Here is a 228,394-nt window from a genome sequence, read left to right on the forward strand (position 1 = left end):
GCACCAGCAATGCCGGAGCAGGCCGCCGTCGGACGCCCGCGGCGAAACCAGATGCTGGCGCGGCTCTTCCGCAGCAAAGCGGCTGTCGTCAGCGTCGCCATCCTTCTGCTCGTCCTGATTGCCGCCGTCGCGGCACCGTGGCTGGCGCCGAACGATCCCTTCGCTATCAAGCTGATCCAGCGCCTGAAGCCCCCCGGCTACACCAGCAGCACCGGCATCACCTTCTGGCTGGGCACGGATTCGCTGGGCCGCGACGTCTTCAGCCGCCTGGTCTACGGCGCGCGCGTCTCCCTCGTGGTCGGGCTTGCCGCCGTGCTCATCTCCGGCACCATCGGGCTGCTGGTCGGGTTGCTGTCCGGCTATTTCGGTGGCTGGGTCGACGACCTGTTCATGCGTCTGTGCGACATCCAGCTGTCCTTTCCGACGATCCTGCTCGCCCTCACCATCATGGCCGTGCTGGGCTCCGGCCTCGACAAGCTGATCCTGGTGCTGGGCCTGACCGGATGGGTGCAGTACGGGCGCATCGTCCGCAGCCAGGTGCTGACCATCAAGACCGACGAGTTCGTGCTCGCGGCGCATGCCACGGGCGAGCGACAGTGGCGCATCCTGTTCCAGCACATCCTGCCGAATGTCTGGAGCCCGGTGATCGTGATCGCGAGCTTCACCGTCGCCAGCAACATCGTGGCCGAAGCGTCCCTCAGCTTTCTCGGCGTCGGCGTGCCGCCGAGCGTCCCGAGCTGGGGCACCATGCTGGCCGATGGCCGGCAGTATGTCGGCGTCGCCGACTGGCTGACGCTTCCCGCCGGCGCCGCGATCTCGCTGACCGTCCTGTCGATCAACATCCTCGGCGACTGGCTGCGGGACTATCTCGATCCCCGGCTGAAGAACATCGCCTGAGGAGCGCGCATAGACCAACGCCGGTACCGGGCAAACGTCCAAGGAGCTGAGCCGTGATGGGTCCGAATCTGTTGAGGCACGCCCTGTTTGCTTTCGGCCTGCTGGCGGGTGCGGCCGCCGCGACGTCCGCCATGGCGGATCAACGGCCGGTCGTGGTCCTGCTGCCGGCGGAGCCGGTCGGTCTCGACCCGATGTTCTCGACATCGAGCGCCGACATCACGCTGTCGATCAACGAGACGCTGTTCAAGCTCGACAATGACGGCAAGATCATCCCCGCCGTCGCGGAGTCGATCCGGATGATCGATCCGCTCACCTGGGAGATCAGGCTTCGCCCGGGGCTGGTGTTCCAGGACGACGAGCCGGCCAATGCCGACGCGGTCGTCTTCACCTTCGATCGGGCGAAGAGGCTGTTCGCGGCGGGCCAGGGCGACCTGAACTTCGCCATGGGCGCCCTGAAATACGACCATGTGGACAAGGTCGACGATCTGACGGTCCGGCTTGTCATGAGAGAACCGGATCCGATCGTGACCTCGCACCTGGTCAACCCGGAATTCTCGATCCTGCCGCCGAAATACTATTCGGAGAACCCGCCCGAGAAGGTGGCGTTCGCGCCCGTCGGGCTGGGCGGCTATCGCTTCGTCTCCTACGAACCCGGCGTCGGGCTGGTGCTGAAGGCTTTCGACAAGTACTGGCAGGGCAAGCCGCCGGTCGACGACGTCATCGTCAAGGCCGTCCCCGAGGTGGCGGCACGCGTCAGCGAGATGAAGGCCGGGTCGGCCGACCTCATGACGGGGGTGCCGGCCGACCTGAAGGCGGATCTGGAGGGAGACGGCGTCACGGTCGTGACGGCGGCGAGCTATCTTCGCCAGTTCATCAACATCAAGCAGGGCCGCCATCCCGCGCTGGCCGATGTGCGGGTTCGGCAAGCGATGAACTATGCCGTCAATTGCGACGAGATCGCCGCCGAGCTGCTGGGCGGGCTGGTGAAATGCCGGATCGACCTGGTCAATCCGCCCAATGACGATCCCGCCCTGAAGCCCTATCCCTATGACCCGGAGAAGGCCAAGGCGCTGCTGGACGAGGCGGGCTGGGTGACGGGACCCGACGGTGTCCGGGCCAAGGACGGCGTCCGCCTCTCGCTCAATTTCGACACGACGGGCGGCTTCTACCTGATGGACAAGGAGACCGCCCAGGTTCTGGCCGATGACTGGAAGGCCGTGGGCATCGAGATCAAGGATTTCAAAGTGATCGACAGCTCGGTCAGCGCGCAGATGCGGGCCAACCAGGGCGCCGGCTTCCGGGATCTCATGAACTCCGGCTCAGGCCCCGACTATACCTGCCAGGGCGACCTGCTGCTCGTGCACAAGGAGTCCGGCTCGAACCGCATGAGCTGGGTGGACGACACGTTCGAGCAGATGTTCAAGACGTTCCGTCAGGAGTTCGACGCATCGAAATGGCCGGAGATGTGCCGCACCGCACAAGCCTATGTCGCCGAGCAGGCGCCCGTGGTGTGGCTGTTCAACGCGCCCTCGCTCTATGGCGTGTCCAAGCGCCTGACCTTTCACCCCCGCGCCGACGGCCGGCTCTATCTGGGCTCAGTCCTGCAAGGGGAGCAGGATTAGAGCGTCCAGCCGATACAAAAAAACTGAACAGGAGGCAGAGACCATGATGCCGACACGTGCAATCCGAATTCCGATATTGATCCTCGGGCTGGCGTTCAGCGCTGTCGCGAGCGCCCCGGCCTTCGCGGAGAGCAAGCCGGTCATATTCCTCAGCGACGCCGAGCCGGTCAGCCTGGACCCGATGTTCTCGCAGTCCGACGCCAACGTCATACTGTCGATCCACGAGACCCTGTTCCGCCTCGACAATGACGGCAAGATCGTCCCCGCCGTGGCGGAGTCGATCAAAATGCTCAACCCGCTGAACTGGGAGATCAAGATCCGGCCGAACCTGGTCTTCCACAACGGCGAACCGATCGACGCCGATGCGGTCGTGTTCACGTTCGACCGGGCCAAGAAGCTGTTCGCGGCAGGACAGGGAGACCTGACCTTCGCGCTCGGAGCCCTCAAATACGACCATATGGAGAAGGTCGACGACCTGACCGTCCGCCTGGTGATGACGGAGCCGGATCCGATCATCACCTCGCATATGGTCAATCCGGAGCTGTCGATCCTGCCACCGAAATACTACTCCGAGAATTCGCCGGAAAAGGTGGCCTTCGCACCGGTCGGGGCGGGCGGATACCAGTTCGTGTCGTACAAGCCCGGCGAGGGCCTCATCCTGAAGGCGTTCGACAGGTACCGGCTCGGCAAGCCGCCGGTCGACGAGGTCATCGTCAAGGCGGTGCCGGAGATCGCGACACGCATCAGCGAGCTGAAGGCCGGAACCGCGGACCTCATGGTGGGCGTCCCCGCCGACCTGAAGGCCGACCTGGAGAGTTCGGGCGCCAATGTGGTCGTGGCGCCGAGCTACCGCCGCCTGTTCATCGCCATCAAGCAGGGCCGCCATCCCGCCCTGGCAGACGTGCGGGTCCGCCAGGCCATGAACTACGCTGTCAACTGCGAGGAGATCGCCACCGCTCTCCTCGGCGGAATGGCCAAGTGCTCGATCGATCTCATCAACACGCCCTACCAGGACCCGAACCTGAAGCCCTATAATTTCGATCCCGACCGGGCCAAGCAACTGCTCGACCAAGCCGGCTGGGCCCCCGGCCCGGATGGCATCAGGACCAAGGACGGCGAGCGTCTGTCGCTCAACTTCGACACCACCGGCGGCTCCTACCTCATGGACAAGGAGATCGCGCAGGTGCTGGTCGATTACTGGAAGGCGGTCGGCATCGAGATCAAGGATCTGCGGGTCATCGACAGCTCGGTCAACGCCCAGATGCGCGCCAAGCAAGGCGCGGGCTACCGGGACCTGATGAACAGCTCGTCAGGGCCCGACTATACGTGCCAGGGCGATCTGCTGCTGGTGCAGAAGGATTCCGGATCCAACCGCATGAGCTGGGTCGACGACAAGTTCGAAGCCATGTTCAAGGCGTTCAACCAGGAATTCGACCAATCGAAATGGGAGAAGATGTGCAACGAGGCTCAGGCCTATGTCGCCGAGCAAGCCCCTGTGATCTGGCTGTTCACCGAGCCGACCCTCTACGGCGTATCGAAGCGCCTCACCTACCAGGCGCGGCCCGATGGCCGAGTCTATCTTAATCTCGTCCTGAAAGGCGCCACGGACTAGCCCGCCACATGGTGCCGCCCGCTCCGGTCGCCACGGTGACGTCCTTCGCAAGCCCTTTGGCAGAGCCATGAGAAAAACGGCGCCCGAAGGCGAGATTTTGTAGGATTGTCCCGGCTTGTCGGGCGGCGTCATGCTGGCTTCATGAGACAGTGTTTCGTCGCCGGGAGCGCCAACGCGAAGCTGCAGGCCGGGCCGCCGTGCGAGGGGCTGTCCGGCCGTGCGTCCCTGAAGGCGAGGCCTCAGGACCGATCCCACGCTCGACGGGTTCCGTCTCGCACGACGCGGGGCACGTGGCTCCACGACGTCGACCCCACGCGTCCGAAGACGGCCCTCGGGGACAGGGGACGCGGCGAATAGGCATTTGGGCATCAAGGCTCCGGCGAAGACCGGGGCTGGGACCGGATCGGCCAACGATCCGCATACGGGCAGGCAAAGACGGGGAGATGGAGCCGATGACGACCGAATTCTCACGCCGGACGGCCCTCAAGGGCGCATTGATCGGCACAGCGGCCCTGGCCACGCTACGGGCTGCGCCGGGTTGGGCCCAGGGCCGCGGCGGCACTCTGACCGCCGGCCTGACCTACGACATCGACACGCTGAACGTCTATTCGACCGGCTATCTCGGCGACGTCCAGGCCGCCGTGGTCGAGGGGCTGCTGGCGCCGAACGGCCAGGCGGAGTACGTGCCGGTGTTGGCGACGGAGGTGCCGACGCTGCAGAACGGCGGCATCGTCCTGACCGACGGCGGCAAGAAGATGACCGTCACCTACAAGCTGCGCCCCGGGGTCAAATGGCATGACGGGCAGCCCTTCACCTCCGCCGACGTGAAGTTCACCTGGGAGGCGGTGAAGGACGAGAAGTTCATCGCCGAGTCCAAGGACGGCACCGAGGACATCGAGTCGATCGAGACGCCGGACGAGCTGACCGCGATCTGCCACTACAACACGGTGGCGTCGGATTTCGCGTCGACCCTGTTCACCTTCGGCATCCTGCCCAAGCACGCGCTGGAGGGGAAGGATCTCAACACCGACGTCTACAACGAAAAACCGCTGGGCACCGGCCCGTTCATGGTGAAGGAGTTCAAGCGCGGCCAGTATGTGCTGACCGAGCGCAACCCGAACTACTGGCGCAAGGACGACAAGGGCGAGGCCCTGCCCTATTTGGACCAGCTGGTGTTCAAGATCATCCCGGATTCCAACACCCTGATGACCCAGCTGAAGTCAGGCGAGCTCGGCCTCGTGGTCCAGGTGCCGTACAACCAGGCCAAGCAGATCGAGGGCGTGGCCGGGCTGGAGACGATCAAGGGACCGCTGCTGTCCTGGCAGCATCTCGACTTCAACTTCAAGGGCCCGAAGTCGCTGCAGGACCTTGCGGTGCGCAAGGCGATCGCCCATGCCATGAACCGGCAGACGCTGGTGCGGGCCCAGGGCGGCTTCCCCGAGCCGGTCAAGTCGCCGGTCGTGCCGGTGTTCAAGGACCTATATGACCCGAACACACCGGACTATGCGTTCGACGTCGCGCAGGCCAACAAGCTGCTGGACGACGCCGGCTACGCCAAGGGCTCCGACGGCATCCGCGCCAAGGACGGGGAGACCCTGTCCTACCGCATCGTGGTGCAGGCGGGCCGCGCCGACGACGAGCTGGCCGAGCAGGTGATCATCGCCCAGCTCAAAGCCATCGGCATCGCCGCCAACCCGGACAACAAGACGGGCGTGGCCTATCGCGAGGCACGCTACAAGGGCGACTACGACCTGATCTACGGCCGGTGGATCACCTCGGCCGACCCGGTCTACAGCGTCTTCTACGGCACCAAAGGCGCCAACAACGGCCAGGGCTACTCGAACCCGAAGCTCGACGAGGTCTTCGCCAAGCTGGAGAACACACTCGATCCGGCCGAGCGCAAGGCGCATGCGGCGGAGATGCAGAAGATCCTGGCCGAGGACCTGCCCTCGATCCCGCTGACCACCAACGTGGCCGTCATCGCCAAGACGACGAAGCTGAAGGACTTCGTGCCCAACCCGACCAACATGACCAACTTCGTCGACACCAGCCACTGGCATCTCGAAGGGTGACCGGGGTCCCGTCGACCGCGCCGCGGCCTGCATGAACGCCGGACACGTTCTCCGCCGCCTGCTCGGCGCCATCCCGCTGCTGTTCGGGATCTCGCTGCTGCTGTTCGCCGTCATCCATCTGGCGCCGGGCGGGCCGCTCGACGTCTATGCCGACAACCCGTCGGTCAGCCCGGCCGCGCTCGAGCAGATCCGCAAGGCCTACGGGCTCGACCAGCCGATCCCGGTGCAATACGTGCTGTGGCTGAAGTCGATGGTCCTCGGCGACTGGGGCTATTCCATCCGCACCGGCCGGCCGGTGCTGCAGGAGGTGACGGAGCGGCTGGGACCGACCCTGGAGCTGGGCGGGCTGGCCATGCTGGTCTCGCTCGCCATCGCCCTGCCCCTCGGCACCATCAGCGCGGCAAGGCGCCATTCACTGCTGGACCACGTCCTGACCTTCCTGTCCTTTGCCGGTATCTCGCTGCCGGTGTTCTGGCTGGCGCTGCTGCTGCAGCTGCTGTTCAGCATCGCGCTGGGATGGCTGCCCTCGGCCGGGTACCAGACCATCGGCGGCGGCTCGTTCGGCGACCGGCTGGCCCATATCGCCATGCCGGCCGCCGTGCTCTCCCTCGCCACCATCGCGAGCTGGAGCCGCTACATCCGCTCCGGCATGGTCGACGTGCTGGACCAGGACTACATCCGCACCGCCTATGCCAAGGGGCTGCGCGAGCCGGGCGTGATCCTGCACCACGCCCTGCGCAATGCGCTGATTCCCGCGGTGACGATCATCGCGCTCGACCTCGCCTCGATCATCTCGGGCGCGGTGATCACCGAGACCGTCTTCGCCTGGCCCGGCATCGGCCGGCTGTTCATCGAGAGCATGGACGGCCGCGACTATCCGGTGCTGATGGGGCTGATGATGCTGGGCTCGCTCGCGATCGTGCTCGCCAACATCGCCGCCGACCTGGCCTACGCCACGCTCGACCCGAGGATCCGCTATGACTGACGCGGCGGGGCCGGTCGCGACCATGGCCGAGCCCGGCCATCGCGGTTATTGGAGCCAGATGGCGCGTCGCTTCCTGCGCCACAGGCCGGCCGTTGCCGGACTGGTGTTCCTGCTGTTGCTGGCCACCGCCGTGGTGGTCGGGCCGATGGTGCTGCCCTACGCCTACGACGACCAGGACTTCGACCTGATCGGCGCGCCGGGCGAGATGACCGCCGCGCACTGGCTGGGCACCGACGAACTCGGCCGCGACGCGCTGACCCGGCTGGCCTATGGCGGCCGGGTCTCCCTCGCCGTCGGCCTCGCTTCCGCGATCATCGCCACCGGCCTCGGCACCCTGGTCGGCGCGCTGGCCGGCTTCTACCGCGGCATCGTCGACAGCCTGCTGATGCGCTTCACCGACGTTATGCTGTCGATCCCGCCCCTCCCCTTGGTCCTGCTGCTGTCCGGCCTGTTGCGCCCGTCCGTGCCGCTGTTGGTCGCCATCATCGGCGCGCTGATCTGGATGGGCACGGCCCGGCTGGTCCGCAGCCTGTTCATGGCGCTGCGCGAGCGGGAGTTCGTCGAGGCCGCGCGTGCCCTGGGCGCGCGGGGACCGCGGCTGATGCTGCGCCACATCCTGCCGAACGCGATCGGCCCGATCACGGTGTCCGCCACACTGGCGGTCGGCAGCTCGATCATGCTGGAGAGCGCGCTGTCCTTCCTGGGCTTCGGCGTGCAGCCGCCGGTGCCGACCTGGGGCAACCTGCTGAACACGGCCAGCCCCTGGCTGGCCGCAGCGCCCTGGCTGGCGATCCCGCCGGGCCTGTGCATCTTCTGCACCGTGCTGGCGGTCAACTTCGTCGGCGACGGGCTGCGCGACGCGATGGAGCCGAGAGGCTAGGCCGTGACGACGGCGGGCGGGCGGGTCAGGTCGAGGTCGCTGCGGATGCAGGCCACGGCATGGCCGGGCCCGGCGTCGCGCAGTGGAGGCGCCGCCTCGCCGCAGGCCGGCAGCGCATAGGGGCAGCGAGTCCGGAACACGCAGCCCGATGGGGGATTGAGCGGGCTGGGCAGATCGCCCTTCAGCACCATCCGGGTACGGCGGGCGCCGGGCCTGGGGATCGGGGCGGCGTCCAGCAGCGCGCGGGTGTAGGGGTGGCGCGGGTTGCGGTACAGCTCGGCCGCCGTCGCCGTCTCCATCACCCGGCCGAGATACAGCACCACGACCCGGTCGCACAGGTACTCGATCACCGACAGGTCGTGGCCGATGAACAGCAGCGCCAGGCCCATCTCCTGCTGCAGGTCCTGCAGCAGGTTGATGATCTGCGCCTGGATCGAGACGTCGAGCGCCGAGACCGGCTCGTCCGCCACGATGAAGGCCGGGTTCACCGCCAGGGCACGGGCGATGCCGACGCGCTGGCGCTGGCCGCCCGAGAATTCGTGCGGATAGCGCCCGGCCGCGAAGGTCGGCAGGCCGACCTTGTCCAGCAGGGCGCGGATCCGGGCCGGCCGGTCCCCGCGGCCGCCGATGCCGTGCAGGTAAAGCGCCTCGCCGAGCGTGTCGCCCACCGTCATCCGCGGGTTCAGACTGGCATAGGGGTCCTGGAAGATGATCTGCATGCGGCTGCGCAGCGCCGCCATCGCCGCCGCGGGCAGGCCCAGGATCTCCTGTCCCTCGAAGCGTACGGAACCGCCGGTCGGCTCGATCAGCCGCAGCACGGCGCGGCCCAGGGTGGTCTTGCCGGAGCCGGATTCCCCGACCAGCCCGACCACCTCGTGCGGCCGGATGTCGAGCGACACGCCGTCCACCGCCCGGACTGTCCCGCCCGGTCGGAACAGGCCCTTGCCGATCGGGAAATGGACCTTCAGATCCGTGATCGAGACCAGAGGCGGCGGCATGGCGGTCACAGCTCCCTCCACCGCAAACAGCGCGAGGCGTGGCTGTCCGCCACCCGCTCGACCGGCGGCATGGCCGAGCCGCAGGCCGCCACCGCGAGGTCGCAGCGCGGCGCGAAGGCGCAGCCCGGCGGGGGATGGCGCGGATCCGCGACCTGGCCGGGGATCGCCTTCAACCGGCTGCGCCCGGCGCTGGCGCGGACAGCATGGTCGATGACGGGCAGGCTGGCCAGCAGCCCCCGTGTGTAGGGATGGCTGGGCGCGTCGAACAGCCCGTCGACGTCCGCGCTTTCGACCACCCGGCCGGCATACATCACCTCGACCCGGTCGGCGATCTCGGCGACAACCCCGAGATTGTGCGTGATGAACAGAATGCCCATGCCGAGCTCGCGCTGCAGCCGCCGCATCAGGTCCAGGATCTGCGCCTGGATCGTGACGTCGAGCGCGGTGGTCGGCTCGTCGGCGATCAGCAGTGCCGGGTCGCAGGCCAGCGCCATGGCGATCATCACCCGCTGCCGCATCCCGCCCGACAGCTGGTGCGGGTAGGACTCGGCCCGGCGCCGCGCGTCCGGGATCTCGACCAGCGACAGCATCTCGACCGCCCGGCTCCAGGCGGCCCTGGCGCCAACCCCGCGATGCAGCCGGACGACTTCTGCGATCTGGCGGCCGACGCTGTGCACCGGGTTCAGGCTGGTCATCGGCTCCTGGAAGATCATCGAGATCTCGTTGCCGCGGACATCGCTCATCGCCGTCTGGTCGAGCCGTGCCAGGTCGCGCACCCGGCCGTCGCGGCCGCGGAACAGGATCTCGCCGGCGGCGATGCGGCCGCCGGGCGAGCGGACCAGGCGCATGACCGACAGGCTCGTCACCGACTTGCCCGATCCGCTCTCGCCCACCAGCGCCACGGTCTGCCCGGCCTCGACCCGCAGGTCGACGCCGTTGACCGCGCGCACCGGCCCCGCTTCGGTGCGGAATTCCGTCACCAGGCCGCGGACATCGAGCAGCGGCGTGCCGGTGCAGTCCGCTTCCGTCATCCGGCGATCTGCCCTGCCCGCCTCATCTCATCCTCCGCCCAGGCCACGGGCACGTGCCCGTGGCCGATCAGCGTATCGTGGAAGGCCTGGACGCCGCCACGCCAGCGCGACCGCAGGTCCTTGATCGCCTCGACGCCCAGCCAGTACATCAGCCGGGTCGCCGGGAAGATCGAGTTGCGCGTCACCTCGCCGTCGACCCGGGCGGCGGCGAAGCCGGCCTCGTCCCGGTAGAAGCGCTTGGCCTCCTCCAGCGTCCATTCGCCGGTGTGCAGACGGATGTCGACCAGCACGCTGGCGGCGTTGCGCCGCTCGAACTGCTTCAGCAACAGCACCTCGCCTGGGGTGTAGAAGCCTGGCGCCTCCAGCAGCAGGTCCTCGGCGTAGCAGGCCCAGCCCTCGACCATGGTGCCCGCCGACAGGAAGGCGATGCCGGCGGCGCAATCGGTGCCGCCGAGGCGGGCCAGGCGGGATGCCGCCTGCCGGGCCCGGGCGTTCTGGGTGTGGTGGCCGATGGACCCGTGATGGACGGCGTGGACCGCCTTCACCAGGGCGTCATTCTGGCCGCGAAGATAGGAGGCCGGGTCGCCGCCACCCGGCGGCGTCACCCAATAGACGCTGCCGTCGCCGGCGCGCGCCATCGGGGGCGACCGGTAGAACAGGAAGTAGAGATCCCGCGCCACAGTGCGGAATGTGGGGGCCAGCGGCTGGTACGACAGCCCGTACTCCGGGGCGGGAGTGACGAGGCCGGCGGCCGCCCGCACCGCCGCGTCGTGCAAACGGCGATAGCTGGCCGGGACATCTTCCGGCGCGGCGGGATGGATCTCGGCCAGGGCCTCGACCTGCTGCTGCCAGGATCGCGCGGGATCGATCCGCGTCGCCATCTCCTCCAACTCGCCGCCCATGCGGTCGAACGCGTCCTGCGCCCGGCGCGCTGCCTCGGCGGGGGACAGGGCCAGGCCATGCGCCTCGCGCATCAGGAACGCCAGATATGGCTCGCCGCAAGCCGGGTCCCGGTCCGGCAGGCCTGCCACAACGGCGGAGAAGTCTTCCAGCGCCCGGGCGGCGGCCTCGGCCGGCACGGCCCAGCTTTCGGACCAATCGGTATGCAGGCGGATGTCACCGCGCAGGAACCCCGCCACGGCCGTAGCCTCCCGCCGCGCCCGGTCGGCCCAGCCGCGCGGCGTTGCGGTGCCGGACAGCCGGGCCCGCCCGTCGGCCAGGAAGTCGGGCAGCGCGGCCAGCCGGGCCGCCACGGCCGAACTGCGGGTCGGCTGCGACTGCGGCAGCAGCAGGGCGATGATCGCGAAGGCTGCCTCGCCCGTGTACCAGGCGGGGTTCAGGAAGCGCGGCCTGTGGTCGAGGCCGGCGCGGGCGATGGCGATCTCCGACCGCATCAGCCGCAGGTCCAGCCGATCGCCCGGGGATGACGGCTCGGGCTGCACCGCCAGCCGGTCCTGCAGCGCGTCCAGCCCCGCCCGTTCGGCAGCCTCGGTGCCGGTGGCGGCCGGCGGCAGCCGGTCGTCGTGCCCGTCGATCCCCATGAAGGTCGCGTCCACCGGCCGGAAGGCCAGGTGGTGGGCCAGGAAGGCGTCGACCAGACCCGGATCCAGGCCGGCGCCGCCGGTCACCTTCCTTGCCCCGGCAGGTCGACCCAGCGCCGCTCGGCATGCGCCCGGATCACCGCGTCGACGATCTCCTGGCTCTTGGCGCCGTCGAAGAACGTGCATTCCTGCGGCCGGTCCTCGAGGATCTCGTCGACGAAGTGCCGGACCAGGTTGCGGTAGTAGAGCTCGGGCCATGGCGTGCCGAGCGTGGTGCCTGGCGGCAGATGGTCCGCCGGCAGGTCGATCTTGCGAAACTCGACCGCATCGGCTGTGGCGAAGTGCAGCGTCTCGGCGATGCCGTATTCCGAGATCAGCCGCGCCACCGCCGCGCCCTTCGATCCGTAGACCCGGATCTCGACGCCCGGATAGTTGCCGACCGCGATGTAGCTCGACTGCAGCAGCCCCTGGGCGCCGCTGGCGTATTCGACCACCGCCGCCGCGCCGTCCTCGATCGGAATACGCTGCCGCCCCGGCTCGCCGCGCACCACCCGCTCGGGCACGAAGTTGCGCATGGTCGAGGCGACCGACGCGAATTCTCCTCCCAGCCAACGCATGAGGTCGACCAGGTGCGACCCGTAGCCGATGATCGACGCCGGGATCAGTTGGTCGCGCGGCGCGCCGGGCACAACCTGGCGCAGCGGGAAATCCGGGTCGAGGAACTGACTGTTCTGCTCGAAGCCGTGGATGTGGAAGATCTCGCCCAGCGTCCCGTCGGCAATCCACTGCCTCACCTGCCGGATGGCCGGCGAGTAGCGGAAAGTGAAGCCCAGCTTGGTGCGCACGCCCTTGGCATCCGCCGCCCGGGCCGCGGCGAAGGCCGGCTCCGCCTCGGTCGCCAACGGCTTCTCGGACAGCACGTGCCTGCCGGCGGCGATCGCGTCCAGGCTGAGCGGCAGATGCGTGTGGGTCGGTGTGCAGACATCGACCATCTGCACGTCCGGGTCGGCCAGCAGCGCTCGGTGGTCGGTGTAGATCCGACGTGCGCCGAACCGCTCGGCCATCGCCTGGGCACGCTCGGGCTCGATATCGCAGATGGCGACCAGGTCCACCCGTTCATGCGCGGCGTAGCCGGGCAGGTGCGCCTTCTCGGCCCAGCTGTGCGCCCCGATTACCCCGACCCCGAGTCTCGTCCCTGTCATGGCAGCGCCTTTCCGATCTGGTTCACATAGGCCTCCAGCTCGTCGTAGTTGTGGAAGCCGAGCGGGCGGCGCCCTTCCTCGATCTCGTAGATCATGGCGCAGAGCTTCTCGTTCAGTCGGACATCCACGCCGGCCCGGCGGCCGTAATCGATCAGCTTGCCGTTGGAGGAGCGCACTTCGGACGGCCGGTTCCGGTAGACGATGTCCCACCAGATGCCGGAGCCCTTCTTCTTGAACTGGTGGGCCTGCTCGTTCTGGTCCTTCTTCAGCAGCCAGATCGCGTGGTTGATGTTGTCGAGCAGGCGCCGCGTGTCGGCCGGCGTCTTCGGCCGGTAGTTGGCGGGGTCGAAGAAGTCGAAGGCCTCGACCGCGATCCCGTTCGCCTCCGCAATCTCCAGCGCCTCGCGCACGATCGCGCCGGCGATCCGGGCATAGCGCTCGACCCCCAGCGTCTCGCGGATGCGGGCATCGACCAGGGCGGAGAACACGACCTGGGCGGAATAGACCTCCTTGGCCCAGATCTGGCCCCAGATGTTGTCGGAGACCTGCACCTCGGTCAGCGCCGACAGCTGCCGGCCCAGTTCCTCCAGCCGCGGGGTGCGGCGGCCATCCATCTCGCCGAGCTGGATCGGCCCCTCATGGACGAACTCGATGTAGCCGGGATCGACCAGCGCGCCGCCGTAGTTCGGAATCGATCCGATCACCATGGCCTTGCCGTCGAAGCCGTTGGCATCAAGCAGGGCCACGATGTCGGGTTCGTTGAACCCGTTCTGATAGGAGACGATGGCGCTGTCGGGCCGCAGCAGCGGCAGCACCTGCCGCACCGCGTCGACGGCATGCTGTGACTTGGTGGCGACCAGCACCATGCCCAGCGGCTGGGTCAGCTGGTCCGGCGTCGCGGCCCGGACCGGAACCGTCATCTCGCCGCGGACGCCGTCGATGAAGAGTCCCCGGGCGTTGAGCGCGTCGACATGCTCCTGCCAGCGATCGACCAGGAGGACATCATGCCCCGCCTTGGCCATATACGCCCCGGCCAACCCGCCGATCGCGCCGGCACCGATGATGGTGATGGTCATGCTGTCGCTTTCGGCTGTCACGGGGTGGCGGGCGAAAACATCTCCAGGCTCTCGGGGCTGTGCACCTGCCCGTAGAGGTAGGTCAGGAAGGCCGGGCGCTGACTGGCGGGGACGCGCTCCCGCACGCGGCGCACGCTCTCATTGCCGGCCCAGTAGGAGGCGATGAACGGACCGCGGAAGGGATGGGCCGCCATGCGCAGCCGCCCCTGGATCCAGGCCTCCTGGCCGAAGGCGGTCCGGCGCAGATACTCGGCGACGCGATCGGCCGGCCAGCCATCCACCATCAGGTGCCATGCAGCACTGGTCTGGGCCGCGCTGCGCAGCCGGCGCAATTCGAGATGGATCTCGTCGTCCTCGTCCTCGATCCAGTCGATCAGTTGCACCGCCTGGTCGCCGATGCCCTCCTGGACGCAGCCGGTGACGGTGTTGGCGGTGCAGAGCAGGGCGTCGGCGTCCGACCGACCGGCCTCGACCTCGGCCCGGGTATAGAGCAGCTGGGTCACATGGCCCGGATGAACCTCGTGGCACACCAGATGCTTCAACGCCGATCGGGTGAAGCGCTGGTCGACATTCAGGTCCATCTGGCCCTGGTTGAAGTTGCAGCGGGCGGTGAAGGGCATGTCGCGCACCGGGTTGAGCGCCATCTCGTAGTCGCCGGTGTCGATGATGCGGGCATCCGTCCGCGCCTTGGCCTGTGCCAGCAGTTCGCTGAAGGTCGCCTCGAGCCGCTCGGGGTCGACGAAGCGCCCTTCTTCCCAAGCCTTGATGCGCTCGCCAAGATCCCCGCGGACGGCGCCCTGGCGTCGCAGCAGGGAGTCCAGCCGGCCGCGGATGTCCTCGATCACCGCCGGGTCGACCGGGCCGATCGGGGCGCCCACGAGGTCGCGGACCTTCTCCTCGAAGGACGGGCTGGCGCCGGCGAACAATCGGACCGCCACCTTGAGGGAGGTCAGCATGCCGCGCAGGAACACGGCGCGCGTGCCGTCGGGGACCTGGCCGACCGAGGATTCCAGAGCGGCGAGATCCTCCTGCACCTCGTCCCAGCTGGCATAGCGGCGGGCCGGGACGAGATCGGTGCCCATGTAGATCGGCACCAGTCCTTCCCCGTCCAGCAGGCTGGTGCCCCGCGGACGCGAGCGCTCGAACGCGTCGATGCCCATGGTCACGGCCGTCAGGGTGGCGCCGATCGCGGCGGGGTCGATGGTCATGCCGATGGCCTCGTCGTTGGCGGCGACCGGCGCCGACCGGCCTCGCCCCAGGATGAATTCCAGCGTGTTTCCGGCGGGATCGCGCAGCATAAGGCGGTCCGGGCTGACGGATGGCGGCTCCCCGAGCGCGACGCCGGCGCGCGAGACCACAGCGGTCAGGGCGTCCCATCGCTCGCTGTCGAGGCAGACGCCGAAGCTCCACAAGGAACCGGACTCGCCGCCGGACCGGGCCGACGAGACCGAGCCGCCATCTGCCAGACGGGCCGAGACCACATGGCCGAAGAAGTCGAAATCGATCGAATGCTCGTCTTCGTGTCGAACCCGGCATTGCAGGACTTCGCCATAGAACCGCTTGGCGCGCTCCAGGTCATCGACTGCGAAAGAGAGGTGGAATGGGTGTATGGCCATCGGATGCAACCGGTTCCGCGAGGCGTGCCGCTATGGCGGGGTGTTTTCCCGTCCGAGGGTAGACCGTTGGCCTCGGTCCACAAGGCGCATTAAGATTGCGAAACCATGATTTCAGGGAATGGATGTGCCGACCCGCCGCCGTCTGCTGCCCTCGCTGAACGCCATCCGCACCTTCGAGGCCGTGGCCCGCCACCAGAGCTTCACCCATGCGGCCGCCGAGCTATACGTGACCCAGAGCGCGGCCAGCCGTCTGGTCCGCAGCCTCGAGACATATCTCGACCTGCCGCTCTTCGTCCGCGTCAGCCGCCGGATCGAGTTGACCGACCAGGGCCGCTTCTACGCCGACCTGGTGCGGGATGCTCTCGACCGCATCGAGGCCGGGACGATGGAGTTGATTTCCACCCGGGACGGCGGCGGCACCCTGTCGATCGGCATGCTGCCGACCTTCGGCACACGGTGGCTGATCCCACGGCTGTCGGCGTTCCAGGCGCTGTACCCCGACATCGTCCTCAACCTCGTCAGCAACGACGGACCGCTCGACTTCGCGGCCCAGAAGATCGATGTGGCCGTGCGGTTCGGCCATGGCGGCTGGCCGGACGCCATCGCCGAGCCGCTGATGTCGGAGGAGGTGGTCGTGGTCTGCAGCCCCGCGATCATGGCTGGGCGTCATCCGCTCTCGGACTTCGACGCGCTCGAACACCACCGGCTGATCCGCCATGCGACCCGCCCGGATGCCTGGAACCACTGGTTCCGCTCGATCGACGTCACCCCTGCAGCGTTGCATTGGGGTCCGACGCTGGAACATTTCTACATGGTGATCCAGGCCGCGATCGCGGGGCTGGGGATAGCGCTGCTGCCGCGCCTTCTAGTCGAGGACGAGATCCAGCGCAGGGCCCTCATCGTCCCCTATGATGTCCGCGTTACCGGGCCGGGCGCCTACTATGTCGTCAGCCCGAAGGCAAAGGCCGAGCTGATGCGGGTCCGCGCTTTTCGCCGTTGGATCATAGAAACCTCCAAGGCGGCGTGAACACACCATGGCCTGTTCCGGCCGGCGAGCCGCCGCCGCGGCGGTTGCCCTGGGGAAGCCGAATAAGATCATCGCCTACGAGCCGAGCCTGCCCACTTCTCCAGAATCACTTTAGGAGCGTGGCGCTGATCGTCGCCCGAGCGATGGTCGCCCCGCAGAGGTGGGGTTGCCGGCATCGGCAACGAAACCATTCTCACCGTGCCGGACACCATCCCGCGGTGAGGCTTCGGTCTACTGGCAGCGCCACTCCAGCCCGACCAGACCAGGCAGATCGCGCAGCGCCCTGATCTTCGGCGGCGGCCCCTTGTCGGCGATGCGGTCGGTCCAGCACAGGTCGAAGCGCAGGGTGCTGCACGGCGGCTCCACGGCATGCTGGACGGTCAGCGCGGCGATGCGGAAGCCCGCGGCCTTCAGCCGGTCCTGCAGCGCCGGAATGTCGACATCGGGATCGGCCAGGGTCAACGCCAGTTGGGCCTGCCGTTCCTGCCGCATCCAGGCCTCGACCCATTTCAGCAGCCAGAGCGTGGCGATGCCAAGCCCCAGCGCGGCCAACCCGAGGCCGATCGACCCGGCACCAAAGCACAGCCCCATCATGGTCACGAACCACAGCGTCGCCGCCGTGGTCACGCCGACGACCATGTCGCCCCGGCGGAGAATGGCGCCGCCGCCGATGAAGCCCATGCCCGACAGGACACCCAGCGGCAGGCGCATCACGTCCATCCTGCTGAAAGACTCCGGCGTCTTGCCGGTCACTTGCAGCAGTTGGTTGGTCAGGATCATGGAAATGGCGGCGGCCAAGCAGGCCAGCAGCGTCGTCCGCAGCCCCGCGGGCCGGCCTTCGATCCCGCGATTGAGGCCGATGATGGCGCCGCCGGCGACGCTGAGGGCGAGACGGAGAGCGATGTCCCCTGCGCTCAGTTCCAGGTTCGTGCCGCTGGAACAGAATTCGTCGGGATATCGTTCCGGCCTGCTTCGACAAAGGACCGCCGCTTGGACCGAGGTGCTCCCATCCCCTCGCCAACGGCCGGCGGAACCGTTGCAGCGTCAGGTCTATTTGAATCCATGGGCATCGAGCCCTTGGAGAATCGATATGTCGAACGAAAACCCGAACAAGCAGAACCAGCCGGGCCAAACCAATCCCGGGCAGGTCAAGCGGCCGGATCAGAGCCCCCAGCAACAGCAGCAAGGCCGCCCCGGTCAGCCGAAGCAGCAGCAGCAGCAGGGTGAACGGCCGAGCCCGTCGCAACCCGGCCAGGCGCGCCCGGACGACAAGGCACGCCACAGCCAGGGTGGCCAGCAAGGACCGATGGATCGGTCCGGCAAGGGCGACCAGCGAAGCTGATCGCCGTTGGCCTGGAGCGAGGGTAGCGCGGGTGCGCAAGCGCTCGCGCTACCCTTTGTCAGCGTGGCACCGATAAGTCCGCATTGATTCGACGAGTGCTTCGAAGTGTTGGCGGGCCGGCTGGCAAGAAAGCTTGGCGATGCAGTCGTCTCATACGCGGAGACCGCGTTGGCGGATCCAGTCCTCACTATCCTCCTCTATTTTATTCTGCCGCTTTGGTTCGCCGCCGGCTTCGCTGACTGGCTTTGTCATCGTGCCGCCAATATCGAGTCGACCGCCGAAGCGAAGGAATCCCTGATCCATCTGCTGATGTTCGGCGAGATGGCGCTCCCGCTGCTGGCCGCGCTGTTTTTGGAAATCAACTCCTTGATCATCGCGTTGATGATCGTCGCCTTCCTGGCACACGAAGCGACGGCCCTGTGGGACGTCAGCCACGCGGTGACACGCCGCGCCGTGAGCCCCATCGAGCAGCACGTCCACAGCTTCCTGGAGATGCTGCCATTAATGACCGCCGCCTTCGTCACCGTGCTGCATTGGCCTTGCCTCATGGCTTTCCCACGCGTGTCTCCGTGTCGGGGAGGGCTGAGCCGGTCAAGGCCAAGCCTCGAGGATCTGATCCACCGGCGCGACCTCGATCTGCTGCGAGAAGCGCTCATGGAAGAGGCGGAGAAGATCTTCATGGGTGGTGTCGGACGTGCTGCAGACCGCGTCCTCCGCCAGCACCAGGCGGTAGCCCCGGTCGACGGCGCCGAGGGCAGTCGCCAGCACGCAGATATCCGTCTCGCCGCCGGAGAGGATGAGCGTGTCGATCGCGCCGGCGCGAAGCCGCTCACCGAGCCCCGGGGCCGTGAAGGCGGAATAGCCGTGCTTGTCGAAGACGAGGGCCGGCGGCACGAACTCCGCCAGCATCGGCACCAGCGCCAGCAGCCTGGGATCCAGCATTCCCCGCGTCATCTCCGCCCAGCGGGTGTAGTAGCGCCGCCAGCTGCCGGGCAGTTCGTCCGAATGCCGGGGCGGCAGGAAGCGGGTGAAGATGGTGTCCGCGGGCCGGTGTCGGACGAGGCGCCGCACCGAGGGCGAGGTCCGCTGCGCCCACGGCACATGCCAGGGGGTCTGCTGCGCGAACAGCTCCTGCATGTCGATGCAGAGATGGACGGTCCCGTCCCCCAACCGACCGAACGGCAGCGCCTCGTCGGGTGTCACGACGGTATCGCCGGCGATGACCGCGGCGAGGGCATCACAGCATCGGCCGGCCGCCGGTCACCGGCAGCAGGGCGGAATCATCCCCGCCGGTAATCAGCGCGACCTTCCCGTCCAGGCGGCCGCTGCCGCGATAGCTGTCCTCGCCGTGGTCCGGGCGTGGGTCCATGGCGGATGTCCTCCCCGGCGGCCGCTGCTGCTGCACTGGTTGCGGTGGGCACGGGCCGGCAGTCTTCGGATCGGTCATGGCGGTCTCCGTCGGATGTCCGGACGTCGATTGAATCAATGGGCCGAGGAGATCGCCGTTCCGTGGTCGGACGGGCCGCCGGTCAGTCAGCGAGAAAATCCAGCGGTTCCCGGTCAAGATCGCCCACGACGAGCGAGACGTGGCCCAGCATCGGGTCAATCGCTGGACGGATCATCGCTCGCCGTGGCGCCGTCGGATCAGGCTGCTTTCCGGTTGAGGCTGCTCTCGGCGAGCCTCGTCAACAGCTGGTCGGTCTTCTTCTCTTCCTGGAGCGTCTGGTCGAGCAGCCGCACGGCCTCGGGCAGGTTCAGCTTGGCGGCCCAGGCCTTCAGCGTGCCGTAGCGCGAGATCTCGTAGTGCTCGACGGCCTGGGCGCCCGAGAGCAGCCCGGCATCGAGCGCGGAGGTGTCCTTGAACTCCTCCATGATCTCCTTGCCTTCGTCGATGATGCCGACGATGGCGTCGCAGGTCTTGCCCTGCGCCCGCTTGCCGAGAAGGTCGAACACCTTCTCGAGGCGGTCGACCTGGCCTTCGGTCTCGTCGCGATGCGTCTCGAACGCGGTCTTGAGCTCGGCGGACTGCGCAGCCTTCGCCATCTTGGGCAGGGCTTTCAGGATCTGCTTCTCGGCTTAGTAGATGTCCTTCAGCGTGTCGAGGAACAGATCGTCGAGCGTCTTGTCAGTCGTTGCCATGAATCACCCCTATGGATTGTTGTCTTTCTGCAAATAACGGCCAAATATGGCCTCAGCGTTTTACTGCATCCCGGACGGCGTCCTTGGCCTTGCCGACTTCCTTCTGAACCTTGCCTTCGGCCTTATCCATCTTGCCGTCGGCTTGAAGGTTGCGGTCGCCGGTGACCTTTCCAGCGGCATCCTTCACGGCGCCTTTCGCCTGCTTGGCGGCGCCAGCGATCCGATCCTTGTCCATGTCCGGCCTCCAGAGTTGCAGACGACAGATGAATAGGCGCCGCAGCCTCTTCGTTCCTCGAAGGCCCTCCTTCTTGAAAACGAAACGATACGAAACGGCCGAATGCGAGAATGGGGAATACAACAAAGTATAATTTCCCCATTCACCCTGGACATTACTGACCGGGAACCAAGACTGGCCTCTTCCTCTTTACTAAGTCGCCATGAGGATCGCGACCTTCAACGTCAATGGAATCAACGGCCGATTGCCGCTCCTCCTCCGCTGGCTCGCATCCGCGGAGCCGGATGTCGTGTGCCTGCAGGAGCTGAAGTCGCCAGATGACCGGTTTCCGGCCGCCGCGTTGCGCGACGCGGGCTACGGCGCGATCTGGCACGGGCAGAAGGCCTGGAACGGCGTCGCCATCCTCGCCCGTGGGAGTGATCCGGTGGAGACCAGGCGCGGGCTTCCCGGTGACCCGAACGACAGCCACAGCCGGTATATCGAGGCAGCTGTCGCCGGCGTCCTGGTCGGCTGCCTCTACCTGCCGAACGGCAACCCGGCGCCGGGCGCGAAATTCGACTACAAGCTCCGCTGGTTCGACCGCCTGGCGGATTATGCTGCAACCCTCCTGGACCTCGAGATCCCGGTGGTGCTGGCGGGAGATCTCAACGTCATGCCGACGGATCTCGACGTCTATGCGCCGGCGCGCTGGCGGGACGATGCGCTGTTCCGTCCCGAGGTCCGCGCCGCCTATCGACGGCTGGTCGATCAGGGCTGGACCGATGCGCTGCGGACGCTTCATCCGGATGAGCGGATCTATACCTTCTGGAAGTACTTCCGGAACGCGTTCGCCCGGGATGCGGGCTTGCGCATCGATCACCTGCTGCTCAGCCCTTCGGTCGCCGACCGCCTTGTATCGGCGTCGGTCGACCGCCGAGCCCGCGGATGGGAGAAGGCGAGCGACCATGCGCCGGTCTGGATCGACTTGGCTGACTGACGGGGTGCGCCGCCAAGGTCGTCGACGGCATCAGTGGTTCGGCAACGATTCATCGGCGCGTGCGGGTGTCGCCACCACGACGTCCGGATCCCGGACAGCATGCAGATCCCGCATGAGCAGCCAGGCAAGTCCAGCGAGGTGGACCCTCGGCACGGCCGTCACGGTGTACCGCACCCGCCCGCAAAGGCAACCGCCGGTGATCGGATCCGGCTCTTTGCCCTCTCCTGGACGCGCCATCCGCTTACTGAAGGCCGGACTGTATGGTCTGGGCCTCCGACAGATGGTGTTCGACGATCGGCGCCAACTCCAGGGCCACGGCCTTGAGGTTGGGATCGCTGCCGGAATCGCCGTAGCTCTGCTGCAGCTTAAGCGCCTGCTGATGCCCCTCCACCTGTCCATCGATGTAAAGCCTGTCGAACTCCGAGCGGCGGGCCGATTTCAGCGCGGCAAGCTCGTCCTGGTGCTGTGGGTCGAGCTTCGCGGGAAGCTGGATCGGCAGGTTCGAGGCGGCGATGGCGCTGCGGATCTTGGCGGTCGACGCAGTGTGGTCCCGCACCATCATGGTTGCGAACTGCCTGACCTCGGCGCTGCGCCCGCGCTTGGCCGCGACCCTGCCGGCCTCGACCTCGAACAGGTCGCTCATGCCGGCCGTCTGGGCGTAGTTGGCCGGGTCCATCTGCGACGCCGGGGCCAGGGACGCCAGCACCGCCGCCGGTTCGTTCTCCTTGCTGCAGGCACCGAGAAGCAACGACCCCAGAACAGCGACGCTGGACAGCAACAGGACGGATCTCATGACGGATCTCCCTGAAAACGAATGCGATGTCCGATTGCAACGGGGCAGGCGCGCTCAACGTTCCGAATCTGTCGCAAAGTCCCATTGAGTCCGGAACGGGCGAGTCGTGCGGGCGCCCCTCTTCCGCCGACCGGGGACTGGCCATCCCGACGGGCTGGAACCGGCCTTCACGACGCGTCGTTTCCATGGACGATGGCGGGACCATCGGCGATGACGGCGCCTGGTCCTCCGCCGCCGCCATGCCACGCCGTCGCTGCTGAGCTACCAGCTGGGGACCGGGACGGGCCATTTCCCGGCCCAGGGCGCGACCGAGGCGACGGCGGCAAGCACAGCATACTAATCGGCCCGCGACGGGAGGTAGCCCAGGCGACAGACCTCCCGGAACACCGCGGCCGGTGGTCTCGTTGGCAGGGTAGGCAGATGATCGAATTGGCCAGACGGCCGCTTGTTCCGGCGCTCGCTGCCCCCTATCGCACTGCGTGGGAGTCAATCGTGGATCCGATCGTGATTTTGAAGCGCTGCAAACCCGGCGACCACCTGAAGGTGACGAACTCAAACGGTGACACAGACGACATCGTCGTCGACCGCGTGGATCTTCAGAACCAGCAGCTGATCCCGGTCTACGGAAACGCCATTGCCTTCGGCGATGTCGGGAAGGTCTCGAATGCGAGCGAGACCAACCGCAAATACCGTTCGGGCTAATCCCCGGCTCTGGAGTCTCGTGGCGCCGCCATTACTGCCTTCGGCGGGCCGGCCCCGTCCTCGCCTAGCTTGCCCGCTACACCCACCGCACACAGCGCACCGGGACGGAGTCATGAATTCGGCGGAGCGCCTGTTCGCCCGTCGTCAATCCGTGTGGGTGCTCGTCAGCCCGCGCAGGTGATTGTAGTACTGGGATCCATAGCTCGAAGGGGTGCCGGATTCGTCGGTGATCAGGCCGATGTTGAAGTCGCCGGTGCCGCAGGTGCCCGGCCAGGTGTTGAAGTTCCAGGCCATGTAGCCCTGCTTCTTGCCCTCGATGAAGGCCCAGAGCCGGTCCAGGTAGCCCGTGTCGCAGCTGGCGCCGAAGTGATTGGCCATGCCATGTTCGCCCACGATCAGCGGGACCTGGTCCATCACCGGCGCGACCTCGTCGTCCCAGCACTGCTGGCTGGTGCAGGACGCGAAGTTGTACTGGTGCCAGGAGGCGACGATGTTGTTCTCCGGATCCGTGGGCTTGTAGGCCAGCCAGTGGCTCAGGTCGCCCGCCAGGCTGAGCCCGCCGACCATCAGGACGTTCTCCGCCCCGGTGGCGCGCACCGTATCGACCAGCGCCTGCATCCCGACCGCGGTGTAGGACGTGCTGGTGTCCACATAGTCATCCGCGACCTTCACCGAGCAGCTGCTGCCCCCGTTGCGCCAGCAGCTCCAGGCCTGGGCCTCGGGCGGGTCGTTCAGCAGGAAGGGTTCGTTGTACAGGTCGAAAATCACCGCGCTGTTGCCCTTGAATGCGTTGGCCACGCTGGTCCAGAACGCGACGGAATGATCGGCGTTGGGCATCGGCTGGAAATCCAGCCCGATGGTCGACAGCGAGCCCGGCATCGCATAGTGCAGGTCGACGATGACGGCGAGGTTGTTGGCGGTCATCAGGTTGACGTAGTCGATGATGGCCTGCCGGTACGTCGCGCCCATAAAGGCTGCGTTCGCGCTGGTGGTGTTGATGCCCAGCCAGCACTGCTCGTTCAACGGAACCCGCACGGCATTGGCGTTCCACGACTTGACCGCATCGACGAAGGCCTGGTCGCGCGGCGTGGCGTCGTAGCCCTGCACGCATTCGAAGCCGGTGGTCCCGCGATTGACGCCGTGGACGAACAGCGCCTGCCCCTGGCCGTTGAGCAGCTGGTTGCCCTGCACATGTAGCCCGCTCATCGCCACGTTGGAGGGGCCGGAGCCCTGGCCGACCATCGCTAGGTCGTCCACATAGAACCGGGGCCCGGCCGCGTCGGAATAGTGCTTGATCGCCAGGGTGTCGATCGTGGTGTTCGCCACGCCGAGATCGGCCAGCGACACCTCGTACCGGGTCCACTGCCCCGCGGTCATGGGCGAGAGCACCACGGTGCCCAGGAAGCTGCCGGCGCGGAAGGCGTCGACCGACACCACCTGGCCGCCCGCGGTGCCGCCATGGGCCCAGAGTTCGAGCGTGTCGAAGCCCGCGGTGCTGAAGCCTTCCTTGTCGAAATAGAACTGGCCCCATTCGCCGGTGGGCGTGATGCCGATGGATTTGGTGCCGGCATGCACCGGGCTGGTGGTGGCGGTGTTGCTGCTGATGTTCCAGCCGCTGCCCGGCGTCCAGCCGTTGCGGAACTGGTCGTCGTAGAGGACCTGCCGGGTCGGCGCGACGCTGATCCCGATGTCGTCGACGAAGTATTGCGGCAGGGTGCCTGCGGTCGCGTTCTGGATGACGAAGCCGGTGATCTGCCGGTCCTGCGCGTCCAGCGCCGACAGATCGACCGAGTATTGCCGCCACTGGTTGGCCAGGAGCGGCGCCAGCGGCACGGGGGTGATCGGGTTGCCGCTGGCGTCCCGGGCCTCCACCTGCAGCAGCTGGCCGCCGGCCGTCCCGCCATGCGCCCAGAAGGTGAAGGCGCCATAGCCGGTGGTGCTGATCGCCACGGTGTGCAGGTACAGGCCGCCCCAGCCGCCTTGCACCAGCCGGATCGAGCGGGTGCCGCCATGCACCGTGGCGGTGTTGGTCAGGATCTGGCCGGACGACCAGCTCCAATCCTGCCAGCCAGCCTGCAGCGCATCGCTGTAGATCACCACCGGGTCGGCGGCGCGCGCACTGCCGAAGCCGAGCGTGCCGAGCAGTCCCATCAGGGCGAAAAGGCCCCGGAGCAAGCGGCTGTTCATGATGTCACCGCCACTTCATGACGCCCTGCCCGGGCGAGGCCAGCCACAGCGCGCCATTGGCGGCGACCCTGGCAAACAGCGCGAACGGATAGGCCAGGCCCTGGTTCTGCGCCGTCCAGGCCGAGATGCCGTTGGCGCTGGTGAGCACGCCCAGGCTGGTCGAGGCGTAGCCGCCGGCATGGACCGCGCTGGAGCTGCCGAGATAGACCCGGCCGGTGCCGGGATGGACCGTCACGGTGCTGGCCCAGTCATCGGCCTGGACGCGCGCCCAGCTCTGGCCATAATCCGCCGACCGGTACAGGCCCTTGCCGCTGCCCTTGACCGCGATCCAGATGTTGTTGTCGCGGCTGGCCAGATCCATCGGCCCGCTATAGGTCCAGACGTCGTGCAGCCAGTGCTGGCCCGCCGTCCAGCCGCTGGTCATGGCGGCGGGCAGGGTCAGCTGGCTCCAGGTGTTGACGCTGCCGCCCTGCCACGAGCGGTAGATCGCGCCGGCCGACAGGGCGAACACGCCGTTGGTCGCGGTGTAGTAGATCCGGAAGCAGTCGTCGTTGGGGCAGTTCAGCACCATCTGCCACGAGGCGCCGTCATCCTCGCTCAGATACACATCACCATTGACGGCCGCGTAGACCCAGCGCGACGTGACGGTGCTGTCGGGCGCCACGGTCAGCCCCTCCAGGCGCCGGATCGGGCTGGGCAGCCCCTGGGTCAGCTGCTGCCAGGTCGCGCCACGGTTCGTGCTCTTCAGCAGATACAGCGGTTCGGCGCAGGGGGTGCCGCAATTCTCCATATTGCCGCCCAGCTGGGCCCAGACCACGTCGGGGCGGCTGGGATCCGCGGTCACGCTCAGGCTGTTGCCGCCCTTGCCGGCCCATCCGCCGGTGTATGGCGCGGCGTCCAGGCTGGTCCAGCTGCTGCCGCCATCGTCCGAGCGCCACAGGCCGAGATCCATGTATCCGGCATAGACCAAGTTGGCGTCAGCCGCGCTCTGCTCGACCACGATCGGCACCACATTGTCGATGCCGCGCGAGCGCCACTTGCCGGTGACCGCGGTGGAGACGCTGTCGCTCCAGTTCTTGGCGCCATCGCTGCTGGCGTAGAGGAACTGGTTGTTGGTCCACAGCACGGTGTTGGGGAATGAGGGGTTATAGCCGAGGGTCTGGCCGAGCCCCTGGTAGCTGAAGCCCATTCCCCAGTCCTCGTCGGCCTGGGACCAGCCGCCGGTGACGCTCAGGGTGCGCTTGACCCAGGTCGCCCCACTATTGCTGCTCTCCCACAGAAAGCTGCCATAGGTCCCGGCAGGGCGCAGGGCCTGGTCGTCGAGGCCGACGATCCGGACCCGGCTGGAGTTGGAGGGGTCGGCCAGGATGATCCCCGAAGGCGCCTGGGCGCCGGAGGCGAGGAGCGTCCAGGAGTATCCGGTTTCCAGAGACTTATAGACCTGCGGCGCATTGCCGGTCGCGACCACCGTCGCATACATCAGGTTGAGGTTCTGCGGGTCCTGGCCGTAGGCGATGTCGACCAGCTTGCCCTGCTGCGGGTCGAGCCGGGTGAAGGTCTGGCCGCCATCGGTGGAGAAATGCGCCTGGTAGATCACCTGGCTTTCCGGGCGGTCCGGAAAGCGCCCCCGGCCGCTGATCGCCCAGACGCCGTCGGGATCCACGGGATGGGTGCGCAGCCCGGTGATGCGCAGGCCGGCGGGCAGGTTGGACCCCGTCGCGCTCCAGGTCTGGCCCGCATCGGTGGAGCGGATGATGTAGGGCTGCAGGGCGTCCCACTGCGGGTGCACCGCGGCGTAGACGATGTTCGGATTGGCCGACACGGCGATCGCGGCGATGTAGCCAGTGGCGTATTTCCGGCTGAAGCCGGTGCCGTTGCTGTTGCCGACGAAGAGCCCGCCATCGGTGCCGACCAGCAGCTTGCCCGAGGGGTGGGCCGCCAGCGATGCGATATGGGTGACGGTCAGCCCCTGGGCCGACCCCACCGCGGTCCAGCTTGCCCCCGCATTCGTGCTGAGATAGAGGCCACCGAGATCGGAACCGGTGGCCCAGTATCCCTCGGCGGTCACGACGGGCGAGTTGAACGCGCCGCCACCGCCGGGGTTGCCGGGCTTCCAGGTCAGTGTCTGCGCGTGGCCGAGCGACGGCGCGAACAGGAACAGCACCGCCATCAAGGCGATCATGACTCTATGGTTCACCGGGCCCCCCTCCGGTTGATTGTCAAACGGGCCTGACCGACGCCCCCTGTCCGGAGCCGACCGGAACGCCCTTCCCGATAAAATGATCCCCATCCAGACCAGCGCCGCAAAATCGATCCGGCTTGCTGGATCCTGAGAGGTCCGCAGTCCCCCGGCCGCGAATCACTTCCTATATATGCCACTCCAGGCCGACACATTCCTGCAACGCGCGCAAGATCCCATCGGCACAAGGCGAAACAAATTCATCGGCCCATGCGGGCGACCGCCGCGCCCGGCCGTCGACGGGCTGGAACCGGCCGTCGCGACGCGTCGTTTCCATGGCGGATCACTGTAGAGGAGCATGGACATGCCTGCGAAATCGAAGGCGCAGCAGAAGGCGGCGGGAGCGGCCCTCTCGGCCAAGCGCGGCGAGCAGAAGGTCGGCGACCTCAAGGGCGCTTCGAAGTCGATGTACAAGTCGATGAGCGAGACGCAGCTCGACGAACTGGCTTCGACCAAGCGGAAGGGCAGGCCCGACCACGCCTCGAAGTCGTAGCAGCGACGATCGGGCGCCATGACATGAGGGCCAACCTCGGCGCAGCGTCGACCGATCCGGCCGTGGGTCGGCGCTCGACTCCGGCGGTGTTGAGGCCGGGCGCCAACAGCTGGCGGGTCGAGCCGGCCCGGCGTGCTGCGGTGCTGGTGGATGCCGCCGCCTATTACGGGGCGCTGCGGGCGGCGATGCGCCGGGCGAAGCGCAGCATCGCCATCATCGGCTGGGACATCGACAGCCGCACGCCGCTGGTGGGGCCGCAGGGTGTGCCCGACGATGGGCTGCCCGCGCAGCTCGGCGATTTCCTGTGCGCCCTGGTGCGTGACGAGCCGCAGCTGTCGATCAGGCTGCTGCTGTGGAACTACTCGCTGCTCTATGCGCTGGAACGCGAGTCGCTGCCGCTGCTCACCCTGCAATGGAGCACCCCGCGCCAGATCGAACTGTGCCTCGACGACGAGATCCCGGTCGGCTCCTCGCATCATCAGAAGATCGTGGTGATCGACGATGCCGTCGCCTTTGTCGGCGGGCTCGACCTGACGATCCGGCGATGGGACACGCCGGCCCACGCCCCCGCGAACGGGCATCGGGTCGACCCCAGCGGCGTCCCCTACCCTCCTTTCCACGACGTCCAGTTGATGGTCGATGGCCCGGCCGCCATCGCGCTGGCGGCGCTGGCCCGGTGGCGCTGGGAAAGAGCCACGGACGAGGTCCCTGTCCCCGTCCCTGTCGCCAACGACCCATGGCCCGATGCGGTGGCGCCGGATTTCCGCGACGTCACGGTCGGCATTTCCCGGACGCTGCCGTCCTATCCCGGCGAGCGTGAGGTCCGGGAGGTCGAAGCCCTGTTCGAGGACATGATCGAATCCGCCGAGACCACGATCTACATCGAGAACCAGTTCCTGACCTGCACCCGCCTCGCCATGCGTCTGGCCGCGCGCCTGCAGGCCGTCCCCGGGCTCGAGGTCGTGATCGTCGGGCCCCACATCCACAACAGCTGGATCGAGCACCGCGCCATGGTGTCGGGACGGGTCCGCTTCATCGCGACGCTTCGCGCCGCCGGGGTCGGCGACCGCATTCGCCTGCTGCACCCCCGCACCAGCCGTGACGGCGCGGCGACCGACATCATGGTGCATTCCAAGCTGATGATCGTCGACGACCGGCTGCTGCGGATCGGGTCCGCCAATCTGTGCAACCGCTCGATGGCTGTCGACAGCGAATGCGACCTTACGATCGAGGCGGCCGACGACGCCGACCGAACCGCGATCACGGCGGTGCGCAACCGGCTGCTGGCGGAGCATTGCGGCATCGGGGCGGAGGACATGGCGCGGCGGATCTCGGCCTCCGGGTCGGTGCGCGCCGCCATCGACGCTCTCGCCCACGGCAAGCGCTGCCTGCAGCCGACCGACGATGGCGGGACCATCGGCGATGACAGCGCGTGGTCCTTCGCCGCCGTCGCGGACCCGCATCGGCCGCTTCTGGGCGCCGGCCTGATCGAGCGGGCCCTGGGTTCGGTCACGGCCCGGTGGCGCGGCCTGCTGCGGCTTGCCCCGGTGGTCCTGGCGGCCGTGCTGCTGGTCCTGGCCTGGCGCACCACCGCGCTGGCCGAATGGACGCGGCCGGACCTGCTGCAGGGGGCTCTCCAGGGCATCGGCGAGCAGGGGCTTGCCCCCCTCGTGGTCATCGGCCTGTTCGTGCTGGCCGGGCTGGTCATGTTCCCGGTGACGGTGCTGATCGCCGCCACCGCCGCCGCCTTCGGGGCATGGCCCGGCGTGGCCTATGCCGGCGCCGGAGCCCTCGCCAGCGCGCTCGTCACCTATTTCATCGGCCGCGGCCTGGGGGAAACCATCCTGCGCGACGCCATGGGCCCCCGCCTCGGCCGCATCCGCGGCGCCATCGCCCGGCGCGGCATCATCGCCATGACGAGCATCCGCCTGGTTCCCATCGCGCCCTTCACCCTGGTCAACCTCGCCGCCGGCGCGGCCCGGATTCCGATCGTCGACTACGCCGTGGGAACCGCCCTGGGGCTGGCGCCCGGCCTGATCACCCTCTCGGCGCTGGGCGACCGCATCATGCCGATCTTCCGCGCGCCGTCGCTGCTGGATGTGTCGATCCTGATCGCCGTCGTCCTCGCCTGGATCGCCCTCTCGATCGGCCTGCAGGCGCTGGTGATGCGGCGACGGCAAACCGACCGGTGACGTTCGACACGGCCCCGATCCGCCTGCTGACCTGGAACATCCATGCCGGCATCGGCCCGGATGGCCGCTACGACCTCGACCGCATCATCGCGCTGATCCGCCGTCATGCGCCCGACATCATCGCCTTGCAGGAGGTCGATTCCCGCGGCCGCGATGCGACCTCGCCCTTCGCCCTGCTGGCGACGGCGCTCGGCAGCCACGCCGCAGAGGCCCGGACCATCGTCGCCCCGGACGGGCATTACGGCCATCTGCTGATCAGCCGCTGGCCGCTGTCGGCCACCCGGCTGCATGACCTGTCGCTGCTCGGCGAGGAACCCCGCTGCGCCATCGAAACCATCGTCTCGACGCCGGGCGCGGCGCTTCACGTCACCGCCGTGCATCTCGGCCTGAAGCTGTCCGAGCGCCGGCGCCAGGCGGAGATGCTCGCACGGATCGCGAACAGCCCGGCGGAAACGTCGGTCATGCTCGGCGACTTCAACGACTGGACCTGGCGCGGGGCCGTCCGCAAGGGCCTCGCGCAGGTGCTGCCGGCCCGCACACCGCAGCGCACCTTTCCGGCACGCTGGCCCCTCCTGACGCTGGACCGGGTCTATTGCCGTCCGCACGCAGCGCTGATCCGCAGCTGGGCCGACCCGGACGGGCGCCACGCCTCGGACCACCTGCCGCTGATCGCCGAGATCCGCCTGGCACCGATCCTGCAAGCACCGCCGGACCCGCCGATCGGAACCGACGATCTGCCGGAGAACCGGCCTATCCGTGCGAGCCGTTCGCGACAGGAACTCTGATCGGCACCGGGACATTGACTCAGTGGAAGAGCAGGCGGCGATCCGGATCTCGCCTGCTTGTCACTCTCGCCTTCCCGGCACATCCGGACTGCGCGCAGGTCCGCGATCCCGCGGCGACAGCAGACCTCGCCGTGCCGGAAGGCAAGGCCGACGACCGTGCCGCCTCGTCGGCCGGACATATTCAGCGGATGGGATGGAACCGACATGCAGGATCCCGACAAACTCGAACTATCCCGGCGCGGCCTCATGGTCGGGACAGCGGCATCCGTGGCGATTACCGCGGCGCCGTCGATGGCCAGGGCCCAGCCCGCCGTCACCGGGGCGCCGTTCACCTCGAAGGTGTCCTTCGAGGTGAACGGCCAGCATCACCATTTTGATCTCGACACCCGGACCACGCTGCTCGATGCGTTGCGCGAGCACCTGCACCTCACCGGCACCAAGAAGGGCTGCGACCACGGCCAGTGCGGCGCTTGCACGGTGGTGGTCGATGGCCGCCGGATCAACTCATGCCTGACGCTGGCGGTCATGCATGAGGGCAACAGCGTCACCACCATCGAGGGGCTGGGCGTGCCCGACGGGCTGCACCCGATGCAAGCCGCCTTCGTCAAGCATGACGGCTATCAGTGCGGCTACTGTACGCCCGGCCAGATCTGCTCGGCCGTGGCGGTGCTCGACGAGATCGCAGCCGGGGTGCCTAGCCATGTCAGCGCCGACCTCACCGCGCATCCGCAAGTGACGGCGGCCGAACTGCGCGAGCGGATGAGCGGCAACATCTGCCGCTGCGGCGCTTATTCCAACATCGTCGACGCGATCACCGAGGTCGCCGGGAGGCAGGCATGAGGTCCTTCACCTACGAACGCGCCGCCTCACCTGCAGAAGCCGCGGCGGCGGTCACGCGCATCCCGGGCGCCAAATTCATTGCCGGCGGCACCAACCTGCTCGACCTGATGAAGCTCGAGATCGAGACGCCGGCCCACCTCATCGACGTGAACGGGCTCGCGCTCGATAAGGTCGAGGCGACGCCGGAGGGCGGACTGCGGATCGGCGCGCTGGTCCGCAATACGGATCTTGCCGCCGATCGGCGCGTGCGGCGCGACTATGGCCTGCTCTCTCGTGCCTTGCTCGCAGGCGCTTCGGGCCAGTTGCGCAACAAGGCGACGACAGCGGGCAACCTGCTGCAGCGCACACGCTGCCCGTATTTCTACGACACCAACCAACCCTGCAACAAACGCCAGCCTGGCAGCGGTTGCGCCGCCATCGGCGGGGTCAGCCGCCAGCTTGCGGTGCTGGGGGTGAGCGACGCGTGCATCGCGACCCATCCGAGCGACATGGCGGTGGCGATGCGCGCGCTCGACGCCGCCGTGGAGACCGTGCGGGCCGACGGCACGACGCGGAGCATCCCGATTGCCGAATTCTACCGCCTGCCGGGCGACACGCCGCACATCGAGACGACGCTGGAGCCCGGGGAGCTGATCACGGCGGTCACCCTCCCCAAGCCGCTCGGCGGCACGCAGATCTATCGCAAGGTGCGGGACCGGGCCTCCTACGCCTTCGCGCTGGTCTCGGTCGGCGCGATCGTGCAGCGCGACGGCACCGGGCGCGTCGCCCTGGGCGGCGTGGCCCACAGGCCCTGGCGGGTCGAGGCCGCCGAGACGGAGCTGCCGCACGGCGCGAAGGCGGTCGCGGAGCGCCTGCTTGCCGATGCCAAGCCGACGCACGAGAACGCATTCAAGCTGCTGCTGGCCGAGCGCACGCTCGGCGCGGTGCTGGCCGAAGCGAGGGCCTGAGCCATGAAGTTCGACACCCCCGCCACCACCAATCCGATCGACCAGCTCAAGATCGTGGGCAAGCCGAGAGACCGGATCGACGGTCCGCTGAAGACCACGGGCACTGCGCCCTATGCCTATGAACGGCATGATGCCGTGCCGGACCCGGCCTACGGCCATGTCGTCGGTGCGGCCATCGCCAAGGGCCGGATCGCGTCGATCGACCTGAGCCACGCGAAGGCCGCGCCCGGCGTGCTCGCCATCGTCACCGCGGACAATGCCGGCAAGCTGGGCAAGGGCGACTACAACCCGGCCAAGCTGCTCGGCGGCCCCGCGATCGATCACTATCACCAGGCGATCGCGGTCGTCGTCGCGGAGACCTTCGAGCAGGCGCGAGCCGCAGCGCAGCTGATCCGCGTCGACTATGTCAGCGCCGAGGGTGCCTTCGACCTCGCGGCGGCGAAGGACTCCGCCGTCACCCCCAAACCCGGCGTCGGCGGCCCCCCGGACACGGCCTTCGGCGACTTCGCCGGCGCGTTCGCCGCGGCGCCGGTCCAGCTCGACGCGACCTACACCACGCCCGATCAGGGGCACGCGATGATGGAGCCGCATGCCTCGATCGCAGCGTGGGATGGGGACAAGCTCACGATCTGGACCTCGAACCAGATGATCGACTGGGGCACGGGGGATGTGGCGAAGACGCTCGGCATCCCCAAGGAGAAGGTCCGCCTGATCTCGCCCTTCATCGGCGGCGGCTTCGGCGGCAAGCTGTTCGTGCGGTCCGATGCACTGCTTGCGGCGCTGGGCGCCCGAGTCGCGCGGCGGCCGGTGAAGGTAGCGGTGCCTCGGCCCCTCATCTTCAACAACACCACCCACCGGCCCGCGACGATCCAGCGTATCCGCATCGGCGCGGCCCGGGACGGCAGGATCGCCGCGATCGGCCATGAGGGATGGTCCGGCAACCTGCCGGGCGGCGAGCCCGAGACCGCGGTCAACCAGACTCGCCTGCTCTATGCCGGCGCCAACCGGATGACGACGACGAAGCTCGCGGCGCTCGACCTGCCCGAGGGCAATGCCATGCGCGCGCCAGGCGAGGCGCCGGGCCTGATGGCGCTGGAGATCGCCATCGACGAGATGGCCGAGAAGCTCGGTCTCGACCCGGTGGAGTTCCGCATCCTCAACGACACCCAGGTCGATCCCGAAAAGCCCGAACGGCCGTTCTCGCAGCGCAACCTGGTCGAATGCCTGCGCACCGGTGCCGCCCGCTTCGGCTGGAGCAAGCGGACCCCGCAGCCTGGCAAGACGCAGGACGGGCGCTGGCTGGTCGGCATGGGCGTCGCCGCCGCATTGCGCAACAACCTCGTGACGACATCGGCGGCACGCGTCCGGCTCGACAGTCGGGGGGATGTGACGGTCGAAACCGACATGACCGACATCGGCACCGGCAGCTACACGATCATTGCCCAGACCGCGGCCGAGATGATGGGCGTGCCGCTCGACAAGGTGGTGGTGCGCCTGGGCGACTCGACCTTCCCGGTCTCGTGCGGGTCGGGCGGGCAATGGGGCGGCAACAATTCGACCGCCGGCGTCTATGCCGCCTGTTTGAAGCTGCGCGAGGCGGTGGCGCAGAAGCTGGGATACAACTCGGCCGAGGCGGTATTCGCCGACAGCCATGTGCATGCGGGCAACCGCAGCGTGCCGCTGGCCCAGGCCGTCACGGAAGGCGACATCGTGGCCGAGGACGCCATCGAATATGGCGACCTCGACAAGACGCACCAGCAATCGACCTTCGGCGCGCATTTCGTCGAAGTCGGCGTCGATTCCGCGACCGCCGAGATCCGCGTCAGGCGGATGCTGGCGGTGTGCGCCGCCGGCCGCATCCTCAACCCGAAGACGGCGCGCAGCCAGGTGATCGGCGCGATGACCATGGGTGTCGGCGCGGCGCTGATGGAGGAGCTGGCGGTCGACAAGCGCATCGGCCTCTTCGTCAACCACGACCTCGCCGGCTACGAGGTGCCGGTCCATGCCGATATTCCGCACCAGGAGGTGGTCTTCCTCGACGAGACCGATCCGATGTCGTCCCCGATGAAGGCCAAGGGCGTCGGCGAGCTCGGCATCTGCGGGGTTGGCGCCGCGGTCGCCAACGCGATCCACAACGCGACCGGCGTGCGCGTGCGGGACTATCCGATCACGCTCGACAAGCTGCTGGCCCGGCTGCCGGAAGTGGCATGATCGGATATGAAGCGCCGACCACAGATCCAGGCGCATCTCTCGGCCAACGAAGACGATCACGTCTTTGGGATGTCGGGGATCGAGCCGACAGGTCGGCGATAACCGCGATGTCGGTCGTTGAGTCGATATTCGACCCAGGCGACCGCCCCGGACCCAGGAGTGAGCGAACATGACCGCTGCGATGGATCGGCCCGAGGCAGCCCCGCTTCCGCAACCAAAGGATCCGGAGCTCTGGGCCCTGGCCAACTGCATCCGGGCCCTCTCGATGGACGCGGTGGAGCGGGCCAAGAGCGGGCATCCCGGCATGCCGATGGGGATGGCCGACATCGCCACGGTGCTGTTCCGCGATTTCCTGACCTTCGATGCCTCGGACCCGCACTGGATCGACCGGGACCGCTTCCTGCTATCCAACGGCCACGGCTCGATGCTGCTGTACAGCCTGCTGTACCTCACCGGCTACCGCGACATGACGATCGAGCAGATCCAGCGCTTCCGGCAGGTCGACAGCCGGACCCCCGGCCACCCGGAATACCACCATGCCGACGGCATCGAGACCACCACCGGGCCGCTGGGCCAGGGTACGGCCAACGCCGCTGGCCTGGCGCTGGCCGAGCGCGTCATGAACGCCAGCTTCGGCGACGATCTCGTCAACCACTTCACCTATGTCTTCCTCGGCGACGGCTGCCTGATGGAGGGCATCAGCCATGAGGCGATCTCGCTGGCCGGGCACCTCCGGCTCGGCAAGCTGATTGCCTTCTTCGACAACAACTCCATCACCATCGACGGCCCGACCAGCCTGTCCGTCTCCGACCACCAATCCGACCGCTTCCGGGCGTCGAACTGGCATGTGCTGGAGATCGACGGGCACGACACCGACCAGATCCGCGCCGCGATCACCGAGGCCCAGGCCGTCACCGACAAGCCGACGCTGATCAATTGCCGCACCATCATCGGCTTCGGCATGCCGACCCGGGCCGGCACCCAGAAGGCCCACAGCGACGCCCCGGGCGAGGCGGAGATCGCCGGCGCGCGCGAGCAGCTGGGTTGGACCGCGCCGCCCTTCGAGATCCCGGACGACCTGCTGCAGGCCTGGCGGGCGATCGGGTCGCGCGGCCGGGACAAGCGCCTGGCCTGGGTCGAACGAGTGAAGCAGGCGCCGGAGGCGTTGCGTGGGGATTTCGAGCGCCGCAACCGCGGCGACCTGCCCGACAACTGGAAGCAGGCGATCGTTGGGGCGCGGCAGGACTTCGTCCAGGCCGGCAAGCCGATGGCGACGCGGCAGGCCAGCGGCGCCGTGCTCGACCACCTCTTCGCCGCGATCCCCGAGCTGCTCGGCGGATCGGCCGACCTGACCCCGTCCAACAACACCAAGGCCGCCGGGGAGGTCGAGATCCGCCCCGGCATGTATCACGGCTCCTATGTGCATTACGGCGTCCGCGAGCACGGCATGGCGGCGATGATGAACGGGATCGCGCTGCATGGCGGCCTGATCCCATATGGCGGCACCTTCATGTGCTTCTCGGACTACTGCCGCCCGTCGATCCGCCTGGCGGCGATGATGGAGATCCGCACCATCTTCGTCATGACCCATGACTCGATCGGCCTGGGCGAGGACGGTCCCACCCACCAGCCGATCGAACATCTGGCGGCGCTTCGCGCGATTCCGCATCTGGCGGTGTTCCGCCCGGCGGATGCGATCGAGACCGCCGAATGCTGGGAGGTGGTGCTGGACACGCCGCGCCGGGCCGCCCTCCTGGCCCTGTCCCGCCAGCCGGTGCCGCTGCTGCGGCGAGAGGCAGGGGGTGAGAACAAATCCGCCCGGGGCGCCTATGTCCTCCACGAGGCCGAAGGCGGCCCGCGGCAGCTCACCATCATCGGCACCGGGTCGGAGTTGCAGCTGGCGGTGGCCGCCCGCGAGGCGCTGCAGGCCGAGGGCGTGCCGACGGCGGTGGTGTCGATGCCGTGCCGGCTGCTGTTCGAGCAGCAGGATGCGGCGTATCGCCGGGATGTGCTGGTCGACGGCACCGCCCGCGTCGCCGTCGAAGCCGCCGTCGAGCTGGGCTGGGAACGCTACCTGGGGTTCGACGGAGCCTTCGTGGGCATGCGCGGCTTCGGCGCCTCGGGCAAGATCGCCGACGTCTACGCCAAGTTCGACATCACGGTGGACGCCGTTGTGGGAGCGGCCCGCAAGACCCTGTCCTCCAAAATGTGACCGTCGACCGAGAGGCCGGCTGCGCGATCCGGGGATGGTTTTGGGAGCATTGGGCCGCGCAGATTTCCAGGACGATTCTCTTCAATAAAATTCGTAAGAAAATATTGTTTTCACCATTACTAATTCGTTAATATGAGATGTTTTTATATGCCATATTTTGATTATTACTACTTCTAATATGGGAATTCTCCCCGATCATTTTCACGTCCACGGAACTCATAACTCAGCCAGCCCGTTGCCATGGCAAGTCCTCAGCAAGGAGCAAGGCCATGGAACATCGCGAAGAGACGACGACCCTGATCTCGGCGGAGAAGGTGTCCGGCACCGACGTCTACAACACCGCAGGCGACAGCCTGGGCGAGGTGCATGACGTGATGATCGACAAGGTCTCGGGCCGCGTCACCTATGCGGTGATGTCGTTCGGCGGCTTTCTCGGCATCGGCCAGAAGTATCATCCGCTGCCCTGGTCCTCGCTGGTCTACGACACCGACAAGGGCGGCTATGTCGTCAGCCTGTCCAGCGAGCAGCTCGAAGGCGCGCCGGTCTTCAGCGACGATGTCGAGCCGCAATGGACCCGGGAGTATGAGCAGGACATCCACGATCATTACGGCGTCCGGCCTTATTGGGACGGCCTGCCGCCTCGCTGAACGATCTGCAGCGGCGAAAAGCAATCCAAGGACCCCGGCTTCGGCCGGGGTTTTTGCGCCCGACCCGATTGCAATCATCGCAGCCAACTCCATATACCATCCACCTGGATGGTAGGAGGATGGTGGTCATGGCCGGCGCGACGCGGGATCTTCGGCCAAAGGCGGCCGACAGCGAGAAGATCACGATCAATCTCGGCTATGTCGATCTCGGCCATATCGACCTGCTCGTGCGCGAGGGCTTCTACTCCAACCGGACCGATCTCATCCGCACGGCCATCCGCAACCAGCTGGAACGGCATGGCGACGCCATCCAGCAATCCGTCGCCCGCCATCGCCTCGACCTCGGCCTTCGCCGGTTCGACCGACGCGAGTTGGAAGCCGCGCGAATGGCCGGGGAGATGCTGCACATCCAGGTCCTGGGGCTGGCCGTGATCGCCGATGACGTCACCCCTGAACTGGCCCGCGAAACCATCGCCTCCCTTCACGTGCTCGGGGCCCTGCAGGCCGGCGCCGCCGTGAAGGCCGCCCTCAGCGACCGCATCCGGTGACGAAGCGGCTGCAGTCCGCACACCGACCATCTCGGCCGATCAAGGCGGGCACAGATCTCGCCCTGGCGGATTTCGGCACACAGGACCATGCTGCCATGATCGCACGCCCCAAGATCGACATGCAGGAGGCGACCCGCCTCACCCGCGCCGGACGGCTCGGCGAAGCCATGGCGCTTCTGCGCGGCGCTGTTGCCTCGCCGCCGCCAAGCCCGCCGGCGTCGGAGACCAACTCCGCAGAGATGCCCGGCCCCGGCGGGCGCACCATCATCGACATGGTGCCGCCATCCCCGGGAACCGGCGAGACCTGGACGCCGCCCCAGCCCGGCGATCCCGCCGCCGCGCCGGCTGGCCGGCCGCAAGCCCGCGAGGCATTCCGCGGGTTCCTCGATCGCTTTCGGCGACCGCACGCCCCTGCCGGTGACACCGTCGCGCCCGGCCGCCCCGCTGCCCCGGGGGCGGCTCCGGCGCCTGATGGCGCCCGGTTCGACGAATGCAGCTACGCCGGCCAGACGGGGCGGCGGACATACAAGCTGTACATCCCCGGCGGCCGTGCCGAACAGGCACTGCCGCTGGTGGTGATGCTGCATGGCTGCACCCAGTCGCCGGACGACTTCGCCGCCGGCACACGCATGAATGAGCTGGCCGAGGAGCAGGGTTTCCTCGTCGCCTATCCCGAGCAGACCCGGTCGGCCAATGCCTCTCGCTGCTGGAACTGGTTCAACCCGGGCGATCAGCGGCGCGACGGCGGCGAACCGGCGCTGATCGCCGGCATCACCCGCCAGATCATGCGCGATCACCCGGTCGATCCCCGGCGGGTGTATGTCGCCGGCCTGTCGGCAGGCGGTGCCGCCGCGGCGATCATGGGGGCGGCCTATCCCGACCTCTACGCCGCCGTCGGGGTGCATTCCGGACTGGCCTGCGGGGCCGCCAGCGACATGATGTCGGCCTTCACGGCGATGCGCCAGGGCATGCCGCCGGCGGCGGCCAGTTTGCGCCGGTCCGGCGCCGCTGTCCCGACCATCGTGTTCCACGGCGATCGCGACACCACCGTCAGCCCCGTCAACGGCGACCAGGTGCTGGCCCAGGCCGAAGCCGTGTCCGACCTCCGCACGACGGTCAGAAACGGGACCGCCCCGGGCGGCATCGGCTACACCTGCACGATCCGGGCGGACGACGCCGGTCGCCCGATGTCGGAGCACTGGGTGCTGCACGGCGCCGGCCATGCCTGGTCGGGCGGCAGCCCGGCCGGTTCCTACACCGAGCCACGCGGGCCGGACGCCAGCCGTGAGATGATGCGCTTCTTCCGGCGGCAACTCGGCGAGTGAGGGAAGCGGAGCGGCCGGGCGATCTGAGGCGTTCATTGCCCTGGCTGATCGGTCGCACCGGCCCAGGTTTCGGCGATGGCGACCACCGCGGCGTTGACCGGGCCGGCCGTGATCGAGGGGATGACCGAAGCGTCGACCACGAAGAGCCCGTCGATGCCGCGCACCCTCAGATCGCCGTCGACGACGGGACCGAGGCTGCAGGTGCCGACCGGGTGATGATGGGTCATCGCCGCCCGGGCCAGGAAGGCGTCGAGATCGACATCGGCCTCCACCCCAGGCCCAGGCAGGATCTCGCCATCGTTCCAGTCGCGGAGCGGCGCGGCCCGGCCGACGGCGCGAGCCAGGCGCAGGCTGGCCCGGAAGCTCCGCCGGTCCTGGCCGGTCGAGAGATAGGCGGGATCGATGATCGGGACATCCGCCACCGACGGCCCGCCGGGCCGCAGCGAGCCGCGGCTGGTCGGGTGAGTGACGCCGCACATGATGGTGTAGGCGCTGCCCGCCTCCGGCCGCGCAAACGCCTCGGTCACCACCGGCAGCACGACGCAGGCGAGCACGACATCCGGCGATCCCTCCGCCCGGGACGGGTCGTCGCAGTGCAGGTACATCAGCGATTCCGAATGCTGCAGCCGCGACGGCGCGACCGGCCGCCGGGCGCGGTAGACATTGCCGGCCGCGAGCAGATGGTCGTGCAGGTTGCGCCCGACCTCCGGCAGCTCGTGCCGGCAGGCGATGCCGGCCCCGCGCAGGGTGTCGGGGTCGCCGATGCCGGACCGCATCAGCAGCAGCGGCGAGGCGACCGTGCCGGCGCAGAGCACGATCCGGTCCGCGGTCAGGATCTCCTGCACCCCGCCCCGGGTGATCCGGGCGCCGCACGCCCGGCCGGCCTGCATCACCAGGTCATGGACCAGCACATCGGTCAGCAGCGTCAGGTTGGGACGGCCGAGGGCCGGCACGAGATAGGCGTCGGCGACGCTGACGCGGCGGCCATCCCGGATGGTCAGCTGGTTCGGCGCCGCGCCCGTCAGCGGACCGGCATTGTGGTCGCCGAGGCGTGGCGCGCCGATCGACACCCCGGCATCCATGTAGTCGCGGACCAGGGGGTGGATCTCGTCGCCGGGCAGCAGCACGTCGAGCGGACCGGCATCGCCGTGCATGGCCGAGGCGCCGCCCGAGAAGCGCTCGCTGCGGCGGAAGGCCGGCAGCAGCGCCTGATAGGACCAGCCAGGCCCGCCCGCGGCGGCCCAAGGTTCGAAATCATCGGGGTGGCCGCGGACATGGGCCATCGCGTGAAGGCAGCTGGAACCGCCGACGATGCGGCCGCGGGGCCAGTCGTGGCTCCGTCCGGCGGTGCCGGGCTGGGGGATGGTGCGGTACGCCCAGTCGAAGGCGCGGCCCGGCAGGAACGGCCATTGCTGCGGCGAGGCGATGTCGGGATCGGACGGCACCGCCCCGGCCTCGACCAGGCCGACGGACAGGCCGGGATCCTCGCTCAGCCTTGCCGCCACCACCGACCCGGCGGAGCCGGCGCCGATCACCAGCACGTCGAAACCGGTCATGGCCATGTGCTCCGCTGCGGGAAGGAAGGCGCTCGCCCTCAGGCCACCGCGACGCTGGGGCCGAGACGGTCGAGGATCTGGCGTTGCACCGCCCCGAGATGGGCTCGCATCGCCTGTTCGGCCGCATCCGGATCGCGCGCGGCGATCGCGTCGGCGATCAGCTTGTGCTCGGCGTCTCGCTGCTTCAGCCGGTTCGGGCAGCTGGGATTGTCGCTGTTGCCGAAGCGCAGCCGGGCGTCGGTCGCCACCTCACGGATCAGGGCGTAGAGCTCGGCCGCCAGGCTGTTGCGGGCACCGGCCGCGACAGCCTTGTGAAAGGCCAGGTCGACGGTCCCGGCCACCGCGCCCGGGGGCGTGCTGGCGGCCCGCTGGATGCGCATGATCTCGAACGGGGAGGCGCGCAGCGCGGCGAGCCGGGCCAGCGCCGGCTCGAGCACCATGCGCAGCTCGATGATCTCGACCGGATTGGTGTCGCGGGCGAGGTCGTCGCCCCGCCGCGGCGTCGCGGTCCGCGGCCGCCCGGCCCGTGCCGGCGCCAGTTCCCCCGCCGCGCGCAGCTGGTCAAGCGCCCGCCGCAGCCGGTGGCGCTTGACGTTCAGCCGTTCCGCCAATGCCCGCTCCGACGGCGTGCCCTGGCCGGTGGCGAGGATGCCGCGCAGCGCCGCGACGACGTCGTCGAGATTGCCGTCCTGGCCGGGATCATCATCGATTGAGGGATCGGGCGTCTGAGCGTCGGCGTTCGGGTGCTGGGAAGGCGCCGATCGGTTCATCCTGGTCCCTCTGGCTTTGTTCGGTTCTTGAGGGTCGGCGCCGCCCGCATCCTTGTGCCGGCAATCACGACCACAGTGCCCACCATAGCAACCATTTGCCATGGTTGACAAGAATGGTTGGATGATGGTCGAGTGATCACCAGCAAGCGCCGCCCAGACCGGCGCAACCCCGACAGGAGGCTTCCGATGCCCGGACAACCGGTCGACCGGCCATGGCCGGCGGATCCAGGGACGCCGGCCCCGTGGTCGATGACCCGGCGGTCGACGGCCCGGGTGGACCTGCGATGACACGCGCTCCGGGCTACGACCACATCATCGTCGGCGCCGGCTCCGCTGGCTGCGTCCTGGCGGCCCGCCTCAGCGAGGACCCGGCCTGCCGCGTGCTGCTGCTGGAGGCCGGCGGCTGGGACCGCGACCCCTGGATCCACATTCCGCTCGGCTGGGGCAAGATCCTGCAGAAGCGGCTGCACGACTGGATGTACTTCAACGAGCCTGAGGCCAATGTCGACGGCCGCCGGGTGGAGTGCGCCCGCGGCAAGGTGGTCGGCGGCTCGTCCTCGACCAATGCCATGGCCTATGTCCGCGGCAATCCCGGCGACTATGACCGCTGGGCGGCGGCGGGGCTGGACGAATGGTCCTATGCCCACGCCCTGCCCTATTTCCGGCGGCTGGAATCCTGGGAGGGCGGCGCCGACGCCTGGCGCGGTGGCGACGGCCCGCTGGGGGTGCAGTATTGCCGCTACCAGGACCCGCTGCTCGACGCCTATGCCGCGGCCGCGGGCGAGGCCGGGCATGGCTGGACCGACGATTACAACGGCGCCCGGCAGGAAGGCTTCGGCCGGCTGCAGATGACCATCCGCAACGGCCGGCGCTGCAGTGCGGCGACCGCCTATCTCCGGCCGGCGCTGGCCCGGCCGAACCTGACGGTCACGGTCGGCGCTATGGTCACCCGCGTGCTGTTCGAGGGCACCCGCGCGGTCGGCGTCGACTATGTGAAGGACGGGAAAGTCCTGACCGCCTGGGCCGATGCCGAGGTCATCCTGTCCGGCGGCGTGATCAACAGCCCACAGCTGCTGATGCTGTCGGGCATCGGCGACCCGGAGCAGCTGGCGGCACACGGCATCGGCACGCGCATCCCGCTGCGCGGCGTCGGCCGCAACCTGCAGGACCATGTCTCGACCATCCTGATGTACCAGCGCCGCGAGCCCGGGCCGTTCCACCGGATGATGCGGGCCGACCGCATCGCGCTGGAGCTCGGCAAGGCCTACGCTTTCGGCAAGGGCTTCGCCGCCGACGTGCCGGGCGGCATCGTCGGCTTCCTCAAGAGCCGGGCGGAGCTGGCGCTGCCCGACGTGCAGTTCCTGCTGACCGCAGCACCACTGGGCGCCTGGCCCTATTTCAAGCCGTTCAAGCAGCCCTTCACCGACGCCTTCGCCTGCCGGGTGGTGATCATCCAGCCGGAGAGCCGCGGCACGGTGAGCCTGGCCTCCGCCGACCCGATGGCGGCGCCGGTCATCCGCCAGAACTTCCTGGCGGCGGAGGCCGACTGGCGCAGCCTGCGCGCCGGCATCCGCATGGCGCGGGAGGTGATGGCGCAGGGGCCGATGGCGCGCTTCATCGCCCGGGAATCCGCCCCCGGCTCCGGCAAGGTGACGGATGCCGAGATCGACGCCCATATCCGCGCCACCTCGATCACCGTCCACCATCCGGCCGGCACCTGCCGGATGGGGGTCTCCGCCGATGACGGGGCCGTCGTCGACCCCCAGCTGCGGGTGCATGGCGCCGAGGGCCTGCGCGTCATCGACGCCGCCGTGATGCCCGACCTCATCTGCGGCAACATCAACGCCCCGGTGCTGATGATCGCCGAGCGCGCCGCCGACCTGATCCGCGGCGTGCCGACGCTGGCTCCAGCCGAAATTCCGACCAATGATCCAACCAATTTCGCCAATAATCATCTTCAACCAAATAATACGGTTGAAACGGTCGGCCGGAGGGCATACCGTCATCGCTAAGGACGAACGAATGATCCAAGACAGGGGTGCGACATGACGGACACACGCGCCGCGGTGCCGGGGGCGTCCAATCGCGATGCCGCCCTGAAGGCGCTCTACGACGACGTCTTCAACAAGAACATGTTCCCGTTCTGGGCCAGCTCGGTCGACGTCGCCCATGACGAGATCAAGCAGCTGATGGGCACGCAGAAGGCCCTGCCCTTCCTGTGGAGCTACGACAAGGACATCGCGCCGATCCTGCAGCGCTCCGCCGAGCTGATCCACATGGACGATTCCGAGCGGCGGTCGCTGATCCTGGTCAATCCCGGCCTGTCGCCGCGGCGGGCGACGGTCAGCACCATGTACACGGCGTATCGCCTGAACGACCCGAACGAGGTGATGCCGCCGCACCGGCATTCCCCCAGCGCGATCCGCTTCGGCCTGACCGGCAAGAGCAACTTCACCGGGGTCGAGGGCGAGGACATCACCTTCGGCCCGGGCGACATGGTGCTGACGCCGATCGACGCCTGGCACAATCACGGCAACACGGGCGATGAGCCGGCGGTCAACCTGTCGGTCCTCGACCTGCCGCTGGTCGAGACCCTGAACGCGGTCTATTTCGAGCATGATTATGCCGAGAGCGGCGTCGCCAAGAAGGTGCAGAGCGCCCGCTTCCCCAGCGACTATTCCGCCCGCGTCTACGGCGCCGGCGGGCTGCGGCCCCGCTTCCTCGACCATCATCGCGGCTCCGGCCTGTCGTCGCCGATGTATGTCTACCGCTGGGACGCGATGCGCGAGGCGCTGGAGCGGTTTAAGGACTGGGACGGCGACCCGTACGAGGCGCTGATGATCGAGTATGTCGATCCGCTGACCGGCGGGCCGGTGTTCAAGACCATCACCTTCTTCGCCCAGATGCTGCGGCCGGGCGAGCGCACGCGGCCCTTGCGCCAGACCGCCAGCCTGCTGGTGGCGCCATTCCAGGGCAGCGGCCATTCCATGGTCGACGGCAAGCGCTTCGACTGGACCGAATTCGACACGCTGGCGGTGCCCGGCGGGTCTTGGTGCGAGCATGTGAACGGGTCGGAGACCGAGCCCGCGATCCTGTTCGTCGCCAGCGACGAGCCGGCGCTGAAGGCGTTCAGCCTGTTCCGCAAATGGGGCCGCGACGCCAGCGGCGACGTGGTCCGCATGATCTGACGGCCAGGTCCGGCGCAAGCCGGATCCGACCGTCCCGCCCGACGCTGCCCCGCCCTGCCGTCATCGGCCGGGGCGGAATGCCGGCGCGCACCCGACCGACCCGAGGTCCGAAGTGCCGAATTCCCTCAACACGACGCTGCTCTCGCATATCGACTGCCCCGGCGGCGGCCAGGTCTGGGTCGAGGGAACGACTCTGTATATCGGCCATATGCGGTCGCCCAGCGGCACGACCATCGTCGACGTCGCCGACCCGCGCCATCCCCGGGTGATCGCGCGGCTGGAGCTGCCGGAGGGCTGGCATTCGCACAAGGTGCGGGTGGCGGGCGACATCATGATCGTCAACCACGAGAAGCTGGGCCAGAACGGCCCGGCCGAATTCGGCGGGGGCATCGCAATATACGATGTGTCCCGGCCCAGCGCGCCCCGGCTGATCTCGAAATGGATGACCGCCGGCCGCGGCGTCCATCGCTACGATTTCGACGGGCGCTACGCCTATATCTCGCCGACCGCCGAGGGCTATGTCGGCAACATCGTCATGATCCTCGACCTGATCGACCCAGCCCGGCCGGTCGAGGTCGGGCGCTGGTGGATCCCCGGCCAATGGACCGGGGGCGGCGAGGAATACCCCTGGGCCGGCGGGGTGTCGCCGCGCTGCCACCACCCGATCCGGGCGGGCGACCGCCTCTATGTCAGCTACTGGCACCATGGGCTGTTCATCCTCGACATCGCCGACATGGCCCGGCCGAAGCTGATCTCGCAGCTGAATTCGAGCCCCGCCTTCCCGCACCCGACCCACACCTGCCTGCCGATGCCGCAGCCGCTGAAAGGCCGCAAGATCATGGTGGTGGCCGACGAGGATGTGGCGAAGCTGCGCCCGTCGCCCCCGGCCTTCACCTGGATCTACGACATCACGGAGGAACGGCAGCCGCTGCCGATCGCGACCTTCCAGGTGCCGGGCCTGGACCCGGACGGGTCGCCGCAGCCGCCGATGACCGGCTGCCACCAGCCGTCGGAACGGTTCAGCGGCACCGTCATTCCCTTCGCCTGGTTCGCCCAGGGGCTGCGGCTGGTCGACATCGCCGACCCCTTCGCGCCGCGCGAGGTCGGCCATTTCCTGCCAGATCCGCCAGCCGGCGAGGACCGGGCGTCGTCGAACGACGTCACCATCGACGATCGCGGCCTGATCTACCTGATCGACCGCATCAACGGCGTCGACATCATCGAAACCAGCGCCTTCTGAAAGGGACCCGCCTTGTCCGACACCGCAGACGCCGCACAGCGCTATGCCATCGGGCGCAAGAATCCCAACCTGCCGTTCCATCCGGCGGTGCGGGCCGGCGACTTCATCTTCGTCTCCGGCCAGGTCGGCAAGGATGCCGAGGGCAACATGGTCCACGGCACCATCGAGGACGAGACGCGGGCGACGATCCAGACGATCCAGCGGGTGCTGGCGGAGGACGGCGCCACCCTGGCCGATGTCGTCCGGGTCACGACCTATCTCGAGGATGTCAGGGACTTCGGCCGCTACAACAAGGTCTTCGCCGAATACTTCAAGGATGCGGTGCTGGCCCGGACCACGGTCGAGGCCCGCGCCGTGATCAACACCAAGGTCGAGATGGACGCCATCGCCTATCGCCCGGTCAAGGGCTGAGGCGGGACAGGGAGACGAGGAATGATCAGACTGCTCGGCCGGCACACCTCCGGCAACGTCCAGAAGGTGCTGTGGCTGCTGGAAGAGCTCGGCATCGCCCATGAGCGCGAGGATTACGGCCGCCAGTTCGGCAACACCCAGACCGATGAATACCGGGCGCTGAATCCGAACGCCAAGGTGCCGACCCTGGTCGACGGCGACACCGTGATCTGGGAGTCGAACACCATCCTGCGCTACCTCGCGGCGCTGCACCGCCCGGCGCTGACCGGCGCTTCCCCGGCGGAGAAGACCGAGGTCGAACGCTGGATGGACTGGCTGCTGGCCAGCGTCAACACCCCCTATGTCGCCGTGTTCAAGGACGCCAAGAAGGCGCCGGAGGAGCGCGGCGCCGATTTCGCCGCCCAGGCGAAGGATCTCGCCGAGCTGCTGGCGATCGCCGACCGGCACCTGGCCGGGCGGGAGTGGTTCGCGCTGGGCCGGTTGACCATCGCCGACATCGCACTGGGCCCGGTCCTGAAACGCTGCCTGGGCTTCCCGATCGAACGGCCGGCCTGCGCCAACCTGGACCGCTGGATGGCGGCCCTCGACGCCCGGCCGGCGTTCCGGACGGCGACGGGGGGATGACCGGACCATGCCCGTGGCGAGACTGAAGGAGCCCGCGCCGCTGCCCGACGCCACCGCCCAGATCGCGGTCGAGGCGGTGTCGGTGACGTTCGATATCCTCGGCGTCCGGCAGCAGGTGCTGCGGGATGTGAGCCTGAGCGTGCCGCGGGGATCCTTCGTCTGCCTGATTGGGCCGTCCGGCTGCGGCAAGAGCACCCTGCTCAAGGTCCTGGCCGGGCTGGTGCGGCCGTCGGAGGGCCGGGTCCGGGTCGCCGGGCTGGCGCCGGAAGAGGCGGTGCGGCGCCGCATCATCGGCCTGGTGTTCCAGGACGCGAACCTGCTGCCGTGGAAGAACGCGCTCGACAATGCGGCGCTGCTGCGCGAGGTGGCGGACAAGACCCTGTCGCGGGCCGAGGTGCGGGACCGCGCCCGGGCCATGCTGAAGCTGGTCGGGCTGGAGGATGCCGCGGCCAAGCGGCCCAACCAGCTGTCCGGCGGGATGCGCCAGCGCGTCGCCATCGCCCGGGCGCTGACCCTGGAGCCCGACATCCTGCTGATGGACGAGCCCTTCGGCGCGCTGGACGCGATCACGCGGGAGGAGATGAGCCGGTCGCTGCTGGAGATCTGGGAGCGCACCGGCAAGACCATCGTGCTGGTCACCCATTCGATCGACGAGGCGGTGCTGCTGTCGCGCCATGTCCATGTCATGGGCGTCGGGCCGGGCCGGATCATCGACAGCATCGAGATCCCCCTGCCCTATCCGCGCGGCGAGGCGAGCTATGCCGATCCACGCTTTGCCGCGATGGAGAGCCGGCTGCGGTCCCTGCTGATCCAGAGTCATGCCACGCGGGGGAGATCATGAGCGACACCCGTCTCGCGTCCCGGCAGGGCCTGGCCGGCGGCTGGCTGCCTTCCGCCGTGCTGCTGGTGGCCGCCATCGCGGCCTGGGAGGCGGCGATCCGGATCTTCGACGTCTCCAGCTACATCCTGCCCACGCCCTCGGCGATCGGCGCGACGCTGCTGCGCGAGGCCGGGCCGCTGCTCGAGGCCACGCAGGTGACCGCGATCGAGATCCTGGTCGGCTTCCTGGTCGCGGCCGCCGTCGGCATCGCCCTGGCCATGGTCATCGCCCGCTTCCGGCTGTTCGGCCGGGCGCTGTATCCCCTGATCGTGCTGTTCCAGACGGTGCCGAAGGTGGCGCTGGCACCGATCTTCATCCTGTGGTTCGGCTACGATCTGGCGCCCAAGGTCGGCCTGATCCTGGTGATCGCCTTCTTCCCGGTGACGCTGTCGATGCTGGCCGGGCTGGAGGCGGCGGAGCCGGGCCTGCTGTCGCTGATGCGGTCGGTCGGCGCCAGCCGGACCACGATCCTGCTGCGCATCCAGATCCCCTACGCCCTGCCGCAGCTGATGGCCGGGCTGAAGATCGCGGTCACCTTCAGCGTCATCGGCGCCATCGTCGGCGAATTCGCCGGCGCCTCTGCCGGGCTGGGTTACCTGATCCAGTTCGCCTCGACCCAGCTCGACACCCCGATGGTGTTCGCGGCGCTGCTGGTCGTCTCGGTGGTCGGGGTCGTCTTCTACTACGCGATGGAAGTGCTGGAACGGCTGGTGGTGCCCTGGGCGCCGAAATTCGATCCGGCGCTGCAAGCCGCCTGAACCAACGAGACAATGCCGCGGGAGGCACGAGATGTTGAGGAGATCGGTCTGTAAGGCGCTGGCGGGGCTGACGACGGCGGCGATCCTGGCGGCCCCGGGCCTGGCCTCTGCCGCCGACCAGGTCAGCGTGCAGCTGGACTGGGTGGTGCGCGGCAACCACGCCATGTTCTTCGTGGCCAAGGAAAAGGGCTACTTCACCGAGAACGGGATCGAGGTCACCGAGATCCGCAAGGGCACGGGGTCGCCCGACGCCATGCGGCTGGTGGCCAACGGCAACGCCGAATTCGGCTTCGGCGACCTGCCCACCCTGGCGGTGGCCCGGTCGCAGAACGTGCCGGTGGTGGCGCTGGCGGCGGTCAACCAGCGCTCGCCCATCGGCATGATCGCCCTGGCCAAGACCCACCAGCTGAAGACACCTGCCGACATCAAGGGACTGAACATCGGCATCCACCCCGCCGGATCGACCTATATCTTCTACAAGTCCTTCCTGGCCGCCAACGGCCTGACCGAGGCCGACATGAAGATGAGCAGCGTGTCGCCGCCCTATGAAAGCTATCTCCTGCTCGGCCGGGTCGACGCGGTGCCCGGCTACATCGACGCGGAGGTGCCGGAGCTGGAGGCCAAGGCCGGCGGGCCCGGCTCGCTCAGCATCATCCTCGGCGCCGATTACGGCTATGATGTCTACGGCTCCGGCCTGTTCACCTCCGAGGCCATGATCAAGGACAAGCCGGACGTGGTGAAGCGCTTCGTCGCCGCCTATCTCAAGGCCTTCCAGTTCACCGCCGAGCATCCGAAGGAGGCCGCGGCGATCACCGCCAAGGCGGCGCCCGGCTATGCCGGCAAGGCGGATGTGCTGGCGGCGCAGCTGCAGGCCGACATCGACCACACCTTCGCCGACGCCGACACCAAGGCCAACGGCCTGGGCTGGATGACCAAGGACAAGTGGGCCAACACGATCAAGGTGCTGACCGACCAGGGCGCGCTGAAGGGCACGGTCGCGGCAGACGCCGCCTTCACCGACGCCTATCTGAAGCCCTGAGCGGCGGGGGACGAACGATGCCGGACGGAACGCTTACGGTCGCCGTGATCGGCCTCGGCACGATGGGGCCGGGGATCATTGCGACCCTCGCCCGCGGCGGCATGGCGGTGCGGGCGCACGACCTGTCGCCGGCCGCGGTCGAGCGCGCCCGCGCGGCGGTACCTCAGGCGGCCGCGGTCCTGGACCGGCTGGGCGTCGCCCCGCCGACGACCGGTGAGGGCGCCGTCAGCTTCCACGACGACCTGGCCGGGGCCGTCGCCGGCGCCGCGCTGGTGATCGAGAACGTGCCGGAGAAGGTCGAGGTCAAGGCCGCGGTCTACCGTGCGCTCGACCCGCTGCTGCCGGCCGGGACCATCGTCGCCTCCGACACCTCCGGCATCCCGATCACCACGCTGCAGGGTTTCCTGTCGCATCCGGAGCGGCTGGTCGGCATGCATTGGTCGAACCCGCCGCACATCATCCCGATGATCGAGGTGATCGCCGGCGAGAAGACCGCCCCGGCCACCGTGGCCTTCATCACCGATCTGGTCCGGTCGCTGAAGCTGCTGCCGGTGGTGGTGAAGAAGGACGTGCCCGGCTTCGTCGAGAACCGCATCCTCTATGCCCTGCTGCGCGAGGCGATCGACCTGGTCGATCAGGGGGTGATCGACGAGGAGGGGCTGGACACCTGCGTGTCCTGGGGCATCGGCTACAAGCTGAGCGTGGTCGGCCCGATGCGGCTGCTCGACATGGCCGGCCTCGACATCTACCAGTCGGTGGCGGGCTTCCTGAACGCCGAGCTGTCGGCGCGCCGCGACGTGGCGGGCTATGTCACCGAGCGGACCCGGGCCGGGAAGCTGGGGATCAAGAGCGGCGAGGGCATCTTCCCCTACACCCCCGACCAGATCGCGGCGCTGCAGGCCGAACGGGCCCGGCGCCTGGTCGCGGTGCGGCGGATCCTGGAAGGGCGCGACGGATGACTCAGCGGCAGACCAGCCGGTCCCCGGCCGGCGCGCACTCCACCGCGATCTCCGGCGCGGTTCCGGCCGGGCCGGCATGCCGGGGCAGGTCGACCAGGCTGCGGGTCGCCCAGCTGCGGCCGGCCACGCCACACCACAGCGCTTCGACCGGCAGCCGATCCTGCTTGTCGTTGAGCAGGTATACCGTGCCGCCGGCCGGATCGAACCAGAGCTGCGCGCCGACCGTGCCGCCCGGCCCGGCCTGCCCGAGGTCGACCGAGTACCAATGGGCGATGGCGGCGCCGCAGGCGATCCGGCCTTCGCCGCGGTTCGCCGCCCGGAATGTCCTCTCGACCAGCCCGTCCGGCCCATGCCCTGCGGCAAGCGCCGGCTGGACCGCAAGCACCAGCGCCACCAACGGAAGAACGCCAGAACGGAACCGCGCCATCGGGCCGACCTTTTCTTCGCGAGGAAATGATAGCCACAATAACCAATAAGGAATAATCTGCAATACCTTAAGTAAATAATAAAGAAAATACAGAACCTAAACAACAAGCAGGGAATTGAGACATGATGAAGACCGTGATGATCAAGGCCAGCCTCGGCGTGCTGATGCTGGCGCTGGCGTCGACCGCGAGCCTGGCCGGAGAGGTCAAGAGCATCGCCATCCTGACGCCGGAGCAGGGCACCGATTTCGGCTGGAACCAGCAGGGCGTCACCGCGGCCAAGGCCGCCGGCGAGAAGGCGGGGGTGAAGGTCACCGTGGCGGAAGGCCTGGGCTATGGCGACGTGCGGCCGACCATGCGCGAGCTGGCGGCCGACGGGGCCAGCCTGCTGATCGCCCATGCCAGCGGCTACAACACCTCGGCCCCCGAGATCGCGGCCGAGACCGGCGTGCCGGTGGCGATCGTCGACCGGCCGGACCTGCTGAAGCCGGGCCTGATCGCCGACTACACGCTGAGCGGCCATCAGGGCGCCTATCTCGCCGGCCGGCTGGCGGCGAAGATGACCCGGACCGGCACGGTCGGCATCGTCGTGTCGGGCGAACCGCCGTCGTGGAACTCGCAATCCGCCGCCTTCGCCCAGGGAGTCAAGGCGGAGAAGCCGGCGGTGAAGATCCGCTATGCCGTGATCGGCCCCGCCGCGTACAGCGATGCGGCGGGCGGCAAGCGGGTGACGGAATCGGTGATCGCGGCCGGCGCCGACATCGTCTTCGGCCAGGGCAACGGGTCGAGCTTCGGCATGATCCAGGCGGTCGAGACCAGCAAGGCGACCGATGGCGGCAAGGTCTATTTCATCGACGTGATCGGCGACAAGTCCAGCATCGACAAGGGAAATCTGCTGTCGTCGGTGGTCTGGGACATCACCCCGGTCTATGGGGCGATGATCGAGGACCTCAAGGCCGGCAGCTTCGGCACCAAGCACTATGCCATCGGGCTGGCCGACAATTCGGTCCAGCTGCTGAAGACCAAAGCCATTCCCGACGACGTCTGGACCCAGCTGCAGGCAATCCGCGCCGACATCGTCAGCGGCAAGATCAAGGTCGAGCCGGTCTGGGACGCGGCTGCGGTGCGGGCGCTGATGTCGGACGTGTCGGCGGCGGCGCAGTAGGTTCGCCAGGACAGTGGCGCCCCGCCGGGATGGCCCGGCGGGGCGCGGAGCGATGGACCCATGACCGCATCACCGCACCCGGAGGCCGGCGCGCCGATCATCGCGCTGCGCGGCATCACCAAGCGCTTCCCCGGCATCGTCGCCAACGACCAGGTCGACCTGGCGATCCGGCCCGGCGAGGTGCATGTGCTGCTGGGCGAGAACGGGGCCGGCAAATCGACCCTGATCGCGATGCTGTCCGGGCTGCTGCAGCCCGACGACGGCGCCATCCTGGTCGACGGGCGCGAGCAGGCGATCGCGTCGCCCCGCCGCGCCCTGGATCTCGGCATCGGCACGGTGTTCCAGCATGTCATGCTGGCCCCGACCCTGACCGTGGCGGACAATCTGGCCCTCGGCCTGCGCTGGTGGCAGCGGCCCGACCGCGCCCGGCTGGCTGCCGAGCTGACGCGCACGGCCGAAGCGCTGGGCCTGTCGATCGATCCGCAGGCCGTCACCGGCGAACTGTCGCTGGGCGAGCAGCAGCAGGTCGAGATCGTGCGCGCGCTGCTGCGCGGCAGCCGGGTGCTGATCCTGGACGAGGCCACCTCGATGCTGACGCCGAAAGGGGTGGAGGAGCTGGGCGCGCTGATGCGGCGGCTGGCCGGGCGCGGCATCGCCGTCGTCTTCATCACCCACAAGCTGAAGGAGGCGTTCGACTTCGGCGACCGCATCTCGATCCTGCGCCTCGGCCGCAAGGTCGGCGAGATCCCGCCCGAGCGGCTGCGGAGCCTCGGTGAGCACGAAGCGACCGCCGAGATCGTGCAGCTGATGTTCGGCGCCACCGCGACCGGCGAGCCGAAGGCCATCGACGGCACGAGGCGGCGCACCGCCCTGGCCGCCGCCCCGCTGCTGGTGGTCCGCGACCTCAGCGTGCCCGGCCAGGGCGCCGCCGATGTGGCCGACATCGCGCTGGAGGTGGCGCCGGGCGAGATCCTGGGCATCGCCGGGATCGACGGCAACGGCCAGAAGCAGCTGGCCGAGGCGCTGGCGGGGCAGCGGCCGGCCAGCGGCGGCACGGTGCTGCTGGACGGCCATCCGCTCGACCGGCTGGATGTCGGCGGCCGGCGGCGGCTGGGCCTGCGCTACGTCACCGACGACCGGCTGGGCGAAGGCACGGTCGGCGCCTTCCCGGTCAGCCTGAACCTGCTGCTGAAGCAGATCGGCGACGCCCCGTTCTGGTCGCGCGGGCTGGAACAGCCGGCGGCGATCGACCGCCATGCAACGGCCCTGGTCGCCGCCTTCGACGTGCGCACGCCGGGCATCCGGACGCCGGTCGGGCGGCTGTCCGGCGGCAACATCCAGAAGGTGCTGCTGGCGCGCGAGCTGTCGGGCACCGCGCGGGTGGTGATCTACAGCAAGCCGACCCATGGCCTGGACGTGCAGAACATCGTCGCCACGCGGCGCCGGATCCGCGACGCCGCCGATGCCGGGGTCGCCACCATCCTGATCTCGACCGACCTGGAGGAGCTGCTGGAACTCGCCGACCGGATCGCGGTGATGTCGGGTGGCCGCATCGCCGGCACCGTCGCCAATGACGACCGAGCCCGACGCCGGGTGGGCGAGCTGATGATCGGAACCGCGTCATGATGGCGGACACGGTGAACGACACCGCGCCGGCGCAGAAACCGCCCGCCGCCCCCGGCATGGCCGGCGCCGCGCTGCATTGGGCGCTGGTCACGCTGGGCCCGATCCTGGCGGCGCTGCTGCTGTCGGGCGGCGTGCTGCTGGCGGTGGGCGCCGACCCCCTGGCCTATTACGGGCTGGTGCTGCAGCGCGGCCTCTTGTCCTGGCTCGGGTTGCAGGAATCGCTGTCGCGGATGGCGCCGCTGCTGTTCCTGGCGGCCGGGCTGATCGTGGCCTTCCGGGCGGGCATCTGGAACCTCGGCATCGACGGCCAGTTCCTGCTGGCCGCCGTCATCGTCGCCGCGGCCGGGCCGGCCCTGGCCGGGATGCTGCCGGGCTGGGTCGCCCTGCCGCTGTGCCTGGTGCTGGCCGCGGCGGTCGGCGCGGCCTGGTCGCTGCTGCCGGCGCTGCTGCGGGCCTATCAGGGGGTGAACGAGATCATCACCACGCTGATGATGACCTTCCTCGGCACCTCCTTCGCCAATGTGCTGGTCAAGCTGGCCTTCCGCGACCCGGCGACGACGGTGCCGCAGACCCGGACCCTGGCGGTGGACGACCGCCTGCCGCGGCTGTTCGGCACCACGATCAGCGGCGGCCTGCTGCTCGGCATCGCCGCCGTGGTGCTGGTCCATCTGATGATGACCCGCACCGCCTTCGGGCTGAAGCTGCGGGTGGTCGGCGCCAACAGCCGCGCCGCGGTCCATGCCGGGCTGCCGTTGCCGCGGCTGACCGTCGCCGTCTTCGCCATCTCGGCCGGGCTGGCGGCGATGGCCGGGGCGGTCGACATCATCGGCGTGCAGGGCAATGTCCGCGCCGACTGGAACCCGGCCTACGGCCTGGCGGTGATCCCGCTGGTGTTCCTGGCCCGGTTCAACGGCTTCGCCAGCATCGCCTACGTCTTCCTGTTCTCGGTGCTGTCGATCGGCGGCGAGAGCGCGGCGCGGCGGCTGGGCGTGCCGCACTTCTTCACCCTGGTGGTGATGGCGATCCTGCTGATCCTGCTGGCGCTGGTCGAGCACATCGACCACCGGCGCCGCGACCGGATGAGGGCCTGAGCATGGACGGTCTCCTGACCCAGGCCTTCCTGACCTCGCTGGTGCTGGGCGCGATCACGGCCGGCGTGCCGCTGCTGCTGGCGGGCTTGGGCGAACAGATCTCGGAGAAGGCCGGGGTGCTGAATGTCGGCATCGAGGGCATGATGCTGGCCGGCGCCTATCTCGGCTTCCTCACCGCCTTCTCCAGCGGGTCGATCTGGCTCGGCTTCCTCGGCGGTGCCGGCGGCGGGCTGCTGGTCGCCGCGCTGATGGCGCTGCTGTGCGTCCGGCTCGGCCTCAACCAGATCGTCATCGGCATCGCCCTGACCCTGGGGGCCGAGGGGCTGACCGCCCTGCTCCACTTCTTCCAGTTCGCCCAGAGCTATCCGCGGCTCGACGGCGCGGCCACCCTGCCGATCCCGGGGCTGGCGGCGATCCCGGTGATCGGCCCGGCCCTGTTCGACCGGCACCCCGTGGTCTACCTCGCGGTCGGGCTCACCTTCCTCCTCGCCTGGGTGTTCCGGCGCACCGCGCTGGGGCTCGACCTGCAGGCGGCCGGCGACAAGCCGGCGGCGCTGGATGCCGCGGGGGTCGGCGTGATCGGCGTCCGCACCGCCGCAGTGCTGGCGACGGGCGCCCTGGCCGGCATCGGCGGGGCCTTCCTGGCCAATATCGGCGCCGGGCTGTTCATCCCGTTCATGACCAACGGCGCCGGCTTCATCGGCATCGTGCTGGCGATGTTGGCCCGAGGCAGGCCGGTCTGGGTGCTGCTGGGCGCCTTGCTGTTCGGCGCCTGCCTGTCGCTGACCACCGCGCTGCAGGTCGCTGGCGTCGACGTGCCGACCGACGTGATCCAGATGCTGCCCTTCGCCGCCGTCATGGCGGTGCTGGTGCTGTTCGGGCGGCGCGCCAGCCTGCCCGCGGCGCTGGGCCTGCCCTATGTCCGCGGTGCCCGCTGATGTCTTCCGGAGGAACCCTGCCATGACAGACACCAAGGTCTACCTGCTCGACGGCGGCTCGCTCGTCCTCGACGGCTACCACGTCTTCTGGAACCGCGGGCCCGGCGGCGAGATCCGCTTCCCGGTCTATTCCATCCTGGTCGAGCACGCCGAGGGCCGGTTCCTGATCGACAGCGGCTTCGACCACGACCACGTCATGAAGGTGCTGCCCTTCGAGAAGCCGCAGCAGACCAGGGAGCAGACCATCCCTGGTGCTCTCAAGCTGCTCGGGCTTGAACCGAGGGACGTCGGCACCGTCGTCAACTCGCACTTCCATTTTGACCATGTCGGCGGCAACAAGTACTTCCCGCACGCGAAGAAGCTGTGCCACCGCGACGAGATCGCCCAGGCGGCGACGCCCGAGCCCTTCGAGGTGCTGGGCTATTCCGACCTGAGCTTCTCGGCCGAGGCCGCCGCCGCCCGCGGCAAGGGCGACCAGCTGCTGGCCGGCACCACCGACGCCAATTCCCGCTTCGAGACCATCGAGGGCGATGTCGAGCTGGCCAGGGGCGTGCACCTGCTGTTCACCCCCGGCCACGCCATCGGCCATTACAGCCTGCTGGTCGAGTTCCAGACCCGGCGGCCGATCCTGTTCACGATCGATGCCGCCTACACCCAGAAGAGCCTGGAGACCCTGTGCCAGGCCTCGTTCCACATCGATCCGGTCGCGGGCGTGGCCTCGATGCGCCGCCTCGCCAGGCTGGCGGAGGAGCGGGAGGCGGAGCTGATGTTCTCGCACGACGCCCAGAACTTCGCCCATTACCAGACCGGCCCGAAATTCTACGGGTAGCTCTTTTCTTGTCATCCTCGGGCTTGACCCGAGGATCCAGGGGCAGCCGGAGCGGCTCTGTGTGGCCCCTGGATTGCCGGGTCAAGCCCGGCAATGACAGCAGGGAGTGAGCCTCCGAACAGGAGTTTCCCGATGTCTACGCCTACGTTGCGCGACCCCGTCTTCACCCTCACCTCCGGCCCGGTCGACGCCTATCCGGCGGTGCTGCGCGGGCTGTCCCGCACCATCCACTATGATTACGACCCGGTCTTCCTGGCTTTCTACGAACGGGTGAACGAAAAGGCGCAGGCGGCGATGCGCCTGTCGACCCCGCCCGTCATCCTGCATGGCGAGCCGGTGCTGGGGCTGGAAGCCGCGGCGGCATCGCTGATCGCCCGCGACGACGTCGTGCTCAACCTCGCCTCCGGCGTCTACGGCAAGGGCTTCGGCTTCTGGGCCAAGCGGCACTGCGCCGAGCTGGTCGAGATCGAGGTGCCGTACAACGAGACGATCGATCCGGACGCGGTTGCCGCGATGCTGAAGGCGCGGCCCGACATCCGCATCGTCTCGGTCTGCCACCACGACACGCCGTCCGGCACGATCAACCCGGTGGAGGCGATCGGCCGTATCGTGGCGGAACACGGCGGCTGGCTGATCGTCGACGCGGTCTCGTCCTTCGGCGGCATGGACGTGCATGCGGAGGACTGCCACGCCGACATCTTCGTCACCGGCCCGAACAAGTGCCTGGGCGGCGCGCCAGGCCTCAGCCTGCTCGGCGTCAGCGACCGCGCCTGGACCAAGATGAAGGCCAATCCCGACGCGCCGCGCGCCTCGATGCTGAGCATCCTGGACTGGGAGCAGGCCTGGCGGCGGGACCGGCCCTTCCCCTTCACCCCCTCGGTCGCCGAGATCAACGGCCTGGACGCGGCGCTGGACCAGTATCTGGCGGAGGGGCCGGAGGTGGTGTGGGCTCGCCATGCGCTGACCGCGCGGGCCTGCCGGGCGGGGCTGCAGGCGATGGGGCTGGCGCTGTGGCCGGCACGCGAGGAGATCGCCTCGCCGACCACCACCGCCGTGCGGGTGCCGGACGGCGTGGCGGACGCAGACCTGCGGCGAGCGGCGCGCGAGCGCTATGGCGTCAACTTCTCTTCCGGCCGCGGCGAGACGCTGGGGAAGCTGGTGCGGATCGGCCATATGGGGCCGACCGCCCAGCCGCTCTACGCCGTGGTGGCGATCAGCGCGCTGGGCGGGGCGCTGGGTGCGCTGGGCCACGCGGTCGATATCGGCCGTGGCGTGGCCGCTGCCATGGCCGCGATCGACGCCGCCGGCTGAACCATCAACCAAAACAAAAGGACCGGGGATATGGCTTCCAACCTTTCGGGCAAGGTCGCGATCGTGACCGGGGCGGCGCAAGGGATCGGCAGGGCGATCGCGGAGCGGCTGGCGGAGGACGGGGCCCGGATCGTGGTCGCCGACATCAAGGCGGACGGGGCGGCATCGGTCGCCGCCGGGCTGGGGCATGACAGCTTCGCGGTCGCCTGCGACGTCTCCGACCCCGCGGCGGTGACGGCGCTGCACGAGACGGTGGTGGCCCGGGCCGGCGGCGTCGACATCCTGGTCAACAACGCCGCCATCGTGCCGTTCATCGCCTGGGACGAGGTCGACCTGGCGCATTGGCAGAGGATCATGGCGGTCAACCTGACCGGCACCTTCCTGATGGCCCGGGCGTCGTCGGACCTGATGCGCCGCGACGCGCGACGCGGCCGCATCGTCAACATCTGCTCCAACACCATCTTCGCCGGCACGCCGAACATGGCGGCCTATGTCGCGGCCAAGGGCGGCGTGTTCGGCTTCACCCGGGCGCTGGCGACCGAGCTGGGCAAGCACGGCATCACCGTGAACGCGGTGACGCCGGGCCTGACCGCGTCGGACGGGGTCATGGCCAGCCCCCATGCCCAGGCCTTCGGCTTCGTCGAGATGCTGCAGGCCATTCCCGGCCAGGGCCAGCCGCGCGACATCGCCCCCGCGGTCGCCTTCCTCGCCTCCGACGAGGCGCATTGGATCACGGGCCAGACGCTGAACGTCGATGGCGGGATGGTGCGCTGGTAGACCCCAACGCCGCGCGTCCCGGTTGCACCCTGGATGGTCCGCGGATCATTCTCCCGACCAGGGCCGGGGTCAATGGCGGGCCATTGGCATTTCGATCGGACGGCCCCTCACAGTCTCGGGGATCGCCTCGCATGAGCGTGTCATGGGCCACATCGAGTCCGGAGGAGCTGCGGGCACATCACGCCCGCGATGCCGTGGAACAGGCCGGCCCGTTGCCTGACGACGTGCGGGAGACCGCGGTCGCGGAAGCCGGCGACTTCCGGGGCGGCCTCCTGTTCACCCCATCGGTCGGCGCTGCCGGTTCCGTGATCGTCTACTTCCATGGCGGCGGCTTCGTCGCGGGCAGCCCCCAGTCGCATCGCGGCGTCACGGCGTGGCTGGCGAAATTCAGCGGGATGCCCGCGCTGTCGGCCCGCTATCGCCTGGCGCCGGAGCATCCTTTCCCGGCCCAGCGCGAGGACGCGGTCGCCGCCTGCCACCTGGCCGTCGCGATGAGCGCCGCCCCCGACCGGACGAGGATCATTCTCGCCGGCGACAGCGCCGGTGCCTGTGTCGCCCTTTGGGGCCTTCGTGGCCTCCCGCCGGCCATGCGTGAGCGGGTTGCGGGGCTGTTGCTGCTGTATGGCGGATACGGGCAGGTCGCCAGCGACAGCATCGCGCGCCGCGGCACGGCTGAGAACGGCCTGGACCAGGAGACCTTGACCGTCATGTACAACCGGTTGGGCGACGCCGCCCTGCCCGGCGCAGACCCCATCTGGCCCCTGGCCTTCGCCCTAGATATCGCCGAGCCTGCCTATGTCCTGGCTGCCGAACTCGACGCGGTCCATGACGATTCGGTCCGGTTGTTTCGGGCCCTGCCGCATCATCCGGAAAGCGAGTTCCGGCTCGTGGCCGGGCGCGACCACGGTTTCCTCAAGCAGGCCGGGCGCGACCCCATCGCGTCGCGAGAGCTGGAGAGAGCTTCGGTGTGGATCCGCCGGCTCCCGTCGATCAGGAGCCAGATCGGAACGTACGCGCCGGCATGCGATTAGATGCTAAAGTCCGCATGAACTTATGAGAGGTGTTCATGAATGCCGCGGGAGAACCTGAACGACCTCCTCGCCTTCCTCGCGGTCGCGCGTGAGCGCAGCTTTACCAGGGCCGCGGCGCAGCTCGGGATATCCCAATCGGCGCTGAGCCACACCATCCGCGGGCTGGAGGAGCGGCTCGGCCTGCGGTTGCTGACCCGGACCACGCGTAGCGTCTCGCCGACCGAAGCCGGCGAACGCCTGCTCCGGACCGTCGGCCCGCGGCTCGAGGAGATCGATGCCGAGCTGGGCGCCCTGAGCGAACTGCGCGACAAGCCTGCCGGCACCGTCCGCATCACGGCGGGCGAGCATTCGGCCAACACCATCCTCTGGCCGGCGGTGGCGAAGCTGCTGCCGGAGTATCCGGACATCCGGGTCGAAATCATCGCCGACTACGGCCTGACCGACATCGTCGCGGAACGCTACGATGCCGGCGTCCGCCTCGGCGAACAGGTCGCGAAGGACATGATCGCGATGCGGATCGGCCCGGACATGTCCATGGCGGTCGTCGGGGCGCCCTCCTATCTCGCGCAGCGGCCGCCGCCACGGACGCCTCAGGAGCTGACGGCCCACAACTGCATCAACATCCGCCTTCCCACCTATGGCGGGCTGTACGCCTGGGAGTTCGAGAGAGATGGGCATGAGCTGAAGGTGCGGGTCGAAGGGCAGCTGGTGTTCAACACCATCGCCCTGCGGCTGAATTCGGTTCTGGCCGGGCTTGGCCTGGCCTATCTGCCCGAAGATCAGGTGCAGCCATACATCGCCGAGGGGCGGCTGATCCGCGTGCTGGCGGATTGGTGCCCGCCATTCCCGGGCTATCATCTGTACTATCCCAGCCGCCGGCAATGCCCGCCGGCCCTTTCCGTGCTGCTCCACGCGCTGCGCCACCGGGGCTGACGACGCGCCGGATTGATGAGCAGGGTCGATAGCGGACGACGGCCTCCAACCGCCCCGCGGTCGCGGCCCCGCAACATGACCCTCAGGCCGCAGGGCTGTGGAAGCGCATGGCCTTCACAGCCGTCCGCACCCGCTGCACCAAGTGACCGAGGCGGCCCAGATACAGGTAGACGATCGGCGTCGTGAACAGGGTCAGGATCTGGCTGACCGCCAGCCCGCCGACGATGGCGTAGCCGAGCGGCTGGCGGATCTCCGATCCCGTGCCGGTGCCGACCATCAGCGGAATGCCGCCGAGGATCGCGCACATGGTCGTCATCAGGATCGGCCGGAACCGGGACAGGCAGGCCTCGCGCACCGCCTCGACCGGCGACTTGCCCGCACGCTCCGCCGCCAGCGCGAAGTCGACCATCATGATGCCGTTCTTCTTGACGATGCCGATCAGCAGCACGATGCCGATGATGCCGATCACGTCGAGCGGCATCCCCGCCGCCTTCAGCGCCAGCAGCGCGCCGACGCCGGCCGACGGCAAGGTCGACAGGATCGTCACCGGGTGGACGGCGCTTTCGTACAGCATGCCGAGGATCAGGTAGACGGCGACCAGCGCGGCCGCGATCAGGGCCGGCTGCCCGGCCAGGGCGGTCTCGTAGGCATGCGCCGTACCCTGGAAGGCTCCCTGGACGCTGGCCGGCAGGTGAAGCGCCGCCACCGCGCGTTCGACATCGGTCGCCGCGGTCCCGATCGAGCTGTGCGGCGCCAGGTTGAAGGACACCGTGACCGACGGGAACTGGCTCTGATGGTTGACCACCAGCGGCGCCGTCGCCGGCGCCTGGTGCGCGATCTCGCTCAGCGGCACGGGCTGCCCGGCGGAGGAGCGCAGATAGACCGACTGCAGCGCATCCGGCCCCCGGCGGAAGGCCGGGTCGACCTCCAGGATCACGTAATACTGGTTGAGCGAAGTGAAGACCTTGGTGACGACCCGCTGGCCGAAGGCGTCGTACAGGGCGTTGTCGACATCCTGCGGGGCGATGCCGAGGCGCGAGGCCGCGTCCCGGTCGATCTGGATCGTGAACTGCAGGCCGGCACTCTCCTGGTCGCTGGTGACGTCCGCGACGCTGGGCAGCTGCGCCACCGCGGCGACCACCTTCGGCGCCCAGGACGCCAGTTCCTGCGCGTTCACATCGGTCAGCGTGTACTGGTACTGGGTCTTGGCCACGCGACCGCCGATCGTGATGTCCTGGGCGGCCTGCATGTAGAGGCGGATGCCGGTGACGGGCTGCAGCGCCTTGTCGAGCCGCGCGATCACCTGGTCGGCGGTGGCATTCGGGCCACGCTGCCCTTGCGGCTTCAGCGAGATGTACATGCGCCCCTGGTTCGGCGAGGGGTTGGTGCCACCGGGCCCGATATAGCTCGCGACCGAGCCGACTGCCGGATCCCGCAGCAGGACGTCGACGACCTGCTGCTGCTTCTCGGCCAGGGCCCCGGTGGACACGTCCTGTGCGGCTTCGGTGACGCCGGCGATCAGGCCGGTGTCCTGCTGCGGGAAGAAGCCCTTCGGGATCGTGACGAAGAGATACCCGGTCAACGCGACGGTCGCGATCATGACCATGAGGGTCAGACGCTGGTGCCGGAGCACGTGGGTCAGCGCCGCTTCATAGGCCCCGGCCAGGCGATCGAACCCGGCCTCCAGCAGCCGGTACAGCCGGCCGTGCCGCGCCGGGCCTTCGGCCTGCGCCTTGAGCAGGCGGGAGCAGAGCATCGGCGTCAGCGTCAGGGACACCAGGGCGGAGACGGCGATCGCGACGGCGACGGTGACCGCGAACTCCTGGAACAGCTTGCCGATGACGCCGCCCATCAGCAGCAGCGGGATGAACACCGCCACCAGCGAGACCGAGATCGACAGGATGGTGAAGCCGATCTGCCCGGCCCCATCCAGGGCCGCCTGCAGGGGTGTCTTGCCCTGCTCCAGGTGGTGGACGATGTTCTCGACCATCACGATCGCATCGTCGACCACGAAGCCGACGGCAACCGACAGTGCCATCAGCGACAGGTTGTCGAGCGAATAGCCGAACACGGCCATCACCGCGAAGGTGCCGACGATCGAGATCGGCACCGCGATGCCCGGGATGATCGTGGCCCAGAAATTCCTGAGGAAGAGCAGGATGGTCATGACCACCAGGCCGATGGTCAGGACCAGGGTGAACTGCACGTCGGCGACCGAGGCGCGAATGGTGGTGGTGCGGTCGGAGACCACGGAGATTTTGATCGCCGGCGGCAGCGACGCCTCGAGCTGCGGCAGCTCGCGCCGGATGCTGTCGACGGTCTGGATCACATTGGCGCCCGGCAGGCGCTGGACCGCCAGGATGATGCCGCGGTCGCGGCCATACCAGGCCGCCAGCTGGTCGTTGGCCGGGCCGATCTCGGCATGGCCGATGTCGCTGACCCGGATCGGCGCGCCGTTCTTGTAGCCGATGATGGCCTGGTTGTAGCTGGCGAGCGTGGTCAGCTGGTCGTTGGTCTGCAGCGCATAGGCCTGCTGCTTGCCTTCGAGCGTGCCCTTGGGGTCGTCGACCGTGATCGATGACAGGGCGGTGCGGATGTTCTCCAGCGTCAGGCCCTGGGCCGCGAGCTGCTGGGGGTTCACCTCGACCCGCATGGCCGGCTGCTGCTGGCCGCCGATGCTCACCAGCCCGACACCCGGCACCTGCGACAGCTTCTGCGCGAGGATGCTTTCGGCATAGTCGTCGACCGTCGTCAGCGGCAGGGTGTCGGAGGTCAGGGCCAGGATCAGGATCGGCGTGTCGGCCGGATTGGTCTTCCGGTAGGTCGGCGGCGTCGGCATGGTCTTCGGCAGGTCGCCGCCGGCCGCATTGATCGCCGCCTGCACGTCTCCGGCTGCGGAGTCCACGGTGCGCGAGGGGTCGAACTGCAGCGTCACCTGGGTGAAGCCCAGGGCGCTGGCGGAGGTCATCTGCGACAGGCCGGGGATCTCGCCGAACTGGCGCTCCAGCGGCGTGGCCACCGAGGAAGCCATGGTCTCGGGGTCGGCCCCGGGCAGCTGCGCCGTGACCTGGATCGTCGGCAGGTCGACCGACGGCAGGGCCGCGACCGGCAGGGAGCGGTAGGCGACGATGCCGACCAGCACGACGCCGATCATCAGCATCAGCGTGGCGATCGGCCGCCGGATGAACGGGCCGGACAGGCCACCGTTGGACGCGGTGTTCTGGCTCATGGCTGGATCCCCAGTGTGTCGGTCTGCGCGTTCATCAGCGGCGAATCCGTGGTGTCGGCCGGACTGCGCGCGGACACCTTGTCCCCCGGTCGCAGGCCATACTGCCCGTCGCTGACCACGGTCTCGCCCGCCGTCAGGCCGGAGGTGACGAGCGCGGTTCCGCGCACCGTCTGGGCCACCTGGATCGGCTGCGGCGCCACCGTCGCGTCGGGCCGCACCACCCAGGCGAAGACCCCGTTTGGCCCGCGCTGTACCACGGCGGCGGGCACGGTCAGACCATCCTGCTGCACCTTCAGGACCAGCCGGGCCTGGACGAACTCGCCCGGCCACAGCAGCTTCTGCGGGTTCGGAAAATCCGCGCGCAACGTGATCGTGCCGCTGGCCGCGTCCACGGTGTTGTCGAGGGTCTCGAGCCTGCCGGTGTCGAGCCTGGTCGCGCCGTCCTGCGACCAGGCCTCGACCGTCAGCCCGGCCGCACCAGCGCTCGCCATCTGCCGCTGGATGTCGGGCAACGCCGCCTGCGGCAGCGTGAACAGGACGGCGATCGGCTGGATCTGGGCGATGGTCACCAGACCGCTCGCGTCGGTCGGGTGGACGACATTGCCCTCGTCGACCAGGCGGAACCCGGTGACGCCGCCGATCGGCGCCGTGATCTGGGTGTAGCCGAGCTCGACCTGGTCCTGGTCGATGACCGCCTGGTCGCCTTTGATCGAGGCCTGGAGCTGGTCGATCATCGCCTGCTGGGTGTCGACCTGCTGGTCGGTCGCAAAGCCCGAATGCTCCAGTGGCTTGTAGCGCGCGAGATTGGCGGACGCGTTGGCGAGGTGCGCCTGGTCGCGGGCCAGGGTGGCCTGGTCCTGCTCGAGCTTGGCCTGGTAGATCCGGGGGTCGATCGTGACCAGCAGGTCGCCCTTCTGCACCGTCTGCCCCTGGTCGTAGGCGATCCGCTGGATCTGGCCCTCGACCTGGGTGCGGACGGTGACCGTGTTGAAGGCCTGGACCCGGCCGAGGCCGTCCAGCTCGATCGGCACGTCCTGCTTCGCCACGGTCGCCTCGGCGACGGGCGCGGGCGACACGACCGGAACCGGCACCGCGGTGGAGGCGGAGCCGAAGACGTCGGTGCCGAGGACGAGGAGGGAGCCGGAGAGTCCGGCCACCACCCCCAAGGCGGCGAGAAGCAGGTTGCGGCGCATGGTCGACCTCGCTCTGTTCAGGCTGGAATGGTGAATTCCAAAGCCTTCAAAGGTTAAGGTCGAAGCGGCAGCTCGCTCCATTGCACATCGGGACGTCGACGCCCTGCGTTCGTCGGGAGGGACCTATACCTTAGTCTTGAAGCACGAAGGCACGGCGTCAGGCGTCGAGCCAATGGCGGATGCCGTCCAGCGATCGGAACGCCGTGACGCTGCGGACGGCGATGCCCGGCATCGCGTCGGCGGCCATCCTCGCCAGGGCGTCGCCGGGGCCCAGTTCGAGCGCACGCTGCGGACGGGCGGCGCGGCAGGCGTCCATGCAGGCCGCCCAGTCGACCGTCTGCCGGATCTGCAAGGCGAGCTTCTGCAGGCCCTCCGGCAGGTGCAGGACGGGCGCGCCGTCGACGCCGCTGATCAGTCGCACCCCCGTTGGCGGGCGCGTCCCGGCGACCCGCTGGCGAAGCAGCTCTCCGAACCGCTCGCTGGCTTCGCGGAGGAACGGCGTATGCGACGCGACCGACACGGGCAGCATGACGGTGCGGCTCGCCCCCCGCTGCTCGGCCTGCGCCAAGGCCGGCTGCAGATCGGCGACCGCGCCGCCGAGGAGGACATGCAGGGGCCCGTTGACGATGGCGATGTGGAGATCATGCGCCCGGCAGATCGCTTCGATCTCCGCGCGCGGCAGGCCCAGCACCGCGCCGAGCCCCGATGCGGTGCGCGAAGCCTCGTCCATCAGCACGGCCCGCCTGGCGGTCAGATCCAGGACGGTCTCCGCATCGATGACGCCGGCAATGCCCCATGCGGCCAGTTCGCCGGCGCTGTAGCCCGCAGCGGTGACGGGGCGGGGCGAGGTCGGCCCCAGCACCGCCCAGTAGGCCAGCGCCTGGGTGCAGCAGAGGATCTGGGCCACCCTGTTGGCGTGAAGCTCGCCTTCGCTCGCCTGATGGACCAGATCCCTCGGATCCCGGCCGTCGAGCACGCGTCGGGCGGCCGCGAAGACAGGCGCCGCCTCGGGCGCCTCGCCGACCAGGTCGAACATGCCCGCAGCCTGGCCGCCCTGCCCGGAGCAGAGGATGGCGACGCCGGTCACAGCCCGCTCTCGACCCGATCGAGGAAGATCGTGGCCGCGAGCAGATCCGCGCATCCGCCGGGGCTGAGACGCCGCCGGACGAAGGCCTGGTGGATCGCCACCGCACGATCCTCCCAATCGCCCTGCCCCACCCCTCCATCTTCCAGGAACTGCCGTGCCACGCGTTGCGCGTCCTGCAGCCCCGCGGCGCCGCCGCGATGAAGCAGGTTCGTATCCTCCACCTCGGCCATCAGGGCGAAGAAGGCCTGGACGCGGGCGGCGCCCTCGTCATGGGCGAGCGCGCGTCCCTGGCGGAGGGCCGGCAGCCCGATCTCCCGCACCTGCGGGAAGCCGGCTGCGGCTTCCGCGCGGGCGCCCCCCGCCCCGAACCGGCGCAGGACGTCGCTGCCGTGGCTGCGGAGGGGAATCGGACCGCGTAGGATCGCGCCGCCCCAGCGCCGGGTGACGATGCCCGCCAGCTGCGCGGCGGACGGGCGTGCCGGGGTGGCTGGGGTCAGAGGGCTCTCCACCGAGGCCGCTCCGGCTGCCGCGCAGAGCAGCCCCAGGCCGAAGATCGCACCCCGGTGGGTGTTCACGCCGCCGGTGGCGGCGAGCATGGCGTCCTCGGCCTCCCGGCCGATCTGCCGAAGCCGCTCCATGTCGCCACCCGCCGAACCCGCCATCGCCAGGCGGGCATAGAAGGGGCGGATCGCCGCGGCGCTGCGCCGGAAGGTGGTGTGGTCCATATCGTCATGGCTGCCGCGATCGACATGGCTCACCAGGCCGGGCTTCGGCCATGTCTCCAGTTCGGCCACGAGGGCCGCGGCGGCCACGTCGCCCAGCCGTTCGGCGATCGCGACGGGCAGGCCGGGCCGCGGAAGCGCGAGGCCGGCGTCCAGCGCCGGACGGCTCACGCGAAGAGGGTGCGCACGCATCGGATGTCCGCTCCGTCCATGGATTTGATGAGTACGACCCCGTCGGGTCGGCGGAACTCCTGCCGAAGCTCCCGCCAGTTCACCCCGCTGCCGGCCGTGAGGAGGATCTCGCCGTCGAGCCGGACCGGGCCCGCGCTGTCCAGCCGGTCGAGGGTGTCGAGAAGATCGGGCAGGATTTCCGCCGTCGGCCTGGGCCAGATCAGGTCGATGTCCGATCCCGGCCGCAGGTAGGGCAGGCCGGTCAGGCGTTGCCACAGCAGAGCGCCGAACAGGACCGGCCGCAGCGCCAGCCGCTCGCCGAGGGCGACCAGCCCCTCCACCTGCGGCCGCCAGGCCGGCGGGACGGAGGCCGCCGCTGTGCTCAGCGGGACGGCAGCAACAGTCTCAGTCACGAATTCGGCGGGGATGGACAGGGCGAGGCGAAGCTTGCCGTGTGCCGGCGGCAGGGGCAGGCCGACGGCGACGCCATCCCCGCTGTCGCCGGCAGCCCGGCGACGCACGATCACCGGCCAGCCACGCTCCGCCCAGCCGGCGACGAGCCGGCGCGGCCCGACCTCCAAGGCATCGAAGCCGGGCGATGCGGCCAGGACTGCGGGCCACCCGCCCGGCGTCACGCGCAGCAGATCATGACGCTGCAGCATGATGGCCCTCGACGATCTGCGCCGCCACGCGCCGGGCCAAGTCCGACGCCAGGCGCCGGCCGTCGCGCGCGGCGCCGAGCACATCCCTGGCGTCATGGCCGGAACTGCCCGCCAAGGCCGCTTCGAGCTGGGCGCCGAGTGGCTGGCCCGGGTCCCAGGTGGCCGCGATGGCGCCGACCTTGCTCATGGCGGCGAGGCCGGGCGCGAAGACGGGGGTCGTCTGCGACAGCGCTTTGAGCTTGTCTTCGGGCAGCTTGGTGACGCGCGCCATCGACGGCAGGTCCATGACCGCAGGCTCCGCCCCCGGCAGCGCGACCAGGATGTCCGTCGCCAGCCCGGTGGCGAGGAAGGCGCCGGCGGCCGCCTTGCCGTAGTTCAGCCCGACCGTGCGATGCCCTTCCCGACTGGCCAGCAGCAGGCATTTGGCGAGATGGGCGAGATATTCGTTGAGGCCGAGCATCTCGTCGCGGCGGGCCATGCGCTGGCTGCGCGTGTCCACCATCACCAGGATCGGCGTGTCGCCGCCGGCCGCGATCACCCGCAGCACCCGTTCGGCCAGGGGCAGGACGCCGTCGATCCCGAGCGGTTCTCCGTCGGCGATGCCGATCACTTCGACCGCGCGACCGTTCCCGAGCCGGCCGATCCCCATGATCAGCTTGTCGGGGCGCACGACCACGTCGTGCCCGGCGGGGAACAGCCCCGCCAAGATCTCATCGACCGTCATGATCCAGTCCTTTCACCTTTGCGGCGAGCGCGATGAACGCCTCGTCGTCCATGTCCCGCACGGCCTCCGGATCTGCGATGCCGAGGATGGTCCACATCTCGGTGGCGCTGCTGCAGCCGCCGAGCTGGGACTGCCGCGACGCGAGCCGCTCCTGCTCGGCCTGCAGCGTCCGCAGGTCGAACGCCGGCACCCGTTCGAGCAGGAAGAGAGCGGCGTCGCGGAAGCCGGCCATCGTGTCCTGGGCATAGGTGTCGGCGCCCCCGATCAGGCGGCGGGTCCGGCCGCCGGTGACGCTCCAGACCAGGGCCTTGTCCTTGGAGTCGAACTCCTCGACGCCCTGGTTGGTCTCGATCACCTCGGGGCCGGTGACGCCGAGCCGTCCCTGCTCCGAGATCGCAATCCGGGAGCAGGTGGCGGCGGTGAGGCCGGCTCCGCCGAAGGCCCCGGAGCGCCCGCCGACCAGGGCGACGACCGCGACGCCGGCGCTGCGGGCCTCGGCGATCGCGCGCATCACCTCCGCGACGGCGAGCTCACCGGCATTGGCCTCCTGCAGCCGCACGCCGCCGCTGTCGAGCAGCAGCAGGACGGGGAGATCGGCGCGGTCGCGTGCCGCCCGAAGCAGGCCGACGAGCTTCGCCCCGCTCACCTCGGCGAAGGTGCCGCCCATGAACTGCCCTTCCTGCGCGGCGACCAGCACCTCCCGGCCATCGAGGCGCCCGCGCCCGATGATCATGCCGTCGTCGAACGCCGCGGGAAGGTCGAACGGCGCCAGATGAGGGCTCTGCACGCGGTCCGAAGGCGGGAGGATCTCGGTGAAGCTGTCCGGATCGAGCAGGCCGGCGAGGCGCTCGCGGGCGGAGGCCAGGAACCAGCTCGCGGAGTCGCGGCTGGCGGACCGGCGGGTCGCAATGTCGGTCATCGTGCCGCCTCCATCATCCTGACGCCCTGCATCAGCCGCAGCGCGACCGTGTCCGGCCGGGCCCCGCCGTCGTTGATCGAGATGCGCAGCCCGCCCGGGGAGGCGCGCTCCACGAAGTCGGCGACGACCGCCTGCCAGACCTCGTCGTAGCCGCGCACGGGGGTGGCGATCTCGACCGAGCACTCGGTTTCCGGCAGCGTGCGTTCGAGCAGCACTTCGAGATTGCCGGACGCGACGACGCCGACGATGGCGCTCCGGGCGTGCCCCTCAGCCGGCCGGCCGGGGGCGTATTGAAGCTTGATGATCACCATGGCAGACCTCCTACCAGTTCCGGAATTTGCTTGGCGGGTCGTAGAGATTGCCCGACCAGTGCATCAGCTCCTTGACGGAGTGCGCGGCGAGCAGGCTCCTGTGCGTGTCGAGCGGGTCGATGCCGAGATCCTCCGGCCGACGGATCACCTTCCGGGCCCGCAGGTCCTCGACGACGCGGTGGTCGCGCGCCCGGCCGACCGGCGTGTATCCGGCCACCCCACGGATCGCCTGCTCACGCTCATAGGCGGTGCGGCAGAGCAGGAGGTTCGCGATCCCCTCCTCCGTGACGATGTGGGTCACATCGTCGCCATAGATCATCACCGGCGGGAGATCGAGATGGAGCGTCTCGGCAAGCTGGACGCTGTCGAGCTGCTCGACGAAGGTCGGGACGAGCTTGTCGCCGAAAGTCTCGACGATCTGGACAACCAGCTTGCGGCCGCGCGGCAGCTGCTGCTGTTCGCCCGCCGCTTCCCGCCCCGCCTTCAGCCACGCCTCGCTGGCATGACGCCGGCCATGCGGATCGGAGCCCATGTTCGGCGCGCCGCCGAAACCCGCGATCCGGTCGCGCGTCACCGTCGAACTGTTGCCCTGCAGGTCGATCTGGAGAGTCGATCCGATGAAGAGGTCGGTCGCATAGAGGCCGGCGGCCTGGCAGTACATGCGGTTCGACGCCATCGAACCGTCCCGGCCGGTGAAGAAGATGTCCGGGCGGGCGCGCATATAGGCGTCCATGCCCACCTCCGATCCGAAGCTGTGGACCTGCTGCACCCAGCCGGTCTCGATCGCGGGGATGAGGGTGGGGTGCGGGTTCAGGGCGAAATGGGTCGCGATGCGCCCCTTCAGGCCGAGCCGCTCGGCATAGGTCGGCAGCAGCAGCTCGATCGCGGCGGTGTTGAACCCGATCCCGTGGTTCAGCCGCCGGACGCCGTACTCCTCGTAGATCCCCCGGATCGCCAGCATGCCGGTGAGGATCTGGGTCTCGGTGATCTGCGCCGGATCGCGGGTGAACAGCGGCTCGACATAGAAGGTCTCGGGCGCGACGACGACGAAGTCGACGCGATCGCCGGGCACGTCGACCCGCGGCACCTTGTCGACCAGCTCGTTGACCTGGGCGATGACGATGCCCTGCTTGAACGCTGTGGCCTCGATCACCACGGGAGAGTCTTCCGTGTTCGGGCCCATGTAGAGGTTGCCGTCGCGATCGGCGCAGCGCGCGACGGTCAGCGCCACATGCGGCGTCAGGTCGACGAAGTAGCGCGAGAAGAGCTCGAGATAGGTGTGGATCGCGCCGAGTTCGATCTTCCCGGCGTTGAGGGCCCGCGCCAGCGCGGCGCCCTGCGGCCCGGAATAGGAGAAGTCGAGCCGGCGCGCGATCCCGGCCTCGAACAGATCGAGATGCTCGGCAAGCACGAGTCCGGACTGCACGATGTGCAGATCCCGGACGGTGTTCGGGTCCACCGCGGCGAGGCAGCGCGCGAGGAAATCCGCCTGCTTCTGGTTGTCACCCTCCAGGCAGACGCGGTCTCCCGGGCGGATGACCGCCTCGAGCAGGCTGGTCGCATCATCGGGCGCGACCAGCTTGCCCCGGGCATAGCGGCCGGCCGCGGCCAGCCGCTGTTCACGGGATTGTCGTCCGGTGTCCCACGCGCGCTGCGGTGACGCGTTCGGTCGGGATGTCATGGCTGAATCTCCGGCAGGGAGAATGCGGCGCCACCCCCTCCATGGGATGCGACGACGCCGCTTCTCGTGGCCTCAGTTGGTCGCGTCGCCCGCATGCCGAGCGGCGTCCTCGATGACGGCGGCGACCTCGTTGGGGCGGGATTCGTAGACCGAGTGGCTGGCGCCCTGGAGGACGGTGACGTGGCTGTGGGCGCGCTGGTAGTAGAAGCGCTCGAGATCCGGGTTGATGATCTTGTCGGCGGCGGCGACGATGCCCCAGCTCGGCTTGGTCTTCCAGGCCGCGGCGGTCATCGGTGCGCTGAAGACCGCGGCCGCGGTCGGGACCTGGGACTGCGCCTCGAACGTCGCCTGGTCGAGCGGCAGGTCGGCCGCGAAATGGGAGGGGAAGAGGTCCGGCCGCAGAGAGGTGTAGCCGTCCGCCGTCTTCACCACCGCACCGGGCGTCTGTTGGGTGACGCTGGGCATGGTCTTGCCGAGGGCGGCCTCGTCCTCGCCGACATCCGGCGCATGGGCCGCGACATAGACCAGGGCCGCGACATGCGGGTCCTCGCCGGCCTCGGTGATGATCGAGCCGCCATAGCTGTGGGCCACCAGGACGGTGGGGCCGTCCTGCTCGGCGAGGACCCGCCTGGTGGCGGCGACGTCGTCCGCCAGGCTGGTCAGCGGCTGCTGCACCATGGTCACGTGGAAGCCATCCTTGGTCAGGATGTCGTAGACCGGCTTCCAGCCGGACGCGTCGACCCAGGCGCCGTGGACCAGCACGATGTTCTTGATCGGCGCGGCGGGGGCGGCCGACGCGACCGCGGGAGCGACGGAGGCCAGCAGGGATGCCAGCAGGAGGATGCGCTTGCTGTGGAGCGGAGACATGAGGCCACCTCGATTGTTCGAGCATCGGGAGTGGTCTCCGAACCCCCCGGAAGGAGCGTCGCCGGGACCACGACATGACGGTACGGCGCTCCCGGCCCGCCCTCCATTGGACAGGGGGGCTGCCGAGGCCCTGCATTCCGGTCGACGGTCAGAGACTTTGGTATAGGGCCGAGGACTGGTTCATCGCTCCCGGCAGGCAGGCAAAGAGGGCCGGTTCGAAATCGCGCCCGAGACCTAGGTATAGGCTCGGCCCTACGAACACGGAGCAGCGACGATCCAACGTGCGATGGAGCGGCATGCGGCTTCGCCCCTAGCCTTGAGCGATGACGTGGACGGTCTGCGCGGCGACGGGCCTGCGCATCGTCCGTCATCCGCAAGAGGAGGCCGTTCCATGTTGTCCGACGCAATCCTGCTGGCGCTGGCGCCGGTGTTCTTTGTGATGGGGCTCGGCTATGCCGCCGGACGCATGCACATCGTCGAAAACCATCAGGTCGACAGCCTGAACAAGCTGGTGATGGACTTCGCCCTGCCGGCCTCCGTGTTCGCGGCGACGGCATCCGCGTCGCGCAGCGAGATGCTGGCGCAGGCGCCGCTCTTCGCGATCTCCGGCGGGGTGATGCTGCTGCTGTACCTGGCATGGTACGTCCGCCAGCACGCCTCTTCCAAGATCGGCAAGGAGGATGCTGCGCTCCAGGCCCTGACGATCGCCTTTCCGAACCTCGCAGGTGTCGGGCTTCCCATCGTGTCTGCGGTGCTCGGCCCCACCGGAGTCGTCCCGGTCGCCGTCACCCTGGCGGCCGGCTCGATCCTCGTCAGCCCGCTCACGCTGATCCTCCTCGAAATCAATGGGGGGAAGGATGGCGGTGCCGCCGGGCCGATGACCGCGCGGATCCTTGGGGCCCTGCGCCGAGCGCTGACCAAGCCCGTGGTCCTGGCGCCCGTGCTCGGCATCGCGCTCTCGCTGTCGGAGGTGAGGCTCGGCCCCGTCGTCGATGCCTGCCTGCTGCTGATCGGGCATGCTGCCGCCGGCGTCGCGCTGTTCCTCACCGGCCTGGTCCTGTCGGGCCAGTCCTTCCGGCTGGACTGGAAGGTCGTCAGGGCGACCGCGGCGGCCGACATCATCCGGCCGCTGCTGACCGCGCTGGTCGTATTCATCCTGCCGGTCCCGGCCGAAACCGCGAAGGTGGCCATTCTGCTGGCGGCAGTGCCGTCAGGGTTCTTCGGCATCCTGTTCGCCGTGAACTACCGCCTGGACTCGGCCACGGCGGGATCCATGGTCATCGCCAGCACCGTGTTCAGCATCATCACGATGGCGATCGCCATTGCCGTACTGTTTCCCGGGTAAGCTGACGGCACGCGGCACGCGGCACGCGGCTTGACGGTTGGCGAGCACTCGCGTCAGGTTGTGCCCGCCCATTCTGACAAAGCCTATTGCCCCACGGATTGCCACTCTCGATGAGCCGCGACGCCGCAGAGACGCCTTTGATAGCCGATCCCGAGCCGGGGGGCGCTTGCGGGCCCAGCCGGCGGATCGTGTCCACCCGGCGCCGCTGGCACCGCCTCCTGGCGCTTCTGTTGGGTTCAGCCGTCTTTGTCGTCGACACCTTCACCGACGTCAGGGGCGCCATCGCCGTTCTCTACGTGCTTGTGATGCTCCTTGCCGCCGACACGTTCTCGCGGCGCGGCATCGCCCTGCTGGCGCTGGCCTGCGCGGGCCTCACGGTTCTCTCTTTCCTTACAACCCACGGCCTGGATGCGGATGTCTCGGCCACGCTCCGTTTTGGAATCTCGCTGGCCGCGATCGCGATCACCGGCGCCCTGCTGCTTCGCGACCAGGCGTCGAAACAGTCCCTGATGGAAGCGAACACCGCCCTGGCGCGCAGCGAGAAGCGGTACCGGTCGATCTTCGAGCAAGCCCGGATCTCCCTGTGGGAGCAGGATTTCTCGCAGGTCAGGGACTTGCTCACGACACTGCGGCAGCAAGGCGTGCGGGATCTCGATGCCTATGCCCGTGAGCATCCGGCCTTCTCTCGGGACTGTGCCCGCCGGATCACCACCTTGCATGTCAACGACGCCACGGCCGAGTTGCTGCGGCTGTCGTCGCCATCCCAGGCGCAGGGTTCGCTCGAGCGCTTCCTTCCGGCCGACGATCCCGCCTTCCTGGCGGTCCTGGCGGCCATGGCTGACGGCAGAAGCCGGTTCGAAGGGAGAGCGAATCTGATCACCGCGGGCGGACAGGTCGTGACCGTCCTCCTCGGCATCTCGTTCCCCGACGAGGCGGACGAATTCGGCCGCGTGGTGGTCGCCATGACGGACATTACCCAGCACGAGCAGATCCAGCAGACGCAGCTCGCGGCCCAGGCCGAGCTGGCCCGGGCCTCGCGGGCGGCGACCGTCGGCGCGCTGTCGGCCTCGATCGCCCATGAGCTCAACCAGCCGCTCGGCGCCGTCGTGATGAACGCCCAGACCTGCCTGCGCTGGCTCGGCAAGGACCCGCCCGATGTCGAAGCCGCGATGCGGGCCGCGGAGCGGACGGCCCGGGACGGCCGGCGGGCTGCCGAGATCGTGCAGCGCACGCGCGGGCAACTGGTGCGGGATCAGCGTAGCGACGAGATGATCGATCTGCGCGAGGTGGTCGAGGAGACGGTCCATCTGCTGGAGGCCGAACTGAATGCCCATGCCACGCGGGTGGTGACACAGTTCGCGATGTCGGTCCCGCCGATCAGGGCCGATCGCGTGGCGCTGCAGCAGGTGCTGATCAACCTCATGACCAACGGCATCCACGCCATGGCCGAAATGCAGGCCGCCGCGCGCGAACTCACGGTCAGCGTCGACGGTCCCGCCGCGCCCGATGCGCCGGAGGTGCGCGTCGTGATCCAGGATCGCGGCGGGGGCATTCCCGACGACGTCCACGCCCGGCTGTTCGAGCCGTTCTTCACGACGAAGCGGGGCGGCATGGGAATGGGGCTTGCGATCTGCCGCTCGACGATCGAGACATATGGCGGACGATTGACGGCCAGGAATCACGAGCAGGGAGGGGCGGTGTTCGAGTTCGCGCTGCCGGCGGATCAGGACGCCGCACAAACATCATGAAAACACCAGTCGCAGCGGCATCCGCCGCCGCTCCCCTCGTCTTCATCGTCGACGACGACGAGGCTATCCGGGAGGCGCTGACGGACCTGCTGCGCTCGGTCGGGATCGAATCCCGGTGCTTCGGTTCGACCAGAGACCTGCTCGACGCCGCCCCCACCGACCGGCCCGGCTGCCTGATTCTCGACGTCCGCCTGCCGGGGCTGAGCGGGCTGGATCTGCAGGCCCAGCTGGTGCGCAACCGCAACACCCGGCCGATCATCTTCATGACCGGCCACGGGGACGTTCCGATGACGGTTCGGGCGATGAAGGCCGGGGCGATGGACTTTCTGACCAAGCCCTTCCGCGATCAGGACATGCTGGACGCCGTGGCCGCCGCCATCGACAAGGACATGGCGCAGCGCCAGGAAGCAGTCGCAGCGAAGGAGGTCGCCGCGCAAGCCGCCACCCTGACCCCGCGCGAGACGGAAGTCATGGCCGCGGTCGTGAAGGGGCTCATGAACAAACAGATCGCCGGCCTTCTCGGCATCAGCGAGATCACGGTCAAGCTGCACCGGGGAAACGTCATGCGGAAGATGGAGGTCCGGTCGGTCGCCGACTTGGTGCGGAAGGCGGAATTGCTGGCGCGTTGATGCCTTGACTTGGCCTGGACGGACAGCCGCTTCGTCCTGCACCTATGTATGGTATCCGTCCAGCGAGCCCTCGGCTATCCAGGACAGGCGGGTCACAGTCCCGTTGTTGTCCGCCGAGGTATCGTGTCCCATCCCCCCGTTATCGCTGTCATCGACGACGATCCGGCCATCCGCGAGGCGCTGGAAGACCTCATCGTCTCGCTGGGCTACCGGCCCCTGCTGTTCGTCTCGGCCGAGGACTTCCTCGCGTTCCCGGGGCGCTCCGCGGTGGGCTGCATGGTCGTCGACATCCGCATGGGGGGCATGACCGGCCTCGACCTCCAGGCGCGGTTGAACGCGCAGGGCAAGCCCTCCCCGATGATCTTCATGACCTCGTACACCGACGAGGCGACGCGATCGAAGGCGATGGCGGGTGGCGCGCACAGCTTCCTCGCGAAGCCGGTCGACGCAGAGGTGTTGATCGGGTGCCTGGCCTCGGCGCTCCACGAGTCAGCCCGGCAGGGCTGACCCCGCAAGACGCGCAGCGACGGGATCCCTTTGCGGTTAGACCGCGCGTTCGGACGGCAGGAGACCGAGGTGGGGGCGATGCGCCCGGGACCGCGCGTTCAGGTGGGCGATCGACGCAAGGGCGCGGGGCCGGCCACGCCCCGGAGCACGGCCCGTCCGGCATCCGCTGCGGCTTCAACGCCCCGCTGCCGCCGTGGCGATGCAGCCGGCCATCCTGAAGGGATCCTCCCCGGCGACCATGGTGGGCACCATGTCCCGGGGCGGTGGGCGGGTGACGATATAGACAGGCCTCATCCCGCCATCGGCCGGCGCGTTCGCTGCGCTGGACGCGATCGAGAAGCCGAGCACCAGGGCCAGGCCCAGCGTGGCGAGACCACAGATCGCCGCCGTCAGGCCTCTCCCCTCCACCGGTGCGACGGCCCGGCCGTCCATGGGGCCGCCGTCGAAAACGGCGGACGGATGCGGCAGGCCGATATTGGTCTTCTGCGCGGGACCCATGGTTTGCCTCCTCTCCAGCATCGGCCAGACGACACGCGATCACCCGATCGTCGATCAGAGGCTAAGGTCGAAGCGCCGTGCCGCTCCATCATGCCTGGGGACTGTGAGGCCCTACGTTTGTTGGGCCAACCTATACCTTGGTCTTGGATGGCCAGACGCAATCACCTCAGACGCAATGACGGCGGCGGCCGCATCTCGATCCCTGCCGGTCCGACCTCTGCCCTATACCAAAGTCTCTGACCGTCGACCGGAATGCAGGGTCTCGGCAGCCCCTTGTCCGATGGTGGGCGGGCCGGGAGCGCCGTACCGTCATGTCGTGGTCCCGGCGACGCTCCTTCCGGGGGGTCCGGAGACCACTCCCGATGCTCAAACAATCGAGGCGCCGCGTCGGCAGCCACAGCCCCCGACGGGACGCCGGTCGAACGGAGACGCAAGCGATGACGGTGCTGTATTCGACCAGGGTCACCGCGGCCGGCGGCCGCCAGGGATGGATCCGCAGCGACGACGGCCTGCTCGACCTCGAGCTCGCCATGCCGCAGTCCCTGGGCGGCAAGGGCGGCGCCACCAACCCGGAGCAGCTGTTCGCCGGCGGCTACGCCGCCTGCTTCGAGAACGCCCTCCTGCGGGTGGCGCGGCAGGCGGGCCATCGCTTCGGCGATGACGACGTCCGGGTCGTCGCCGAGGTCGGCCTGAGCCGCAGCCCGGCCGACGCCTTCGTGCTGTCCGTCGCGCTCGCCATCGCGATCCGCGGCGTCGACCGGCAGACGGCGGACGCGCTGGTCCGCGCCGCCGATGCCATCTGCCCGTACTCCAACGCGATCCGGGGCAATGTCGACGTGGCCAAGACCATCGCGGTCGACTGATGCCCGGCCCCGCCGCGCCGTTACGAGCAAGGGAGGGCGATCCCCTCCCCGTCCCGGCGGCAAATACCCGCAAAGTCCTTCACCCCAGATTGATTTCCTGGAAATCGAATATCCATCGATGCGTCTGCCGTATTCTCTGCGGCTCGCATAATAAAGCCGCGACGGAACATTAAATTTGGAACAGGCTTTTGTTCGGGTCCGTTATCCCTGAACCGATGGAACACCCCTCGCCACCTCAAAGCCCAGCGGCCGAAGGCCAGGCGGAGTTCGAATCCGCAGCCCATCTGACGCAAGCCCTGCTGTATCAGGTTCGCGCCGGGAGACTATCCCCGGTGGAATTGGCGACGTGGCTGCGTCAGATGATGATGAGCGCGGCGGATCCACTGTCAGACAACGAGAAGAGCGCGATCGCCTGCACACTCGCCATGGACCTGCTCGCGGATGTGGGCTGCGACTTCAACCCGTCCGGATTGATGGACCTGGTGGACGGCTCGGACCAGGCGATCGCGATCGGACGCCTGGTTTGAGGACCGCCTGGCGCACCGGCTCGGGCTCCTGCCGCAGATGGCCCCGGGCCCGGGCCAGCCGGGATCGGATCGTCCCCGTCGGGATCTGCAGATGGGCCGAAGCCTCCTCGTAGGAGGCGCCCCAGACCGCCACGATGGACAGGATATCCCGGTGGTCCTTCGACAGCGTCCGCCAGCGCGCCGCCACCTCGGTCACCTCGATCCTCTGCATCTGCGTCGCCGGCGTGCTGCCGTCCCAGTCGTCGATCGGGATGGTTTGGGCCCGGCTGTGCTTGTTGCCGACGAATTTCGAGAGGTAGAGCCGGCGCATCATCACGGCGAGCCAGGCGATCATGTTGCTGCCGGGCTGCCAGAGATGCAGCTTGCGCACCGCCCGGAACAGCGTGTCCTGCAGCAGGTCGTCGGCGTCGGCGTGGTTTCGCGTCAGGGTGATGGCGAAGCGGCGGAGGTCGGGGATGCAGGGAGCGACAGTCGTCAGGAACTGGCGCTCTGTCGCGGCGGAGATAGCCGACATGGGAGCATCCTTGCAGGTTCGAACGCGACGGGGTGACGACGATGCCGTCGGCGATGTCCGGTTCGCGTTCGTATCGAAACTGCACCCGCCGCCGGCGCCCGAAGGGCCGGCTGCCGGCAGTCCAGGGATCGGGAGACCCAGACGCAGCCTAATCGGCAGCGAAACCAGGCCGCCAGACTCGGAAACTACTCATGTCCGTCGCTAGGACGAACGTCCGGGTGGGCTAGATCCTGCCCATGCCGCCGAGGCCGCCGAGCAGCCACAGCACCACGAGAACGAGGACGACCAGCCCGAGCACGCCGCCGAGGCCCGCCCCGCCATAGCGACCATGGGCATAGTAGCCGCCGCCGCCGAACAGCAGGATCAAGATAAGGATAATGACAATCGTGCTCATGGTCTGTCGCCTCACTGGACTTTGATCGTCGGGCAAGAGCCGGGAGCGACGCCGGTTCTTGGGCGCGTCTCCGATGGTCTTGCTTCCGATTGTCACGAGCATAGCGGGCGGGCAATCATATCGGCAGGATCGGAAACTACTCAATCCCGCGCGGCCGGGACGGCAGGTCAGACGGGCGGCTCGTCCGCCCCCGTCTAGGCGGCGGCCAGCGCCAGCCGCGCCAGTGCCGGCAGGGACTTCGAATCCGTCTTCTTCATGATCGCGGCGCGATGGTTCTCGACCGTGCGCTGGCTGATGCCAAGATCCGCCGCGATGTTCTTGCTGGGATGGCCGGCGACGACCAGCCCCATGATCTGGCGCTGGCGGGCCGTCAGCCCGGCGACATGGTCGGCCGCGGCCTCGCGCCAGGCGGCCAGCTTGTTGGTGTCGCGCGACTGCTCGAGGGCGCGCTCGACGCCGGCCAGCAGGTCGCCGCGGCCGACCGGCTTCTCGATGAAGTCCGAGGCGCCGGCCTTCATGGCCTGGACCGCCATCGACACGTCGCTGTTGCCGGTGATCATGATGGCCGGCAGCCGGTGGCCGGCAGCCCTCAGCCGCTGCAGCAGCTCGAGCCCGTTCATCCCGGGCAGATAGGCATCGACCAGGAGGCAAGCCGCGCGGCCCGGGCGATAGGCTTCGAGGAAGGCCTCGCAGGACGCGTAGTCCTCGACCATCCGGCCGTCGTCTTCCAGCACGCTGCGCATGCCGTCCCTAACATGGCCGTCGTCGTCGACGACGAAGATGACCGGCTCGCCCCGGTCACCGGTCCCGTTGGCGGGGCTTGCAGCGTGCGGGGATGCTGCGGGGGGCGATGCCGCCAGCAGGCGCTGGATGGCCTGCGTCAGCTCCTTGAGCTTCACCGGCTTGTTGAGCTGCATGCAGTCCTGGCGGGCGATGTGGCGCAAGGTGCCGGTCGAGATGTCGCCGGTCAGGATGATGACCGGGACCTGGCGGCCAAGCCTTTCCCGCAGCTTGGCGGTGACCTCGAGCCCGTCCATGCCGCCCGGCAGATTGTAGTCCGCGAGGATGAGGTCCGGCCGGACCACCCCCCGCGCCACCAGGTCCAGCGCGGCGACGCCGTCCGACGCCGTCGCCGCGCGGTGGCCCTCGTCCTTCAGCAGAAGGTCGAGGAGCCCGCGCACCTCGGGATCGTCCTCGACCACCAGGATCGCACCAGTACGGTGGGCGCTTTCGGCGATCCCGCCATCGCGGTCCTGGCGGCGGTGCTCGCGCGGCCGGTCACTCTGCGGCAGCATGATCTCGATGGCGAAGACCGAGCCCTTGCCCGGCTGGGAGCTGACGCGCACCCGATGGCCCAGCAGGCCTCCCAGGCGCTGCACGATGGACAGGCCGAGGCCGAGGCCGCGGCTCCGTTCGCGCGCGGCGTTGTCGAGCTGATGGTACTCCTCGAAGATCGCCTGCAACTCCCCGCCCGGGATGCCGACGCCGGTGTCCCAGATCTCGATGCTCAGCATCCCCTCGCGCCGGCGGCAGCCCAGCAGCACCTTGCCCTGCCGGGTGTACTTCAGGGCGTTTGACAGCAGGTTGCGGATCATCTGCTCCAGCAGGCGCGGATCGGTGTCGATCGAAAGGCCGCACGGGACGACATGCAAGGCGAGCCGCTGGGCTTGCGCATGATAGGTGAATTCGTCCTTCAGCCGGTCGAGCAGGTCGTTGACCGGAAAATGGACCCTCTCGGCGCGGACGGTCCCGGCCTCGATCTGGTTGATGTCGAGCAGCGCGTTCAGCATGCCGGTCATGGCGCCCAGCGTCTCGTCGAACCGGGCAACCAGCTTCCGCCCCTTTTCCCCGTCGACGCTCTTCGCCAGCAGCCCCTGCAGCAGGGCCAGCGTCTGCAGCGGCTGGCGGAGGTCGTGGCTGGCGGCGGCGAGGAAACGCGACTTGGCGACGGTCGCCAGCTCTGCCTGCCGCTTGGCCGCCTCCAGCGCATCCGCCGTGTGCCGGCGCTCGGTGATGTCGGCGAAGGTGATGACGACGCCCTCGACCCCGTTGTCCTGGGTGCGGTAGGGCAGGATGCGGCGGACATACCAGGCGCCGCTCTGCGCCTCGATCTCCCGCTCGATCGGCGCGAGGGCCTGCAGCACCGTCCGCGCATCGGTCAGCAGGGCGCTGTCGGCCGCCAGCGAGTTGAGGTCGGCGAGCGGCCGGCCGACGTCGCCGGGGATGACGCTGAACAGCGATCGGGTGGCGGGGGTGAAGAAGCGGATGTTGAGGTCGGTGTCGAGGAAGATCGTCGCGACATCGGTACTGTACAACACGTTCTGCAGGTCATTGGAGGTCGTGCGCTGCCGCTCCAGCGTTTCCTGGAGCTGGCTGTTCAGGGCGGTCAGCTCCTCGTTCAGCGACTGCAGCTCCTCCTTCGAGGTGATCAGCTCCTCATTCGTCGACTGGTATTCCTCGTTGACGGACAAGGCTTCTTCGTTGATCGCCTTCTGCTCCTCGGTCGAGATCTCGAGGTTGCGGATGGCGCCCTCCAGCTCCGCCCTGGTGGCGGCGAGCTCCTGCTCGAGCTCGGCGACGCGCGGGCCGTGTCCCGGGAGGGCCCGGCGCCCTGCCCCACGCTCCGGCTTCGGCTCGTCGATGAAGCAGATCAGCAGCAGCTCCTCGCCGTCGTTCGAGACCGGCTGCACGGCGATGCTGAACGAAGCCGGATGGCCATCTCCGTCGGTCCGGCCGCCAGCGACGACGATGCGCGCATTCTCATGGCCGGCCCGCTGGATCGCCGCGCGGAGCTTGGTGCGCATGCCCTCCCGCGCCATCGCCAGCAGATCGTGCGTCGGGTGGCCCGGCGCCATGTGCAGATAGCGGTCGATCGGCCCCAGGGAATAGAGGCACTCATGCTTGCGGTTGATCAGAACCGCCGCCGGCGCGTAGGCGTCCATCACCAGGCGCCGGCACAGCTCGGCGAGGACGGCCTGGCGCGACGGCGCCGGGCCCTGTCCCGGGCGCGCGGGGACGCGAACGCCGTCGCCGCCCCCCGCGGAAAAGCCGAGATCGCCCGGCCGGCTGCGGCCGATGTGCCGATACAGCCGTTCCGGCTTGGAGATCACATCGAAGCGTCCGCCGAGGTCCCCGATCGTCTCGGAGCTGCCGAGCAGCAGGATGCCGCCCTCCCGCAGCGCGAAATGGAACAGTGAGATCACCTTCGCCTGCGCCTCGGGGCGCAGGTAGATCAGCAGGTTCCGGCATGACACCAGGTCGAGGCGCGAGAATGGCGGGTCGGCCAGCACGTCCTGGACCGTGAAGACGACCGACGCGCGCAGCTCGGGCGTCACCCGGTAGCCGTGATCCTCCTTCGAGAAGAAGCGGGTCAGCCTGTCCGCCGGCACATCCGCTGCGATCGTGTCCGGATAGAAGCCCTCGCGTGCCCTGGCGACGGCGTCGGGATCGACGTCGGAGGCGAAGACCTGCAGCTTGACGTTGCGCCTCGCCGCCGTGATCGCCTCGCGGAACAGCATGGCGAAGGAATAGGTCTCTTCGCCCGTGCTGCAGCCGGCGATCCAGATGCGCAGCGGGTGGTCGGGCGACTGGTTGGCGACCAGGTCGGGAATGATCTTCTCCGCCAGGAGATCGAACACCTTGGGATCCCGGAAGAAGCCGGTGACGTTGATCAGCAGGTCCTTGGCCAGAAGATCGAGCTCGCGGGGGTCGCCCTGCAGGATCTCGAGATACCGCCCCATGTCGGCGGGCTCGATCGCCGCCATCGCCATGCGCCGTTCCATCCGGCGCTGCAGCGTCCCCGGCTTGTAGAGCGTGAAGTCATAGGCGGTCTCGGTCCGCAGCAGATCGATGATCCGCGGCAGCCAGGCCTGTGGCGTGTCCTGCGGCGCCGAAGCATTGCGTTGACGGATCGGGCCGGCTCTCCGGCCGTGTTTGGCGAGCGCACCGGGGATCTCGCCCACCGGCAGGACCAGATCGACCGCGCCGGTCATGATCGCACTTCGCGGCATGCCGTCATAGCCGGCCTCATCGGGGTCCTGCGCGATCACGAGCCCGGACTTCGCCTTCACCGCCTTCAGCCCGAGGCTGCCATCGGCCCCGGTTCCCGACAGGATCACGCAGATGGCGCGCGAACCATAGGCCTCGGCCAGCGAGTGCAGCAGGAAGTCGAAGGGCAGGCGGGCGCCGCGACGCGCTTGCGGGCGCGAAAGGTGCAGGGCGCCGCCGCCCACCGACAGGTAGCTTCCCGGGGGGATGACGTAGAGGTGGTCGCGCTCGATCGGCATCCCTTCAGCGGCCTGCCGCACGGTCATCGCCGTGTGGCCGGCCAGCAGGTCCACCATCATGCTTTCATGGGACGGATCGAGATGCTGGACCAGGATGAAGGCCATGCCGGTCGCGGCGGGCAGGCCGTCCACCAGCTTCCGGCAGGCCTCGAGGCCGCCCGCGGAGGCGCCGATGCCGACAACCGGGAAATCCCCGGAGGGCGGCGACGGGGTGCGTCGGCTCGGTCGCGGCCGCGCCGCGCCGGCCCGATGCGGACGGCTTCCCGGCATGTTGCATGAGTCTCATGGGGTTGCCTCCCGTCGGGAGGACCGATGCGATGCTATCACACCCGCGTCGCGGCGGCGATGCGGGGGCTGGGACAGCCGGCCTGGGTAGTTTCCGAACCTGCCTCGGGCGCTGTCTCGCCGGCTATGATCGTACATCTGGGCGAACCGAGGCAGTGCCGGAGGCGACATGACCCAAACGGCAGCGCTCCGCATCCTGCTCGTCGAGGACGAGGCCATCATCGCCGTGCTGCTGGCCGAGGTGCTCGAGGGCATGGGCTACGAGGTCTGCGCGATCGAAGCCACCGAGGAGGATGCGGTGGCCGCCGCCCTCCGGTGCCGGCCGGACCTGATGATCGTCGATGTCCGGCTGGGCGACGGCAGCGGTGTCGCGGCCGTCGAGAGGATTCTCCGCGCCGGCCCCGTCCCGCATGTGTTCGTCAGCGGCGACCCGTCGAAGGTCCAGGCGCTCCGGCCGGACGCGGTGGTGATGCAGAAGCCGTTCCGCGAAGCCGACCTGGCCCTCGCCATCCAACGCGCGCTCGGTGCCGTGGCGAGCCTGCCGCAATAGGCTGGCCGCGGGATAGCGGCGATCGGCACAGATTTCGGAACTTCCGTCGGCGCCCTCCTGTTCCGGGAAATAGGAAAGCAGATCGGGCATCCAGCCTGATGTCTGCGCGGACGTCCCGCTGGGCATCTGACGCTCCGGCGGCGCCTTCGCGTCACGGCTCAACGCGCTCGTTTTTCAAAGACAGGCAATCGGTCTATGCGGCTATCCACCGGCTTCAGCGGACACCTGTACTATGTTCAGGCGTCCCCCGAGACGTTTCCTGCCAAATTCGCCGCCGAGCACCTGTCGAAGGTGGCGGCCATGGGATTCGGGCACGTGGTCTTCCCGGTGTCCGGAGAGTCCCTCAAGACCCTGTCCCAGGCGGGCGAGGCCGTTCTCGGTCCGATCGCCGAGATCTGTCGGCGCCATCAGCTTCGCATCATCCTCGACCTCGTCTCCGCTCCATCCGCCGGAATCGCCGCAGATGACGCCGTTCCGGATCCGCGCCGTGTCCCGACACCGGATCGGCAGACCGCTTTCGATCCGCAGGCCGCGGTCGATCTTCCGCTTGATCTGACGGCCCTGGTGGGAGCCGGCATCAGCGGCTTCGCCGTCAGCGTCGGAGAGGAGGCTCCGCGCTGGGCTGATGTCATCGCACGCACCCGGTCGAGCGGCGGGGAGTGCCGCTTCCTGGCCTGGACGGATGTCGGGGCCGATCAGGCAGCGATCCGCGACGCCGGCTTCGACGCCTGCCTCGGCCCGGCCGGCGCGCTGGAGACATGGCAGCGGGCATCGCTCACGCAGGCCGAACCCACAAGGCTGCCGACGATGGCCTATCCCGAGCGGCCGTTCGGCCCGCGCCTCGCCGGCCGCATCCGCCACACGCCGCTCCTGCGCCGGGCCTCCCTGCGGGCGCTGCGGCTGGCGGCGGCGGCGGGGGATGGCCTTCTGGTCCCGATGGGGTTCGAAGTGGCGGCGCGGGAGCCCGCGCATCGAGGACCGGCGGCCGACGCCGTGTCGGAATTCCGCTGGGCGCAGCAGACCGCGCCCTTCGACCTGTCCGACGAGATCGCGGCGACCATGGCGACGCCGCACGGCGGCGCCGGGGGCTCGATGGCCACACGAGTCCTCAGCGGCCCGGGGGAGCCGGTTCTGGCGCTGTTCCGCACCGCGATCCCGGCGTCGGAGACCGGCGACCTGATCCTGGTCAACGAGAACCTGCGGCAGCCGGCCCGGGTCCTGCCGTCGCCGATCCTCCGCGCCATCGGCGGCGAGTTCGGGCCGTTCACGGCGAAGCCGCCCGATGCGGCGCCGGGGCTGGACAGCGCCCGGCCGATCACGCTCGACGCCGGCGAGACGCGGGTGCTGACCGCGCGCCGCGCGGCGCCGGTCGCGCGGTTGCCCGAACAGGCCCTGGAACGTGCGGTCCGGGCACCGCGTCTTGCCATCGAGGCGGTAACCCCCTCCGCCGGTGAACCGCGCTTCCCGGTCAAGCGCATCGCCGGCGAGGCTGTGCGGGTCGAGGCCGACGTGATTGCCGATGGCCACGACGTGACCGCCGTCGCCCTGCTGTGGCGCCCGGCGGATGAGCGCGCCTGGCGCGAACAGCGCATGGCGCCGCTGGGCAACGACCGCTGGGCCGCGGAATTCCCGCTTGAGCGGATCGGCCGGTATGTCTTCGCCGTCGAAGCCTGGCGCGACGTGTTCGGCACCTTCCTGTACGAGCTGCGCAAGAAGCACGCGGCGCGGCTCGACCTCTCGGTCGAGATCGAGGAGGGGCGCCTGCTGGTCGAACAGGCACGGGGTGCCGCCCGGGGATCGATCCGGGCCGAACTCGATGCCCTGCTGGCGCGGATCGCCGCGACGGCGACAGGCCGGCTGGACCTGCTGCTGGCCCCAGAAACCGCGGCGCTGATGGCCAGCGCGGACCAGCGTCCCTTCGCGGTCCGCCAGGACCCGGCGCAGCCGGTGGATGCCGAGCGCAGGGCTGCGGGCTTCGCCAGCTGGTACGAGCTGTTCCCGCGGTCGCAAAGCCGAGAGCCGGGCCGGCATGGCACCTTCGACGATGTCATCACCCGCCTGCCGGCGATCCGGGCGATGGGATTCGACGTGCTGTACTTCCCGCCGATCCATCCGATCGGCCGCAAGAACCGCAAGGGCCGCAACAACAGCCTGACGCCGGGTCCGGACGATCCCGGCAGCCCCTATGCCATCGGCGCGGCCGAGGGTGGCCACGACGCGATCCATCCCGAGCTCGGCACCATCGCGGATTTCCGCCGGCTGCGCGATGCCGCGGCGGAGCACGGGCTGGAGCTGGCGCTCGATTTCGCCATCCAGTGCGCGCCCGACCATCCCTGGCTGCGCGACCATCCCGGCTGGTTCGGCTGGCGCCCCGACGGGTCGATCCGCTACGCCGAGAATCCGCCGAAGAAGTACGAGGACATCGTCAATGTCGACTTCTACGCGGACGACGCGATGCCCGCGCTGTGGCGGACCCTGCGCGACATCGTCGCCTTCTGGGTCGGCGAGGGCGTGCGGCTGTTCCGGGTCGACAATCCCCACACCAAGCCGTTCCCGTTCTGGGAGTGGCTGATCGCCGACATCCGCGGCCGCGACCCGGGCGTCGTCTTCCTGGCGGAGGCCTTCACCCGGCCGAAGGTGATGTACCGCCTGGCGAAGGTCGGCTTCTCCCAGTCCTACACCTACTTCACCTGGCGCAACACCAAGGCGGAGCTGACCAGCTACCTGACCGAACTGACCACGGCGGCGCCGCGGGATTTCTTCCGGCCGCACTTCTTCGTCAACACGCCGGATATCAACCCGCTGTTCCTGCAGACCTCCGGCCGTCCGGGCTTCCTGATCCGCGCCGCGCTGGCCACCACCCTGTCGGGCCTTTGGGGGATGTATAACGGCTTCGAGCTGTGCGAGGCCCAGGCGGTGCCGGGCAAGGAGGAGTACCTCGACAGCGAGAAGTACCAGCTGCGCGCCTGGGACCTGGACCGGCCCGGCAACATCGTCGCCGAGATCACCCGGCTGAACCGGATCCGGCACGCCAATCCCGCGCTGCAGAGCCATCTCGGCCTGACCTTCTACAAAGCCTCGAACGACAGCATCCTCTATTTCGCCAAGGCGACGCCCGATCGCGGCAACACCGTCCTGGTGGCGATCAACCTCGACCCGCACCGGGCGCAGGACGCCGATATCGAGATCCCGTTGTGGGAATGGGGGCTGCCCGACGACGCCGTGATGGCGGCGGAGGACCTGATGCGCGGCGAGCGCTTCGCCTGGCACGGCAAGGTCCAGCACATCCGCCTCGACCCCGCCGATTCACCTTTCGCCATTTGGCGCATCCAGCCGGCCCAGGAGGTCTGACATTGGGACACCACCCGTCCGCCCCGACCTTCGACGACCCGACCTGGTACAAGGACGCGGTCATCTACCAGCTGCATGTGAAGTCGTTCTTCGATTCCAACGATGACGGCATCGGCGACTTCAAGGGCCTGATCGCCAAGCTCGACTACATCGCCGCCCTGGGCGTCAACACGCTGTGGCTGCTGCCGTTCTACCCCTCGCCGCGGCTGGATGACGGCTACGACATCGCCGCCTACACCGAGGTGCATCCCGATTTCGGCGACATGGCCGATGCCAAGCGCTTCATCGCCGAGGCGCATCGCCGCGGCCTGCGGGTGATCACCGAACTGGTGATCAACCACACCTCGGACCAGCACCCGTGGTTCGAACGGGCGCGCCGGGCCAAGCCGGGATCGGCGGCGCGCCAGTATTACGTCTGGTCCGACACCGACCAGGCCTATGCCGGCACGCGGGTGATCTTCTGCGACACCGAGAAGTCGAACTGGACCTGGGACCCGGTGGCCGGCGCCTATTTCTGGCACCGCTTCTATTCGCACCAGCCGGATCTGAACTTCGACAATCCGCGGGTGCTGAAATCGGTGCTGCGCGTCATGCGGTTCTGGCTGGAAATGGGCGTCGACGGCCTTCGGCTCGACGCCATTCCCTACCTGATCGAGCGCGAGGGCACGTCGAATGAGAACCTGCCGGAGACCCATGCGGTGCTGAAGCAGATCCGCGGCTATCTCGACGCGCATTTCCCTGGCCGGCTGCTGCTGGCCGAGGCCAACCAATGGCCGGAGGACACGCAGGAGTATTTCGGCCAGGGCGACGAATGCCACATGGCGTTCCATTTCCCGCTGATGCCGCGGATGTACATGGCGATCGCGCGGGAGGACCGGTTCCCGATCACCGACATCCTACGGCAGACGCCCGACATCCCCGAGAACTGCCAATGGGCAATCTTCCTGCGCAACCATGACGAGCTGACGCTCGAGATGGTGACCGACAGCGAGCGCGACTTCCTGTGGGAGACCTATGCCGCCGACCGGCGCGCCCGGATCAATCTCGGCATCCGCCGCCGCCTGGCTCCGCTGCTGCAGCGCGACCGCCGCCGCATCGAGCTGATGCAGAGCCTGCTGCTGTCGATGCCGGGCACGCCGGTCCTGTACTACGGTGACGAACTGGGCATGGGCGACAACATCCACCTCGGCGACCGCGACGGCGTCCGCACGCCGATGCAATGGTCGCCGGACCGCAATGGCGGCTTCTCCCGCGCCGATCCGGAAAGCCTGGTCCTGCCGGCGATCATGGACCCGCTGTACGGGTTCTCGGCGGTCAACGCCGAATCCCAGGGCCGCGACCCGCATTCGCTGCTGAACTGGATGCGGCGGATGCTGGCCCTGCGCGGACAGCACCGGGCCTTCGGCCGCGGCAGCTTCCGCCTGCTCTATCCCGGCAACCGCAAGATCCTGGCCTATCTGCGCGAACTCGACGGCGAGAGCATCCTGTGCATCGCCAACCTGTCGCGCGCGCCGCAGCCGGTGGAGCTGGACCTGTCGGCCTATGAGGGCCATTCGCCGGTCGAGATGACGGGGGACACCGTGTTCCCGCCGATCGGCCAGCTGACCTATCTGCTGACCCTGCCGCCCTATGGCTTCTACTGGTTCCAGCTGCGGGCCGATGCCGAAACCCCGAACTGGCACCAGGCCCCGCCGGAGCAGATGCCGGAATATGTCACGCTGGTGCTGCGGGACGGCCTGGCCGACATCCTGGCGCCGGTGTCGCGACAGCTGCTGGAAGCCGAAAGCCTGCCGGCCTATCTGCCGATGCGGCGCTGGTTCGCGGCAAAGGACCAGAAGATCGACCAGGTCCGGATCGCCGGCGCCACGCCGGTGCCCGGGACCGACCTGATGCTGGTCCAGGTCGAGGCGACCGCGGGCGGCAAGACCGACCGCTATCAGATTCCGCTGGGCATCGCCTGGGAGGAGAGCGGCCTGCCGGCGCTGCAGCAACAGCTGGCGCTGGCGCGGGTCCGGCGCGGCCGCCGTGTCGGCTTCCTGACCGATGCCTTTTCCCTGCGCGGCCTGCCGCTCGGGATCGTCGACGGTTTGCGCCAGGGCCGCACCGTCCCGGTCGGCGGCGGCGAGATCCGGTTCCTGCCGACCTCCCGGATGGCGGATCTCGACCTGCCCGAAGACGTCGAGATCCGCTGGCTGGCAACGGAGCAGTCGAACAGCTCTCTGATCCTCGGCGAGGCGCTGGTGCTGAAGGTGATGCGCCGCATCCGGACCGGCATCCACCCCGAAGCCGAAATGGGCCGCTACCTCACCGACCACGGCGCCGCCGCCATCGCGCCCTTGTTCGGCGAGGTGGTGCAGACCGACGCCGACGGGCAGCCCCAGACCCTGGTGATCGTCCAGGGCTTCGTCCGCAACGAAGGCGACGGCTGGAGCTGGAGCCTGGAGCGCATCCGCCGCAGCGTGGACGAGCTGGCCCTGACCGAAGCGGACGCCACGGACGGCTTCGCCGACCCGTTGGGCTTCGTCGCGGCGATCGGCCGGCGCCTGGCCGAGATCCACGCCATCCTGGCCGCCCCGACCGATGATCCGGCCTTCGCCCCCGAACGGGTGGATGCCGATGTGGCCGATTCCTGGGTCGAGGAGACCCGGCTCGAACTCGACGGCGCGATCGCGACCGTCGCGGCGATGCGCGACTGGCCGGACGCGGAGACCAAGCAGGCGGCGGACTCCCTGCTCGCCGGTGGCGACACCCTGGCGCGGCTGGTGAAACGGCTGGCCGCGGACGGACGGGGGTCGCTGCAGACCCGGATCCATGGCGACTTCCACCTCGGCCAGGTGCTGGTGGCCCAGGGCGATGCCTATCTGATCGATTTCGAGGGCGAGCCTGCCCGGGCGATCGAGGAGCGCCGGCGCAAGTCGAGCCCGCTGCGCGATGTCGCGGGCCTGCTGCGGTCGATCGACTATGCCGCGGCCTCGGTCGACGACACCACCCGGGACACCCTTCCCGATGGGGTTCAGGCCCGCCGGGCCGACCTGCTGCAGCAGTTCCGGTCGCAGGCCGGCGCCGCCTTCCTCGATGCCTACCAGGCGACGGCGCGCGACGCGCCCCATCCCTGGGCCACGCCCGAGCAGGAGCAGGCCTTGATCGACCTGTTCTCCCTGCAGAAGGCCGCCTACGAAATCCGCTACGAGGCCGCCAACCGCCCCAGCTGGATCGGCTTGCCGGTCCGCGGACTGGCGACGCTGATGGCCCGCCTCGATGCCGACAGCAAGGTCGTATCCGATGCCTGATCTGATGATGCCGCCGACCGATGTCGACGCCGGCGCCCTCGATGCCCTCGCCCATGGGCGCCACGGCGATCCCTTCGCGCTGCTCGGGGCCCACCCCGATGGTCCGACCACCATGGTCCGCACCTGCCTGCCCAATGCGGCGACCGTGGAGGTGCTGGCCCGGTCGGACCGCCGCCTCCTGGCGACCCTCGAGCTGATTCATTCGGCCGGCGTGTTCGCCGGGGCCATCGGGCGGGCGGAGCCCTATCTGCTGCGCATCACCTGGCCGAGCGGCGTGGTGGAGGAGACCGAGGACCCCTACACCTTCGGCCTGGTGCTGACGGACGACGATCTGCGCGGCCTGGCCGGCGGCGACCCCGAAGCCGTGCGGCAGGGCCTGGGCAGCCGGCCGACAACGATGGACGGGGTCGCCGGCACGCGCTTCACCGTCTGGGCGCCGAATGCGCGGCGCGTCTCGGTGGTCGGCGAGTTCAACAGCTGGGATGGCCGGCGCCACCCGATGCGGCTGCGCCATCACGGCGGCATCTGGGAGCTGTTCATCCCGCGCATCGCCGATGGCGCCCTGTACAAATACGAGGTGGTGGACCGTGACGGCCAGGTGCCGCCGCAGCGGGCCGACCCGGTGGCGCGCGAGACCGAACTGCCGCCCCGCACGGCGTCCGTGGTGCCGAGCCCGTTCCCCCTGCGCTGGACCGACGACGACTGGATGCAGGGCCGGGCGGCCCGGCAGGCGCCGTCCGCACCGCTGTCGATCTACGAGATGCATGCCGGGTCCTGGATGCGCGACGGCAGCGACGTGCTGGACTGGGACGGGCTGACCGAGCGCCTGATCCCCTATGTCGCCGGCATGGGCTTCACCCATGTCGAGCTGATGCCGGTGGCGGAACATCCGTTCAGCGGCAGCTGGGGCTACCAGCCGCTCGGCCTCTTCGCCCCCACCGCCCGCTTCGGCCCGCCGGAGGGCTTCGCGCGCTTCGTCAATGCCTGCCACGCCGCCGGTGTCGGCGTGCTGGTCGACTGGGTGCCGGCGCATTTCCCCGGGGATGCGCATGGCCTGCTCCGGTTCGACGGCACCGCGCTGTACGAGCATGAGGATCCGCGCGAGGGCTTCCATCCCGACTGGAACACCTGGATCTACAATCTCGGCCGGGCCGAGGTGGTCGGCTTCCTGCTGGCCAGCGCCCTGGAGTGGCTGGACCGCTATCACGTCGACGGACTGCGGGTGGATGCCGTCGCCTCGATGCTGTACCGCGACTACAGCCGCAAGGCCGGCGAGTGGATCCCCAACGCCCATGGCGGGCGCGAGAACCTGGAAGCCATCGAATTCCTGCGTCGCCTGAACGCCATGGTGGCCGATCGCTGCCCCGGCGCCATCGTGATCGCCGAGGAATCGACGGCCTGGCCCGGCGTGACGGCGCCGGTCTCGGAGGGCGGGCTCGGTTTCTCCTATAAATGGAACATGGGCTGGATGCACGACACGCTCGGCTACATGGAACAGGACCCGATCCACCGCAAACACCACCACAACGCGATGACCTTCGGCCTGCTCTATGCCTTCTCCGAACGCTTCGTGCTGCCGCTGTCGCATGACGAGGTCGTCTACGGCAAAGGCTCGCTGCTCGGCCGCATGCCCGGCGGCACCTCGCAGCGCTTCGCCAATCTCCGGGCCTATTTCGGCTTCATGTGGAGCTCGCCGGGCAAGAAGCTGCTGTTCATGGGCGGCGAATTCGGCCAGGAGCGGGAGTGGAACCACGACACCCAGCTCGACTGGGACCTGCTCGACGACCCGCTGCATCGCGGGCTGCAGCGGCTGGTCCGGGACCTCAACCGGGTCTATTGCGGCGAGCCGGCCCTGCACGTCGAGGACAGCTCGCCGTCCGGCTTCGGCTGGACCGTCGCCGGCGACGCCGAGGCCAGCGTCTTCGCCTATCTCCGCTACGGGCGGTCCGGCGACCGGCCGGTCCTGGTCGTATGCAACTTCACCCCGGTCGCCAGGCCGGACTATCGGATCGGGGTGCCGCTCTCCGGGCCGTGGCACGAAATCGTCAACACCGATGCGCGGGTCTACGGAGGCGGTGGCCTGGGGGAAGGCAGCCAGATCGTCGCGATCGACGCGCCCGCAGGCGGGCAGCCTGCATCTCTGGCCCTTGACCTACCCCCGTTGAGCACGGTGATGCTCTGCCCCGTGCGAGGCTGATCGGCGATTTGGCCCCTTCTAGGCCTCTGCCAGCAGGGTCCGCAGGAAGGCGATGTCGTCGCGCAGGAAGGCGACCGCGTCGTCACCCATGCGCTGGCCCTTGCCGCTGGGATGGCTGTATTCGGCGGGCAGGCAGTAGGCGCCGGAGAAGCCGACCTTCCGCAGGCACTGAACGAATTCGCGCCAGGAATAGCCGGCGTGCCGGTGCGTGGTCCAATGCACCTTGTAGACCGCCTCGTCCTCCGGCCCGTTGACGCGGCGGTGATAGGCGCTCTTGAAGTTGGCCAGGCCGCGCATCCGGTCGGCCAGGATGTCGACCGCCAGGGCCGTCGGCTCGCCGGCCACGCCGCAATGCGCCATGTCCAGCACGGCGCAGACATGCTTCGGATCGTATTTCTCGATCAGGTGCAGCACGCCGGCGGCGCTGCCGATCTGGGCGCCGGAATGGTTCTGCACGCCGATCGCCACGCCATGGCGCTCCAGCGCCGGGACCAGGGCGTCGAAGCGGCGGCGGTAATCCTCGACCGTGGCGCGGAAGCCGACCGCCGGGTCGATCGCGACGCAGATGCGGATGATCGGCACCCTGGCCTCGCCGCAGGCGGCGATGGTGGCCTCGTCGATCGACCCGGCGATGCTGCGGATCTCCAGGCCCCGCTCGGCGAAGGTGCGCGCGGCGGCGGGCAGCCCGGCGGCCGCCGTCTCGGGCGTCACCTGGTAGCCGGGCCGCACCGGCAGCTCGACGCCCTGGAGGCCGAGCCCCGCCACCCTGTCGGCAAGCGCCGGCAGGGCGTCGGTCCAGGGCTTGGTGAACACGGTCAGGATCGGCTCGGCCATCATTCCTCCAGAAGGCGCGGGGGTCGGCGCGCTGGGATCAGCCCGCCGGGATCGGGGAGTAGCGGCCCGCATCGAGGCCGCAGGCCTGCGCCACCGCGCCGAGGCTGCGCCACACCTCGTCGGTGAGCGGGACGCCGGCGGCGACGCGTTCGGCGCGCCGCCGCGCCTCGGGCTCGCCGGGCAGCAGGACCTCATCGCCGGGCACGGCGGGCCGGCAGGCCTTGAAATAGTCGATGTAGCGCCGGGTCTCGGTGGCCAGATCGTCCGGCGACCCGAAATGGTCGGGCGACATGTAGATCGAGAACATGCCGTTGGAGAACGGGCGCGGCCCGGGGCCGGCGCAGCCCGACCCGGTCAGCGCCCCGGCGACCAGTTCGCAGATCAGCGCCAGCCCGGATCCCTTGTGCTCGCCGAAGGCGCGGATGGCGCCGAGGCCGTTCTGGGCGCTGCGCGGGCTGCCGTCGCCGATCGGGCCATAGAGCGTTTCGGGGTCGTTGCTGAGGCGGCCATCCGGCTCGATCAGGCTGCCTTCGGGCAGCGTCTTACCGCCGTTCGACGCCACCAGCACCTTGCCCTCGGCGACCAGCGAGGTGGCGAAGTCCAGGATCACCGGGGCCCGGCCGGGCACCAGGAAGCCGGCGGCGAAGGGCGCGGTGGAGAAGCGCCGTTCGACCCCGCCGAAGGGGGCGACCAGCTCGCTGCCGGCGACGTTGACGAAGTGGATCGAGCACAGCCCGGCGTCCGCCGCCATCTCCGCCCATTCGCCGATGCGGCCGAGATGGCCGGCATGGCGCAGGCCGATGACCGCGACGCCGGCCTGCCGCGCCTTGGCGATGCCCAGCTGCACCGCCTGCGGCCCCACCGTCTGGCCGAAGCCGTACTGGCCGTCGACCAGCGCGAAGGACGGCGTGTCGGTCAGCAGCTGCACCGTGACGTCGCGCCGGACCTCGTCCTTGGCCAGCATGCCGACATAGCGCGGCACCCGGATGACGCCGTGGCTGTCATGGCCGGTCAGGTTCGCGGCGACCAGGTATTCCGCGATCCGCCGACTCTCGGCGGCGCTGCAGCCCTGGGCGGCAAAGATGTCGCCGACCAGACCGGCCAGCGTTTCGTGATGGATCAGCATGATCGTCCCGTTGTCATTTCAGCCCGGTGGTCGCAATCCCCTCGATCAGCCGTCGCTGAAAGATCAGGAACACGACGAAGAGGGGCACCAGCGACAGCAGTGACATCGCCAGCATCGGCCCCCAGGCCGATACGCCGGTCGATGCCATGAACAGCCGCAGCCCCTGCGGGACGGTATAGGATGCCATGTCGGTCAGGTAGACCAGCGGCGTCAGAAAATCCTCATAGGTCCAGATGAAGGAGAAGACGGCGGTGGTGACCAGTGCCGGGGTCAGCAGCGGCAGGATGATCGAGCGGTAGATCCGGAACGGTCCGGCGCCGTCGATCGCGGCGGCCTCGTCCAGCTCGCGCGGGATGCCGCGGATGAACTGGACCATCAGGAAGATGAAGAACGCGTCGGCCGCCAGGAACTTCGGCACGATCAGCGGCAGGATGGTGTTCACCCAGCCGAGGTTGAAGAACAGGATGTATTGCGGGATCAGCGTCGCGTGCAGCGGCAGCATGATGGTGGCCAGCATCAGCGCGAACAGGGTGCGCTTGAACCGGAAGTTCAGCCGCGCGAAGGCGTAGGCGACCAGGCTGCAGGCCATGACGTTGCCGATCACCGCCAGCCCCGAGATGACGAAGGAGTTGCGGAAGAACACGCCGAACGGCAGGGCCGCGCCGCGCCAGCCGTCGCTGTAGTTCTGCGGCCGCAGCTTCGCCGGCCATAGCCCCGGATCCGAGAAGATCAGGTTGGACGGCTTGAGCGAGCTGCTGGCCAGCCACAGCAGCGGGTAGATCATGACCACGGCGCCGGCGATCAGTGCGAGGTGCATCATGATGCGCTTGGGCCGCACATCGACGAGCCAGAACGGCATCCCCTGGCGGGTCATCGCTCGTCACCGTAATGCACCCAGTACCGGGCGGACATGAAGGCGATCGCGGTCGCGGTGGCGATGATGCCGACCAGGACCCAGGCCATCGCCGAGGCGTAGCCCATCTGGAAGTTGGTGAAGCCCTGCTCGTAGAGGTAGAGCGTGTAGAACAGCGTCGAATCCGCCGGCCCGCCGGTGCCGTTGCTGATGATGAAGGACGGCGTGAACGCCTGGAACGCGCCGATCATCTGCATGATGAAGTTGAACAGGATGATCGGCGTCAGCAGCGGCAGCGTGATCCGGACGAATTTGGTGACCGGGCCGGCGCCGTCGACCGCCGCGGCGTCGTAGAGGTCCTGCGGGATCTGCTTCAGCCCGGCGAGGAAGATGATCATCGGCGACCCGAACTGCCACACCGCCAGGCTGACCAGGGTGTAGAGGGCGTAGTCGGGGTTGGAGATCCAGCTCGGCCCGTCGATGCCGAACCACAGCAGGATCTGATTGATCAGCCCGTCATAGCTGAAGATCTGGCGCCACATGATGGCCACCGCGACGCTGCCGCCCAGCAGTGAAGGCAGGTAGTAGATGCCGCGGTAGAGGCCGAGGCCGGCGATGCCGCGGTTCAGCATCACCGCCACCGCCAGGGCGAAGGCCAGCTTCAGCGGCACCGACAGGAAGACATAGGTGAAGGTGACCTTCACCGCCTGGACGTAGCGCGGGTCTTCGAACAGCAGCCGGCGGTAGTTCTCCAGCCCGGCCCAGACCGGCGCGTTGAACAGGTCGTAGGTGGTGAAGGACAGGTACAGCGAGGCCAGGATCGGCCCGAGGGTCAGGCAGACCACCCCGAGGATCCAGGGCGACAGGAACAGGAAGGCCGCGCCGTTCTGTTCGGCCGTCATGCCGATGCCGCGCCGCGACCGGCGCCGCCTTGAGGCCCCGGGCGATGCGGCGGCCGGCGCCGTGGCTGATATGGTCTGATGCCCGTCCACCGGCACGCCCCTCACGCGATCGTCGGGATGCAGCGCGTCACAGCCGCGCCTTGGCTTCGCCGATGAACTGGTCCGCGGCCTCCTGCGGCTTCATCTTGCCGAAGGCCACCGCCTCGTTGGCGCGCCGCAGCATGCCCGACATGCCGGTGATGCCGGGATAGCGCGGCGGCGCCGGGTTCTGCTGCAGCAGGTCGATATAGGCGATGATGGTGCGGTCGGCGTCGGTGCCTTCGGTCGCCAGCGCGGCGCGGCCGGCCTTCGACGCCGGCACCATGCCGCTGCCGCGGTAGTAGAGCTCGATGCCCGCGGGCTCGAAATGGATGAACCGGATGATGTCGATGATCCGGTCCTTGTGCGGCGACTTCGACCAGATGCCGGTGGAATTGCCGGCATAGGTGTAGTGGTGCTGCCCCAGCGAACCGCCCTTGAAGCCGTTCGGCAGCATGTGCAGCGTCAACGGATCCGTGGTCAGCGCCTGCAGGCCGACGAAGCTGTCGGTGAGCGAGATGAACATCGCCGCCCGCCCGGCGATCAGCCCGGTCAGGCTGGGGTCGTCGCCGGTCGACAGCGCCTGCACATCGCCCGGGGGGATGCCGCCGGCATCGCGCAGGCGGGCCCAGTAGGCGAACCATTCGGCGAGGTCTTCCCGGGCGAAGCCGAACTGCCGCTCGGGCGTGAACATCGACTTGCCCATGCCGCGCAGGAAGACGTCGCACGGGATGTAGTTCGACCCCGCATCCTCCAGCCCCCAGAAGCGGGGGCCGCGCGCCTTGGTCAGCGCCACCGCGGTCTCGGCCAGCTGCTCCCACGTCCACATCTGGTCGGGCAGGGGAATGCCCGCATCGGTGAAGATCGAGGCCTTCACCGTGATCGCCGGGGCGATGCAGTCGTTGGGGATGGCGTAGAGCTTGCCGCCCAGGGTGCCGGCCTTGATCGCTCCGTCGACATAGTCGGACAGGTTGAGCGGGTTCGGGATGTAGGCGTTCAGCGGGTCGAGCACGCCGCGCCGGGCGTATTCGCCCAGCAGGTCGACATTCACGCTGAACATGTCGGGCGCGTTGCCGCCCGCGGCCTCGGTCGCCAGCTTGTCGGTGAAGGCCCCGAAATTGGTGAATTCCGGGACGATCTCCACCCCCGGATTGCGGTCGGTGTAGGCTTTCAGGGTCGCGAGGGTCTGGGTCAGCTGTTCCTGCGATTCGACGTAGCCGCCGAAGCGGATGCGGGCCGGGGCCTGGGCCAGGGCGCCGGCGCGGGGCAGCAGGCCGGCCAGCGCCAGCCCCCCCATCGCGGCGCCACCCCGCAGCAGGACGTCGCGTCGGTTCACCATCCTTGCCATCTCGGTGTCCTCCCATGAGTGGTGAGGCGCCTGCCGCGCCTTTCGTGACGGCAGGTCGCGATGCGCCTGCGTCTATTCTTGGTTTTGTTGGTGCAACGTAACACCAGCGACGCCGCGAGTGTCAACCCGCAGATTTTGGCAGCCTTATCCGAAGGGCCTATTCAGCCATTTGACACGGCCGCCACGCTGGCGCTATTGCTGATAAAACGTTGCACAAGAGCGGCCGTTGCCAGAGCGGCCGTCGGGAATCGGTGGATATCGTGGCGAGCATTCATGACGTGGCGCGGGTGGCGGGCGTGTCGGCGAGCACCGTCTCCAACGTGCTCAACGGCCGTCACGAGCGCATGCAGGCCGAGACCAAGGCCCGCGTCCTGCGCGCCATCGAGGAGCTGGGCTACACCCCGAACGCCCTGGCCCAGCAGTTCAAATCCGGCCGCAACCGCACCATCGGGCTGATCGTGCCGTCGGTCGCCAACCCGTTCTGGGGCGCGCTGGCGCACCGGGTCGAACGGGCGGCGACGGCGCTGGGCTACAAGGTCCTGTTCTGCAACGCCGAGCGCGACCCGCAGCTGGAGACCCGCTATGCCGAGACGCTGCTCGCCTCCGGCGTGCGCGGCGTCATCTTCAGCTCCTCGCCGCTGTCCTTCGACCATCTCAGCCACCTGACCCGGCGCGGCCTGGTGGTCGCCGCCTTCGACCGGCGCGGCCATGGCGCCGAGGAGGTGGTGGCCTGCAGCGTCAGCATCGACAACGAGCTCGGCGGCAAGCTGGCCGGCCAGCATCTCGTCGGCCTCGGCCACCGCCGCATCGGCTTCATCTCCGGGCCGATCAAGACCTCGAGCCGGGTTGGCCGCCTCAACGGGCTGCGGGCGGCGATGGCGAAGGCCGGGCTGGAGCTGGATCCCGACCTGGTCTGGCAGGGCGCCGGCATCGGCGGCTATGGCGACACCGAAGGGCCGGAGCTCGGGCGCATCGGCATCCGCGAGCTGCTCAGCCGCGACGACCCGCCGACCGCCGTGGTCACCATCAACGACATGTATGCGATCGGCGGCTATGCCGGCGCGCGTGACCTCGGCGCCAGCATCCCGGGCGACATCTCGGTCGTCGGCTTCGACGACATCGACCTGGCCGCGGTGGTGCACCCGGCGCTGACCACGGTGCGCCAGCCGCTGGCCGCCATGGCCGAGACCGCGGTGCAGGCGCTGATCCGGGTGCTCGAGGGCACCAACGAGGGGGCGGAGCCGCATGTCAGCGCCACGCCCCAGCTGATCGTGCGGGCGTCGACGGCGCCGCCGCGCGACCGCACGCATCCGAACAACGGAGCCAGATGATGGTGGGACAGGGTTTCCTCGCCGGGCGGACGATCCTCGTCGCCGGCGCCAGCAGCGGCATGGGGCGCGCGACCGCGCTGGCCGTGGCGCGGGAGGGCGGCGCGCTGCTGCTGCTCGGCCGCGACCGCGCGCGGCTGGACGCGGTCGCGGCCGAGATCCGCGGCATCGCGCCGGACCGGCCGGCCGCCGTCATCGCGGTGGACGCCGCCGACGCGGCCGCGCTGGAGGCGGCGCTGGCCCCGCGTGGCGACGCGCTGTCCGGGCTGGACATCGTCGTCAACTCGGTCGGCACCAACATCGTCGGCCGCGCCTTCGGCGAGCTGACGCCCGATAGCTGGGCCGGCATGGTGGACGCCAACCTCAACGCCGCCTTCAACCTCACCCGGGCGGTGGTGCCCGGCATGCGGGCCCGCCGGCAGGGTCTGATCATCCACATCTCCTCGGTGGCCGCGCGCAAGGCCGATCGCTCCGGCGCCGCCTACCAGGCGACCAAGGCCGGGGTGGTGGCGCTGACCCATGCGGTGATGGAGGAGGAGCGCGAGAACGGCCTGCGCCTGACCGCGATCCTGCCGGGCATGACCGACACGCCGCTGCTCGACAAGCGGCCGGTGCCGGTGCCGGCGGAAAGCCGCCGGGCCGCGCTGCAGCCCGACGACGTCGCCGCCGCCTGCCTGTTCGTGATGGGCCTGCCGGCCCGCGCCCATGTCGCCGAAATCGTGCTGCAGCCCAGCCGCAGCTGACCGTCCCCAAAAGAGGGACGAGCACCACACACGGAGAGGAATGCCGATGTCGACCGCCGGTCGAACCCATTCAGGAGACTCGCGGCCGGTGGTCGCCCTGCTGCTGACCCCGGAGATGCGGGTACAGATGATCCCGCCCGCGGCGGAGGAGAAGCTGGCCGCGGTCGCCACGGTGCGCGCCCCGGCCGCCGGCGAACTGACGCCCGCCAACCTGGTCCAGCTGCTCGACGGCGCCGGCGCGGCGCTGACCGGCTGGGGCACGCCGCCGATCGGCGACGACGTGCTGGCCGCGCGGCCGGAGCTCGGGCTGGTCGCCCATTCCGCCGGCAGCGTCCGCCGCCTGGTGCCGCCCGCGGCGATCGAGAGCGGCCGCCTGCAGGTGACCCATGCCGCGGTGCATATCGCCGAATCCGTGGCCGAGTTCGTGATCGCGCAGACCCTGTCGATCCTGCGTGAGCCGCACCGCCACGATGTCGGCATGAAGGCCAACGAAGGCTGGCTCGACCTGCGGGCGCGGCATCTCGGCCGGCTGCTGGGCGAACAGACCGTCGGTCTCGTCGGCGCCGGCTATGTCGGGCGGCTGGTGATCAAGCTGTTCCGGGCCTTCGGCTCGCGCGTCCTGGTGTTCGACCCCTTCCTGTCGGCGGAGAAGGCAGCGGAACTCGGCGTCGAGCGCGCCGGCCTCGACGAGCTGCTGGGCGCCTGCGACATCGTCTCGCTGCATGCGCCGGCGCTGCCGGAGACCCGGCACATGATCGGCGCGGCACAGCTGGCGCGGCTGCGCGATGGCAGCCTGTTCATCAACACCAGCCGCCCTTCGCTGGTCGACGAGGCGGCGCTGCTGGCCGCCCTGCGCACCGGCCGGTTCCAGGCGGCGCTCGATGTCTTCGACCAGGAGCCGCTGCCGGCCGACAGCCCGTTCCGGACGCTGCCGAATGTCGTGCTGTCGCCGCACGCCGCCGGCCACACCGCGGATTCGCACAAGCGCCAGGGGGCGACCACGGTCGACGAGATCTGCCGCTTCCTCGCCGGCGAACCGCTGCGCCACCCGGTGACGCCCGCGATGCTCGCGACCATGGCTTGAGAGAAGGACCCAGACATGAGCTTCCAGGACAAGGTCGTGCTCGTCACCGGCGGGGCCTCCGGGATCGGCGGCGCGACCACGCGCGCCTTCGCCAAGGCCGGCGCCAAGGTGGCCTTCACCTACGCCACCAGCCGGGACGAGGCCGATGCCATCGTGCAGGAGTTCGCCGCGGAGGGCGTGAAAGGCCTCGCCCTGCAGGCCGATGTCACCCGTCCCGAGGCGGTGACCGAGGTCTTCGCCCGGGTCGAACGCGATCTCGGGCCGGTCGACATCCTGTTCGCCAATGCCGGCGGCCTGCTGAAGCGCAGCCGCTGCGTCGACACCAGTCTCGAGCTGTGGCAGCAGGCGATCGCCATCAACCTGACCAGCACCTTCCTGTGCTGCCAAGCCGCCCTGCGGTCGATGGAGCCGCGCCGTTCGGGCGCCATCGTCACCATGTCGTCGCTGGCGGCGTTCGACGGCGGCGGCTTCGGCGCCGCCCACTATGCGGTGACCAAGGGGGCGGTGGCGACCTTCACCCGCAGCCTGGCCAAGGAGGTCGGGCCGCTGGGCATCCGCGTCAACGGCGTCGCGCCCGGCCTGATCGGCACGCGCTTCCACGACACCTTCAACACCCCGGAAGGCCGCGCCGCCGCCGTGGAGAAGACGCCGCTGCGCCGCGAGGGGACGCCGCAGGACGTGGCGGACGCCGTGCTGTACCTCGCCTCGGACCACGCCTCCTACCTGGCCGGCGAGATTATGCAGATCAATGGCGGGGTCGGGTTCTGAGTGACGGCGAAGGAGGCGGAGGGGGCAGGGCGTTCCCGGACGAGGCGTCGCCCGCAGGCGCTGCCTCGTCCGATAGACCGGCCTGGTCCCTGCGATCAGACCCTGGGATCGCCGCGGCCATAGAGGTCGCGCTCGCGGGCGATCTCCTCCGGGGTATAGGCCGGGGCCGCGGGGTCGTATTGCCGCCATCCGGACGAGCGGTAGGCCTCTCCGCGAGCCTCGGCGTCGACCGCTCCATGATCCAGCAGAATGCGCTCGATCTCGCGGGCCCGCGCCTCATCCACCTGGACCGTCAGGACGGTGCCGCCGCGGCGCACGCCCTCGGCGTAGACATGGGCGGCACCCTCGTCGACGCCGGCATGCGTCATGGCCCCCATCAGTCCGCCCGCTGCGCCACCGGCGACCGCGCCGACCGCCGCGCCGGCAACGGTGGCGGCCAACCAACCGGCGGCGACGATGGGGCCGACGCCGGGGATGGCCATGATGCCGAGTCCGGTCAGGAGCCCGGCCCCGCCGCCGAGGACGGTGCCGATTCCAGCGCCCGTGCCAGCCCCTGCCCCCGCGTTTGAGGGGCCATCGGCGTCGTCATCGTCGACATTGTTGACGATAAGGCCGATGTCATCCCGCGGCACGCCGAGGGACTCGATGTCCCGGCGGGCCTCGGCGGCGTCTTCGCGGCGATCGAACAGCCCCGTGATGGCGATGCGTGCCATTGATCTTCTCCTTGAATGATCCGCCGGCGGCGGATGGTTTTGCAACGGGGCGCGGCCTACTCGGCGGCGATGTTGCCCTGATAATCGAGGCCGACCTTGACGCTCTTGGCGTCCTTGGACGCCGTCGCCCACCACACCCCGTCCACGTCCTTGGTCAGCGCGGTGACGCTGGTGAACCCGAAGCCCTCGAGCCTGGATTTCGCCTGGGCTTCGGTGAAGCTGTTGGCGCCTTTCTTCAGTTCGCCGGGCGACGCCAGGACAACGCCCTGCTTCGCCTCCATCGTGGTGTCCGTCGTGGCGCCAGTGGCGGGCGCGGTCGTCGTCTGGGCCGTGGCCGCCACGCCGAACGTGGCGGAAAAGATCGCAGCAAGGATCGCTGTGCGGATCATCTTCAATCTCCGGAAGGAACATCTATGCATGGAAAATGAGGGCAACGACCGTTCGGTTCCGTCTGGTAAATAAATTACGCAGCTCCTTAAAGTTAACTTTTGATGTATCACGAAGATATTCAGTCCGGCCGCACCGCATCGCTGCGCCTTGGATTGAATTCGCATTATTTCTTCTGACGTCAGGCGCAACAGCGGAACGAATTAAGGTCGGCACACATTGCCTTGATACTGGCAATCATGGAGATTCGACATGGACAAGGATCGCATCGCAGGCGCCGCCAAGCAGGCCAAGGGCGCCGTGAAGGATGCCGCGGGCAAGGTGACCGGCGACCGCAACCTTCAGGCCGACGGCAAGGCCGACAAGGTCGAAGGCAAGGTGCAGAAGGAAGTCGGCAAGGCGAAGGATGCCGTCCGGGACGCCGTCAAGCGATAGGGAACGGCACGGAGGTCCATCCTCCGGTCCTATCCCTGCATTGAAGAGCGGGCTCGCCATCACATCCCGATGGCGAGCCCGCTCTCATGGCCTTTGCTGCCAAGTCAGATCGACTTGACCTCGCCACCATCCATCCGCAGTGCCGAACCGGTCATCCAGCGCGCTCCGGGGGACACCAGGAAGGCCATCAGCTCGGCGATCTCCTCCGGCTCCCCGTAGCGGGCGATGCCGGCCTCCTTCGGGAAGGCGGCGGTCGCCTGCTCCACGGTCATGCCGTGCAGCGGCGCCCAGTGCTGGAGGTACGACCGCCGGCGGCCGGTCATGACGGGACCCGGCAGCACGCTGTTGACCTGGACGCCATCGGCGATGCCGCGATCGGAGAACGCCTTGGCCATCGCCACGATGGCGGCGTTGATGGTGCCGACCGCGGCATAGGGCGCCTTCGGGAACTCGGCGGAGTTGCCGGACATCAGCACGACGGACCCGCCGGCCTCCCTCAACGCCGGCCAGGCCGCGATGGTCAGCCGGCGCGCGCCGTGAAGCTTGAGCGCCAGGCCGCCTTCCCACTGCTCATCCGTCATCTCGAACAGATCGACCTGCGGCACCGCCCCGGCGATGTTCAGCAGCGCGTCGATCCGGCTGAAGGCCGCCAGACTGCGGGCGACGACGTCCTGCGCCACCGGCGCCCCGGCGAGGTCGGCGTCGATCACCAGCGGCTCGGCGCCGGCGGCTTGCACCAATGCCGCCACCTCTTCCAGCTTCTCGCGATTGCGGGCGACCAGCACGATCGCGGAGAAATCCCGGGCCAGGCGGATGGCGGTGGCACGGCCGATGCCTTGGCTGGCACCGGTCACGATGGCGACTGACTTGGTCATGAGGACGGCTCCTGACTCAATTGTTTGACCGATCGTTCAGTGAATGACGCGCGGTGTGTCGGTTCAGGGAGCGAGGAAGACCCGGATCGCGTCGGCGATCTCGCGGGCATGCGTCTCCAGCGCGAAATGCCCGGTGTCGAAGAAGCGGATCTCGGCGTCCGGGATGTCGCGCCTGAAGGCCTCGGCGCCGGGTGGCAGGAAGAATGGGTCGTTCTTGCCCCACACCGCCAGCAGCGGCGGCCGGTGGGTGCGGAAATAGGCCTGGAAGTCCGGGTAGAGCGCGACGTTGCTGGCGTAGTCGAGGAACAGGTCGAGCTGCACCTCATCGGCGCCGGGCCGGGCCAGGTAGAAATCGTCGAGCGAGGAGCCGTCCGGGGACACCGATGTCTCGTCGGCCACGCCATGGGTGTACTGCCAGCGGGTGGTCTCGGGGGCCAGGAACGCCCGCAGGGCGTCGCGGTTGGCGGCCGACGGCTCCTGCCAATAGGCGCGGATCGGGTTCCAGCCCTCGCTCAGCCCCTCCTCATAGGCGTTGCCGTTCTGGGTGATGATCGCGGTGATGCGGTCCGGATGCTTAGCGGCGATGCGGAAGCCCGTCGGCGCGCCGTAATCGAACACGTAGACCGCGAAGCGGTTGAGGCCGACCACCTCGGTGAAGCGATCGATCACGCCGGCGATATGGTCGAAGGTGTAGGCAAACTCGCTCCGGGACGGCATGTCCGACCGGCCGAAGCCCGGCAGGTCGGGCGCGACGATGTGGAAGCGGTCGGCCAGCAACGGGATCAGGTCCCGGAACATGTGGCTGGAGCTGGGGAAGCCGTGCAGCAGCAGCAGCTTGGGGGCGGCGGGCGAGCCGGCCTCGCGGTAGAAGACATTGATGCCGTCGACATCGGCCTTGCGGTATCGGATCTGGGTCATGGCGAAGTCTCCGTGGAATGGGTCGGCTGTGGGACCGACCGAGTTTTTGATAACCAATTAAGACGAGACATTGAGGTTATGTAGATACGCCAGGGCCATCAGGCCGTGGCCCGGGCGGCGTCGGCGATGACGCCCAGGACGATCTCGGGGGCGGTGACCATGGGGCTGTGGTCGACCGGGGCGGCGAGGATCTGCGCGCCCATCCGCGTCGCCATGAAGCGCTGCGTCTCCGCCACGATCATCCGGTCCTCCTCCGCCACCAGGAACCAGCTCGGCCGGTCCCGCCACAGCGGCCGGCCGGCCGGGGTGCTGATGCACGGCACGGCGATCGGCCGCTGCACGGCGGCCAACAGCGCCTGCTCCTCAACCGCGGCGTCCTGCGCGAAGGCCGCGGCGAACGCGCCTTCGGGCAGCCAGATCAACCCATGGTCATCGGGTGCCAGCTTCGGCGCCTGTGGATGCGGCTCGGCGCGATAGAACACATCGGCGACCGTCTCGCCCTCATCCGGGGCCAGCGCCGCGATATAGACCAACGACCGGACCTTCTCATTGCGCGTCCCGGCGATGACGGCGCCGGCATAGGCATGCGCCACCAGCACGACCGGACCGTCGATCCGCTCCAGCGTCCGATCGAGCGCCGCCACGTCATCGTCCAGGGACGTCAGCGGCAGGGGCGCCGCATGCACCGTGAAGCCCTGCTGCTGCAGCGGGCCGATCACCCGGGCCCAGGACGAGCCGTCCGCCCAGGCCCCGTGAACCAGCACGATCGTCGGAGTGTTGCGCGACATGATGCCTCCTGAATGCAATGATGTAACCGCTTTAAATCGATTAAAGAGGTTACTATCGCCGCAGAGATAACTTGTCAATGCCTCTCTGTGAGGTTACGCAGGGAGGGCAACGCTGCTTCTGCTGAGGTCGACCCCATGGGCCATCACCACCCCCCTGCGATGTTCCTCGCCGACGCGCTCGGCCTGGATTTCCTGAACTCGATCGCGACGCCGGTGGACACCCCGGTCGAATGGCTCGATGACGGCGACGGGCTGCTGTCATGGCTGGCGCAGGCGAAGCTGGTTCCGGCTGCCGCGCTGGAGGCGCTGCGGGCCCAGGCGATGCCGGGGGAACTCGACAGCGTGGCGGCGCAGGCGCGCAGCCTGCGGGAATGGTTCAGGGGGTTCGTCAACGACCGCAAGGGCCGGCCCCTGACGGCGGATGCCCTGGACGACCTCCTGCCGCTGAACCGGATGCTGGAGCGCGACGAGGAATTCGATCAGATCGCCTTGCGGGGCGAGGGCGCTTCACAAGGGCTGGCGGTCCTGCGGTCCCGACGGTGGCGGTCGCCGGACTCGCTGCTGCTGCCGATCGCCCAGGCGATGGCGGCGTTCGTCTGTGACGAGGACTTCACCCACGTCAAGGCGTGCGAAGGGCCGGCCTGCACCCTGATGTTCGCCGACCACACGCGCGGCCATGGCCGCCGCTGGTGCAGCATGGCGATCTGCGGCAACCGGGCGAAGCAGGCCGCGCACCGGAACCGGCTGAGATCGCTGCCCAAAGGATCGATATAGGATCGGATGGCGATGACGGCGCCAGGCTGATAGGCGCCGCCCCCCCCGCGAAATGCGCCGCCTCAAGCCGGCGGTGGTGCGAGCGCAACCTCGCGGCGGAGGCGCCCGGCCGACATCGCCGCTTCGATGCAGGCGATGATGTGGCGGCCATAGGCGCCATCGACCGCAACCGGCGCGTCGCCGCGGATCGCCGCGGCCATGGCCTGCCATTCGCGTTCGACCGCGCGCAGCATCCAGTCGGGATCGAGGGAGTTCGGGACCGGCGTCCAGGCGCCGCCCCGCCCGACCGAGACGCCGCGGTCGAAATCCAGGCGCATCGTGCCGGCCTCGCAGACCAGGTCCAGGGCGAAACCGACGCCGCCGTCGCGATAGCCGACGCTGGACACCTGCCCGGCCCGCCCATCGGCGAAGCGCAGCAGCATGAGCGCGGTGTCGTCGGCCTCCTGGTCGTGGAAGAAGGTGCCGGCGAGCGCGGAGACGCCCTCGACCTCGCCGCCCATCAGCCAGACGAGCCGGTCGAGGGCGTGGATCCCGGCGGTCAGCAGCATGCCGCCGCCGGTCTTCGATGAGAGATGCCAGGGCCGCCGGTTCGCTTCCATCCACAGCTTGATCATCGAGCTGCTGCCCAGGACCGGCCGGCCGATGTCGCCGCGTTCGAGGATCTCCCGGCCGACGAGGCAAGGGAGCGCGAAATGCATGAGGTGGCCGACCATCAGGCGCACGCCGGCCCTGGCCACCGCCGTATTGATCGCGTCGCATTCGGCGACGGTGGGCGCCATCGGCTTTTCGAGCAGGATGTGCTTGCCGGCGCCGGCCGCGGCGATCGCCATCTCGGCGTGGAACTGGTGCGGCGTCGCGATCACCACCGCATCGACCGCGGGATCGTCGAGCACCGCCTGCCAGTGGCCATGGGCGTTGCCGCCATGCTGCCGCGCGAAGGCCCGGGCGGCGTCGATGTCCTGGCGGCAGACGGCCGCCACGCGCACATCCGGCACGGCGCCGATCGCCTGCGCATGGACCGCGCCGAAGAATCCGGCCCCGATGATCCCGACTCCAATCACGCCTTCGCCTCCTCATAGGCCTGGTCGATCAGGCGCAGGGCCTGCAGGTAGTCGCCGATCCCGACCGATGGTGCCGCGCCGCGCGCCAAGCGGTCCAGCGTGTCGGCCATGAAGGCCTTGTACCGGTCCGCCGGCGGGATCGGGGTGAGATCGCGCACCCGCCCGTCGTCGAGGGTCGCCACGCGGAAGGTGTCGCCCCGGTCGACGAGATAGGCATTCCGCGCCGAGACGCGCCACTCGAAATCGCCGCCCGCCGCCATCGAGGCGAAGGTGTAGCCGGCCTCGACCGTGGCGATCATGCCGTCCGCCGCCCTCAGGGTCACGACCGCATACTCCTCGACCGCCTCGCCATGGAGGCGGCGGTCGATGCACGCGGAGACGACGGAGAGTTCGGCATCGCCGGCGAGGTCGAGTGCCGCGTCGATGCCGTGGATGCCGAGGTTGCGCAGCGCCCCGCCGCCGCCGATCGCCGGGTCGAGCACCCAGGGCACGCCGTCCACGCGGTAGCGCCGGGGCGGACCGTTTACGATGCGGAACTGGGCGTGCGAGACCGGGCCGAGCCGGCCGGCGCTTCGCAGATCCGCCATCTCGCGCCAGATCGGACCGCAGCGGTTCGGCAGCGGAACCGCGACGAAGAGCCCTGTCTGCCGCGCCATCTCGACCAGGGGCTGCAGCGCGGCCGTCGAGGTCGCGGCCGGCTTCTCCAGCACGATCGGGAGGCCGGCTGCCATGCAGGCCAAGGCGAGATCCGGCACTTGGTCCGGGCGGCCCATGACGACGACGAGGTCGGGCCTCGCCGCGATCAGCGCCTCGCGGTCGGGTTGCAGAGGGAGGTCGTGGTCGGCGGCGAAACGGGCCGCAGTCGCGGCGCACGGGTCCCAGGCGGCGACGACATCGGCGCCGGCCGCGCGGGCCGCGTCCAGATGCATCCGCGCATGCCAGTGGCCGACGCCCGCTAGCGCTACCCGAGCCATGCCTCCGCCCTTCCCTCTGTTATGGCCTTGACAGATATCCTACAAGTCAGCAAGCATCAAGGTGGGTCGATGGCGAGGCGGAATGGTCGGATGGAGCCCCGGATGAAGGCGATCAAGCCGCTGTCCCGGCCGCCGCTGCTGCATGTGACGGTGCAGGAGAGCCTCAAGAGCTACATCGACGACAACAAGCTGAGCCCCGGCGCGCCGCTGCCGCCGGAGGGCTTCCTGGCGCAGCAGCTGGGGGTCAGCCGCAACTCCGTGCGCGAGGCGATCAAGGCACTGGAATCGCTCGGCATCCTGGAGACGCGGCGCGGCATCGGCGTGTTCGTGAAGGCGTTCTCGTTCGAGCCGCTGCTGGCCAACCTGGCCTATGGCCTCGGCGGCGCGCTGCGCGAGGTGGCGGAGGTGCTGGAGATCCGGCGGGTGCTGGAGGTCGGCTTGATCGGCAAGACCATCCAACTCATAGGGGCGGAGGATCTCGCCGAGCTGAAGGACACGGTCGAGCGCATGCGGCAGCGGGCCGAGCGCAACGAGACCTTCGCGGAGGAGGACCAGCAGTTCCACACCCTGCTGTTCCGCTGCCAGAACAACCGCATGCTGACCGGGTTGATCGACGTGTTCTGGATGGCCTTCTACAAGGCATCCGACTTCGTGAACCTGACCAACGCCGACCCGATGGTCACCTGGCAGGACCATTACGACATCTACGCCGCGATCGAGGCGCGCGACGAGGCCGCCGCCCGCAGCCGGCTGGACCAGCACTATGACGGCATCGCCCGCCTGCTCGCGACCAGCACGGGCGCGAAGGCGCAAGACTGAAGTCAAAAAACGGGGAGGATTCGATGAAGTACAGGATGGTGGCATCCGCGCTGGCGCTTGCCGTCGCGATGCTGGCGCCGGGCGCCATGACCGCGGTGTCGGCGCAGGAGCCGTCGACGATCACCGGCGGGTTCGACGTCGGGCCCGGCGGTTTCCAGGGCAATTTCAACCCGCTCGCCGCGACCGGCGGCTTCACTTGGCTCAGCCTCTATTTCGAGCCGCTGGTGATCAACGACGCCAGGCTGGAGACCATCGTCGGCGCCCTGGCCACGAGCACCGAGGTCAATGCCGACAAGACCCAATACACCTTCAAGCTGGCCGACACGACCTGGCATGACGGCCAGCCCTTCACCTCGGCGGATGTGAAGTTCACCATCGACACGGCGAAGAACGGTGCCACCGGGACCGTGTTCGCCGCCCGCTTGGGCGCCATCGCCTCGGTCGAGACGCCCGACGCGCACACCGCGGTGCTGAAGCTGTCGGCGCCCAATGCCGGGCTGCTGGCCACGCTGACCCAGCTGATGATGCTGCCGCAGCACGCGCTGAAGGACATCCCGGCGGATTCCCTCGCCAAGAACCCATGGTGGTCGAAATCGCCGATCGGCACCGGCCCCTACAAATTCTCGCGCTACGTGACCGACCAGTATGTGGAACTTGCAGCGAACGCGGAGTACCGCGGCGGCAAGCCGGTCACCGACCGGATCATCAACCGCTACTTCGCCAACACCGCCGCGGCGGTCGCGGCGCTGCGGTCCGGCGAGATCAGCTTCAGCTATGTCGAGGCCGACGACGTCGCCACCTTCAAGGACGATGCCGCCTTCAAGGTGATCGACGGCAACTCCTTCGTCGTGAACTACCTGGGCTTCAACCAGGAGGTGCCGCTGTGGAAGGATGTGCGCGTGCGCCAGGCGGTGATGCACGCCATCAACCGCGATGCGATCGTGCAGAGCCTCTACAAGGGCGCCGCCGAGATGGCCAATTGCGGCTATGTCGCGCCGCGGCTGATCCCCTCGGACATCGACCCCTACGCCTATGACCCGGAGAAGGCGAAGCAGCTGCTGGCGGAGGCGGGCTGGGACAAGATCAACGGCGACAAGCCGATCACCCTCCTGACCTACTACAACACGCCCCTGGCCGGGAACGTGCTGGCGGCGGTGCAGGCGATGCTTGGTCAGGTCGGCATCAACGTGGTGCCGCGGACCGTCGACACCCCGACCTACAACGCGACCATTTATGCCAAGAGCCCGGACTGGTCGCAATTCCCGCTGGTCTATGCCGGGCTGCAGAACGGCCCCGACCCCAGCGCCATCAACATCGGCCTCAACGAGAAGCAGATCCCGCCGGCCGGTGCCAACTTCCTGCGCATCCGGATGCCGGAGGTGACGTCCGCCTTCGACGCCGCGCTGAACGAGGTCGACGATGCCAAGCGGGCCGGGCTGTACCAGGGCGTGTGCAAAGCGATGAACGCCAACCTGCCCTGGGCCACCCTGTGGGTCGCCAAGCGCTACGGCGTCGCCTCCGGCAAGCTCAAGGACTTCGTCTGGATCCCGGCCCCGGCCGGCGGCCCCTACGCCGCCCATGCCGAGAAATGGGCGATCGAATAGGTCGTCATTGCGGGCGCAGCGAAGCAATCCATCGGGCCGTTCGTGCGGCGCCATGGATTGCTTCGTCGGCTTCGCCTTCTCGCAATGACGCTGTTGGGGAAGAGGTCGGTCGGGACACGAGATGCTGAATTACTGCCTTCGTCGCCTTGCGGTCGGGTTCGGCATGCTGATCGCGCTCAGCATGCTGATCTTCGTGCTGCTGCGGCTCGCACCCGGCGACCCGATCGACGCCTACATCAACCCGAATGTGGCGATGTCGCAGGCGGAGATGGATGCGGTGCGCAGCCGGCTCGGCCTCGACCAGCCGCTGCCGCTGCAGTACCTGGCCTGGCTGGGCAGCGCGCTGCGCGGCGACCTCGGTTTCTCGCTCCAGCGCAACGGCGAGACCGTGCTCGGCCTCGTCGCCGAGCGGATCGGCCCGACCCTGCTGCTGATGGGCACCGGGCTGGCGATCGCCATCGTGGTCGGGATCGGCACCGGCATCCTCGGCGCGGTCAGGCGCAATTCGGCGACGGATGTCGGGCTTTCGGTCGCCGCCTTCTTCGGCATCTCCAGCCCAGCCTTCCTGACCGCGCTGGTCGGCCTCTACGTCTTTTCCGTCCTGTTCCGCTGGGCGCCGTCCGGCGGCATGCTGACGCCGGGCGCGCCGTTCTCCGTCGGCGACCTGCTGGGCCACCTGATCCTGCCGGCGATCCTGCTTTCGATCGGGCACGCCGCCCTGATCATGCGCTACATGCGCGCCTCGCTGCTGGAGGTGCTGAACCAGGACTATGTCCGTTCGGCGCGGGCCAAGGGGGTCCGGGAGGTCTGGGTCATCCTCAAGCACGCGCTGCGCAACGCGCTGCTGCCGGTGGTGACCCTGATCGGCTCCACCATCGGCATCGCGGTCGGCGGCGCGATCTTCCTGGAGAGCGTGTTCAACTGGCCGGGCATGGGCCTGCTGCTGGTCGGCGCGGTGGAGACCCGGGACTATCCGGTGATCATGGGCGCAACGCTGGTGGTCGGCGCCTGCGTCATCCTGGTCAACCTGCTGACCGACATCACCTACGCCGCGATCGATCCGCGGATCCAGGTGGCGTGATGGCGGCCGTCGGCCTCTCCCCTCCCCGCCGCGGCAACGGCCCGCTGGCCCGGGCCTTCCGCCGCTTCGCGGCCAATGGCGCGGCGCTGGCCGGCATCGCCATCCTGGTGCCGATGCTGGTGCTGATCGCGGCCTATCCCCTGATCCTCGGCCACCGGCCGAACGACATCGACCTGCTGGCCCTCAACAAGGGCCCCAGTGCCGCGCATTGGCTCGGCAACGACGGGGTCGGGCGCGACATCCTGGTCCGGGTGCTGCAGGGCGGCCGCATCTCGATGCTGGTCGCCATCGTCTCGGTGGCAATCTCGGTGGCGATCGGCTTCCTGATGGGCGCGGTCTCGGCCATGGGCGGGCGCGTCGCCGACACCGTGATCATGCGCTTCGTCGACCTCGCCATGACCCTGCCGCCGGTGATCTCGCTGCTGGTCCTGGCCTCGATCACCGGGGCCGGCATCGTGCCGACCATCGCGGTGATCTCGCTGCTGTCCTGGCCGGTGCTGGCGCGCATGGTGCGGGCCCGGCTGATGGAGCTGCGCGAGCGCGACTTCGTCGTCGCCTCCCGCGGCATGGGCGCCGGCCTCGGCCACCTGCTGTGGCGGCACGGCCTGCCCAACTCGATCGACATCCTGGTGGTCTACGCCACCCTGCAGATCGCCGCCGCCATCCTGCTCGAGGCCGGCCTATCCTTCCTCGGCCTCGGCGTGCCGCCGCCGGAGGCGAGCTGGGGCAACATGCTGAACGCCGCCCGCAGCACCGTGGTGCTGGAGCAATACCCCTGGCAGTGGCTGTTCCCGGGCGCCGCCCTGGTCGTCACCGTGCTGGCCATCAACTTCGTCGGCGACGGTCTTCGCGACGCCTTCGACCCCCGATCCGACCTCAACTGACCTCCCGAAAAGGCCCATCATGGCACCAGCCCCATCGTTCCATGGCGTCGTCCCCCCCGTCGTCACCCCGCTGACCGCGAATTTCGAGGTGGACTACCCGTCCTTCACCCGCGTGCTGGAGCACCTGATCGGCGGCGGCGTGCACGGCCTGTTCGTGCTGGGCTCCACCAGCGAGGTGGTGTTCCACGACGAGGCGACGCGGCGGCGCATCCTGGAACATGCGATGAAGGTCGCGGGCGGCCGGGTGCCGGTGCTGGCCGGGGTGATCGACCCGACCACCGACCGGGTCATCGGCCACGCCAAGGTCGCCCAGGCGATCGGCGTCGACGCCGTGGTGGTGACCGCGCCCTTCTACGCCCGCACCAGCGCGCCGGAGGTGGTCGACCATTTCCGCTATGTGCGCGAGGCCATCGACCTCCCGGTGATCGCCTACGACATCCCGGTCTGCGTCCATTTCAAGCTGGACCGCGCCAGCGTGGCGACGCTGGCGCGCGAGGGCACCATCGCCGGGCTGAAGGATTCCAGCGGCGACGACGGCAACTTCCGCTTCGCGCTGCTGGACCTTGCCGACCAGCCCGGGATCGCGCTGATGACGGGGTCGGAGATCGTGTGCGACTCCGCCCTGGCCGCCGGTGCGCACGGCATCGTGCCCGGCCTGGCCAATGTCGACCCGCACGGCTATGTCCGGTTGTACGATTTGTGCCGCAAGGGCGACTGGGCGGCGGCGCGGGCGGAGCAGGAGCGGCTGTGCCGCCTGTTCGAGATCGTCTGGGTCAGCCTGCCGCGCACCAGCGCCGGGTCGGCCGGCGTCGGCGGCTTCAAGACCGCGATGCGCCGCCTCGGCATCATCGACACCAATGTCATGGCCCGGCCGCAGCGGGCGCTGAACGACGCCGAGGCGGCGAAGGTGGACGCCATCCTGCAGGCGACCGGCCTGCTGGGCTGATGCGCGATGGCCGAGCCGATCCTCGACATCCGCGGGCTTCGCACCGTCTTCCGCATCCGCGGCGGCGAGGTGACCGCCGTCGCGGATCTCGATCTCGCGATCGGGCCGTCGGAGACGGTGGCGCTGGTCGGCGAATCCGGATCGGGCAAGTCGGTGACCGGCCTGTCGATCATGGGGCTGCTGCCGGGCAAGGTCGGCCGCGTGGCCGAGGGGTCGATCCTGTTCCGCGGCAAGGACGGGACCCGGCGCGACCTCGCCACCCTGGACGGCGAGGCCCGCCGCCGCATCCGCGGCAACGACATCGGCATGGTGTTCCAGGAGCCGATGACCAGCCTGAACCCGGTCTTCACCATCGGCGACCAGATCGCCGAGCCGGTCCGCATCCATCTCGGCCAGGGCCGCCGGGACGCCCTGTCCACGGCGGTCGGGCTGCTCGAAAGCGTCGGCATCCCCGACCCCAAGCGGCGCGCGGGCCAGCATCCGCACGAGCTGTCCGGCGGCATGCGCCAGCGCGCCACCATCGCCATGGCGCTGGCCTGCGACCCGACGCTGCTGCTGGCCGACGAGCCGACCACAGCGCTGGACGTCACCATCCAGGCGCAGATCCTGGACCTGCTGCGCCGGCTGCAGGACGAGCGCGGCATGGCGGTGCTGTTCGTCACCCACAATCTCGGCGTGGTGGCGGAGATCGCCCATCGCGTGGCGGTGATGTATGCCGGCCGGATCGTCGAGACCGGGCCGGTGCGCGAGGTCTTCCGGCACCCGCGCCACCCCTACACCATCGGCCTGCTCGGCTCGGTGCCGAAGCTGGGCGAGGCGACGCGGCTGAAGGCGGCGGGCCTGAAGCTGGCCACCATCCCCGGCACGGTGCCCGGCCTGGCCGCCATGCCACAGGGCTGCGCCTTCGCCCCGCGCTGCGCCCATGCCGTCGACGCTTGCCGCGCCGCCGTGCCGGCGCCGGCCGAGGTCGGTCCCGGCCACACCAGCCGCTGCATCCGATGGCAGGAGCTTTGACCATGGCGGATCCGCTTCTGGCGGTGCGCGGCCTCGCCAAGCATTTCGGCCCGGGCAGCTTCGGCCGCGGCCCGCTGGTGCGGGCGCTGGACGACATCAGCTTCAAGGTCGGGCGCGGCGAGGTGGTCGGGCTGGTCGGCGAATCCGGCTCGGGCAAGACCACCATCGGCCGCGCCGTGCTGCGGCTGATCGAGCCGACCGCCGGCGAGGTGGTGTTCGACGGCCGGGACCTGACCCGGCTGCCACCGGCGGAAATGCGCCGGCAGCGGCGGCGGATGCAGTACATCTTCCAGGATCCCTTCGCCAGCCTGTCGCCGCGCATGACCATCGGCGAGATCCTGACCGAAGGCCTCGCCATCCAGGGGATCGGCACCCGGCGCGACCGGCTGGACAAGGCGCGGGCGGCGCTGGAATCGGTCGAGCTGCCGGCCGACGCGGTCGACCGCTACGCCCATGAGTTCTCCGGCGGCCAGCGGCAGCGCATCGGCATCGCCCGGGCGCTTGTGCTGGAGCCGGAGTTCCTGGTGGCCGACGAGCCGGTCTCGGCCCTCGACGTCTCGGTGCAGGCGCAGATCGTCAACCTGATGCGCGGCCTGCAGCTGCGCCTCGGCCTCACCATGCTGTTCATCTCCCACGATCTCGCGGTGGTGGAGTACATCTGCGACCGGGTGATCGTGCTGTATCTCGGCCGGATCATGGAGATCGCGCCGAGCGAGCGGCTGTATGCGGCGCCGAAGCACCCCTACACCCGGGCGCTGCTGTCGGCGATCCCGGAACCGGATCCGGACCGGCCGCGCCAGCGGCAGATCCTGAAGGGCGACATCCCCAGCCCGGCCAACCCGCCCTCCGGCTGCGTCTTCCGCACCCGCTGCCCGCATGCGATCGACGCCTGCGCCCGCGAGGTGCCCAAGCTGGAGCAGGTGGCGCCCGGCCACTTCAAGGCCTGTATCAGACAGGATGTGAGCACATGACCGACGCCAGGCCGAAGGCGGCACTGCGGGGCAACTGGGCGACGCTGCTGCTGCCGATCGCGGATGACGACAGCATCGATTTCGGCCGCCTGGCCGAGGAGGTCGACATCCTGGTCGCGGCGGGCGTCGACGGCATCTATTCGAACGGCACGGCCGGGGAGTTCCACAACCAGACCGAGCGCGAATACGACGCGATCCAGGCGCTTCTCGCCGAGCGATGCGGTGCCCTGCCCTTCGTGATCGGCGCCTGCCAGCCCGACCCCAGCATCGCGCGGGAGCGCGTGGCCCGGGCCCGGGCACTGGCGCCGGCGGCGATCCAGGTCATCCTGCCGGATTGGTGGCCGCTGACCGAGGCCGAGGCGATCGATTTCCTGGAGTTGATGGCGGAGAGCGCCGGCGCCGTGCCGCTGGTGCTCTACAATCCGCCGCACGCCAAGCGCGTGCTGTCGCCGCCTGAGCTCGGCAGGCTGGTCCGGGCCGCGCCGGCCGTCGCCGGCATCAAGCTCGCGGACGGGGACGCCGCCTGGTACGCCGCGGCGAAGGCGCATCTGTCCGGCACCGCCCTGTTCGTGCCCGGCCACCATCTCGCCACCGGCGTCAGCCATGGCGTCGCCGCCGGCGCGTTCTCCAACGTGGCCTGCCTGAGCCCGGCGGGCGCCCAGGCCTGGACCGACCGCATGGCGGTCGACATGGCGGCGGCCCTCGACCTGGACCGCCGGATCTGCCACTTCATGGACGAGCATGTCGTGCTGTTCCGGACACAGCAGGGCTATTCGAACGCGGCGCTGGACAAGCTGCTGGCTGCGATCGGCGCCTGGGGGCCGGTCGGAACCCGGCTGCGGCGCCCCTATCGCTGGATCCCCGAAAGCGAGGCCGCGCGTCTGCGGCCGATCGCACGATCCCTGATGCCGGAGCTGTTCGCGACCTAGGACGCGTCTCCCAGGTCCAGTCTACGGCGGCTGCACCAGCGATGGGACATGATGACCGGCCGGGTCAGCGCAGCCCGTTCATCCGCCTCGGGCGGCAATGCCGCCATGGAAGTCCGAGATCAGGCTGCGCAGCCCCGGCTCCTCCACCAGCAGCAGGGCGGCATCCGGATCGAGCCAGCGGGTCTCGCGCTCGCCATGCTCCGGCCAGGTCCGGCGCTGGCGTTCGACCTGGAGGGGAAAGACATGCACCTCGCACCGCACGCTGAGATCGTCATCGTCCAGCCACTTGTCGTAGACGAAGCTGCCGATCGAGATGGTCCTCACGACGCCCTGGACGCCGGCCTCCTCATAGGCCTCCCGCGCCGCCGACTTGGCCGGTGTCTTGTGCTTGATCGCCCAGCCCTTCGGGATGATCCACCGCCGGGTCCGCCGGCTGGTCACCAGCAGGATCTCGAGCGATCCGTCCTGCCGGAACCGATAGGGAAGCGCGCCGAACTGGAGGCGGGTCGCCTGCTCTCGTCCCGTCATAATCCCTAGTTTGCCTCGCTCATGATCACGTGTTCACCGCCGGTGGAGCACTGTGGCGCCCGGAACCCGGGCGAATGAACCTCTGCAATATCGGGTGACATCAAATCGTTCCCTTTATGCTTGGCCGGTCTGGCGAAATTGAGGCGCGGCGGACATCCGGTCAGATCCTGACCGAACGTCGCCAGACCAGGTCGGGCGCCAGCTCAATTCTGGTCGGGGACATGCGGTCGTCGCGACTTTTCGAGGCCAGTGCCGCGACATGGCCCGCGATGTCTGCGACCGGATGATCGAAGGTGGTGAGCTGGTAGGACAGCCAGCCCGCCTGCTGGACATTGTCGAAGCCGATGACCGACAGGTCCTCCGGCACGCGCAGCCCGAATTCGTGCCGCGCCGCATCGATCAGGCCGAAGGCGGTGATGTCGTTGACGCAGAACACCGCGTCCGGCCGCACCGGGGCCGCGAACAGCTGATGCGCGGCGGCGATGCCGTTGTCGTAGCCGGTCATCTGGCCCTGCCGCACCACCTGGGGCTCGATCCCGACCGCGCGCGCGGCGGCCACGAACGCGTCGGTCCGGGCCGACAGGCTGGGCGTGCCGAGCCCGGTGGTGACCACGGCCGGCCGGCGGCAGCCGGCCTGCAGGAACAGGCCCAGCGCCGTCCGCGCCGCGCCGGCATTGTCGAGCCGGATGTTGTCGGGCCCGACGATGCGGTCGTCGCGGCTGATCAGGATCAGCCTCTGCCCGTTGTCGAGGCATTCGCGCACGATCGACTGGGCCGGCGTGCCCGACATCACCACCGTCGCATCGGCGCGATAGTTCAGGGCGCGGCGCAGCGTGGCGGCGATGTCGTCGGACGGGCCGCCGACGCTGAGCAGGACGGCGACCTTGCCGGCCTCCTGCAGCCGTTCGGTGATCGCCCGGGCCATGCGGGACGGCTGCGGCGAATCGATGTCGGCCACCACCAGGCAGACGATGCCGGTCTGCCGCCCCGACACGCCGCGGGCCAGGTGGTTGACGTGGTAGCCCAGCTCTGTCGCCGCGGTCAGGACGCGGCGGCGCGTCTCCTCCGACACGCTGGCGCCGGGGGTGAAGGTGCGGGACACCGCCGACCGCGACACCCCGGCCCGCTCAGCCACCGAGCGCGCGCCGACGAAGCCGCGGGCGTCGAGCTCGGGGTCCGGCAGGGCTGGCGATCGGCTCCGGCGGCCCGTCATGGCCGTTCTCTCCATCATTCGGGAGGGATCATAGGATTTTTGCAACTGTGTGCAAACATCTTGGTTCCGGTGCCGTAAGAAAACTGTCACGATTTGTCGTTGACGGGACCGGCAGGATCGAACAGCATTTTGCACACGGTTGCAAACAAGCTCTCCGCCGCGAGGGCGGAAAAATGATGGGAGGACCAGGATGTCCATGACGTCGAAAGCCGCCACCCTGTCCTGCGCGGCGATCGCGCTGGCCGCGGGGCTGGCGCTGCAGGCGGCCCCCGCCCGGGCCGAGGGCTCGGTGGTGGTCTATTGCGGCGTCAACGAGGAATGGTGCCGGGCCGCGGCCGGCGCCTTCCAGGAGAAGACCGGCATCCATGTCGACATGACGCGGCAGAGCGCCGGCGAGATCTTCGCCCGGCTGCGCGCCGAGAAGGACAATCCGCGCGGCGACATCTGGTACGGCGGCACCGGCGACCCGCATCTGCAGGCCGCGGCCGACGGGCTGACCGAGCCCTACAAATCGCCCCAGCTCGACCAGCTCAGGGACTGGGCGCAGGACCAGGCCAAGCGCTCCGGCGACCGCACGGTGGGGCTGTATCTCGGCATCCTCGGCTTCGGCTACAACGAGACCGAGCTGAAGAGCCGCGACCTGGCCGCGCCGGCCTGCTGGGCCGACCTGCTGAAGCCCGAATTCCAGGGCGAGGTCCAGATGGCCGACCCCAACTCCTCCGGCACCGCCTGGACCATGCTGGCGACCATCGTGCAGCTGATGGGCGAGGACAAGGCGTTCGAGTACCTGGTCGGCCTGAACAAGAACATCGACCAGTACACCAGCGCCGGCGCGGCGCCGGCGCAGGCGGTGGGCCGCGGCGAGACCATCGTCGGCATCGCCTTCCAGCACGACCTGATCAACGCCGCCAAGCAGGTGCCGGCGGTGAAGGTGGTGTCGCCCTGCGAAGGCACCGGCTACGAGATCGGGTCGATGAGCCTGATCAAGGGCGCCCGCCACGCCGAGGAGGCCAAGAAGTTCTATGACTGGGCCCTGACGCCCGAGGCGCAGGCGATCGCGGCCAAGAACGGCAGCTTCCAGATGCCGTCGAACAAGGGCTCCGCGGTGCCGCCGGAATCCCCCGACACCAGCAACATCAAGCTGATCCATTACGATTTCGAGAAGTACGGCTCCTCCACCGAACGCACCCGGCTGCTGTCGCGCTGGACCAAGGACGTGAAGAACGGCGGCTGAGGAGCGGATTGCCGAGGCGACGGAGATGAGAAAGGGAGCGGCCGCGCGGCGCCTGTCGGCCCCTCGCCTGTGCCTTCTGCTCGGCTGGGCCGCGGTCCTGCTGCTGCCCTGGTACGGGGTGGAGGGCGGGCTGGTGGCGGCGCTGACCGAGGGCGGGGCGCCGGCGGTGCTGGAGGGGCTGCGCGGCCATCCCTGGCTGTTCGGGCTGCTGCTGCCGCTCCTGCTCGCCAGCGTGGCCGAGCTGCGGCCGCGCCCGAGGCTGCTGGTCGCGGCCGGCATGATCGGCCTGGGCTGGACCCTGCTGCAGGCCTTCGCCATCGACCGGCGCGGCTGGGCGCTGGTCGACCTCGGCAGCCTCGCCGGGTGGACCGCCTCCCAGCCGGCGCTCGGCTGGGGCGCCCTGCTCTACCTGCTCGCCATGGCGCTGCTGGTCGCCCACGGCCTGGCCCGCCTGGGCTGGTGCAAGGGCGATGCCTTCACCGTCGGCGCCCTGACCATCGTCTGCGGCTCGATCCTGGTCTTCGTCGGCTACCCCGTGCTGTGCGTCCTGCTCTCCGCCTTCAAGGACAATGAGGGCCAGGTCGACCTGCCGCTGTTCGCCGACAAGCTGACCGATTCCTCGATCTGGGGCCTGTCCTGCCTGAGCGGCGGCCGCAACTGCGGCGTGGCCTGGAACTCGCTGGCCCAGGCCACCCTGGTCGGGGTGCTCAGCACGCTGCTGGGCCTCGCCTTCGCCCTGGTGGCCAACCGCACCCGCTTCCCGTTCCCGCGGCTGTTCAAGGTGCTGGCGATCCTGCCGGTGATCACGCCGCCCTTCGTCATCGGCCTGGCGCTGATCCTGCTGTTCGGCCGGGCCGGCATGGTCACGACCATGCTGGGCGAATGGTTCAACCTGCCGCGCAGCCGCTGGATCTACGGCATGCCGGGCCTGACCATCGCCCAGCTGCTGGCCTTCACCCCGATCTCCTACCTCGTCCTGCTGGGCGTGCTGCAGGGCGTCAGCCCCAGCATGGAGGAGGCGTCGCAGACGCTGCGCAGCGGTCCCTGGCGCACCTTCCGCCATGTCACCTGGCCGCTGATCCGGCCGGGCCTGGCCAACGCCTTCCTGATCGCCTTCATCGAAAGCCTGGCCGATTTCGGCAACCCGATGATGATCGGCGGCAATTTCCGGGTGCTGTCGACCAGCGTGTATTTCGCTGTGGTCGGCGCGGCGCAGGACCAGGGCCAGGCCGCCGTGCTGGCGATCGTGCTGCTGAGCTTCAGCCTGTCGGCCTTCCTGCTGCAGCGGCTGTGGACCGGGCGGAAAAGCTACGTCACCGTGTCGGGCAAGGGCGATGCCGGCCTGCCCGGGCGGCTGCCGACCGGCCTCAGGATCCTGTGCTACACCGTGGTCCTGCCCTGGATCGCGCTGACCGTCGCGGTCTACGCCATCATCCTGTTCGGCGGCTTCGTCAACGCGGTCGGCAGCGACAACACCCCGACGCTGAAATACTTCCTGACCGCCTTCGGCATCGGCCAGGGCGACCATGGCTGGTACCTGGCCGGGTCGGCCTGGAACTCGCTGATCACCACGCTCGAGGTCGCGCTGCTGGCCATGGTCCCGACCGCGGCGCTGGGCATCCTGACCGCCTATCTGCTGAACCGGCAGCGCTTCGCCGGCCGCGGCGCCTTCGAGTTCCTGACCATGATGAGCTTCGCCATCCCCGGCACGGTGATCGGCATCAGCTACATCCTGGCCTTCAACAGCGGCCCGATCGAGCTGACCGGCACCGCGATGATCATGATCATCGCCTTCGTGTTCCGGAACATGCCGGTGGGCATCCGCGCCGGGCTGGCCAATCTCAGCCAGATCGACCGCAGCCTGGACGAGGCGTCGCTGACCCTCGGCGCCCGGTCCGCCACCACGCTGCGGCGGGTGATCCTGCCGATCCTGCGGCCGGCGATCACGACCTCGCTGGTCTATGCCTTCGTCCGGGCCATCACCAGCGTCAGCGCGGTGATCTTCCTGGTCAGCGGCGAGTTCAACCTCGCCACCGTCTACATCGTCGGCCGGGCCGAGTTCGGGGAATACGGGCTGGCGATCGTCTACTCCGCGGTCCTGATCACCATCATGGTCCTGGCCCTCCTGGTGATCCAGGCGGTGGTGGGCGAACGGCGGATCGGCCGCCGCCCGGCGGCCGCCGCGACACCCCGCAACCGTCCAGCAGTGGTGCAGGCGTGACCCGAGAAACCAAGCTGAACGACCCGGCGCGCGCCGGCGACCCGGCCCCCGGACTGCCGGCGGTGGAGTTCCGCACCGTCAGCAAACGCTATGGTGCGGTGGCCGCGGTCGACCGCATCGGCTTCACCATCGAACGCGGCACCCTGGTCACCCTGCTGGGGCCGTCGGGCTGCGGCAAGACCACGACGCTGCGCCTGATCGCCGGGCTGGAGCTGGCCAGCGAGGGCCGCATCCTGATCGACGGCGAGGACGTCACCCACCGCTCCGCCGCCGAGCGCGACGTCAGCATGGTGTTCCAGTCCTACGCGCTGTTCCCGCATATGAGCGTGATGGACAATGTCTGCTACGGCCTCCGCGCCTCCGGCATCAAGCAGGCCCGGGCCGAGGCCATGGCGGCGGAGAAGCTGGCGGCGGTCGGCCTGTCCGGCTTCGAACGGCGGTTGCCGAGCGAGCTGTCCGGCGGCCAGCAGCAGCGCGTCGCCGTGGCCCGCGCCATCGTTCTCGAACCCAAGGTGCTGCTGTTCGACGAGCCGCTGTCGAACCTCGACGCCAAGCTGCGGCGCCGGGTGCGCGAGGACATCCGCGGCCTGCAGCAGGCGCTGGGCCTGACCGTGGTCTATGTCACCCATGACCAGGAGGAAGCGCTGGCCGTGTCCGACCGCATCGTGGTGATGCATTCGGCCCGGATCGTCCAGGACGGCACGCCACGCGACCTGTATGAGCGGCCGGCCAACCGCTTCATCGCCGACTTTATCGGCAATGCCAACCTGCTGCCGGTCACGGTGCAGCGCCAGGACGGGGCGATGGCCCGGGTCGCGCTGGGCGGGGCCACGCTGCAGCTGCCGCATCGCGACCTGCCCGCCGGCGCCTTCGAGATCGCGGTGCGGCCCCAGGCGATCCGGCTGCGGGCGGGCGGCCCCCAGCCGGGCGAGCTCGGCGGCGTGATCCGCAAGGCGGCCTATCTCGGCAGTCACATGGAGTATCAGGTGGAGCTTATGGAGATCGGGACCGAGGCCTTCGTCATCGACGGCGATGTCGGCACCCCCCTGGCCCCCGGCACCGCGGTCGGCGTTGCCATCACGGCCGACGGGGCCGCCCTGGTGCCGGCGGACGAGGCGGCATGATGGACAGCCTGGACACACGCTGCGCCTTCGGCGTCGACCTGGTCCTGCGCGCGGGCGCCCTGGCGCTGGGCATGCGCCGGACCCTGGCGCCGATCGAGGCCAAGAGCGCGATCGACTTCTGCACCGAGGCCGACCGCGCGGTGGAGCAGCTGGTGCGCGAAGAGGTCACTCGGCGCTTCAACGACGCCGTGATCGGCGAGGAGTATGGCGGCGAGGCCGCCAACCGGGTGTGGGTGGTCGACCCGATCGACGGCACGGCGGGATACATCCACGGCAACAACCGGTGGTGCGTGTCGCTGGCCTATCTCTGGCGCGGCGAGATCGAGATCGGCATCATCTACGCCCCGGCCGATGATCGCCTGTTCGTCGCCCAGCGTGGCCGCGGCGCGACCCTGAATGGACGGCCGATCCAGGTCAGCGGGCTGAGGCACGGCGCGGCGCCGGTGGTGGAGGTGGGCTGGTCCGAACGCCGGCCGCTCTCGGCCTTCTGCACCCTGCTGCAGCGGCTGACCGACGCCGCCATCGAGTTCCGGCGCCACGGATCCGGCGCGCTCGGCCTCGCGGAGGTCGCCTGCGGCCTGAACGACGGTTACGCCGAGCTCCACATCAATTCCTGGGACGCCCTGGCCGGCATCCTGCTGGTGCGCGAGGCCGGCGGCTGGACCAACGACTTCCTGGCGGATGACGGGCTGCGCCGCGGCAACCTTCTGCTCGCCGCCACCCCGGTGCTGCGCGACCGGCTGGTGACGATGACCCAGGACCTGCACCGCGCGACCGACCACCCCACCGCCCTGGCCGGCTAGATCGGTCGGGCCGGGCCAGGCGAGGCCGTGGTCGCGCGGATGATCAGTTCCGTGCCCAGCACATGGGCCGCGCCGCGGGAGACGCCGGACGACAGCTGGTCGAGCAGGATCTCGATCGCCGTCCGGCCGGCATCGTTCGAGCGCGACGAGATGGTGGTCAAAGGCGGGTAGGTCCGCGCGCCCAGCACGTCGTCGCAGCCGATCACGCTGAAGGCGGCCGGCACCTCGATCCGCAGCCCTGCCAGCCCGGCCAGAAGCCCCTGCGCCACCAGGTCGTCGAAGGCGATGGCGGCGGTGGTGCGGGCGGACAGCACCGCCGGCGCCGCCGCCACCCCGCCCTCATAGGACGGGCGCTGGGCCGCGACCTCGACCGCCGTGACGCCGAGATCCTCGGCCGCCCGCAGCACCGCCGACCGGCGCTGCTGGTTCGACCAGGACGAGGGCGGCCCGCCGATATAGGCGATGCGCCGGTGGCCGAGATCGTGGAGATGCCGCACCGCCGCCGCGGTGCCGGAGGCGCTGTCGATCAGCACCCGGTCCAACCCCTCGACGTCCCGGTTGACCAAGACGATCGGGCGGCGCCCGCGATGCGCCCGGATCGCATCCTCGGCCAGGCGCGACGAGGCCAGCACGAAGCCGTCGACCTGGGCGGCGAGCTTGCCGATCAGCCGGTCCTCGCGCGCCGGGTCCTCGTCGGTGTCGCCGAGGAAGACGCACAACCCGGCATCGTCGGCGCGGGCCTCGGCGGCACGGATCAGCGGCGGGAAGAACGGGTTGGCGACGTCGGGCACGATCAGGGCGATGTTGCCGTAGCGTCCGGTCGACAGCGCCCGTGCCACCTGGTTCGGGGCGTATCCCAGCGCGGCCGCGACCTCCATCACCCGGGCCACCGTCGCCGGGTTCAGCATGTCGGGCCGGGTGAAGGCGCGCGACACGGTCGATCGCGCCACGCCGGCGGCCCGGGCCACCTGCTGGATCGTCGGGATCGGCTTCGACGGCTGGTCCATGTGAGTCCACTGCTTCGACTCCTCCTTCTTAGCGCGACTGCGGGGCGCCGCGAAGCGTTGCGTGCGGAGAGAAATTCTCCGTGCAACCGGTTGCGGCTTGACCGGCAACCGGTTGCACGGCAGTGTTTTCGTCAGAACGGCCCGATCAACCGGCCGGCCACGACGATGGGGGACTTCATGGCGACGATCGACTGGGTGGTGTTGTGGATCTACTTCCTGCTGATGATCGGCATCGGCGTGTGGGCCCGGCGCCAGATCAAGACCGCAGCGGATTTCTTCACCGCCGGGGGGCGGATGCCATGGTGGCTGTCGGGCGTGTCGCACCACATGTCGGGCTATAGCGCGGCGGTGTTCGTCGGCTATGCCGCGATCGCCTACACCGCGGGCTTCACCCTCTATGTCTGGTGGGCGATCGGCATCGCCTTCGCCATGGTGGTCGGGTCCTTCCTGTTCGCGCCGCGCTGGTCGCGGCTGCGCCAGCGGCTGGAGATCATCTCGCCGCTCGAATACCTCTCCACCCGCTACGGCATCCCGACCCAGCAGGTGCTGGCGTGGAGCGGCGGCGCCCTGAAGGTGTTCGATGTCGGCGCCAAATGGACCGCGACCGCGCTGCTGCTGAAGGTCTTCGCCGACGTGCCCCTGGTGTGGGGCGTGCTGCTGACCGGCGGCGTGACCCTGATCTATTCCACCATCGGCGGGCTGTGGGCCGATGCGCTGACCGACCTCAGCCAGTTCGTCATCCAGCTGCTGGCCGGCGCGGTGCTGTTCGTGGCGGTGCTGGCCAAGCTGGGCGGCATCTCGGCGATCTGGACCATCTGGGGCCAGCTGCCGCCGGGCCACTCGCAGCCCTTCAACGGCCAGTACACCGTGGTGTTCGTGCTGGTCTACCTGCTGATCAACACCCTGTCCTACAACGGCGGCACCTGGAACCTGGCCCAGCGCTTCATCGCCGCGCCGAGCGGACGGGACGCGCGCAAGGCGGCGCTGCTGTCCGCCGCCCTCTACCTGGTGTGGCCGCTGATCCTGTTCTTCCCGATGTGGGCGGCGCCGCTGATCCTGCCGAACCTGGCCGAGCCGCAGCAATCCTATGCCCTCTTGACCCAGACCCTGCTGCCGACCGGGCTGGTCGGGCTGGTGCTGGCCGGCATGTTCGCGCACACCATGGCGATGACCTCGTCGGACGCCAATGCGGTGTCGGCCGTGGTCACCCGCGACATCCTGCCGGTGGTGTGGAAGGGCGCGCGGCGCATGTCGGAGAAGACCGAGCTGTTCATTGGCCGGCTGAGCACCTTCCTGTTCATCGCGCTGTCGATGGGCATCGCGCTGACCGCCGACAGTTTCGGCGGCGTGCTGGGGCTGATCATCCTGTGGTTCGGCGCGCTGGTCGGCCCGATCGCCATCCCGATGCTGCTGGGCATGCTGCCGGCCTTCCGCCGCTGCGGCCCGGCCGCGGCGCTGACCTCCTGGGCCACCGGCCTGGTCGTGTTCGTGCTGGTGAAATACGTCTTCGTCGACCAGATCAAGGCGCTGAACCCGGATTGGACGACCTCGATCACGGTGGCCGGCCCGGTGCTGAGCTCGCTGGCGGTGTTCATCGTGGTCGGCCTGGTCGCGCCGTGGCGGAACCCCGAGGCCGACGCCCTGATCGACGCGCTGGAGAGCGACGAGGCGGCGGCGGTGGGCGCCACCACCCGGATGGCGAGGACCGGCCGTGCCTGAGCCGGCGTCGATCGCGAATCCCGAGGCGTTGCGCCGGTCGACCGCCCGCCACCTGGTCGACGACGTGCTGGCCTGGTGGCTGGCCCATGGCCCGGACGACCGGCGCGGCGGGGTCTTCACCTGCTGGAGCAATGAGGGCGACCGCCTGCTGTCCCGCGACAAGTACACCTGGTCGCAGGGGCGCTGGGTCTGGCTGATGGCGCGGCTGGCCCGCGCCGCCCGGCTGGGCCTGCTGGACGTGGACGGCGCCGCCTGCCTCGACCGGGCGGAACGGACGGCGGCCTTCCTGCGCGACCATGCGGTGCTGCCGGACGGCACCACCGCCTATCTGACCGCGGAGGACGGCACGCCGCAGCCCTCCGCCGCCGGGCAAGGGTTGCACAGCAGCGTCTTCGCCGACCTGTTCGTGGCCCTGGGCTTCGCCGCGCTGGCGGCGGAGACCGGGCGCGCCTCCTGGGGCGATGCGGCGGACCGTCTGCTGGCCGATGCCGCCCGGCGCATCGCCACAGGCACCGCGCTGACCGAGCCCTATCCGATCCGGGCTGGCTTCCGCGGCTTCTCGCTGCCGATGATCCTGGTCGGGGTCGGCGCCGAGGTGCATGCCGCCACCGGGTCGCGGGAGTCCGCCGCCACGGTCCTGCGTGCCGCCCACGAGATCGAGGCGGTGTTCCTGGAGGGGGACCGGATCGCCGAGATGGTGGCGGCCGACCCCGCCGATGGCGACACGCTGCTGGCGCGGCACCGCACGCCGGGCCATGTGCTGGAGGCCTGCTGGTTCCTGCTGCAGGCCGGCGAGACCCTGCGCCGGAGCGGCGCCGACGCCGACAGCCACCTGTTCGAGCCGGCGGTGCTGGCCGACATCGCGGCGCGATCCGCGGCGCTGGGTTGGGACGAGGCGCAGGGCGGCCTGCTGCGCTATGTCGACCGCGACGGCGGCGAACCCCGGGGCCGCCGCACCGGCGACCGCTATGAGGACCTTGTCGCCGACACCTGGGACACCAAGCTGTGGTGGCCGCATGCCGAGGCGATGGTCGCCACGCTGTTGCTGCATCTCGAGACCGGCCGGGCCGACCTGGCGGCCTGGCACGACCGCGTCGCGGCCTACACCTACCGGGTCTTCCCCCAGGGGCCCGGCGCCGAATGGATCCAGATCCGCGACCGCGCCGGGGCGCCGCTGGCCAAGACCGTCGCCCTGCCGGTGAAGGACCCGTTCCACGTCGCCCGAAGCCTGCTGCTGATTGTGGAGCGGCTGGCGGATCACGACGGCCTGCCCGGCCGACGGAGTGCTGCATGACCAACCCCGCTTTCGCACCGACCGGCACGATCGATGTCCGGATCCATCCCAGCCGCGCCGAGATGGGGCGCGCCGCCGCCGCCCTGGTGGCGACGGAGATGCGGGCCCGGCTGGCGGGCGGCGCCGGCCTGCGCATGATCTTCGCCGCGGCGCCGAGCCAGACCGAGATGCTGGACGCCCTGGTGGCGGAGCCCGGGATCGACTGGCGCCGGGTCACCGCCTTCCACATGGACGAATACATCGGCCTGGCCGAGGGCGCGCCGGAGCGCTTCGCCCTGTGGCTGCGCCGCCATCTGTTCGACCGGGTGCCGTTCGCGGCGGTCCATGTCATCAATCCCGGCCGGGATCCGGCGGCCGCCGCCCGGGCCTATGCCGCGGCGCTGGACGCAGCGCCGATCGACATCGTCTGCCTCGGCATCGGCGTCAACGGCCACCTCGCCTTCAACGACCCGCCGGTGGCCAATTTGGCCGATCCCGAGGATGTGAAGATCGTGGAGCTGGACGCCACCTGCCGCCAGCAGCAGGTGGACGATGGCTGCTTCGCCGGGTTCGACGACGTGCCGACCCATGCCATCACCCTGACCGTGCCGCGGCTGCTGCGGGCGGACCGGCTGGTCTGCGTCGTGCCCGGGGCCGCGAAGCGCGACGCCGTGCGCCGCGCCCTGCAGGACCCGATCGGCGCCGCCTGCCCGGCGACGGCGCTGCGGCAGCACCCGCGGGTGGTACTGTTCCTGGATGCGGAGGCGAATCCCGATGGCTGAGATCGATGCCGATGCCCTGTGCGCCGCCTATCTCGACCGCACCCAGGACCTGATGCGGTCGATCCTAGAGACGGAGCGCGACAGCCTGGACCGCGCCGCGGACCGGCTGGCCGACCAGATCGCGGCCGACCGGCTGATCCATGTCTTCGGCCCCGGCGGCCATTCCAACCTGGCGGCGCAGGAGGTGTTCTTCCGCGCCGGCGGGCTGATGCACATCTCCGCCATCCTCGACGAGGGCACGCTGCTGTCGAACGGCGCGCTGCGGTCGATGGCGATCGAGCGGACGCCCGGCTATGGCCGGGTGGTGATCGCCGACAGCGAGCTGGGGCCGGGCGATGTGCTGATCCTGGTCAACGCCTATGGCATCAACGCCGCGCTGATCGATGCGGCGATCGAGGCGAAGCGGCGCGGCGCTTTCGTCATCGGCATCAGCTCGCGCAGCCATGCCGACCAGACCTCGCCGGACCATCCGGCCCGCCATCCCACCAAGCAGAACCTGCACGCGCTGGCCGACATCGCGATCGACACCAAGGTGCCGGTCGGCGACGCCGTGGTGGCGATTCCGGGCATGGGCGAGCCGGTGGCCGCGATCTCGACCTTCGCCAACGCCTTCGCCCTGAACTGCCTGGTGATCCGCACCATCGCCAAGCTGGCCGGGCGGGGCATCGAGCCGCCGGTCTGGCGCAGCGGCAACGCCCCCGGCGGCGACGCGGCCAATGCCCGCTTCATCGGCCGGTTCAGGGGCCGGGTGCGGTCGCTGTGACCACCACGGTCACCGGGCGCGATCCCGCCACCGGCCGCAGCCTGGCCGTCACGGTCGAAGCCGGCCGGATCGCGGCGATCGCCGACGGGCCGGCCGGCGAGACAGCCTGGCTGTCGCCGGGGCTGGTCGACCTGCAGGTCAACGGCTTCGCCGGCCACGACCTGAACAGCGGCGGGCTGACGGCCGGGACGGTGGCGCGGCTGGTGGCCGTGCTGCGGGCGGGCGGCGTCACCACCTTCCTGCCGACCCTGATCACCGCGCCGGAGGCGTCGATCGTGGCGGCGCTGGGGGCCGTCGCCGCGGCGCGCGCCGCCGACCCGCTGGTCGCCCATGCCATCCCGGCCGTGCATGTCGAAGGGCCGCACATCGCGCCGGAGGACGGGCCGCGTGGGGCCCATCCGCGCGACCAGGTCCGGCCGCCCGACCTGGCCGAGTTCGACCGCTGGCAGGCGGCCTGCGGCGGGCTGGTCGGCCTGGTGACTCTGTCGCCGCACCATGCCGGGGCGCCGGCCTATGTCCGCGCCCTGACCGCCCGCGGCGTCCACGTCGCGATCGGCCACACCCAGGCGACCGACGCCGAGATCCGGGCGGTGGTGGAGGCCGGGGCCGTGCTGTCGACCCATCTCGGCAACGGCATCGCGGCGGTGCTGCCGCGCCACCCCAATCCGATCTGGACCCAGCTGGCCGAAGGCCGGCTGACCGCATCCTTCATCACCGACGGCCACCACCTGCCGGCCGAGGTGTTCAAGGCCATGCTGCGGGGCAAGGGGCTGGACCGCGCGGTGCTGGTGTCGGATGCCGCGGCGCCCGGCGGCCTGCCGCCCGGGATCTACGACCAGCCGATCGGCGGCCGGGTGGAGCTGACCGCCGACGGGCGGCTGGGCGTCCCCGGCACCCCGTTCCTGGCCGGCGCGGCCCGTCCCCTGGCCCAGGACGTCGCCCTGGCGATCGGCATGGCCGGGATCTCGCTGGCCGACGCCCTGCGCCTCGCCACCGCCAATCCCGGCCGCTTCGTCGGCGGGCGCGGTGTGCTGGCCGTGGGCGCGCCGGCCGACCTCATCCGCTTCCGCTGGGCGCCGGGCGACCGGGATCTCGCCATCGAGACCGTCCTGGTCCTGGGCGAGGAGCGGCCGTGACCGGCCAGGTCCAGGCCGGCGTCGCGGTGGTGGATGTGACGCCGCCGCCGGGGCTGGCCATGTCCGGCTTCGCCGCGCGCACCGCGCCGGCCTCGGGCGTCCATGATCCGCTCACGGTGCGGGCGGTGGCGGTGGGCGACACCGCGATCGTGGTCGCCGACGTGATCGGCCTGCACGAGGACAGCTGCCGGCGCATCCGGGAGCGCGCCGGCCTGCCCGACGGCCACCTGGTCGTCGCCGCCACCCACACCCATGGCGGGCCGGTGGCGATGCCCGGCCGCCTCGGCCCGGGGCTGGACGAGGCCTATCTGGAACGGCTGGAGCAGGCCTGCGTGCAGGCCGTCGGCGCCGCCCTCGCCTCCCGCCGTCCGGCGCGGCTGGGCTTCGGCCTGGGGGCGGATCCCGGCATCGCCCGCAACCGCCGCCACGCCGGCGGGCCGGTCGACCCGGCGCTGCCGATGCTGCGGATCCGGGACGCCGAGGGCGCCGTGATCGCGGTGGTGGCGTCCCATGCGCTGCATCCGGTGGTGCTGGGCGCCGACAACACCCGGTTCACCGCCGATTATCCCGGCGCGGTCCGCCGCCGGATCGAGGCCGCGCATCCCGGCGCGGTGGCGCTGTTCCTGACCGGCTGCACCGGCGACATCAACATGGGCCATTCGGCCCAGGCCTCGATCTCGACCGCGCCGCGCCCCGACCGCAGCTTCGCGGAGGCGGAGCGCATCGGTGCGCGGATCGCGGACGCCGCGCTGCAGGCGCCGGACCGGCCGCTCGGCGACCACATCGCCGCAGGCTGCACCGAGCTGCACCTGGCGCTGGCACGGACCGAGATGGAGGCCCCGGCGGCGTTGGCCATGGAATGGCGCCGGCAGGCCGCCGCCGCGGACCCGGCACGGGCGGCCCTGCTGCGGATCTGGATCGAGTGGGCGGAGACCAAGGCGCCGCTGCCGCTGGCGCCCTGGCCAGCGCGGGTCACCGTGCTCGACTGGGGCGGACTGCGCATCATCGCGCTGCCGGGCGAGATCTTCGCGCAGACGGCGCTCGACCTCCGCCGCAGCCTCGACGGCGACCCGCTGCGGGGGCCGACCATGACCATCGGCTTCGCCGATGGCTGCCCCGGCTATGTCCCGCCTGCGGCCGAATACCCGCATGGCGGCTACGAGGTCGAGGAGGCGCACCGCTACTACGGCATGCCGGCGGCGATGGCGCCGGGGTCGGCCGAGAGGCTGGCGGCCGCGGCGCTGGACCTGGCGCGGAGCCTTACGTCGTCTCAGTGATGCAGGATCTTGCTCAGGAAGGCTCGGCTGCGGTCCGTCTTGGGGTCGGAGAAGAATTCCTCCGGCGGGCCGATCTCGACGATGCTGCCCTGGTCCATGAACACGACCCGCTGGGCGACCTTGCGGGCGAAGCCCATCTCATGGGTCACCACCATCATGGTCATGCCCTCCTCGGCGACGGCGACCATGACGTCCAGCACCTCGCTGATCATCTCGGGATCGAGCGCCGAGGTCGGTTCGTCGAACAGCATGATCTTCGGGCGCATGCATAGGCTGCGGGCGATCGCGACCCGCTGCTGCTGGCCGCCGGACAGCTGGCTGGGATAGGCGTCAACCTTGTCGGCCAGCCCGACCTTGGCCAGGAGCTCGCGCCCGGCCTGCTCCGCCTCGGCCCGCGGGGTCCGGCGCACATGGATCGGCGCCAGCGTGACGTTCTGCAGCGCGGTCTTGTGCGGGTACAGGTTGAACTGCTGGAACACGAAGCCGATCTCGGTGCGCAGCCGCGGCATGTCGGTGGCGGGGTCGCCCAGGCGCTGGCCGTCCACCACCAGGTCGCCGCTCTTGATCGTCTCCAGCCCGTTGATGCAGCGGATCAGCGTGCTCTTGCCCGAGCCGCTGGGCCCGCAGACCACCACCACCTCCTTGGGCTGCACGTCGAGCGTCACCTCGCGCAGCACGTGGAGCGGCCCGAACCATTTGTTGACGCCGCGGAATTCGATCACGGTCTGGTGCCTTCCTGGATGCGCGGCCGTCGCGTCGTCACAGCTGGACCTCGGCATGGGCGGCGCCCATGCGGCGTTCGATCCGGCGGGCGATGGCGAGCAGCGGGTAGCACACGATGAAATAGCCGAGGCCGATGAGCCCGAAGACCAGGAGCCCGTTGGGCACCCGCTGCACCACCAGCCAGCCGACCCGGGTCAGGTCGGTCAGCCCGATCGCGGACACCACCGAGGAATCCTTGATCAGCAGCACGTACTGGCCGACCAGCGGCGGCAGGATGATGCGCATCGCCTGGGGCAGCACCACATGCCGCATCCGCTGCCACCGGGACAGGCCGGAGGCCAGCGCCGCCTCGACCTGGCCCTTGGGCACCGCGCCGATGCCGCCCGCCACGATCTCGCAGATGAAGCAGGCCGCCAGGTTGCTGAGCGCGATGACGCCGGCGGTGAAGGCTTCCAGCTCGATCCCGGCCTCCGGCAGGATGAAGAAGATCAGGAAGATCTGGACCAGGAACGGCGTGCCCCGGATCAGGTCGACCCAGGCGCCGATCACCAGCCGCACCACGCGGTTGCCCCCTGCCCTGAGCATGCCCATGGCGAAGCCGACCAGCGACCCGGCGAGGAGACCGATCAGCGACACGGCCACGGTGGTGCCCAGGCCGCGGAGCGCCAGGGGATAGCTGCCGACGAGGCTTTGCAGCTGCTGCCAGATCATCATGCGGGCCTGTCCTGGCGGACCGGGCGGAGGCCGACCCAGCGCGCCGACAGCGCCGCCAGGGCCTTGAGCCCGTAATAGAGGATGAGGTAGCAGGCGGCGGTGGTGATGAAGGCCTCCGCCGGCATGAAGCGGTCGGAGGCGAGGCTCTGCCCGGCCCGGGTCAGCTCGGCGACGGCGATCAGCGACAGCAGCGCCGAATCCTTCACCAGCACGATCGCCTGGCCCAGCAGCGGCGGGATCGTCACCTTGAAGGCCTGCGGCAGGATGACGAGGCGCATGCGCTGGGCGAAGGTCATGCCCGAGGAGATGCCGGCCTCGACCTGCCCGCGCGGGATCGACAGGATGCCCGCCCGGATGATCTCGGCGACATAGGCGCCGCTGTTCAGCGACAGGGCCAGGATGCCGACGACCAGCTCGGGCAGGACGATGCCGAGCCGGGGCAGCCCGAAATACAGGAAGTACAGCTGGGCCAGCAGCGGCGTGGCGCGGATCGCGTCGATGAAGGCCACCGCCGGGGCGCGCAGCAGCTTCGTAGGCTGCAGCTTCAGGGCGCAGGCGATGATCCCGACCGCCAGGGCGCCGGCGAAGGCGATCAGCGACAGCCACAGCGTCGTCGCCAGCCCGGACCCGAAGGCGGGCAGGGATTCGAGGATGACGCGAAAGCTGAAGTTACCGAGCATGGTCTGGCGCCCCTCCCCCTCTGCCGACGGCACGACCGGCGATTTCTCCCGGCCCGGACCCGCCCGGCCCGAAGGCCGCGCGGATCCGCCCGGGAGCCATCGGTCCGGTCAGTGGTCTTTCTTCCAACCGTCCGAATTGACCCAGTAATCGAGGTTCTTCTCGAGGCGGCCATCGAGCGTCGCCTGGTCGAGGAACAGGTTCATCCAGACCAGCAGGTCCTGGGAATCGTAGCGCACGGCGAAGGCCAGCGGCTCCTTGGACAGGATCTGCGGCATGATGGTGAAGGTGCCGTCCGGATAGGCGCCGGACTGGCCGGTCACCGCCGAGACGTCGTTGACGCCGCAATCCGCCTGGTCGTTGTTCACCGCGTCCAGCAGCAGCGGCCCGCCGCCCTTGTAGCTCTTGATCTCGGCGTCCGGGAAGGCAGCCTTGGCGTTCTTCTCGCCGGTGGCGCCGAGCAGCACGGCGATGCGGGTTCCCGGCGCCTTGCAGGCCTCGACCGACCCGAACTTGCCGCCCGTCTTGGCGAAGACGGCGCTGCCCGTGTACATGAACGGCTTGGTGAAGCCGACCTTCATGGCCCGCGCCAGGGTCGGGGTCATGTCGCCGACCAGGAGGTCGGCCTTGCCCGACAAGAGCGCCGGGATCAGGCCGTCCCAGTCGAAGTCCAGGAAGGTGATCTTCACCCCCATTTCCTTGGCCATCAGCTCGGCCAGCTCGACCGAACTGCCGGTCCGCGCCCCGTTCTTGTCAACCATGGAATAGGGCGGGCCCTGCGTCTGCACCGCCACGCGCAGCTCGCCGCGCGCGGTGATGTCGTCGAGCGTCCCGGCCCTGGCGCCGTCGACGCCGATCAACGGCAGCAGGGCAAAGCCTGCGACGAGCCAACTGACGAACTTCATTCGAATGTCCTCCGTGTTGCATGCCGCCCTTTTCGGGCTCTCTCCTTGGGGCGCCGCGCGTCGTGCCGACCGCCGCCGCCCGAAGATCTTCGCCTAGGGATCCCAGGCGGTGGTGTCGGCCACCCGGATGCCGCGCCTGGCCAGTTCCGCCAGGAACGGGCCGTCCGGCACATGGGTCAGGGGGTTGAGCAGCCCCGCGGCCGCGATCTCGCCGCGCGCCAGCATCTGCGCCACGATGCTGGCCGGGCCGCCGACGCCGATGCTCATGCCGAACAGGCCCGAGGCCAGGTCGCGCTCGATCACGAGGTCCGAGGTCACGGTCTTGCCGCGGCCGCCCTGGACGCCGCGGAAGACGTTGCGCATCACGCACAAATCCTTCTCGGCCGCGCCGTATTGCAGCTGGGGGCCGAGCAGCCGGCTGAGAAACTCGCGCGGGCTGACAGTGCCGGCCAGGCCCGGCACCGGGTCCTCGGAGAGGAAGCCGAGCTGCTTCAGCGGCGCCCAGAAGGCGGACCAACCCGGCCAACGCAGGGTGTAGCGGCCGGTGCGCCGGAGCGAGCCGGTGTTGCCGAGCATCTCGGCATAGTGGACCGCGTCGCCGTTCGGCAGCGCTTCGAGCCGTCCCAGCCCGGCCACCTCGATCTCGTGGATGAAGCGGTTGTCGTGCTGCTGCGCGGCCGGAATCTCGACGCGCTGGCCGTCCTCGAGCAGGACCGAGGCGCGGTTCTGGCTCATCAGCACCATGTCGAAGTTCCAGCTGACCTTGTAGGACAGCGGACCGGTCCGGGCCTGCGGCTCGGGGATGCCGCCGCAGTAGGACTCGATCGCCGTGACGGTGTCGAACTGCCGCGCGGCGCGCCGGTACAGCACCAGGTCGATGCCGGGATCGAGGCCGCATTCGGTCATCACACCGATGCCCGCGGCCTCCGCCGCCGGGCCCAGGTCCTCGATCGATCCGGCGTAGTTGGTGGTCACGATCGGCGTCCGCGCGGCGATCGCCGCCGTCACCGCGTCGCGCATCAGCGGCAGCGGCATCAGGTCGATGGCGACGTCCACATCCCGCATCACCGCCGCCAGGGCCGCACCCATCGGCCCCTCGGGCACGACCAGGCGCACGCGGTCCGGATCGACCAGGCCCGCGAGCCGGTCGAACCCGCCGGGCGCGGTGTCGACGCAGACCACCGTCTCGACGCCGGGGCTGGCGGCCAAGTCGGCGATCGCCGCCCGACCCTGCAGCCCCAGGCCGCCGAGGACGGCGACGATCACGACATGGCCGATCCGCGCAGCTGCGCCTCTGACTCGTCCGACCAGCACCCTTTGGGCAGGCCCACCCATTTGTTGCAGGACGCCATCACCACGAAGGTCTCGCTGCGCGAGATCTCCCCGGGTTCGCCGACCTTGGGGATCAGCTCGCTGGTCACGCGGTAGAGATCGGCGACGTCGTCGGCCACCACAACCTCGGCGATGATGTCGAAGCGCCCGGTGACCACCGAGGCGGAGGTGACGAAGGGCAGGTCGGCGATGCGCTGCGCGATCTCATGGATGCGGCCCCGCCCCAGCGTGTTGATGCCGACGATGGCCGAGATCAGCTCCGGACGCGCCGACAGGTTCAGCAGCCCGACGATCTTGACCAGGTTCCGATCCACCAGGCTGCGCAGGCGCGAACGCACCGTCGGCGCCGACACGTCCATCTTCTCGGCCAATCCGCTGGCGCCGAGCTGCGCGTCCTCGGACAGCAGCCTGACCAGCCGCCGATCCATCGGGTCGAGCCGTTCCCTCACCATCATTCTTTCATTTTGAGAAAAAAACTCGAGAGAAAAATCTCTCTTCAAAAAATTTGTATGCCTATTTTTTCAAAATAACAACAACCCGCTCGCAGTGTCTTCAGCCGAGTTAGGGCGGGACAAGGGTAAGGGCCCGGAGCCGGGCGAGCTCCGCCGGTGCGGCAGATAAAGATGTCTTGAGATGACGCCGCCGAGCGGCAGCGCCATACCCTCCCGATTCCGGAGTCCGGGTGCGATCGGAGACGACGGCCTAAGCCTGCGTCAGTCCTGTTTCAGCTCGAGCTCGCGGTTCACCCGCAGCGCGGCCAGGGTGCAGACTGCGCCCGACAGCAGGTAGGCGCCGACCAGCGCCAGGCCGAACCGGCTGGACAGGGCCAGGGCGACGAAGGGGGCGAAGCCGGCGCCGACCATCCAGGCGATGTCCGAGGTCAGGGCCGAGGCGGTGTAGCGGTCCCGGTTCGGGAAGTTCGAGGCCACCGCGCCGGCCGCCTGGCCGAAGGACAGGCCCAGCAGCGCGAAGCCCACCAGGACGAAGACCACCCGCGCCGTGGGCCCGCCGCCGAGCAGCATCGGCGTGACGAAGCTGAAGATCGCGATCAGCACCGCGCAGACCGCCAGCAGCGTACGCCGGCCGGTGCGGTCGGCGATCAGCCCCGAGGCGACGATGCCGATGGTGCCCAGCACGGCGCCGGCGAACTCGGTCATCAGGAAGTCGCCGGCATTGTGGTCGGTGTAGAGGGACACCCAGCTGAGCGGGAACACCGTCACCAGGTGGAACAGCGCGAAGGTCGCCAGCGGCACGAAGGCGCCGACCAGGATGTTCGCCCCCTGCTGCTTCATCGTCACGGACACGCGCTGGGCCTCGAGGTCCTTGCTCGCGTACAGCCGCTCGAAATGCTCGGTCACCACCAGCCGCAGCCGGGCGAACAGCGCGACCACATTGATCGCGAAGGCGACGAAGAAGGGATAGCGCCAGCCCCAGTCGAGGAAATCGGCGGTCGAGAGGTTGATCAGGAAGAACGAGAACAGCGCGCTGGCCAGCATGAAGCCCAGCGGGGCGCCGAGCTGCGGCATCATCGCGTACCAGCCGCGGCGCTTCGGCGGCGCGTTGAGCGCCAGCAGCGACGCCAGCCCGTCCCAGGCGCCGCCCAGGGCCAGGCCCTGCCCGATTCGGAACAGCGCCAGCATGGCGATCGCGGCCGGGCCGATGTCCTCGGTCCCGGGCAGGAAGGCCATGGCCGCGGTGGAGCCGCCGAGCAGGAACATCGCCATGGTCAGCTTGACGCCCCGCCCGTGCCGCCGGTCGACCTCCATGAAGAAGATCGACCCGATCGGGCGGGCGACGAAGGCCAGCGCGAACACCGCGAAGGAGTACAGCATCGCGTCCAGCGGCTGCGCCTGCGGGAAGAAGAAGTGCGGGAAGACCAGGACCGAGGCGATGGCGTAGACGAAGAAGTCGAAGAATTCCGCCGTCCGGCCGATCACGACACCGATCGCGATCTCGCCGGGGGACACGGCCTCGTCGTGCCCGGATCCGGCAGACGGTACGGGCGAATCGAGGTCTCGACTGAGTGTGGCCATGGTCTTCTTGTTCCTGCTGGGCAGCGCCTTGCGGGGGGCCGAGATTGTCCCTTCCCTGAATATGGGCCATGATTCGCGTGCGTCAAAGTGCTCCAGAACGAGCCGAAGCGATGGCTGGGGGACCGCCAAACCCTGATGGGAGGCTGCTGCGACGATGTTGCACTGCAACAGTCGGTCGCTTCGTAGGACAAACTGTCCACTGTCGATCCGCGCCGGGCTCGGTTAAGTCAGCCCCCGTGTTACCAACGTAGCTAACTCAGGCAACGGCATGCCCATCAAAGCCTTGCGTCGTTTGATCGTGCTTCCGTTCCTGGCTTTGCTGGGCGGGTGCAACATGGTCGTCATGTCCCCGTCAGGTGATGTTGCGGTGCAGCAGCGCGACCTGATCGTGATCTCCACGATCCTGATGCTGCTGATCATCGTGCCGGTGATCGCGATGACCCTGTTCTTCGCCTGGAAGTACCGGCAATCCAACACGGACGCGCCCTACGACCCGGAGTGGAGCCATTCGACCCAACTCGAATTCGTGATTTGGGCGGCGCCGCTGGTGATCATCATCGCCCTGGGCGCCCTGACCTGGATCAGCACCCACACGCTGGACCCCTACCGGCCGCTGGACCGCATCGACTCGACGCGGCCGGTGGCGGCGGATGTGAAGCCGCTGACGGTCGAGGTCGTGGCGCTCGACTGGAAATGGCTGTTCCTCTACCCCGACCTGGGCATCGCCACGGTGAACGAGCTGGCGGCGCCGGTCGACGTGCCGATCAACTTCAAGATCACCTCGGCGACGGTGATGAACTCCTTCTTCGTCCCGGCGCTGGCCGGCCAGATCTACGCCATGGCCGGCATGGAGACGAAGCTGCACGCCGTGATCAACCACCCCGGCGAGTATGAGGGCTTCTCGGCCAACTACAGCGGCGCCGGCTTCTCCGGCATGCACTTCGCCTTCCACGGCCTCGCCGCGGCGGATTTCGACGCCTGGGTGCAGAAGGTGAAGGCCGACGGCACCAACCTCAGCCGCGAGGAGTACCTGGCGCTGGAGCGGCCGAGCGAGCGCGACCCGGTGCGGCACTACGGGTCGGTGGCGCCCGACCTCTACCCTGCCATCCTCAACCTGTGCGTCGACCGCTCGAAGATGTGCCTGAACGAGATGATGCGCATCGACGCCAAGGGCGGCGGGGGCATGGCCGGCATCGACAACGTCCTGCCGCTCAACCACGACAAGGACGGGCGGCGCGGCGGCGCGGCGGCGAAGACCTTCGTCGCCGCGATCTGCACCACCGACGGCGACATGGCCGACGCCCGCGCCCCGGCCGGGCTGCTGAGCCGGTGGGCGGCAGCCGCCAGGACCGAATGACCCGGACGCCCGCCGCCAGGCCCCGACGGGCCGCGCAACCGAACCCTTCCCGGACGTCACCGCCCGTCGCGGCAGCCTCCGACAAGACCGAGTAGCCCGATGTTCGAAAACCTAGACCTTCAGAAGCTCGTCTTCGGCCGGCTCACGCTCGATGCGCTGCCGCTGCACGAACCCATTCTCGTCGTCACCTTCATCGTCGTCGCGCTCGGGGGCATCGCCGTCTTCGGCGCCATCACCTATTTCCGGCTGTGGTCCTATCTCTGGCACGAGTGGTTCACCAGCATCGACCACAAGAAGATCGGGGTCATGTATGTGGTCCTGGCCCTGATCATGCTGCTGCGCGGGTTTTCCGACGCGATCATGATGCGGGCGCAGCAGGCCATCGCCTTCGGCGCGAATGAGGGCTACCTGCCGCCGCACCATTACGACCAGATTTTCACGGCGCATGGCGTGATCATGATCTTCTTCATGGCCATGCCCTTCGTCACCGGGCTGATGAATTTCGTGGTGCCGCTGCAGATCGGCGCGCGCGACGTCGCCTTCCCCTTCCTGAACAATTTCAGCTTCTGGATGACGGTGTCCGGGGCGGTGATCGTCATGATCTCGCTGTTCGTCGGCGAGTTCGCGCGCACCGGCTGGCTGGCCTATCCGCCGCTGTCGGGCATCGCCTACAGCCCCGACCCCGGCGTCGACTACTACATCTGGGGATTGCAGATCGCCGGCATCGGCACGCTGCTGTCCGGCGTCAACCTGGTGGCCACCATCATCAAGATGCGGGCGCCGGGCATGAAGATGATGCAGATGCCGGTCTTCACCTGGACCGCGCTGTGCACCAACATCCTGATCGTCGCCGCCTTCCCGGTGCTGACCGCCGTCCTCGCCCTCTTGTCGCTCGACCGCTATGTCGGGACCAACTTCTTCACGAACGACTTCGGCGGCAACCCGATGATGTACGTGAACCTGATCTGGATCTGGGGCCATCCCGAAGTCTACATCCTGATCCTGCCGGCCTTCGGCATCTTCTCCGAGGTGGTGGCGACCTTCTGCGGCAAGCGCCTGTTCGGCTACACCTCGATGGTCTACGCCACGGTGGTGATCACCATCCTGTCCTACCTGGTCTGGCTGCACCACTTCTTCACCATGGGCTCCGGCGCCAGCGTCAATTCCTTCTTCGGCATCACCACGATGATCATCTCGATCCCGACGGGGGCGAAGATGTTCAACTGGCTGTTCACCATGTATCGCGGCCGCATCCGCTTCGAGGTGCCGATGCTGTGGACCATGGGCTTTATGGTCACCTTCGTCATCGGCGGCATGACCGGCGTGCTGCTGGCGGTGCCGCCGGCCGACTTCGTCCTGCACAACAGCCTGTTCCTGATCGCCCATTTCCACAATGTGATCATCGGCGGCGTGGTGTTCGGGCTGTTCGCCGGCCTGACCTACTGGTTCCCCAAGGCCTTCGGCTTCAAGCTGGACCCGTTCTGGGGCAAGATGTCGTTCTGGTTCTGGCTGGTCGGCTTCTACTTCGCCTTCATGCCGCTCTACGTGCTCGGCCTGATGGGCGTGACCCGGCGGCTGAACCATTTCGACGACCCGTCGCTGCAGATCTGGTTCGTGCTGGCCGCCTTCGGCGCCGTCCTGATCGCGCTGGGCATCCTGTCCTTCATCATCCAGCTGGTGGTCAGCTTCATGCGGCGCGAGCAGCTGCGCGACTGGACCGGCGACCCGTGGGACGCCCGCACCCTGGAATGGTCGACCTCGTCGCCGCCGCCGGCCTACAACTTCGCCTTCACGCCCCTGGTGCATGACGGCGACGCCTGGTGGGACATGAAGAAGCGCGGCTATGTCAGGCCGGTGGCCGGCTTCAAACCGATCCACATGCCGAAGAACACCGGCACCGGCATCATCATCGCCGGGCTGGGCGTGGCCTTCGCCTTCGCGATGATCTGGTACATCTGGTGGCTGGCGGCGCTCAGCTTCGCCGGCATGCTGGCGGTGGCGATCGGCCATACTTTCAACTACAAGCGCGACTTCCACATCTCGGCCGAGACCGTGACCAAGGCCGAGGATGAGCGCAGCCGGCTTCTGGCCCAGGCGGGAGCAGCCTCGTGACCACGACCTCCGAACCCGCTGCGGGCGGCCCCGTCCGTTTCCTCGTCGAGGAGGAGCACGAGCATTCGGGCGGCAGCACGATGCTCGGCTTCTGGATCTACCTGATGAGCGACTGCCTCATCTTTGCGGTCCTGTTCGCCTGCTACGGCGTGCTCGGACGCAGCTACGCCGCCGGGCCATCGCCGATGGACCTGTTCGACCTGCCGCTGGTGGCGGTCAACACCTCGATGCTGCTGCTGTCCTCGATCACCTGCGGCTTCGCCATGCTGGAGATGGAGCGGGGCCGGCGCGGCGCCACCCTGGGCTGGCTGGTGGTCACCGCCCTGTTCGGCATGGCCTTCGTCGGGCTCGAGCTCTTCGAATTCACCCATCTCATCAGCGAGGGCGCGGGGCCGCAGCGCAGCGCCTTCCTGTCGGCGTTCTTCACCCTGGTGGGGACGCATGGGCTGCATGTTACCGTCGGCATCGTCTGGATGGTGACGATGATGGTCCAGGTCGCCCGATACGGGCTGATCCCGGACAACAAGCGGCGATTGATGTGCCTCAGCCTGTTCTGGCACTTCCTGGACGTCATCTGGATCGGCGTCTTCACCTTCGTCTATCTGATGGGAGTCCTGGGATGAGCGCGGAAGCCCACGCCCATCACGGCGAGCACGACACCGGCAGCCACGGCACGCTGAAGGGCTACCTCACCGGGTTCGTCCTGGCGGTGGTGCTGACCGCGGTCCCGTTCTGGCTGGTCATGGGCGACGTGTTCGCCGACCGCCAGGTCACCGCGCTGGCGATCATGGCCCTCGCCGTCGTCCAGATCGTGGTCCACATGGTCTACTTCCTCCACATGAACACCAAGTCGGAGGGTGGCTGGAACATGCTGGCCCTGATCTTCACCGTGGTGCTGGTGGTGATCACGCTGAGCGGTTCGATGTGGGTGATGTACCACCTGAACAACAACATGATGCCCCCGTCGATGCACGACATGCGCGACATGCCGTGACAGGCGGCGGCGAGGCGGCGCGGCCGCGGTCCCCCGCCACGCTGGCCGTGCTGGGGACCCTGGCGGCGGCGCTGTTCCTCGGCCTGCTGGCGCTCGGCACCTGGCAGGTCGAGCGCCGGTCGTGGAAGCTCGACCTGATCGAGCGCGTCGACCGGCGGGTGGCGGCCGAACCCGCGGCGCCGCCCGGGCCGGCCGACTGGCCCGGGGTCAACGCGAACGACGACGAATACCGCCATGTCAGGGTCGCCGGCACCTTCCTGAACGACCGGGAGACGCAGGTCTTCGCGTCGACCGCGCTGGGCGGCGGCTACTGGGTCGTCACCCCGCTGCGGACGGAAGAGGGCATGGTGGTCCTGGTCAACCGGGGCTTCGTGCCGACCGAGAAGCGTGACCCCGCCACCCGGGCGGCGGGCGACATCGCCGGCCCCGTCACCGTGACCGGCTTGCTGCGCATCACCGAGCCGAACGGCGGCTTCCTGCGCGCCAACGACCCGGCGGCGGAGCGCTGGTATTCGCGGGATGTCGCCGCCATCGCCGCCGCCCGCGGCCTGGCCGATGCCGCGCCCTATTTCATCGACGCCGACGCCACGCCCAACCCCGGCGGCCTGCCGGTCGGCGGGCTGACCATCATCGCCTTCCCAAACAGCCACCTGGTCTACGCCATCACCTGGTACGGGCTGGCGGTGATGCTGGCCGGGGCGGTGTTCTATGTCGTCCGGGACGAACGGCGCGTTCGGTCGAAGCCGGGCGGACGGACGGCGTCACCAGCGTCCGGCGCGCGATAGGACACGACCGCCGGCTGTGCTGATTTCGGTCAGGGGAGCTGCACCCTGGCGCATCGCTGGGTCGGGCGTGATCGCGTCGTAGCAGGCCAGCCGGCGCGTGCCGTCCGGGATGGCCCTGCAGGCGCGGAGGCCGCCGTCATCACCGGCCGTGGCCGGGCCGGGGACCAGGCAGGCCCAGCCCCCGACCGCGATGAGGCAGAGCACCAGGCCGATCGCGATCCGCGTTCGCGGGTGCCGTGGCCAGAGTGACGATCCCATGCCGCCCTTCCCTTGCGGTCACGCGAACACATTCGGGTGCCGGATCAGGCCCGCCCGGTCCGGGGCAGCAGCCATGCCATGATGGTCTGGTGCCGGTCGCCGCTGCAGCGGAAGCCGTGCCGCTCGCTCGCCTTGGCGGCAAAGGCCGCCGCCTGGTCCGCCGTCCGCCGCTCACCCTGCGGCAGCGTCATCCACTCCCGGATAATGACCCGGCGCGGGCCATGCTGGGGTTTCATCTCCGAAGTCCTTCCAAGCTCGCCCGCCAGTCAGCCGGGCGAAATCGCGTCATGCACGCAAGACACATGTCGCACGGCCCATTCCCTACTCCAAATACTTCGAGCGAGACAATCAACAACGATCACGAACATTCAAAATCACATCGAATATTTACTTCGCCGCCGATCAATCCGTATTGATTTTTTATGCCCGGCCGGACCTCTGTTCGAAAGCACCATCGAAGCTAGCGGCTGCCCGGGATGATCCTTCCACCCGGTCGAACCGCTGCGGGAGGACAGGACGGCAAGCGCAATCAGGAAACACACAGCTCCCGAGACCAGCGTCGTCGCGTCGAGCGTGTATGCCGACGGACGCCGCGTCAGGGACGTTCCGGTCGACGAAGCCGGCGCCTGGTCGCGGCGGCCGGGGCATGTCGTGTGGATCGGCCTGCTGGAGCCGGATCCCGCGATGCTGGTGCGCGTGCAGGCGCAGTTCGACCTGCACGAGCTGGCGATCAAGGATGCCAGCAGGCCGCATCAACGCCCGAAGCTGGAGCCGTACGGCGATGCCCTGTTCATCGTGGTGCGGACGGCGCAGATGGTGAAGGGCGATATCGCGTTCGGCGAAACCGACATCTTCGTCGGGCCCGGATATGTCGTGACCGTCCGCCGCGGCGCATCGGCATCGTATTCGACGATCCGGCAGCGCTGCGAATCCAGCTTCGCCGTGCTGGCCCAGGGCGAGGACCATATCGTCGCCGCCATCCTCGACTTCATCGTCGGCAATTACCTGCCGGTGCTCGACGCCATCCACGCCGAGGTCGAGGCCATGGAGCAGGCCGTCTTCGCCGGCGGCCACGCCCAGTTCGACGTGCAGCGGCTCTACCGGCTGCGCCGCGACCTGTTCCGCCTGCGCAGCGCGGCGCTGCCCCTGATCGAGGTCTGCCGCAGGGTCGAGCACGCCGATGCGAAGCCGGTCGACCCTGCGACGCGGCCGCTGTTCCGCGACGTCTCCGACCGCCTGCACCGCGTCCAGGAGGAGATCGACGGGCTGCGCGAGATGCTGGTCTTCGCCTTCGAGGCCAGCCTGATGATCGCCCATTCCCAGCAGACCCAGATCACCCGCCAGCTGGCGGCCTGGGCCGCGATCCTGGCGGTGCCGACGGCGATTGCCGGCATCTACGGCATGAACTTCGTCAACATGCCGGAGCTCAAATGGCGCTTCGGCTACTTCATCGTGGTCGGCGGCATCGCCGCCATCTGCGGCACGCTGTACCTGCGCTTCCGCCGCAGCGGCTGGCTGTGAGGAGTGACCTCACTTTTACTGTCATTGCCCGGCTTGACCGTGGCATGACAAATGAGAGGGGCCCTTACATTGAGTGTTGCCGCTCCAGCAGCGGCCCCGCCCAGGGAACCCCGATATCAATTTTACGGAGCGATGTGGAACGCTCGGACGCTGCGGCTTGGACCGCGGGCACGTTCGAGGGGCCATGGCCATGGTGGAAGCGCTGATCACCGCCGCACCGAACGCCACCACATCGGGACACGAGATGCTGCGGCTCGCCGGGCTGGGCTCGGCGGCGATGGCAGTGGCCCTGATGGTCCACGGGGCCACCGGTTCCGCCGTCCTCGCCATCCTCAGCCCTGCCCTCCTGCTGGGCGGGCTGGTGATGGGACGGGGATCGCGGGCGTGGCTGTTGGTTCGGGAGGATTCCGGCATGGCGGAGACCGGCCCGGAGGAGCCCTGCGAGGACCACAGCCAGACCTTCCCCTGCGACCGGAACGGCTGAGCGCTACCGCGCCGCGCGCACCCGCCAGCTGCGGATTTCGGACGGCTCCAGGTCATGGGGTCGATCGCGCCCGGCCGGCTCCTCCAGCAGGGTCACCGCCTCGCCCAGCTGCCAGCCCTCGGGGAGAGTGATGGCCAGCGAGCCGCGCCCGCCCGCCGGCTCGTAGAGGCGCAGCACCAGGTCCTCGCCCTCCTCCGCCGGCTTGAACGCGGCCAGCCCGGCCTTGATGCCGGAGACCATCAGGGGCGTGTGCAGCCCGGCCGCGAGGTTGCGCGCCGGCAGCGCCAGCAGCGGCTGGTTCAGATCCTCGGCCGCCTCGCGCACTCCGCCTTCGTGCCAGTCGCCTTCATGCGGCAGGATCGCATAGGTGAATTCCTGCACGCCCTCATCGGCCAGCGGGTCGGGATAGATCGGCGCCCGCAGCAGGCTGAGGCCGAGCACGTTGCCCAGCGCGCTGTGGCCGTACTTCCCGTCATTCAGCAGGGCGACGCCGAAGCCCGGCTCCGACAGATCGGCGAAACGGTGGCCCGGCACCTCGAACTTGGCCTGGTCCCACGAGGTGTTGCGGTGGGTCGGCCGCCGCACCACGCCGAAGGCGCATTCGAAGCTCGCCGTCTCCGCCCGCACCGCCACCGGCACCAGGGCCCGCAGCAGCACCCGCCGGTCGTGCCAGTCGAGCCGGGTGTGGATGTCGAGCCGCGGTGAATTGGCCCAGAGAGTCAGGGTCTGGGTGATGGTGGAGTCGCGGTAGCGGCGGACCAGCCGCAGCGCCGCCCGGTCGGGCCCGTCCTCGACCAGCTCCGACTCCTCCAGCCCGGTCAGCTCGAAGCCCTGGCGGTCGTAGTCGGCCTCGACGTCCCAGGCGTCCCAGCTGCGCGGCTTGTCGGCCGGGTACAGCCACAGCTGGTTGCCGCGGCCGGCCAGCGCATCGCGGCCGGTCGGCTTGTGCAGCAGCCGGGCGATGGTGCCGTCGGCGCCGATCTCGACCCGCAGGAACCGGTTCTCCAGGCGGCTGCCGGTGGTCGACCACGAGGCCGACAGGCCCGGCGCCGGCCGCAGCGCCGCCCGGTCCAGCACCACGATGCCGAGCGGCGGCACCGTCAGGTCGGGGGCCACGGCCTCTCCCTCCAACTCCAGCCGCAGCGGGCGCGGCGACAGGTCGGGGTTGACCACCACCAGCGCATCGGCGGTGCCGCCCGCCGGCAGGGTCGCGGCCAGGGCGCGCATCGCCTCGGCCTGGCGGGCCAGCCCGGCGTCCCGCGCGGCCGTCAGCTCGCGCTCGGCATCCTCATAGACCTCGCGGATGCTGGAGCCGGGCAGGATGTCGTGGAACTGGTTCTTCAGCAGGCCGCGCCAGGCCGGCTCCAGGCTCTCGAAGCGCGGTGCGCCGAGCAGCACCGCCAGTGACCCCACGGACTCGGCGGCCAGCAGCGCCCGCTCGGCCTGGCGGTTCAGGCGCTTGGTGCGGCCCTGGCTGGTCAGGGTGGCACGGTGCAGCTCGAGATAGATCTCGCCCAGCCAGACCGGCAGCTCCTCGACCGCCGCCCGCTGGCGGATGCGGGCGTAGAATTCCTCGACCCGCGCCGGGCGCAGCGCCGGCAGCGCCGGGAAGTCGGCGAGTTGGGCCTGGCGCTCCAGCATCTCCGGCGTCACCCCACCGCCGCCGTCGCCGAAACCGATGGCGAGCAGGCTTTCGTCATGCACGGTCTTGCCGCGGAAGTTCCGCCAGGTCGGCAGCACGCAGTCGGCGCGGATGGTGCCGTTGTAGCCCTGGATCGGGTTGTCGAAGGTGTGGGCCAGGACGCGGCTGCCATCGAGGCCTTCCCAATGGAACAGGTCGTGGGGGAAGCGGTTGGTTTCCGACCAGTTCACCTTGATGGTGAAGAAGCTGTCGATGCCGCCCTGGCGCAGCAGCTGGGGCAGCGCGGCGGAGAAGCCGAAGCAGTCGGGCAGCCAGCACACGTTGTGGCGCACCCCGAAGGCCTGCTCGAAATAGCGCTGGCCGTACAGGACCTGGCGCGCCAGGCTTTCCCCGGTCGGCATGTTGGTGTCGGGCTCGACCCACAGCCCGCCGATGGTCTCCCACCGCCCTTCCGCCACCCGCGCCCGGATGGCCGTGAACAGCGCCGGGTCGTCCTGCTCGATCTGGGCGTAGTAGGCGGCGGTCGACTGGTTGAACACGAAGTCCGGGAACTGCTCCATCAGCCGCAGCGCGGTGTGGAAGGTGCGGCGGGCCTTGCGCCTTGTCTCGGCATAGGGCCACAGCCAGGCCAGGTCGATATGGGCGTGGCCGGTGATCGCCAGACGACCCTGCGGCGGGAAGCGCTGCTGCAGCGCCTGCAGCGCCGCCACCAGCCCGTCATGGGCGGCCACGACGCTCTGCCGCTCCGCCTCGCCCAGCGCCGCCGGCCGGGCCTCCAGCGCCGGCAGGCGCCAGATCTTCTGCTGTTGCGGCAGCGGCGCGGTGCGGCCGAGGTAGCTGCCGGTCGCCGACGGCCACTCCAGCGACCACAGCGCGGTTTCGGCCGCGGCCACCAGATGCGGCACCACCTCATGGTCCTCCAGCGCCTGGGCCGTCTCCCAGACCTGGCGCAGCAGCAGCGCCAGGCGGTGCACGGCGAGGTCGACCCAGACCAGCCGGGCCTCGGCCAGGCGGGGATGGTGCACCGGCTCGCCGAAAGGCAGGCGCGGCACGCTTTCGGTCTCGATCCGGACGCGCCGGGCCCGCAGCGGGAATTCCTGGTGGTTGGGGTCGAGGCCGAAGCTCGCCGGCCCGAACCCATCCTCATCCAGGGTCAGCAGGCTTTCGCCGCCGACATCCAGCCGCAGCCGGGCCTCGCCCAGCGGCCAATGCGCCGGCACCTCGGCCGCGGCGGTGAAGACCACCGGCGCATCATGGGGCGGCCAGGGATCGCCGAGCGAGAGCGGCCGGCCGTCGCAGCGCCAGTCCGCGATCGGCTCCGTCTCCCGCTCGCGCCAGCACAGGATCTCGGCGATGCGGGCGTCCAGACGATGCAGGCGCTGGGCGACGGACAGGCTCATTCCGATCTCCGAGAGGCGAAGGGGCGGCTTCAGGTCCGCCCGCAGGATCCGGGGAGGCGTGATTCGGCGTCGACTCCTTGTTAGCGCATTTTCGCGGCCGATGGCATTCGGCCCGCGCGAGCTGTCGCAACGCGAATTCCCACCGCGGCCTTGCCTCGCACCCGCGCGAAGCCATCGGCCGGAAGATTCGATTTTTCCGGCTTTTGTAGATTTTAACCCTCGCATTGCCGATTTTATTGCAATGCAAAAAAGATTTCCTATTACGCGAAGACTGGTGATACCGTGCCGGAACGTGATTTCCGGTTCATGCACAAAAACGGCGTCTTAAAATCGTCACGGTATCAGACGACGCCCCCGGACCGGGTTGGCCGACACCGGTCGACCCGGCCGGGATGCGGGCTTGCAAGCAGGGCGGAACGTTCAGGGAAGATTTCGTTTCGAACGTTCCGCCGCCGCGGCGACCCCGTCGCCGGACAGCTTGAAAGATTGGGAGCAGGACCGATGGCCCAGGACCAAATCCTGTTCGATGCAACCCGGCTGGTGCGCCGATCCGGCAGCGCCACCCCGACCGGCGTCGACCGCGTCGAGCTGACCTATGCCGGGCACATGCTCGACCGCTATCCCAACGAGGTCCAGTTCATCGCCCGCTGGCGGTCGCGCTACTGGCAACTGTCGACCCCGGCCTTCGCCCAGTTCGTCGCCAGCCGGCTGGAGCGCTGGAGCTTCGGCGCCAGCCGCGTCCGCGGCAGCGACGCCGAGCGGATCGCCCGCTTCATCGGCGTGCCCAGCGACCAGTTCAACGGCCGCGGCCGCCCCCAGCCCCTGCTGCCGGCCCCGCGCCCTTCGGCCCCGCTGCTGCAGCTGGGCATGGATGCGCTGATGGGCGCGCGCGGCCTGCTGTCGCGCATGATCAGCATCAGCGCCCGCAAGAACCAGTCGATCTACGTCAACGTTTCGCATGAGGGGCTGCACCAGCCGACCACGCTGCAGCGCCTGGTGCTGCGCCGCAAGCTGGCGCCGATCTATCTGGTGCACGACCTGATCCCGATCGACCATCCGGAATATGTCCGCCCCGGCCATGCCGAGCGCCATGCCGCCCGGATCGAGGCGATCTCGACCACCGCGGCGGCGACCATCGTCAATTCGATGCAGACCAAGCGCGACCTGCTGAAGCACGTCCAGCGCTATCACGGCAACATGGACGACGTGTTCGTGGCACCCCTGGGGGTCGACCGGCGGTTCGCGCCGCAGAAGGCCAACGACCTCGAGAGCGAGCCCTATTTCCTGATCATCGGCACGATCGAGCCGCGCAAGAACCACCTGTTCATGCTGCAGGTATGGCGGGCCCTGGTGCAGAAGCTGGGGGCCGCCGCGCCGAAGCTGGTGATCGTCGGCCGCCGCGGCTGGGAGAACGAGAACGTCATCGACATGATCGAGCGCTGCGACCAGATCGGCGACCATGTCATCGAATGCGGCCGGGTGCCGGACGCGGTGCTGCACCGGCTGTTGCTGGGCGCCCGCGCCGTGCTGTTCCCGTCCTTCGCCGAGGGCTACGGCCTGCCGCTGGTCGAGGGCCTGTCCTCCTCCGTGCCGGTGATCTGCTCCGACCTGCCGGTGTTCCACGAGCTGGGCAGCGGCATCCCGGAATATCTCGATCCCCTGGATGGCCCGGGCTGGATGGAGATGATCATCGAGTATTCCAAGACCAACTCGCTGCGCCGCCAGGCCCAGATGGCGCGGCTGGCCCGCTTCAAGGCCCCGACCTGGGACCGGCATTTCGGCATCTTCGACGAGGTGGTCGAGGACGTCCGGCGGAAATACAGCATCTGCTGAGGCTCCCTCCCAGACCGGCTGGCGCGGCTGATCGAATCACCTTGCCTTCTCCTTCGTCATTCCCGCGAAAGCGGGAATCTCGTCGCCATCGCGAAGAGATCCCGTGTCTGCACCGCAGCACTGCGTGCCGCGATGCGCACGGGATGACGGGCTTGCCTGTCAGCGCCCGGCGCCCGCGAGCCAGGACCGGATGAAGGCGTTGATCGTCTCCGGCCGCCACTGCACCGGCTCGGCGCCCGCGGCCCTCTGACGGGCGGCCCCGCGCCCGCATTCCAGGATCATGAACTCGGTGCGCCGCTCGCGCTCCGGGTCCACCGCCGGCAGCACCGGGGCGTGGTCGCCGTAGAACACCAGCAGCACCCGGTCCGCCGTGGCGTCGAACTGCGCCGCCAGCCGGGCCAGCATGGCGTCGGCATGGCCGATATGGTGCAGGTACTGCCGCAGCGGGTCGTCCTCGCCCGGCAGCCGGCCGGGGCGGTAGGGGTCGTGCGCCTCCATGGTGACGCAGACCAGGCACAGTGGAACCGTGTCCGCCCGCGCCGCCCGGAGCTGGGCTTCGATCACCCCGGCCGCCACGGCGTCGGAGATGTAGTACCCGCAGCGCTCCGCATCCGGCAGGTCGCGCTGGCTGAGGAAGGTCTCGAACCCCAGCGCCGGGATCGCCCGGTGGCGCCGGAAGAAGGTTTCGTCATAGGGGTGCAGGAACACGGTGCGCCAGCCCTGGCCGCGCAGCGCCGCCGGCAGCGAGGCCGGGGCGTAGCGGCCGGGCCGCAGATAGGGGTGCAGCCCGTCGAAGGATTGCTGGGCCGCGGTCAGCCCGGTCATCACCGACACCTCCGGCCGCAGGGTGTAGGCGCCGAAGCACGGCACCTCCAGCAGGCCCTGCGCCAGGGCACGCGGCCGCAGCCGGTCGAAGTTCGGCAGGTCGGTCGCGACGCCGACCCGGCGCAGGTCCATGAAGGATTCGGACTGGATCACCACCACCGCGTCGATGCCGGCGGCCACGTCCGGCGGCGGTGAGGCGGGCAATGGCCGCCGGCCCTCGCCGCACCAGCGCAGCCAGGCGGTGGGCAGCGACGCGGCCAGGCCGAAGCGCCGGATCCCGCCGCGCGGGTTGGTGGCGTCGGCGAATGTCAGCGCCGCCGGCCAGGGCGAGACGGCGCCAAGGCCGAGCAGCGCGGCCTCGCCACCCAGCAGCGCCAGCTGCACCGGCCACGGGATGGCCCGCGGCTCGATCCACACCCAGGTCGCGATCACCGCCAGCAGCATCGCCACGGCGCCCAGCAGGGCCAGGCCCTCGCGCCGCTCGATGTAGAACAGGCTGGGGTGGCGCAGGATCGGGCCGAGGAAGGCGAAGTCGGAGAACACCAGCGGCTCATACAGGCTGCGCTGCTTGGCGTTGGAGATGGCGACCAGGATCGCCAGGGTGACCAGGCTGGCCGTCAGCGCGAACCAGAACCGCCCGAACAGGCCGAGCCAGGCCGCGGACAGCAGCAGGAACACGGCGAGGCGGCCGAGGATCGCGGCCCGGCTGCCGCCGAGGATCCCGCGCCGCGGCCGGGCCAGCGCGTCCACCGCCTCCCAGGCAACGGCGCCGCCGGCCAGGCCGACCAGTTCGGACGCGGCGATCACCGCTCGGCCCCGCCGCCCCCGCGCTCTCAGCCGCCGCCCACCACCGTGGTCGCCGGCGAGGTCACCGAGATCGCGTTCCGCACCACCGACAGGAACTTCAGCAGCTCGACCGAAGAGGCGTTGGCGACATAGACCATGTCGTGGCTCCGCAGCTTGAACTGCTGGGCGTAGAAATAGCCGCGCGGGTCCTCGAAGCTGAGGCGGTAGACCACCGGCACCGGCTGACGCGTCTCCAGCAGCGGCGAGTTCTCGCGCAGCGCCCGGAACACCGCCCGCGACTCGAAGCGGAAGACGAACACCGCGCTGGCGTCGGCGGCGCGGTCCAGCAGCCCGCCGGCGCGCCCCACCCCCTGGGCCAGGGTGAACGGCGTCTGGTCGATCGGCAGCTCGCCGGAGGTGCTGACCGCCCCCAGCGCCGTGAAGGTCTGCGGGCGGCGGGTGACGTAGATGGTGTCGCCGGGCTGGATGTAGACGTTCTCCGCCGGGGTCTGCAGCACGGTGGGCAGGGCCACCGTTTCCGACGCGTCGCCGCGGGTCAGGGTGATGAAGGTTTCGGCCGGCAGCGACCGGATGCCCCCGCCCTGGGCGATGACGTCGAGCAGCCGGTCGCCCTTGATGTTGAGCGGCACCCGCGCAGCACCAGTCTGGTCGCCCAGCACCGAGGCGGAGGCTGAGGCGGATTCCGGCACGGTCACGATCGCCTGGGGCTGGCTGGCCTGGGTGGCCAGCGCCGACTGGATCGCCGTGGCGATCTGGGTGGGGGTGCGGCCGACGGCGCGGATCGGCTTGGCCGCATAGGGCACCACGATGTTGCCGCGCTGGTCGACCACCTGCGGCGGCAGGGTGACGCTGTGCGCGCCCTGGGCGCCGGTGGTGGCGTCGGCGGCGCCGGCGAACAGCCCGGTCCCCGCCTCCCAGATCGACACCGAGACGACGTCGCCGACGCCGATCTGCTGGGTTGGCATCGGCGCCTTGTCGCCAAAGCGCTGCAGCAGGCTGGGGACGCGGGCCTGGTCCATCGCCGCGAGGGTGGCCTGGTTGACGTCGACGATGGCGTAGCGGCTGTCGACATCGGTGCCGGCCGGCGGTGGCGCGACCTCGCCCGACGCCAGGATCTGGCCCGCCAGGGGGCCGCTGCTCGGCAGCTCGCCGCAGCCGGGGATTGCGAGAACGGCGGGAACGAGCCAAGCCAGTCGCCAGGTCATGGGGCCGTTGTCTTCCGCTGGGGCGCGTCGAAGCGCGAATGCTTCGCTGCATAACAGATTTCATCGGCGAGAGCCAATGCTGCATCTGCGAATAATTTCGTATTCGAGTCCTGAAACCCAAGCGCAGCGCGCCTTTGCGGAGTCGAAACCGTAAATTGGGGTTTCCGCGAGCGGCCTGGCGCTCTATAAGGTTCTGGCCTCGCCAACTCTCATGGGCGATGGTGCGGCCGCGGCTGAGCCGGGCCATGGACATCGGTTTCGCCAGATTTCGCCGGAAGCCTTCGCTTCGAATCGCTGGACAGCACAGGACCACGCCGTGACGCCTCAGACGATCATGATCGACGGCTACAATCTCGGCCTCGAAACCGGCACCGGGGTGGCGACTTATGCCCGCAACCTCAGCTACGAGCTGCACAATCTGGGCTATCGCACCGAGGTGCTGTATGGCGGCCGGTCGGCGCCCAGCACCCAGACCCTGATGCGCGAGATCGCCTTCTTCGACCCCAATGTCGGCACGCCGCCGCGCTGGCTGGAGTTCCTGCGCTACGTCAACGAGCTGGTGCATTCGCCGGGCGGGGTGCGGGCCAAGCCGGTGCCGATCACCGGCAAGGTCATCGCCAAGACCTACCGTTCGCGCATGCCCTATTACGACCAGATCTCGGCGGTGCCGGATGTGTGGAACCGGGCCTACCGGCATTTCGCGATCTACCGCAACCGGATGACCATCACCCTGCGCGACACGCCGCAGCTGATGCACTGGACCTACCCGCTGCCGATGCGGCTGGCCGGGGCCAAGAACATCTACACCATCCACGACCTGGTGCCGCTGCGCTTGCCCTACACCACGCTCGACAACAAGCGCCGCTACCACAAGCTGGTGCGCATGCTGCTGCGCCGCGCCGACCACATCGTCACGGTGTCGGAGACGTCGAAGCGCGACATCGTCGACCTGTTCGGCTATCCCGAGGAGCGCATCACCAACACCTACCAAGCGGTCGACATCCCGGCGAAATACGCCGAGAAGCCCGAGGATGCGGTGAAGCGTGAGGTCGAGGGCACCTTCAACCTGACCTACAAGGGCTACCTGCTCTATTTCGGCGCGATCGAGCCGAAGAAGAACATCGGCCGGCTGATCGAGGCCTACCTGGCCAGCCAGATCAAGACGCCCCTGGTGATCATCGGCAAGCTGGCCTGGAAGACCGACCAGGAACTGCGGATGCTGAACGACCCGTCGATCCGCTACCTCGAGCAGGTCGACACCCTGACCTACACCCGCGACCGGGTGCACCGCATCGACTACGCCCCCTTCCCGCTGCTGGTCAGCCTGATCCGCGGCGCCAAGGCGGTGACCTTCCCGTCGCTGTACGAAGGCTTCGGTCTGCCGGTGCTGGAGGCGATGCGCCTGGGCACGCCGGTGCTGGCCTCGACCGAAGGCGCGCTGCCCGAGGTCGCCGGCGACGCGGCGCTGCTGGTCGATCCCTACGACACCCATGCGCTGGCCGAGGCCATCCGCGGCCTCGACGGCAATGCCGAGCTGCGCGGCGACCTGGCGCGGCGAGGCCTGCAGCAGGCGGCGCTGTATTCGCCGGAACGCTACCGCGCCCGGCTGGCGGAGATGTACCGGCGGCTGCTTCCGGCCGGGGCGGCAGCGCCGGTGCCGACCGGGCCGGGCGTCCTGGCGGAAAGTGAATGAAGGTTTCGTGAGGCGGAGTCGGATCCGTTTCAAAGATTTGATGGTTTCATAGGTTTCCCCGCCAGTTTGCGTCTGCTATGCTGCGGTGCAGCGTACATGGTGCAGCTGGTGCCTGCGTCTCGTGAGGTATGGCTTGGGCAAGACACCGGACAACCCCTCGGAAACCCTTTCCGAAAAGCTGGATCGGCGGGTGTCGGTCTCGGACGACCCGGACTCGCGGGCGTCGCGCCGGACCATCGCCGAGCTGCGGGCGGCCAAGGCCCGGCAATCCCCCGACGAATTCGGCCCGGCCGAGGAGACGCCCCCGCCCGACGCCACGGTCACGCGGCTGCCACGCAAGCGGCCACCGGCCGCGGAGCCGGAGACCAGCTTCGTCCGCGACGTGCCGGTGCGGACCGCGCCGCCGCCCACCGCGCGCCGCAGCCTGGACCGCCGCACCGAGACTGCCTTCGAGCCGCTGCAGCTGCCCAGCCGCAAGGGCAAGCTGTCGGGCTGGTTCTGGGCCTCGCTGCTGCTGATGGTGGTGCTGCCCACCGCGCTGGCCTCGGCCTACTACTTCTTCATCGCCAGCGACCAGTACGTCTCGGAATTCCGTTTCGCGGTGAAGTCGTCGAACGCATCGGCGTCGTCGGCCACCACCGACCTGGTCGGCGCCGCTTTGGGCCAGTCGGCCCGGCTGTCGGCCTTCAGCGACAACTTCATCGTCGCCGATTACGTCCGCAGCCGCGAGGCGGTCACTGATCTGCTGAAGACGGTCGACCTGCGCCACATCTACAGCGATCCCGACGCCGACTACTTGGCCCGGCTGGACCCGACGGTGCCGACCGAGAAGCTGGTCGACTACTGGCAGTCGCGGATCGACGCCAGCTTCGACGTGTCGACCGGCATCTCCATCGTCCAGGTGCGGGCCTTCACGCCGCAGGATTCGCTGCGCATCGCCCAGGCGCTGATCGGCGCCAGCGAAGCCCTGGTCAACCGCATGGCCGAGCGGGCGCGCGAGGATTCGGTGAAGTTCGCCGAGCGCGACGTCAAGACCGCGGAGGACCGGCTGCGCGAGATCACCGGCCGGCTGCGCCAGTTCCGCAACGTGCAGCAGAGCCCGGACCTGTCGACCAGCGCGTCCTCGACCCTGGGCCTGACGCTGCAGCTGCGCACCAACCTGGCGCAGATGGAAGCGCAGCTGACCTCGCTGTCGACCCATATGGCGCCCGACGCGCCGACGATCAAAACCCTGAAGAACAACATCGCGGCCACCCGCGACCAGTTGAACAAGATCGAGGGCGAGCTCGGGTCCGGCGCCGGCCCCGGGACTGGCACCGGCGATGCCGCGGCCGGCAGCGGCGGCGAGGGCTATGCCGCCACCCTCTCGGACTACGAGGACATCCGGCTCGAGCTGCAATTCGCGCAGCAGAGCTACCAGAACATGCTGACCGCGCTGGACCAGGTGCGCAGCAGCGCCCTGTCCGACCGCACCTACCTGATGCCCTATGTCGAGCCGGCGCTGGCGGAGTACCCGCTGTACCCCGAGCGCGGCGAGGACGTGCTGATCGTGTTCCTGATCGCCGCCCTGGCCTGGGCCATCACCATGCTCACGGTCTACGCCGTGCGCGACCACATGATCTGAGGATGGTCCGCGTGGAGCCGGCAGGCAGTCCCCTTCCGCGAGCCGTGCCTGGAGCCGCGGCGTGACCGCGATCGTGGCCCCGCGCTTCGGCTCGGCCCTGGCGGTCCAGGCCCGGGTCGTGGTGTCGCTGATGCTGCGCGAGATGCGGATGCACGCCAAGCATTCGCGCCTGAGCTACCTGCTCGAGCTGCTCGAGCCGGTGCTGCAGCTGACGATGATGCTGGCGGTGTTCTCGGCGATCGGCCGGCGGCCGGATTTCGGCACCAGCATGTTCCTGTTCCTCGGCACCGGGATGATCCCGTACTTCACCTTCGTCCACATCTCGTCCCGCGCCATGGGCGCGCTGCGCAGCACCTCGCTGGCGCGCAACCTGCCCCTGGTGAAGCCGCTGGACCTGATGCTGGCCCGCGCGTTCCTGGAGATCCTGCAGCTCGCCATCGTCATGATCGTGCTGTTCGGCTTCATCTATGTCGTGATCGGCGTCCGCGACGCGCGGCCGATCCAGCCGCTCAACGCCGTCGGGGCCTTCGCCGCCGCCGCCCTGATGGCGATCGGCGTCGGCATCGTCAACGGCATCATCGGCTCGTTCTTCCGGCTGTGGGCCGTGGTCTACGGGGTGTTCGCCCGGTCGCTGCTGTTCCTCAGCGCCGTGTTCTACGTGCCCGACTACATGCCGAAGCAGATCCGCGACTGGCTGGTCTGGAACCCGGTGCTGCACGCGGTGGAATGGTTCCGCACCGCCTTCTTCCTGACCTACCCCACGGTCATCCTGGACAAGGGCTACCTGCTGTCCTGGGGCATCGGCTCGATCTTCCTCGGCCTGATCCTGGAGCGGGCGCTGCGCCGCCGGCGGGTGGCGGCGCGATGATCGTGCTCGACCGTGTCACCAAGCGCTACCGGGCGCATGGCGCCGGGGCGGGAAAGCTGGTGCTGGACGACCTCAGCGCCGTGTTCGAGCCGGGCCGGACCATCGGCATCCTCGGCCGGCGCGGCGCCGGCAAGTCGACGCTGATCCGCCTGCTGTCCGGCGCGATGCACCCGGATTCGGGCCGCATCTTCCGCCAGGGCCGGGTGTCGTTCCCGGTCGGCACCGCCGGCCCCTTCATCAGCACCATGACCGGGCGCGAGAACGCGTGGTTCGTCTCGCGCATCTACGGCGCCGACCCGGCCGAGGTCATCCGCTTCGTCGAGACCCACAGCGGGCTGCGCCGCGACTTCGACCGCCCCTTCTCCAGCTACACCGGCGACAAGCGCGGGCGGTTCCTGTTCACCATCGCCTACGCCCTGCCCTTCGACATCTACCTCGCCGACGAATCGGTGATCGGCGGTCCGCCCGGCTTCCGCGACTGGTGCGAGCGGCTGGTCGATGCCCGGCGGCGGCAGGCGACGCTGATCTTCACCACCCGGCGGCCGCGGATGCTGCGCCGCTTCGCCGATGACGGCGCGGTGCTGGCCGACAGCCGGCTGGCCGTCTTCGAGACGGTGCGCGACGCCATCATGGCTTTCAAGGCCGACGAGCCGGGCGCCGAGGACGACCCACAGGCCGAGGACGAGGAGGTCTGGGACGATGACGATCCGCTCCCGTGACCCCGCCCGCCGGCCGGCACCGACATGCTCCCTGGGAGCATGCGCGACGGGCATGGGGCTACCCCCATGCCTTCCCCGGGTGCGATGCGCCCTTTCCCACCTAGAGGAACGACGATGAACACCTCGGAGCTGATCGAACAGCTGGCCCAGGACCACAAGCTGCCGCGCGTCCGCGCCAAGCGCATCCTCACCAGCATCTTCCAGGCGATCACCGAATCCGCGGCCAAGGGCGACGAGGTCTCGATCTCGGGCTTCGGCCGCTTCAAGGTCGCGATCCGGCCGGAGCGCGAGGGCCGCAACCCCACCACCGGGCAGCCGATCACGATCGCTGCCTCGAAGAAGGTGGTGTTCAGCCCATCCAAGCCGGTGCGCGAACTGCTGAACGCCTGACGCATCCGTGATGGCGGGGCCCGGCCGACAGGCCGGGTCCCGCCTTCCCCCAAGAAGGTCCGTACCGACGCGGAGACAGGGCCGGCCCCAGCCTCCGCGATCGTCATCGCCGCCGGCCCCGTGGCCGGCGATGGGTTGTGTATTGCCTGCCGCCGCCCTTCCCGCACGCTCCCGCCAAGGACCTCCCCGATGTTCCCCAAGCCCTCCGCCGACCTGGTTCCCAACACCTACGCCTTCGAGACCACGCCGCTGGTGAAGCCGACCGGCTTCCGCGAATACGACGCCCGCTGGTGGTTCGGGCATCCTGGATCCGACAAGCCGCCGGAGCTGAACCTGATGGGGGTGCAGGCGCTGGGCCTGGGCCTCGGCACCTATCTGCACGAGGTCGGGGTGCCGCCCGAGGTCGTGGTCGGGCATGATTTCCGCGGCTATTCCATGGCCATCAAGATCGCGCTGGCGCAGGGGCTGATGGCGGCCGGCTGCACCGTGCACGACATCGGCCTGGCGGTGTCGCCGATGGCCTATTTCGCCCAGTTCGCGCTGGACGTCCCTGCCGTGGCGATGGTCACCGCCTCGCACAATGACAATGGCTGGACCGGGGTGAAGATGGGCTGCAGCCGCCCGGTCACCTTCGGGCCGGAGGAGATGGGCCGCCTGCGCGACATCGTGCTGTCCGGCGCCTTCGTGTCGCGGCCGGGCGGCGGCTACCGCTTCGTCGAGGGCTTCGCCGAGCAGTATGTCGAGGAGCTGACCCGGGGCAAGGCGATCAAGCGCCGGCTGAAGGTGGTCGCCGCCTGCGGCAACGGCACCGCCGGCGCCTTCGCCCCGCAGGTGCTGGAGGCGATCGGCATCGACGTCATCCCGCTCGACGTCGAGCTGGACCACACCTTCCCGAACTACAACCCCAACCCCGAAGACATGGAGATGCTGCACGCCATCGCCGCCAAGGTGCGCGAGACCGGCGCCGATTTCGGCCTGGGCTTCGACGGCGACGGCGACCGCTGCGGCGTGGTCGACGGCGAGGGCCATGAGATCTTCGCCGACAAGATCGGCGTGATGCTGGCGCGCGACCTGTCGGCGCTGCACCCCGGCGCGCAGTTCGTGGTCGATGTGAAGTCGACTGGCCTGTTCGCGGCCGACCCGGTGCTGCACGCCCAGGGGGCCAAGACCGACTATTGGAAGACCGGCCATTCCTACATCAAGCGCCGGGTGCGGGACCTGAACGCCCTGGCCGGCTTCGAGAAGTCCGGCCATTTCTTCTTCAACCCGCCGATCGGCCGCGGCTATGATGACGGGCTGGTCACCGCCATCGCCGTCTGCGAGATGATGGACCGCAACCCGGATGCCAGCATGGCCGACCTGTACCGTGCCCTGCCGAAGACCTGGGGGTCGCCGACCATGTCGCCGCATTGCGCCGACGAGGTGAAGTACGAGGTGGTCGAGCGGGTGGAGAAGCGTTTCCGCGAGATCGCCGCCAATGGCGGGCTGGCCGGCCACCGCATCGTCGATATGGTCACGGTCAACGGTATCCGGGTGACCACCGAGGACGGCACCTGGGGGCTGGTCCGCGCCTCCTCCAACAAGCCGGAGCTGGTGGTGGTGGTCGAAAGCCCGGTGTCGAAGGACCGGCTGCATGAGATGTTCAAGGCCGTGGACGGCGTGCTGCGCGAAAATGCCGAAGTCGGCGCCTACAATCAGACCATCTGATATCGACCCGTCATTGCGAGCCCCGCAGGGGCGTGGCAATCCATGCCGGACCCGGCCGTTGGATTGCCACGATCCCTGGATCAAAGAGACGCGCCTCGCGATGACCATCTTGGACGCGTAGACCTGTCGATATGTCCTGCCGTTGGAAGACCTACCTTGCCGCTGGAGCCTGAGATGACGATCCCGACCGTGAGCGAGCAGAGCGCGACCCTGCAGGGCCTGCGCGATCGCCTGATGACCTGGCTGACCACCCAGGCGCTGCCGATCTGGTGGGAGACCGGCGCCGACCGCGAGCGCGGCGGCTTCCACGAGCGGCTGGATCTCGACGGCACGCCGTGCATCGAGCCGCGCCGCGCCCGCGTCCAGGCGCGGCAGGTCTTCGCCTTCGCCGTGGCCGGGCGGCTGGGCTGGACCGGCCCGTCCGCCCAGGCGGTGGAGCATGGCCTGACCTTCTTCCGCGGCGCCTATGAGCGGCCGGACGGCACCTTCCGCACCCTGGTCTCGGCCGAGGGCGCGACGCTGGACGACAGCGTGGTGCTGTACGACCAGGCCTTCGCCCTGTTCGCCCTGGCCGCCGCCAGCACCGTCGTCGCCGACCCGGCGCCGCTGGTGGCGGCGGCGTCGCGGCTGCGCCAGCGGCTGGAGGCGACGCTGAAGCACCCGGCCGGCGGCTTCGACGAGGCCGCGCCGCGCAAGCTGCCGCTGCTGGCCAACCCGCACATGCACCTGCTGGAGGCGTCGCTGGCCTGGGTCGAGCTCGGGGTCGGGCCGGACCAGGCGGCGTGGAACGCGCTGGCCGACGAGATCGCGCAGCTGGCGCTGACCCGGCTGATCGACCCCGCCACCGGCTACCTCCGCGAGTTCTTCGACGGCGACTGGGCGCCGGTGGCCGGCCGCGACGGCCGCATCGTCGAGCCCGGGCACCTGTTCGAATGGGCCTGGCTGCTGGTGCGCTGGGGCAAGCTGCGCGGCCGCGAGGACGCGGTGGTCGCGGCACGACGGATGGCCGAGGCCTCGGAGGCGACCGGCGTCGACCCTGCGCGCGACGCCGCGGTGAACGCCATCCTCGACGACGCCTCGCCGCTCGACCCCGGCGCCCGGCTGTGGCCGCAGACCGAGCGGATCAAGGCGGCGGTCGCCCTGGCCGGCGTGGCGACCACCGAGGCCGAGCGGTCGCTGTGGCGCGGCCGTGCCGTCGCCGGCATCCGGACCCTGTTCACCTATCTGGACGTGGCGGTGCCCGGCCTGTGGCGCGACAAGCTGAAGCCCGACGGCAGCTTCATCGAGGAGCCGGCGCCGGCCAGCACCTTCTACCACATCATCTGCGCCATCGAGGAGTTGGAGCGGGCCTTCGCCAATGGCAGCCTGGGCCCGGTCGCAACGGCGCAGGCGGTGGCCTGACGCAAGGCCGGAACGGATCGGCCGGCTGCTCGTGTGGCCGGCCGGCCCGCTAATCCCCCTCGGGCGTGGTCGACAGGGCCGGGACGGCATAGCGCAGCGCCACATGGCCCCACAGGGCGATGAGGCTGCAGAACAGGGTGGTCGACCCCAGCCACGGCCATTCCCAGGCCGAGGCGGCGGCGAGGATCGCCAGGATCGTTCCCACCCCCGGCATCAGCCCGAACAGGGTGGCGATCAGCACCGCCACCACCGTCGGGATGCCGGTCCAGGCCACCAGCCCGACACAGATCACGACCGCCTGGAAGGTCGACAGCGCGACATAGGCCGCGGCGATCAGCAGTGGCATCGTCCGGACCCTCCCCTGCCGGCGAAGATGCGGGCCCGCATGTCGCGGGCGCGACCGCAACCGGGAAATGCGACCGGCCCGCCGGCCGCCGGCAAGAGGCCGGCGGCGCAGCGACAGGCAGGGCGGACGCGCCGTCAGACCTGCCGCGGCAGATGCGCCCGGATGCGCTCGGCCAGCCCCTCGCTCCAAGCGCTGAAGTCGTAATCGGCGAAGATGCGCTGCTGGCCCTTGGCCGCTTTGGCCAGCGCCGCGTCGCGATCGGCCACCACGGCCCGCATCGCCGCCGCGGCATCGGCCACGCGCGGGCTGGCCCAATGGCCGACATAGGATTTGCTGCGCATCTGCTCCGGCGGCGTCGGCGTGACGTCGACCCCGACCAGGAAGGCGTTCTCGTGCTCGCAGAAATCCTGGGTGCCGGAATAGTCCGAGACGATCACCGGCTTGCCCAGCATCATGGCGTCGGCGATGCCGTAGCCGAAGCCTTCCGCCCGGTGCAGGGCGACGAAGACGTCGGAGGATTCGATCAGCGACCAGTATTCGGCGTCGGTCAGGTTGCCCTCGACGATCTCGATCCTGGAGTCGCCGGTGATGCGCTCCTCGACCTCCTCCCAATAGCCGTCGAAGTTGCTCCAATGCGCCGGGTCGATCTCGCGCATCTTGAGCAGCAGCCGGACCTCGTCGTCGCCCTCGGCGAAGGCCTGCTGGAACGCCTTGACAACCGAGAGCGGGTTCTTGCGCACGATCGAGGAGCCGAATTCGGCGAGCGACAGGAAGATCAGCTCGCTCGGGCTGCGCCGGAAGCGCTCGAGGAACGGGCTGAACACCCGGTTCGGCGGCTGGGCCAGGCCCTTCCTGACGTTGGTGATCGGCGTCGAGGTGATCTTGCGGTAGCCGTCGGCGACGAAGCCGGACGGGGCCCAGATCTCGTCCACCGCATTGGCGCCGAGCAGATGGGTCTCGGGCGGGGTGTCGGTCTCCCAGAGGTAGAAGCCGATGATGTGCGCGTCCTCGCAGATCGAGGCGAAGCGCGCGATCATCTCCGGCGCCCGGTCGGCGTTGACGCACAGCAGCACCACCCGGGCGCGGATGTTCATGTCCTCGCGGTAGCGCCCCTCCGGGTTGACGCACTGCCCGTCATCGGCGTTGAACACCAGCGGGTCGAGGTCGGCCAGCGCTTCGACGAACATGTTGAGGTTGCGGCCGAGGCCGGTGGCATTGGCATGGCCGACGATCACCAGGTCGATCTTCTCGATCGCCGGTTCGCCCGCCGCTGCGGTCGCCAGCTCCGGCGCCACGGCCGAGATCGCGGCCAGCTTCGGTGCCCGCGCATAGACGGCGTCGATCAGCTGCTGGCGCAAGGCTTCCGGGCCACGCTCGGCGATCAGCTCCTCGGGCACCGCGCGGCCGTTCAGGAGCGAGATCAGGGCGAGGTCGAAGCGGGTGAAGCTGCCCGCGACCTCATGCGGCGTCGACCCCCAGAAGGACATCCAGTTGCGTGGGTTGAACGAGCAGCGGTTGTCCTCGATCAGATCGGCCAGCACCTCCTTGAAGGACAGGGTCAGCGCGTAGCCGGTGTCCATCATCTTGTGGGTGGTGCCTTCGTCCTCGTGCCGGAACAGCCAGTACCAGCTCCACGGCACGGCGCGCGACCGGTAGGCGTCGACCACCTGGCTCAGCCGCTCCTTGAGCGATTTGGTGATCAGCAGCTGGTTGTTCTTGTCGCTGATGAACGGCGCGGTGGCGAACTTGTACTGGATCTTGCGCAGGCCCTCGTCGCTGAAGATGTCGATGTGCTGGTAGTGCCGGCGCCAGAACGCGAACAGCCCGAGCGAGACGTCGTTCTTCAGGGCCCGCTTGTTGAAGACCCCTTCCGACAGCGCCTCGCTGATCTCGTTGGTCATGCAGAAGATGCTTCTGCGGTCGACATACTCCATGATGTCGGAAATGATCCATTGCGACGTGCCGTAGTACCCGACCAGGTTCTTGGTGTCGCAGTCGTACTTGTTCGCCATGTAGCGCAGGAATTCGGGGACGCGGCCCTTGATCTTCTCGCCGCCGGAGGCGTCGAGGCGGGCCATCGTCTTCGGCAGGTCGCTCTTCACCTTGTAGCGGGCGCCGAGATAGTCGTAGGCGCCGAGCATGTCGGTGAGGTGGTTGGCGAGGTCGTGCAGCGAATCGGCGTCCTTCCAGAAGGACAGCGCGGTGAAGGCTGGCCCCTGGATCAGGGTGCCGTCGAGGTCGAGGGCGAGCGAGCGGTGGCGCGCATGCAGCCGGGTGGCGGCGAAGACCAGCCGGCCGGTCTCCGGGTCGGTCCGCGCGTCGAAGATCCGGCGGCCGTCGACCACCAAGGCGAGGTCCACCGGCTGGGCCGGGTCGAGCTGGTTGATGCCCCAGAGATGGAGCATGCCGTCCTCGACGAAGACGCCGCCGATCGACGGCTGGTCGAGCGGGGACAGCACATGGTTGTGCTGCGACAGGCACAGGGCGGCCGCGGCCTTGGCGGTGGCGACGGGATCGAAGGTTTCGTCCGATTCCCGGGCCACGCCGTGCAGCCGGTCGACCAGGGCGGTGCGCCGGGTCTGCGGCGCGGCGCCGTCGCGCGACAGCAGGGCGCGGGCGTTCACGCCGTCCCAATCCGCCGCCTCGACCAGGTCCTGCAATTCGTGGGGATCGATCGCCGAGCCGGAGGCATCGGGCATCACGGCTGCGACCAAAGCTTGAATCTTCATTGCCATCGATCCTTCGACCGGGAAGACAGGGATCCGAAAGGGCGACTGGACGTCCCGCCCGGAATCGAAGACTATGCTGCAGCGCACTCAAATTCAAATCCTAACGACTCGAAACCTGATTTCGTGTCGAACCAGTGGCGGAAACCCCGATAGACCGAATGCCGGGTAAGATTTCCGAAACATATGCGCCATACCATCGTATGAAATCATCGGAGCAACCCCGGAATAGCGTGAGTTTTTCCCAACATTCGATGATTTCGTGAGTGTTGAAGTCGCAATCACGATCATCGATACAGGTTCAACGTCGGAAATCTGGAGCGGATGATGATTCGGAATGATCGGCCGGTGGTTCCGGTGGTGCTGTCGGGGGGATCGGGGACGCGGCTGTGGCCGCTGTCGCGGGCGGGGTACCCGAAGCAGTTCCTGCCGCTGGTGTCGGACGGGACCATGATCCAGGAGACGGTGGCCCGGGTCGGCGAGGCCGACGGCTTCGCCCCGCCCGTCTTCATCTGCGCCGACGACCACCGCTTCGTCGTCGCCGAGCAGATGCGCCAGATCGGGGTCGCGCCCTCGGCCATCATCCTCGAACCGGTCGCCCGCAACACCGCCCCGGCCGTCGCCGTCGCCGCCCGCTTCCTGGCCGACCAGGACCCCGACACCCTGATGCTGGTGCTGCCGGCCGACCACCACATCGCCGACCCCGCCGGCTTCCGCGCCGCCATCGCCGCCGCCGCSCCCGCCGCCCGCGCCGGCTACCTCATGACCTTYGGCATGCAGCCGACCGCGCCCGAGACCGGATACGGCTACATCCTGCCCGGCGAGGCGATCGAGGGCGCTCCCGGCGCCCGCGCCGTCTCCCGCTTCGTCGAGAAGCCGCCGCGCGAGACCGCCGAGCAGTTCCTGGCCGAGGGCCGGCACCTGTGGAACGCCGGCATCTTCCTGTTCACCGCCGGCCGGTACCTGGCCGAGGTCGGCCGCCACGCSCCGCAGGTCCTGGCCGCSGCCGACGCCGCGCTGAAGGCCGCCGCCCGCGACCTCACCTTCCTGCGGCTCGACGCCGCCGCCTTCGTCCAGGCCCCCTCGATCTCGATCGACCATGCGGTGATGGAGAAGACCGAGCGCGCCGGCATCGTCCCYGCCGCCATCGGCTGGACCGATGTCGGGTCGTGGTCCTCGCTGTGGGAGATCGGCGACCGCGAYGCCGACGGCAACCTGACCCAGGGCGACGCCCTGGCGCTGGGCTCGCGCAACTGCCTGATCCGCAGCGACGGCATCCTGACCGCSGTGATCGGGCTGGAGGACACCATCGTCATCGCCACCGACGACGCGGTGCTGGTCGCGGCCAAGGACCAGGTCCAGGACGTCAAGGCCATCACCGACCGGCTGAAGGCSGCCAAGCGGCCCGAGGCGGTGATCCACCGCGAGATCTACCGGCCCTGGGGCACGGTCAAGTCGCTGCAYGCCGGCGAYCGYTTCCAGGTCAAGCGCGTGATCGTCCATCCCGGGCAGGAGCTGGCGTTGCAGCGCCACTACCACCGCTCCGAGCACTGGGTGGTGCTGTCCGGCACCGCCCGCGTCACGCTCGAAGGCCAGACCCGCATCCTGCGCGAAAACGAGGCGATCTACCTGCCGATCGGCACCGACCATCGGCTGGAGAACCCCGGCAAGATCGACCTCGAGCTCATCGAGGTCCGCGCCGGACCCTATCTCGGCGAGGACGACGTCGTCCGGCTCGAACAGGCCGACGCGTTCTCACTCGCCTGAGGCCGCGTCGCCGCAAAGGACACAGGGAAGACGCCCCCGACGACGCTCGGGATCGACCAGAAACGACGGCGGATACGCCGATCTCGGGAAAGGCAAATAGATTTCAAATCTACGCTTTGTAGATTCTGTAACCTGTTACAGTTTTCACGGCCTCGATTCCTACAGTAAGGTGTCGCTGCCGTCGCCGACCCGCCGCCCGCCCATGCCGTTGCTTGAAGAGAAAACCGACATGCCAGCAGGCCTTCCGAGACTCCGGGACGAGACCGTAGCGGTCATCGGCATGTCCTGCCGCCTGCCGGGCGCCGGCAGTCCCGACGCGTTCTGGTCGATGCTGCGCCAGGAGCGGTGCAGCATCTCCACCATCGGCAGCGACCGCTGGGCGGTCGAGCGGTTCTACCATCCCCGCCGCGGCGAGCCCGGCCGCAGCTACACCATCGCCGCCGGGCTGATCGACGCGCCGCACGGCTTCGACGCCGCCGCCTTCCGGATCTCGCCGCGCGAGGCCGAGCAGATGGATCCGCAGCAGCGGATCCTGCTGGAACTGGTGTGGGAGGCGCTGGAGGATGCGGGCCTGCCGCCCTCTACCCTGGCCGGACAGCCGGTCGGCGTGTTCGTCGGCGCGTCCTCGATGGACAGCTATACCATGATGGTCGGCGATGCGAGCGGCATCGACACCCATTTCATGACCGGCAACGCCGCCTCGATCATCGCCAACCGCATCTCCTACGTCTACGACCTGCGCGGGCCCAGCCTGACCATCGACACCGCCTGCTCGTCCTCGCTGGTCGCACTCGACGCGGCCACCCGGGCGCTGGCCCGCGGCGAGATCGACACCGCCGTGGTGGCCGGGGTGAACATCCTGGGGTCGCCGCACGCCTTCTATGGCTTCTCGCGCGCCGGCATGCTGTCGCCCTCCGGCCTGTGCCGCCCCTTCGCCGCCACGGCCGACGGCTATGTCCGGGCCGAGGGCGCCGCCGTGCTGGTGCTGAGCCGCCTCGACGCCGCCTTGGCGGGCGGGCGGTCGCCGCGGGTCATGGTCGACGCCACCGGGGTCAATTCCGACGGCCGCACGGTCGGCATGTCTCTGCCCTCCACCGACGCCCAGCGCCAGCTGCTGGAGCGGCTGCACGGCGACGCCGGCATCGACCCCAACGCGCTGGCTTTCGTCGAGGCGCACGGCACCGGCACCCGGGTCGGCGACCCCGCCGAGGCCGAGGCGATCGGCCGGGCCATCGGCCAGCGGCGCGACGCGCCCCTGCCGATCGGTTCGGTCAAGTCCAACATCGGCCATCTCGAGCCCGCCTCGGGCCTGGCCGGCATGGTCAAGGCCATCCTGGCGATCGAGCACCGGCTGCTGCCGGCGACGCTGCATCTCGACGCCGTCAATCCGGACATCCCGTTCGAGGCGCTGAACCTGGCGCCGGCGCACAAGGCGGTGGCGCTGGGCACGGATGGCGGACCGATCCAGGCCGGCGTGTCCTCCTTCGGCTTCGGCGGCACCAACGCCCATGCGGTGCTGCGGTCGCCGCGCGCCGACGAGATGCCGGCGGCCCCGCCGGACGACACCGCGCGGGTGCTGCTGCTGTCGGCCCATGGCGAGGAGGCGCTGCGCAGCCTGGCCGGGCGCTACGCCGACGCCCTCGAGCGGCCGGGCGCCGCGCCGGCACGGATCGCCCAGCACGCCGCCCATGACCGGGATCTGCTGCCGCACCGCCTGGCCCTGCCGCTGGGCGCCGACGCGGCACCCCAGTTGCGGCGCTTCGCCCGGGGCGACAAGGTCCCGGGCGACAAGACCGGACAGGTGCTGTCCGCCCGCCGCGAGGGCGGGACCGGCCTGGTCTGCTTCGCCTTCTCCGGCAACGGGTCGCAATTCGCCGGCATGGGCCTGCGGGCCTACCGCGCCAGCGCGCCGTTCCGCGAACATCTGCACGACGTCGATGCCCGCTTCGCCCCCGTCGCCGGCTGGTCGGTGGTCGAGGCCCTGCAGGATCCCGGGCTGGAGCAGCGGCTGCCCGCCACCTCGACCGCGCAGCCGCTGCTGTTCGCGATCCAGGTCGCCCTGGCCGGGGCGCTGGCCGCCGAGGGGCTGGCGCCGGCCATGGTGATCGGCCACAGCGTCGGCGAGGTCGCGGCGGCGGTGACCGCCGGGATGGTGACGCTGGACCAGGCGATCCAGGTCATCCATTGGCGCAGCCGGTGCCAGGAGCAGTTGCGCGGCCTGGGCACCATGGCGGTGCTGATGCTGCCGCGGGCCGAGGCCGAGCAGGCGGTGGTCGAGGCCGGGCTGGCGCAGGTGACGGTCGCCGCGGTCAACAGCCCGGTCTGCGTCACCCTGTCCGGGCCGGCGGACCAGATCGACGAGATCCTGGCGCTGGCCAAGCGGCGGCGGGTGGCGGCGCAGCGCGTCCCGGTCGACTATCCCTTCCATTCGCCGCTGACGGCGCCGATCGAGGCGCCGCTGCGGGCGGCGCTGCACGGCCTGGTCTCGACCGAAGGCCGGATTCCCTTCGTCTCGGCCGTGACCGGCCGGACGCTGGGCGGCGCCGCGCTGGACGCCGAATACTGGTGGCGCAACATCCGCCAGCCGGTCGATTTCGACGCGGCGGCGCGCACCGCGCTGGACCTCGGCGCCGAGATCTTCGTCGAGATCGGCCCCCGGCCGGTCCTGGCCGGCCATCTGCGCGAGACCGCCGCCGCCGCGGGCCGCGAGGCCGCCATCCTGCCGACCCTGGACAACCGGGCGGCCGAGGAGCCGGCCCAGGACCCGGTGCAGCGCGCCGTGCTGCACACCCTGCTGCGCGGCGGCGCGGTCGAGCGGGCCCCGCTGTTCGGCGCCCGGCCAGCCGGGCGGCGCCAGGCCCTGCCCGCCTATCCCTGGCAGCACCGCGATCTGCGCCAGGCCGTCACTGTCGAACGCGCCGATCTGGGGCTGGCCCGGCCGGCCCATCCGCTGCTCGGCGTCCGCCTGAGCGACACGGCGTCGGAATGGCGCGGCCTGCTCGACCCCGAGATCCTGCCCTACCTGGCCGACCACCGGGTGGCCGGCGAGGTGGTGGTGCCCGCCGCGGCTCTCCTGGAGATGGCCGTCGCCGCCGGCCGCCAATGGTTCGACGCGGCCGCGATCGAGGTCGAGGATTTCGACATCCTGCAGGCCCTGGTGATCCCCGAGGCCGGGACCCGCGAGACCCTCCTGCGCCTGGCTCCGGCCACCGGCGCGATCGAGATCCTGAGCCGGCAGCGCCTGGCCGAGGAGGAGTGGACGCTGCATGCCCGCGGCCGGGTCGGCCCCAGCCCCGCCGCCTCGCTGGAAGCCGGCGCCGACCAGGACGCCCCCCGCCGCCGCATCGCCGCCGAGGCGATCTACGCCGCGGCGCTGTCGGCCGGGCTGGCCTATGGCCCGAGCTTCCGCCGCGTGGTGTCGGTCGCCACCGACGACGACAAGGCGATCACCGTCGAGCTGGCGCCCGAGGCGGCGGACCAGGGGATGTACAGCAGCAGCCATGCCCTGCACCCGACCGCGCTGGACGCCGCGTTCCACGGCCTGTTCCCGTTGTATGACCGCCTCGGCGGCGGTGCGGGCGGTGCCTTCCTGCCCGTCCGCTTCGCGTCGCTGCGGGTGCACGAGACGCGGCCGGTGCATCGGGCCCGGCTGCATCTACGCCGCGCCACCACCCGGTCCCTCCTGGTCGACATCACTTTGCATGACGCCGGGGACGGCATCGTCGCCGAGCTGCGCGGCGCCCGATTCCAGCGCAGCCAGCTGAGCCTGCGGGCCGGCGACGACGTGCTGTATCGCTCGGTGCGCCGGCCCTGGGACGATGGCGAGGGCGGCGCGCTCGCCCTGGCCGATCTCGAACGGGCGGTGGCCGGGCTGCTCGACCGGCACCAGGCCGGCGACGACTGGCTGCTGCTGACCGCCTGGGCGCGGTCGATCGCCCATCGCGCCGTGCGCGCCGTGGCCGGCAGCTCGCGCTTCACCCTCGACCGGCTGCGCCGCAACGGCCGGCTGGCCGCCGCCGCCCTGCCGCAGTTCGAGGCGCTGCTGCGGTTGCTGGCGGAGTTCGGGCTGGCGACGGCCCGGGACGATGCCTGGCAGGTCGCGGCGGCCCGCCTGCCGTCGCCGCAGGCCATCCTGCGGTCGATTCTGGCCGCCCATCCCGGCCGCGGCGCCGAGGTGGCGATGGCCGCGCGGCTGTCGCGGGATCTGGTCGCGGCGCTGCGGACCGGCGAGCCGGTGCGGTTCTCGAAGGGGGTCGAGGCGCATTTCCGCGCGGTCTCGCCACTGCTGGATCTGGCCGCCGAGCTGGTGCGCGAAATGGTCTCCGGCCGCCAGGCCGGGCCGGCGGCGCTGCTGTTGATCGATCCGGAAGGCGACCTGGTCCCGGCGCTGCTGCCGCTGGTCCGCAGCGGCGCGATCACCGTGGCCGTCACCGGGCCGGAGCCCAAGGCGCTGGAGGCCCTGGCCGCCCGCACCCCGCGCCAGGCCGGGCTGCAGATCCTGGAGGAGGACGAGGCCGGCGCGCCGCATAGCTTCGACCTGGCCCTGGCGGTCGGCGGTGCGCGGTCGGCGGAAGAGGCACGGCTGGGGCCGCGCATCGCGGAGCGGCTTCGCCCCGGCGCCCCCGTCGTCACCCTCGACCTGATCCCCGATGCCGTGACCGCCCTGTTGCTCGGCGGCCTGGAGGAAGGTCCGGGGCTGCGGCTGGCTGACGGGCTGGCCCAGGCGGGCTTCCGCGCCGCTTCGCGGCACCAGGCCGGCACATCAGGCGCGGCGGCGCAGCTGGTGCTGTGGGAGCGCTCCCGGGCCACGGCCGACGCCATCGCCGCGCCCAGCCGCACCATCCTGATCCGGCCGCCAACGGTGCCCGGCGCCGACACCGAGCTGCTGGCCGATCTGGGCGACCATCTGCGCCGGCAGGGCCATCACGTCCGGATCGACGAGGCCGCCCCGCCGGTGGGCGGCGACACCGTCCTGCTGCTGCTGATGCTGGACGCCGCGCGCGACCCGGTCGCCTTCCTGACCCAGGCGATCCTGACGGTGCGGGCGCAGCTGGAAGCGGCACAGCAGGGCAAGGCCGGCCACACGCTGTGGCTGGTCGCCCGCTGCGGCAAGGTCAACGGCAAGGCCGATGGCGGCCGCGGCCTGGCCGCCGCGCTGAAGGCGTTCAGCCGCACCCTGGCCAACGAGTATCCCGGGCTGGCGATCCGCTTCGTCGAACTCGCCCCGGTCACGCCGGACGATGTCGCGGCGCCGCTGCTGGCCCGCATCATCGGCGCGGCGACGCTGGACACCGAATTCGAGATCGACCGCGACGGCATCGCGGTCAGCCGGGTGGAACTAGTGCCGCCGGTCCCGCAGGCAGCCGGGACGGAGGATTGGGGCGCCCGCCTCGACCTCGCCGCCCCGGGCAGCCTCGGCCGCATCGGCTGGACCGCCGCCGCGCGTCGGCCCCCGGCGCCGGACGAGGTCGAGATCGAGGTCGCGGCCAGCGGGCTGAACTTCCGCGACGTGATGTTCTCGCTGGGCCTGCTGCCGGACGACTACCTCGAAGACGGCTTCGCCGGCCCGACGCTGGGCTTCGAATGCGCCGGCATCGTCCGCCGCGCCGGTGCGGCGGTGACCGCGCTGCGCGAGGGCGATCGGGTCATGGCCTTCGCCCCGGCCGCCTTCGCCAGCCATGTGACGGTGCCGGCCCAGGTGGTGATGCGGGTGCCGGAGGGCATCGATCTCGTCGCCGCGGCGACCATGCCGGTCGCCTTCATCACCGCCTGGTACGCCCTGGTCCACCAGGCCCGGCTGGGCCGCGGCGAGACCGTGCTGATCCATGGCGCCGCCGGCGGCGTCGGGCTGGCCGCGCTGCAGATCGCCAAGCTGCGCGGCGCCATCGTCGTCGCCACCGCCGGCAACGAGGACAAGCGCGCTTTGGCCCAGCTGATGGGCGCCGACCTGGTGCTGGATTCCCGGTCGCTGGCCTTCGCCGACGAGATCCGCTGGCGGCTGGGCGGCGTCGACGTGGTGCTGAACTCGCTGTCCGGCGACGCCATGCGCCGCAGCCTGCGGGCGCTGAAGCCCTTCGGCCGCTTCATCGAGCTGGGCAAGCGCGACTTCGTCGCCGACACCGCGGTGGGGCTGCGCGCCTTCGCCCGCAACGTCTCCTATTTCGGGGTCGATGCCGACCAGCTGCTGAACGCCCAGCCGTCGCTGACCGGGCGGCTGCTGCGCGACCTCGACCGGCTGTTCGACCAGGGCCGTCTCACCCCCCTGCCCTATCGCGTGTTCGCGTCCGACCGGGTGGAGGATGCGTTCCGGCTGATGCAGGGCGCGGGGCACATCGGCAAGATCGTGATCACGCCGCCGCGCGAGACCCCGGCGCCGCCCGCGGCCGAAGTGCCGTTCCAGGCGCAGGAGACCGGCTTCCACCTGGTCACCGGCGGCACCGGCGGCTTCGGTTTCGAGGCGGCGCTGTGGCTGGCGGATCACGGGGCGAAGACCATCGTCGTCGCCTCCCGCCGCGGCGTGCTGGCCCCGACGGAGCGAGCGAGGGCCGAGCGGCTGGCGGCGCGAGGCATCGCCCTGCTGCCCGAGCGGCTGGATGTCACCGACCGGCCGGCCTGCGAGAGGCTGCTGGCCGCGCTGGAGCGCCGGCACGGCCCGCTGCGCGGCATCATCCACGCCGCGATGGTGCTGGATGACGGGCTGGTGCGGGACCTCGACGCGTCGCGTATCGCCTCGGTGCTGGCGCCGAAGATCACCGGCGCGATCCATCTCGACCTGGTCAGCCGGACGCGGACGCCGGACTATTTCGTGCTGTTCTCCTCCGCCACCACGCTGATCGGCAATCCCGGCCAGGCCAACTACGTCGCCGCCAACGCCTATCTCGAGGAGCTGGCGCGCACCCGCCGCGCCCAGGGGCTGCCGGCCCTGGCGGTGGCCTGGGGCGCGATCGCCGATGCCGGCGTGCTGGCCCGCGATGCCGCGATGGGCGACGCCCTGAAGCGCCGGCTCGGCCGGTCCTCGCTGAAGGCGGCAGAGGCGCTGGACCATCTCGGCCGCCTGCTGGCCCGGCCGGCGGGCGCGGTCGAGGATGCGGTGGTGGTCTGCGCCCGGATCGACTGGCAGGCGGCGACCCGCGAGCTGCCGATCCTGACCACGCCGCGCCTGTCGCAGGTGGCCGACCGCCGCCGCGGCGAGACGGCGGAGGCGGAGGTCGACCTGGCCGCCATGATCGCCGGCCGGACCGAGGCCGAGGCGCTGGGCGTCGTCACTGCGACCATGCTGGGCGAGATCGGCCGCATCCTGCGCATGCCGCCCTCCGAGATCGACGCCGACCGCCCCTTCGCCGAGCTGGGGATGGATTCGCTGATGGGGCTGGAGCTGGATGCGGCGATGCAGAACCGCTACGGCATCGACCTGCCCTTCCTGTCGATCGGCGCCGGCCTCAGCCTGAACGACCTCGGCGCCAAGATCGTGGCCCGGCTGCGCGGTGGTGCCGAGGCTTCGGCCGGCCGCGAGGAGGCGCCGGAGACCGCGGAGGCGCAGCTGCTGGCCAAGCACATGACGATCGATCTGGACGTGGAGAGTACCGGGATGGTGCGCGAACGGGCGAAGACCACGCGGCGGGTGCTGGGATGACCCGGCCCCAGCAGAGCGGGCGCCTGTCCGCCGCCGCGCTGCGCTCGCTGATCAGCGAGGTCCGCGACAAGGCGACCACCGCCGCGGTGCCGCTGCCCGCGGCCGAGCCAAAGCACTACGACACCGACTTCGAGACCCTGCCCGGGTTCGAGGCCCTGCGGATGCAGCGCGCCGCGGCGGACCTGCTGGGCATTCCCAGCCCGTTCTTCCGCACCCATCAGCAGCGCGCCGGGGCGCTGTCGCGGATCGACGGCCGCGAGATCGTCAACTTCGCCTCCTACGACTATCTCGGCCTCAACGGCCATCCTGCCGTGGCCGCCGCGGCCAAGGCGGCGATCGACGACTACGGCACCTCGGTGTCGGCCAGCCGGCTGGTGGCGGGCGAGCGCCCGTTCCATGCGGCGCTGGAGCGGCGGCTGGCAGAGTTCCACGGGGTCGAGGACGCCGTCACCTTCGTCAGCGGCCACGCCACCAACGTCGCCGCCATCGGCCAGATCATGGGGCCGCAGGATTTGGTGCTGCACGATGCGCTGATCCACAGCAGCGTGATCACCGGCACCCAGCTGTCCGGGGCACAGCGGCGGTCGTTCCCGCACAACGATCTCGACACGCTGGAGGCCCTGCTGGCGGCCGAGCGCGACCGGTTCAAGCGCGTGCTGGTCGTGGTCGAAAGCCTGTATTCGATGGATGGCGACACCATCGACCTGGCCCGGCTGGTCGCGATCAAGCAAAGCTTCGGCGCCTGGCTGATGGTCGACGAGGCGCATGGCCTGGGCGTGCTGGGCCCGACCGGGCGCGGTATCGCCGAGGCCAGCGGCATCGACCCGCGGCAAGTCGATCTGTGGATGGGCACGCTGTCCAAGACCCTGGCCTCCTGCGGCGGCTACATCGCCGGGTCGGCGCCGCTGGTCGAGTACCTGAAGCTGATGGCGTCGGGCTTCGTCTACAGCGTCGGCCTGCCGCCGCCGATGGCGCTGGCGGCGCTGACCGCGCTGGAGCTGCTGATCGCCGATGACGAGGGCCGGGTGGCGCGGCTGCAGGCCAATTCCCGCCACTTCCTGGATCGTGCCAAGGCCGCGGGCCTGGACACCGGCCTGGCCGAGGGGCACGCGATCATCTCGATCATCCTGGGGGATTCGGTGAAGGCGGTGCTGCTGTCCAACCGGCTGCTCGAGCGCGGCATCAACGCCTCGCCGATCGTGCATCCGGCGGTGCCGGAGAAATCCGCCCGGCTGCGCTGCTTCATCACCGCGGAGCACAGCCGCGACCAGATCGACCGCGCCATCGCGATCCTCGCCGAGGAACGCGACCGGCTGGACCGCGAGCCGTCGCCGCTGGAACGGCTCGGCGCAGCCGCGTTCAAGCCGCCGGGGCGTCGATCTCGAATCTGAGGAAGCGGTCGATGAAGGCGGCGCGGACCGACCGCGGCGCCAGCCGTCCCAGCCGGATCAGCCACACCAGCGGCCAGGGAAACGCCACCCAGGCCCGGCCACGGGCGACGCGACCGGCGATGTGGGCGGCAGCCCGATCCGCGCTCCATTCGAACGGCCGGGCGCCGCGATAGGGCCCGCTCATTCCGGTGGCGACATAGCCGGGGCAGACGATGGTGACGCGGATGCCGTCGCGCCGCAGCCAGGCCAGCAGCGCCTCGCCCCAGGCCACCAGCCCGGCCTTGGAGGCGGAATAGGCCGGCTGGTCCGCCAGCGGCATCAGCGCGGCCAGCGACGCGATCAGCACGATGCGGCCGGCGCGGCGGCCGCGCATCGGCTCGATCAGCGGCGACACGGTGGCGATCGCGCCTTCGAGGTTGATTCGGAGCTGGGCCAGGACCGAGGCGTCGGGTTCGGTGCGCCGCCCCGGCGCCAGCCCGGCCTCGACCCCGGCATTGGCGATCACCACCGCCACCGGATGGCGCGCGTCGAAGCCGCGGATGAAGTCGCCCAGCCGTTCGGTCTCGCGGACGTCGATCTCGGCCGTCTCCACCGTCGCACCGCGCTGGCGGCAGGCATCGGCGACCTCGGTCAGCCGGGCGGCATTGCGGCCGACCAGGCCCAGCGCCACCCCCGGCGCCGCATAGTGCCGGGCCAGCGCCGCGCCCAGCCCGTGCGACGCCCCGGTCACCACCACCGCCCGGGTCATCCCGCCTCTCCGACCTTGGTCGCCGCCCAGGCCGCATCCTGCTGCGCCAGCGGCCGGACATCGCCGTCGACGATGCGGCGGCGGGCGCCGGCGACCGCGAGGTCGAGGCCCGGCCCCGAGAAGAAGCCGCCCGGGATCTGGGTCCGCGCCACCACCACGCGGCGGAAGGCGTCCAGCAGGTCGGGCCGCGGCGGCGCCCCATCGGCCCAGAAGCGGTCGAGCGCGCCCTGGAAGGTCAGGCCGGACAGGTCGAACACGGCGGTGCCCAGCGCCTTCACCGGCTTGCCCCGCTCCAGCGCGAACAGGCCGACGGTGGAATTGACCACCACCACGCCGCGGGCGCCGTCGACCAGTTGCTGCAGGTCGCCGCCATCGAGAAAATCGACCCGCGCCGCGACCCCGTGCTCGGCGGCCAGCGCCTCGATCTGGCGGCGTTTGCGGCTAGGCCGGAAGTCGAGCGGGTGCAGCTTCACCACCAGGCGGCTGCCGGGATCGGCATAGCGGGCGAAGGAGGCCACGACCTCGCGCGCGGCCGCCAGGGTGTCGCCGTAGCGGGAATGGGTGCGGATCTGGAAATCGGTGTCGAGCTGCAACGGGTGCAGGTAGTAGCGGCCCGCTTCACCCGCAAGCCGCCCCATCACCCGCCGCGCCTCGCGCCGGACCCGCGGCGCCCGAGCGAAGCGCCCCAGCCACCCGGCATATTCCACCAGCGGATGGTCGAGCGCGTGGTGGCGGTAATGCGGGAACACCGGCATCAGCGCGATCAGCCCAACGGTCCACAGCACGTCCCACACCGCCCGGTGCAGGAAATGCGACGGCACCGGCGGCGCGGCCGGCGGCGGATCGATCGTCCGGGCCAGGGCCAGGAACCCGACCGGGGTCCGCGGCAGGTCGGAATGGCCGTTCACACCCCAGACCTCGCGGGTGACCCAGCCGGGGCGGAGATAGCCTTCCTCGAACAGATGCAGCCCAATGCCGCGGCGGCGGGCGAGGTCGACCGCCACGGCGTGGTGCGGTCGGCAGTCGCCGAACAGCACGAGGTCGGTGATCCCTTCGGTGTCGAGGATCCCGGCGCAGAAGCCGCGCCAGGCCTGGAACCGGCCGCGGAAGGCGATGGCCGGGCGGCGCCAGAACACCGCGTCGCCACCGCAGATGTTGATCTTGACGATGCGGGCGCCCGCCTCCTCCAGCGCCATCGCCAGGCGCCGGTGGAACGGGGTTGCCGCCCCCTGCAGGAACAGGAACACCCGCCCCCGCAGGCGCCCCGCGTCAGGGCCGGTCGTGGCCCCCGCCGCGACGGGGGCCACCGGGGCTTCGGCCACCCGCGCCGCAGGGGCGAACGGGCGGCCGGCTCGCCCGCTCACGGTCATCGCTCAGAACGGGATGCGGGCGTAGACGTCGCCCGACACCGGCCAGTGCGCGTCGTCGAAGGACACCGACTGCGCCACCGGGAACGCATCGAACAGGGCACGCCCGTCATAGCGCAGCGGCTGCCAGGTCTCGTCGATCCAGGTGATCACGTCCTCCCACGGCGTCTCCAGGCTGCGGTCGCGGCAGAAGGCGATGACACCCGGCTTGCCGACGCCGGCGTAGAAGTCGCGGATGCGGTGGTCGATCCGGTTCTCGGCGTCGTCCACGTCGAGGATCAGCCGGCCGCCCTCATAGGTGCCGAACCAGCCGCAGGGCACGCCGTAGGTCTCGGCGATCACCATGCCGTGCAGGCTGGTGGAGATGATCCGCCGGCACGACACGATCTCCTCGACCTTGGCGGCGAAGGCGTCGACCTTGGGCGCGGTGTAGGTGTTGATCAGCCGGATCGACCCCGCCAGGCTGGGCGGGATGTTGTAGCGCTTCAGCGCCTCCTTCACCCCCGATTCCGGGTCCATCGAGGTCAGCTCGGAGATGTGCAGGATCACGCCGAGGTCGTGGGTCTTCTTGACATGGCCCATCGGCATGATGCGCGGCAGGAACCACACCGGGTCGCCGAACACGTCGGGCACCTTGATGCCCTGGCCGCGCAGCACCTCGGCGGTCTTGCGGCCGCGCACGCCATGCACCACGAAATCGGTGTTCTGCGGCCGGATGTACTGCCGGATCGAGCGGTCGACCGGGTTCAGCGTCGCGTCCATGCCGGTGCCCCAGAAGTGGAGCACGCCGTTCTTCTGAGCATGGCCGATGGTGCCGACCGCGACCATCCGCTCCGAGGCGTCGTCGAAGGCGGCGCGGCGCACCGGCAGGCCGGCGATGGCGGAAACCACGACGGCGCTCAGCGCGTCGCCGAGATTGGCGTGGGGGTGCTCGCTGGTGGTCGCCACCCAGGACAGCGGGACCGACAGCCGCTTCTCGTTGAAGCGCAGCATGGTCTCGAGCCGGTCACGCGACGCCGGCTCGAGCCGGCGGACGGCCGGCGCCGCCACGCGGTCAGGAGCCGGAGCCGGAGCCAGCGCCACCGCGGCCTGCGCCGAGGACGCCATCGGGGCCGGGGACGGGGGTGCGACAGGGGTCGGCGGCTTGGCGGGGGACGGGGTCGAGGGAACGCTCATGGCAGGCACAACCTTCAAGGTTGGAGCGGGCTTGGGGCTGAGCGCCGGCGCTTCGGCCTTGGCGTCGCCAACCCGGGCGAGAGCGACCCGCTTGCGGTCCGCCTTGCGCAGCTCGTCCACCGAATGCTGCAGCACCAGCTTCTGCAGCACCGGATGGTCCCAGACCGTGCCGCCGGCTGCGGCGGCCACGGGCTTGACGTCGAGCGGGAACGCGTTGATCAGCGCGTCCTCGTCGATCCCCACCGGCTCCCACACATCGTCGATGGTTTCGAGCACGTCCTGCCAGTCGGTCTCCAGCGCCCGCGGCTGGCCGTAGCTCCAGATCTTCTCCTTGCCGATGCCGGTGTAGAGATCGACGATCCGCAGGTCGGTCGGGCCGTCGGGGTCGAGCTCGGTGATGGTCAGCCCGGGCTCGGTGCCGGCCGGCGAGAAGTACAGGCAGGGAATGCCATAGCTTTCGGCGATGACCATGCCGTGCAGGCTGGTGGAGACGATCCGCCGGCAGGCCAGGATCTCGTCCATCTTGTCCTGCAGCCCGCCGATGCCGATCGGCGTGACCGTGCTGATCAGATGCACCCGGCCCTCGAATTCGGCCGGGATCTGGAAGCGCTTGTATTCCGGCCGCGGATGCGCCTCCAGCGCCCGGTCCGCCAGTTCGGACAGGTGCAGGATGACGCCGAGATCCCACTTCTTCTCGATCTTGGGCTTGTAGAAGCGCGGCAGCAGCCAGACCGGGTCGCCATAGACGCCGCCGCTGGTCCGGCCGCCGAGCAGCCGGGCCGAGACCGGGCCGCGGGTCGCCGGCACGTGGAACAGCGATTCCGGCGGCACGGTGAACCGCGCCCGCTCATTCATCGGCGCCGACGGGTTCTTCCAGTTCGAGCAGCCGGTGCCCCAGAACCAGACCTCGCCGCCCTCGAAGCCGTGGCCGATGGTGCCGACGGCCCCCATGCGGACGGAGCGGGACTTGGTCGGGATGCGCTCGATGTCGAGGCCGGACAGCAGGGCGACCATCACCGGGCTGAGCGCGTCGCCGAAGTTGAGGTAGTCCATCTCCTTCGTCGAGCCGGCCCAGGAGAGCGGGATCTGTCCCGCATCGCGGGTGGCCCGCAACAAGCTGTTCATCATGCGCCTCGTCCACTTCGATAGGGTCGATGTCGGGTCATGGGGCCGGGCAGACGCCCGGAAGTCGGCAGTTGCCCGGTCAGGCCCGGTTGGGCAGCGGGCGCCCGCGCAGCGCCGCGACCATGCGCCGGAGCGGGCTTTCCGCCTGTGGGGTCTCGGCCGGTCGGGCTTCCGCGTGCAGCCGGACATGGGCGTGGGAACGGTGCTGCAGCGGGATCTGTTGCAGCACCGGATGGTCGAACACCGTCCCCGTCCCGCTCGGCTGCAGCGGGTTCAGGTCCAGCGGGAACGCCTCCAGCAGCGGCGTGGTGTCGAAATCGGGCTGCTGCCAGGCCGTATCGATGGCCGCCATCAACGCCGGCCAATCCGTCGGTTCGCGGCGCGGCTGGCCGTAGAGCGGGATGCTGCTGCGGCCGAGGCCGCGATAGAGGTCGACGATCCTGAGGTCGAGCGTGCCGTCGGGGTCGAGCTCGGCCGTGTGCAAACCACGCGGCGCCCGGGGCGAGAAGTACAGGCACGGGATGCCGTAGCTTTCGGCGAAGACCATGCCGTGCAGGCTGGTCGACACGATCCGCTCGCATTCCAGGATGTCGTCGAGCCGGGCCCGCATGTCGCCGAGGCCGATCGGCGTGACCGTGTGGATCAGCTTGACGTCGCCAGCCAGTTCCTCGGGCACGACATAGCGCAGGTGCTCCGGCTTCGGCCGGACCTCGAACGACCGGTCCTGCAGGTCGGCCAGGTGGATGATGACGCCCAGCTTCCACTTCTTGCGCCGCGGGCCGGGGTAGAATTCGGGCAGCAGCCACACCGGGTCGCCGTAGACCGCCGGGCCGACCGCATTCTCCTCGCCCAGGATGCGGCGCGACACCGGCCCGCGCGTGGCGGTGATGTGCAGCCTGGTGCCCGGCAGCGGCCCGACCGGAATGCGCTGGTCGGCGGGGGCGGACGGGTTGCGGTAGCGCGACGTGCCGGTGCCCCAGACCACGGTCTCGCCGTTCTTGATGCTGTGGCCGATGGTGCCGACCGCCGCCATCCGCAGCCGCGGGGATTCATGGGCGACATGCTCGATCGGCAGCCCCGCCAGCAGCGCGACCATCACCGCGCTGAGGGCGTCGCCGAGATTGACGTAGTCCTGGTCGCGGGTGGCGGCGACCCAGGTCAGCGGGACGACCTCCCGCTGCCGGACGGAGGCGGCCAGGGCGCGAATGGTCTCGTTGCTCGGAACTGCCATCGGTCGCTCGTGATTCCTTCATGCTGCTTTAAGGTTTTAAGCTGGAACCGACACCGATGTCATGCCATTTGCAGTGCGAAATCGCAGTGCGAAGAAAAAAATCGACTCAGCCGGCAAAAACGCGACTTCACGGCGGCGTTCCAATTCCGCAGGAAAATCCGGGACTTCCCGCACTGCGACAGCAGATTCGGTTTTTTGGTCGATCTCCCGGCTCATCCCCGGCCCAGGCGCAAAGACCCGAAACATAAAATCTTCGAAAACTTTCGTGCGACATCTGGCCCCGTCGTCCTGTCCTGGTTTATAGCCATCCTGGGGATGGGGAAGACCCACCCCGGGAACGGGGGAGCCGACCCAAGATCACGCAGAAGCGAGACCGCGCATGCAGATCCGACACCTGGCCCGACACCTGCTCCCCGCCCTGGTCGCCACCGCGGCCGGCTTGGCCGCAGCGCCTCCGGCGCAGGCCCAGATGACCTCCGACAAGCTTTCGGACTTCATGATCATGGATGTCTGCGTCGACCAGCACGACCGGGTGCTGGCGGACCAGGTGCCGGGCGACCCCGGCTGTTCGCGGCGGCGCAACATCCGGGCGGGCGAGGCGATCCCCTATCACCTGCACAACTATCCCAGCCCGGGCAGCCCCTGCCCGCAGCGGCTGGGGACGGTGTCGAAGGACAACATCCCGGTCACCAAGGACGGCGTCACCCGCATCATCAGCTTCTACGACCGCGGCGTCGACCACAGCTGCCCCGACGCCGATCCCGACGCGCCCAGCTTCGGCAAGCTCGATGCCGGGCGCGAGGGCGGGTCGGTGCAATGGGCCGACGACCGCTACGGCTACATCATGGGCAGTTGGAGCCCGGTCGCCCTGTCCTACTGGCTGACGCCGTCCTGCGAAGCGACGCCCGACACCTCCGGCCGCTTCCGCTACGGCTGGGTGATCGCCCCGGCGACGCTGCCGCCCGAGGGCAGCGGCGGCTTCGCGGTGTTCCAGAGCAAGCTGGTCAACACCAAGGGCGGCGCCGAGCCGGCCGCCGGATGCCCGAAGCGCTACAACAAGCCGTTCACCCTGTGGATGCATGACGGCTTCACCTACAAATCCGGCCACGCCATGGACAGTTTGATCTCGCTGCGGTTCTCCAGCTCGAGCCGGGACGGCGACGGGCCGGGCCCGGCCACCCAGGTCGAGATCACCTACTGGACCAAGGAGTTCGGGCTGACCCGGTGGGAGAAATGGGCGCGCGGCGACTGGGTGCATCCGCGCAGCCTGGTGGCGGCCGACAAGCTGGGCCGGACCCTGTTCTCGCGCGACACCTGCAGCCGGCCCTATGCCTTCCACGCCAGCCCGGCGCCGGGGCTGGCCATCAGCGACACCGAAGCCAAGGGCGACTACAGCCGGGTGCTGACCGACACCCGCACCGGCGAGGCCCAGACCTGGCACATGTCGCTGTGCAGCGACTACACCAATGTCGTGAAGGATGCCCAGGGCGGACTGATCCCATCCTGGGGCCAGGCCATCAGCGACATCTTCTGGGCTGAGTAGTCCCGCGGGCGAGACCTGCTCGAAATCCCACCCCCTTCGCCGTCATTGCCGCGAAAGCGGGAATCTCCGTCCGACCAAAGCGTTGCGAGATCCCCACTTTCGCGGGGATGACGGATTGGGGGATTTCGAAAAGGAGGGCGGCGGGGCCGGCCGCTCAGAGACCGTTTGGAAACGCGCTGGCGTGAGTCGGCTGGTGGCGGTTGCGAGAACCGGAGCGCAGCGGGCATCTGGTCTCGTCGAGCACCGGAAGCCGAGGGGCCGCCGTCAGCCGGCCGCGCCGGCGCGTTTCCAAGCGGTCTCAGGGCCGCGACCCGTCGTTGCGCGGATCTTCCGACCGCCGGCCGGCTTTCGCCCGGGCCTTCACCCGATCATGCCGCAGGCCGGCCGGCGCGCCGCGACGGTGCAGGCGCCGCGTCCGCCCGGTGGCCTCACGGCCGCGCTCGTCGTTCAGCCAGGTCGTCGGGCTGCGATCGGCGCCGTCCGGCTTCGGCGGCGCCAGCCGGCGGCGCCAAGCCAGCCGCTCCTGATGCGACGCCGGCGGCGTCATGGGATAGCCGGGCGGCAGCCCCCAACGCCGGCGATACTGGATCGGACTGAGGCCGTGCCGGGCTGAGAGATGGCGCCCGAGATCACGGCAGATGCGGCCGTCCTCGAGGCAGACCAGGAAGCCGAGTCCGATGGTTTCGTGGGGAAGCACTGGTGGAGCCTTCGGGGCTTCGGCCGTCATTACGCCGCGGCCGGAAGGCTGGGAGTCCGAAATCTGCAATCCGGCGGCCAGGTCCTCCAGTGTCGCCATGATCTTCAGCATCAGCAGAGGATCTTCCGGCAAGGCCTCGCCCCGGCCCGACTGGAACGCCCGGGCGATGTCCCGCGCGCAATCATGGCGATGCTTCATGATATCTCGAAGATCGGCATCCGATCCGGCATGATCCCGGCTCGCCTCGCGGGTCGTTTCATCAAGCTGATCAGACCGCATTCATCTATCCCTCCGACGCACAGCGTAGATGCCGGCCCACCCATAGAGGAATCATTGTCGATGAACGCTTGATGAAAGCGTTACCGCCGCCAACCCAATGATCCCATGGTCGGCCGGCTGGCCAACATGGTTACCCTCCCCCATAAAGCATTGTCATTGATTGCAACACTGACGTGCATACTCGGATATTATACATCCGAATCGCGAAATCAGCCTACCAGCAAGCGCCAGACAGGTTAATCCTTAAAAACTATTGTGGAATACCATTTTAAATGGTCAAGGCCTGAATCTGCCCTCGGATCGGCCGGAATGTCGCAGCCGCGAAGGATTCCAAAAGTACAGAACCCAGGCTCACTGCCCTCCAACCTTCGCAGGAAACAATCCCACGCAGAAACCGAGGCGATCGGGTCGATAATATCCGGATTTCGATGAAAACACCGGCGAAATCTTTACGATTCGCCCGGCACACCTGTTCCGCACCAAATGGCTGCGGTGATTCGCCATCCGCTCACAACCCCTGGGTTGCAGATCGAGCGCACCAACGGCCTATCGATGGTCGCAGGGGCATCCCATCAACCCTTTCCACGCGCATATCTGGTCCCGCGACTTTATCATCTTGCGGAATTGGAGCGAAACATCCTAAAATTGCATTTAGATTCTTCGCCATCCGATGGAGGGAGGCGGTCTGAATCCTTGGCGACGCTTGTATAGCCGCGTATCGCCCGGACGGATCGCTAACTAAGAAAGATTATCATGGCACGCCCAAGCGAAACCGAGATCCTGAGGTTCACCAAAGAAATTGTCGTCGCCCATGTTTCGCGCAACACGCTCGATAGCGAGAGCCTCCTCGACCTGATCCGCAACGTGTACACAACCCTCAGCGGGACCCAAGGTTCCGCCTCGGATGCGGAATTCGAGTCCGATGCCGCCAACCTCAACGGTGCTGCCGGCCATGGCGAAGATCTCGCCGCCGCGCTGACGGCCGCGACGCCGGTGGCGGTCGCCGCGCCGGCCGCCCCGCCGGTTCCCGCGGTGCCGGTCGAAGATTCGGTGACCGCGGACTACATCGTCTGCCTCGAAGACGGGCGCCGCTTCAAGACCATGAAGCGCTGGCTGCGCGCGACCTACGGGCTGACGCCGGAGCAGTACCGCGAGAAGTGGAACCTGCCGCAGGACTACCCGCTGACCGCGCCCAATTACACCAAGGCGAAATCCGCCGACGCCAAGCGGCAGGGCCTCGGCGCCGGCCGTCCGGCCCGCGCCTCCCGGCCCGCCCGCCCCGGCCGGCAGCGCGCCGTCCGTCCGAGCGAGAAGAAGACCAAACGCTGAAAGCCTGCGGACGCCGGCGGCCATCCGCGCCGGCTTCCCCGCGCAGCACCTGATGATGCCCCGTCGGCGGGATGCCGGCACGACCCCGCCTCTCTCGAGGGCGGATCGGACTCGACATAGCCGAGCGATGTTCTATATTTGTTCGTGATCGAACCTCGGCGATTCGGACAGGTCATGGGGCATATCCAGCAATTGGCCTTCGCGCTCGGCCCGATCGAGGCGAAGGCGGCAACGCCAGCCCGGCCGCGGCGAACGGATCGGGCCATCCGGACGGCGGCCGAGCCGGCCCAGCCATCGTTGCCGGTCGCAACAGCGCTGCCGGTCGCGCCGGCCCCATCCCCTCCGCTCCTGACCGCGGCGCCTCCATCTCCCGCGCGCATGCCTCCCGCCACCGTCCCGGAGCCGCCGGCGCGGGCCCATCGCGACGACATCCCGATGTCCGACTCCTCGCCCGCGCGGCGGCCAGTTGGAACGGCGCTCTATGTGGTGATGGGATTCGCCCCCAGTCGGGGGCGGCGGCAGACCGGCTGGCAACGGTTGCCGGACCAGGGCTTCCCCAGCCAGCGCCTGGCCGAGGACCACGCGGCGCGGCTGATCGAACGCGGCCGGGCCACCGGCACGGTGGTGGCGCGCCAGATGCTGAGCGCGGAGGCCGATGCGGAGGACGAGCCGGTGATCCTGACCCGACAGGGGGATCTGCCGGAAGATCTGCTCGACGCCTGACGTCGCCGGCATCGTCGGATCCCATCTGTTTCCAAAATCGATCACATGTCGCAATTGCCATCCGATCCGTTTGGTATTTTTGCAATATTATTCCAAAATCCGCTCCAGACCCGACCTTCCGATGACGGAATCTCGTGATTCCGTTCCCAATATCCAAAATACTTGTGGCCATCACGAATGCAGGCGTCGGCGGACACAGCCGTTGACTTGCGTTTCGCAGCATAAATCCATGCGGCCCGGATGCATCCGATGGCCAGTATTTCATTGGGCACCTGACCGTTCTTATCATCCCGTCGAATCATCCCCCTCCTCAAGTGCCGGCAAAACCAAACGCGATGGCGAAAGCGGCAGAACCAAGCCCCCTGCGCGCCGACGACAATCATCGGACAAAGGGATTCCTGCTTCCGCAAGAACGGGCGCTTGGCGTATGGAGACATTACGCCGCCGGGCCGCGTGGCCCGGCTGGAATGTCGAGGTTCGGGGCTGGCCCCCGCCGAGATCCGCCGCGTTCGACGGCGGAGAGTGCCTGCGTGTTTCGCGTGGGCATCGAACAGGAGAAGGCATAGGGAATGCTCAAGAAGTATCTGACGGCAACGGCGGCGAGCGTCTTGGTTCTCGCGGCCGCGGCATACGCCCCTTCCGCATCGGCCCAGGCCAAGGAAGAGGTCGAGGTCATGCATTGGTGGACCTCCGGCGGCGAGGCGGCGGCGCTGAACGTGCTGAAGGACCAGCTGCAGAAGGAAGGCGTGTCATGGAAGGACGCGCCGGTGGCCGGCGGCGGCGGCGATGCGGCCATGACCGCGCTGCGGGCGCGGGTCACGGCCGGCGACAAGCCGACCTCGGTCCAGTTGCTCGGCACCGCGATCCACGACTGGGCGGAACAGGGCGTCCTGGCCGACTTGACCCCGCTCGCCACCCAGGAGCATTGGGCCGACCACATCCCGCCGGCGATTGCGGCCTTCTCGACCTATGACGGCAAGTGGGTTGCCGCCCCGGTCAACATCCACCGCACCAACTGGCTGTGGATCAACAAGAAGCTGCTCGACAAGGTCGGCGGCAAGGCCCCGACCAACTGGGACGAGTTCCAGGCCCTGGCCAAGCAGTTCAAGGACGCCGGCGTGACGCCGCTCGCCCATGGCGGCCAGCCCTGGCAGGAATCGACGATTTTCGACGCCATCGTCGTCTCGGTCGGCGGCAACGACTTCTACAAGAAGGCGTTCGTCGACCTCGACCCCGACGCGCTGGGCGGCGACACCATGCAGAAGGCGTTCGACCAATTCCGCGTGCTGCGCGGCTGGGTCGACCCCAACTTCTCCGGCCGCGACTGGAACCTGGCCTCGGCCATGGTGATCAACGGCGAAGCCGGCATGCAGGTGATGGGCGACTGGGCCAAGGGCGAGTTCATCAAGGCCGGGCTGAAGCCGGGCATCGATATCGTCTGCGTCCCCTATCCCGGCAGCGAGAAGGCGTTCCTGTTCAACGCCGACCAGTTCGCCATGTTCAGCCTGGACGACAAGACCCGGCAGGACGCACAGCTGAAGCTGGCCAGCGCCATTGAAAGCCCGAGCTTCCAGGAGAGCTTCAACTTGGTGAAGGGCTCGATCCCGGCCAACACCGAGGTCAAGCCGGACAAGTTCGATCCCTGCGGTCAGAAGTCGATGGCCGACCGCGATGCGTTCAAGACCACGGGCGGCATGCTGCCCAGCCTGGCGCATGGCCACGCGGCCCCGGCCGCGGTGAAGGGTGCGGTCTACGACGTGGTCACGAATTTCTTCAATTCGAACCAGTCCTCCGCCGATGCGGCGAAGGCCCTGGTGGCCGCGGTCGCACTCGCGAAGTAGGCGACATCGGGGGCCGTGGCGTTCGCGGCCCCCGCTTTCCGTCCAGCCCCGTGCCTCGACCCCGCTGGCCCCGCCGCCGGGACCGGTCGAGGCGCACCCCATTCAGTCCACCAGTGCCGAGGGCCCGCCGATGGCCGTGATCTCCGAATCTGCGAAGGCGGGTCGACGATCCCCATTCGATTGGCTCCAGACGATCCTTCCCAAGCTCGTTCTGGCGCCGTCTTTCGCCGTGACCATCCTTTGCGTCTACGGCTTCATCCTGTTTACGCTGTACCTGTCCTTCACCGACTCCTCCCTGATGCCGAAATTCAACTGGGTCGGGCTGCTGCAGTACGAGAAGCTGTGGGCCGATCCGAAATGGTACATCTCGCTGGCCAATCTCGGGATCTATGGCGGCCTGTACATCTGCATCAGCACCGCCATCGGCCTGATGCTGGCGATCCTGCTGGATCAGCGGATCCGGATCGAGGGGGCGCTCAGGACCATCTACCTCTACCCGATGGCGATCTCCTTCATCGTCACCGGCACCGCCTGGAAGTGGGTCCTCAACCCGGGCCTCGGCCTCGACAAGCTGATGCACGATCTGGGCTGGACCAGCTTCAGCTTCGACTGGCTGATCAACAGCGAGATGGCGATCTACACCATCGTCATCGCCGGCGTGTGGCAATCCTCCGGCTTCGTCATGGCGATGTTCCTGGCGGGGCTGCGCGGGGTCGACAGCGACATCCTGAAGGCCGCCGCGATCGACGGCGCCACCCTGCCGCAGACCTACCGGCGGATCATCATCCCACTGATGCGGCCGGTGTTCCTGTCGGCCTTCGTGGTCTCGGCCCATCTCGCGATCAAGAGCTTCGACCTGGTCAAGGCGATGACGGATGGCGGCCCGGGCACCTCGACCTGGACGCCGGCCGTCTACATGTACACGACGACCTTCACCCGGAACCAGATGGGGCTGGGCGCCGCCAGCGCCGTGATCATGCTGGCGACCATCAGCGCGATCATCGTGCCGTACCTCTATTCCGAGCTGCGGGGTGGCCGCCGTGACTGAAGCCTCGATCATGGTGCCCGGCCCGCGCTCGCCCCTGTCGGTGGTGCTGCGCTGGGTGCTGTTCCTCATCCTCGGCGTATTCGCGCTGATCTACCTGTTTCCGCTCTTCGTCATGGTCGTCACCTCGCTGAAGACGCTGGACGAGGTGCGCTCCGGCAACCTGCTGTCGCTGCCGCAGGCCCCAACGGTCGAGCCCTGGATCAGCGCCTGGAGCACCACCTGCGTCGGGCTGACCTGCGAGGGGCTGAAGGGCTATTTCCTCAACTCGATCCTGATGACGGTGCCGGCGGTGGCGATCTCGGCCGTGCTCGGCGCGCTGAACGGCTACGTCCTGACCAAGTGGCGGTTCCGCGGCGACGGCATCGCCTTCGCCCTGATCCTGTTCGGCTGCTTCATCCCGTTCCAGATCGTGCTGCTGCCGATGGCCAAGACGCTGGGCCTGCTGGGCCTCGCCTCCTCCACGCCAGGGCTGATCTTCGTCCATGTGGTCTACGGGCTGTGCTTCACCACGCTGTTCTTCCGCAACTACTACGCCGCTTTCCCGGACGATCTGGTGAAGTCGGCGATGATCGACGGCGCCGGCTTCTTCCGCATCTTCTGGCGGATCCTGCTGCCGAATTCGATCCCGATCATCGTGGTCACGGTGATCTGGCAGTTCACCAACATCTGGAACGACTTCCTGTTCGGGGTGTCGTTCGCCGGCGGCGGCAGCGCCATGCCGGTCACGGTGGCGCTGAACAACATCGTCAACAGCTCGACCGGCGTGAAGGAATACAACGTCCACATGGCCGCGGCGATCATCGCCGCGCTGCCGACGCTCGTCGTCTATGTGCTCGCCGGCCGCTACTTCGTGCGCGGCCTGATGGCGGGCGCGGTGAAGGGATAACCGCATCATGGCTTCGCTCACGATCCAGAACGTCATCAAGCGCTACGGCGCGATCGAGATCCTCAAGGGGATCAACATCGACATCACCGACGGCGAATTCCTGGTGCTGGTCGGCCCGTCCGGCTGCGGCAAGTCCACCCTGCTGAACATGATCGCCGGGCTGGACACCGTGTCGGACGGCACCATCGCCATCGACGGCCAGCGGGTGAACGACCTGCACCCGAAGGACCGCGACATCGCCATGGTGTTCCAGTCCTACGCCCTGTACCCGAACATGACGGTCGAACAGAACATCGGCTTCGGCCTGGAGATGCGCGGCGTGCCGAAGAAGCAGCGCGACGAGGCCATCGCCAGGGTCGGCGCCCTGCTGCAGATGGAGCATCTGCTGAAGCGCAAGCCCAGCCAGCTCTCGGGCGGCCAGCGCCAGCGCGTGGCGATGGGCCGGGCCCTGGTCCGCGACCCCAAGGTCTTCCTGTTCGACGAGCCCTTGTCCAACCTCGACGCCAAGCTGCGGGTCGAGATGCGGACCGAGATCAAGAAGCTGCACCAGCGGCTGAAATCGACCATCGTCTACGTCACCCACGACCAGATCGAGGCGATGACGCTCGCCACCCGGATCGCGGTGATGCGGGCCGGCGAGCTGCAGCAGCTGGGCACCCCCCGGGAGATCTACGACACCCCGGCCAACACCTTCGTCGCCGGCTTCATGGGGTCGCCGCCGATGAACCTGATCAAGGCCAAGGTGGTGGACAGGAACGGCGGACCGCACGCCGCGATCCACCGCCTGCAGGACGAGGAGATCGTGCTGCCGCTGCCTGGCATCGCCGGGCTGCGCGGCGCCGCCGGCCGCGACATCATCCTGGGCCTGCGGCCGGAGAACATCACCGACCCGCAGAGCGCCATCACCGGCACCGGCCCGTCGCTGGAGAGCGACTGCCTGATCGAGGTGACGGAGCCGACCGGCCCGGACCTGATCGCGGTGGTCGAGATGGGCGGCAAGGAGGTGCTGGCCCGGCTGCGCCCCGACGCCGAGGCCCGCGCCGGCCAGCGCAGCCACCTGGTGTTCGACATGGGCAAAGCCGTGGTGTTCGACGCCGGCACCGAAGCGCGCATCTCGTGATGGCGCTTCGCATCGGGCTGATCGGCTATGGCCCCGCCGCCCGGGTCTTTCACGGGCCCCTGATCGCCGCCTGCCCCGGCACCGCCCTGGCCGGGGCGGCGGTACGGAACCCGCAGGCGGTCACCGACGCCCCCGCCGGCCTGCCGATCACGACGGTCGACGCCATGCTGGCCGACCCCACGGTCGAGGCGGTGGTGGTGGCGACGCCGAGCGGCAGCCACCATGCGGTGGCGCGGCAGGCGCTCGAGGCCGGCAAGCATGTCGTGGTCGACAAGCCGGTGACCGTGACCACGGCAGAGGCCGACGACCTGATCGCCCTGGCGGCGGAGCGGCGGCGGGTGCTGACCGTGTTCCACAACCGGCGCTGGGACGGCGACTTCCTGGCCCTGCAGGGCCTGATCTCCGAGGGAAAGCTGGGCACTATCCACAGCTTCGAATCCAACTATGACCGCTTCCGCCCGACGGTGCGGGTGCGCTGGCGCGAACAGGCGGTGCCGGGTTCGGGGCTGCATTACGACCTCGGCTCGCACCTGATCGACCAAGCGCTGGTGCTGTTCGGCCGGCCGGATCTGGTACGGGCGGAGCTGCGCGCCATCCGCCCGGGCGCCGAGGCGGTGGACGACGCCATCTTCACCCTGGGCTTCGGCCGCACCCGCGCCCTGCTGCGCTGCCGCATCCTGGCGGCGGAGCCGAGCCCGCGGCTGGTGGTGCAGGGCGACCGCGCCACCTTCCGCAAGCAGGAGATCGACCCGCAGGAGGACCATCTGCGCGCCGGCACCGCCCCGACCGGGCCGGAGACCGGCTGGCTGACGGTGGGGCAGGAGACCGGCACGCCGCAGCCCGAACGGCTGGCGATCGCCCCGGGCCGCTACGGCGCCTTCTATGACGGCTTCGCCGCGGCAGTGCGCAACGGCACCCCGCCCCCGGTCGACCCGCGCGACGGCCGCGACGTCATCCGCGTGATCGAGGCCGCGATCGAGAGCTCCGCCACGGGTTGCGACGTGCGGCTGGAGTGGTGACCTCCAAGGCTTGAGAGCCCGTCAGTGTCTACCGAGGGTAAATGACGCCCGCAGGACTAATATTTGTGCAGCAAGATTGATGAGGCCGCGAATGATCGATTGGAAGGAAATTAATGATGGAGATACTTGGGAATTATTCGCTCGGGATTTCTTAATCGAACTTGGCTTTGTAATAGATGCCGGACCGGGAAGAGGCGCCGACGCCGGAAAAGACTTACTGGTCAGTGAACAATTGCGAGGCCGTCTAGCGAGCAGAAAATTTACATGGCTGGTGAGTTGTAAGAATTTTTCAATAAGCGGAAAGTCAGTTGGGCCAGACGACGAAACGAACATAACTGACCGAATTCGTCATCATTCAGCTGATGGATTTATGGGATTTTACTCTACGCTACCCAGCTCTCGCTTGATCGAAAGACTACAGGAATTTTCACGGGGAGGGCAAATCGCTGCATATGAGATTTTCGATTCCAAGAAAATCGAAGGCCATTTTGTAGACACAGGGCTGTCAAAGCTGGCACTTCGCTATTTTTCAAACAGCTATGATACGATGCGCCCCATTCAGAAACTTTTTGGAGAATACAAGGACCTTCGATGTGAAGTTTGCGACAAAGATATTCTTATTCTAAGCGTCAGAACACCATATACTGCAAATATAGTTTTTGCAAAAGATTCGGCGTCGTTCCGAGAAAAAACGAAGAAAAAGAAGGTTCAGAGCGTCCATATCGTATGCAAGGGTGACTGCGATCGCCTGTTGCAATCCCGACTATCAGCGCAGGGTTTTTATACCGGATGGCAAGACATAAGTGATTTAGCTAATCCTTTATTTTATCTAGAAAATGTCCTTTCATATATGAACATACTCCATGATAGAAAAGAAGATTATACGGAAGACGCACATGAAAAAATAAAATCTATATACGTAGCCTTATCTCAACGTACGCTTAGAGAAATAACAAAGGAAGATGAAAAGAGATATCGTGACTTGTCTCAAATAAGTGGATTATAATCTCACAGAACACGCTGAAGATCAAAATTTGCAACTGATGGCCATCAACCGTAAATCGGGAGACACGGCTTAATCGGCCGCGATGATCTCGATCTCGACCAGCCAGTCCGAGACCAGGGTCTGCGCCACCAGCGCCGTGGTCGGCACCACATGGCCGTCCAGCGCGGCGATGCGGGCAGCCTGGTTGGCCTCGGCATAGGCCGCGTCGCGCAGGTAGCTGGTGATGCGCACGATGTTGCGCACGGTCATGTCGGCGCTGGCCAGGATGGTGCGGAGGTTCGACCAGACCAGCGCCAGCTGCGCCTCCAGGGTCTTGCCGGGCACGCCTTGCGCGTCCAGCCCCATGGTGCCGGCGACATAGAGGATGCGGTTCGGCTGCCGCACCTCCAGCGCATGGATGTAGTCCGGCGTCGCCGGGTAGATGCCGCGGGTCGGATTGTGCTGGACGGTCTTCATGCTGCCCCCCTTGCTTGATACCCTGCATCGCACCGATCGACTCGGCGGTGCAACTGCCGGCCCTGCCGATGAGGGCCGCGCTTGACACAGCCCGCGCGGTCTTCCGACACTCCGGCCGCCCAAGCGTACAAGAAGGCGGCGGAGACAGGATGATGGATGGCACAGAGGCGAGCCGGCTGACCGGCGGGCCGGATTACCGGCCGCTGGACGAGGCGGGCCTTCGCCCCTATCTCGCCGGGCTGCCGGCAATCCGCGATGCGCTGGGCGGCGACCCCGCCGGCTGGCACGTCACCGAGGTCGGCGACGGCAATCTGAACCTGGTGTTCATCGTCCGCGGCAGCGCCGGCGGGCTGGTGGTCAAGCAGGCCCTGCCCTATGTCCGGCTGGTCGGCGACAGCTGGCCGCTGCCGCTGGACCGCGCCTGGTTCGAATGGCATGCGCTGTCGGAACAGGCGCGGCACGTGCCGCATCTGCTGCCCAAGCTGCACCATTTCGACCCCGCCATGGCGCTGATGGTGATGGAGTGGCTGACGCCGCACATCATCCTGCGCAAGGGCATGATCGCCGGCACCCGCTATCCCCGCCTGGCCGGGCATATGGCGGAGTTCCTGGCCCAGACCCTGTTCAAGACCTCGGACCTCCACGCCCCGGCGGCCGAGAAGAAGGCCAAGATGGCGCCGTTCTGCGGCAACACCGCCCTGTGCAAGATCACCGAGGACCTGGTCTTCACCGATCCCTACCGCATCGCCAAGCTGAACCGCTGGACCACGCCGCAGCTGGACGGCCTGGCGGCGCAGTTCCGCGCCGACGCCGCGGCCAAGGTGGCGGCGCAGGAGCTGAAATGGGCCTTCCTGACCCGGGCCGAGGCGCTGGTGCATGGCGATTTGCACACCGGGTCGATCATGGTGACCGAAACCGACAGCCGCGCCATCGACCCCGAATTCGCCTTCTACGGCCCGATGGGCTTCGACATCGGCGCCCTCTTGGCCAATTTCTTCCTGGCCTATTTCGCTCAAGGAGGCCACGCCACGCCGGCCGATGACCGCAGCGACTACCGCAGCTGGCTGCTGGTCCAGGTCGAGGCGATCTGGAGCGGCTTCGAGAAGCGCTTCCTGGAGCTGTGGCGGGCCGAGGCCAGGGGCGACGCCTTCGAGGCCGGACTGTTCGCCGATGCCGACGGCGCCCTGGCGCTGGACGCCCACCGCAAGGCGACCATGGCCCGGCTGTTCCGCGACACCGTCGGCTTTGCCGGCGCCAAGATGGTCCGCCGCATCCTGGGGTTGGCCCATGTCGCCGACCTCGAGACCATCGCCGACCCGGACCGGCGCGCCGCCTGCGAGACCCAGGCGCTGCGCCTGGCCCGCGCCTTCCTGGTCGAGCGCGACCGCTTCACCGGCCCGGCCGACCTGCGCCATGCGGCCGAGACGATTTACCGTGAGGGCTGAGAGATGAAGATCGACGGGCGTTCCTACCGCACCATCTGGCCGGCCGCCGATGGCTGGCGCGTCGAGATCATCGACCAGACCAAGCTGCCGCACGGCTTCGAGACGGTGGTGCTGGAGAGCGAGGACCAGGCGGCCCACGCCATCCGCAGCATGCAGGTGCGCGGCGCGCCGCTGATCGGCGCCACCGGCGCCTATGGCCTGGCGCTGGCGCTGCACGCCGACCCGTCCGATGCCGGGCTGGCCGGCGCTTATGACCGGCTGCTGGCCACCCGCCCGACCGCGGTCAACCTGCGCTGGGCGCTGGACGATGTCCGCGCCCGGGTCGCCGGCCTGAAGCCGGCGGAGCGGGCGGCGGCCGCCTATCGCCGCGCCGCCGAGATCTGCGACGACGACGTCGCCACCTGCCGCGCCATCGGCGAGCACGGCCTGGCCGTGTTCCGCGACATCTGGGAACGGAGGGGCCGGCCGGACCGCCTGAACGTGCTGACCCATTGCAACGCCGGCTGGCTGGCGACGGTCGATTGGGGCACCGCTCTGGCGCCGATCTACCTCGCCCATGACAGCGGGGTGCCGGTCCATGTCTGGGTCGACGAGACCCGGCCGCGCAACCAGGGCGCCAGCATCACCGCCTTCGAGCTGGGCCGCCACGGCGTGCCGCACACCGTGATCGCCGACAATGTCGGCGGCCATCTGATGCAGCACGGCCTGGTCGATGTCTGCATCGTCGGCACCGACCGCACCACCGCCACCGGCGATGTCTGCAACAAGATCGGCACCTACCTCAAGGCGCTGGCGGCGCATGACAACGGCGTGCCGTTCTATGTCGCCCTGCCCTACACCACGATCGACTGGACCCTGACCGACGGCATCCGCCAGATCGAGATCGAGCAGCGCGACCCGCGCGAGCTGAGCCACATCACCGGCCGCACCGCCGACGGGCGGCTGGAGACGGTGGGCATCCTGCCGGAGGGCAGCCCGGCGGCGAACTGGGCCTTCGACGTGACCCCGGCGCGCTACGTCACCGGGCTGATCACCGAACGCGGCGTCTGCCCCGCCAGCCGCGAAGGCCTGGCCGGGCTGTATCCGGACCGGGCGGCTTGATCACACGAGTCCCCCCTCCCCTTGCGGGAGGGGGCTAGGGGGAGGGGGTTCGAGCCGCATGGGCAGCGCGTCAGGCAGTGAAGCGCACGCGGCCCGTCAGCTCCGGCTGGCAGACGACAAAGCCCTTCATCGACAACCCCCTCCCCCTACCCCCCTCCCGCAAGGGGAGGGGGGACTCCGTTTGGTTTCGACCCTTTGGAATTCATCACAAATCATAACAGGGAGAGCCTCATGACCCGTTTCCTGTCCGCCACCGCCCTGGCCCTGGTGCTGGCCGCCGGCGCGGCGCCGGCCGGTGCCAAGACGCTGGTCTACTGCTCCGAGGGCAGCCCGGAGAACTTCAACCCGCAGATCAACACCACCGGCACCAGCCTGGACGCGTCGGTGCCGGTCTATGACGGGCTGGTGGCGTTCGAGCGCGGCGGCACCAAGGTGGTGCCGGCCCTGGCCGAATCCTGGGACGTGTCCGACGACGGCACCATCTACACCTTCCACCTGCGCCATGGCGTGAAGTGGCATTCGAACGAGAAGTTCACCCCGACGCGCGACTTCAACGCCGACGACGTGCTGTTCTCGTTCAACCGGATGTGGAAGGACGACAGCCCCTACCACAAGATTTCCGGCGGCTCTTACGACTATTTCGGCGACATGGGGATGCCGACGCTGCTGAAGGCGATCGACAAGGTCGACGATTACACGGTGAAGTTCACCCTGACCAAGCCGGAGGCACCGTTCATCGCCGACATGGCGATGAACTTCGCCCAGATCATGTCGGCCGAATACGCCGACGCGATGATGAAGGCCGGCACGCCGGAGGATGTCGACCAGATCCCGATCGGCACCGGGCCGTTCCGCTTCGTCCAGTACCTGCCGGACGCGCTGATCCGCTTCAAGGCGTTCGACCAGGCCTGGAGCGGGCGCGAGAAGATCGACACGCTGGTCTTCGCCATCACCCCCGACGCCTCGGTGCGCTACGCCAAGCTGAAGGCCAATGAGTGCCAGGTGATCCCGTCGCCGAACCCGGCCGACCTGCCGGCGATGGAGAAGGACCCCGACGTCACCGTGGTCAGCCAGCCCGGGCTGAACACCGGCTACCTCGCCTTCAACGTGCTCAAGAAGCCGTTCGACGACGTCCGCGTGCGCCGCGCCATCAACATGGCGGTGAACAAGCAGGCGATCCTCGATGCCGTCTATCGCGGCACCGGCCAAGCGGCGAAGAACCCGATCCCGCCGACCATCTGGTCCTACAACGACAGCATCCAGGACTACAAATACGACCCCGAGGCCGCCAAGAAGCTGCTGGCCGATGCCGGCTACGCCAAGGGCTTCGACACCGACCTGTGGGCAATGCCGGTGCAGCGCCCCTACAATCCGAACGCCCGCCGCATCGCCGAGATGATGCAGGAGGACCTGGCCAAGGTCGGCATCAACGCCAAGATCGTCTCCTACGAATGGGGCGAGTACCGCAAGCGGGCCCAGGCCGGCGAGCACCAGATGGCCCAGCTGGGCTGGGGCGGCGACAATGGCGACCCCGACAATTTCTTCGCCAACATCCTGGGCTGCGATGCGGCGCGGGAAGGCGGCGGCAATATTGCGAAGTGGTGCGATCAGGATTTCGAGAAACTCATCCAGAAGGCCAAGACCACTGCCGACCAGGCCGAGCGGACCAAGCTGTACGAGCAGGCCCAGGTGATCTTCCACGATCAGGTGCCGTGGCTGCCGATCGCCCATTCGGTCGAGTACCAGGCGATCCGCAAGGAGGTGCTGAACTATGTCATCACCCCGGTCCGGCTGCACGATTTCCGCGGCGTCGACATCGCCGAGTAGAGGCGGATTGACATCCTACCCCCCGGTTGCGGTAATCCCCGCAACCTGCGGCGGGGCCGCGCCACCAGGCGAGGCCCCGATCCGCACCAGACCCATCGAGGGAGAGAAACCCCATGTCCCGCTTCCTGTCCGCCACGGCGATGGCGCTTGTCCTCGCCGCGGGGATGGCGGTGTCCGCCGAGGCCAAGACCCTGGTCTACTGCTCCGAGGGCAGCCCCGAGAACTTCAACCCGCAGATCAACACCACCGGCACCAGCTTCGACGCGGCGCTGCCGGTCTATGACGGCCTGGTCGCCTTCGAGAAGGGCACCACCAAGGTGGTCCCGGCGCTGGCCGAATCCTGGGACGTGTCCGACGACGGCACGGTCTACACCTTCCATCTCCGCCACGGTGTGAAGTTCCACACCAGCGCGACCTTCACCCCGACGCGCGACTTCAACGCCGATGACGTGCTGTTCTCGTTCAACCGGATGTGGAAGGAGGACAGCCCCTACCACAAGGTCTCGGGCGGGTCGTACGACTACTTCGGCGACATGGGCATGCCGACGCTGCTGAAGGCGATCGACAAGGTCGACGACTACACGGTGAAGTTCACCCTGAACAAGCCGGAGGCGCCGTTCATCGCCAACATGGCGATGAACTTCGCCGAGATCCTGTCGGCGGAATACGCCGATGCGATGATGAAGGCCGGCACGCCCGAGCAGGTCGACCAGGTGCCGATCGGCACCGGCCCGTTCCAGTTCGTGCAATACCAGCCGGACGCGCTGATCCGCTACAAGGCCTTCGACCAGGCCTGGAGCGGGCGCGAGAAGATCGACAACCTGGTCTTCGCCATCACCCCGGACGCGGCGGTGCGCTACGCCAAGGTGCAGGCCGGCGAATGTCACGTCATGCCGTATCCGAACCCGGCCGACCTGCCGGAGATGCAGAAGAACCCGGCCCTGACGGTGCTGAGCCAGCCCGGCCTCAACACCGGCTACCTCGCCTTCAACGTCACCAAGAAGCCGTTCGATGATGTGCGGGTGCGCCGCGCCGTCAACATGGCGGTGAACAAGGCGGCGATCCTGGAGGCGGTGTACCAGGGCACCGGCCAGGCGGCGAAGAACGCGATTCCGCCGACCATCTGGTCCTACAACGACAGCATCCAGGACTATAAGTACGACCCCGAGGCGGCCAAGAAGCTGCTGGCCGACGCCGGCTACGCCAACGGCGTCGACAGCGACCTGTGGGCGATGCCGGTGCAGCGCCCCTACAACCCGAACGCCCAGCGCATCGCCGAGATGATGCAGGCCGATCTGGCCAAGGTCGGGATCCGCACCAAGATCGTGTCCTACGAATGGGGCGAGTACCGCAAGCGGGCCCAGGCCGGCGAGCACCAGATGGCGCAACTGGGCTGGTCGGGCGACAACGGCGACCCCGACAACTTCTTCAACAACCTGCTGGGCTGCGACGCCGCGCGTGAGGGCGGCTCGAATATTTCGAAGTGGTGCGACAAGGACTTCGAGGCGCTGATCCAGAAGGCCAAGACCACCGCCGACCAGGCCGAGCGGACCAAGCTGTACGAGCAGGCCCAGGTGATCTTCCACGACCAGGCGCCGTGGCTGCCGATCGCGCATTCGGTGGTCTATGAGACCATCCGCAAGGAGGTCACCGGCTACAAGATCATCCCGGTCGGCCTGCACGACTTCCGCGGCGTCGACATCGCGGAGTAAGTCTGGCTGAGCCTGTCGGGGTCGATTGAGACTCCGACGACGCAAGAAACGGGCAGGAAAGTCCAGCGCGGCTTTCCTGCCCGTCTTTTTTTGCCCAGGCGGGATTACGATCCGCAGGGCCACCCCGGAAACCACGGAAAGCCAGGGGCCGACGCCCCGGAATTCCGTCCGTGCCGCGTGAAACGATTCTCTGCGCGCCAGCCCCACCGATCAGTTGACATCCCCCCCGCCCCCTGCGGTAATCCCGTGCAACCCACGGTTTGGGCAATACAGCTATGCGGCAAGCCCAGTCCGAAGGACCATCCATAAGGGGGAGAGTTTCATGTCCCGTTACCTGTCCGCCACGGCGATGGCGCTTGTCCTCGTCGCGGGGATGGCGGTGTCCGCCGAGGCCAAGACCCTGGTCTATTGCTCCGAGGGCAGCCCGGAGAACTTCAATCCGCAGATCAACACCACCGGCACCAGCTTCGACGCCTCCGGCCCGATCTACGACCATCTGATCGAGTTCACCAAGGGCTCGACCAAGACCGAACCCGGCCTGGCCGAATCCTGGGACATCTCGGATGACGGGACGGTCTACACCTTCCACCTCCGCAAGGGGGTGAAGTGGCATTCCAACGAGAAGTTCACGCCGACCCGCGAGTTCAACGCCGACGACGTGCTGTTCACCTTCAACCGGATGTGGAAGGAAGACAGCCCCTATCACAAGGTGTCCGGCGGCTCGTACGACTATTTCGGCGACATGGGCTTCGACAAGCTGCTGAAGTCGATCGACAAGGTCGATGACCACACGGTCAAGTTCACCCTGACCCGGCCCGAGGCGCCGTTCCTGGCCGACCTGGCGATGGAGTTCTCGTCCATCCTGTCGGCGGAATACGCCGATGTCATGATGAAGGCCGGCACGCCCGAGCAGGTCGACCAGGTGCCGATCGGCACCGGATCCTTCCAGTTCGTGCAGTACCAGCCCGACGCGCTGATCCGCTACAAGGCCTTCGAAGGCGCCTGGAGCGGCCGCGAGAAGCTGGACAACCTGGTCTTCGCCATCACCCCGGACGCGGCGGTGCGCTACGCCAAGCTGAAGGCTGGCGAGTGCCAGGTGATGCCGTATCCGAACCCGGCCGACGTGCCGGCGATGCTGAAAGACCCGGCGCTGAACGTGCTGACCCAGCCCGGCCTCAACACCGGCTATCTCGCCTTCAACGTCACCAAGAAGCCGTTCGATGATGTGCGGGTGCGCCGCGCCGTCAACATGGCGGTGAACAAGGCGGCGATCCTGGAGGCGGTGTACCAGGGCGCGGGCCAGGCGGCGAAGAACCCGATCCCGCCGACCATCTGGTCCTACAACGACAGCATCCAGGACTATAAGTATGACCCCGAGGCGGCCAAGAAGCTGCTGGCCGACGCCGGCTATGCCAAGGGCTTCGACACCGACCTGTGGGCGATGCCGGTGCAGCGCCCGTACAACCCGAACGCCCAGCGCATCGCCGAGCTGATGCAGTCGGACCTCGCCAAGGTCGGGATCAACGCCAAGATCGTCTCCTACGAATGGGGCGAGTACCGCAAGCGGGCCCAAGCCGGCGAGCACCAGATGGCGCAGCTGGGCTGGACCGGCGACAACGGCGACCCGGACAACTTCCTGAACAACCTGCTGGGTTGCGACGGCGCGCGGGAAGGCGGCTCGAATATCTCCAAGTGGTGCAACAAGGACTTCGAGGCGCTGATCCAGAAGGCCAAGTCGATCAGCGACCAGGGCGAGCGCACCAAGCTGTACGAGCAGGCCCAGGTGATCTTCCACGACCAGGCGCCGTGGCTGCCGATCGCGCATTCAGTGGTCTACGAGCCGACCCGCAAGGAGGTCACCGGCTACAAGGTCAGCCCGTTCGGCCGCCACGACTTCAGCGGCGTCGACATCACCGAATAATCGGGTTAAGGGGGAGCCGGGCGGGGGAGCAGGGGGATGCTTCTCCGCCCGCGTCTTTTCCGGCCCCCCACCTTCCCCACCTTTTCTGATCTGACGAGATCATGTTCCGCTTCATCCTGACCCGCTTCGCGATGGCGGCTGTGACCTTCCTGGGGATCACCGCCCTCAGCTTCTTCCTGATCCGGGCGGTGCCCGGCGACCCGATCGAGATCCGCGCCGGCGAGCGCGGCATCTCGCCGGAGCGCCATGCCCAGCTGCTGCACGACTACGGCCTGGACCGGCCGGTCTCGGTGCAGTTCTTCTCCTATATCGGCGGCGTGCTGCAGGGCGACCTCGGCGCCTCCACCGTCACCCGGCGGCCGGTGTTCAGCGAGTTCTGGAAGCTGTTTCCCGCGACCATCGAGCTCGGCGTCTGCGCCATGATCTTCGCCGTGGTGTTCGGCCTGCCCGCCGGCATCCTGGCCGCGACCAACCGATCTAGTCCCATCGACCACGGCATCATGGGCGCCAGCCTGACCGGCTATTCCATGCCGATCTTCTGGTGGGGGCTGCTGCTGATCCTGATCTTCTCGGTCGGGCTGGGCTGGACCCCGGTGTCCGGCCGCATCTCGGCCCTGTACTATGTCGAGCCGCACACCGGCTTCATGCTGATCGACAGCCTGATGTCGGACGAGAAGGGCGCCTTCCTCTCGACCCTGCGCTGCCTGATCCTGCCGACCATCGTGCTGGGCACCATCCCGCTGGCGGTGATCGCGCGCATGACCCGGTCGGCCATGCTGGAGGTGCTGAGCGAGGACTACATCCGCACCGCCCGCGCCAAGGGCCTGGCGGTGAAGCGGGTGATCGGTCTGCACGCCCTGCGCAACGCCCTGATCCCGGTCGTCACCGTGATCGGCCTGCAGGTCGGCACCCTGCTGGGCGGCGCCATCCTGACCGAGACCGTGTTCGCCTGGCCCGGCGTCGGCAAATGGCTGGTCGAATCGATCAACCGGCGCGACTACCCCACCCTGCAGGGCGGCGTCCTGATGGTCGCAACCCTGGTGATCGTCGTCAACCTGCTGGTCGACGTGGCCTATGGCCTGCTCGATCCCCGCATCCGGCACGTGAAGTAGGCCGATGACCGCACCCTCCCTGCAAGAGACCCGCCCCGCCGCGGTGGCGACCAAGCCGCCCGGCCCGTTCATCGAGTTCTGGCGCTCCTTCAGCGCCAACAAGGGCGCCCTGGGCGGGCTGATCGTGATCGTGCTGATCGCCCTGGTCGCGATCTTCGCCGGCGTGATCGCGCCGCATTCCCCGATCGACCAGGACCGCACCGCCTTCCTGGTGCCGCCCTTCTGGCAGGCCGGCGGCAACTGGGCCTATCCCCTGGGCACCGACGACATCGGCCGCGACATCCTCTCGCGCCTGATCTACGGCGCCCGGCTGTCGATGATGATCGGGCTGATCGTGGTCACCCTGTCGCTGGCCGTCGGCCTGGTGCTGGGCCTCGTCGCCGGCTTCTTCGGCGGGGTGGTCGACATGGCCATCATGCGGCTCCTGGACATCATGCTGGCCCTGCCCAGCCTGCTGCTGGCGATCGTGATCGTCGCCATCCTCGGCCCCGGCCTGGGCAACGCCATGATCGCGGTGTCGATCGTCACCCTGCCCCACTATTCCCGGCTGATGCGCGCCGCGGTGCTGAGCCAGATCCGAAGGCCCTATGTCACCGCCTCGCGCGTCGCCGGCGCCGGCACCATGCGGCTGATGTTCGCGACCATCCTGCCGAACTGCATGGCGCCCTTGATCGTGCAGGCCACGCTCGGCTTCTCCTCCGCCATCCTCGACGCCGCGGCGCTGGGCTTCCTCGGCCTCGGCGCCCAGCCGCCGACGCCGGAATGGGGCACCATGCTGGCCTCGTCGCTGCAGTTCCTGCAGCGCGCCTGGTGGGTGGTCACCTTCCCCGGCCTCGCCATCCTGATCACCGTCCTGGCCTTCAACCTGCTGGGCGACGGCCTGCGCGACGCGCTCGACCCCAGACTGAAACGCTAAATGGCTCTGAAACGCTGATGCCCCTGCTTGAAATCCGCAACCTGACGGTCGAGTTCCCGGCCGGGAAGGGCCTGTTCCGGGCCGTCTCCGGCCTCGACCTCACCATCGATGCCGGCGAGATCCTGGGCATCGTCGGCGAATCCGGCTCCGGCAAATCCGTCAGCATGCTGGCGCTGATGGGGCTGGTCGCCTTCCCCGGCAAGGTCACCGCCGACCGCCTGGCCTTCGACGGCCACGACCTGTTGAAGATGTCGCCGCGCCAGCGCCGCAAGATCACCGGCAAGGACATGGCGATGATCTTCCAGGAGCCGATGACCAGCCTGAACCCCTGCTTCACCGTCGGCTTCCAGATCATGGAGACGCTGAAGGTGCATGAGGGCGGCAGCCGGCGGGCCCGCCGCGACCGCACCGTGCAGCTGCTGGGCCAGGTCGGCATCCCGGCGCCGGAGACCCGGGTCGACAGCTTCCCGCACCAGCTGTCGGGCGGCATGAACCAGCGGGTGATGATCGCCATGGCGATCGCCTGCAAGCCCAAGCTGCTGATCGCCGACGAGCCGACCACGGCGCTGGACGTCACCATCCAGGCCCAGATCCTGGACCTGCTGGCGACGCTGCAGCGCGACCAGGGCATGGCCCTGGTGCTGATCACCCACGACATGGGCGTGGTGGCCGAGACGGCGCAGCGGGTCAACGTGATGTATGCCGGCGAGCTGGTCGAGGAGCGCATGGTCGACAGCCTGTTCACCCGGCCGCGCCACCCCTACACCGGCGCCCTGCTGGAGGCGCTGCCGGAGCGCAGCACCGGCCACCGCCGCCTGCCGACCATCCCCGGCGTGGTGCCGGGCCCCTATGACCGGCCGCAGGGCTGCCTGTTCAACCCGCGCTGCCGCAACGTGCTGGACCGCTGCCGCGGCCAGCACCCCGAGATCGTGCCGGACCTGGACGGGCGGACCCGCTGCTTCAACCCCATCGCCAAGCCCCTCGAGGAGGTCCGCGCATGACCGCGGTGGTCGAAGCGCGGCATCTCAGCCGCTTCTACGAGGTCAAGACTTCGCCCTTCAAGCCGCCGAAGATCCTGCGGGCGGTGAGCGACATGTCGTTCACGCTGGAGCCGGGCAAGACCCTGGCGGTGGTGGGCGAATCCGGCTGCGGCAAGTCCACCCTCGCCCGGGTCGTGACCATGATCGAGCAGCCCAGCGAGGGCGACCTGACCATCGACGGCATCCCGGTCGCGACCGCCGACGCCGCCCAGCGCCGCCGCCTGCGCAGCGCGGTGCAGATCGTGTTCCAGGACCCCTACGGGTCGCTGAACCCGCGCAAGAAGATCGGCACCATCCTGGAGGAGCCGCTCAAGATCAACACCAGCCTGTCGCGGGCGGAGCGGCGGCAGGCCGCCGAGGCGATGCTGTCGAAGGTCGGCCTGCGGCCGGAGCATTACGACCGCTATCCCCACATGTTCTCCGGCGGCCAGCGCCAGCGCGTGGCGATCGCCCGCGCCCTGATGCTGCGGCCCAAGGTGGTGGTGGCGGACGAGCCGGTCTCGGCGCTCGACGTCTCGATCCAGGCCCAGGTGCTGAACCTGCTGATGGACCTGCAGGACGAGTTCGGCCTGGCCTATCTGTTCATCAGCCATGGCCTGTCGGTGGTGGAGCACATCGCCGACGATCTGGTGGTGATGTATCTCGGCCGGCCGGTGGAGCATGGGACCAAGGCGGCGATCTTCCGCCATCCGCGCCACCCCTACACCCGGGCGCTGCTGGCCTCGACCCCGTTCGTCGACCCGACCAAGCGGGCGGAGCGGGTGGTGCTGTCGGGGGAACTGCCCTCGCCGATGAACCCGCCGCCCGGCTGCGCCTTCCACCGCCGATGCCCCTTCGCCACCGATGTGTGCAGCGTGGAGCGGCCGGAGCTGCGGCCGGTGGACGGGCGGGACGTGGCGTGCCACCACGCGGAGATGGTGAATTAGGGGGAGCCGGTGGCCGGGGCGGAAGCGCCGCCCCTCCCCCGTCATCGCGAGGCGCGCAGCGCCGTGGCGATCCAGTAGGCCGGTGCCGCTGGAGGACCACGCCCCTGCGGGGCTCGCCATGACAACAGCGGCACAAGATCCGCTCAGCGCACCTCGGCATGAGCGACAGGAAGGCCGACTCCCTACACCTCTCCTTGGGGAGAGGTCGAAATCGCACGGCGATTTCGGGGAAGAGGGCTTCGCCCTCTCCCTGAGGTGAGGGGGAATCCCGACCCATCCGCTCGGATCGGCATCGAACGGTCGCGAACCCAACCTCCATCATCGCGAGCCCCGAAGGGCATGGCAATCCAGGCGTTGGGGACTGCCCGGAATACCTGGACCAGGAGGGGTTGCTCACCCGATTCCGAAGGTCAGGATACCGTCAGGACAATCCGAACCGTGTACTGTGTGTTGTTCTCGGGATAGGTCTGTTTCGAACTCATCACGAACGGAGTGCGATGCTGCAGTTCGTCACGGCTGAATTGCACCCGGCACAGGGCATTGCGCGTTGGATCGAAGATGACGAAGAAGCCATCCGACACCTCAGTCGCGAATCTCTGCAACAGCTTCCAATCATCCTGAGTCAAGGTGACCTCTGTCTTGAGGCCAGGCAGCGAAGTTGCCCGTGGTCGTGTTATTCGCACCCCGGAATCGGTTTGAAAGGAATGCGCGCCACTCCCAATCTTGTATTCCTCTAGAGTATTGGCAATCTTGGAAAGCTCATCCGGGAAAGCTCGGTGCTTGGATAAATCCAACAAATTAATTCTCCTTTGGGGCCCCTCCGACAGAGCGTTAAAGCCGGCCGGCGAGGCCACCGCAGCCGAGAGTGACGGCCATCCACGGAAGGTGTCAATCGCGGCGACCACATCCGATTTTAGTGTCAGAGGGAATTTCGGTGATAGTGCACTTTTAGCCGGCTTCCGCTCTTACTTGGCGGGAGCGATGGCGCGGTTGTTCTGACGTTCGACGTTCGAGCCGATCCGTGGCCCCTTCATGTCACGTCGAAGTCCGCCCAATTCGTGCGCTGTCACCACAATTCCACCTTTCGCGAAATGGTGCCGGATGTTGTTGTCATGACGTCGCATCGGTTGACCTCGGTTCTTCAGCCGCCGGGATGCGACGCCGATGCCTACGGGCCAAGAGCGGGGGATTATTTGAATGCGACATAGTCTGATGACGGTGCTCGTGCTCGCCACCGGCTCGGCCCTGGCGCAGGATGCCCCGCCGGCGCCTATCGAGGATCTGAATGCCGTCCGGACGGGGGTTCAGGCCTGTCGCGACAAGCTGGCCGACGACGCGCGGCTGGCCTGCTTCGATGACCTCGGAGGGAAGATCCTCGGCATCCAGCCGCCCAAGGCCGATGTGGCCGGGACCGGAAAATGGCAGGTCAGCACCGATACCGACGCGCTCACCGGCACACCCACGATCGTTCTGGGGCTGCCATCCTCGAACAAGGCGCCGAACTCGATCGGGCGATCCGACGAGGCCCTGCTGCTGACGACATGCCGAAAGGGTCGGACCGACCTGTTCGTGCAATGGCCCAGCTATCTCGGCTCGACCGAGCAGATCGCCGTGCGGTACCGCCTCGACGATGGCGCGATCGAGCGCGACAGCTGGGCCCCTGCCACCAGCGGAAGAGCCGCCGGGCTCTGGAGTGACGGCATCGCGATTCCCTTGATCAAGCGGCTGCTGGAGGCCAAGAAATTCACCGTGGCGATGACGGGCCGCAGCACCGCCGAGGCGTCTGTCGTGTTCGATCTCACCGGCCTGCCGGAAGCGATCAAGCCGCTGCGCGCAGCTTGCAAGTGGTAGTCGACTGCCGCCCTGGACTGAGACAGAAGAATTAGGGTGATATGGGCGATCGATCCTGGCCTGTGCCGCCACAGAACCGCGCACCGAGTAGCTCCCATTGAAATTGGCTACATAATCGAAGAGCGTTGTCGAGGAGATGCTGCTATATGAGCTACACATCCGAAAGTAAAATTTCGAGTACGGCCAAACTGTCCCAACTTCGGGAGGTTGTTGAATTACTAGGGTACAAGAAAATCCAAGATGGGTTGAGCATACCTGATAAAGTGGGAAGTTATTTTTGGTACAATGAGGATGACTACAAATCATGGTCTGGAGTTGAGCTCCAGATATATCGAAAAGGAAAAGACATCACGATCGACACAAGATCGACCATATCAAGAAGTTATTGGGACTTAACGCATCAAAATAAAACACTGAAAACGATTAGAGATTTTTTTGGCGGACACTTTATCACAGACGCAGGCCGCAATAGGTATTGGCGCCCAACCGAATCACCCCCTTCTCCGCTTTCATCTGGATGCTATCTAGCCAGATGGCGCTTTCATAATGCACTTTCCAAGGCCCGTATCTATCTAATGGGAAGAAAACTTGAAGGTAATATGGCCAGAGAGACACCTTCCGGCTTTTTTTTCATAGACGCGATGAATCCACGCCTTCTCTCAAATAACCTTCTTATTCCCTATGTGATAGCAGTTTGGGAGGAATATTTTCGAGCAACATTTGCAGCATCGATAAAATATTCTGTCCAAAGAGAGCTTGCGTTCAAGAAATCCAGACTAAGTCATATGCAGCTGGAACAAATTGCTATCGATGAGCAGCCGATCGAGCGCACTATAGCGGAATGCTTTTCGTTTCAAAGGCCAAGCTCTATTTCCGAAAACTTTAAGCTTCTTGATAATAAGCTGGATATTGGCGGCGCAATGCGCAAGCCATACAAAAGAAGAAAAATTTCTCTGTTTTCCTCAATCGAGGCACTTGTGGAAGGAAGAAACGCTTTTGTTCATGCTGGGCAGATGAACATGGAGCTGTACGACAAGAAACTCGAGAGCGCGCTAGCTGATATTGTCGAAGCCGTTGATCGAGCGTACGTTGAGATAGGCAGACACTACGGATTCTCGCCCATACGCGACTACTAGATCGGGAATTGCGGTGACAGTGCACTTTAAGAGGCCCTTCACCCTCACTTAACGGGAGCGAGGGCCGGCGCTTGGTGTTGGAGTCGGTCCGTGGGTCCGAGGTGACTCAATCTGAGCAATGTCATAATAATTCTCAGACCAGCATTCCATGACAATGCTTGAATCGCAATCCGCTACCACAAAGACACTCACTATTTCGAGAGGTTAAATCCCACGCATACCTAGAGGGGTTCTGCCGAAATTTTAATCCATTTGTTGTCGTGCTGAATGCTGCTCCGCCAGAAAATGCGGAGAAGAAATTAACATATCTACTTCCTTCTAAATTCATCCCTCTTGGATTTATATCTACGAGAGATCCAGCTACTTTGTAATCTATCTCAACAGCCAATAATGGATATTTAATTACACTCTCATCAACCAAAGCTTTATTTTTATACATTTTAACTGCCTCATTGGCATCCATAAGCTCAACAAATTTTACTCTAAAATAATCTCCATTATGGTATTTTATTTCTAATTCCTTGCCATTGGTCGGAGATCTAACGTCCGCAGGTTCTCCAATATTCGACCAGAAATTTTCCTCTATTATAGCTCTCTCTTCGGAAGCGAGGCTCAGCATCTGCAAATTTAGAGAAAAGTATCCTTCAGAATCCCTTACAAATTTTATGACTTCCATTCCATCTATCTTTAAAATACTGCTATTTTGATAAGCGACACATCCTCCGATGATGGCAAGTACATTATATCGTTGCCAATCGAATTTTCCTTTAACTCGACCAGCCTCCACCACATCTTGTTTATATCGCCGCAATTGCTCCATCGTCCAAGAGCCCGCATCGGCTTTGGCATGATGATTTCTGCACAATGCAATCATACCAGCTGCATCGTGATGATTTTTCACGTGCCATGGAGGATCGAAATGATGCCACTCCAGATATGGACTGCCACAGCCGGGAATAGGGCATCCGAATCCAACTTCCTTCCTAAGCTGCCGCTTGATCGACATTGGAGGTTCTCGGCGTGACATTACATCCCTCTGCTAATGCTAATGGAGTATGTGCCCTCCGATGCCGGAAAGGAAGATCGGCCAAGGATGAAGGAAGACCCGCCCGAACCCGGTCCGCGACCGCGCGCCCTCCGGCGGCAACCGCGGGAAGTCGTGGCTGGTGATGCGGGTCATTCCGCTCGGTAGCTTCTCCTCGGTGGCCTCGCCCCGGATCATCCGGTCGCTGAGCGCGTCGCCGGCGCGATGCGGCGCCAGATGGGCGTGCAGATGCGGCACCCCGTCGCCGAAGATGGTGACATAGACGATCTCGGCCCCCGCCGCCGCCTTCAGGGCGCGGGTGCAGCGGGCCAGCACGGCGCCGAAGGTCGCCGCCTCCGCGCCGTCCAGTTCGGTGATGAAGCCAACCGCTTCGGCTCGAGAGTGGCGAAGCCCGGCACCTCCGACGCCAGGCTGACGGTGAGGCGCCGCAGCCCGTCCTCCCACACCTGCACCCGCTCGAACTCACCATCCGCGGCCGCGCCGCGGCACATCGGGCATTCCGGGATCGTCATCGGCCGACTCTTCGCTGGAGCGACGGAGCGATGGTCGGGCGGGATCGCGGCTCCCTGGCGCATCCGAAGGCCGTGGCTACCGGATCAACGGTTCACAGGCCACGCCATCGTCGTCGCGGTCGTGCCGCGAATAGTAGCCCGGCTCACCACGGCTTGCCGGCGCCAGGCCGACCAGCCGCGCCGAGGCGCAGTTCGGAAACGCCATCAGGTGCCGGACGGTGGCCATCGGCCCAGGGGCTTACCATGAAGCCGCCGACGACCAGGCCGAGCGTCACGACCAGCACCGGCACCGCCCGCAGCAGGCGGTGGGCGATCGATCGTCGGCGCTGCACGCGCTCGATCCGGGCGGTGACGGCCCGGAACCGCAGCTTCAGCTTTCTCACCTCGACTTCAGGATTGCGCATCAACGTCGCGCCGATCGGGCTTGAGGGCCCCACAGTCCGATTGCCGTGGCGATTGTGGAGGCGGTGCACGTCCAGGGCGTTCGGTCCGAGCCATGGTCCCTTCCTATCACGTTCGAAGGCCGCGCAATTCATGCACCGTCCCCGCAATGTGCCACGGCAGTTCGCGTGGACGCCATCGCATGGCCGCACCCATGACCGGACTGATGAATTGCGGTGACAGTGCACCTTTGGCGAGCTTTCGCCCTCATCTGGCGGAAACGAGGGGCGGTTGTTCCGGCGTTCGAGCCGGTCCTCCCGTCCAAAGGCAGCCCAATTCATGCGCTGTCACCGTTGTCGCGGATGGGGTCGGGGCGCCTCGGAGCCTTGCGTCCGAAACCAACCATCCCGCCACGATCAGCCCGCGAGGCGCGCCCGAAACAACGTGCAGCCATCCGTCAGGCGCGACCTGGAGATTTCCAGGAATCCGGCCTCGGTCATCCACGCGCGATACTGAGCTTCCGTGTAGGATTCGCCGTGGCGATAGAGGTTCAGGAAGGTGAGGTTCAGAAAGACACCCTCAGGCGGGCCGAGGCGGTCGTCATCGACGACACCCCACCCCGCAATCGCGATCTCGCCGCCGGGTGTGAGGCAACGCGCCGCGTTCAGGATCGCACGGCGCGCCTGGTCCGGCGGCAGGACCTGGACGACGGCCTTCAGGATCGCCAGATCGTGCCGGCCGATCGATGGCGCGACCGTGATGTCCCCCGCTTCGACCACCACGTCGCCGGCCCCGTATTCCGACAGGATCTCCGGCGCGATCGCTGCGACCGTCGGGAGTTCCATCAGCGTCGCCGCGATCCGCGGCCACCGCTCGCGAAGCCCGACGAGAATGGTCCCGGCGCCCCCGCCGATGTCGATCACCGAACCGATCGCCGAGAGGTCGATCTCCCGGGCCAGATGCCGGCCGAACGTCACCCCGCCCGGTGCGAGCATGCGGCTGAAGGCGGCCGCGGCCTCGGGTCCCGCTTCGGAAAAGTCGTGCAGCGCAGCCGGCCGGTTCTGTCGCAGCGACTCCGCGGTCAGCAGGTCGGCGCCCCAGAGCTCGCGCAGCAGCGCATGATCGTCGCCGCGATAGGCCGGCTTGGACGCGTCGAGGAAGGCCGACGCTTCGGCGCCGTTGCGAAATCGGCCATCCTCGACGTCGAGGAGGCCGATGCTGGCGAGCGCGTAGAGCAGCCGCGACAGACGATCGGGCTCGACCTCGAACGCGGCGCCGAGGCTGTCGGCCGTCATCGCGCCGCCGCCGAGCCGGGTGAAGATGCCGAGGTCCAGCCCGGCGCGAAGCGCCAAGGCGGGGGGCACCGCTGCGATCAGCTTGTCGATGCGATCGGAATCCACCATGTCACATCCCCTTCCGCGATCCCGGACCGGTCTCTAGGCCGCTGTTGGTGACGACGACGCTCGCCGGGTCCAACGGGAATTTACGGGACATTGCGGTGATTGTGCACTGTTGGCAGGCTTCCGCCCCCGGACACGCGCGGACCCGGTCCGCGAGCCTTACTCCGGCGGCAGCGGGATCGTCATCGGCCGGCTCATCGCCGGGGCGACGGCACGCGGTCCCGGCCTTTGCGCAAGCGGGCGGCGCCTGGCCGAGCCCAATACCGGACCGATCGACAAGATACGATCATTGCGCACGGTATTTTCGGAAATTACAGACAATTGAATCGACATATTATTGAATTACGGCTCGCAATTGACACGCAAGAGCTGGCCGACCATAGTGAAATCTTATTGTGACGATCTCATTGATTCGCGGTTTTCAATATTCTGACTGAATACTCCGCATAGGCCATGCATATTTTCATGGAGAATTGGTTATGGCGAATTTCGACAACACTGTCCTGATGGTGAACGGGGCCGCCGGCCCGATCGCGATCGACAAGCATCCCGATTTCGACGACATGGTGCTGATCTTCGACGGGGTGGAGACCAACGCCACCTACACGCTGGCGCCGGGCAAGCAGGTCCATGTCGGCTCGACCTATGTCAACGACATGGGCGTGATCCTGACCTATGGCGGCGATGGCCGCTTCATGGAGTTGGGCATGGGCGGCGACCCCGACGACGCCCCGAAGGTCTACAGCGTCATCACCGACGACGAGGCGGACGGGAACGGCCCGCTGCGCTACGCCGTGACGGACCAGACCCCGGATTCGATGACCATCGCCTTCCGCGACAAGGGCAAGGACGACTTCAAGAACACCGTGCTGATGGTCAACAAGGCCAAGGCCAGCATCGATATCGACCGCGATCCCAATTTCGACGACATGCAGCTGATCTTCAACGGCAACACCACGTCGGGGTCCTACGCGCTGGACCCCGGCCAGCAGGTCCATGTCGGCTCGACCTACGGCAACGACATGGGCGTGTGCCTGACCTATGGCGGCGACGAACGCTATATGGAGCTCGGCATCAACCCGGATCCCGACACCAAGCCGACGGTGTTCGCCGTCATCTCGGACAGCGAGGACGACGGCAGCGGCCCGCTGGCCTACCAGGTGGCGGACCAGACGGCCGTGTCGATGACCATGACCCTGCGCGACAAGAGCTGAACCGCCGCGCGCCCGGGCCTGGCCCGGGCCGATGGTGACAGCGCGCCGGACCGGCGTCCGCCTCCCCCGGCGGAGGCCGGCCCGCGGCGGTTCCGGACAGTGACGGCCCGGAAACGCCGCTTCGGCGTTCGCGCGCCGACAGCAATTGCCATGGCGGCGCAGTTCTGCTGGGCTTCGATCCGCTGGGCGGGAGGGAGCACTCGCGTCCGGGCCGCCCATCCGGAGGGGGATCATGGACTGGAGGAAGCATGTGCGGACGGCCCTCGACGGCCGCCACCCCGGGCTGGGGCATCGGGTCGAGCTGTTCCTCCACGCCCTGATCCTCTATTCCGCCCTGTCGATGGGGATCGAGACCCTGCCCCACCTTCCCGGCTGGGCCGCGACGGCGCTGTCCGTCTCGGAGGTCGTGGTCGTCGCGGTGTTCACCACCGAATACGTCCTGCGCCTCCTCACCTCCCCCGCCCCGGACGCCTATGCCAGGAGCTTCTTCGGCATCGTCGAGCTGCTGGCGATCGCCCCGTTCTACATCGGCCTGGTCTTCATCGGCGCCGGCATCGACCTCCGCGCCGTCCGGGCGCTGCGGCTGGTGCGCCTCGCCCGGCTGCTGAAGCTGGCCCGCTACACCAGCGCCATCGACCGCCTCGCCGCCGCCTGGGGCGTGGTGAAGGAGGAGGTCATCGTCTTCGGCATGGTGGCGATGATCGTCCTCTATGTCTGCGCGCTGGTGATCTTCCAGTTCGAGCACGACGCCCAGCCCGAGGCCTTCGGGTCGATCTTCGATGCGATGTGGTGGGCCGCCGTCACGCTGACCACGGTCGGCTATGGCGACATCTATCCGGTGACGGCCGTGGGCCGGATCTTCACCGTGCTGATGCTGTTCGTGGCGCTGGGCATCATCGCCATCCCGACCGGGCTGGTGGCCTCGGCGCTGAGCGCGATCCGGGCGAAGGAAGCCGCCGCCGAGGAGCGGGAGCCGCCACCTCCGTCGGCGACGCCCCACGATTGAGGGGACCGCGGCGACAGGCCCCGCACAACGCCTTGCTACTGCGGGTGCTCGTGCGTGCATTGCACCAGATGGTCGTCGTCGATATGGCATTCCCAGATCGTGGACGGGCCGGAGACGCTCCGCGTCAAAGCGGCGGCGTCGCTGAAATCCGCCAGCTGAAAGCGGTCCGCGGCGGTGCCGTGCTTGGCCTTCAGCGCCTGAAACGCGCCGACGAACTCCTTTTGCTGGGGAGTGAGCGGCGCATTCGCCACCGGCTTCACATCGGCATTGGCCTGGCATGCCGCAACCACCGAGAAAATGGCAAAAGCCAAGATGGGCAACCTGGTCATCTGAACCTCCGTTACAGGGCCGCCAGTCAATCGTTTCCTGATATTGGTATATGCAGCATCGGATATTGCATCACTTCCTTGAACAACTGTGGATCGGGACAGTTGTCGGCGCCATGAGGGCGGCTGGGCCCGTCGGCATGAAGACCGAAGCAGGTCCGATGCCGCGACGCCTCCCCATGGCGCCCCGCCCCTTACCGCGCGGCGCAGCCATAGGTGGCCGGCGAGTGCGACGCGGCGGCGTAGGTCAGCCCACCGGACGCCTGCAGCCCCAGGACGAGGCAGACCTGGTACTCGATCACCTTGTTGGCGGGGAAGCCGACGAACGGGACGGACTGGACGCCGTCATACACCGCCGGCAGGCTCATGCCGTAATAGGGCGCCGACCCCCAGGCCATCTTCTCCGACGTGGTGGTGCCGAGCGGGTTGTTGTAGGGCAGCTCGTACTGCGACGACTGGTACGGCCATTCGTAGTCGCAGGGCAGCTTCTGGGCCTGGAACGGGCACCCGTGGCCGCCATTGAAGGTCGCCGAGGTCTTGCCCCGCGCCTCGGAATAGCCGTCGCGGATGGCGGAGGTGGCGTAGGGCGTCGGCTCGAACAGCCCCATCTCGAAGCCGCCGATCATCAGGGCGTTGAAGCGCGCGCCGGGGTTCACCCGGGTCCAGGTCCAGCCCGTGTTGCGCGTCAGCGGCGCCGTGGCGGGCACGAAGACGTAGCGGTCGCCCCAATGCACCCAGGAGACGGGCGCGTTGCCGCCCTCGAAGTTCATCTTGCCGTAGGGCCCGCGCACATCGAAGCTGACCCGGTCCGGGCCCGGCACCGGCGCCAGGCTGACCTGGGTCACGATCCGCGGCCAGTTGGTGCCGTCCTGGAAGTACCAGGTGATGGTCACCGGCAGGTCGTAGCGCTTGAACAGCGCCGGGTTGGTGCCCAGCGGCGGGCTGTCCTCGCCGGTGTCGTCGTTGAACCCGTTGGCCGCGATGGTGCCGTATTTCGGGTAGGTCAGCTTGAATTCCATGATGACGCGGTTGGACGTGGTCGGCACCAGCCGGCTGGTCACGGGAAAGCCGAGCCCGAGCGGCGAATCGTCGACTCCGAAGATCTTGTTCGCGATCGGGGCGGAGTCGCCGTCGGTGAATTTCCGATAGCGCTCATGCCCGACGAAATAGCCGAAGCCGTCCCCGGCACTGGTCGGGTTGATCGTCTTGGTCGTCACCACGCCGTTGTAGACGTATTGATAAGTCATCTGCACGGCGTAGCCGCCATGGCCGGTGTTGGGGGCGCCCTCGCGCTTGAGCGAGACGCTGCGCGGCCGGCCGTACACATCCGACCAGGTGATGCGGTCGACCACCGACCCGTTGATCACCACGGCCTGACGGAGGGCTGCCTGCGCCGGCGGCGCGGCGGGCAGGAGCAGGCCGAGCGCGAAGAGGGGCGCGACAAGGCATGACCTCAGGCGGAGGTTCGGCATTTCGGGTCTCCCGGACAGGTTGATGTCCCTCAAGGTCATCACATCCGGCGACGGCGCGCGTCATCCGAACGGGTGTTGACAAGCCTGCGGTTTGTCGGGTCGGGGAGGAGCGGCTTGGTGCGCTGCTTCGTCGTCGGCCGGATCCTCCATGTCGACCACGAGGCCTGGCGCGTGGGCTGCGAGATCGACCGCACGCCGGCCCTGTTCGACACTGTGCCGGGGTCGCGGCGCTGGCCGATCACCGCCGACAGCGCCCGGCCGGAGACCATCTCCTACATGCGGCGCCACGGCTTCGGCAATCTGCGGCCGGCGAAGAAGGGCGCGGGATCGGTCGAGGAAGGGATCGAATTCCTCAAGAACCACGACATCGTGGTGCATCCGCGCTGCCGCCACCTGATCGACGAACTGTCGCTGTACAGCTACCGGACCGACCCGAAGACCGGCGAGATCCAGCCGCTGCTGGAGGACCGCGAGAACCACGCCATCGACGCCCTGCGCTATGCCCTCGAAGGCCAGCGCAACGGCGGCACCTACGACACCTCGCTGAGCTGGGTGTGACCGCGGCCGTGCGGGCGAAGGGCACATTGCGTTCGTCGCCGTTTATCCCCGGCTCCGTAACGCTCCGGTAGCGCGCGCCCCCCCATCCTGGCCCGGCCGGCGCAGGGTTCGGGGCCGGCCCATCAACGAGGACAGCACCCATGGACGCCGATCGCAAAGTCGCCGTGGTCACCGGCGCATCGCAGGGGATCGGCGCCGGCCTGGCCGCCGGGTTCCGGAAGCGCGGCTATCGCATCGTCGCCAATTCCCGGACCATCGGGCCGGCGGCCTCGGAGGACGTCCTGACGGTCGCAGGGGACGTGGCCGACCCCGACACCGCCCGCCGCATCGTCGACGTGGCGATCGCGGGCTTCGGCCGCATCGACACGCTGGTGAACAATGCCGGCCTCTTCCTGCCCAAGCCGTTCCTCGACTACACCGCGGCCGACTTCGCCTCGGTGGTGGCGGTGAACCTCGCGGGCTTCTTCCATGTGTCGCAGCTGGCCGCGGCCGCCATGCTGCGCCAGGGCAGCGGCCACATCGTCACCATCACGACGATGCTGGTCGGCCAGCCGATGACCGCCGTTCCCGCGGCCCTGGCCGCCCTGACCAAGGGCGGGATCGATGCGGTCACCCGGTCGCTGGCCATCGAGTATGCGGGCCGGGGCATCCGGGTCAACGCGGTCTCGCCGGGCGCCATCGATACGCCGATGCATCGGCCCGAGGCGCATGGTTTCCTCGCCACGCTCCATCCCCTCGGCCGCATGGGCACGATCGAGGAGATCGTCGAGGCGGTGATGTACCTCGAGACCGCGGCCTTCGTGACCGGGGAGACATTGCATGTCGACGGCGGCGCCCATGCCGGCCGATGGTGAGCGCGGGACCGATGTCGACCGCCATGGAGCCGAGAGCATGACCACCTGGCCGGATCGCCGCATCCTCGACCTGTTCGGCATCGATCTGCCGATCGTCCAGGCACCGATGGCCGGGGCGGTCACCGCCGCGATGGTCACCGCCGTCTCGGAGGCCGGCGGGCTCGGCTCGCTGCCCTGCGCCACCTTGACCATGGCACAGATCCGGGCGGAGTTCGGCGCCATCCTGCAGCGCACGTCCAGGCCGGTCGGCCTCAACTTCTTCTGCCACGCCCCGCCCGTCGTCGATGCCGCCCGCGAGGCCGCGTGGCGGCAGCTCCTCGCCCCGTACTATGCCGAGTTCGGCCTTGACCCCGGGATGCCGGCACCCGCCATGCCCCTCGAGCCCTTCGGCGCCGCGCATTGCGACCTGGTGGCATCCCTGAAGCCCGAGGTGGTGAGCTTCCATTTCGGGCTGCCGGACGCCGGGTTGTGCGCGCGCGTGAAGCGGAGCGGCGCCCGGATCATCTCATCCGCGACCACGGTGGAAGAGGCCGTCTGGCTGGAACGCAACGGCTGCGATGCGATCATCGCCCAGGGGTGGGAGGCCGGGGGGCATCGCGCCATGTTCCTGTCCGACGACGTCGGAACCCAGCTCGGCACCCTGGCGCTGGTTCCGCAGATCGTCGACGCCGTGGCGGTGCCGGTGATCGCGGCCGGCGGGATCGCGGATGGCCGCGGGGTCGCTGCCGCCCTGGCCCAGGGGGCTTCGGCGGCGCAGGTCGGCACGGCCTATCTGTTTTGCCCCGAGGCCAGCCTGGCGCCGCTGCATCGGCAGGCCCTGAAGGCGTCCCGCGGCAGGACCGCGGTGACCAGGCTGTTCAGCGGCCGGCCGGCCCGGGTCGTCGCCAACCGGCTGGTGCGCGAACTCGGCGCCCGGCCCGTCGACCCGCCCGACTTCCCGCTCGCCGGCGCCGCGCTCGCCCCGCTGCGCTCCCAGTCGGAGCCGCGCGGATCGGACGACTTCACCGCCCTGTGGTGCGGCCAGGGCGCCCATCTCGGGCGCGATCTTCCAGCGGGGGAACTGACACGGCGGTTGGCCGAGGAGGCCGGCGCGGCAGCACGGCCGCGCTGAGCCCGGGGCGATTGCCATGGCCGTTCGGTTTCGATCGGCTGGCACGGACAGCCGTCAGTCCACCCGCTCTGGGTCAGGCGGCACGGCGGGCGGCCCCGCCGTGCCGTCATGGGTTACGGCGCTAGGTGCTCGCGAATCCCCTCGCTGGCCTGCGCGATCGCCGCCTCGGTCGAGGGCACATGGCGCAGCGCGTTCAGCAGCACGAAGTCGTGGATCGTGCCGTTGTAGCGCACCGCGGCGACCTCCACCCCCGCCGCCTTCAGCTTGCGGACATAGGCCTCGTCCTTGTCGCGCAGCGGGTCGTTCTCCGCCGTGATCACCAACGCTGGCGCCGGCACGGTCCCAAACGGTCTCCAAGGCGCCGCCGGCGGGTGCATCGAACAGTCCCTTACGAACCGAACCACTTCGTGACCAGCGCCTGGTAGCGCCCATTCGCCTTCATCGCCGCCAGTTGGACATTGGCCGGCGCGACCAGCGGGCTGTCCTTGCGGAAGCCGATGCCGACGGCCTGGCCGGCAGGGTCGGGCGGCGATGCCGCGGCCTGGCGGGACGGCAATTTCGCCGACTGGCTGCCGCAGGGGCGCTATCGCAACAAATGGTACCAGGCCGGCACCGCCGACGGCGCCTTCTTCGCCCTCGGCATCCACGGCCAGTGGCTGTATGTGAACCCGGCCGCCGAGACGGAGATCGCCAAATTCTCGTCACAGCCGGTGCCGGTCGACGATGCCTTCAAGCACCTGAACCTGGCCCTGTTCGCTGCCCTGCCGGCGATGGTCTGGCGGCGATGGTCTGGCGGCGGGACGGCGCCAGGGGTCAACCGGTGCCGCACACGGAGGCTTCAGGCGACAGGCGCCCGGCGGCATCGGAACTGCAGACGGTCTCTCAGGCCGGCCGGCGTCTGCGGGCTTCGAATGCCCATCTGGCGGTGTGCGTCAGCGGGATCTCCACGACCCTGTGGGCGACCAGCGCCACCGCGACCGACACCGCGAAAGCCACCGGGATGAACACGGCCGGCAGCACGGGGCCGAGATGCTGCCAGGCGACGAACACCGCGGTGGCGACGAAGGTGTGGCTGAGATAGAGCGTGTACGAGGCGTCGCCCAGCCGTTCCAGGGCTCTCGCGACGGCATGCCCTGATGGCGCCAGGCCAAGGGTCGCGTAGACGATGAGCATCGACGGGATGCCCCACAAGAGGAACCGGGTCTCCCATGGCGGGTTCCACGCGCCGAGCATCGGCCCAAGCATCGCGGCGGCCCCGGCCAGGGCGACGACCGCGAATGATGGGCGCGGCCGCCCCCATTTCCGGAACACCAGGTGCAGCGCCATCCCGCCGGCGAAGGTGAACACGATGGTGTTGCCGAAGAAGGATCTGAACGCCGTCCCCTGATCGGCCGCCAGCGACAGGGCAGAGAGCGCCGCGAAGGCCAGCACCATGGCGAAGGTGCGCCTCAGTCCCGACATCCCGATCAGGACGGCGAACAGCAGGTAGAAGAACATTTCGTAGTTCAGCGTCCAGCCGACGCCAAGCAGCGGCTGCAATTCGCCGTTGGGACGGATGAACGGAATGAAGAACAGCGACTTCAGGACCGTCTCGACATTCACATCGACGGCTCGCAGCATCGAAGGATACAACGCCCCGACGACCGCCAAGGCAAAAGTGTAGAACCAGTAGTTCGGCGCAATCCGGCAGATGCGGTTGATCAAGAACCGCCCTGCGCCGTCATCCCGCTCGTCATTGATCATCATCATGATGAAACCGCTGATGACGAAGAATATGTCGACGCCGATCCCGAGAAATAGACCGGCACGAGCCGAGACCTCGTCGGGTGGGGTCATCCGGCTGTACGCCACATAGATGCAATGCAGTAACACGATCATGCTGGCGGCCATGCCCCGCAAGATCTGAATACCCTGAAGTTTATTAATACGGGTCGGGAGCATGAATGGACCATGAAAATGCGTCGTCGACCCATAATGACATACGGATGACGGAAAGCAATCGACGGGGGCCGGCCCGGGGCTGCGCCCGCGGAATGCGACATGCCTGGCGCGGAGACGCCGGCGCAGGGCCACACGCCGATGCGATTCGACAATCGCGCCGGATCCACCCATGTCATCGACCCGTCCGGCTTTCGCCGTGCGGATCGATCTCGCTCGAGGATGTGCCTTGGACCATGCCGCCGAACTCGACCGCCTCGACCGCCTGGCCACGCTGCTGGACGGCCGCTGGCGCATTCCGGTGATCGGCTGGCGCTTCGGGCTGGACGCGATCATCGGGTTGGTGCCGGGCTTGGGCGACATCGCCGGCGGCCTGATCTCGGCCACCATCATCCTGCGCGCCCGTCGGCTGGGCGCGCCGAACCACATCCTGGCCCTGATGGCCGGCAACGTGCTGCTGGACGTGGCGGCCGGCAGCATCCCGGTGCTGGGCGACCTGCTGGATGTCTGGCTGAAGGCCAACCGCCGCAACACCCGCCTGCTGCGCCGGCATCTGGAACGTCAGGCGTCGTGGCGCTGAGGGCCGACCTTGCGATCAGCACCAGTCAGCCCTAAATTATAGTCATCCTGGTCAGGAGATCGAGAATGGCTGAATGGCAGGTGCAGGAGGCGAAGGCCCGTTTCAGCGAGGTCGTCGAGAAGGCCCGCACCGAAGGGCCGCAGACGATCACGCGCCATGGCCGGGAACGCGCGGTGCTGCTGTCGATCGAGGATTATCGCGCCCTGCTCGCCCACCAGCCGGACTTCAGGGCGTTCCTGCTGGGCGGACCCAAGGTGGATGAGTTCGAGATCGAGCGCGATCGCGACACCGGTCGCGACATCGCGCTGTGACCGGCGGCGCCGGCTATCTCCTGGACACCAACATCCTGTCCGAGACGCGCCGCGCACGGGCCGAACCCCGCGTCATGTCCTTTCTGTCGGCGGCCGATCCGGCGCGGCTGTTCATCAGCGCCCTGACGGTCGGCGAACTGCGCAAGGGCGTCGCGCTCAGGCGCCGATCGGATGCCGACGTCGCGTCCAGGCTCGGCGCCTGGGTCGACGCCCTCGAAGCCGGGTTCGCCGACCGGATCCTGCCTGTCGACGCAGCGGTGGCGACGCTGTGGGGCGAGCTGTCCACCGACCGCCCGCGGCCGGTCATCGACACGCTCCTCGCCGCCACGGCGCTGGCGCATGACCTGACCCTGGTCACCCGCAACGCCGGCGACATGGCGGGAACCGGCGTGCCGGTCGTCAATCCATGGCTGACCGGCACGGCCTCTTAGGGGGTCGGGTCGCTAGGGAATCAGCCAGCTCGCCTGCAACGCACCGCCGGTCCAGTCGAACAGGGCGCGGCGGTCGGCGCCGGGGACCAGGCGGACCCAGTCGATGCGGTCGACCGCCAGCACGATCACCGCGAAGTTCTCGCGCCCCGCCTCGGATACGTCGGTCGCAGGCGGCGGCAGGGCGGGGTCGGCGATCGCGGTGCCGGGCGGACTCGGCATGCGATAGGCGGCGCGGATCGGCCCCGGCGTTGCCGCCCAGGCGGCGTCGAGCGCAGGCCCCGGCGGCAGCAGCGCGGCCCGGCCTTCGACCCGGAGCTGGACCTCATCCGCCGCCTCGTACAGCAGCAGCGCCACGGCCGGGTCGGCCGCGATCTCCGCCACCTTGGCCGAGCGGCGGTCGGTGTGGATCTCGAGCCGCCGCGCCGCGGGGTCGGCCGAGCGCAGCACCACCGTGCGCAGCGCCGGCCCGCCTCGCGCATTCACGCTGGCCAGCGCGACCCGGCCGGTGGTGCGGCGGCGTTCGCCGGTGGCGCGGCCGAGCCGGGCCCAGGCATCGGCCAGCACCGCTTCGAGGTCGTCGTGCCCTGCGCCCTCCGTCATTGCGAGCACAGCGAAGCAATCCATGGCGCCGCCTGGCATGGATTGCTTCGTCGGCTACGCCTCCTCGCAATGACGATGGAGGGAAGCGGGAGCGTGGCGCGGCCCCGCATCAGCGGTAGGTCACCGTCAGCTCGCCGACGCCGTCGACATGGCCTTCCAGCGTGTCGCCTGATTTGACCGGGCCGACGCCGTCGGGCGTGCCGGTCATGATCAGGTCGCCGGGGCGCAGCTCGACCAGCCGCGACAGATGCGCGATCACGTCGGGCACCGCCCAGATCTGGTCGGCGAGGTCGCCGACCTGGCGGTTCTCACCGTTGATCTTCAGCCAGATCGCGCCCTTGGCCGGATGCCCGATCTCCGCCGCCGGGCGCAGCGCCGAGAGCGGCGCCGACTGGTCGAACGACTTCGCCATGGTCCAGGGCCGCGCCAGCTTCTTGGCCTCGCCCTGGATGTCGCGGCGGGTCATGTCGAGCCCGACGCCATAGCCCCAGACATGGCCCAGCGCGCGGTCGGCCGCGATGTCGGTGCCGCCGGTGCCGATCGCCACCACCAGCTCGATCTCGTGGTGCAAATCCTTGGTCGCCACGGGATAGGGGATGGTGCTGCCGCTGGGCACCACCGTGTCGGCCCATTTGGCGAAGAAGAACGGCGGCTCGCGGTCGGGGTCGTGGCCCATCTCGCGGGCATGGGCGGCGTAGTTGCGGCCGACGCAAAAGATGCGGCCGACGGGGAAGCTGGCGTCGCTGCCGAGGACGGGAACCAGGACCTGCGGCGGCGGGGCGATGACGGTCGGCATGGGAAGATCCCTGTGCGGGGGCGGAGTTCGGGGGCGAGGCTGCGCGGCCACGCCCGCGCTTGTCAAACCCGGAATCACGCCGTGGCGCCTCGTCCGCCCACAATTCCGGCGGGCGATATGCGGGGCGGAAGCCTGCCATATGGCCGGCATATCGCGAGGAGTGTCGGATGCGTCCGCGTGCCGGTTGTGATCCGCGCCCGCCCCACTACACTCGGCGGCAGGCAGAGCATCCGAGGGCCGGAATGACGATGATCGACACCACCGCCGCGGCCGCCGCGCAGCTGCTGGTCGCGCGGCAGCAGACCATCGCCGTCGCCGAATCCTCCGCCGGCGGGCTGGTGTCGGCGGCGCTGCTGGCCCTGCCCGGCGCCAGCGCCTATTTCCAGGGCGGCGCCGTGGTCTACACCGCGGCGGCCCGGCAGGCGCTGCTGGGGATCGGCCTCGACGAGATGGCCGGCCTGCGCCCCTCGACCGAGCCCTATGCCGCGCTGCTGGCCCGCACCGTGCGGGACCGCTTCCAGGCGACCTGGGGCATCGCCGAGACCGGGGCGGCGGGACCGACCGGCAACCGCTACGGCGACCCCGCCGGCCACAGCTGCATCGCCATCTGCGGCCCGGTGACCCGCACCGCCATCGTCGCCACCGGCCATGGCGACCGGGCGGAGAACATGCGGGACTTCGCCCAGGCCCTGCTGGGCCTGCTGGTGGACGGGCTGCGGGCCCAGCCGTGACCGCCCTGCCCGCCTTCGCCGCCGCGGCCCTGGCCGAGATCGCCGGCTGCTTCGCCTTCTGGGCCTGGCTGCGGCTGGGCCGGAGCGCGTGGTGGACACTGCCCGGCACCGCCAGCCTGATCGTCTTCGCGCTGCTGCTGACCCGCATCGATGCCGCCTTCGCCGGCCGTGCCTATGCCGCCTATGGCGGGATCTACATCGCGGCGTCGCTGGGCTGGCTGTGGGCGGTGGAGGGCAGCCGGCCCGACCGCTTCGACCTGGCCGGCGCCGCGCTGTGCCTGGGCGGCGCGGGGATCATCCTGTTCGGGCGGCGCCTCACCGTGTGACCGTCGCGCTTCCGCCATGATGCCGCCCACTTTCGGGGCGATCTGTCAGGAAAGATTTCCCCGACCCCTCCCCGCCCGCCGATCCGAGGCTCATCCATGTCGCTGAAATCCCTGTTGCTGGCCACCGCCACGCTCGCGGCCCTTGCCTCCCCCGCCCATGCCATCGACTGCAGCAAGGCCGCGACCGCCGTCGAGCACGGCATCTGCGGCGACAAGGGCCTGAAGGCGGCCGATGCCGCCCTGGGCCAGGCCTATGGCCAGATCGTGAAGGCCGCCGCCGGCGACGCCGAGATCCACGCCATGCTGGTCGCCAGCCAGAAGCGCTGGCTGGCCGCCCGGGACGAAACCTTCGCCGATCCCAAGGACGAGCACTGGACCGACGACACCCCATGGCGCGGCAGGCTGCTGGATGCCATCCGCAGCCGCACCAATGCCCTGGCACGGCGCTCCACCACCGATCCGAAGCAGTTCGATCTGATCGAGCGGGCCCAGGCGCAGCGCCAGTTCGCCGCCCGGCTCAGCGGCGGCAGCTTCGCCGGCTTCGAGACCCGCTGCGACTTCTTCCCGGACACGCCCGCATCCTGGGCCGACCATTACGACTGCTTCTCCACCCGCTACTACCGCAACAACGACCGGGTCTGCAGCGTGGGCGAGGACTGGGCCACGTACCGGCAGTACCAGACCCGGTCGATCGACAGGCTCGTGGACGGCAAGCTGACGCCCATCGCCACCTGCGACGTCGACGGCGACAGCGATTCCACCTGTCCGGACGCATCCAACGATTCCGACACCAAGGCCCGTTGGAACCTGCAGCCCAAGATCGACGATGCCGGCCCGTCGACCCTGCCGCCGGACCTGAGCAAGCTCGACGCCGACGCGGCGGGGTCGATGGTCGAGGGCGAGCCGGCGGGAACCAAGGACGACGAGCCCTGGCTGCACGCCTGCCTGACGGACAGCAGCTACCCCTCGGCCGATCCCACCAGCGACGGCAGCGGCAAGCGGCCGTGACGCCTGCCATCGCCATCCCGCGCCCGCCGATCCGAGGCCCCGCCATGCCGATGAAATCCCTGCTGCTCGCCGCCGCCACGCTGGCCGCCCTCGCCACGCCCGCCCATGCCATCGACTGCCGCAAGGCCTCGACCGCCATCGAGCACGGCATCTGCGACTCCCAAAGCCTGAAGGCGGCGGACGCGGCGCTGGGCCAGGCCTATGGGCAGATCCTGAAGCCCGCCGACGGCGACGCCGAGGTCCACGCCATGCTGGTCGCCAGCCAGAAGCGCTGGCTGGCCGCCCGCGACGAAGCCTTCGCCGATCCCAAGGACGAGCACTGGGGCGACGAAAACCCCTGGCGCGGGAAGCTGCTGAACGCCATTCGCAGCCGCACCGAGGATCTGGGGAAAAAATCCGCCGCCGATCCGAAACAGTTCGACCTGGTCGCCAGGGTGCTGCAGCAGCGCCAGTTCACGGCCCGGTTCACCGGCGGCGCCTTCGCCGGTTTCGCGACCGGCTGCGAATTCCTGCCGGGCAGCCGCGAGTCCTGGGCGGACAGCTACGGCTGCTTCGGAACCCGGAGCTACCAGAACAACAACCGGGTCTGCAGCGTGAGCGAGGACTGGGCGACCTATGCCGTCTACGAGACGCGGACCGTCGCCGATGTCGTCGACGGCAAGCTGAAGACCGTCGCGACCTGCTCCGTCGGCGGAAATGGAGACGATTCCGCCTGCCCGGATGCGGACGACACCTCGGATTCGGGGGCACGCTGGAACCTGCAGCCCAAGGCCGGCGAGGCCGGCGCGTCGGCCGCGCCGCCGGCCCTGGCCAAGATCGATGCCGAGGCGGGAGGGGCGGAGGACGACCAGCCCTGGCTGCGCGCCTGCCTGACGGATACGGGCTATCCCGCGGCCGACCCCACCAGCGACGGCAGCCGGAAGTAGCCCGCATTTCTCACCCTCCCTACGTCCTGCGCCGGTTCAAAATGCCGACGGGGCAGGAGAGCGGCGCAGCGCGATGCGGTGGCATCGGGCCAGCCGTTCGACGCACCACGTCGGCATTTTCAACCGGCCCTTCGGGTCGCCTTGCGGCGGCCGCCTGCGGGGGCGGGCCGCTCAACCGTATGGCCTGATACGCTTTTCGCGTCCCGCCCCCGCATCCGACTCGCCGCAAGACGACGCAGGGCGTAGGGAGGGTGAGAAATGCGGGCTGGCGGTATCGCCTTGATGCCGCCCGCTTTCCAGCGGATAGGATGGTGCGGGGGGTTCCATGCCATCGCTCTACGACATCAAGCCACGATTCCAGGCGCTGCTGCGCCCCACCGCTGCCCGGCTGGCGCAGCGCGGCGTCAGCGCCAACACCGTGACCCTGGCCGCCGCCGGCCTGTCGGTGCTGCTGGGCCTGGTCACCGCCGCCACCGGCTGGTCCTGGCTGCTGCTGCTGTACCCGCCCTTCCTGCTGCTGCGCATGGCGCTGAACGCGATCGACGGCATGCTCGCGCGCGAGTTCTTCAAGCCCACGCCGCTGGGCGCGCTCTTGAACGAGGTCGGCGACATGGTGTCGGATGCGGCGCTGTATCTGCCGCTGGCCCTGCTGCTGCCGGCGCCGCCCTGGCTGGTGGTGGTGACCGTGCTGCTGGCGGTGATCGGCGAGGCCGCGGGCGTGGCCGCGCGCAGCATCGGCGCCAGCCGGCGCTATGACGGGCCGTTCGGCAAGTCCGACCGCGCCTTGGCCTTCTCGATCCTCGCCGTCGCGGCCTTCTTCCAGGTCCTGGCCCCGGCGCTGTGGATGCCGCTGGTGCTGGGCGCCCTGCTGCTGCTGGCGGTGCTGACCATCCTCAACCGCATGCGCGCGGCCCTGGCGGAGATCGGCGCATGACCCTGACCGTCGACCCGACCGTCGCCTGGACCCTCGCGGCGCTGGGCATCGTGCTGGTGGTGGCCGAGGCCGCCGTGCTGTTCCTGCGCCGCACCAGGCCGGAGAAGGACTGGAGCGAGCTGCGGCTGCGCATCCGGTCGTGGTGGGTGATCGTGATCGCCGGCGCCATCGCCCTGGTGCTGAACCCGATCGCGGTGCTGGTGGTGCTGGCGGTGGTCAGCTACCTCGCGCTGAAGGAATACCTGTCGGTGGTGCCGACGCGGCGGGCCGACCGCGGCGTGCTGCTGGTCGCCTATCTCGCCATCCCGACCCAATGGTGGTGGATCGCGCAGGAGCAGTACGGCTTCTTCATCATCTGGGTGCCGGTCTACCTGTTCATGGTGGTGCCGGCGATGATGGTGCTGCGCGGCGAGGTCGCCGGCTTCCTGCGCGCGCTGGGCACCCTGCATTGGGGCCTGATGCTGTGCGTCTTCGCCATCGGCCATGTCGCCTATCTCTTCGTGCTGCCGGAGGCCGGGACCAAGGGCCCGGGCGGCGCCGGTCTTCTGCTGCTGCTGCTGATCCTGACCCAGGGCAACGACGTGGCGCAGTATGTCTGGGGCCGCATCTTCGGCCGGCACAAGATCGCGCCCTCGGTCAGCCCCAACAAGACGGTGGAGGGCTTCGTCGGCGGCCTGGTCACCACCACCA

Annotated in this window: 204 protein-coding genes (1 of these 204 cut by a window edge); 124 read left to right on the forward strand and 80 right to left on the reverse strand. The window is 68.8% G+C overall.

The features are described from left to right. Positions 1-51: 51 nt before the first annotated feature. From AB4112_RS02790 to AB4112_RS02815, 6 genes are all read left to right on the forward strand, one after another. On the forward strand, positions 52-897 hold the full coding sequence (locus tag AB4112_RS02790; protein ID WP_309795537.1) for an ABC transporter permease: 846 nt from the start codon (positions 52-54) through the stop codon (positions 895-897). A gap of 56 nt (positions 898-953) precedes the next feature. Then, entirely contained in the window at positions 954-2,519 is a 1,566-nt protein-coding gene (locus AB4112_RS02795; protein WP_441717258.1) for an ABC transporter substrate-binding protein, read from the forward strand. A 43-nt stretch (positions 2,520-2,562) separates the two neighbouring features. Then, on the forward strand, positions 2,563-4,131 hold the full coding sequence (locus tag AB4112_RS02800) for an ABC transporter substrate-binding protein (protein ID WP_441717000.1): 1,569 nt from the start codon (positions 2,563-2,565) through the stop codon (positions 4,129-4,131). 452 nt (positions 4,132-4,583) lie between these two features. Continuing rightward, positions 4,584-6,203: a peptide ABC transporter substrate-binding protein gene (locus tag AB4112_RS02805; RefSeq protein WP_441717001.1), complete on the forward strand. Its 1,620-nt coding sequence runs from the start codon at positions 4,584-4,586 to the stop codon at positions 6,201-6,203. 31 nt (positions 6,204-6,234) lie between these two features. Further along, on the forward strand, positions 6,235-7,188 hold the full coding sequence (locus AB4112_RS02810) for an ABC transporter permease (RefSeq protein WP_309795529.1): 954 nt from the start codon (positions 6,235-6,237) through the stop codon (positions 7,186-7,188). Further along, a complete protein-coding gene (locus tag AB4112_RS02815) occupies positions 7,181-8,068 on the forward strand; it encodes an ABC transporter permease (RefSeq protein ID WP_309795527.1) in 888 nt (295 codons plus the stop codon). Before AB4112_RS02810 ends, AB4112_RS02815 begins: the two co-directional genes overlap by 8 nt. Here the strand turns inward: AB4112_RS02815 and AB4112_RS02820 are convergent. Genes AB4112_RS02820 through AB4112_RS02845 form a run of 6 tightly spaced genes read right to left on the reverse strand, consistent with a single transcriptional unit; the run spans position 8,065 to position 15,532 of the window. Further along, the gene (locus tag AB4112_RS02820) at positions 8,065-9,066 is read right to left on the reverse strand and encodes an ABC transporter ATP-binding protein (protein WP_309795728.1); all 1,002 of its coding nucleotides are present in this window, start codon (positions 9,064-9,066) and stop codon (positions 8,065-8,067) included. The genes AB4112_RS02815 and AB4112_RS02820 overlap by 4 nt on opposite strands. Positions 9,067-9,071: 5 nt before the next feature. Beyond that, the gene (locus AB4112_RS02825) at positions 9,072-10,097 is read right to left on the reverse strand and encodes an ABC transporter ATP-binding protein (protein ID WP_309795525.1); all 1,026 of its coding nucleotides are present in this window, start codon (positions 10,095-10,097) and stop codon (positions 9,072-9,074) included. Then, on the reverse strand, positions 10,094-11,725 hold the full coding sequence (locus AB4112_RS02830; RefSeq protein WP_309795523.1) for a DUF885 family protein: 1,632 nt from the start codon (positions 11,723-11,725) through the stop codon (positions 10,094-10,096). The genes AB4112_RS02825 and AB4112_RS02830 overlap by 4 nt, the downstream gene beginning before the upstream one ends. Beyond that, positions 11,722-12,840, reverse strand: a complete 1,119-nt coding sequence (locus AB4112_RS02835) for a Gfo/Idh/MocA family protein (protein WP_309795521.1) — start codon at positions 12,838-12,840, stop codon at positions 11,722-11,724. The genes AB4112_RS02830 and AB4112_RS02835 overlap by 4 nt, the downstream gene beginning before the upstream one ends. Then, positions 12,837-13,916 (reverse strand): ketopantoate reductase family protein, encoded by a 1,080-nt coding sequence (locus tag AB4112_RS02840; protein ID WP_309795519.1) that lies wholly within the window; start codon positions 13,914-13,916, stop codon positions 12,837-12,839. The genes AB4112_RS02835 and AB4112_RS02840 overlap by 4 nt, the downstream gene beginning before the upstream one ends. A 17-nt stretch (positions 13,917-13,933) precedes the next feature. Beyond that, complete coding sequence (locus AB4112_RS02845) at positions 13,934-15,532, reverse strand: VOC family protein (RefSeq protein WP_441717002.1); 1,599 nt, start codon at positions 15,530-15,532, stop codon at positions 13,934-13,936. A 118-nt stretch (positions 15,533-15,650) separates the two neighbouring features. Between AB4112_RS02845 and gcvA the strand changes: the two genes are divergently transcribed. Beyond that, positions 15,651-16,559, forward strand: coding sequence for a transcriptional regulator GcvA (gcvA, locus tag AB4112_RS02850; protein ID WP_309795515.1), 909 nt, complete (start codon positions 15,651-15,653; stop codon positions 16,557-16,559). Positions 16,560-16,790: 231 nt separating this feature from the next. On the opposite strand, the gene AB4112_RS02855 is transcribed toward gcvA, so the two are convergent. After that, positions 16,791-17,483: an MgtC/SapB family protein gene (locus AB4112_RS02855; protein ID WP_441717261.1), complete on the reverse strand. Its 693-nt coding sequence runs from the start codon at positions 17,481-17,483 to the stop codon at positions 16,791-16,793. Positions 17,484-17,649: 166 nt separating this feature from the next. Here AB4112_RS02855 and AB4112_RS02860 point away from each other — a divergent pair, with 166 nt between their 5' ends. After that, positions 17,650-17,901, forward strand: a complete 252-nt coding sequence (locus tag AB4112_RS02860; protein ID WP_309795508.1) for a hypothetical protein — start codon at positions 17,650-17,652, stop codon at positions 17,899-17,901. 150 nt (positions 17,902-18,051) lie between these two features. Here AB4112_RS02860 and AB4112_RS02865 read toward each other — a convergent pair whose 3' ends face one another. From AB4112_RS02865 to AB4112_RS02885, 5 genes are all read right to left on the reverse strand, one after another. Next, positions 18,052-18,381, reverse strand: a complete 330-nt coding sequence (locus AB4112_RS02865; RefSeq protein WP_441717003.1) for a hypothetical protein — start codon at positions 18,379-18,381, stop codon at positions 18,052-18,054. A gap of 111 nt (positions 18,382-18,492) precedes the next feature. After that, positions 18,493-19,104: a cysteine hydrolase family protein gene (locus AB4112_RS02870; RefSeq protein ID WP_309795504.1), complete on the reverse strand. Its 612-nt coding sequence runs from the start codon at positions 19,102-19,104 to the stop codon at positions 18,493-18,495. Between the two features lie 34 nt (positions 19,105-19,138). Next, positions 19,139-19,270: a hypothetical protein gene (locus AB4112_RS02875; protein WP_441717004.1), complete on the reverse strand. Its 132-nt coding sequence runs from the start codon at positions 19,268-19,270 to the stop codon at positions 19,139-19,141. A gap of 275 nt (positions 19,271-19,545) precedes the next feature. Beyond that, positions 19,546-19,965, reverse strand: a complete 420-nt coding sequence (locus AB4112_RS02880) for a YciE/YciF ferroxidase family protein (RefSeq protein ID WP_441717263.1) — start codon at positions 19,963-19,965, stop codon at positions 19,546-19,548. A gap of 127 nt (positions 19,966-20,092) precedes the next feature. Continuing rightward, complete coding sequence (locus AB4112_RS02885) at positions 20,093-20,275, reverse strand: CsbD family protein (protein ID WP_441717005.1); 183 nt, start codon at positions 20,273-20,275, stop codon at positions 20,093-20,095. Positions 20,276-20,477: 202 nt separating this feature from the next. Between AB4112_RS02885 and xth the strand changes: the two genes are divergently transcribed. Further along, positions 20,478-21,251 carry an exodeoxyribonuclease III gene (gene xth / locus AB4112_RS02890; RefSeq protein WP_441717006.1) on the forward strand — a complete coding sequence of 258 codons (774 nt, stop codon included), beginning with the start codon at positions 20,478-20,480 and terminating at the stop codon, positions 21,249-21,251. 241 nt (positions 21,252-21,492) lie between these two features. On the opposite strand, the gene AB4112_RS02895 is transcribed toward xth, so the two are convergent. Next, entirely contained in the window at positions 21,493-22,044 is a 552-nt protein-coding gene (locus AB4112_RS02895) for a DUF4142 domain-containing protein (RefSeq protein WP_309795496.1), read from the reverse strand. A gap of 420 nt (positions 22,045-22,464) precedes the next feature. On the opposite strand from AB4112_RS02895, the gene AB4112_RS02900 reads away from it, so the two are divergent. Next, positions 22,465-22,746: a hypothetical protein gene (locus tag AB4112_RS02900; protein WP_309795495.1), complete on the forward strand. Its 282-nt coding sequence runs from the start codon at positions 22,465-22,467 to the stop codon at positions 22,744-22,746. A gap of 144 nt (positions 22,747-22,890) precedes the next feature. Here the strand turns inward: AB4112_RS02900 and AB4112_RS02905 are convergent, their stop codons facing one another. Next, positions 22,891-24,921, reverse strand: coding sequence for a glycoside hydrolase family 5 protein (locus AB4112_RS02905; RefSeq protein ID WP_309795492.1), 2,031 nt, complete (start codon positions 24,919-24,921; stop codon positions 22,891-22,893). Positions 24,922-24,937: 16 nt separating this feature from the next. Then, positions 24,938-27,130 carry a WD40/YVTN/BNR-like repeat-containing protein gene (locus AB4112_RS02910; protein ID WP_309795489.1) on the reverse strand — a complete coding sequence of 731 codons (2,193 nt, stop codon included), beginning with the start codon at positions 27,128-27,130 and terminating at the stop codon, positions 24,938-24,940. A gap of 346 nt (positions 27,131-27,476) precedes the next feature. Between AB4112_RS02910 and AB4112_RS02915 the strand changes: the two genes are divergently transcribed. The 10 genes from AB4112_RS02915 (at position 27,477) to AB4112_RS02960 (ending at position 39,372) form a co-directional block, all read left to right on the forward strand. After that, positions 27,477-27,665, forward strand: coding sequence for a DUF3008 family protein (locus AB4112_RS02915; protein WP_309795487.1), 189 nt, complete (start codon positions 27,477-27,479; stop codon positions 27,663-27,665). A 23-nt stretch (positions 27,666-27,688) separates the two neighbouring features. Then, complete coding sequence (locus AB4112_RS02920; RefSeq protein ID WP_309795485.1) at positions 27,689-29,857, forward strand: VTT domain-containing protein; 2,169 nt, start codon at positions 27,689-27,691, stop codon at positions 29,855-29,857. Then, positions 29,854-30,642: an endonuclease/exonuclease/phosphatase family protein gene (locus AB4112_RS02925; RefSeq protein ID WP_309795483.1), complete on the forward strand. Its 789-nt coding sequence runs from the start codon at positions 29,854-29,856 to the stop codon at positions 30,640-30,642. The genes AB4112_RS02920 and AB4112_RS02925 overlap by 4 nt, the downstream gene beginning before the upstream one ends. A 204-nt stretch (positions 30,643-30,846) precedes the next feature. Further along, positions 30,847-31,482, forward strand: a complete 636-nt coding sequence (paoA, locus tag AB4112_RS02930; protein ID WP_441717007.1) for an aldehyde dehydrogenase iron-sulfur subunit PaoA — start codon at positions 30,847-30,849, stop codon at positions 31,480-31,482. Then, the gene (locus AB4112_RS02935) at positions 31,479-32,429 is read left to right on the forward strand and encodes an FAD binding domain-containing protein (RefSeq protein WP_441717008.1); all 951 of its coding nucleotides are present in this window, start codon (positions 31,479-31,481) and stop codon (positions 32,427-32,429) included. Before paoA ends, AB4112_RS02935 begins: the two co-directional genes overlap by 4 nt. A 3-nt stretch (positions 32,430-32,432) precedes the next feature. Then, entirely contained in the window at positions 32,433-34,640 is a 2,208-nt protein-coding gene (paoC, locus tag AB4112_RS02940; protein ID WP_441717009.1) for an aldehyde oxidoreductase molybdenum-binding subunit PaoC, read from the forward strand. A gap of 181 nt (positions 34,641-34,821) precedes the next feature. Continuing rightward, positions 34,822-36,852, forward strand: a complete 2,031-nt coding sequence (tkt, locus tag AB4112_RS02945; RefSeq protein ID WP_441717265.1) for a transketolase — start codon at positions 34,822-34,824, stop codon at positions 36,850-36,852. Between the two features lie 269 nt (positions 36,853-37,121). Further along, complete coding sequence (locus AB4112_RS02950; protein WP_309795473.1) at positions 37,122-37,499, forward strand: PRC-barrel domain-containing protein; 378 nt, start codon at positions 37,122-37,124, stop codon at positions 37,497-37,499. Between the two features lie 128 nt (positions 37,500-37,627). Continuing rightward, the gene (locus AB4112_RS02955; protein WP_309795471.1) at positions 37,628-38,047 is read left to right on the forward strand and encodes a CopG family transcriptional regulator; all 420 of its coding nucleotides are present in this window, start codon (positions 37,628-37,630) and stop codon (positions 38,045-38,047) included. Positions 38,048-38,142: 95 nt separating this feature from the next. Further along, positions 38,143-39,372: an extracellular catalytic domain type 1 short-chain-length polyhydroxyalkanoate depolymerase gene (locus tag AB4112_RS02960; protein WP_441717010.1), complete on the forward strand. Its 1,230-nt coding sequence runs from the start codon at positions 38,143-38,145 to the stop codon at positions 39,370-39,372. Between the two features lie 32 nt (positions 39,373-39,404). Here AB4112_RS02960 and AB4112_RS02965 read toward each other — a convergent pair whose 3' ends face one another. Both AB4112_RS02965 and AB4112_RS02970 read right to left on the reverse strand, forming a co-directional pair. Then, positions 39,405-40,928, reverse strand: a complete 1,524-nt coding sequence (locus AB4112_RS02965) for a GMC family oxidoreductase (RefSeq protein ID WP_441717011.1) — start codon at positions 40,926-40,928, stop codon at positions 39,405-39,407. A 38-nt stretch (positions 40,929-40,966) separates the two neighbouring features. Continuing rightward, complete coding sequence (locus AB4112_RS02970; RefSeq protein WP_309795465.1) at positions 40,967-41,698, reverse strand: FadR/GntR family transcriptional regulator; 732 nt, start codon at positions 41,696-41,698, stop codon at positions 40,967-40,969. Between the two features lie 284 nt (positions 41,699-41,982). Here AB4112_RS02970 and AB4112_RS02975 point away from each other — a divergent pair, with 284 nt between their 5' ends. The 9 genes from AB4112_RS02975 to fhmpcd1 all read left to right on the forward strand — a co-directional run bounded on the left by AB4112_RS02975 (position 41,983) and on the right by fhmpcd1 (position 50,797). Next, positions 41,983-43,710: a GMC family oxidoreductase gene (locus AB4112_RS02975; protein ID WP_441717012.1), complete on the forward strand. Its 1,728-nt coding sequence runs from the start codon at positions 41,983-41,985 to the stop codon at positions 43,708-43,710. Between the two features lie 33 nt (positions 43,711-43,743). Continuing rightward, the gene (locus AB4112_RS02980; protein WP_441717013.1) at positions 43,744-44,886 is read left to right on the forward strand and encodes a cupin domain-containing protein; all 1,143 of its coding nucleotides are present in this window, start codon (positions 43,744-43,746) and stop codon (positions 44,884-44,886) included. A gap of 112 nt (positions 44,887-44,998) precedes the next feature. Then, complete coding sequence (locus tag AB4112_RS02985; protein ID WP_441717014.1) at positions 44,999-46,126, forward strand: LVIVD repeat-containing protein; 1,128 nt, start codon at positions 44,999-45,001, stop codon at positions 46,124-46,126. Positions 46,127-46,138: 12 nt separating this feature from the next. Beyond that, positions 46,139-46,537 (forward strand): RidA family protein, encoded by a 399-nt coding sequence (locus tag AB4112_RS02990; protein WP_309795456.1) that lies wholly within the window; start codon positions 46,139-46,141, stop codon positions 46,535-46,537. Positions 46,538-46,558: 21 nt separating this feature from the next. After that, positions 46,559-47,161: a glutathione S-transferase family protein gene (locus AB4112_RS02995; RefSeq protein WP_441717015.1), complete on the forward strand. Its 603-nt coding sequence runs from the start codon at positions 46,559-46,561 to the stop codon at positions 47,159-47,161. Positions 47,162-47,168: 7 nt separating this feature from the next. Then, on the forward strand, positions 47,169-48,002 hold the full coding sequence (locus tag AB4112_RS03000; RefSeq protein WP_309795453.1) for an ABC transporter ATP-binding protein: 834 nt from the start codon (positions 47,169-47,171) through the stop codon (positions 48,000-48,002). Next, positions 47,999-48,799 (forward strand): ABC transporter permease, encoded by an 801-nt coding sequence (locus AB4112_RS03005; RefSeq protein WP_309795451.1) that lies wholly within the window; start codon positions 47,999-48,001, stop codon positions 48,797-48,799. Before AB4112_RS03000 ends, AB4112_RS03005 begins: the two co-directional genes overlap by 4 nt. 31 nt (positions 48,800-48,830) lie before the next feature. After that, on the forward strand, positions 48,831-49,838 hold the full coding sequence (locus AB4112_RS03010) for an ABC transporter substrate-binding protein (RefSeq protein WP_441717016.1): 1,008 nt from the start codon (positions 48,831-48,833) through the stop codon (positions 49,836-49,838). Between the two features lie 17 nt (positions 49,839-49,855). Next, positions 49,856-50,797, forward strand: coding sequence for a 5-formyl-3-hydroxy-2-methylpyridine 4-carboxylate 5-dehydrogenase (fhmpcd1, locus tag AB4112_RS03015; protein WP_441717017.1), 942 nt, complete (start codon positions 49,856-49,858; stop codon positions 50,795-50,797). Between the two features lies 1 nt (position 50,798). Here the strand turns inward: fhmpcd1 and AB4112_RS03020 are convergent, their stop codons facing one another. Next, positions 50,799-51,182, reverse strand: coding sequence for a hypothetical protein (locus tag AB4112_RS03020; RefSeq protein WP_441717018.1), 384 nt, complete (start codon positions 51,180-51,182; stop codon positions 50,799-50,801). 164 nt (positions 51,183-51,346) lie between these two features. Between AB4112_RS03020 and AB4112_RS03025 the strand changes: the two genes are divergently transcribed. The 9 genes from AB4112_RS03025 to AB4112_RS03065 all read left to right on the forward strand — a co-directional run bounded on the left by AB4112_RS03025 (position 51,347) and on the right by AB4112_RS03065 (position 60,923). Next, positions 51,347-52,387 (forward strand): putative B6 ABC transporter substrate-binding protein, encoded by a 1,041-nt coding sequence (locus AB4112_RS03025; RefSeq protein ID WP_441717019.1) that lies wholly within the window; start codon positions 51,347-51,349, stop codon positions 52,385-52,387. Between the two features lie 60 nt (positions 52,388-52,447). Continuing rightward, positions 52,448-54,013, forward strand: a complete 1,566-nt coding sequence (locus AB4112_RS03030) for a putative B6 ABC transporter ATP-binding protein (RefSeq protein WP_441717020.1) — start codon at positions 52,448-52,450, stop codon at positions 54,011-54,013. Next, entirely contained in the window at positions 54,010-55,104 is a 1,095-nt protein-coding gene (locus AB4112_RS03035) for a putative B6 ABC transporter permease subunit 2 (RefSeq protein ID WP_441717021.1), read from the forward strand. Before AB4112_RS03030 ends, AB4112_RS03035 begins: the two co-directional genes overlap by 4 nt. Positions 55,105-55,106: 2 nt before the next feature. Then, positions 55,107-56,042: a putative B6 ABC transporter permease subunit 1 gene (locus AB4112_RS03040; RefSeq protein WP_441717022.1), complete on the forward strand. Its 936-nt coding sequence runs from the start codon at positions 55,107-55,109 to the stop codon at positions 56,040-56,042. 22 nt (positions 56,043-56,064) lie between these two features. Beyond that, entirely contained in the window at positions 56,065-56,871 is an 807-nt protein-coding gene (pldA, locus tag AB4112_RS03045; protein ID WP_441717023.1) for a 4-pyridoxolactonase, read from the forward strand. Between the two features lie 132 nt (positions 56,872-57,003). Next, positions 57,004-58,182: a pyridoxamine--pyruvate transaminase gene (ppaT, locus tag AB4112_RS03050; RefSeq protein ID WP_441717024.1), complete on the forward strand. Its 1,179-nt coding sequence runs from the start codon at positions 57,004-57,006 to the stop codon at positions 58,180-58,182. A gap of 30 nt (positions 58,183-58,212) precedes the next feature. Beyond that, the gene (gene pldH / locus AB4112_RS03055) at positions 58,213-58,959 is read left to right on the forward strand and encodes a pyridoxal 4-dehydrogenase, SDR-type (RefSeq protein WP_441717025.1); all 747 of its coding nucleotides are present in this window, start codon (positions 58,213-58,215) and stop codon (positions 58,957-58,959) included. Between the two features lie 131 nt (positions 58,960-59,090). Beyond that, positions 59,091-59,990, forward strand: coding sequence for an alpha/beta hydrolase (locus AB4112_RS03060; protein ID WP_441717026.1), 900 nt, complete (start codon positions 59,091-59,093; stop codon positions 59,988-59,990). A gap of 39 nt (positions 59,991-60,029) precedes the next feature. Then, positions 60,030-60,923 carry a LysR family transcriptional regulator gene (locus AB4112_RS03065; protein WP_309795427.1) on the forward strand — a complete coding sequence of 298 codons (894 nt, stop codon included), beginning with the start codon at positions 60,030-60,032 and terminating at the stop codon, positions 60,921-60,923. Between the two features lie 82 nt (positions 60,924-61,005). Here the strand turns inward: AB4112_RS03065 and AB4112_RS03070 are convergent, their stop codons facing one another. The 10 genes from AB4112_RS03070 to AB4112_RS03115 form a co-directional block, all read right to left on the reverse strand. After that, complete coding sequence (locus AB4112_RS03070) at positions 61,006-64,152, reverse strand: efflux RND transporter permease subunit (RefSeq protein WP_309795425.1); 3,147 nt, start codon at positions 64,150-64,152, stop codon at positions 61,006-61,008. Beyond that, positions 64,149-65,345, reverse strand: coding sequence for an efflux RND transporter periplasmic adaptor subunit (locus AB4112_RS03075; RefSeq protein WP_441717027.1), 1,197 nt, complete (start codon positions 65,343-65,345; stop codon positions 64,149-64,151). Before AB4112_RS03075 ends, AB4112_RS03070 begins: the two co-directional genes overlap by 4 nt. Before the next feature lie 157 nt (positions 65,346-65,502). Beyond that, positions 65,503-66,432, reverse strand: a complete 930-nt coding sequence (locus tag AB4112_RS03080; protein WP_441717028.1) for an ACP S-malonyltransferase — start codon at positions 66,430-66,432, stop codon at positions 65,503-65,505. Beyond that, positions 66,429-67,346, reverse strand: coding sequence for a triphosphoribosyl-dephospho-CoA synthase MdcB (gene mdcB, locus AB4112_RS03085; RefSeq protein WP_441717029.1), 918 nt, complete (start codon positions 67,344-67,346; stop codon positions 66,429-66,431). The genes AB4112_RS03080 and mdcB overlap by 4 nt, the downstream gene beginning before the upstream one ends. Beyond that, a complete protein-coding gene (mdcG, locus tag AB4112_RS03090; RefSeq protein ID WP_441717030.1) occupies positions 67,322-67,987 on the reverse strand; it encodes a malonate decarboxylase holo-[acyl-carrier-protein] synthase in 666 nt (221 codons plus the stop codon). Before mdcG ends, mdcB begins: the two co-directional genes overlap by 25 nt. Next, entirely contained in the window at positions 67,971-68,711 is a 741-nt protein-coding gene (locus tag AB4112_RS03095; protein WP_441717031.1) for a biotin-independent malonate decarboxylase subunit gamma, read from the reverse strand. The genes mdcG and AB4112_RS03095 overlap by 17 nt, the downstream gene beginning before the upstream one ends. Beyond that, positions 68,698-69,630, reverse strand: a complete 933-nt coding sequence (locus tag AB4112_RS03100) for a biotin-independent malonate decarboxylase subunit beta (RefSeq protein WP_441717032.1) — start codon at positions 69,628-69,630, stop codon at positions 68,698-68,700. The genes AB4112_RS03095 and AB4112_RS03100 overlap by 14 nt, the downstream gene beginning before the upstream one ends. Beyond that, a complete protein-coding gene (gene mdcC, locus AB4112_RS03105) occupies positions 69,627-69,941 on the reverse strand; it encodes a malonate decarboxylase acyl carrier protein (protein WP_441717033.1) in 315 nt (104 codons plus the stop codon). The genes AB4112_RS03100 and mdcC overlap by 4 nt, the downstream gene beginning before the upstream one ends. A 10-nt stretch (positions 69,942-69,951) precedes the next feature. Next, positions 69,952-71,622, reverse strand: coding sequence for a malonate decarboxylase subunit alpha (gene mdcA / locus AB4112_RS03110; protein WP_441717034.1), 1,671 nt, complete (start codon positions 71,620-71,622; stop codon positions 69,952-69,954). A gap of 72 nt (positions 71,623-71,694) precedes the next feature. After that, on the reverse strand, positions 71,695-72,489 hold the full coding sequence (locus AB4112_RS03115; protein WP_441717035.1) for an alpha/beta hydrolase: 795 nt from the start codon (positions 72,487-72,489) through the stop codon (positions 71,695-71,697). 391 nt (positions 72,490-72,880) lie between these two features. Between AB4112_RS03115 and AB4112_RS03120 the strand changes: the two genes are divergently transcribed. The 4 genes from AB4112_RS03120 (at position 72,881) to AB4112_RS03135 (ending at position 76,718) form a co-directional block, all read left to right on the forward strand. Beyond that, positions 72,881-73,834 carry an AEC family transporter gene (locus AB4112_RS03120; RefSeq protein ID WP_441717036.1) on the forward strand — a complete coding sequence of 318 codons (954 nt, stop codon included), beginning with the start codon at positions 72,881-72,883 and terminating at the stop codon, positions 73,832-73,834. A 110-nt stretch (positions 73,835-73,944) separates the two neighbouring features. Further along, positions 73,945-75,582 carry a sensor histidine kinase gene (locus AB4112_RS03125; protein ID WP_441717037.1) on the forward strand — a complete coding sequence of 546 codons (1,638 nt, stop codon included), beginning with the start codon at positions 73,945-73,947 and terminating at the stop codon, positions 75,580-75,582. After that, positions 75,579-76,211: a response regulator transcription factor gene (locus tag AB4112_RS03130; RefSeq protein ID WP_441717038.1), complete on the forward strand. Its 633-nt coding sequence runs from the start codon at positions 75,579-75,581 to the stop codon at positions 76,209-76,211. Before AB4112_RS03125 ends, AB4112_RS03130 begins: the two co-directional genes overlap by 4 nt. A 123-nt stretch (positions 76,212-76,334) precedes the next feature. Next, positions 76,335-76,718, forward strand: coding sequence for a response regulator transcription factor (locus AB4112_RS03135; protein ID WP_309795396.1), 384 nt, complete (start codon positions 76,335-76,337; stop codon positions 76,716-76,718). 174 nt (positions 76,719-76,892) lie between these two features. Here the strand turns inward: AB4112_RS03135 and AB4112_RS03140 are convergent, their stop codons facing one another. After that, positions 76,893-77,216 (reverse strand): hypothetical protein, encoded by a 324-nt coding sequence (locus tag AB4112_RS03140; RefSeq protein ID WP_309795394.1) that lies wholly within the window; start codon positions 77,214-77,216, stop codon positions 76,893-76,895. A gap of 437 nt (positions 77,217-77,653) precedes the next feature. Here AB4112_RS03140 and AB4112_RS03145 point away from each other — a divergent pair, with 437 nt between their 5' ends. Together AB4112_RS03145 and AB4112_RS03150 are read left to right on the forward strand one after the other, a co-directional pair. After that, positions 77,654-78,079, forward strand: a complete 426-nt coding sequence (locus AB4112_RS03145; protein WP_309795392.1) for an organic hydroperoxide resistance protein — start codon at positions 77,654-77,656, stop codon at positions 78,077-78,079. Between the two features lie 215 nt (positions 78,080-78,294). Then, entirely contained in the window at positions 78,295-78,606 is a 312-nt protein-coding gene (locus AB4112_RS03150) for a hypothetical protein (RefSeq protein ID WP_441717039.1), read from the forward strand. On the opposite strand, the gene AB4112_RS03155 is transcribed toward AB4112_RS03150, so the two are convergent. The 3 genes from AB4112_RS03155 to AB4112_RS03165 all read right to left on the reverse strand — a co-directional run bounded on the left by AB4112_RS03155 (position 78,536) and on the right by AB4112_RS03165 (position 84,070). Further along, positions 78,536-79,120 carry an RNA polymerase sigma factor gene (locus AB4112_RS03155; protein WP_441717040.1) on the reverse strand — a complete coding sequence of 195 codons (585 nt, stop codon included), beginning with the start codon at positions 79,118-79,120 and terminating at the stop codon, positions 78,536-78,538. The genes AB4112_RS03150 and AB4112_RS03155 overlap by 71 nt on opposite strands. Positions 79,121-79,343: 223 nt before the next feature. Next, positions 79,344-79,514 carry a DUF3309 family protein gene (locus AB4112_RS03160; RefSeq protein WP_309795386.1) on the reverse strand — a complete coding sequence of 57 codons (171 nt, stop codon included), beginning with the start codon at positions 79,512-79,514 and terminating at the stop codon, positions 79,344-79,346. A 194-nt stretch (positions 79,515-79,708) separates the two neighbouring features. After that, complete coding sequence (locus AB4112_RS03165) at positions 79,709-84,070, reverse strand: chemotaxis protein CheB (RefSeq protein WP_441717041.1); 4,362 nt, start codon at positions 84,068-84,070, stop codon at positions 79,709-79,711. A gap of 184 nt (positions 84,071-84,254) precedes the next feature. Here AB4112_RS03165 and AB4112_RS03170 point away from each other — a divergent pair, with 184 nt between their 5' ends. From AB4112_RS03170 to glgB, 4 genes are all read left to right on the forward strand, one after another. Further along, positions 84,255-84,635 (forward strand): response regulator, encoded by a 381-nt coding sequence (locus tag AB4112_RS03170; protein ID WP_309795382.1) that lies wholly within the window; start codon positions 84,255-84,257, stop codon positions 84,633-84,635. A 300-nt stretch (positions 84,636-84,935) separates the two neighbouring features. Further along, positions 84,936-87,986 (forward strand): alpha-1,4-glucan--maltose-1-phosphate maltosyltransferase, encoded by a 3,051-nt coding sequence (locus tag AB4112_RS03175; RefSeq protein ID WP_441717042.1) that lies wholly within the window; start codon positions 84,936-84,938, stop codon positions 87,984-87,986. Between the two features lie 2 nt (positions 87,987-87,988). Next, the gene (gene treS / locus AB4112_RS03180; RefSeq protein WP_441717043.1) at positions 87,989-91,276 is read left to right on the forward strand and encodes a maltose alpha-D-glucosyltransferase; all 3,288 of its coding nucleotides are present in this window, start codon (positions 87,989-87,991) and stop codon (positions 91,274-91,276) included. Next, positions 91,269-93,473, forward strand: coding sequence for a 1,4-alpha-glucan branching protein GlgB (glgB, locus tag AB4112_RS03185; protein WP_441717044.1), 2,205 nt, complete (start codon positions 91,269-91,271; stop codon positions 93,471-93,473). Before treS ends, glgB begins: the two co-directional genes overlap by 8 nt. An 18-nt stretch (positions 93,474-93,491) precedes the next feature. Here glgB and AB4112_RS03190 read toward each other — a convergent pair whose 3' ends face one another. The 5 genes from AB4112_RS03190 to AB4112_RS03210 all read right to left on the reverse strand — a co-directional run bounded on the left by AB4112_RS03190 (position 93,492) and on the right by AB4112_RS03210 (position 98,605). Further along, complete coding sequence (locus AB4112_RS03190) at positions 93,492-94,307, reverse strand: sugar phosphate isomerase/epimerase family protein (protein ID WP_441717045.1); 816 nt, start codon at positions 94,305-94,307, stop codon at positions 93,492-93,494. Between the two features lie 37 nt (positions 94,308-94,344). Next, positions 94,345-95,433 (reverse strand): Ldh family oxidoreductase, encoded by a 1,089-nt coding sequence (locus AB4112_RS03195; RefSeq protein ID WP_441717046.1) that lies wholly within the window; start codon positions 95,431-95,433, stop codon positions 94,345-94,347. 13 nt (positions 95,434-95,446) lie between these two features. Then, entirely contained in the window at positions 95,447-96,307 is an 861-nt protein-coding gene (locus AB4112_RS03200; RefSeq protein ID WP_441717047.1) for a carbohydrate ABC transporter permease, read from the reverse strand. After that, positions 96,304-97,188 (reverse strand): carbohydrate ABC transporter permease, encoded by an 885-nt coding sequence (locus AB4112_RS03205; protein WP_441717048.1) that lies wholly within the window; start codon positions 97,186-97,188, stop codon positions 96,304-96,306. Before AB4112_RS03205 ends, AB4112_RS03200 begins: the two co-directional genes overlap by 4 nt. A gap of 127 nt (positions 97,189-97,315) precedes the next feature. Then, positions 97,316-98,605, reverse strand: a complete 1,290-nt coding sequence (locus AB4112_RS03210) for an ABC transporter substrate-binding protein (protein ID WP_441717049.1) — start codon at positions 98,603-98,605, stop codon at positions 97,316-97,318. 269 nt (positions 98,606-98,874) lie between these two features. On the opposite strand from AB4112_RS03210, the gene AB4112_RS03215 reads away from it, so the two are divergent. From AB4112_RS03215 to AB4112_RS03230, 4 genes are all read left to right on the forward strand, one after another. After that, the gene (locus tag AB4112_RS03215) at positions 98,875-99,945 is read left to right on the forward strand and encodes a LacI family DNA-binding transcriptional regulator (protein ID WP_309795364.1); all 1,071 of its coding nucleotides are present in this window, start codon (positions 98,875-98,877) and stop codon (positions 99,943-99,945) included. Then, positions 99,945-100,685 carry an SDR family oxidoreductase gene (locus tag AB4112_RS03220; protein WP_309795362.1) on the forward strand — a complete coding sequence of 247 codons (741 nt, stop codon included), beginning with the start codon at positions 99,945-99,947 and terminating at the stop codon, positions 100,683-100,685. The genes AB4112_RS03215 and AB4112_RS03220 overlap by 1 nt, the downstream gene beginning before the upstream one ends. An 88-nt stretch (positions 100,686-100,773) precedes the next feature. Continuing rightward, a complete protein-coding gene (locus tag AB4112_RS03225; protein ID WP_441717050.1) occupies positions 100,774-101,769 on the forward strand; it encodes a hydroxyacid dehydrogenase in 996 nt (331 codons plus the stop codon). Between the two features lie 15 nt (positions 101,770-101,784). Then, positions 101,785-102,537 (forward strand): SDR family NAD(P)-dependent oxidoreductase, encoded by a 753-nt coding sequence (locus AB4112_RS03230; protein ID WP_441717051.1) that lies wholly within the window; start codon positions 101,785-101,787, stop codon positions 102,535-102,537. Between the two features lie 95 nt (positions 102,538-102,632). On the opposite strand, the gene AB4112_RS03235 is transcribed toward AB4112_RS03230, so the two are convergent. Together AB4112_RS03235 and AB4112_RS03240 are read right to left on the reverse strand one after the other, a co-directional pair. After that, entirely contained in the window at positions 102,633-103,250 is a 618-nt protein-coding gene (locus AB4112_RS03235) for a hypothetical protein (RefSeq protein ID WP_309795357.1), read from the reverse strand. Between the two features lie 56 nt (positions 103,251-103,306). Then, positions 103,307-103,639 carry a hypothetical protein gene (locus AB4112_RS03240; RefSeq protein ID WP_441717052.1) on the reverse strand — a complete coding sequence of 111 codons (333 nt, stop codon included), beginning with the start codon at positions 103,637-103,639 and terminating at the stop codon, positions 103,307-103,309. A gap of 250 nt (positions 103,640-103,889) precedes the next feature. Here AB4112_RS03240 and AB4112_RS03245 point away from each other — a divergent pair, with 250 nt between their 5' ends. Next, on the forward strand, positions 103,890-104,072 hold the full coding sequence (locus tag AB4112_RS03245; protein WP_309795353.1) for a CsbD family protein: 183 nt from the start codon (positions 103,890-103,892) through the stop codon (positions 104,070-104,072). Between the two features lie 104 nt (positions 104,073-104,176). Here the strand turns inward: AB4112_RS03245 and AB4112_RS03250 are convergent, their stop codons facing one another. The 3 genes from AB4112_RS03250 to AB4112_RS03260 all read right to left on the reverse strand — a co-directional run bounded on the left by AB4112_RS03250 (position 104,177) and on the right by AB4112_RS03260 (position 106,653). Continuing rightward, positions 104,177-104,947, reverse strand: a complete 771-nt coding sequence (locus AB4112_RS03250) for an SDR family oxidoreductase (protein WP_441717053.1) — start codon at positions 104,945-104,947, stop codon at positions 104,177-104,179. Between the two features lie 63 nt (positions 104,948-105,010). Then, positions 105,011-105,865, reverse strand: a complete 855-nt coding sequence (locus AB4112_RS03255) for an alpha/beta fold hydrolase (RefSeq protein ID WP_441717054.1) — start codon at positions 105,863-105,865, stop codon at positions 105,011-105,013. Between the two features lie 98 nt (positions 105,866-105,963). Further along, on the reverse strand, positions 105,964-106,653 hold the full coding sequence (locus tag AB4112_RS03260) for an alpha/beta fold hydrolase (RefSeq protein ID WP_441717055.1): 690 nt from the start codon (positions 106,651-106,653) through the stop codon (positions 105,964-105,966). A 135-nt stretch (positions 106,654-106,788) separates the two neighbouring features. On the opposite strand from AB4112_RS03260, the gene AB4112_RS03265 reads away from it, so the two are divergent. Further along, the gene (locus AB4112_RS03265; RefSeq protein ID WP_441717056.1) at positions 106,789-107,427 is read left to right on the forward strand and encodes a CGNR zinc finger domain-containing protein; all 639 of its coding nucleotides are present in this window, start codon (positions 106,789-106,791) and stop codon (positions 107,425-107,427) included. Positions 107,428-107,489: 62 nt separating this feature from the next. Here the strand turns inward: AB4112_RS03265 and AB4112_RS03270 are convergent, their stop codons facing one another. Further along, the gene (locus tag AB4112_RS03270) at positions 107,490-108,488 is read right to left on the reverse strand and encodes a Gfo/Idh/MocA family protein (protein ID WP_309795346.1); all 999 of its coding nucleotides are present in this window, start codon (positions 108,486-108,488) and stop codon (positions 107,490-107,492) included. Next, positions 108,485-109,462, reverse strand: a complete 978-nt coding sequence (locus tag AB4112_RS03275) for a Gfo/Idh/MocA family protein (RefSeq protein WP_441717057.1) — start codon at positions 109,460-109,462, stop codon at positions 108,485-108,487. The genes AB4112_RS03270 and AB4112_RS03275 overlap by 4 nt, the downstream gene beginning before the upstream one ends. Before the next feature lie 102 nt (positions 109,463-109,564). On the opposite strand from AB4112_RS03275, the gene AB4112_RS03280 reads away from it, so the two are divergent. The 8 genes from AB4112_RS03280 (at position 109,565) to AB4112_RS03315 (ending at position 117,710) form a co-directional block, all read left to right on the forward strand. Further along, positions 109,565-110,281, forward strand: coding sequence for a FadR/GntR family transcriptional regulator (locus AB4112_RS03280; RefSeq protein ID WP_441717058.1), 717 nt, complete (start codon positions 109,565-109,567; stop codon positions 110,279-110,281). A 23-nt stretch (positions 110,282-110,304) separates the two neighbouring features. Further along, on the forward strand, positions 110,305-111,885 hold the full coding sequence (locus tag AB4112_RS03285; protein ID WP_441717059.1) for an ABC transporter substrate-binding protein: 1,581 nt from the start codon (positions 110,305-110,307) through the stop codon (positions 111,883-111,885). A gap of 121 nt (positions 111,886-112,006) precedes the next feature. Next, complete coding sequence (locus AB4112_RS03290; protein WP_441717060.1) at positions 112,007-112,966, forward strand: ABC transporter permease; 960 nt, start codon at positions 112,007-112,009, stop codon at positions 112,964-112,966. After that, on the forward strand, positions 112,966-113,850 hold the full coding sequence (locus tag AB4112_RS03295) for an ABC transporter permease (protein ID WP_441717267.1): 885 nt from the start codon (positions 112,966-112,968) through the stop codon (positions 113,848-113,850). The genes AB4112_RS03290 and AB4112_RS03295 overlap by 1 nt, the downstream gene beginning before the upstream one ends. 19 nt (positions 113,851-113,869) lie before the next feature. Next, positions 113,870-114,796, forward strand: coding sequence for a dihydrodipicolinate synthase family protein (locus AB4112_RS03300; RefSeq protein WP_441717061.1), 927 nt, complete (start codon positions 113,870-113,872; stop codon positions 114,794-114,796). Between the two features lie 6 nt (positions 114,797-114,802). After that, positions 114,803-115,810 carry an ABC transporter ATP-binding protein gene (locus AB4112_RS03305; protein WP_309795334.1) on the forward strand — a complete coding sequence of 336 codons (1,008 nt, stop codon included), beginning with the start codon at positions 114,803-114,805 and terminating at the stop codon, positions 115,808-115,810. A 2-nt stretch (positions 115,811-115,812) separates the two neighbouring features. Beyond that, the gene (locus tag AB4112_RS03310; protein ID WP_441717062.1) at positions 115,813-116,781 is read left to right on the forward strand and encodes an ABC transporter ATP-binding protein; all 969 of its coding nucleotides are present in this window, start codon (positions 115,813-115,815) and stop codon (positions 116,779-116,781) included. Continuing rightward, complete coding sequence (locus AB4112_RS03315; protein WP_441717063.1) at positions 116,778-117,710, forward strand: dihydrodipicolinate synthase family protein; 933 nt, start codon at positions 116,778-116,780, stop codon at positions 117,708-117,710. The genes AB4112_RS03310 and AB4112_RS03315 overlap by 4 nt, the downstream gene beginning before the upstream one ends. A gap of 78 nt (positions 117,711-117,788) precedes the next feature. Here AB4112_RS03315 and AB4112_RS03320 read toward each other — a convergent pair whose 3' ends face one another. Both AB4112_RS03320 and AB4112_RS03325 read right to left on the reverse strand, forming a co-directional pair. Further along, entirely contained in the window at positions 117,789-118,238 is a 450-nt protein-coding gene (locus AB4112_RS03320; RefSeq protein ID WP_309795328.1) for an NUDIX hydrolase, read from the reverse strand. A gap of 160 nt (positions 118,239-118,398) precedes the next feature. Then, complete coding sequence (locus AB4112_RS03325) at positions 118,399-119,451, reverse strand: LacI family DNA-binding transcriptional regulator (RefSeq protein ID WP_441717064.1); 1,053 nt, start codon at positions 119,449-119,451, stop codon at positions 118,399-118,401. A gap of 196 nt (positions 119,452-119,647) precedes the next feature. Here AB4112_RS03325 and AB4112_RS03330 point away from each other — a divergent pair, with 196 nt between their 5' ends. From AB4112_RS03330 to AB4112_RS03345, 4 genes are read left to right on the forward strand one after another with little or no spacing between them, the layout of a single operon-like run. Beyond that, positions 119,648-120,685, forward strand: a complete 1,038-nt coding sequence (locus AB4112_RS03330) for an ABC transporter substrate-binding protein (RefSeq protein ID WP_441717065.1) — start codon at positions 119,648-119,650, stop codon at positions 120,683-120,685. A gap of 25 nt (positions 120,686-120,710) precedes the next feature. Beyond that, entirely contained in the window at positions 120,711-122,906 is a 2,196-nt protein-coding gene (locus tag AB4112_RS03335) for an ABC transporter permease (RefSeq protein ID WP_441717066.1), read from the forward strand. Continuing rightward, entirely contained in the window at positions 122,903-124,030 is a 1,128-nt protein-coding gene (locus AB4112_RS03340) for an ABC transporter ATP-binding protein (protein WP_309795321.1), read from the forward strand. The genes AB4112_RS03335 and AB4112_RS03340 overlap by 4 nt, the downstream gene beginning before the upstream one ends. After that, the gene (locus AB4112_RS03345; protein ID WP_309795319.1) at positions 124,027-124,833 is read left to right on the forward strand and encodes an inositol monophosphatase family protein; all 807 of its coding nucleotides are present in this window, start codon (positions 124,027-124,029) and stop codon (positions 124,831-124,833) included. Before AB4112_RS03340 ends, AB4112_RS03345 begins: the two co-directional genes overlap by 4 nt. Here AB4112_RS03345 and AB4112_RS03350 read toward each other — a convergent pair. After that, a complete protein-coding gene (locus AB4112_RS03350) occupies positions 124,830-125,840 on the reverse strand; it encodes a LacI family DNA-binding transcriptional regulator (RefSeq protein ID WP_309795317.1) in 1,011 nt (336 codons plus the stop codon). The genes AB4112_RS03345 and AB4112_RS03350 overlap by 4 nt on opposite strands. A gap of 177 nt (positions 125,841-126,017) precedes the next feature. Between AB4112_RS03350 and AB4112_RS03355 the strand changes: the two genes are divergently transcribed. The 6 genes from AB4112_RS03355 to AB4112_RS03380 are packed head-to-tail and all read left to right on the forward strand — an operon-like array spanning position 126,018 to position 132,790. Next, positions 126,018-127,559 carry a sodium:solute symporter family protein gene (locus AB4112_RS03355; protein ID WP_441717067.1) on the forward strand — a complete coding sequence of 514 codons (1,542 nt, stop codon included), beginning with the start codon at positions 126,018-126,020 and terminating at the stop codon, positions 127,557-127,559. Continuing rightward, complete coding sequence (locus tag AB4112_RS03360; protein ID WP_441717068.1) at positions 127,552-128,853, forward strand: AGE family epimerase/isomerase; 1,302 nt, start codon at positions 127,552-127,554, stop codon at positions 128,851-128,853. The genes AB4112_RS03355 and AB4112_RS03360 overlap by 8 nt, the downstream gene beginning before the upstream one ends. Continuing rightward, a complete protein-coding gene (locus tag AB4112_RS03365) occupies positions 128,850-129,614 on the forward strand; it encodes a 6-phosphogluconolactonase (RefSeq protein WP_441717069.1) in 765 nt (254 codons plus the stop codon). Before AB4112_RS03360 ends, AB4112_RS03365 begins: the two co-directional genes overlap by 4 nt. Further along, the gene (locus tag AB4112_RS03370; RefSeq protein WP_309795308.1) at positions 129,607-130,377 is read left to right on the forward strand and encodes an SIS domain-containing protein; all 771 of its coding nucleotides are present in this window, start codon (positions 129,607-129,609) and stop codon (positions 130,375-130,377) included. The genes AB4112_RS03365 and AB4112_RS03370 overlap by 8 nt, the downstream gene beginning before the upstream one ends. After that, positions 130,374-131,513, forward strand: coding sequence for an N-acetylglucosamine-6-phosphate deacetylase (locus tag AB4112_RS03375; protein WP_441717070.1), 1,140 nt, complete (start codon positions 130,374-130,376; stop codon positions 131,511-131,513). Before AB4112_RS03370 ends, AB4112_RS03375 begins: the two co-directional genes overlap by 4 nt. Then, positions 131,510-132,790, forward strand: coding sequence for a hypothetical protein (locus AB4112_RS03380; RefSeq protein ID WP_441717071.1), 1,281 nt, complete (start codon positions 131,510-131,512; stop codon positions 132,788-132,790). The genes AB4112_RS03375 and AB4112_RS03380 overlap by 4 nt, the downstream gene beginning before the upstream one ends. Here AB4112_RS03380 and AB4112_RS03385 read toward each other — a convergent pair. From AB4112_RS03385 to AB4112_RS03415, 7 genes are all read right to left on the reverse strand, one after another. Continuing rightward, positions 132,784-133,569, reverse strand: coding sequence for an amino acid ABC transporter ATP-binding protein (locus AB4112_RS03385; protein ID WP_441717073.1), 786 nt, complete (start codon positions 133,567-133,569; stop codon positions 132,784-132,786). The genes AB4112_RS03380 and AB4112_RS03385 overlap by 7 nt on opposite strands. Then, the gene (locus tag AB4112_RS03390; RefSeq protein WP_309795300.1) at positions 133,550-134,227 is read right to left on the reverse strand and encodes an amino acid ABC transporter permease; all 678 of its coding nucleotides are present in this window, start codon (positions 134,225-134,227) and stop codon (positions 133,550-133,552) included. Before AB4112_RS03390 ends, AB4112_RS03385 begins: the two co-directional genes overlap by 20 nt. Continuing rightward, on the reverse strand, positions 134,224-134,907 hold the full coding sequence (locus AB4112_RS03395) for an amino acid ABC transporter permease (RefSeq protein WP_309795298.1): 684 nt from the start codon (positions 134,905-134,907) through the stop codon (positions 134,224-134,226). The genes AB4112_RS03390 and AB4112_RS03395 overlap by 4 nt, the downstream gene beginning before the upstream one ends. A 108-nt stretch (positions 134,908-135,015) precedes the next feature. Continuing rightward, entirely contained in the window at positions 135,016-135,810 is a 795-nt protein-coding gene (locus AB4112_RS03400) for an ABC transporter substrate-binding protein (protein ID WP_309795296.1), read from the reverse strand. A 93-nt stretch (positions 135,811-135,903) separates the two neighbouring features. Further along, positions 135,904-137,076, reverse strand: a complete 1,173-nt coding sequence (locus AB4112_RS03405; protein ID WP_441717076.1) for a saccharopine dehydrogenase C-terminal domain-containing protein — start codon at positions 137,074-137,076, stop codon at positions 135,904-135,906. Beyond that, positions 137,073-137,597, reverse strand: a complete 525-nt coding sequence (locus AB4112_RS03410; protein ID WP_441717078.1) for an Lrp/AsnC family transcriptional regulator — start codon at positions 137,595-137,597, stop codon at positions 137,073-137,075. Before AB4112_RS03410 ends, AB4112_RS03405 begins: the two co-directional genes overlap by 4 nt. A gap of 258 nt (positions 137,598-137,855) precedes the next feature. Continuing rightward, positions 137,856-139,109, reverse strand: coding sequence for an MFS transporter (locus tag AB4112_RS03415; protein ID WP_441717080.1), 1,254 nt, complete (start codon positions 139,107-139,109; stop codon positions 137,856-137,858). Between the two features lie 400 nt (positions 139,110-139,509). Between AB4112_RS03415 and cyoA the strand changes: the two genes are divergently transcribed. From cyoA to AB4112_RS03440, 5 genes are all read left to right on the forward strand, one after another. Then, the gene (gene cyoA / locus AB4112_RS03420; protein ID WP_374710625.1) at positions 139,510-140,532 is read left to right on the forward strand and encodes a ubiquinol oxidase subunit II; all 1,023 of its coding nucleotides are present in this window, start codon (positions 139,510-139,512) and stop codon (positions 140,530-140,532) included. A gap of 99 nt (positions 140,533-140,631) precedes the next feature. After that, a complete protein-coding gene (gene cyoB, locus AB4112_RS03425) occupies positions 140,632-142,644 on the forward strand; it encodes a cytochrome o ubiquinol oxidase subunit I (protein ID WP_441717082.1) in 2,013 nt (670 codons plus the stop codon). Further along, positions 142,641-143,267 (forward strand): cytochrome o ubiquinol oxidase subunit III, encoded by a 627-nt coding sequence (cyoC, locus tag AB4112_RS03430; RefSeq protein WP_441717084.1) that lies wholly within the window; start codon positions 142,641-142,643, stop codon positions 143,265-143,267. The genes cyoB and cyoC overlap by 4 nt, the downstream gene beginning before the upstream one ends. Beyond that, positions 143,264-143,638: a cytochrome o ubiquinol oxidase subunit IV gene (gene cyoD / locus AB4112_RS03435; protein ID WP_441717086.1), complete on the forward strand. Its 375-nt coding sequence runs from the start codon at positions 143,264-143,266 to the stop codon at positions 143,636-143,638. The genes cyoC and cyoD overlap by 4 nt, the downstream gene beginning before the upstream one ends. Then, positions 143,635-144,423: an SURF1 family protein gene (locus AB4112_RS03440; RefSeq protein WP_441717088.1), complete on the forward strand. Its 789-nt coding sequence runs from the start codon at positions 143,635-143,637 to the stop codon at positions 144,421-144,423. The genes cyoD and AB4112_RS03440 overlap by 4 nt, the downstream gene beginning before the upstream one ends. A gap of 302 nt (positions 144,424-144,725) precedes the next feature. Here the strand turns inward: AB4112_RS03440 and AB4112_RS03445 are convergent, their stop codons facing one another. Next, positions 144,726-144,917: a hypothetical protein gene (locus AB4112_RS03445; RefSeq protein ID WP_309795280.1), complete on the reverse strand. Its 192-nt coding sequence runs from the start codon at positions 144,915-144,917 to the stop codon at positions 144,726-144,728. 337 nt (positions 144,918-145,254) lie between these two features. On the opposite strand from AB4112_RS03445, the gene AB4112_RS03450 reads away from it, so the two are divergent. Continuing rightward, entirely contained in the window at positions 145,255-146,202 is a 948-nt protein-coding gene (locus AB4112_RS03450) for a magnesium and cobalt transport protein CorA (protein WP_441717090.1), read from the forward strand. A gap of 184 nt (positions 146,203-146,386) precedes the next feature. Then, a complete protein-coding gene (locus AB4112_RS03455) occupies positions 146,387-146,686 on the forward strand; it encodes a hypothetical protein (protein WP_441717092.1) in 300 nt (99 codons plus the stop codon). A gap of 3 nt (positions 146,687-146,689) precedes the next feature. On the opposite strand, the gene AB4112_RS03460 is transcribed toward AB4112_RS03455, so the two are convergent. Continuing rightward, the gene (locus AB4112_RS03460; RefSeq protein WP_441717094.1) at positions 146,690-149,728 is read right to left on the reverse strand and encodes an alpha-mannosidase; all 3,039 of its coding nucleotides are present in this window, start codon (positions 149,726-149,728) and stop codon (positions 146,690-146,692) included. Positions 149,729-150,229: 501 nt separating this feature from the next. Between AB4112_RS03460 and AB4112_RS03465 the strand changes: the two genes are divergently transcribed. Beyond that, on the forward strand, positions 150,230-151,561 hold the full coding sequence (locus AB4112_RS03465) for a glycosyltransferase family 4 protein (protein WP_309795273.1): 1,332 nt from the start codon (positions 150,230-150,232) through the stop codon (positions 151,559-151,561). A gap of 159 nt (positions 151,562-151,720) precedes the next feature. On the opposite strand, the gene AB4112_RS03470 is transcribed toward AB4112_RS03465, so the two are convergent. Further along, on the reverse strand, positions 151,721-153,193 hold the full coding sequence (locus tag AB4112_RS03470) for an LTA synthase family protein (protein ID WP_441717096.1): 1,473 nt from the start codon (positions 153,191-153,193) through the stop codon (positions 151,721-151,723). A gap of 26 nt (positions 153,194-153,219) precedes the next feature. Further along, on the reverse strand, positions 153,220-154,398 hold the full coding sequence (locus AB4112_RS03475; protein WP_441717098.1) for a polysaccharide biosynthesis/export family protein: 1,179 nt from the start codon (positions 154,396-154,398) through the stop codon (positions 153,220-153,222). Between the two features lie 316 nt (positions 154,399-154,714). Here AB4112_RS03475 and AB4112_RS03480 point away from each other — a divergent pair, with 316 nt between their 5' ends. From AB4112_RS03480 to AB4112_RS03510, 7 genes are all read left to right on the forward strand, one after another. Continuing rightward, positions 154,715-156,091 carry a glycosyltransferase family 4 protein gene (locus AB4112_RS03480; protein WP_441717100.1) on the forward strand — a complete coding sequence of 459 codons (1,377 nt, stop codon included), beginning with the start codon at positions 154,715-154,717 and terminating at the stop codon, positions 156,089-156,091. A gap of 190 nt (positions 156,092-156,281) precedes the next feature. After that, complete coding sequence (locus AB4112_RS03485) at positions 156,282-157,715, forward strand: hypothetical protein (protein WP_309795265.1); 1,434 nt, start codon at positions 156,282-156,284, stop codon at positions 157,713-157,715. 61 nt (positions 157,716-157,776) lie between these two features. Further along, complete coding sequence (locus AB4112_RS03490) at positions 157,777-158,583, forward strand: ABC transporter permease (RefSeq protein WP_441717103.1); 807 nt, start codon at positions 157,777-157,779, stop codon at positions 158,581-158,583. Beyond that, positions 158,580-159,302, forward strand: a complete 723-nt coding sequence (locus AB4112_RS03495; protein WP_309795261.1) for an ABC transporter ATP-binding protein — start codon at positions 158,580-158,582, stop codon at positions 159,300-159,302. The genes AB4112_RS03490 and AB4112_RS03495 overlap by 4 nt, the downstream gene beginning before the upstream one ends. A 114-nt stretch (positions 159,303-159,416) precedes the next feature. Further along, positions 159,417-159,692 (forward strand): HU family DNA-binding protein, encoded by a 276-nt coding sequence (locus AB4112_RS03500; protein WP_309795259.1) that lies wholly within the window; start codon positions 159,417-159,419, stop codon positions 159,690-159,692. Between the two features lie 189 nt (positions 159,693-159,881). Then, complete coding sequence (locus AB4112_RS03505) at positions 159,882-161,399, forward strand: phosphomannomutase/phosphoglucomutase (RefSeq protein WP_441717106.1); 1,518 nt, start codon at positions 159,882-159,884, stop codon at positions 161,397-161,399. Positions 161,400-161,573: 174 nt separating this feature from the next. Further along, a complete protein-coding gene (locus tag AB4112_RS03510; RefSeq protein WP_441717108.1) occupies positions 161,574-162,800 on the forward strand; it encodes an AGE family epimerase/isomerase in 1,227 nt (408 codons plus the stop codon). 49 nt (positions 162,801-162,849) lie between these two features. On the opposite strand, the gene AB4112_RS03515 is transcribed toward AB4112_RS03510, so the two are convergent. Further along, entirely contained in the window at positions 162,850-163,146 is a 297-nt protein-coding gene (locus AB4112_RS03515) for a hypothetical protein (RefSeq protein WP_309795252.1), read from the reverse strand. 134 nt (positions 163,147-163,280) lie between these two features. Then, a complete protein-coding gene (locus tag AB4112_RS03520) occupies positions 163,281-165,875 on the reverse strand; it encodes a glycosyltransferase (protein ID WP_441717110.1) in 2,595 nt (864 codons plus the stop codon). A gap of 324 nt (positions 165,876-166,199) precedes the next feature. Between AB4112_RS03520 and AB4112_RS03525 the strand changes: the two genes are divergently transcribed. The 3 genes from AB4112_RS03525 (at position 166,200) to AB4112_RS03535 (ending at position 176,663) form a co-directional block, all read left to right on the forward strand. Then, a complete protein-coding gene (locus AB4112_RS03525) occupies positions 166,200-167,639 on the forward strand; it encodes a mannose-1-phosphate guanylyltransferase/mannose-6-phosphate isomerase (RefSeq protein ID WP_441717112.1) in 1,440 nt (479 codons plus the stop codon). 229 nt (positions 167,640-167,868) lie between these two features. Beyond that, positions 167,869-175,272, forward strand: a complete 7,404-nt coding sequence (locus AB4112_RS03530) for a type I polyketide synthase (RefSeq protein WP_441717114.1) — start codon at positions 167,869-167,871, stop codon at positions 175,270-175,272. Next, positions 175,269-176,663, forward strand: coding sequence for an aminotransferase class I/II-fold pyridoxal phosphate-dependent enzyme (locus AB4112_RS03535; RefSeq protein WP_441717116.1), 1,395 nt, complete (start codon positions 175,269-175,271; stop codon positions 176,661-176,663). Before AB4112_RS03530 ends, AB4112_RS03535 begins: the two co-directional genes overlap by 4 nt. Here the strand turns inward: AB4112_RS03535 and AB4112_RS03540 are convergent. The 4 genes from AB4112_RS03540 to AB4112_RS03555 form a co-directional block, all read right to left on the reverse strand. Then, a complete protein-coding gene (locus AB4112_RS03540) occupies positions 176,632-177,411 on the reverse strand; it encodes an SDR family NAD(P)-dependent oxidoreductase (RefSeq protein ID WP_441717118.1) in 780 nt (259 codons plus the stop codon). The genes AB4112_RS03535 and AB4112_RS03540 overlap by 32 nt on opposite strands. Then, entirely contained in the window at positions 177,408-178,775 is a 1,368-nt protein-coding gene (locus AB4112_RS03545; protein WP_441717120.1) for a capsule biosynthesis protein, read from the reverse strand. The genes AB4112_RS03540 and AB4112_RS03545 overlap by 4 nt, the downstream gene beginning before the upstream one ends. A gap of 9 nt (positions 178,776-178,784) precedes the next feature. Beyond that, positions 178,785-181,079: a polysaccharide pyruvyl transferase family protein gene (locus tag AB4112_RS03550; RefSeq protein ID WP_441717122.1), complete on the reverse strand. Its 2,295-nt coding sequence runs from the start codon at positions 181,077-181,079 to the stop codon at positions 178,785-178,787. Between the two features lie 79 nt (positions 181,080-181,158). Continuing rightward, positions 181,159-182,310 carry a polysaccharide pyruvyl transferase family protein gene (locus tag AB4112_RS03555; RefSeq protein WP_441717124.1) on the reverse strand — a complete coding sequence of 384 codons (1,152 nt, stop codon included), beginning with the start codon at positions 182,308-182,310 and terminating at the stop codon, positions 181,159-181,161. Positions 182,311-182,689: 379 nt separating this feature from the next. Between AB4112_RS03555 and AB4112_RS03560 the strand changes: the two genes are divergently transcribed. Then, entirely contained in the window at positions 182,690-183,853 is a 1,164-nt protein-coding gene (locus tag AB4112_RS03560) for a hypothetical protein (RefSeq protein ID WP_441717126.1), read from the forward strand. Positions 183,854-184,151: 298 nt separating this feature from the next. Here AB4112_RS03560 and AB4112_RS03565 read toward each other — a convergent pair whose 3' ends face one another. Continuing rightward, on the reverse strand, positions 184,152-184,748 hold the full coding sequence (locus tag AB4112_RS03565; RefSeq protein WP_441717128.1) for a MucR family transcriptional regulator: 597 nt from the start codon (positions 184,746-184,748) through the stop codon (positions 184,152-184,154). An 834-nt stretch (positions 184,749-185,582) separates the two neighbouring features. Here AB4112_RS03565 and AB4112_RS03570 point away from each other — a divergent pair. The 8 genes from AB4112_RS03570 (at position 185,583) to AB4112_RS03605 (ending at position 193,801) form a co-directional block, all read left to right on the forward strand. Continuing rightward, entirely contained in the window at positions 185,583-186,158 is a 576-nt protein-coding gene (locus tag AB4112_RS03570; RefSeq protein ID WP_441717130.1) for a MucR family transcriptional regulator, read from the forward strand. A 435-nt stretch (positions 186,159-186,593) separates the two neighbouring features. Continuing rightward, a complete protein-coding gene (locus tag AB4112_RS03575) occupies positions 186,594-186,881 on the forward strand; it encodes a hypothetical protein (protein WP_441717132.1) in 288 nt (95 codons plus the stop codon). A 569-nt stretch (positions 186,882-187,450) separates the two neighbouring features. Next, positions 187,451-188,722, forward strand: a complete 1,272-nt coding sequence (locus AB4112_RS03580; RefSeq protein WP_441717134.1) for an ABC transporter substrate-binding protein — start codon at positions 187,451-187,453, stop codon at positions 188,720-188,722. A 229-nt stretch (positions 188,723-188,951) separates the two neighbouring features. Beyond that, complete coding sequence (locus tag AB4112_RS03585; RefSeq protein WP_309795223.1) at positions 188,952-189,770, forward strand: sugar ABC transporter permease; 819 nt, start codon at positions 188,952-188,954, stop codon at positions 189,768-189,770. Positions 189,771-189,780: 10 nt separating this feature from the next. Next, entirely contained in the window at positions 189,781-190,656 is an 876-nt protein-coding gene (locus AB4112_RS03590) for a carbohydrate ABC transporter permease (RefSeq protein ID WP_309795722.1), read from the forward strand. A gap of 7 nt (positions 190,657-190,663) precedes the next feature. Next, positions 190,664-191,776 (forward strand): ABC transporter ATP-binding protein, encoded by a 1,113-nt coding sequence (locus AB4112_RS03595; RefSeq protein ID WP_309795221.1) that lies wholly within the window; start codon positions 190,664-190,666, stop codon positions 191,774-191,776. Beyond that, complete coding sequence (locus AB4112_RS03600) at positions 191,776-192,795, forward strand: Gfo/Idh/MocA family oxidoreductase (RefSeq protein ID WP_441717136.1); 1,020 nt, start codon at positions 191,776-191,778, stop codon at positions 192,793-192,795. Before AB4112_RS03595 ends, AB4112_RS03600 begins: the two co-directional genes overlap by 1 nt. Positions 192,796-192,886: 91 nt before the next feature. Next, entirely contained in the window at positions 192,887-193,801 is a 915-nt protein-coding gene (locus AB4112_RS03605) for a hypothetical protein (protein ID WP_309795217.1), read from the forward strand. Positions 193,802-193,870: 69 nt separating this feature from the next. Here AB4112_RS03605 and AB4112_RS03610 read toward each other — a convergent pair whose 3' ends face one another. Beyond that, positions 193,871-194,257, reverse strand: coding sequence for a RidA family protein (locus tag AB4112_RS03610; protein WP_309795215.1), 387 nt, complete (start codon positions 194,255-194,257; stop codon positions 193,871-193,873). A 149-nt stretch (positions 194,258-194,406) separates the two neighbouring features. Here AB4112_RS03610 and mtnK point away from each other — a divergent pair, with 149 nt between their 5' ends. The 9 genes from mtnK to AB4112_RS03655 all read left to right on the forward strand — a co-directional run bounded on the left by mtnK (position 194,407) and on the right by AB4112_RS03655 (position 206,257). After that, the gene (gene mtnK, locus AB4112_RS03615; RefSeq protein WP_309795213.1) at positions 194,407-195,702 is read left to right on the forward strand and encodes an S-methyl-5-thioribose kinase; all 1,296 of its coding nucleotides are present in this window, start codon (positions 194,407-194,409) and stop codon (positions 195,700-195,702) included. Positions 195,703-195,705: 3 nt separating this feature from the next. Next, positions 195,706-196,803: an S-methyl-5-thioribose-1-phosphate isomerase gene (gene mtnA / locus AB4112_RS03620; RefSeq protein WP_309795211.1), complete on the forward strand. Its 1,098-nt coding sequence runs from the start codon at positions 195,706-195,708 to the stop codon at positions 196,801-196,803. A gap of 231 nt (positions 196,804-197,034) precedes the next feature. Continuing rightward, positions 197,035-198,630 (forward strand): ABC transporter substrate-binding protein, encoded by a 1,596-nt coding sequence (locus tag AB4112_RS03625; RefSeq protein WP_309795210.1) that lies wholly within the window; start codon positions 197,035-197,037, stop codon positions 198,628-198,630. A gap of 113 nt (positions 198,631-198,743) precedes the next feature. Beyond that, positions 198,744-200,342, forward strand: a complete 1,599-nt coding sequence (locus AB4112_RS03630; protein WP_309795208.1) for an ABC transporter substrate-binding protein — start codon at positions 198,744-198,746, stop codon at positions 200,340-200,342. A 322-nt stretch (positions 200,343-200,664) separates the two neighbouring features. Further along, positions 200,665-202,263, forward strand: coding sequence for an ABC transporter substrate-binding protein (locus tag AB4112_RS03635; protein WP_309795207.1), 1,599 nt, complete (start codon positions 200,665-200,667; stop codon positions 202,261-202,263). 101 nt (positions 202,264-202,364) lie between these two features. Next, positions 202,365-203,375 carry an ABC transporter permease subunit gene (locus AB4112_RS03640; RefSeq protein ID WP_309795205.1) on the forward strand — a complete coding sequence of 337 codons (1,011 nt, stop codon included), beginning with the start codon at positions 202,365-202,367 and terminating at the stop codon, positions 203,373-203,375. 4 nt (positions 203,376-203,379) lie between these two features. Next, positions 203,380-204,291 carry an ABC transporter permease subunit gene (locus AB4112_RS03645; RefSeq protein WP_309795203.1) on the forward strand — a complete coding sequence of 304 codons (912 nt, stop codon included), beginning with the start codon at positions 203,380-203,382 and terminating at the stop codon, positions 204,289-204,291. Between the two features lie 17 nt (positions 204,292-204,308). Beyond that, positions 204,309-205,292, forward strand: coding sequence for an ABC transporter ATP-binding protein (locus AB4112_RS03650; RefSeq protein ID WP_441717141.1), 984 nt, complete (start codon positions 204,309-204,311; stop codon positions 205,290-205,292). Further along, positions 205,289-206,257: a peptide ABC transporter ATP-binding protein gene (locus tag AB4112_RS03655; protein WP_441717143.1), complete on the forward strand. Its 969-nt coding sequence runs from the start codon at positions 205,289-205,291 to the stop codon at positions 206,255-206,257. The genes AB4112_RS03650 and AB4112_RS03655 overlap by 4 nt, the downstream gene beginning before the upstream one ends. Before the next feature lie 410 nt (positions 206,258-206,667). On the opposite strand, the gene AB4112_RS03660 is transcribed toward AB4112_RS03655, so the two are convergent. Beyond that, positions 206,668-207,051, reverse strand: a complete 384-nt coding sequence (locus AB4112_RS03660) for a hypothetical protein (protein ID WP_441717145.1) — start codon at positions 207,049-207,051, stop codon at positions 206,668-206,670. A 418-nt stretch (positions 207,052-207,469) separates the two neighbouring features. Here AB4112_RS03660 and AB4112_RS03665 point away from each other — a divergent pair, with 418 nt between their 5' ends. Together AB4112_RS03665 and AB4112_RS03670 are read left to right on the forward strand one after the other, a co-directional pair. After that, a complete protein-coding gene (locus tag AB4112_RS03665; RefSeq protein ID WP_441717146.1) occupies positions 207,470-208,108 on the forward strand; it encodes a type VI secretion system-associated protein TagO in 639 nt (212 codons plus the stop codon). 146 nt (positions 208,109-208,254) lie between these two features. Next, positions 208,255-209,244, forward strand: coding sequence for a hypothetical protein (locus tag AB4112_RS03670; RefSeq protein ID WP_441717148.1), 990 nt, complete (start codon positions 208,255-208,257; stop codon positions 209,242-209,244). 133 nt (positions 209,245-209,377) lie between these two features. On the opposite strand, the gene AB4112_RS03675 is transcribed toward AB4112_RS03670, so the two are convergent. From AB4112_RS03675 to AB4112_RS03700, 6 genes are all read right to left on the reverse strand, one after another. Next, complete coding sequence (locus AB4112_RS03675) at positions 209,378-210,250, reverse strand: SEC-C metal-binding domain-containing protein (protein WP_441717150.1); 873 nt, start codon at positions 210,248-210,250, stop codon at positions 209,378-209,380. A 39-nt stretch (positions 210,251-210,289) separates the two neighbouring features. Then, positions 210,290-210,604, reverse strand: coding sequence for a hypothetical protein (locus AB4112_RS03680; protein ID WP_441717152.1), 315 nt, complete (start codon positions 210,602-210,604; stop codon positions 210,290-210,292). After that, positions 210,577-210,801 (reverse strand): hypothetical protein, encoded by a 225-nt coding sequence (locus tag AB4112_RS03685; RefSeq protein ID WP_441717154.1) that lies wholly within the window; start codon positions 210,799-210,801, stop codon positions 210,577-210,579. The genes AB4112_RS03680 and AB4112_RS03685 overlap by 28 nt, the downstream gene beginning before the upstream one ends. 76 nt (positions 210,802-210,877) lie before the next feature. Continuing rightward, on the reverse strand, positions 210,878-211,006 hold the full coding sequence (locus AB4112_RS03690; protein WP_441717269.1) for an excalibur calcium-binding domain-containing protein: 129 nt from the start codon (positions 211,004-211,006) through the stop codon (positions 210,878-210,880). Continuing rightward, complete coding sequence (locus AB4112_RS03695; protein ID WP_441717276.1) at positions 210,945-211,205, reverse strand: hypothetical protein; 261 nt, start codon at positions 211,203-211,205, stop codon at positions 210,945-210,947. The genes AB4112_RS03690 and AB4112_RS03695 overlap by 62 nt, the downstream gene beginning before the upstream one ends. A gap of 393 nt (positions 211,206-211,598) precedes the next feature. Continuing rightward, the gene (locus AB4112_RS03700) at positions 211,599-212,585 is read right to left on the reverse strand and encodes a methyltransferase (protein WP_441717156.1); all 987 of its coding nucleotides are present in this window, start codon (positions 212,583-212,585) and stop codon (positions 211,599-211,601) included. Positions 212,586-213,061: 476 nt separating this feature from the next. Between AB4112_RS03700 and AB4112_RS03705 the strand changes: the two genes are divergently transcribed. Together AB4112_RS03705 and AB4112_RS03710 are read left to right on the forward strand one after the other, a co-directional pair. Continuing rightward, a complete protein-coding gene (locus AB4112_RS03705; RefSeq protein ID WP_441717158.1) occupies positions 213,062-213,796 on the forward strand; it encodes a hypothetical protein in 735 nt (244 codons plus the stop codon). Positions 213,797-214,028: 232 nt separating this feature from the next. Then, a complete protein-coding gene (locus AB4112_RS03710) occupies positions 214,029-214,802 on the forward strand; it encodes an ion transporter (protein WP_441717159.1) in 774 nt (257 codons plus the stop codon). A 35-nt stretch (positions 214,803-214,837) separates the two neighbouring features. On the opposite strand, the gene AB4112_RS03715 is transcribed toward AB4112_RS03710, so the two are convergent. Next, positions 214,838-215,131: a hypothetical protein gene (locus AB4112_RS03715; protein WP_309795181.1), complete on the reverse strand. Its 294-nt coding sequence runs from the start codon at positions 215,129-215,131 to the stop codon at positions 214,838-214,840. Between the two features lie 191 nt (positions 215,132-215,322). Then, positions 215,323-216,600, reverse strand: a complete 1,278-nt coding sequence (locus AB4112_RS03720) for a hypothetical protein (protein ID WP_441717161.1) — start codon at positions 216,598-216,600, stop codon at positions 215,323-215,325. Between the two features lie 117 nt (positions 216,601-216,717). Here AB4112_RS03720 and AB4112_RS03725 point away from each other — a divergent pair, with 117 nt between their 5' ends. From AB4112_RS03725 to AB4112_RS03735, 3 genes are all read left to right on the forward strand, one after another. Next, positions 216,718-217,158, forward strand: a complete 441-nt coding sequence (locus AB4112_RS03725) for a terminase large subunit (RefSeq protein ID WP_309795177.1) — start codon at positions 216,718-216,720, stop codon at positions 217,156-217,158. A gap of 140 nt (positions 217,159-217,298) precedes the next feature. Continuing rightward, positions 217,299-218,012: an SDR family NAD(P)-dependent oxidoreductase gene (locus AB4112_RS03730; protein ID WP_441717164.1), complete on the forward strand. Its 714-nt coding sequence runs from the start codon at positions 217,299-217,301 to the stop codon at positions 218,010-218,012. Between the two features lie 37 nt (positions 218,013-218,049). Next, entirely contained in the window at positions 218,050-219,123 is a 1,074-nt protein-coding gene (locus tag AB4112_RS03735; protein ID WP_309795173.1) for an NAD(P)H-dependent flavin oxidoreductase, read from the forward strand. Positions 219,124-219,236: 113 nt separating this feature from the next. Here AB4112_RS03735 and AB4112_RS03740 read toward each other — a convergent pair whose 3' ends face one another. The 3 genes from AB4112_RS03740 to AB4112_RS03750 form a co-directional block, all read right to left on the reverse strand. Continuing rightward, positions 219,237-219,500 carry an alpha/beta hydrolase fold domain-containing protein gene (locus AB4112_RS03740; RefSeq protein ID WP_309795171.1) on the reverse strand — a complete coding sequence of 88 codons (264 nt, stop codon included), beginning with the start codon at positions 219,498-219,500 and terminating at the stop codon, positions 219,237-219,239. 11 nt (positions 219,501-219,511) lie between these two features. Continuing rightward, positions 219,512-219,679: a transporter substrate-binding domain-containing protein gene (locus tag AB4112_RS03745; RefSeq protein WP_309795169.1), complete on the reverse strand. Its 168-nt coding sequence runs from the start codon at positions 219,677-219,679 to the stop codon at positions 219,512-219,514. A 326-nt stretch (positions 219,680-220,005) separates the two neighbouring features. Further along, positions 220,006-221,397 (reverse strand): acyltransferase family protein, encoded by a 1,392-nt coding sequence (locus AB4112_RS03750; RefSeq protein WP_441717167.1) that lies wholly within the window; start codon positions 221,395-221,397, stop codon positions 220,006-220,008. Between AB4112_RS03750 and AB4112_RS03755 the strand changes: the two genes are divergently transcribed. The 3 genes from AB4112_RS03755 (at position 221,291) to AB4112_RS03765 (ending at position 222,383) form a co-directional block, all read left to right on the forward strand. Further along, positions 221,291-221,641: a DUF4112 domain-containing protein gene (locus AB4112_RS03755; protein ID WP_441717169.1), complete on the forward strand. Its 351-nt coding sequence runs from the start codon at positions 221,291-221,293 to the stop codon at positions 221,639-221,641. The genes AB4112_RS03750 and AB4112_RS03755 overlap by 107 nt on opposite strands. A 65-nt stretch (positions 221,642-221,706) precedes the next feature. Then, complete coding sequence (locus tag AB4112_RS03760) at positions 221,707-221,952, forward strand: type II toxin-antitoxin system Phd/YefM family antitoxin (protein ID WP_441717171.1); 246 nt, start codon at positions 221,707-221,709, stop codon at positions 221,950-221,952. After that, positions 221,949-222,383, forward strand: a complete 435-nt coding sequence (locus AB4112_RS03765) for a type II toxin-antitoxin system VapC family toxin (RefSeq protein WP_441717173.1) — start codon at positions 221,949-221,951, stop codon at positions 222,381-222,383. The genes AB4112_RS03760 and AB4112_RS03765 overlap by 4 nt, the downstream gene beginning before the upstream one ends. A gap of 12 nt (positions 222,384-222,395) precedes the next feature. Here AB4112_RS03765 and AB4112_RS03770 read toward each other — a convergent pair whose 3' ends face one another. Both AB4112_RS03770 and AB4112_RS03775 read right to left on the reverse strand, forming a co-directional pair. Next, the gene (locus tag AB4112_RS03770; RefSeq protein WP_441717271.1) at positions 222,396-222,983 is read right to left on the reverse strand and encodes a pyridoxamine 5'-phosphate oxidase family protein; all 588 of its coding nucleotides are present in this window, start codon (positions 222,981-222,983) and stop codon (positions 222,396-222,398) included. Between the two features lie 109 nt (positions 222,984-223,092). Next, positions 223,093-223,779 (reverse strand): fumarylacetoacetate hydrolase family protein, encoded by a 687-nt coding sequence (locus AB4112_RS03775; RefSeq protein WP_441717175.1) that lies wholly within the window; start codon positions 223,777-223,779, stop codon positions 223,093-223,095. A gap of 242 nt (positions 223,780-224,021) precedes the next feature. Here AB4112_RS03775 and AB4112_RS03780 point away from each other — a divergent pair, with 242 nt between their 5' ends. The 6 genes from AB4112_RS03780 to AB4112_RS03805 all read left to right on the forward strand — a co-directional run. Beyond that, complete coding sequence (locus AB4112_RS03780) at positions 224,022-224,510, forward strand: CinA family protein (RefSeq protein WP_441717177.1); 489 nt, start codon at positions 224,022-224,024, stop codon at positions 224,508-224,510. Next, the gene (locus AB4112_RS03785; RefSeq protein ID WP_309795155.1) at positions 224,507-224,836 is read left to right on the forward strand and encodes a YnfA family protein; all 330 of its coding nucleotides are present in this window, start codon (positions 224,507-224,509) and stop codon (positions 224,834-224,836) included. The genes AB4112_RS03780 and AB4112_RS03785 overlap by 4 nt, the downstream gene beginning before the upstream one ends. 96 nt (positions 224,837-224,932) lie before the next feature. After that, positions 224,933-225,844, forward strand: a complete 912-nt coding sequence (locus AB4112_RS03790) for a lysozyme inhibitor LprI family protein (protein ID WP_309795153.1) — start codon at positions 224,933-224,935, stop codon at positions 225,842-225,844. A 44-nt stretch (positions 225,845-225,888) separates the two neighbouring features. After that, positions 225,889-226,770, forward strand: a complete 882-nt coding sequence (locus AB4112_RS03795; protein ID WP_441717179.1) for a lysozyme inhibitor LprI family protein — start codon at positions 225,889-225,891, stop codon at positions 226,768-226,770. A 325-nt stretch (positions 226,771-227,095) separates the two neighbouring features. Further along, entirely contained in the window at positions 227,096-227,704 is a 609-nt protein-coding gene (locus AB4112_RS03800; RefSeq protein WP_441717181.1) for a CDP-alcohol phosphatidyltransferase family protein, read from the forward strand. Beyond that, positions 227,701-228,394 carry the 5' portion of a phosphatidate cytidylyltransferase gene (locus AB4112_RS03805; protein ID WP_441717183.1) on the forward strand. 245 nt of this gene lie beyond the right edge of the window, so only the first 694 of its 939 coding nucleotides appear in the window; its start codon is at positions 227,701-227,703; the stop codon falls past the right edge of the window. Before AB4112_RS03800 ends, AB4112_RS03805 begins: the two co-directional genes overlap by 4 nt.

The organism is Inquilinus sp. 2KB_23, assembly GCF_052115705.1.
Taxonomy (GTDB): domain Bacteria; phylum Pseudomonadota; class Alphaproteobacteria; order DSM-16000; family Inquilinaceae; genus Inquilinus; species Inquilinus ginsengisoli_A.

What these genes read in the sequence shown, in the direction of transcription:
- AB4112_RS03410 (WP_441717078.1), bottom strand. Translation starts at nt 137,597, where the DNA reads ATGATGGTGAGGGAACGGCTCGACCCGATGGATCGGCGGCTGGTCAGG.
- AB4112_RS03690 (WP_441717269.1), bottom strand. Translation starts at nt 211,006, where the DNA reads ATGGCGTTTCCGAACTGCGCCTCGGCGCGGCTGGTCGGCCTGGCGCCG.
- AB4112_RS03260 (WP_441717055.1), bottom strand. Translation starts at nt 106,653, where the DNA reads ATGTCGCGCAACACTCCGACGATCGTGCTGGTTCACGGGGCCTGGGCG.
- AB4112_RS02790 (WP_309795537.1), top strand. Translation starts at nt 52, where the DNA reads ATGCTGGCGCGGCTCTTCCGCAGCAAAGCGGCTGTCGTCAGCGTCGCC.
- AB4112_RS02935 (WP_441717008.1), top strand. Translation starts at nt 31,479, where the DNA reads ATGAGGTCCTTCACCTACGAACGCGCCGCCTCACCTGCAGAAGCCGCG.
- AB4112_RS02840 (WP_309795519.1), bottom strand. Translation starts at nt 13,916, where the DNA reads ATGACCATCACCATCATCGGTGCCGGCGCGATCGGCGGGTTGGCCGGG.
- AB4112_RS03070 (WP_309795425.1), bottom strand. Translation starts at nt 64,152, where the DNA reads ATGAGCCAGAACACCGCGTCCAACGGTGGCCTGTCCGGCCCGTTCATC.
- AB4112_RS02955 (WP_309795471.1), top strand. Translation starts at nt 37,628, where the DNA reads ATGGCCGGCGCGACGCGGGATCTTCGGCCAAAGGCGGCCGACAGCGAG.
- AB4112_RS02860 (WP_309795508.1), top strand. Translation starts at nt 17,650, where the DNA reads ATGTCGAACGAAAACCCGAACAAGCAGAACCAGCCGGGCCAAACCAAT.
- AB4112_RS03025 (WP_441717019.1), top strand. Translation starts at nt 51,347, where the DNA reads ATGATGAAGACCGTGATGATCAAGGCCAGCCTCGGCGTGCTGATGCTG.
- AB4112_RS03530 (WP_441717114.1), top strand. Translation starts at nt 167,869, where the DNA reads ATGCCAGCAGGCCTTCCGAGACTCCGGGACGAGACCGTAGCGGTCATC.
- AB4112_RS03670 (WP_441717148.1), top strand. Translation starts at nt 208,255, where the DNA reads ATGAGCTACACATCCGAAAGTAAAATTTCGAGTACGGCCAAACTGTCC.
- AB4112_RS03590 (WP_309795722.1), top strand. Translation starts at nt 189,781, where the DNA reads ATGGTGCCCGGCCCGCGCTCGCCCCTGTCGGTGGTGCTGCGCTGGGTG.
- AB4112_RS03455 (WP_441717092.1), top strand. Translation starts at nt 146,387, where the DNA reads ATGGCCATGGTGGAAGCGCTGATCACCGCCGCACCGAACGCCACCACA.
- mdcC (WP_441717033.1), bottom strand. Translation starts at nt 69,941, where the DNA reads ATGGTGATCATCAAGCTTCAATACGCCCCCGGCCGGCCGGCTGAGGGG.
- AB4112_RS03010 (WP_441717016.1), top strand. Translation starts at nt 48,831, where the DNA reads ATGTTGAGGAGATCGGTCTGTAAGGCGCTGGCGGGGCTGACGACGGCG.
- AB4112_RS02920 (WP_309795485.1), top strand. Translation starts at nt 27,689, where the DNA reads ATGAGGGCCAACCTCGGCGCAGCGTCGACCGATCCGGCCGTGGGTCGG.
- AB4112_RS03775 (WP_441717175.1), bottom strand. Translation starts at nt 223,779, where the DNA reads ATGCCGACCGTCATCGCCCCGCCGCCGCAGGTCCTGGTTCCCGTCCTC.
- AB4112_RS03565 (WP_441717128.1), bottom strand. Translation starts at nt 184,748, where the DNA reads ATGAAGCATCGCCATGATTGCGCGCGGGACATCGCCCGGGCGTTCCAG.
- AB4112_RS02835 (WP_309795521.1), bottom strand. Translation starts at nt 12,840, where the DNA reads ATGACAGGGACGAGACTCGGGGTCGGGGTAATCGGGGCGCACAGCTGG.
- AB4112_RS02815 (WP_309795527.1), top strand. Translation starts at nt 7,181, where the DNA reads ATGACTGACGCGGCGGGGCCGGTCGCGACCATGGCCGAGCCCGGCCAT.
- AB4112_RS03245 (WP_309795353.1), top strand. Translation starts at nt 103,890, where the DNA reads ATGGACAAGGATCGCATCGCAGGCGCCGCCAAGCAGGCCAAGGGCGCC.
- AB4112_RS03035 (WP_441717021.1), top strand. Translation starts at nt 54,010, where the DNA reads ATGATGGCGGACACGGTGAACGACACCGCGCCGGCGCAGAAACCGCCC.
- AB4112_RS03235 (WP_309795357.1), bottom strand. Translation starts at nt 103,250, where the DNA reads ATGGCACGCATCGCCATCACGGGGCTGTTCGATCGCCGCGAAGACGCC.
- AB4112_RS03325 (WP_441717064.1), bottom strand. Translation starts at nt 119,451, where the DNA reads ATGACGGGCCGCCGGAGCCGATCGCCAGCCCTGCCGGACCCCGAGCTC.
- AB4112_RS02970 (WP_309795465.1), bottom strand. Translation starts at nt 41,698, where the DNA reads ATGAACCGATCGGCGCCTTCCCAGCACCCGAACGCCGACGCTCAGACG.
- AB4112_RS03730 (WP_441717164.1), top strand. Translation starts at nt 217,299, where the DNA reads ATGGACGCCGATCGCAAAGTCGCCGTGGTCACCGGCGCATCGCAGGGG.
- AB4112_RS03520 (WP_441717110.1), bottom strand. Translation starts at nt 165,875, where the DNA reads ATGAAGATTCAAGCTTTGGTCGCAGCCGTGATGCCCGATGCCTCCGGC.
- paoC (WP_441717009.1), top strand. Translation starts at nt 32,433, where the DNA reads ATGAAGTTCGACACCCCCGCCACCACCAATCCGATCGACCAGCTCAAG.
- AB4112_RS03150 (WP_441717039.1), top strand. Translation starts at nt 78,295, where the DNA reads ATGGAACACCCCTCGCCACCTCAAAGCCCAGCGGCCGAAGGCCAGGCG.
- AB4112_RS03780 (WP_441717177.1), top strand. Translation starts at nt 224,022, where the DNA reads ATGACGATGATCGACACCACCGCCGCGGCCGCCGCGCAGCTGCTGGTC.
- AB4112_RS03750 (WP_441717167.1), bottom strand. Translation starts at nt 221,397, where the DNA reads ATGATCGCGTCCAGCCCGAAGCGCCAGCCGATCACCGGAATGCGCCAG.
- AB4112_RS02900 (WP_309795495.1), top strand. Translation starts at nt 22,465, where the DNA reads ATGATCGAATTGGCCAGACGGCCGCTTGTTCCGGCGCTCGCTGCCCCC.
- AB4112_RS03005 (WP_309795451.1), top strand. Translation starts at nt 47,999, where the DNA reads ATGAGCGACACCCGTCTCGCGTCCCGGCAGGGCCTGGCCGGCGGCTGG.
- AB4112_RS02820 (WP_309795728.1), bottom strand. Translation starts at nt 9,066, where the DNA reads ATGCCGCCGCCTCTGGTCTCGATCACGGATCTGAAGGTCCATTTCCCG.
- AB4112_RS02875 (WP_441717004.1), bottom strand. Translation starts at nt 19,270, where the DNA reads ATGGACCCACGCCCGGACCACGGCGAGGACAGCTATCGCGGCAGCGGC.
- AB4112_RS03595 (WP_309795221.1), top strand. Translation starts at nt 190,664, where the DNA reads ATGGCTTCGCTCACGATCCAGAACGTCATCAAGCGCTACGGCGCGATC.
- AB4112_RS02895 (WP_309795496.1), bottom strand. Translation starts at nt 22,044, where the DNA reads ATGAGATCCGTCCTGTTGCTGTCCAGCGTCGCTGTTCTGGGGTCGTTG.
- AB4112_RS03540 (WP_441717118.1), bottom strand. Translation starts at nt 177,411, where the DNA reads ATGACCCGGGCGGTGGTGGTGACCGGGGCGTCGCACGGGCTGGGCGCG.
- AB4112_RS03460 (WP_441717094.1), bottom strand. Translation starts at nt 149,728, where the DNA reads ATGAGCCTGTCCGTCGCCCAGCGCCTGCATCGTCTGGACGCCCGCATC.
- AB4112_RS03315 (WP_441717063.1), top strand. Translation starts at nt 116,778, where the DNA reads ATGACCGACGCCAGGCCGAAGGCGGCACTGCGGGGCAACTGGGCGACG.
- AB4112_RS03060 (WP_441717026.1), top strand. Translation starts at nt 59,091, where the DNA reads ATGAGCGTGTCATGGGCCACATCGAGTCCGGAGGAGCTGCGGGCACAT.
- AB4112_RS03345 (WP_309795319.1), top strand. Translation starts at nt 124,027, where the DNA reads ATGATGGACAGCCTGGACACACGCTGCGCCTTCGGCGTCGACCTGGTC.
- AB4112_RS03265 (WP_441717056.1), top strand. Translation starts at nt 106,789, where the DNA reads ATGGGCCATCACCACCCCCCTGCGATGTTCCTCGCCGACGCGCTCGGC.
- AB4112_RS02965 (WP_441717011.1), bottom strand. Translation starts at nt 40,928, where the DNA reads ATGACCGGTTTCGACGTGCTGGTGATCGGCGCCGGCTCCGCCGGGTCG.
- AB4112_RS03635 (WP_309795207.1), top strand. Translation starts at nt 200,665, where the DNA reads ATGTCCCGTTACCTGTCCGCCACGGCGATGGCGCTTGTCCTCGTCGCG.
- cyoA (WP_374710625.1), top strand. Translation starts at nt 139,510, where the DNA reads ATGGTCGTCATGTCCCCGTCAGGTGATGTTGCGGTGCAGCAGCGCGAC.
- mtnA (WP_309795211.1), top strand. Translation starts at nt 195,706, where the DNA reads ATGAAGATCGACGGGCGTTCCTACCGCACCATCTGGCCGGCCGCCGAT.
- AB4112_RS03385 (WP_441717073.1), bottom strand. Translation starts at nt 133,569, where the DNA reads ATGCCGAGGTCCAGCTGTGACGACGCGACGGCCGCGCATCCAGGAAGG.
- pldA (WP_441717023.1), top strand. Translation starts at nt 56,065, where the DNA reads ATGACAGACACCAAGGTCTACCTGCTCGACGGCGGCTCGCTCGTCCTC.
- AB4112_RS03500 (WP_309795259.1), top strand. Translation starts at nt 159,417, where the DNA reads ATGAACACCTCGGAGCTGATCGAACAGCTGGCCCAGGACCACAAGCTG.
- AB4112_RS03125 (WP_441717037.1), top strand. Translation starts at nt 73,945, where the DNA reads ATGAGCCGCGACGCCGCAGAGACGCCTTTGATAGCCGATCCCGAGCCG.
- AB4112_RS03365 (WP_441717069.1), top strand. Translation starts at nt 128,850, where the DNA reads ATGACCAACCCCGCTTTCGCACCGACCGGCACGATCGATGTCCGGATC.
- AB4112_RS02805 (WP_441717001.1), top strand. Translation starts at nt 4,584, where the DNA reads ATGACGACCGAATTCTCACGCCGGACGGCCCTCAAGGGCGCATTGATC.
- AB4112_RS03310 (WP_441717062.1), top strand. Translation starts at nt 115,813, where the DNA reads ATGGCGGATCCGCTTCTGGCGGTGCGCGGCCTCGCCAAGCATTTCGGC.
- AB4112_RS03255 (WP_441717054.1), bottom strand. Translation starts at nt 105,865, where the DNA reads ATGACCCAGATCCGATACCGCAAGGCCGATGTCGACGGCATCAATGTC.
- AB4112_RS02980 (WP_441717013.1), top strand. Translation starts at nt 43,744, where the DNA reads ATGACGGACACACGCGCCGCGGTGCCGGGGGCGTCCAATCGCGATGCC.
- AB4112_RS03030 (WP_441717020.1), top strand. Translation starts at nt 52,448, where the DNA reads ATGACCGCATCACCGCACCCGGAGGCCGGCGCGCCGATCATCGCGCTG.
- AB4112_RS03495 (WP_309795261.1), top strand. Translation starts at nt 158,580, where the DNA reads ATGATCGTGCTCGACCGTGTCACCAAGCGCTACCGGGCGCATGGCGCC.
- AB4112_RS03355 (WP_441717067.1), top strand. Translation starts at nt 126,018, where the DNA reads ATGGCGACGATCGACTGGGTGGTGTTGTGGATCTACTTCCTGCTGATG.
- fhmpcd1 (WP_441717017.1), top strand. Translation starts at nt 49,856, where the DNA reads ATGCCGGACGGAACGCTTACGGTCGCCGTGATCGGCCTCGGCACGATG.
- AB4112_RS03790 (WP_309795153.1), top strand. Translation starts at nt 224,933, where the DNA reads ATGTCGCTGAAATCCCTGTTGCTGGCCACCGCCACGCTCGCGGCCCTT.
- AB4112_RS03695 (WP_441717276.1), bottom strand. Translation starts at nt 211,205, where the DNA reads ATGCGCAATCCTGAAGTCGAGGTGAGAAAGCTGAAGCTGCGGTTCCGG.
- AB4112_RS03175 (WP_441717042.1), top strand. Translation starts at nt 84,936, where the DNA reads ATGGGATTCGGGCACGTGGTCTTCCCGGTGTCCGGAGAGTCCCTCAAG.
- AB4112_RS02975 (WP_441717012.1), top strand. Translation starts at nt 41,983, where the DNA reads ATGACACGCGCTCCGGGCTACGACCACATCATCGTCGGCGCCGGCTCC.
- AB4112_RS02950 (WP_309795473.1), top strand. Translation starts at nt 37,122, where the DNA reads ATGGAACATCGCGAAGAGACGACGACCCTGATCTCGGCGGAGAAGGTG.
- AB4112_RS03230 (WP_441717051.1), top strand. Translation starts at nt 101,785, where the DNA reads ATGAGCTTCCAGGACAAGGTCGTGCTCGTCACCGGCGGGGCCTCCGGG.
- AB4112_RS03700 (WP_441717156.1), bottom strand. Translation starts at nt 212,585, where the DNA reads ATGGTGGATTCCGATCGCATCGACAAGCTGATCGCAGCGGTGCCCCCC.
- AB4112_RS03760 (WP_441717171.1), top strand. Translation starts at nt 221,707, where the DNA reads ATGGCTGAATGGCAGGTGCAGGAGGCGAAGGCCCGTTTCAGCGAGGTC.
- AB4112_RS03160 (WP_309795386.1), bottom strand. Translation starts at nt 79,514, where the DNA reads ATGAGCACGATTGTCATTATCCTTATCTTGATCCTGCTGTTCGGCGGC.
- AB4112_RS03515 (WP_309795252.1), bottom strand. Translation starts at nt 163,146, where the DNA reads ATGCCACTGCTGATCGCCGCGGCCTATGTCGCGCTGTCGACCTTCCAG.
- AB4112_RS03555 (WP_441717124.1), bottom strand. Translation starts at nt 182,310, where the DNA reads ATGGCAGTTCCGAGCAACGAGACCATTCGCGCCCTGGCCGCCTCCGTC.
- AB4112_RS03300 (WP_441717061.1), top strand. Translation starts at nt 113,870, where the DNA reads ATGGCACCAGCCCCATCGTTCCATGGCGTCGTCCCCCCCGTCGTCACC.
- AB4112_RS03290 (WP_441717060.1), top strand. Translation starts at nt 112,007, where the DNA reads ATGCTGAATTACTGCCTTCGTCGCCTTGCGGTCGGGTTCGGCATGCTG.
- AB4112_RS03560 (WP_441717126.1), top strand. Translation starts at nt 182,690, where the DNA reads ATGCAGATCCGACACCTGGCCCGACACCTGCTCCCCGCCCTGGTCGCC.
- ppaT (WP_441717024.1), top strand. Translation starts at nt 57,004, where the DNA reads ATGTCTACGCCTACGTTGCGCGACCCCGTCTTCACCCTCACCTCCGGC.
- AB4112_RS03675 (WP_441717150.1), bottom strand. Translation starts at nt 210,250, where the DNA reads ATGTCGATCAAGCGGCAGCTTAGGAAGGAAGTTGGATTCGGATGCCCT.
- AB4112_RS03650 (WP_441717141.1), top strand. Translation starts at nt 204,309, where the DNA reads ATGCCCCTGCTTGAAATCCGCAACCTGACGGTCGAGTTCCCGGCCGGG.
- AB4112_RS02825 (WP_309795525.1), bottom strand. Translation starts at nt 10,097, where the DNA reads ATGACGGAAGCGGACTGCACCGGCACGCCGCTGCTCGATGTCCGCGGC.
- AB4112_RS03155 (WP_441717040.1), bottom strand. Translation starts at nt 79,120, where the DNA reads ATGTCGGCTATCTCCGCCGCGACAGAGCGCCAGTTCCTGACGACTGTC.
- AB4112_RS03140 (WP_309795394.1), bottom strand. Translation starts at nt 77,216, where the DNA reads ATGGGTCCCGCGCAGAAGACCAATATCGGCCTGCCGCATCCGTCCGCC.
- AB4112_RS03715 (WP_309795181.1), bottom strand. Translation starts at nt 215,131, where the DNA reads ATGACCAGGTTGCCCATCTTGGCTTTTGCCATTTTCTCGGTGGTTGCG.
- AB4112_RS03510 (WP_441717108.1), top strand. Translation starts at nt 161,574, where the DNA reads ATGACGATCCCGACCGTGAGCGAGCAGAGCGCGACCCTGCAGGGCCTG.
- tkt (WP_441717265.1), top strand. Translation starts at nt 34,822, where the DNA reads ATGGATCGGCCCGAGGCAGCCCCGCTTCCGCAACCAAAGGATCCGGAG.
- AB4112_RS03610 (WP_309795215.1), bottom strand. Translation starts at nt 194,257, where the DNA reads ATGAAGACCGTCCAGCACAATCCGACCCGCGGCATCTACCCGGCGACG.
- AB4112_RS02885 (WP_441717005.1), bottom strand. Translation starts at nt 20,275, where the DNA reads ATGGACAAGGATCGGATCGCTGGCGCCGCCAAGCAGGCGAAAGGCGCC.
- AB4112_RS03535 (WP_441717116.1), top strand. Translation starts at nt 175,269, where the DNA reads ATGACCCGGCCCCAGCAGAGCGGGCGCCTGTCCGCCGCCGCGCTGCGC.
- AB4112_RS03275 (WP_441717057.1), bottom strand. Translation starts at nt 109,462, where the DNA reads ATGGCTCGGGTAGCGCTAGCGGGCGTCGGCCACTGGCATGCGCGGATG.
- paoA (WP_441717007.1), top strand. Translation starts at nt 30,847, where the DNA reads ATGCAGGATCCCGACAAACTCGAACTATCCCGGCGCGGCCTCATGGTC.
- pldH (WP_441717025.1), top strand. Translation starts at nt 58,213, where the DNA reads ATGGCTTCCAACCTTTCGGGCAAGGTCGCGATCGTGACCGGGGCGGCG.
- AB4112_RS03400 (WP_309795296.1), bottom strand. Translation starts at nt 135,810, where the DNA reads ATGAAGTTCGTCAGTTGGCTCGTCGCAGGCTTTGCCCTGCTGCCGTTG.
- AB4112_RS03335 (WP_441717066.1), top strand. Translation starts at nt 120,711, where the DNA reads ATGAGAAAGGGAGCGGCCGCGCGGCGCCTGTCGGCCCCTCGCCTGTGC.
- AB4112_RS03665 (WP_441717146.1), top strand. Translation starts at nt 207,470, where the DNA reads ATGACGGTGCTCGTGCTCGCCACCGGCTCGGCCCTGGCGCAGGATGCC.
- AB4112_RS03320 (WP_309795328.1), bottom strand. Translation starts at nt 118,238, where the DNA reads ATGACGGGACGAGAGCAGGCGACCCGCCTCCAGTTCGGCGCGCTTCCC.
- xth (WP_441717006.1), top strand. Translation starts at nt 20,478, where the DNA reads ATGAGGATCGCGACCTTCAACGTCAATGGAATCAACGGCCGATTGCCG.
- AB4112_RS03720 (WP_441717161.1), bottom strand. Translation starts at nt 216,600, where the DNA reads ATGCCGAACCTCCGCCTGAGGTCATGCCTTGTCGCGCCCCTCTTCGCG.
- AB4112_RS03625 (WP_309795210.1), top strand. Translation starts at nt 197,035, where the DNA reads ATGACCCGTTTCCTGTCCGCCACCGCCCTGGCCCTGGTGCTGGCCGCC.
- AB4112_RS03710 (WP_441717159.1), top strand. Translation starts at nt 214,029, where the DNA reads ATGGACTGGAGGAAGCATGTGCGGACGGCCCTCGACGGCCGCCACCCC.
- AB4112_RS03130 (WP_441717038.1), top strand. Translation starts at nt 75,579, where the DNA reads ATGAAAACACCAGTCGCAGCGGCATCCGCCGCCGCTCCCCTCGTCTTC.
- AB4112_RS03170 (WP_309795382.1), top strand. Translation starts at nt 84,255, where the DNA reads ATGACCCAAACGGCAGCGCTCCGCATCCTGCTCGTCGAGGACGAGGCC.
- AB4112_RS03075 (WP_441717027.1), bottom strand. Translation starts at nt 65,345, where the DNA reads ATGCGCCGCAACCTGCTTCTCGCCGCCTTGGGGGTGGTGGCCGGACTC.
- mdcB (WP_441717029.1), bottom strand. Translation starts at nt 67,346, where the DNA reads ATGCGTGCGCACCCTCTTCGCGTGAGCCGTCCGGCGCTGGACGCCGGC.
- AB4112_RS03295 (WP_441717267.1), top strand. Translation starts at nt 112,966, where the DNA reads ATGGCGGCCGTCGGCCTCTCCCCTCCCCGCCGCGGCAACGGCCCGCTG.
- AB4112_RS03645 (WP_309795203.1), top strand. Translation starts at nt 203,380, where the DNA reads ATGACCGCACCCTCCCTGCAAGAGACCCGCCCCGCCGCGGTGGCGACC.
- AB4112_RS03285 (WP_441717059.1), top strand. Translation starts at nt 110,305, where the DNA reads ATGAAGTACAGGATGGTGGCATCCGCGCTGGCGCTTGCCGTCGCGATG.
- AB4112_RS03770 (WP_441717271.1), bottom strand. Translation starts at nt 222,983, where the DNA reads ATGACGGAGGGCGCAGGGCACGACGACCTCGAAGCGGTGCTGGCCGAT.
- AB4112_RS03550 (WP_441717122.1), bottom strand. Translation starts at nt 181,079, where the DNA reads ATGAACAGCTTGTTGCGGGCCACCCGCGATGCGGGACAGATCCCGCTC.
- gcvA (WP_309795515.1), top strand. Translation starts at nt 15,651, where the DNA reads ATGGATGTGCCGACCCGCCGCCGTCTGCTGCCCTCGCTGAACGCCATC.
- AB4112_RS03640 (WP_309795205.1), top strand. Translation starts at nt 202,365, where the DNA reads ATGTTCCGCTTCATCCTGACCCGCTTCGCGATGGCGGCTGTGACCTTC.
- AB4112_RS03600 (WP_441717136.1), top strand. Translation starts at nt 191,776, where the DNA reads ATGGCGCTTCGCATCGGGCTGATCGGCTATGGCCCCGCCGCCCGGGTC.
- AB4112_RS03115 (WP_441717035.1), bottom strand. Translation starts at nt 72,489, where the DNA reads ATGTCTCCGCTCCACAGCAAGCGCATCCTCCTGCTGGCATCCCTGCTG.
- AB4112_RS03220 (WP_309795362.1), top strand. Translation starts at nt 99,945, where the DNA reads ATGGTGGGACAGGGTTTCCTCGCCGGGCGGACGATCCTCGTCGCCGGC.
- AB4112_RS03350 (WP_309795317.1), bottom strand. Translation starts at nt 125,840, where the DNA reads ATGGACCAGCCGTCGAAGCCGATCCCGACGATCCAGCAGGTGGCCCGG.
- AB4112_RS03685 (WP_441717154.1), bottom strand. Translation starts at nt 210,801, where the DNA reads ATGACGATCCCGGAATGCCCGATGTGCCGCGGCGCGGCCGCGGATGGT.
- AB4112_RS03800 (WP_441717181.1), top strand. Translation starts at nt 227,096, where the DNA reads ATGCCATCGCTCTACGACATCAAGCCACGATTCCAGGCGCTGCTGCGC.
- AB4112_RS03200 (WP_441717047.1), bottom strand. Translation starts at nt 96,307, where the DNA reads ATGACCCGCCAGGGGATGCCGTTCTGGCTCGTCGATGTGCGGCCCAAG.
- AB4112_RS03040 (WP_441717022.1), top strand. Translation starts at nt 55,107, where the DNA reads ATGGACGGTCTCCTGACCCAGGCCTTCCTGACCTCGCTGGTGCTGGGC.
- AB4112_RS03000 (WP_309795453.1), top strand. Translation starts at nt 47,169, where the DNA reads ATGCCCGTGGCGAGACTGAAGGAGCCCGCGCCGCTGCCCGACGCCACC.
- AB4112_RS03505 (WP_441717106.1), top strand. Translation starts at nt 159,882, where the DNA reads ATGTTCCCCAAGCCCTCCGCCGACCTGGTTCCCAACACCTACGCCTTC.
- AB4112_RS03145 (WP_309795392.1), top strand. Translation starts at nt 77,654, where the DNA reads ATGACGGTGCTGTATTCGACCAGGGTCACCGCGGCCGGCGGCCGCCAG.
- mdcG (WP_441717030.1), bottom strand. Translation starts at nt 67,987, where the DNA reads ATGCTGCAGCGTCATGATCTGCTGCGCGTGACGCCGGGCGGGTGGCCC.
- AB4112_RS03655 (WP_441717143.1), top strand. Translation starts at nt 205,289, where the DNA reads ATGACCGCGGTGGTCGAAGCGCGGCATCTCAGCCGCTTCTACGAGGTC.
- AB4112_RS03120 (WP_441717036.1), top strand. Translation starts at nt 72,881, where the DNA reads ATGTTGTCCGACGCAATCCTGCTGGCGCTGGCGCCGGTGTTCTTTGTG.
- AB4112_RS03305 (WP_309795334.1), top strand. Translation starts at nt 114,803, where the DNA reads ATGGCCGAGCCGATCCTCGACATCCGCGGGCTTCGCACCGTCTTCCGC.
- AB4112_RS03250 (WP_441717053.1), bottom strand. Translation starts at nt 104,947, where the DNA reads ATGACCAAGTCAGTCGCCATCGTGACCGGTGCCAGCCAAGGCATCGGC.
- AB4112_RS03705 (WP_441717158.1), top strand. Translation starts at nt 213,062, where the DNA reads ATGGCGAATTTCGACAACACTGTCCTGATGGTGAACGGGGCCGCCGGC.
- AB4112_RS03445 (WP_309795280.1), bottom strand. Translation starts at nt 144,917, where the DNA reads ATGAAACCCCAGCATGGCCCGCGCCGGGTCATTATCCGGGAGTGGATG.
- AB4112_RS03100 (WP_441717032.1), bottom strand. Translation starts at nt 69,630, where the DNA reads ATGACCGACATTGCGACCCGCCGGTCCGCCAGCCGCGACTCCGCGAGC.
- AB4112_RS03575 (WP_441717132.1), top strand. Translation starts at nt 186,594, where the DNA reads ATGTCCGACTCCTCGCCCGCGCGGCGGCCAGTTGGAACGGCGCTCTAT.
- AB4112_RS03465 (WP_309795273.1), top strand. Translation starts at nt 150,230, where the DNA reads ATGGCCCAGGACCAAATCCTGTTCGATGCAACCCGGCTGGTGCGCCGA.
- AB4112_RS03390 (WP_309795300.1), bottom strand. Translation starts at nt 134,227, where the DNA reads ATGATGATCTGGCAGCAGCTGCAAAGCCTCGTCGGCAGCTATCCCCTG.
- AB4112_RS02810 (WP_309795529.1), top strand. Translation starts at nt 6,235, where the DNA reads ATGAACGCCGGACACGTTCTCCGCCGCCTGCTCGGCGCCATCCCGCTG.
- AB4112_RS03395 (WP_309795298.1), bottom strand. Translation starts at nt 134,907, where the DNA reads ATGCTCGGTAACTTCAGCTTTCGCGTCATCCTCGAATCCCTGCCCGCC.
- AB4112_RS03240 (WP_441717052.1), bottom strand. Translation starts at nt 103,639, where the DNA reads ATGATCCGCACAGCGATCCTTGCTGCGATCTTTTCCGCCACGTTCGGC.
- AB4112_RS02915 (WP_309795487.1), top strand. Translation starts at nt 27,477, where the DNA reads ATGCCTGCGAAATCGAAGGCGCAGCAGAAGGCGGCGGGAGCGGCCCTC.
- AB4112_RS03210 (WP_441717049.1), bottom strand. Translation starts at nt 98,605, where the DNA reads ATGGTGAACCGACGCGACGTCCTGCTGCGGGGTGGCGCCGCGATGGGG.
- AB4112_RS03280 (WP_441717058.1), top strand. Translation starts at nt 109,565, where the DNA reads ATGAAGGCGATCAAGCCGCTGTCCCGGCCGCCGCTGCTGCATGTGACG.
- AB4112_RS02845 (WP_441717002.1), bottom strand. Translation starts at nt 15,532, where the DNA reads ATGGCCATACACCCATTCCACCTCTCTTTCGCAGTCGATGACCTGGAG.
- AB4112_RS02800 (WP_441717000.1), top strand. Translation starts at nt 2,563, where the DNA reads ATGATGCCGACACGTGCAATCCGAATTCCGATATTGATCCTCGGGCTG.
- mtnK (WP_309795213.1), top strand. Translation starts at nt 194,407, where the DNA reads ATGATGGATGGCACAGAGGCGAGCCGGCTGACCGGCGGGCCGGATTAC.
- AB4112_RS03195 (WP_441717046.1), bottom strand. Translation starts at nt 95,433, where the DNA reads ATGCTGATCCATCACGAAACGCTGGCCGGTCTGGTCGGCGACATCTTT.
- cyoB (WP_441717082.1), top strand. Translation starts at nt 140,632, where the DNA reads ATGTTCGAAAACCTAGACCTTCAGAAGCTCGTCTTCGGCCGGCTCACG.
- AB4112_RS03330 (WP_441717065.1), top strand. Translation starts at nt 119,648, where the DNA reads ATGACGTCGAAAGCCGCCACCCTGTCCTGCGCGGCGATCGCGCTGGCC.
- cyoD (WP_441717086.1), top strand. Translation starts at nt 143,264, where the DNA reads ATGAGCGCGGAAGCCCACGCCCATCACGGCGAGCACGACACCGGCAGC.
- AB4112_RS03065 (WP_309795427.1), top strand. Translation starts at nt 60,030, where the DNA reads ATGCCGCGGGAGAACCTGAACGACCTCCTCGCCTTCCTCGCGGTCGCG.
- AB4112_RS03630 (WP_309795208.1), top strand. Translation starts at nt 198,744, where the DNA reads ATGTCCCGCTTCCTGTCCGCCACGGCGATGGCGCTTGTCCTCGCCGCG.
- AB4112_RS03580 (WP_441717134.1), top strand. Translation starts at nt 187,451, where the DNA reads ATGCTCAAGAAGTATCTGACGGCAACGGCGGCGAGCGTCTTGGTTCTC.
- AB4112_RS03370 (WP_309795308.1), top strand. Translation starts at nt 129,607, where the DNA reads ATGGCTGAGATCGATGCCGATGCCCTGTGCGCCGCCTATCTCGACCGC.
- AB4112_RS03735 (WP_309795173.1), top strand. Translation starts at nt 218,050, where the DNA reads ATGACCACCTGGCCGGATCGCCGCATCCTCGACCTGTTCGGCATCGAT.
- glgB (WP_441717044.1), top strand. Translation starts at nt 91,269, where the DNA reads ATGCCTGATCTGATGATGCCGCCGACCGATGTCGACGCCGGCGCCCTC.
- AB4112_RS02960 (WP_441717010.1), top strand. Translation starts at nt 38,143, where the DNA reads ATGATCGCACGCCCCAAGATCGACATGCAGGAGGCGACCCGCCTCACC.
- AB4112_RS03795 (WP_441717179.1), top strand. Translation starts at nt 225,889, where the DNA reads ATGCCGATGAAATCCCTGCTGCTCGCCGCCGCCACGCTGGCCGCCCTC.
- AB4112_RS02795 (WP_441717258.1), top strand. Translation starts at nt 954, where the DNA reads ATGGGTCCGAATCTGTTGAGGCACGCCCTGTTTGCTTTCGGCCTGCTG.
- AB4112_RS03205 (WP_441717048.1), bottom strand. Translation starts at nt 97,188, where the DNA reads ATGACGGCCGAACAGAACGGCGCGGCCTTCCTGTTCCTGTCGCCCTGG.
- mdcA (WP_441717034.1), bottom strand. Translation starts at nt 71,622, where the DNA reads ATGACATCCCGACCGAACGCGTCACCGCAGCGCGCGTGGGACACCGGA.
- AB4112_RS03605 (WP_309795217.1), top strand. Translation starts at nt 192,887, where the DNA reads ATGATCGATTGGAAGGAAATTAATGATGGAGATACTTGGGAATTATTC.
- AB4112_RS02995 (WP_441717015.1), top strand. Translation starts at nt 46,559, where the DNA reads ATGATCAGACTGCTCGGCCGGCACACCTCCGGCAACGTCCAGAAGGTG.
- AB4112_RS03190 (WP_441717045.1), bottom strand. Translation starts at nt 94,307, where the DNA reads ATGGCCGAGCCGATCCTGACCGTGTTCACCAAGCCCTGGACCGACGCC.
- AB4112_RS03165 (WP_441717041.1), bottom strand. Translation starts at nt 84,070, where the DNA reads ATGCCGGGAAGCCGTCCGCATCGGGCCGGCGCGGCGCGGCCGCGACCG.
- AB4112_RS03095 (WP_441717031.1), bottom strand. Translation starts at nt 68,711, where the DNA reads ATGACGGTCGATGAGATCTTGGCGGGGCTGTTCCCCGCCGGGCACGAC.
- AB4112_RS03475 (WP_441717098.1), bottom strand. Translation starts at nt 154,398, where the DNA reads ATGACCTGGCGACTGGCTTGGCTCGTTCCCGCCGTTCTCGCAATCCCC.
- AB4112_RS03570 (WP_441717130.1), top strand. Translation starts at nt 185,583, where the DNA reads ATGGCACGCCCAAGCGAAACCGAGATCCTGAGGTTCACCAAAGAAATT.
- AB4112_RS03740 (WP_309795171.1), bottom strand. Translation starts at nt 219,500, where the DNA reads ATGCACCCGCCGGCGGCGCCTTGGAGACCGTTTGGGACCGTGCCGGCG.